At 71.5% G+C, this 230,686-nt stretch carries 203 protein-coding genes, 4 tRNA genes and 2 pseudogenes (1 of these 209 running past the window's edge); 86 read left to right on the forward strand and 123 right to left on the reverse strand.

The features are described 5' to 3' along the window. From rplP to rpoB, 27 genes are all read right to left on the reverse strand, one after another. Positions 1-71: the 5' portion of a 50S ribosomal protein L16 gene (gene rplP / locus DAI20_RS01815; RefSeq protein ID WP_108248870.1), read on the reverse strand. 349 nt of this gene lie to the left of the window's left edge; only the first 71 of its 420 coding nucleotides appear in the window; the start codon lies at positions 69-71; the stop codon falls past the left edge of the window. A 2-nt stretch (positions 72-73) separates the two neighbouring features. Continuing rightward, positions 74-853 carry a 30S ribosomal protein S3 gene (rpsC, locus tag DAI20_RS01820; protein ID WP_108248871.1) on the reverse strand — a complete coding sequence of 260 codons (780 nt, stop codon included), beginning with the start codon at positions 851-853 and terminating at the stop codon, positions 74-76. After that, positions 853-1,260, reverse strand: a complete 408-nt coding sequence (rplV, locus tag DAI20_RS01825; RefSeq protein ID WP_108248872.1) for a 50S ribosomal protein L22 — start codon at positions 1,258-1,260, stop codon at positions 853-855. Before rplV ends, rpsC begins: the two co-directional genes overlap by 1 nt. A gap of 26 nt (positions 1,261-1,286) precedes the next feature. Continuing rightward, a complete protein-coding gene (gene rpsS, locus DAI20_RS01830) occupies positions 1,287-1,568 on the reverse strand; it encodes a 30S ribosomal protein S19 (RefSeq protein ID WP_108248873.1) in 282 nt (93 codons plus the stop codon). A gap of 12 nt (positions 1,569-1,580) precedes the next feature. Next, positions 1,581-2,420: a 50S ribosomal protein L2 gene (rplB, locus tag DAI20_RS01835; RefSeq protein ID WP_108248874.1), complete on the reverse strand. Its 840-nt coding sequence runs from the start codon at positions 2,418-2,420 to the stop codon at positions 1,581-1,583. 31 nt (positions 2,421-2,451) lie between these two features. Beyond that, complete coding sequence (gene rplW / locus DAI20_RS01840) at positions 2,452-2,751, reverse strand: 50S ribosomal protein L23 (protein WP_108248875.1); 300 nt, start codon at positions 2,749-2,751, stop codon at positions 2,452-2,454. Next, a complete protein-coding gene (gene rplD, locus DAI20_RS01845; protein ID WP_108248876.1) occupies positions 2,748-3,407 on the reverse strand; it encodes a 50S ribosomal protein L4 in 660 nt (219 codons plus the stop codon). Before rplD ends, rplW begins: the two co-directional genes overlap by 4 nt. 3 nt (positions 3,408-3,410) lie before the next feature. After that, entirely contained in the window at positions 3,411-4,064 is a 654-nt protein-coding gene (gene rplC / locus DAI20_RS01850) for a 50S ribosomal protein L3 (RefSeq protein WP_108248877.1), read from the reverse strand. Positions 4,065-4,071: 7 nt separating this feature from the next. Next, positions 4,072-4,380: a 30S ribosomal protein S10 gene (rpsJ, locus tag DAI20_RS01855; protein WP_055992136.1), complete on the reverse strand. Its 309-nt coding sequence runs from the start codon at positions 4,378-4,380 to the stop codon at positions 4,072-4,074. Positions 4,381-4,935: 555 nt separating this feature from the next. Next, on the reverse strand, positions 4,936-5,916 hold the full coding sequence (locus tag DAI20_RS01860; protein WP_108248878.1) for a DNA topoisomerase IB: 981 nt from the start codon (positions 5,914-5,916) through the stop codon (positions 4,936-4,938). Between the two features lie 10 nt (positions 5,917-5,926). Then, a complete protein-coding gene (locus tag DAI20_RS01865) occupies positions 5,927-6,682 on the reverse strand; it encodes a YoaK family protein (protein WP_108248879.1) in 756 nt (251 codons plus the stop codon). Between the two features lie 212 nt (positions 6,683-6,894). Continuing rightward, positions 6,895-7,095: a YbdD/YjiX family protein gene (locus DAI20_RS01870; protein WP_108248880.1), complete on the reverse strand. Its 201-nt coding sequence runs from the start codon at positions 7,093-7,095 to the stop codon at positions 6,895-6,897. A 1-nt stretch (position 7,096) separates the two neighbouring features. Next, a complete protein-coding gene (locus DAI20_RS01875; protein ID WP_108249676.1) occupies positions 7,097-9,379 on the reverse strand; it encodes a carbon starvation CstA family protein in 2,283 nt (760 codons plus the stop codon). 145 nt (positions 9,380-9,524) lie between these two features. After that, on the reverse strand, positions 9,525-9,737 hold the full coding sequence (locus tag DAI20_RS01880; RefSeq protein WP_108248881.1) for an antitoxin: 213 nt from the start codon (positions 9,735-9,737) through the stop codon (positions 9,525-9,527). Positions 9,738-9,919: 182 nt separating this feature from the next. Beyond that, complete coding sequence (gene tuf / locus DAI20_RS01885) at positions 9,920-11,113, reverse strand: elongation factor Tu (RefSeq protein ID WP_108248882.1); 1,194 nt, start codon at positions 11,111-11,113, stop codon at positions 9,920-9,922. Positions 11,114-11,237: 124 nt separating this feature from the next. Then, complete coding sequence (gene fusA / locus DAI20_RS01890) at positions 11,238-13,352, reverse strand: elongation factor G (protein WP_108248883.1); 2,115 nt, start codon at positions 13,350-13,352, stop codon at positions 11,238-11,240. A gap of 75 nt (positions 13,353-13,427) precedes the next feature. Then, positions 13,428-13,898 carry a 30S ribosomal protein S7 gene (gene rpsG / locus DAI20_RS01895; RefSeq protein ID WP_108248884.1) on the reverse strand — a complete coding sequence of 157 codons (471 nt, stop codon included), beginning with the start codon at positions 13,896-13,898 and terminating at the stop codon, positions 13,428-13,430. Next, complete coding sequence (rpsL, locus tag DAI20_RS01900) at positions 13,898-14,272, reverse strand: 30S ribosomal protein S12 (RefSeq protein WP_108248885.1); 375 nt, start codon at positions 14,270-14,272, stop codon at positions 13,898-13,900. The genes rpsG and rpsL overlap by 1 nt, the downstream gene beginning before the upstream one ends. Positions 14,273-14,668: 396 nt before the next feature. Next, entirely contained in the window at positions 14,669-16,117 is a 1,449-nt protein-coding gene (locus DAI20_RS01905; protein WP_108248886.1) for a hypothetical protein, read from the reverse strand. Positions 16,118-16,192: 75 nt separating this feature from the next. After that, entirely contained in the window at positions 16,193-16,984 is a 792-nt protein-coding gene (locus tag DAI20_RS01910; RefSeq protein ID WP_108248887.1) for an amino acid ABC transporter ATP-binding protein, read from the reverse strand. Beyond that, positions 16,971-17,636: an amino acid ABC transporter permease gene (locus tag DAI20_RS01915; protein WP_108248888.1), complete on the reverse strand. Its 666-nt coding sequence runs from the start codon at positions 17,634-17,636 to the stop codon at positions 16,971-16,973. Before DAI20_RS01915 ends, DAI20_RS01910 begins: the two co-directional genes overlap by 14 nt. 2 nt (positions 17,637-17,638) lie before the next feature. Then, a complete protein-coding gene (locus tag DAI20_RS01920) occupies positions 17,639-18,475 on the reverse strand; it encodes an amino acid ABC transporter substrate-binding protein (RefSeq protein WP_108248889.1) in 837 nt (278 codons plus the stop codon). A gap of 103 nt (positions 18,476-18,578) precedes the next feature. Next, entirely contained in the window at positions 18,579-19,049 is a 471-nt protein-coding gene (locus DAI20_RS01925; RefSeq protein ID WP_108248890.1) for a hypothetical protein, read from the reverse strand. Positions 19,050-19,127: 78 nt separating this feature from the next. Further along, positions 19,128-19,538 carry a CBU_0592 family membrane protein gene (locus DAI20_RS01930; RefSeq protein WP_108248891.1) on the reverse strand — a complete coding sequence of 137 codons (411 nt, stop codon included), beginning with the start codon at positions 19,536-19,538 and terminating at the stop codon, positions 19,128-19,130. A 179-nt stretch (positions 19,539-19,717) separates the two neighbouring features. Continuing rightward, the gene (locus DAI20_RS01935) at positions 19,718-20,551 is read right to left on the reverse strand and encodes a prepilin peptidase (RefSeq protein ID WP_108248892.1); all 834 of its coding nucleotides are present in this window, start codon (positions 20,549-20,551) and stop codon (positions 19,718-19,720) included. Between the two features lie 144 nt (positions 20,552-20,695). Continuing rightward, entirely contained in the window at positions 20,696-24,577 is a 3,882-nt protein-coding gene (locus tag DAI20_RS01940) for a DNA-directed RNA polymerase subunit beta' (protein WP_108248893.1), read from the reverse strand. Positions 24,578-24,623: 46 nt separating this feature from the next. Beyond that, a complete protein-coding gene (gene rpoB / locus DAI20_RS01945; protein ID WP_108248894.1) occupies positions 24,624-28,115 on the reverse strand; it encodes a DNA-directed RNA polymerase subunit beta in 3,492 nt (1,163 codons plus the stop codon). Between the two features lie 348 nt (positions 28,116-28,463). Here rpoB and DAI20_RS01950 point away from each other — a divergent pair, with 348 nt between their 5' ends. From DAI20_RS01950 to DAI20_RS01965, 4 genes are all read left to right on the forward strand, one after another. Continuing rightward, positions 28,464-29,333 carry a spermidine synthase gene (locus tag DAI20_RS01950; protein ID WP_108248895.1) on the forward strand — a complete coding sequence of 290 codons (870 nt, stop codon included), beginning with the start codon at positions 28,464-28,466 and terminating at the stop codon, positions 29,331-29,333. Positions 29,334-29,510: 177 nt separating this feature from the next. Beyond that, positions 29,511-30,713, forward strand: a complete 1,203-nt coding sequence (locus DAI20_RS01955) for a PQQ-dependent sugar dehydrogenase (RefSeq protein ID WP_108248896.1) — start codon at positions 29,511-29,513, stop codon at positions 30,711-30,713. Between the two features lie 9 nt (positions 30,714-30,722). Continuing rightward, positions 30,723-31,262 (forward strand): hypothetical protein, encoded by a 540-nt coding sequence (locus DAI20_RS01960; protein ID WP_108248897.1) that lies wholly within the window; start codon positions 30,723-30,725, stop codon positions 31,260-31,262. Positions 31,263-31,332: 70 nt separating this feature from the next. Then, entirely contained in the window at positions 31,333-31,824 is a 492-nt protein-coding gene (locus DAI20_RS01965) for a SprT-like domain-containing protein (RefSeq protein WP_108248898.1), read from the forward strand. A 33-nt stretch (positions 31,825-31,857) separates the two neighbouring features. Here the strand turns inward: DAI20_RS01965 and DAI20_RS01970 are convergent, their stop codons facing one another. From DAI20_RS01970 to DAI20_RS01980, 3 genes are read right to left on the reverse strand one after another with little or no spacing between them, the layout of a single operon-like run. Further along, positions 31,858-32,160, reverse strand: a complete 303-nt coding sequence (locus tag DAI20_RS01970) for a DUF427 domain-containing protein (RefSeq protein ID WP_108248899.1) — start codon at positions 32,158-32,160, stop codon at positions 31,858-31,860. A 53-nt stretch (positions 32,161-32,213) separates the two neighbouring features. After that, positions 32,214-33,092, reverse strand: coding sequence for a 2-phosphosulfolactate phosphatase (locus DAI20_RS01975; protein WP_108248900.1), 879 nt, complete (start codon positions 33,090-33,092; stop codon positions 32,214-32,216). Beyond that, positions 33,079-33,591 (reverse strand): EVE domain-containing protein, encoded by a 513-nt coding sequence (locus tag DAI20_RS01980; RefSeq protein WP_108248901.1) that lies wholly within the window; start codon positions 33,589-33,591, stop codon positions 33,079-33,081. Before DAI20_RS01980 ends, DAI20_RS01975 begins: the two co-directional genes overlap by 14 nt. A gap of 144 nt (positions 33,592-33,735) precedes the next feature. Here DAI20_RS01980 and DAI20_RS01985 point away from each other — a divergent pair, with 144 nt between their 5' ends. The 6 genes from DAI20_RS01985 to DAI20_RS02005 all read left to right on the forward strand — a co-directional run bounded on the left by DAI20_RS01985 (position 33,736) and on the right by DAI20_RS02005 (position 38,496). Next, complete coding sequence (locus DAI20_RS01985) at positions 33,736-34,275, forward strand: hypothetical protein (protein ID WP_108248902.1); 540 nt, start codon at positions 33,736-33,738, stop codon at positions 34,273-34,275. A gap of 2 nt (positions 34,276-34,277) precedes the next feature. After that, the gene (locus DAI20_RS01990) at positions 34,278-34,937 is read left to right on the forward strand and encodes a DUF1684 domain-containing protein (RefSeq protein ID WP_108248903.1); all 660 of its coding nucleotides are present in this window, start codon (positions 34,278-34,280) and stop codon (positions 34,935-34,937) included. A 443-nt stretch (positions 34,938-35,380) separates the two neighbouring features. Continuing rightward, positions 35,381-36,913 carry a DEAD/DEAH box helicase gene (locus DAI20_RS01995; RefSeq protein WP_108248904.1) on the forward strand — a complete coding sequence of 511 codons (1,533 nt, stop codon included), beginning with the start codon at positions 35,381-35,383 and terminating at the stop codon, positions 36,911-36,913. A gap of 264 nt (positions 36,914-37,177) precedes the next feature. Next, a complete protein-coding gene (locus tag DAI20_RS18670) occupies positions 37,178-37,351 on the forward strand; it encodes a hypothetical protein (RefSeq protein ID WP_168927664.1) in 174 nt (57 codons plus the stop codon). 21 nt (positions 37,352-37,372) lie between these two features. After that, positions 37,373-38,161, forward strand: a complete 789-nt coding sequence (locus DAI20_RS02000) for a cytochrome c oxidase assembly protein (RefSeq protein WP_240605817.1) — start codon at positions 37,373-37,375, stop codon at positions 38,159-38,161. A 44-nt stretch (positions 38,162-38,205) separates the two neighbouring features. Beyond that, positions 38,206-38,496 (forward strand): hypothetical protein, encoded by a 291-nt coding sequence (locus tag DAI20_RS02005; protein ID WP_108248905.1) that lies wholly within the window; start codon positions 38,206-38,208, stop codon positions 38,494-38,496. A 68-nt stretch (positions 38,497-38,564) separates the two neighbouring features. Here DAI20_RS02005 and DAI20_RS02010 read toward each other — a convergent pair whose 3' ends face one another. The 5 genes from DAI20_RS02010 to DAI20_RS02030 all read right to left on the reverse strand — a co-directional run bounded on the left by DAI20_RS02010 (position 38,565) and on the right by DAI20_RS02030 (position 40,374). Next, the gene (locus DAI20_RS02010) at positions 38,565-38,849 is read right to left on the reverse strand and encodes an acylphosphatase (protein WP_108248906.1); all 285 of its coding nucleotides are present in this window, start codon (positions 38,847-38,849) and stop codon (positions 38,565-38,567) included. Positions 38,850-38,862: 13 nt separating this feature from the next. Then, positions 38,863-39,057, reverse strand: coding sequence for a hypothetical protein (locus tag DAI20_RS02015; protein ID WP_108248907.1), 195 nt, complete (start codon positions 39,055-39,057; stop codon positions 38,863-38,865). 27 nt (positions 39,058-39,084) lie between these two features. Further along, the gene (locus DAI20_RS02020) at positions 39,085-39,336 is read right to left on the reverse strand and encodes a hypothetical protein (RefSeq protein WP_108248908.1); all 252 of its coding nucleotides are present in this window, start codon (positions 39,334-39,336) and stop codon (positions 39,085-39,087) included. A 64-nt stretch (positions 39,337-39,400) separates the two neighbouring features. After that, a complete protein-coding gene (locus DAI20_RS02025; RefSeq protein WP_108248909.1) occupies positions 39,401-39,679 on the reverse strand; it encodes a hypothetical protein in 279 nt (92 codons plus the stop codon). A gap of 107 nt (positions 39,680-39,786) precedes the next feature. After that, positions 39,787-40,374, reverse strand: coding sequence for an NUDIX hydrolase family protein (locus DAI20_RS02030; protein WP_108248910.1), 588 nt, complete (start codon positions 40,372-40,374; stop codon positions 39,787-39,789). Positions 40,375-40,527: 153 nt separating this feature from the next. On the opposite strand from DAI20_RS02030, the gene DAI20_RS02035 reads away from it, so the two are divergent. The 6 genes from DAI20_RS02035 (at position 40,528) to DAI20_RS02060 (ending at position 50,611) form a co-directional block, all read left to right on the forward strand. Continuing rightward, complete coding sequence (locus tag DAI20_RS02035; RefSeq protein ID WP_108248911.1) at positions 40,528-41,193, forward strand: alpha/beta hydrolase; 666 nt, start codon at positions 40,528-40,530, stop codon at positions 41,191-41,193. Positions 41,194-41,328: 135 nt separating this feature from the next. Continuing rightward, a complete protein-coding gene (locus tag DAI20_RS02040) occupies positions 41,329-46,077 on the forward strand; it encodes an ATP-dependent helicase (protein ID WP_108248912.1) in 4,749 nt (1,582 codons plus the stop codon). Continuing rightward, positions 46,070-46,864, forward strand: a complete 795-nt coding sequence (locus DAI20_RS02045) for a DNA-formamidopyrimidine glycosylase family protein (protein ID WP_108248913.1) — start codon at positions 46,070-46,072, stop codon at positions 46,862-46,864. Before DAI20_RS02040 ends, DAI20_RS02045 begins: the two co-directional genes overlap by 8 nt. 240 nt (positions 46,865-47,104) lie before the next feature. Beyond that, positions 47,105-47,755, forward strand: a complete 651-nt coding sequence (locus tag DAI20_RS02050) for a hypothetical protein (RefSeq protein WP_108248914.1) — start codon at positions 47,105-47,107, stop codon at positions 47,753-47,755. A gap of 28 nt (positions 47,756-47,783) precedes the next feature. Beyond that, a complete protein-coding gene (locus DAI20_RS02055; RefSeq protein ID WP_108248915.1) occupies positions 47,784-48,698 on the forward strand; it encodes a S26 family signal peptidase in 915 nt (304 codons plus the stop codon). Beyond that, complete coding sequence (locus DAI20_RS02060) at positions 48,695-50,611, forward strand: LamG-like jellyroll fold domain-containing protein (RefSeq protein WP_108248916.1); 1,917 nt, start codon at positions 48,695-48,697, stop codon at positions 50,609-50,611. Before DAI20_RS02055 ends, DAI20_RS02060 begins: the two co-directional genes overlap by 4 nt. Before the next feature lie 265 nt (positions 50,612-50,876). Here DAI20_RS02060 and DAI20_RS02070 read toward each other — a convergent pair whose 3' ends face one another. Next, the gene (locus DAI20_RS02070; protein ID WP_108248917.1) at positions 50,877-63,215 is read right to left on the reverse strand and encodes a malectin domain-containing carbohydrate-binding protein; all 12,339 of its coding nucleotides are present in this window, start codon (positions 63,213-63,215) and stop codon (positions 50,877-50,879) included. A gap of 711 nt (positions 63,216-63,926) precedes the next feature. On the opposite strand from DAI20_RS02070, the gene DAI20_RS02075 reads away from it, so the two are divergent. Continuing rightward, positions 63,927-64,427: a GNAT family N-acetyltransferase gene (locus DAI20_RS02075; RefSeq protein ID WP_205781322.1), complete on the forward strand. Its 501-nt coding sequence runs from the start codon at positions 63,927-63,929 to the stop codon at positions 64,425-64,427. A 53-nt stretch (positions 64,428-64,480) separates the two neighbouring features. Further along, positions 64,481-64,789, forward strand: a complete 309-nt coding sequence (locus DAI20_RS02080; protein ID WP_108248918.1) for a Dabb family protein — start codon at positions 64,481-64,483, stop codon at positions 64,787-64,789. A 60-nt stretch (positions 64,790-64,849) separates the two neighbouring features. Here the strand turns inward: DAI20_RS02080 and DAI20_RS02085 are convergent, their stop codons facing one another. Next, entirely contained in the window at positions 64,850-65,680 is an 831-nt protein-coding gene (locus tag DAI20_RS02085) for an aldo/keto reductase (protein WP_108249679.1), read from the reverse strand. Positions 65,681-65,739: 59 nt separating this feature from the next. Here DAI20_RS02085 and DAI20_RS02090 point away from each other — a divergent pair, with 59 nt between their 5' ends. The 4 genes from DAI20_RS02090 to DAI20_RS02105 all read left to right on the forward strand — a co-directional run bounded on the left by DAI20_RS02090 (position 65,740) and on the right by DAI20_RS02105 (position 70,290). After that, positions 65,740-67,074 carry an MFS transporter gene (locus DAI20_RS02090; protein WP_108248919.1) on the forward strand — a complete coding sequence of 445 codons (1,335 nt, stop codon included), beginning with the start codon at positions 65,740-65,742 and terminating at the stop codon, positions 67,072-67,074. 131 nt (positions 67,075-67,205) lie between these two features. Further along, positions 67,206-68,384 carry a MarP family serine protease gene (locus DAI20_RS02095; protein ID WP_108248920.1) on the forward strand — a complete coding sequence of 393 codons (1,179 nt, stop codon included), beginning with the start codon at positions 67,206-67,208 and terminating at the stop codon, positions 68,382-68,384. 122 nt (positions 68,385-68,506) lie between these two features. Continuing rightward, entirely contained in the window at positions 68,507-69,496 is a 990-nt protein-coding gene (locus tag DAI20_RS02100; RefSeq protein ID WP_108248921.1) for an ABC transporter ATP-binding protein, read from the forward strand. Then, positions 69,493-70,290, forward strand: coding sequence for an ABC transporter permease subunit (locus DAI20_RS02105; protein ID WP_108248922.1), 798 nt, complete (start codon positions 69,493-69,495; stop codon positions 70,288-70,290). Before DAI20_RS02100 ends, DAI20_RS02105 begins: the two co-directional genes overlap by 4 nt. Here the strand turns inward: DAI20_RS02105 and DAI20_RS02110 are convergent. After that, positions 70,280-71,788 (reverse strand): amino acid permease, encoded by a 1,509-nt coding sequence (locus DAI20_RS02110; protein ID WP_108248923.1) that lies wholly within the window; start codon positions 71,786-71,788, stop codon positions 70,280-70,282. The two genes, DAI20_RS02105 and DAI20_RS02110, sit on opposite strands and share 11 nt — an antisense overlap. A gap of 113 nt (positions 71,789-71,901) precedes the next feature. Beyond that, on the reverse strand, positions 71,902-72,759 hold the full coding sequence (locus DAI20_RS02115) for a LysR substrate-binding domain-containing protein (protein WP_108248924.1): 858 nt from the start codon (positions 72,757-72,759) through the stop codon (positions 71,902-71,904). A 124-nt stretch (positions 72,760-72,883) separates the two neighbouring features. Here DAI20_RS02115 and DAI20_RS02120 point away from each other — a divergent pair, with 124 nt between their 5' ends. The 4 genes from DAI20_RS02120 to DAI20_RS19040 all read left to right on the forward strand — a co-directional run bounded on the left by DAI20_RS02120 (position 72,884) and on the right by DAI20_RS19040 (position 75,809). Further along, entirely contained in the window at positions 72,884-74,215 is a 1,332-nt protein-coding gene (locus DAI20_RS02120; RefSeq protein ID WP_108248925.1) for an MFS transporter, read from the forward strand. Positions 74,216-74,326: 111 nt separating this feature from the next. Further along, complete coding sequence (locus tag DAI20_RS02125) at positions 74,327-74,824, forward strand: DUF2975 domain-containing protein (protein ID WP_108248926.1); 498 nt, start codon at positions 74,327-74,329, stop codon at positions 74,822-74,824. Further along, complete coding sequence (locus tag DAI20_RS02130) at positions 74,824-75,030, forward strand: helix-turn-helix domain-containing protein (protein WP_108248927.1); 207 nt, start codon at positions 74,824-74,826, stop codon at positions 75,028-75,030. Before DAI20_RS02125 ends, DAI20_RS02130 begins: the two co-directional genes overlap by 1 nt. Before the next feature lie 647 nt (positions 75,031-75,677). Next, positions 75,678-75,809 carry a hypothetical protein gene (locus tag DAI20_RS19040; protein WP_306766449.1) on the forward strand — a complete coding sequence of 44 codons (132 nt, stop codon included), beginning with the start codon at positions 75,678-75,680 and terminating at the stop codon, positions 75,807-75,809. 112 nt (positions 75,810-75,921) lie between these two features. Here the strand turns inward: DAI20_RS19040 and aztD are convergent, their stop codons facing one another. Genes aztD through aztB form a run of 4 tightly spaced genes read right to left on the reverse strand, consistent with a single transcriptional unit; the run spans position 75,922 to position 80,441 of the window. After that, on the reverse strand, positions 75,922-77,151 hold the full coding sequence (gene aztD / locus DAI20_RS02135; protein ID WP_108248928.1) for a zinc metallochaperone AztD: 1,230 nt from the start codon (positions 77,149-77,151) through the stop codon (positions 75,922-75,924). A 37-nt stretch (positions 77,152-77,188) separates the two neighbouring features. Beyond that, on the reverse strand, positions 77,189-78,178 hold the full coding sequence (gene aztC / locus DAI20_RS02140) for a zinc ABC transporter substrate-binding protein AztC (protein WP_306766450.1): 990 nt from the start codon (positions 78,176-78,178) through the stop codon (positions 77,189-77,191). Continuing rightward, positions 78,175-79,533: an ABC transporter gene (locus DAI20_RS02145; RefSeq protein WP_240605939.1), complete on the reverse strand. Its 1,359-nt coding sequence runs from the start codon at positions 79,531-79,533 to the stop codon at positions 78,175-78,177. The genes aztC and DAI20_RS02145 overlap by 4 nt, the downstream gene beginning before the upstream one ends. Further along, positions 79,530-80,441: a zinc ABC transporter permease AztB gene (gene aztB, locus DAI20_RS02150; protein ID WP_240605820.1), complete on the reverse strand. Its 912-nt coding sequence runs from the start codon at positions 80,439-80,441 to the stop codon at positions 79,530-79,532. Before aztB ends, DAI20_RS02145 begins: the two co-directional genes overlap by 4 nt. A gap of 74 nt (positions 80,442-80,515) precedes the next feature. Between aztB and aztA the strand changes: the two genes are divergently transcribed. From aztA to DAI20_RS02170, 4 genes are all read left to right on the forward strand, one after another. Then, the gene (gene aztA, locus DAI20_RS02155; RefSeq protein WP_108248930.1) at positions 80,516-81,175 is read left to right on the forward strand and encodes a zinc ABC transporter ATP-binding protein AztA; all 660 of its coding nucleotides are present in this window, start codon (positions 80,516-80,518) and stop codon (positions 81,173-81,175) included. Positions 81,176-81,294: 119 nt separating this feature from the next. Next, positions 81,295-82,299 carry a permease gene (locus DAI20_RS02160; protein WP_240605821.1) on the forward strand — a complete coding sequence of 335 codons (1,005 nt, stop codon included), beginning with the start codon at positions 81,295-81,297 and terminating at the stop codon, positions 82,297-82,299. Beyond that, positions 82,292-83,176 carry a TIGR03943 family putative permease subunit gene (locus DAI20_RS02165; RefSeq protein ID WP_108248931.1) on the forward strand — a complete coding sequence of 295 codons (885 nt, stop codon included), beginning with the start codon at positions 82,292-82,294 and terminating at the stop codon, positions 83,174-83,176. Before DAI20_RS02160 ends, DAI20_RS02165 begins: the two co-directional genes overlap by 8 nt. Further along, positions 83,166-84,611 carry a hypothetical protein gene (locus DAI20_RS02170; protein ID WP_159084875.1) on the forward strand — a complete coding sequence of 482 codons (1,446 nt, stop codon included), beginning with the start codon at positions 83,166-83,168 and terminating at the stop codon, positions 84,609-84,611. Before DAI20_RS02165 ends, DAI20_RS02170 begins: the two co-directional genes overlap by 11 nt. Positions 84,612-84,657: 46 nt before the next feature. On the opposite strand, the gene DAI20_RS02175 is transcribed toward DAI20_RS02170, so the two are convergent. Next, a complete protein-coding gene (locus DAI20_RS02175; protein WP_108248933.1) occupies positions 84,658-85,629 on the reverse strand; it encodes a serine hydrolase domain-containing protein in 972 nt (323 codons plus the stop codon). Positions 85,630-85,771: 142 nt separating this feature from the next. Between DAI20_RS02175 and DAI20_RS02180 the strand changes: the two genes are divergently transcribed. Next, positions 85,772-86,500, forward strand: coding sequence for an SDR family NAD(P)-dependent oxidoreductase (locus DAI20_RS02180; protein ID WP_108248934.1), 729 nt, complete (start codon positions 85,772-85,774; stop codon positions 86,498-86,500). A gap of 67 nt (positions 86,501-86,567) precedes the next feature. On the opposite strand, the gene DAI20_RS02185 is transcribed toward DAI20_RS02180, so the two are convergent. Both DAI20_RS02185 and DAI20_RS02190 read right to left on the reverse strand, forming a co-directional pair. Further along, positions 86,568-87,017, reverse strand: a complete 450-nt coding sequence (locus DAI20_RS02185; RefSeq protein WP_108248935.1) for a GNAT family N-acetyltransferase — start codon at positions 87,015-87,017, stop codon at positions 86,568-86,570. A 10-nt stretch (positions 87,018-87,027) separates the two neighbouring features. Beyond that, positions 87,028-87,369 (reverse strand): winged helix-turn-helix transcriptional regulator, encoded by a 342-nt coding sequence (locus tag DAI20_RS02190; protein ID WP_108248936.1) that lies wholly within the window; start codon positions 87,367-87,369, stop codon positions 87,028-87,030. Between the two features lie 77 nt (positions 87,370-87,446). Here DAI20_RS02190 and DAI20_RS02195 point away from each other — a divergent pair, with 77 nt between their 5' ends. Next, complete coding sequence (locus DAI20_RS02195) at positions 87,447-88,106, forward strand: FMN-dependent NADH-azoreductase (protein ID WP_108248937.1); 660 nt, start codon at positions 87,447-87,449, stop codon at positions 88,104-88,106. Between the two features lie 105 nt (positions 88,107-88,211). Here DAI20_RS02195 and DAI20_RS02200 read toward each other — a convergent pair. Then, positions 88,212-88,301 (reverse strand) — tRNA-Ser (locus DAI20_RS02200). 135 nt (positions 88,302-88,436) lie between these two features. On the opposite strand from DAI20_RS02200, the gene DAI20_RS02205 reads away from it, so the two are divergent. Next, positions 88,437-89,177: an SGNH/GDSL hydrolase family protein gene (locus DAI20_RS02205; protein WP_159084876.1), complete on the forward strand. Its 741-nt coding sequence runs from the start codon at positions 88,437-88,439 to the stop codon at positions 89,175-89,177. A gap of 55 nt (positions 89,178-89,232) precedes the next feature. Next, complete coding sequence (radA, locus tag DAI20_RS02210) at positions 89,233-90,594, forward strand: DNA repair protein RadA (protein WP_108248939.1); 1,362 nt, start codon at positions 89,233-89,235, stop codon at positions 90,592-90,594. Positions 90,595-90,948: 354 nt separating this feature from the next. On the opposite strand, the gene DAI20_RS02215 is transcribed toward radA, so the two are convergent. The 4 genes from DAI20_RS02215 to DAI20_RS02230 form a co-directional block, all read right to left on the reverse strand. Then, a complete protein-coding gene (locus DAI20_RS02215) occupies positions 90,949-91,602 on the reverse strand; it encodes a hypothetical protein (RefSeq protein ID WP_159084877.1) in 654 nt (217 codons plus the stop codon). 194 nt (positions 91,603-91,796) lie between these two features. Beyond that, complete coding sequence (locus DAI20_RS02220) at positions 91,797-92,309, reverse strand: amino-acid N-acetyltransferase (RefSeq protein WP_108248941.1); 513 nt, start codon at positions 92,307-92,309, stop codon at positions 91,797-91,799. Positions 92,310-92,770: 461 nt separating this feature from the next. Next, entirely contained in the window at positions 92,771-95,296 is a 2,526-nt protein-coding gene (locus DAI20_RS02225; RefSeq protein WP_108248942.1) for an ATP-dependent Clp protease ATP-binding subunit, read from the reverse strand. A 336-nt stretch (positions 95,297-95,632) separates the two neighbouring features. Beyond that, entirely contained in the window at positions 95,633-95,824 is a 192-nt protein-coding gene (locus DAI20_RS02230) for a hypothetical protein (RefSeq protein ID WP_108248943.1), read from the reverse strand. A gap of 156 nt (positions 95,825-95,980) precedes the next feature. Here DAI20_RS02230 and DAI20_RS02235 point away from each other — a divergent pair, with 156 nt between their 5' ends. After that, positions 95,981-96,313: a VOC family protein gene (locus tag DAI20_RS02235; RefSeq protein ID WP_108248944.1), complete on the forward strand. Its 333-nt coding sequence runs from the start codon at positions 95,981-95,983 to the stop codon at positions 96,311-96,313. Positions 96,314-96,400: 87 nt separating this feature from the next. On the opposite strand, the gene DAI20_RS02240 is transcribed toward DAI20_RS02235, so the two are convergent. From DAI20_RS02240 to tilS, 14 genes are all read right to left on the reverse strand, one after another. Beyond that, positions 96,401-97,438, reverse strand: a complete 1,038-nt coding sequence (locus DAI20_RS02240; RefSeq protein WP_108248945.1) for a DUF4037 domain-containing protein — start codon at positions 97,436-97,438, stop codon at positions 96,401-96,403. Positions 97,439-97,455: 17 nt separating this feature from the next. Next, positions 97,456-97,599 carry a hypothetical protein gene (locus tag DAI20_RS18675; RefSeq protein ID WP_168927665.1) on the reverse strand — a complete coding sequence of 48 codons (144 nt, stop codon included), beginning with the start codon at positions 97,597-97,599 and terminating at the stop codon, positions 97,456-97,458. A 153-nt stretch (positions 97,600-97,752) separates the two neighbouring features. Further along, positions 97,753-99,318 (reverse strand): lysine--tRNA ligase, encoded by a 1,566-nt coding sequence (lysS, locus tag DAI20_RS02245; protein ID WP_108248946.1) that lies wholly within the window; start codon positions 99,316-99,318, stop codon positions 97,753-97,755. Positions 99,319-99,322: 4 nt separating this feature from the next. Next, the gene (panC, locus tag DAI20_RS02250; protein ID WP_240605822.1) at positions 99,323-100,213 is read right to left on the reverse strand and encodes a pantoate--beta-alanine ligase; all 891 of its coding nucleotides are present in this window, start codon (positions 100,211-100,213) and stop codon (positions 99,323-99,325) included. After that, positions 100,210-100,962 carry a Rossmann-like and DUF2520 domain-containing protein gene (locus DAI20_RS02255; RefSeq protein WP_108248947.1) on the reverse strand — a complete coding sequence of 251 codons (753 nt, stop codon included), beginning with the start codon at positions 100,960-100,962 and terminating at the stop codon, positions 100,210-100,212. Before DAI20_RS02255 ends, panC begins: the two co-directional genes overlap by 4 nt. Continuing rightward, positions 100,959-102,653, reverse strand: a complete 1,695-nt coding sequence (locus DAI20_RS02260) for a PH domain-containing protein (protein WP_108248948.1) — start codon at positions 102,651-102,653, stop codon at positions 100,959-100,961. The genes DAI20_RS02255 and DAI20_RS02260 overlap by 4 nt, the downstream gene beginning before the upstream one ends. After that, complete coding sequence (locus tag DAI20_RS02265) at positions 102,650-103,135, reverse strand: PH domain-containing protein (protein ID WP_108248949.1); 486 nt, start codon at positions 103,133-103,135, stop codon at positions 102,650-102,652. The genes DAI20_RS02260 and DAI20_RS02265 overlap by 4 nt, the downstream gene beginning before the upstream one ends. A gap of 24 nt (positions 103,136-103,159) precedes the next feature. Continuing rightward, positions 103,160-103,660, reverse strand: a complete 501-nt coding sequence (locus DAI20_RS02270) for a DUF3180 domain-containing protein (RefSeq protein ID WP_108248950.1) — start codon at positions 103,658-103,660, stop codon at positions 103,160-103,162. Continuing rightward, positions 103,657-104,607: a 2-amino-4-hydroxy-6-hydroxymethyldihydropteridine diphosphokinase gene (folK, locus tag DAI20_RS02275; protein WP_108248951.1), complete on the reverse strand. Its 951-nt coding sequence runs from the start codon at positions 104,605-104,607 to the stop codon at positions 103,657-103,659. Before folK ends, DAI20_RS02270 begins: the two co-directional genes overlap by 4 nt. Then, positions 104,600-105,403 carry a dihydropteroate synthase gene (folP, locus tag DAI20_RS02280; RefSeq protein ID WP_306766451.1) on the reverse strand — a complete coding sequence of 268 codons (804 nt, stop codon included), beginning with the start codon at positions 105,401-105,403 and terminating at the stop codon, positions 104,600-104,602. Before folP ends, folK begins: the two co-directional genes overlap by 8 nt. After that, positions 105,400-106,020 carry a GTP cyclohydrolase I gene (folE, locus tag DAI20_RS02285; RefSeq protein WP_108248952.1) on the reverse strand — a complete coding sequence of 207 codons (621 nt, stop codon included), beginning with the start codon at positions 106,018-106,020 and terminating at the stop codon, positions 105,400-105,402. Before folE ends, folP begins: the two co-directional genes overlap by 4 nt. A 70-nt stretch (positions 106,021-106,090) precedes the next feature. Beyond that, positions 106,091-108,085 carry an ATP-dependent zinc metalloprotease FtsH gene (gene ftsH, locus DAI20_RS02290; protein ID WP_108248953.1) on the reverse strand — a complete coding sequence of 665 codons (1,995 nt, stop codon included), beginning with the start codon at positions 108,083-108,085 and terminating at the stop codon, positions 106,091-106,093. A 181-nt stretch (positions 108,086-108,266) separates the two neighbouring features. Then, on the reverse strand, positions 108,267-108,818 hold the full coding sequence (gene hpt, locus DAI20_RS02295) for a hypoxanthine phosphoribosyltransferase (RefSeq protein ID WP_108248954.1): 552 nt from the start codon (positions 108,816-108,818) through the stop codon (positions 108,267-108,269). Between the two features lie 14 nt (positions 108,819-108,832). Continuing rightward, entirely contained in the window at positions 108,833-109,906 is a 1,074-nt protein-coding gene (gene tilS / locus DAI20_RS02300) for a tRNA lysidine(34) synthetase TilS (RefSeq protein WP_108248955.1), read from the reverse strand. Positions 109,907-109,955: 49 nt separating this feature from the next. Here tilS and DAI20_RS02305 point away from each other — a divergent pair, with 49 nt between their 5' ends. Then, positions 109,956-110,447: an inorganic diphosphatase gene (locus DAI20_RS02305; protein WP_108248956.1), complete on the forward strand. Its 492-nt coding sequence runs from the start codon at positions 109,956-109,958 to the stop codon at positions 110,445-110,447. A gap of 402 nt (positions 110,448-110,849) precedes the next feature. On the opposite strand, the gene DAI20_RS02310 is transcribed toward DAI20_RS02305, so the two are convergent. Continuing rightward, a complete protein-coding gene (locus tag DAI20_RS02310) occupies positions 110,850-112,310 on the reverse strand; it encodes a C40 family peptidase (RefSeq protein WP_108248957.1) in 1,461 nt (486 codons plus the stop codon). Between the two features lie 9 nt (positions 112,311-112,319). Further along, a complete protein-coding gene (locus tag DAI20_RS02315) occupies positions 112,320-113,636 on the reverse strand; it encodes a M23 family metallopeptidase (RefSeq protein ID WP_108248958.1) in 1,317 nt (438 codons plus the stop codon). Between the two features lie 410 nt (positions 113,637-114,046). Between DAI20_RS02315 and DAI20_RS02320 the strand changes: the two genes are divergently transcribed. From DAI20_RS02320 to DAI20_RS02335, 4 genes are all read left to right on the forward strand, one after another. Then, positions 114,047-114,119 (forward strand) — tRNA-Glu (locus tag DAI20_RS02320). A gap of 36 nt (positions 114,120-114,155) precedes the next feature. Further along, positions 114,156-114,229 (forward strand) — tRNA-Asp (locus DAI20_RS02325). Positions 114,230-114,309: 80 nt separating this feature from the next. Further along, positions 114,310-114,385: transfer RNA gene (locus DAI20_RS02330), tRNA-Phe, on the forward strand. Positions 114,386-114,490: 105 nt separating this feature from the next. Next, positions 114,491-115,426, forward strand: coding sequence for an oxidoreductase (locus DAI20_RS02335; RefSeq protein WP_108248959.1), 936 nt, complete (start codon positions 114,491-114,493; stop codon positions 115,424-115,426). A 72-nt stretch (positions 115,427-115,498) separates the two neighbouring features. Here DAI20_RS02335 and DAI20_RS02340 read toward each other — a convergent pair whose 3' ends face one another. The 10 genes from DAI20_RS02340 to DAI20_RS02385 all read right to left on the reverse strand — a co-directional run bounded on the left by DAI20_RS02340 (position 115,499) and on the right by DAI20_RS02385 (position 122,123). Continuing rightward, positions 115,499-116,239 carry a hypothetical protein gene (locus tag DAI20_RS02340; protein ID WP_240605823.1) on the reverse strand — a complete coding sequence of 247 codons (741 nt, stop codon included), beginning with the start codon at positions 116,237-116,239 and terminating at the stop codon, positions 115,499-115,501. An 8-nt stretch (positions 116,240-116,247) separates the two neighbouring features. Then, a complete protein-coding gene (locus tag DAI20_RS02345; RefSeq protein WP_205781323.1) occupies positions 116,248-117,393 on the reverse strand; it encodes an AI-2E family transporter in 1,146 nt (381 codons plus the stop codon). A 10-nt stretch (positions 117,394-117,403) separates the two neighbouring features. Continuing rightward, complete coding sequence (locus tag DAI20_RS02350; RefSeq protein WP_159084878.1) at positions 117,404-117,886, reverse strand: GNAT family N-acetyltransferase; 483 nt, start codon at positions 117,884-117,886, stop codon at positions 117,404-117,406. Then, entirely contained in the window at positions 117,883-118,695 is an 813-nt protein-coding gene (locus DAI20_RS02355) for a glycosyltransferase family 2 protein (protein WP_240605824.1), read from the reverse strand. Before DAI20_RS02355 ends, DAI20_RS02350 begins: the two co-directional genes overlap by 4 nt. 143 nt (positions 118,696-118,838) lie before the next feature. Then, complete coding sequence (locus DAI20_RS02360; RefSeq protein ID WP_108248962.1) at positions 118,839-119,507, reverse strand: DUF3618 domain-containing protein; 669 nt, start codon at positions 119,505-119,507, stop codon at positions 118,839-118,841. Then, on the reverse strand, positions 119,504-119,917 hold the full coding sequence (locus DAI20_RS02365) for a phage holin family protein (RefSeq protein ID WP_240605922.1): 414 nt from the start codon (positions 119,915-119,917) through the stop codon (positions 119,504-119,506). Before DAI20_RS02365 ends, DAI20_RS02360 begins: the two co-directional genes overlap by 4 nt. A gap of 44 nt (positions 119,918-119,961) precedes the next feature. Further along, positions 119,962-120,729, reverse strand: a complete 768-nt coding sequence (locus DAI20_RS02370) for a hypothetical protein (protein WP_108248964.1) — start codon at positions 120,727-120,729, stop codon at positions 119,962-119,964. A gap of 165 nt (positions 120,730-120,894) precedes the next feature. Beyond that, on the reverse strand, positions 120,895-121,149 hold the full coding sequence (locus DAI20_RS02375) for a hypothetical protein (RefSeq protein ID WP_108248965.1): 255 nt from the start codon (positions 121,147-121,149) through the stop codon (positions 120,895-120,897). Positions 121,150-121,296: 147 nt separating this feature from the next. Then, positions 121,297-121,524 carry a hypothetical protein gene (locus tag DAI20_RS02380; protein WP_108248966.1) on the reverse strand — a complete coding sequence of 76 codons (228 nt, stop codon included), beginning with the start codon at positions 121,522-121,524 and terminating at the stop codon, positions 121,297-121,299. Positions 121,525-121,649: 125 nt separating this feature from the next. Then, complete coding sequence (locus DAI20_RS02385) at positions 121,650-122,123, reverse strand: MarR family winged helix-turn-helix transcriptional regulator (RefSeq protein WP_205781324.1); 474 nt, start codon at positions 122,121-122,123, stop codon at positions 121,650-121,652. A 401-nt stretch (positions 122,124-122,524) separates the two neighbouring features. Between DAI20_RS02385 and DAI20_RS02390 the strand changes: the two genes are divergently transcribed. From DAI20_RS02390 to DAI20_RS02420, 7 genes are all read left to right on the forward strand, one after another. Beyond that, a complete protein-coding gene (locus DAI20_RS02390) occupies positions 122,525-124,051 on the forward strand; it encodes a sugar transferase (protein ID WP_108248967.1) in 1,527 nt (508 codons plus the stop codon). A gap of 414 nt (positions 124,052-124,465) precedes the next feature. Then, complete coding sequence (locus tag DAI20_RS02395; RefSeq protein ID WP_159084879.1) at positions 124,466-125,926, forward strand: lipopolysaccharide biosynthesis protein; 1,461 nt, start codon at positions 124,466-124,468, stop codon at positions 125,924-125,926. Continuing rightward, positions 125,923-126,975: a phosphotransferase gene (locus DAI20_RS02400; protein ID WP_108248969.1), complete on the forward strand. Its 1,053-nt coding sequence runs from the start codon at positions 125,923-125,925 to the stop codon at positions 126,973-126,975. Before DAI20_RS02395 ends, DAI20_RS02400 begins: the two co-directional genes overlap by 4 nt. Next, entirely contained in the window at positions 126,972-128,195 is a 1,224-nt protein-coding gene (locus DAI20_RS02405) for a glycosyltransferase family 4 protein (protein ID WP_108248970.1), read from the forward strand. Before DAI20_RS02400 ends, DAI20_RS02405 begins: the two co-directional genes overlap by 4 nt. A 53-nt stretch (positions 128,196-128,248) precedes the next feature. Continuing rightward, positions 128,249-128,905, forward strand: coding sequence for a YveK family protein (locus tag DAI20_RS02410; protein WP_108248971.1), 657 nt, complete (start codon positions 128,249-128,251; stop codon positions 128,903-128,905). After that, a complete protein-coding gene (locus DAI20_RS02415; RefSeq protein WP_108248972.1) occupies positions 128,902-130,260 on the forward strand; it encodes a hypothetical protein in 1,359 nt (452 codons plus the stop codon). Before DAI20_RS02410 ends, DAI20_RS02415 begins: the two co-directional genes overlap by 4 nt. Beyond that, positions 130,257-131,258 (forward strand): glycosyltransferase family protein, encoded by a 1,002-nt coding sequence (locus DAI20_RS02420; protein WP_108248973.1) that lies wholly within the window; start codon positions 130,257-130,259, stop codon positions 131,256-131,258. The genes DAI20_RS02415 and DAI20_RS02420 overlap by 4 nt, the downstream gene beginning before the upstream one ends. A 154-nt stretch (positions 131,259-131,412) precedes the next feature. On the opposite strand, the gene DAI20_RS18885 is transcribed toward DAI20_RS02420, so the two are convergent. The 9 genes from DAI20_RS18885 to DAI20_RS02465 form a co-directional block, all read right to left on the reverse strand. Then, entirely contained in the window at positions 131,413-132,126 is a 714-nt protein-coding gene (locus DAI20_RS18885) for an acyltransferase (RefSeq protein WP_108248974.1), read from the reverse strand. Next, positions 132,123-132,917 carry a CDP-alcohol phosphatidyltransferase family protein gene (locus DAI20_RS02430; RefSeq protein ID WP_108248975.1) on the reverse strand — a complete coding sequence of 265 codons (795 nt, stop codon included), beginning with the start codon at positions 132,915-132,917 and terminating at the stop codon, positions 132,123-132,125. Before DAI20_RS02430 ends, DAI20_RS18885 begins: the two co-directional genes overlap by 4 nt. Next, positions 132,914-133,861 carry a glycosyltransferase family 2 protein gene (locus DAI20_RS02435; RefSeq protein ID WP_108248976.1) on the reverse strand — a complete coding sequence of 316 codons (948 nt, stop codon included), beginning with the start codon at positions 133,859-133,861 and terminating at the stop codon, positions 132,914-132,916. Before DAI20_RS02435 ends, DAI20_RS02430 begins: the two co-directional genes overlap by 4 nt. A 178-nt stretch (positions 133,862-134,039) precedes the next feature. Then, positions 134,040-139,661 carry a PKD domain-containing protein gene (locus DAI20_RS02440; RefSeq protein WP_240605825.1) on the reverse strand — a complete coding sequence of 1,874 codons (5,622 nt, stop codon included), beginning with the start codon at positions 139,659-139,661 and terminating at the stop codon, positions 134,040-134,042. 237 nt (positions 139,662-139,898) lie between these two features. Next, complete coding sequence (locus DAI20_RS02445) at positions 139,899-143,843, reverse strand: LamG-like jellyroll fold domain-containing protein (RefSeq protein WP_108248977.1); 3,945 nt, start codon at positions 143,841-143,843, stop codon at positions 139,899-139,901. A 273-nt stretch (positions 143,844-144,116) separates the two neighbouring features. Beyond that, positions 144,117-146,525, reverse strand: a complete 2,409-nt coding sequence (locus DAI20_RS18375) for a WD40 repeat domain-containing protein (RefSeq protein ID WP_159084880.1) — start codon at positions 146,523-146,525, stop codon at positions 144,117-144,119. A gap of 126 nt (positions 146,526-146,651) precedes the next feature. Further along, positions 146,652-147,392, reverse strand: coding sequence for a hypothetical protein (locus DAI20_RS02455; protein ID WP_108248978.1), 741 nt, complete (start codon positions 147,390-147,392; stop codon positions 146,652-146,654). A 104-nt stretch (positions 147,393-147,496) separates the two neighbouring features. Next, positions 147,497-148,429, reverse strand: coding sequence for a right-handed parallel beta-helix repeat-containing protein (locus DAI20_RS02460; RefSeq protein ID WP_159084881.1), 933 nt, complete (start codon positions 148,427-148,429; stop codon positions 147,497-147,499). A 57-nt stretch (positions 148,430-148,486) separates the two neighbouring features. Then, positions 148,487-149,443, reverse strand: a complete 957-nt coding sequence (locus DAI20_RS02465) for a right-handed parallel beta-helix repeat-containing protein (protein WP_159084882.1) — start codon at positions 149,441-149,443, stop codon at positions 148,487-148,489. A gap of 330 nt (positions 149,444-149,773) precedes the next feature. Between DAI20_RS02465 and DAI20_RS02470 the strand changes: the two genes are divergently transcribed. Further along, positions 149,774-150,223, forward strand: coding sequence for an FAD synthase family protein (locus DAI20_RS02470; RefSeq protein WP_108248981.1), 450 nt, complete (start codon positions 149,774-149,776; stop codon positions 150,221-150,223). 59 nt (positions 150,224-150,282) lie between these two features. On the opposite strand, the gene recQ is transcribed toward DAI20_RS02470, so the two are convergent. Next, entirely contained in the window at positions 150,283-152,151 is a 1,869-nt protein-coding gene (gene recQ / locus DAI20_RS02475; protein WP_108248982.1) for a DNA helicase RecQ, read from the reverse strand. An 89-nt stretch (positions 152,152-152,240) separates the two neighbouring features. Then, positions 152,241-152,624 carry a thioredoxin gene (gene trxA / locus DAI20_RS02480; protein WP_108248983.1) on the reverse strand — a complete coding sequence of 128 codons (384 nt, stop codon included), beginning with the start codon at positions 152,622-152,624 and terminating at the stop codon, positions 152,241-152,243. Positions 152,625-152,814: 190 nt separating this feature from the next. Here trxA and DAI20_RS02485 point away from each other — a divergent pair, with 190 nt between their 5' ends. Further along, the gene (locus tag DAI20_RS02485; RefSeq protein WP_108248984.1) at positions 152,815-153,753 is read left to right on the forward strand and encodes an EamA family transporter; all 939 of its coding nucleotides are present in this window, start codon (positions 152,815-152,817) and stop codon (positions 153,751-153,753) included. A gap of 120 nt (positions 153,754-153,873) precedes the next feature. On the opposite strand, the gene DAI20_RS02490 is transcribed toward DAI20_RS02485, so the two are convergent. After that, a complete protein-coding gene (locus DAI20_RS02490) occupies positions 153,874-155,958 on the reverse strand; it encodes a DEAD/DEAH box helicase (RefSeq protein WP_108248985.1) in 2,085 nt (694 codons plus the stop codon). 414 nt (positions 155,959-156,372) lie between these two features. Between DAI20_RS02490 and DAI20_RS02495 the strand changes: the two genes are divergently transcribed. Further along, on the forward strand, positions 156,373-157,314 hold the full coding sequence (locus DAI20_RS02495) for an alpha/beta hydrolase (protein WP_108248986.1): 942 nt from the start codon (positions 156,373-156,375) through the stop codon (positions 157,312-157,314). A 75-nt stretch (positions 157,315-157,389) separates the two neighbouring features. Here DAI20_RS02495 and DAI20_RS02500 read toward each other — a convergent pair whose 3' ends face one another. Next, positions 157,390-160,587, reverse strand: coding sequence for an efflux RND transporter permease subunit (locus DAI20_RS02500; protein WP_108248987.1), 3,198 nt, complete (start codon positions 160,585-160,587; stop codon positions 157,390-157,392). Positions 160,588-160,805: 218 nt separating this feature from the next. Here DAI20_RS02500 and yczE point away from each other — a divergent pair, with 218 nt between their 5' ends. Then, entirely contained in the window at positions 160,806-161,456 is a 651-nt protein-coding gene (gene yczE, locus DAI20_RS02505; protein WP_205781325.1) for a membrane protein YczE, read from the forward strand. A 54-nt stretch (positions 161,457-161,510) separates the two neighbouring features. Here the strand turns inward: yczE and DAI20_RS02510 are convergent, their stop codons facing one another. Next, positions 161,511-162,254 (reverse strand): MerR family transcriptional regulator, encoded by a 744-nt coding sequence (locus DAI20_RS02510; protein WP_108248988.1) that lies wholly within the window; start codon positions 162,252-162,254, stop codon positions 161,511-161,513. Between the two features lie 189 nt (positions 162,255-162,443). Between DAI20_RS02510 and DAI20_RS02515 the strand changes: the two genes are divergently transcribed. Next, positions 162,444-163,286, forward strand: coding sequence for a DUF4097 family beta strand repeat-containing protein (locus DAI20_RS02515; RefSeq protein ID WP_108248989.1), 843 nt, complete (start codon positions 162,444-162,446; stop codon positions 163,284-163,286). Continuing rightward, positions 163,283-163,900, forward strand: a complete 618-nt coding sequence (locus DAI20_RS02520) for a PadR family transcriptional regulator (RefSeq protein ID WP_108248990.1) — start codon at positions 163,283-163,285, stop codon at positions 163,898-163,900. The genes DAI20_RS02515 and DAI20_RS02520 overlap by 4 nt, the downstream gene beginning before the upstream one ends. Positions 163,901-164,075: 175 nt before the next feature. On the opposite strand, the gene DAI20_RS02525 is transcribed toward DAI20_RS02520, so the two are convergent. Beyond that, on the reverse strand, positions 164,076-165,167 hold the full coding sequence (locus DAI20_RS02525; protein ID WP_108248991.1) for an FUSC family protein: 1,092 nt from the start codon (positions 165,165-165,167) through the stop codon (positions 164,076-164,078). Beyond that, positions 165,128-165,844 (reverse strand): ThuA domain-containing protein, encoded by a 717-nt coding sequence (locus DAI20_RS02530; RefSeq protein ID WP_159084883.1) that lies wholly within the window; start codon positions 165,842-165,844, stop codon positions 165,128-165,130. Before DAI20_RS02530 ends, DAI20_RS02525 begins: the two co-directional genes overlap by 40 nt. A 181-nt stretch (positions 165,845-166,025) precedes the next feature. Here DAI20_RS02530 and DAI20_RS02535 point away from each other — a divergent pair, with 181 nt between their 5' ends. From DAI20_RS02535 to DAI20_RS02560, 6 genes and pseudogenes are all read left to right on the forward strand, one after another. Next, positions 166,026-168,128: an APC family permease gene (locus DAI20_RS02535; RefSeq protein ID WP_438501978.1), complete on the forward strand. Its 2,103-nt coding sequence runs from the start codon at positions 166,026-166,028 to the stop codon at positions 168,126-168,128. A 145-nt stretch (positions 168,129-168,273) separates the two neighbouring features. After that, the gene (locus DAI20_RS02540) at positions 168,274-168,480 is read left to right on the forward strand and encodes a DUF2188 domain-containing protein (RefSeq protein ID WP_108248993.1); all 207 of its coding nucleotides are present in this window, start codon (positions 168,274-168,276) and stop codon (positions 168,478-168,480) included. A gap of 96 nt (positions 168,481-168,576) precedes the next feature. Further along, a pseudogene (locus DAI20_RS02545) lies at positions 168,577-168,993 on the forward strand (VOC family protein); the annotation flags it as partial. 262 nt (positions 168,994-169,255) lie between these two features. Further along, a complete protein-coding gene (locus tag DAI20_RS02550; RefSeq protein ID WP_108248995.1) occupies positions 169,256-169,705 on the forward strand; it encodes a DUF1810 domain-containing protein in 450 nt (149 codons plus the stop codon). Between the two features lie 43 nt (positions 169,706-169,748). After that, positions 169,749-170,018, forward strand: coding sequence for a DUF2277 domain-containing protein (locus tag DAI20_RS02555; protein WP_108248996.1), 270 nt, complete (start codon positions 169,749-169,751; stop codon positions 170,016-170,018). Between the two features lie 19 nt (positions 170,019-170,037). Beyond that, the gene (locus DAI20_RS02560; RefSeq protein WP_108248997.1) at positions 170,038-170,418 is read left to right on the forward strand and encodes a UBP-type zinc finger domain-containing protein; all 381 of its coding nucleotides are present in this window, start codon (positions 170,038-170,040) and stop codon (positions 170,416-170,418) included. 34 nt (positions 170,419-170,452) lie between these two features. Here DAI20_RS02560 and DAI20_RS02565 read toward each other — a convergent pair whose 3' ends face one another. Genes DAI20_RS02565 through DAI20_RS02575 form a run of 3 tightly spaced genes read right to left on the reverse strand, consistent with a single transcriptional unit; the run spans position 170,453 to position 172,638 of the window. Further along, positions 170,453-171,499: an NAD(P)-binding domain-containing protein gene (locus DAI20_RS02565; RefSeq protein WP_108248998.1), complete on the reverse strand. Its 1,047-nt coding sequence runs from the start codon at positions 171,497-171,499 to the stop codon at positions 170,453-170,455. A 16-nt stretch (positions 171,500-171,515) separates the two neighbouring features. Beyond that, a complete protein-coding gene (locus DAI20_RS02570) occupies positions 171,516-172,307 on the reverse strand; it encodes a nitroreductase family protein (protein ID WP_108248999.1) in 792 nt (263 codons plus the stop codon). Further along, on the reverse strand, positions 172,294-172,638 hold the full coding sequence (locus DAI20_RS02575) for a hypothetical protein (RefSeq protein WP_108249000.1): 345 nt from the start codon (positions 172,636-172,638) through the stop codon (positions 172,294-172,296). Before DAI20_RS02575 ends, DAI20_RS02570 begins: the two co-directional genes overlap by 14 nt. Before the next feature lie 302 nt (positions 172,639-172,940). Here DAI20_RS02575 and DAI20_RS02580 point away from each other — a divergent pair, with 302 nt between their 5' ends. Beyond that, positions 172,941-173,126, forward strand: a complete 186-nt coding sequence (locus DAI20_RS02580; RefSeq protein ID WP_108249001.1) for a DUF3073 domain-containing protein — start codon at positions 172,941-172,943, stop codon at positions 173,124-173,126. 301 nt (positions 173,127-173,427) lie between these two features. On the opposite strand, the gene purM is transcribed toward DAI20_RS02580, so the two are convergent. Beyond that, the gene (purM, locus tag DAI20_RS02585) at positions 173,428-174,543 is read right to left on the reverse strand and encodes a phosphoribosylformylglycinamidine cyclo-ligase (RefSeq protein ID WP_108249689.1); all 1,116 of its coding nucleotides are present in this window, start codon (positions 174,541-174,543) and stop codon (positions 173,428-173,430) included. 162 nt (positions 174,544-174,705) lie between these two features. Here purM and purF point away from each other — a divergent pair, with 162 nt between their 5' ends. After that, positions 174,706-176,166: an amidophosphoribosyltransferase gene (gene purF, locus DAI20_RS02590; protein WP_108249002.1), complete on the forward strand. Its 1,461-nt coding sequence runs from the start codon at positions 174,706-174,708 to the stop codon at positions 176,164-176,166. Positions 176,167-176,199: 33 nt separating this feature from the next. On the opposite strand, the gene DAI20_RS02595 is transcribed toward purF, so the two are convergent. Further along, the gene (locus tag DAI20_RS02595) at positions 176,200-177,216 is read right to left on the reverse strand and encodes a hypothetical protein (protein WP_240605827.1); all 1,017 of its coding nucleotides are present in this window, start codon (positions 177,214-177,216) and stop codon (positions 176,200-176,202) included. Between the two features lie 36 nt (positions 177,217-177,252). Then, positions 177,253-177,969 (reverse strand): MerR family transcriptional regulator, encoded by a 717-nt coding sequence (locus DAI20_RS02600; RefSeq protein WP_240605828.1) that lies wholly within the window; start codon positions 177,967-177,969, stop codon positions 177,253-177,255. Positions 177,970-178,045: 76 nt separating this feature from the next. Here DAI20_RS02600 and DAI20_RS02605 point away from each other — a divergent pair, with 76 nt between their 5' ends. Continuing rightward, entirely contained in the window at positions 178,046-178,543 is a 498-nt protein-coding gene (locus tag DAI20_RS02605) for a GNAT family N-acetyltransferase (RefSeq protein ID WP_108249004.1), read from the forward strand. Positions 178,544-178,716: 173 nt separating this feature from the next. On the opposite strand, the gene DAI20_RS02610 is transcribed toward DAI20_RS02605, so the two are convergent. Both DAI20_RS02610 and DAI20_RS02615 read right to left on the reverse strand, forming a co-directional pair. Continuing rightward, entirely contained in the window at positions 178,717-179,055 is a 339-nt protein-coding gene (locus DAI20_RS02610) for a hypothetical protein (RefSeq protein ID WP_240605829.1), read from the reverse strand. A 71-nt stretch (positions 179,056-179,126) separates the two neighbouring features. Beyond that, positions 179,127-179,489, reverse strand: coding sequence for a sterol carrier family protein (locus DAI20_RS02615; RefSeq protein ID WP_108249005.1), 363 nt, complete (start codon positions 179,487-179,489; stop codon positions 179,127-179,129). Between the two features lie 158 nt (positions 179,490-179,647). On the opposite strand from DAI20_RS02615, the gene purD reads away from it, so the two are divergent. From purD to DAI20_RS02650, 7 genes are all read left to right on the forward strand, one after another. Beyond that, positions 179,648-180,910, forward strand: coding sequence for a phosphoribosylamine--glycine ligase (purD, locus tag DAI20_RS02620; protein WP_108249006.1), 1,263 nt, complete (start codon positions 179,648-179,650; stop codon positions 180,908-180,910). Continuing rightward, the gene (locus tag DAI20_RS02625) at positions 180,907-181,815 is read left to right on the forward strand and encodes a phosphoribosylaminoimidazolesuccinocarboxamide synthase (protein ID WP_108249007.1); all 909 of its coding nucleotides are present in this window, start codon (positions 180,907-180,909) and stop codon (positions 181,813-181,815) included. The genes purD and DAI20_RS02625 overlap by 4 nt, the downstream gene beginning before the upstream one ends. Continuing rightward, a complete protein-coding gene (locus DAI20_RS02630) occupies positions 181,812-182,267 on the forward strand; it encodes a GNAT family N-acetyltransferase (protein ID WP_108249008.1) in 456 nt (151 codons plus the stop codon). The genes DAI20_RS02625 and DAI20_RS02630 overlap by 4 nt, the downstream gene beginning before the upstream one ends. Continuing rightward, positions 182,264-182,830, forward strand: a complete 567-nt coding sequence (locus DAI20_RS02635; protein WP_240605830.1) for a GNAT family protein — start codon at positions 182,264-182,266, stop codon at positions 182,828-182,830. The genes DAI20_RS02630 and DAI20_RS02635 overlap by 4 nt, the downstream gene beginning before the upstream one ends. Before the next feature lie 129 nt (positions 182,831-182,959). Beyond that, the gene (locus DAI20_RS02640; protein WP_108249010.1) at positions 182,960-183,484 is read left to right on the forward strand and encodes a GNAT family N-acetyltransferase; all 525 of its coding nucleotides are present in this window, start codon (positions 182,960-182,962) and stop codon (positions 183,482-183,484) included. Next, on the forward strand, positions 183,481-184,767 hold the full coding sequence (locus DAI20_RS02645) for a kynureninase (RefSeq protein ID WP_108249011.1): 1,287 nt from the start codon (positions 183,481-183,483) through the stop codon (positions 184,765-184,767). The genes DAI20_RS02640 and DAI20_RS02645 overlap by 4 nt, the downstream gene beginning before the upstream one ends. Further along, positions 184,764-185,408: a nucleoside/nucleotide kinase family protein gene (locus DAI20_RS02650; protein ID WP_108249012.1), complete on the forward strand. Its 645-nt coding sequence runs from the start codon at positions 184,764-184,766 to the stop codon at positions 185,406-185,408. Before DAI20_RS02645 ends, DAI20_RS02650 begins: the two co-directional genes overlap by 4 nt. A 159-nt stretch (positions 185,409-185,567) precedes the next feature. Here the strand turns inward: DAI20_RS02650 and DAI20_RS02655 are convergent, their stop codons facing one another. Beyond that, positions 185,568-187,082, reverse strand: a complete 1,515-nt coding sequence (locus tag DAI20_RS02655) for a DHA2 family efflux MFS transporter permease subunit (protein WP_108249013.1) — start codon at positions 187,080-187,082, stop codon at positions 185,568-185,570. A gap of 10 nt (positions 187,083-187,092) precedes the next feature. Continuing rightward, the gene (locus DAI20_RS02660; RefSeq protein WP_108249691.1) at positions 187,093-187,791 is read right to left on the reverse strand and encodes a PadR family transcriptional regulator; all 699 of its coding nucleotides are present in this window, start codon (positions 187,789-187,791) and stop codon (positions 187,093-187,095) included. Between the two features lie 186 nt (positions 187,792-187,977). Here DAI20_RS02660 and purS point away from each other — a divergent pair. From purS to DAI20_RS02695, 7 genes and pseudogenes are all read left to right on the forward strand, one after another. Beyond that, a pseudogene (gene purS, locus DAI20_RS02665) lies at positions 187,978-188,217 on the forward strand (phosphoribosylformylglycinamidine synthase subunit PurS); the annotation flags it as partial. A gap of 116 nt (positions 188,218-188,333) precedes the next feature. Beyond that, a complete protein-coding gene (gene purQ / locus DAI20_RS02670; protein ID WP_108249015.1) occupies positions 188,334-189,029 on the forward strand; it encodes a phosphoribosylformylglycinamidine synthase subunit PurQ in 696 nt (231 codons plus the stop codon). 82 nt (positions 189,030-189,111) lie between these two features. Continuing rightward, positions 189,112-191,424 carry a phosphoribosylformylglycinamidine synthase subunit PurL gene (purL, locus tag DAI20_RS02675; protein ID WP_108249016.1) on the forward strand — a complete coding sequence of 771 codons (2,313 nt, stop codon included), beginning with the start codon at positions 189,112-189,114 and terminating at the stop codon, positions 191,422-191,424. Positions 191,425-191,426: 2 nt separating this feature from the next. Continuing rightward, on the forward strand, positions 191,427-192,242 hold the full coding sequence (locus DAI20_RS02680; protein WP_108249017.1) for an endonuclease/exonuclease/phosphatase family protein: 816 nt from the start codon (positions 191,427-191,429) through the stop codon (positions 192,240-192,242). A gap of 195 nt (positions 192,243-192,437) precedes the next feature. Beyond that, positions 192,438-194,114 carry a cell wall-binding repeat-containing protein gene (locus tag DAI20_RS02685; RefSeq protein ID WP_108249018.1) on the forward strand — a complete coding sequence of 559 codons (1,677 nt, stop codon included), beginning with the start codon at positions 192,438-192,440 and terminating at the stop codon, positions 194,112-194,114. 291 nt (positions 194,115-194,405) lie between these two features. Further along, a complete protein-coding gene (locus DAI20_RS02690; RefSeq protein ID WP_205781326.1) occupies positions 194,406-195,413 on the forward strand; it encodes an ATP-grasp domain-containing protein in 1,008 nt (335 codons plus the stop codon). Between the two features lie 38 nt (positions 195,414-195,451). Further along, positions 195,452-196,645: a MalY/PatB family protein gene (locus DAI20_RS02695; protein ID WP_108249693.1), complete on the forward strand. Its 1,194-nt coding sequence runs from the start codon at positions 195,452-195,454 to the stop codon at positions 196,643-196,645. Between the two features lie 380 nt (positions 196,646-197,025). On the opposite strand, the gene DAI20_RS02700 is transcribed toward DAI20_RS02695, so the two are convergent. The 3 genes from DAI20_RS02700 to DAI20_RS02710 all read right to left on the reverse strand — a co-directional run bounded on the left by DAI20_RS02700 (position 197,026) and on the right by DAI20_RS02710 (position 200,356). Beyond that, entirely contained in the window at positions 197,026-198,411 is a 1,386-nt protein-coding gene (locus DAI20_RS02700) for an HNH endonuclease signature motif containing protein (RefSeq protein ID WP_108249019.1), read from the reverse strand. Between the two features lie 237 nt (positions 198,412-198,648). Then, a complete protein-coding gene (locus DAI20_RS02705) occupies positions 198,649-198,996 on the reverse strand; it encodes a chorismate mutase (protein WP_108249020.1) in 348 nt (115 codons plus the stop codon). Between the two features lie 25 nt (positions 198,997-199,021). After that, entirely contained in the window at positions 199,022-200,356 is a 1,335-nt protein-coding gene (locus DAI20_RS02710; RefSeq protein ID WP_108249021.1) for an NAD(P)/FAD-dependent oxidoreductase, read from the reverse strand. A gap of 230 nt (positions 200,357-200,586) precedes the next feature. Here DAI20_RS02710 and DAI20_RS02715 point away from each other — a divergent pair, with 230 nt between their 5' ends. Continuing rightward, positions 200,587-201,045: an Hsp20/alpha crystallin family protein gene (locus DAI20_RS02715; RefSeq protein WP_108249022.1), complete on the forward strand. Its 459-nt coding sequence runs from the start codon at positions 200,587-200,589 to the stop codon at positions 201,043-201,045. A 196-nt stretch (positions 201,046-201,241) separates the two neighbouring features. Here the strand turns inward: DAI20_RS02715 and DAI20_RS02720 are convergent, their stop codons facing one another. The 3 genes from DAI20_RS02720 to DAI20_RS02730 all read right to left on the reverse strand — a co-directional run bounded on the left by DAI20_RS02720 (position 201,242) and on the right by DAI20_RS02730 (position 203,733). Continuing rightward, complete coding sequence (locus DAI20_RS02720) at positions 201,242-201,661, reverse strand: organic hydroperoxide resistance protein (RefSeq protein ID WP_108249023.1); 420 nt, start codon at positions 201,659-201,661, stop codon at positions 201,242-201,244. A 35-nt stretch (positions 201,662-201,696) separates the two neighbouring features. Then, positions 201,697-202,320 (reverse strand): GNAT family N-acetyltransferase, encoded by a 624-nt coding sequence (locus DAI20_RS02725; RefSeq protein ID WP_240605831.1) that lies wholly within the window; start codon positions 202,318-202,320, stop codon positions 201,697-201,699. Positions 202,321-202,449: 129 nt separating this feature from the next. Beyond that, a complete protein-coding gene (locus DAI20_RS02730) occupies positions 202,450-203,733 on the reverse strand; it encodes a GAF domain-containing protein (protein ID WP_159084884.1) in 1,284 nt (427 codons plus the stop codon). Between the two features lie 49 nt (positions 203,734-203,782). Between DAI20_RS02730 and DAI20_RS02735 the strand changes: the two genes are divergently transcribed. Beyond that, positions 203,783-204,664, forward strand: a complete 882-nt coding sequence (locus DAI20_RS02735; protein ID WP_240605832.1) for an alpha/beta fold hydrolase — start codon at positions 203,783-203,785, stop codon at positions 204,662-204,664. Positions 204,665-205,114: 450 nt separating this feature from the next. On the opposite strand, the gene DAI20_RS02740 is transcribed toward DAI20_RS02735, so the two are convergent. The 3 genes from DAI20_RS02740 to DAI20_RS02750 are packed head-to-tail and all read right to left on the reverse strand — an operon-like array spanning position 205,115 to position 207,108. Continuing rightward, positions 205,115-205,330, reverse strand: a complete 216-nt coding sequence (locus DAI20_RS02740; protein ID WP_108249027.1) for a hypothetical protein — start codon at positions 205,328-205,330, stop codon at positions 205,115-205,117. 12 nt (positions 205,331-205,342) lie between these two features. Further along, positions 205,343-206,632 (reverse strand): adenylosuccinate synthase, encoded by a 1,290-nt coding sequence (locus DAI20_RS02745; protein WP_108249028.1) that lies wholly within the window; start codon positions 206,630-206,632, stop codon positions 205,343-205,345. After that, complete coding sequence (locus DAI20_RS02750; RefSeq protein WP_108249029.1) at positions 206,632-207,108, reverse strand: DUF3151 domain-containing protein; 477 nt, start codon at positions 207,106-207,108, stop codon at positions 206,632-206,634. Before DAI20_RS02750 ends, DAI20_RS02745 begins: the two co-directional genes overlap by 1 nt. 70 nt (positions 207,109-207,178) lie before the next feature. Here DAI20_RS02750 and DAI20_RS02755 point away from each other — a divergent pair, with 70 nt between their 5' ends. From DAI20_RS02755 to DAI20_RS02770, 3 genes are all read left to right on the forward strand, one after another. Further along, a complete protein-coding gene (locus tag DAI20_RS02755) occupies positions 207,179-207,865 on the forward strand; it encodes a TetR/AcrR family transcriptional regulator (RefSeq protein ID WP_108249030.1) in 687 nt (228 codons plus the stop codon). Then, positions 207,862-208,497, forward strand: coding sequence for a hypothetical protein (locus tag DAI20_RS02760; RefSeq protein WP_108249031.1), 636 nt, complete (start codon positions 207,862-207,864; stop codon positions 208,495-208,497). Before DAI20_RS02755 ends, DAI20_RS02760 begins: the two co-directional genes overlap by 4 nt. 161 nt (positions 208,498-208,658) lie before the next feature. After that, positions 208,659-210,548, forward strand: a complete 1,890-nt coding sequence (locus tag DAI20_RS02770) for a YhgE/Pip family protein (RefSeq protein ID WP_306766452.1) — start codon at positions 208,659-208,661, stop codon at positions 210,546-210,548. Between the two features lie 35 nt (positions 210,549-210,583). On the opposite strand, the gene DAI20_RS02775 is transcribed toward DAI20_RS02770, so the two are convergent. The 5 genes from DAI20_RS02775 to cysK form a co-directional block, all read right to left on the reverse strand. Continuing rightward, entirely contained in the window at positions 210,584-210,952 is a 369-nt protein-coding gene (locus tag DAI20_RS02775; RefSeq protein ID WP_108249032.1) for a nuclear transport factor 2 family protein, read from the reverse strand. 31 nt (positions 210,953-210,983) lie between these two features. Further along, positions 210,984-211,658 carry a TrmH family RNA methyltransferase gene (locus DAI20_RS02780; RefSeq protein ID WP_108249695.1) on the reverse strand — a complete coding sequence of 225 codons (675 nt, stop codon included), beginning with the start codon at positions 211,656-211,658 and terminating at the stop codon, positions 210,984-210,986. Positions 211,659-211,869: 211 nt separating this feature from the next. Next, positions 211,870-213,135, reverse strand: coding sequence for a hypothetical protein (locus DAI20_RS02785; protein WP_108249033.1), 1,266 nt, complete (start codon positions 213,133-213,135; stop codon positions 211,870-211,872). Positions 213,136-213,217: 82 nt separating this feature from the next. After that, positions 213,218-213,778, reverse strand: a complete 561-nt coding sequence (gene epsC, locus DAI20_RS02790) for a serine O-acetyltransferase EpsC (RefSeq protein ID WP_108249034.1) — start codon at positions 213,776-213,778, stop codon at positions 213,218-213,220. Beyond that, positions 213,775-214,719, reverse strand: coding sequence for a cysteine synthase A (gene cysK / locus DAI20_RS02795; RefSeq protein ID WP_108249035.1), 945 nt, complete (start codon positions 214,717-214,719; stop codon positions 213,775-213,777). The genes epsC and cysK overlap by 4 nt, the downstream gene beginning before the upstream one ends. A gap of 237 nt (positions 214,720-214,956) precedes the next feature. Between cysK and DAI20_RS02800 the strand changes: the two genes are divergently transcribed. Beyond that, a complete protein-coding gene (locus DAI20_RS02800) occupies positions 214,957-215,922 on the forward strand; it encodes a quinone oxidoreductase family protein (RefSeq protein ID WP_108249036.1) in 966 nt (321 codons plus the stop codon). A gap of 68 nt (positions 215,923-215,990) precedes the next feature. Further along, positions 215,991-216,851 (forward strand): DNA-methyltransferase, encoded by an 861-nt coding sequence (locus DAI20_RS02805; RefSeq protein ID WP_108249037.1) that lies wholly within the window; start codon positions 215,991-215,993, stop codon positions 216,849-216,851. A 75-nt stretch (positions 216,852-216,926) separates the two neighbouring features. On the opposite strand, the gene DAI20_RS02810 is transcribed toward DAI20_RS02805, so the two are convergent. From DAI20_RS02810 to DAI20_RS02820, 3 genes are all read right to left on the reverse strand, one after another. Further along, positions 216,927-219,956: a S1 family peptidase gene (locus DAI20_RS02810; RefSeq protein ID WP_159084885.1), complete on the reverse strand. Its 3,030-nt coding sequence runs from the start codon at positions 219,954-219,956 to the stop codon at positions 216,927-216,929. 243 nt (positions 219,957-220,199) lie between these two features. After that, on the reverse strand, positions 220,200-223,214 hold the full coding sequence (locus DAI20_RS02815) for a S1 family peptidase (RefSeq protein ID WP_159084886.1): 3,015 nt from the start codon (positions 223,212-223,214) through the stop codon (positions 220,200-220,202). 161 nt (positions 223,215-223,375) lie between these two features. Further along, the gene (locus DAI20_RS02820; RefSeq protein WP_108249040.1) at positions 223,376-225,532 is read right to left on the reverse strand and encodes a RecQ family ATP-dependent DNA helicase; all 2,157 of its coding nucleotides are present in this window, start codon (positions 225,530-225,532) and stop codon (positions 223,376-223,378) included. A 395-nt stretch (positions 225,533-225,927) separates the two neighbouring features. On the opposite strand from DAI20_RS02820, the gene DAI20_RS02825 reads away from it, so the two are divergent. Beyond that, on the forward strand, positions 225,928-226,722 hold the full coding sequence (locus tag DAI20_RS02825) for an HAD-IIA family hydrolase (RefSeq protein ID WP_108249041.1): 795 nt from the start codon (positions 225,928-225,930) through the stop codon (positions 226,720-226,722). Positions 226,723-226,737: 15 nt separating this feature from the next. Here the strand turns inward: DAI20_RS02825 and DAI20_RS18380 are convergent, their stop codons facing one another. From DAI20_RS18380 to DAI20_RS02845, 3 genes are all read right to left on the reverse strand, one after another. Next, a complete protein-coding gene (locus DAI20_RS18380) occupies positions 226,738-227,634 on the reverse strand; it encodes a septum formation family protein (RefSeq protein ID WP_159084887.1) in 897 nt (298 codons plus the stop codon). Between the two features lie 2 nt (positions 227,635-227,636). Next, complete coding sequence (pyrE, locus tag DAI20_RS02840) at positions 227,637-228,185, reverse strand: orotate phosphoribosyltransferase (protein WP_108249044.1); 549 nt, start codon at positions 228,183-228,185, stop codon at positions 227,637-227,639. A 98-nt stretch (positions 228,186-228,283) separates the two neighbouring features. Then, positions 228,284-228,943 carry a DUF6518 family protein gene (locus tag DAI20_RS02845; RefSeq protein WP_108249045.1) on the reverse strand — a complete coding sequence of 220 codons (660 nt, stop codon included), beginning with the start codon at positions 228,941-228,943 and terminating at the stop codon, positions 228,284-228,286. A gap of 164 nt (positions 228,944-229,107) precedes the next feature. On the opposite strand from DAI20_RS02845, the gene DAI20_RS02850 reads away from it, so the two are divergent. Together DAI20_RS02850 and DAI20_RS02855 are read left to right on the forward strand one after the other, a co-directional pair. Then, entirely contained in the window at positions 229,108-229,767 is a 660-nt protein-coding gene (locus DAI20_RS02850) for a hypothetical protein (RefSeq protein ID WP_108249046.1), read from the forward strand. A gap of 86 nt (positions 229,768-229,853) precedes the next feature. Beyond that, complete coding sequence (locus DAI20_RS02855; protein WP_159084888.1) at positions 229,854-230,501, forward strand: transaldolase family protein; 648 nt, start codon at positions 229,854-229,856, stop codon at positions 230,499-230,501. Positions 230,502-230,686: the final 185 nt, after the last annotated feature.

The raw sequence follows: 230,686 nt of genomic DNA on the forward strand, positions 1-230,686 counted from the left end.
CCTCCGGTCGCCTGGCCGCTGCGGCCCGGGTGGTGCTGCTTGCGGTGCTTGACTCTGCGTGGGATCAACATGGTTACGCCTCAACTCCTGCGGCAGCCGCGGGAGCGGCCTCGGTGCGCGGCCCACGGTCGCGACGCGAGCGGTCGCCATCGCGGCCGTCACGGCGCTCGGGGCGCGATGACTTCTGGTTGGCCTGCTCGCGAGCAAGCTCCTTGTTGGTGATGTCGCCCTTGTAGATCCACACCTTCACGCCGATGCGGCCGAAGGTGGTGCGGGCCTCGTAGAAGCCGTAGTCGATGTTCGCGCGCAGCGTGTGCAGCGGAACCCGACCCTCGCGGTAGAACTCGGAGCGGCTCATCTCGGCGCCGCCGAGACGGCCGGACACCTGGATGCGGACACCCTTGGCGCCGGCGCGCTGCGCGCCCTGGAGGCCCTTGCGCATCGCACGGCGGAACGCCACGCGGGCGCTCAGCTGCTCGGCGATGCCCTGGGCCACGAGCTGGGCCTCGGCCTCGGGGTTCTTGACCTCGAGGATGTTCAGCTGGATCTGCTTGCCGGTGAGCTTCTCGAGGTCGGCGCGGATGCGCTCGGCCTCGGCGCCACGGCGACCGATCACGATGCCCGGACGGGCGGTGTGGATGTCGACGCGGACGCGGTCACGGGTGCGCTCGATTTCGATGCGCGCAACGCCGGCGCGGTCGAGCGAGGTCTTCAGCATGCTGCGGATCTTCACGTCCTCGGCGACGAAGTCGCTGTAACGCTGACCCTTTTTGGTGCTGTCCGAGAACCAGCGCGACACGTGGTCGGTCGTGATACCGAGACGGAAACCGTACGGGTTTACTTTCTGGCCCATTAGTTGGTCCTCGCCTTCTTCTTGCCTGCACCGCGGGCGGGAGCCTCGGCGGCGTCCTCCGGGGTGGCAAGCACGATCGTGATGTGGCTCGTGCGCTTCAGGATCTGGAACGCGCGGCCCTGGGCACGGGGCTGGAAACGCTTGAGCGTCGTGCCCTCGTCCACGAACGCGCGGGTGACGACGAGGTCCTGCTCGTCGAGGTAGCTGTTCGAGGCGTCCGCCTTCACCCGGGCGTTGGCCATGGCCGACGCGACGAGCTTGTAGACGGGCTCGCTCGCGCCCTGCGGCGCGAACTTCAGGATCGCGAGCGCCTCGAGCGCCTGCTTGCCGCGGATCATGTCAACGACGCGCCGGGCCTTCATGGGGGTGACGCGGATGTGTCGCACGCGTGCGATCGACTCCACCATTTCTCTCCTCCTCATTCGTCACCGCGTTAGCGGCGACGACCCTTCTTGTCGTCCTTCACGTGTCCACGGAAGGTGCGCGTCGGCGCAAACTCGCCGAGCTTGTGACCGACCATGGTCTCGGTGACGAACACCGGGATGTGCTTGCGACCGTCGTGCACGGCGATGGTGTGACCCAGCATCGCGGGAACGATCATCGAGCGGCGCGACCAGGTCTTGATCACGTTCTTGTTCTTGGCCTCGTTCGCCGTTACCACCTTGCGGAGCAGGTGGTCGTCAACGAAGGGGCCCTTCTTGAGACTGCGTGGCATCTTCTACAACTCCTACTTGCGCTTCTTGCCGGCGGTGCGGCGACGAACGATGAGCTTGTCGCTTTCCTTGTTGGGGTGGCGGGTGCGGCCTTCCTTCTGGCCCCACGGGCTGACCGGGTGGCGTCCACCGGAGGTCTTGCCCTCACCACCACCGTGCGGGTGGTCGACGGGGTTCATGGCGACACCACGCACGGTCGGGCGGACGCCCTTCCAGCGCTTGCGGCCGGCCTTGCCCCAGTTGATGTTCGACTGCTCGGAGTTACCGACCTCGCCGATCGTCGCGCGGCAGCGGGCGTCGACGTTCCGGACCTCGCCGGAGGGCAGACGCAGCTGGGCGTAGGGGCCGTCCTTCGCCACGAGGCGGACGGAGGCTCCGGCGGAGCGGGCCATCTTGGCACCGCCGCCCGGCTTCAGCTCGATCGCGTGGATGACGGTACCGGTGGGGATGTTGCGCAGCGGCAGGTTGTTGCCGGGCTTGATGTCGGCGCCGGGGCCCGACTCGACGGTGTCGCCCTGACGGAGACGGTCCGGAGCGATGATGTACCGCTTGGTGCCGTCGACGAAGTGCAGCAGCGCGATGCGGGCCGTGCGGTTGGGGTCGTACTCGATGTGAGCGACCTTGGCGTCGACGCCGTCCTTGTCGTTGCGACGGAAGTCGATGACGCGGTACTGGCGCTTGTGGCCACCACCGATGTGGCGGGTGGTGATGCGGCCCTGGTTGTTGCGTCCACCGGTCTTGGAGAGCGGACGGAGCAGCGACTTCTCGGGCGTTGAGCGGGTGATCTCCGCGAAGTCCGCGACGGACGAGCCGCGGCGGCCCGGCGTCGTGGGCTTGTAGTTACGAATAGCCATGTGTGTGAAAGTCCTCTTGTCCCGGGGTCGCTTAGCCGACTGCCGTGAAGATGTCGATGGATCCGGACTTCAGCGTGACGATGGCACGCTTGGTGTCCTTGCGCTTGCCGATGCCGAAGCGGGTGCGGCGCGTCTTGCCCTTCTTGTTGAGGGTGTTGATCGACGCGACCTGCACGTTGAAGATCTTCTCGATGGCGAGCTTGATCTCGGTCTTGTTCGAGCGGGGGTCCACCTCGAAGGTGTACTTGCCCGCGTCGATCAGGCCGTAGCTCTTCTCGGAGACGACCGGCGCGATGATGACGTCGCGGGGGTCCTTGTTCACGGCGCTCATGCGCTGACCTCTTCCTTGCTGCGCGTCTTGCTGCCGACGAACGCGTCGAACGCGGCGCGGGTGAAGACGATGTCGTCGCTCACGAGGACGTCGTACGCGTTGAGCTGGTCGTACGAGATCACGTGCACGGTCGGGATGTTGCGGACGCTCAGGTGGCTGGCGTCGTCGTCGCGCTCGAGCACGATGAGGATGTGCTTCGAGATGGCGATGTTCGTCAGCAGCGCGAGGGCGGCCTTCGTCGACGGCGTCTCACCGGCGAACAGGCTCTCCACCACGTGGACGCGTCCACCGCGGGCGCGGTCGGACAGCGATCCGAGGAGCGCGGCGGCGATCATCTTCTTGGGGGTGCGCTGCGAGTAGTTGCGCGGCGTCGGTCCGTGGACGATGCCACCACCGGTCATCTGGGGGGCGCGGATCGAGCCCTGGCGGGCGCGACCGGTTCCCTTCTGCTTGAACGGCTTGCGGCCGGCACCGGACACCTCGCCGCGGTTCTTGGTCTTGTGCGTACCCTGGCGCGCCGCGGCGAGCTGGGCGACGACGACCTGGTGGATCAGCGGGATGTTGGTCTGGACGTCGAAGATCTCCGCGGGGAGCTCGACCGAACCGGCCTTCTCACCCGAGGCGTTCAGGACGTCGATCTGGGTTGCGGTAGCCATGAACTACTTCCCCTTCACTGCGTTGCGGACGAATACGATGCGGCCGCGAGCGCCGGGGACGGCACCCTTGACCAGCAGGAGGCCGTTCTCGGCATCCACGGAGTGCACGGCGAGGTTCAGCACGGTGACGCGCTCGCCACCCATGCGACCGGCCATGCGCATGCCCTTGAACACGCGGCTGGGCGTCGAGGACGCGCCGATGGAGCCGGGCTTGCGGTGGTTGCGGTGCGAACCGTGCGACGCCGAGACACCCTTGAAGTTGTGACGCTTCATGACACCGGCGAAGCCCTTGCCCTTGCTGGTGCCGACGACGTCGACCTTGGTGCCGGCCTCGAACACGTCGACGCCGATCTCCTGGCCGAGCGTGTACTCACCGGCGTTGGCGGTGCGCACCTCGGTGAGGTGACGGCGGGGCGTGACGCCCGCCTTGTCGAAGTGACCGGTCGCGGGCTTGTTGGCCTTGCGGGGGTCGATCTGGCCGTAGGCGATCTGGATCGCGGAGTAGCCGTCGACCTCGGGCGTACGCACCTGGGTGACGACGTTCGGCGTGATCTGCACGACGGTGACCGGGATGAGCTTGTTGTTCTCGTCCCACACCTGGGTCATGCCAAGCTTCGTGCCCAGCAGACCGTTGAAAGTCTTGGTAGCGGTAGACATGGTTCCCTTAGAGCTTGATCTCGATGTTGACGTCGGCCGGAAGGTCGAGTCGCATGAGCGAGTCGACGGCCTTCGGCGTCGGGTCGACGATGTCGATCAGACGCTTGTGGGTACGCATCTCGAAGTGCTCGCGGCTGTCCTTGTACTTGTGGGGAGAACGGATGACGACCACCACGTTCTTCTCCGTCGGCAGCGGCACGGGGCCGACGACCTGAGCACCCGCGCGGGTGACCGTGTCGACGATCTTGCGTGCCGAGGTGTCGATGACCTCGTGGTCGTATGACTTAAGTCGGATGCGGATCTTCTGTCCCGCCATGTTGCGACTCTCTCTCTTTCAAGCGTCTTGCGGCTGCCGCCGTATTGGACGCGTTTAGTAGCACGACTTCTGTTGCACCACTGTTCTTCTGTCAAGCATTGCTTCTGTCGAAGCCGGGCCGGCCCGCACGAGCATCCGCCCGCCGCGCGCCTCCCCCGAGCTCCCTGTCCGGCGCGGGGCCGGACCGTAGGACATGGTTCACCCATGTCTACTGGGGGTGTCGGATTAAGCTGTGTCCTGCTGCCCGCGGCCTAGACTGCGAGTCGAATCGCGTCTATGCACTGCCTGGCAGTGATCCGGCCGCAGCGGGCGATACGCGCGCACGCGCACTCCACCCCGGGCCGAAATGTTGAACTAGACGAGTTTGCCACATCCACGGGCTACGTGCAACCCGGGCGTGTCGCGCCCCCTGCCCCGGAATTCCGGGGCTCTCGAGTACTCCAACCGGCGTCGACGGGGGCCTATTCCGGATGCTCCTCGAAGGATTTCCGGAGGACTTTTCCGAGGCCTCCGCGAGGCCCGCGGATACCGGAACCGCGCCCCTCCGGGCGGGTCTCAGGCGGCGTCGGCCGCGTAGAGCAGGGAGCGCAGCTCGGACTCCGCCGAGCCCAGCCGCTTCGGGTCGATGGTGCGGCCGTGCACGTACTCGTCGACGACGCGGGGGTCGACGTAGCTCGTCTTCGCGATCGTGGGCGTGTTCCCGAGCACCTCGGCGGCGTCCCGCATCGCCTGGGCGAGGGCCCGCGTGCGCCCGGACTTCGTGGCCTCCGGCCCGTGCTTGGCGAGGCTGATGGCAGCGGCGATCGTGCCGTGCAGCGTGCGGAAGTCCTTCGCGGTGAACTCGCCGCCGGTGCGCTCGCGTACGTAGCCGTTCACGTCCGAGGCGTCGATGGTGCGCCAGCGCTTGCCGTCGCGGTAGGCGAGCAGGCGGGCGTTCGCACCGCGGCGCTTCAGGCTGCGCACGACGGTGGCCAGGTCGGGGTCGGTGATCTCCGACTCCCACTCCTGGCCGCTCTTCGCCGGGAAGTTGAGCCGCACGGTGTTGCCGCTGACCTTCGCGTGCGAGCAGAGCAGGGTGGTCAGGCCGTGGCTGCCGTTGGCCTCCGCGTAGCGCTCTGAGCCGACCCGGAGCGAGCCCGTGTCCAGCATCCGGAACGCCGTGGCCAGGGCGCGCTGCTTGCTCGGCTCCGGGTCGCGCAGGTCCATGGTCACGAAGCGGCGGGCGGAGGGCAGTGACTCCGCGAGCTTCAGCGCGCGGTCGAACTTGATGCGGTCCTTCTGCTCCCGCCAGGTCGGGTGGTAGATGTACTGCCGCCTGCCGGCCGCGTCGATGCCGGTGGCCTGGATGTGGCCGTTCGCGTACGGGGAGATCCAGACGTCGGTCCACGCCGGCGGGATGGCGAGCTTCTCGATCCGCTCCCGCATCTCGGCGTCGGCGACGGACCCGCCCTTGGGGTCACGGTAGCTGAAGCCCGTGCCGGACCGCACCCGCTTGTACCCCGGACGCGTCGAGTCGCTGCGCCGAAGTCGAACCATGGGTCGAAGGCTACGCGGACGCTCCGACCGATGCGACGCCGTCGGCGCTCCGGCGCTTCGCGTTGCGCTCAGCACGCCTCGCCAGGGCGAGCAGGAACACCGCGACGAGCATGATCACGGCGGCCGCCAGCAGCGCCACCGGGCCGACCGCGAAGCGGATGAGGAGGGCCCCGATGACAGCGCCGAGCCCCATCGCGACGACCGCGCCCAGGCGGCGCCACGCCCGATCCCCCGTGCCGCCGGCGAGGTGGGAGTCGGCGGCCAGGTTCGCCAGCGTGCTCGTGACCACGATCGTCGTCACGTCGGCGACGCCCGCGGACCGCACGGCGATGGCCTGCGCGCCCATCACGATGGCGAGGAGGGCCGTGACCACGAGCAGGGCCGGCTCGGGGAGGTCCCCGATCCCCCACCAGACCAGGGCGAGCACGGTCGACAGCACGGCGACGAGAACCAGCATCACGAGGTTCGCCGTGGGAAGCCGGCTCTCGTGCGAGTGGCCCCGGACGACGCGGGAGCAGAGCACGGCGCCGAGCACGAAGGCGAGGAGGGCGATCGTGTTGTTCAGCAGCGGGATGTCCGCGACGCCGACGAGGCCGAAGCCGATGAACAGCACGTTGCCGGTCATGTTGCCGGTGAACACCCGGTCGAGGGCGAGGTAGCTGACCGCGTCGATGACGCCGGTCGAGACGGTGAGCAGCAGGAGCGACACGAGGTACCTGCGGTCGATGGCAGCGGGCTGCAGGGGCGCGCTTCTCCTGGTGTTCATCGCCGACAACGCTAGCAGCGCACCTGGACGCGTCCTCCCCTGCGGCCCATCTCGCGCCGCCCGTGCGTCCCCTGCGCTCCCCGCGGCGTGCGGCCCTGCGCCTGCCCAGGCAGGAGGATCCTGCCCAGCTTTAAGCTGCGCACGAAGCCGCTGCCTGGGCAGGGGTGCATCCGCCAGGGGTGCATTCGGCGGCAGGAACGGCGCGTGCCGGGTCAGCAGCAGCGCGTGCCGGGCGAGGCCTCCTGCTCGGCGTAGTGCTGCCGCCAGAACTCGCGCTCCGTCGGCACGGGCGCGCCGGGGTGGGCCGCCTGCAGGTGGCGCACGTACCGCTCGTACTTGGCGTCGCCCATCACCTCGCGCACGTACCAGCGCACGGCGCGTGCCGAGCGGGCGAGCATCGCGGTCGCGGTCATCTCAGTGCCCGCTCCCGTGCCGGTTCCCGTGGGCGCCGCCGATCGCCGAGGGGGCACCGGGCGTCGCGGCCCACTGCGCCTCGAGCTCGCGCTCCCGCTTGGAGGCGACGAGGCTCCGCGGTGCGAAGATGCGGCTCGGCACCGCCTCCTCCTCGTTGTCGCTCGCCGATCCCGAGCGGATCGACCTGATGCTCACGACCACCGCCGTCGCGATGACGATGATCACGAGCCCCGCGAACAGGATGGACAGCGTGCCCTGGATGGCGGTGTTGCGCACGACCGCCTCCATCGCGGTCACCGTCGTGGCCGCGCCGAGCGAGGTCTCCCCCGCCGCGAGCGCCTGGCTGTAGGTCGCGTTCTGCGCCCAGTAGCCGAGGGCGGGCACCGGGGAGAAGATCTTCTGCGCGGACGCGGTGAGCGTCACGACGGCGTCGATCGCCAGCGGGACGCCGGGGATCCATGCCCAGCGCGCGAGGCCCTTCTTGCACAGGATGGCGACGCACACGGAGAGCGCGACGGCGGCGAGCAGCTGGTTCGCGATGCCGAAGAGCGGGAACAACGTGTTGATGCCGCCCAGCGGGTCCGTGACGCCCATGAGCAGCACGCCGCCCCAGGCCGCCACGACGATGATCGAGGCGATCCACGCGCCGGGACGCCAGGACGGGTTGCGGAAGCGCCTGTCGACGTTGCCGAGCGTGTCGCTCAGCATGAAGCGCGCCACGCGGGTGCCCGCGTCGACGGTGGTCAGGATGAACAGCGCCTCGAACATGATCGCGAAGTGGTACCAGAACGCCTTGAGGCCGGACCCCGCCCAGATCTGGTCGAGGATGTTCGCCATGCCGACGGCCAGCGTCGGCGCTCCTCCGGTGCGGGACACGAGGCTCTCCTCGCCGACGTCCGCCGCGGCCTGGTTCAGCGCGTCCGCGGTCACCCCGTCCCCGCCGGTCGCGCCGAGGCTCGTGACGTACTGCGCCGCGGTCTCGGCCGTGCCGCCGGTGAGGGCCGCGGAGGCGTTCATGGCGAAGTAGAGGCTCTTATCGAGGGTGATGGCCGCGACGAGCGCCATCACGGCCACGAACGACTCCATGAGCATGCCGCCGTAGCCGATGATGCGGGTCTGCGACTCCTTCTGGATGAGCTTGGGCGTCGTGCCGGAGGAGATGAGCGCGTGGAACCCGCTCAGCGCCCCGCAGGCGATGGTGATGAAGAGGAACGGGAACAGCGCGCCGGCGAACACCGGCCCCTGTCCCGTGAACGCGAACTCGGTGAAGGCGGGCATCTGCACGACGGGCTGCACGATGACGATGCCGACCGCGAGCAGGAGGATGGTGCCGATCTTCATGAAGGTCGAGAGGTAGTCGCGCGGCGCGAGCAGCAGCCAGACCGGGAGCACGGAGGCGAGGAAGCCGTAGGCGATGAGGGCCCACGCGATGGTCACCTTGTCGAGCGTGAAGGCCGCGGCGCCCCACTCGGTCTCGGACACCCAGCCGCCCGCGACGATCGCGAGGATGAGCAGCACCATGCCGATGAGGGAGACCTCGGTGACCTTGCCCGGGCGCAGGAAGCGCAGGTAGACGCCCATGAACAGGGCGATCGGGATCGTCAGGGCGATGGAGAAGATGCCCCAGGGGCTCTCGGCCAGGGCGTTGACCACGATGAGGGCGAGCACCGCGATGATGATCACCATGATGACCATGGTCGCCACGAGGGCGGCCGTGCCGCCGATGACGCCGAGCTCCTCGCGCGCCATCTGACCGAGCGACCGGCCTCCGCGGCGCATGCTGAAGAACAGCACGAGGTAGTCCTGCACCGCGCCGGCGATCACGACGCCCACGACGATCCACAGCGTGCCGGGGAGGTAGCCCATCTGCGCGGCAAGCACGGGGCCCACGAGCGGGCCGGCGCCGGCGATGGCGGCGAAGTGGTGGCCGAAGAGGACGCGACGGTCGGTGGGCTCGAAGTCCTTGCCGTTGTTCTGCACCTCGGCCGGCGTCGCCCGCCGGTCGTCGGGCCGCACCACGGTGCGCTCGATGAACTTCGAGTAGAAGCGGTAGGCGATCAGGTAGGTGCAGACGGCGGCGACCACGAACCAGAGCGCGTTCACCTCGTCGCCGCGCACCAGCCCGATGATGCTCCAGCCGATGCCGCCGAGCACGGCGACCGCGACCCACAGCGCGATCTTGAGCGGCGTCCAGCGCCCGCGCTCGCGGAGCCCGACGGGCGGCAGGGCGGGGTCGGTGCGCAGCTCGACGGCGCCGCCGCGCTCGGGCTGGGGGTCGCCCAGGACAAGGGTGTTTCTCGAGGTCACCGTCAGTCTCCTTTGGCTGTCGCGACGTGCGATCTCATCCTAGGCGGCGCCCCCGCTGCACCGAGAACGCGCCCCCGCCCGTGTCGGGCGGGGGCGCGTGCGTCTGCGCGAGGAGGATCCGTTACTGGTTGCCCAGCTTCCGGTCCGCGGCGTCGCGCGCCTTCTCGATCTTGTCCGAGTGCTTGCCGCCCGTCGCCTTGTCCACAGCGCCGGCGAGGCCGCCGAGCACGCGGTCGCTCACGCCCTCCGCCTTCTCGCTCTTCAGGGCGTCCTGCACCTTCGGGTCGTTCAGGAGCCGCTGGGCCTTCTTGCCCAGGTCACCGATGCCTGCCATGCCGTCCTCCTCGGGTTGTTCGGTCGCCTCAAGGCTAACGGGCGTCCCACCGGGGTTGCTGGGCGGTGCGAGGGCGCCGGTCGACGCGCTCGAAGCGTTCGGCGGTTAACGGCAAACAGGGTCGGACCTCAAAAGGTCCGACCCTGTTCGCGTGTCTAGCAGGTACCCTGCGTCGACCAGAACTACTTGGTGATCTTGGTCACCGTTCCGGCGCCGACGGTGCGGCCACCCTCACGGATGGCGAAGCCGAGGCCCTCCTCCATGGCGATCGGCTGGATCAGCTCGACCGACATGTCGGTGGTGTCGCCGGGCATGACCATCTCGGTGCCCTCGGGCAGCGTGATGACGCCGGTGACGTCCGTAGTGCGGAAGTAGAACTGCGGGCGGTAGTTCGCGTAGAACGGGTTGTGACGGCCACCCTCATCCTTGGACAGGATGTAGGCGGTGCCCTCGAACCCGGTGTGCGGCGTGACCGAACCCGGCTTCACGACGACCTGGCCGCGCTCCACGTCCTCGCGCTTGGTGCCGCGGAGGAGCAGACCACAGTTCTCGCCGGCCCAGGCCTCGTCGAGCTGCTTGTGGAACATCTCGATACCGGTGACGGTGGTCTTCTGCGTCGGGCGGATGCCGACGATCTCGACCTCGGAGTTGATGGCCAGCGTGCCGCGCTCGGCGCGACCCGTGACGACCGTTCCACGACCGGTGATGGTGAAGACGTCCTCGACGGGCATGAGGAACGGCTTGTCCTTGTCACGCACGGGGTCGGGGATGGAGCTGTCGACGGCCTCCATGAGCTCGAGGATGGACTTGGTCCACTTCTCGTCGCCCTCGAGGGCCTTGAGGCCGGAGACGCGCACGACGGGAGCGTTGTCGCCGTCGAAGCCCTGGCTGGCGAGCAGCTCGCGGACCTCGAGCTCGACGAGCTCCAGGATCTCCTCGTCGTCGACCATGTCGGCCTTGTTCAGGGCGACGAGCAGGTAGGGCACGCCGACCTGCTTGGCGAGCAGCACGTGCTCGCGGGTCTGAGCCATCGGGCCGTCGGTGGCGGCCACGACCAGGATCGCGCCGTCCATCTGAGCGGCACCCGTGATCATGTTCTTGATGTAGTCGGCGTGGCCCGGGGCGTCAACGTGAGCGTAGTGACGCGTGGGGGTCTCGTACTCGACGTGCGAGATGTTGATCGTGATACCGCGCTGGCGCTCCTCGGGAGCGGAGTCGATCGACGCGAAGTCGCGCTGAACGTTGGTCGCGGACGGGTACGTGTCGGCCAGAACCTTGGAAATCGCCGCCGTGAGGGTGGTCTTTCCGTGGTCAACGTGACCGATCGTTCCGATGTTTACGTGCGGCTTGGTCCGCTCGAACTTGGCCTTCGCCACTGTGGGTCCTCCTCAGGACTCTGGTGCGGGGCATCCGGCGTGCATGCCGGATGCCCTGCGAATTGGAGTGTGTACATATGTTACCCGGGCCGGAAGGCGCCGAGTAATCGGGCGGGTGGTTGTGCTACTCGCCCTTGTTCTTCTGGATGATCTCCTCGGCAACAGCCTTCGGGACCTCCGCATAGCTCGCGAAGGACATCGAGTACACGGCGCGGCCGGAGGTACGAGACCTCAGGTCACCCACGTAGCCGAACATCTCCGAAAGCGGGACGTTCGCGGTGATCACCTTGACACCGCTGGCGTCCTCCATGGACTGGATCTGACCACGACGCGAGTTGAGGTCACCGATGACGTCGCCCATGTATTCCTCAGGGGTGCGCACCTCGACGGCCATCAACGGCTCGAGCAGAACCGGCTTCGCCTTGCGAGCGGCCTCCTTGAAGGCCATCGATCCGGCGATCTTGAATGCCATCTCCGAGGAGTCGACATCGTGCGATGCGCCGTCGAGCAGGGTCGCCTTGACGCCCACCATGGGGTAACCCGCGAGAACGCCGACCTGCAGGGCGTCCTGGATGCCCGCGTCGACCGACGGGATGTACTCCCGCGGAACGCGACCACCGGTCACCTTGTTGTCGAACTCGTAGGTCGTCTCGGCCGTGATCTCCAGCGGCTCGATCTTGATCTGGATCTTCGCGAACTGACCAGAACCACCGGTCTGCTTCTTGTGCGTGAAGTCGTGCTTCTCGACGGTGCCGCGGATGGTCTCGCGGTAGGCCACCTGGGGCTTGCCCACGTTGGCCTCGACGTTGAACTCGCGCTTCATGCGGTCGACCAGGATGTCGAGGTGGAGCTCGCCCATTCCCTTGATGACCGTCTGACCGGTCTCCTGGTTCTGCTCCGTGCGGAAGGTCGGGTCCTCCTCGGCCAGCTTCTGGATGGCCGTGCCGAGCTTCTCCTGGTCGGCCTTCGTCTTCGGCTCGATGGCGACCTCGATGACGGGCTCGGGGAACGTCATGGACTCGAGCACGATCTGGTTGTTCGGGTCGCACAGCGTGTCGCCGGTCGTCGTGTCCTTGAGGCCGATCACCGCGTAGATGTGGCCGGCCGTGACCGAGTCCACCGGGTTCTCCTTGTTGGAGTGCATCTGGAAGATCTTGCCGATGCGCTCCTTCTTGCCCTTGGTGGAGTTGATGACCTGCGAGCCGCTCTCGATGGTGCCGGAGTAGACGCGCACGTAGGTGAGGCGACCGAAGAACGGGTGCACCGCGACCTTGAACGCCAGGGCCGAGAACGGCTCCGTCGCGTCGGGCTTGCGGATGATGATCTTCTCCTCGTCGCGCACGTCGTGGCCCTCCATGGGCGGCACGTCGAGCGGGCTGGGGAGGTAGTCGATCACGGCGTCGAGCATCGGCTGCACGCCGCGGTTCTTGAACGCGGAGCCGCAGAGCACGGGGTAGAGCTCGCTGTTGACCGTCATCTTGCGGATGGCGCCCTTGATCTCGGCGACCGTGAGCTCCTCGCCGCTGAAGTACTTCTCGAGCAGCACGTCGTCGGACTCGGCGACGGTCTCGAGCAGCTTCGCGCGGTACTCCTCGGCACGCTCCTGGAGATCCGCGGGGATCTCCTCGATCGCGTACTTGGCGCCCATCTCCACGTCACCCTTGGCGTCTCCGCGCCAGGTGAGCGCGCGCATCTCGACCAGGTCGACGACGCCCTCGAAGGAGCTCTCCGAACCGATCGGCAGCTGGAGGACCAGCGGCTTCGCGCCGAGGCGGTTGATGATGGTGTCGACCGTGAAGTAGAAGTCGGCGCCGAGCTTGTCCATCTTGTTGACGAAGCAGATGCGCGGGACGTCGTACTTGTCGGCCTGGCGCCACACCGTCTCGGACTGGGGCTCGACGCCCTCCTTGCCGTCGAACACGGCGACGGCACCGTCGAGCACGCGGAGCGAGCGCTCCACCTCGACCGTGAAGTCGACGTGACCCGGGGTGTCGATGATGTTGATCTGGTTCTTGTTCCAGAAGCACGTCGTCGCGGCGGACGTGATCGTGATGCCGCGCTCCTGCTCCTGAGCCATCCAGTCCATCGTGGCGGCCCCGTCGTGGACCTCACCGATCTTGTGAGTGATACCCGTGTAGAACAGGATGCGCTCGGTTGTGGTGGTCTTGCCGGCATCGATGTGAGCCATGATGCCGATGTTGCGGACCTTGTTCAGGTCGGTGAGCACGTCCTGTGCCACGGATGTTCCTCCGAAAGGTAGTTGAGGGGATGACAGGCTTCGAGGCCCGCCCTTGTGAGGCGGACCCCGAACGCGCTACCAGCGGTAGTGCGCGAACGCCTTGTTCGACTCCGCCATCTTGTGAGTGTCCTCGCGACGCTTCACCGCGGCACCGAGGCCGTTGGAGGCGTCGAGAATCTCGTTGGTGAGTCGCTCGGTCATGGTCTTCTCGCGGCGCGACTTGGCGTAGGTGGTGAGCCAGCGAAGCGCGAGCGTGTTGGCGCGGTGAGGCTTGACCTCGATCGGCACCTGGTAGGTGGAACCACCGACGCGGCGCGAGCGCACCTCGAGGGCGGGGCGGACGTTGTCGAGCGCCTTCTTCAGCGTGACGACGGCGTCCTGGCCGTTCTTCGCCGCGACACCCTCGAGGGCGTCGTACACGATCTTCTCGGCGAGGCCCTTCTTGCCGTCCAGCAGGATCTTGTTGACCAGCTGGCTGACGATGGGGGCGCCGTAGACCGGATCGGCGACGACGGGACGCTTAGGAGCGGGACCCTTGCGAGGCATTACTTCTTGTCCATTCTCGCGCCGTAACGGCTGCGGGCCTGCTTGCGGTTCTTCACGGCCTGGGTGTCCAGAGCGCCGCGGACGATCTTGTAGCGAACGCCGGGGAGGTCCTTCACACGACCGCCGCGGACGAGCACCATCGAGTGCTCCTGCAGGTTGTGGCCCTCACCGGGGATGTAGGCCGTGACCTCCTGGCCGTTGCTCAGCTTGACGCGAGCGACCTTGCGCAGGGCCGAGTTCGGCTTCTTCGGGGTGGTGGTGTACACACGCGTGCAGACGCCGCGCTGCTGGGGGTTGGCCTTCAGGGCGGGCGCCTTGGTCTTGACGACCTTGGGGCTGCGTCCCTTTCGGACCAACTGCTGAATGGTTGGCACTGATTGACTCCTTGAAAGCTGCACGGTGACAGCGGTGTGATGGTTAGCATTCGATGCACTCTCGGTCGAGACCGCATCGAGTTCATCTGGACCCACCTCAAGCCATCCGGAGCGATCCGAGGTGTCGTGGGGGTGAGTATGCCGTGGGGGCTCAGCCGACTGGCCGAACCCTGGAGTGTGTGAGGTGTCAGTTGCGTGAGCCGCGGTCCGGACGGGTGGAAATCCCGTAGGCACGGTTCAAGCGCACGACAAGGCGCACACCCGTACGAGAATAGTTCACCCACTGCCCCCGGTCAAATGTCCGCGGGCGTTCGGGCGCCGTCTCCCCTACGCCGTGAGCGATCAGAGGCGTGCGATGGGAGGCCATGGTGGGAGGCGGGGCCTCCCGTGTGGCCGTCAGGCGTTCGGACCGAAGCCGGGGGTCTCGGCAAGCTCGCGCTCGTACTCCTTGCGCGCCTCCGCGTTGCGGGCCCGCACCTTGCGTGCTCGTGCGCTGATCGCCGCGCCCGCCCAGATCACGAGCTCGCGGGCCAGTAGACCGGCGAGGATCCCGTCGGGGAACGTGCTCGAGCGCTCGATCACGTCGACCGCCTGGCTGGGCGTGAGCTCGAAGATGTTCTGCTGCATTACCCGCGCGAGCAGGTAGGCGCCGTACACGACGATGGCCACCGGGATGCCGCCCAGCACGAAGCCCCACCAGTTCGCCCGGTGGATGAGGACCACGAGCAGGGCGAACGCCACGAAGAAGACGACGACCGGGAGCCAGAACATCGGGGTCGCGAGGTAGGTCAGCAGGGGCGCGCCGAACGCGTCGGGGTTGTTGACCGACAGCAGCAGGCCGACCCCGAGGGCGTAGAGCACCGCGAAGACCAGCGTCGAGGCGAGGACCATGCCCACGCCGAAGCCACGGTTGCCCTTCTTCTTCGGCGGCACCGGTGCCTGGAGGTAGACGGGCTGGGAGGACTCGGACGCGGCGTAGGCCGGAGCCGCGGGCTGCTGCGCTCCCGCGGCGGTGCCCGCGGAACCCGCGCCCACGGCGTCGGCCGCGCCCGCCGCGGCGACCGCGGCACCGACGCCGGAGGGCCCGTCGTGGCGGTCGTCTCGACGGTCGTCCGGGCGGTCGAACCGGGCGGTGTCGGCCGAGACGGGAACGGCGGCCCCCTCGCGCGACCCGTCAGCGGTGTCGGTGTCCGAAGCGTCGGTGTCCGAGGTGTCGCTGGTGTCGCTCGAGTACGACCCGGGGATGTAGGGCCCCTCGGCCTCGGCGAGCTCGTCAAGGCTGTCGCGCTGCGGAGTCGCGGCGACGGCAGCACCGGTGCTGTGGCCGTCGTGACCGCGCTCGTCCGTTTCGTGGGCGTCGCGGGGAACCTCGGCGGCGGCCAGGTCGGACGACGTCACGACGTCGTCGTCGGCCGGCCACGCGGGCTCCGCCGTCGGCAGCGGCCAGTTCGCCGGGGTCGCCACCGGCTGGTGGGCGTCGTCGCCCTCCACGCCGTCGAGCTCGTGCCCGCGGACGTCGTCGTCGCTGCGGAACCCGTCGTCCGTGAATCCGTCGTCCTCGGTCCGCCGCGGGGACACGGGCACGGCGGGGGCGGCGGCGACGTGCTCGTCGTCGCGCAGGAAGTCCGGCTGCTCGTCGGCGCGCTGGTCGCCGTCGTGGCGGAACGCGGGGTCGGCGGTGTCGTCACGCAGGAATTCCGGCTCCGTGCCCTCGGCGCCTCCGCTGCGCGGGAACTGCTCCGTGTCGAACCGATCGGTGTCGCGTGTGTCGGGGTTCACCGGAACGGCGGTGTGCGGGGCGGTCTCGTTCCGGGGGTCGCCGGCGTTGCGGCTGTCGTCGGTCATGTTCGTCACCCTAGCAACGGTGGCACTGCGCCCCTCGACAACAGGCCGGGCACGACGCGACCCGCCGCGGGAGTCCTAGAACGGGTTGAGCAGGCGGTGCAGGAACTGCCGGGTCCGCTCGTGCTGAGGCCGCTTCAGCACCTGGGAGGGGTGGCCGTGCTCCACGACGACGCCGTCGGCCATGAACACGACCTCGTCCGCGACCTGCCGCGCGAACTCGAGCTCGTGCGTGACGATCACCATGGTCCAGTCCTCCTCCGCCAGCTCCTTGATGACGGACAGCACGTCGCCCACGAGCTCGGGGTCGAGCGCCGAGGTCGGCTCGTCGAAGAGCAGGAGCTGCGGGCGCAGGGCGAGCGCGCGCACGATGCCGACGCGCTGCTGCTGGCCGCCGGACAGCTCGAACGGGTAGGCGTCACGCTTCTCGCGCAGGCCGACCCGCTCGAGCAGCTGCTCGGCGTCGGCGATCGCCTCCGCGCGCGGCCTCCTCTGCACCTGCACGGGCCCCTCGATCACGTTCTCGAGCACCGTCATGTGCGGGAAGAGGTTGTAGTGCTGGAACACCATGGCGGAGCGGTCGCGCAGCGCCGCGCGCTCGCGCTTGCCCACGGGCTTCGAGAAGTCGATCCGCAGTTCACCGGCGACGTCGACGGAACCGCCGTCAGGCACCTCGAGCCCGTTCAGGCAGCGGAGCACCGTCGTCTTGCCCGACCCGCTCGGGCCGATCAGCGCGACGACCGTGCCGCGCCGCACCGTGAGGTCGATCGACTTCAGCACCTCGGTGTCGCCGAAGCTCTTGTGCAGGTTGCGCAGCGTGAGCACGGCATCTGCCGTCCCCGCGGCCGGGCGGGGCTCAGTGGGCGACATAGCGGTCCAATCGTTGCTCGATGCGGCCCTGCGCCGTCGACAGCACGAGGCAGATGATCCAGTAGACCGCGGCCGCCTCCAGGTAGAGCAGCATGAACTCCTGGCTGAACGCGGCCACCTCCTGCGCCACGCGGAACAGCTCCGTCACGGTGATGAGCGACGCGAGCGACGTGTCCTTCACCAGGCTGATGAAGGTGTTGGACAGCGGTGGAACGCTGACCCGCGCGGCCTGGGGCAGGATGATGCGCCGCAGCGTCGTCGCGGACGACATCCCGACGGTGTAGCCCGCCTCCCACTGCCCCCTCGGCACGGACAGGATGGCCGCGCGGATCACCTCGGCCGCGTAGCCGCCGACGTTGAGCGAGAACGCGATCACCGCGCACGGCCAGGCCGGCAGCACGACGCCGATGGAGGGCAGCCCGTAGAAGATCACGAACAGCTGCACCAGCAGCGGCGTGCCGCGGATTACCGAGATGTAGAACCGGGCGATCGCCGAGACGACCCGCACCTTCGACAGCCGCATGAGCGCGATGCCGAGGGCGATGGTCAGGCCGAGGATGAAGGAGACGACGGCGAGCGGGATCGTCCCGGTGATGCCGCCCAGCACGATCGGGCCGAGCGAGCTCCAGAACAGGTCCCCGTTGCTCTCCATCGTTACTGGGAGACGTCCTCGCCGAAGTACTTCTCGGAGATCGAGGCGATGGTGCCGTCCTCACGCAGCGTGGCGAGCGCGCCGTTCACGGCCTCGAGCAGCTCGGTGCTGCCCTTGCGGAGCGCGAAGGCGTTCTCGGACGGGTCATCCGTCTCGGCCGCGATCTTCAGGCCGGACGGGCCCTGCTGCTTCTGGTAGTCGAGCAGGGTGAGCGAGTCGTTGATGGTCGCGTCCACGCGGCCCTGCTGCAGCAGCTGCACGGCCTGGGCGAAGCCCTCGACGGCCTCGACCTTCGCGCCGTTCTGCTCGGCGAGCTCGTACCAGTTGCTGGTGAGCGACTGCGCGGTGGTCTTGCCTGCCAGGTCCTCGAACGAGGCGATGTCCGTCGTGTCCTCGGTCACGATCAGCACGCCGGGCGAGACCGTGTACGGCTCGGACATCTCGTACTTCTCGAGGCGGGTGGGGTTGATCGAGATCTGGTTCGCGATCATGTCGAAGCGGCCGGCCTCGAGTCCCGCGAAGATGCCGTCGAACTGGGTCTCCTCGAACTCGGCCTCGACGCCGAGCTCAGCCGCGACGGCCTCGGCGATCTCCACGTCGTAACCGATCAGGTCGCCGTTGCCGCCCTCGTGGAAGCTGAACGGAGAGTAGGTGCCCTCGGTGCCGATGGTGAGGACGCCCGCGTCCTGAATCTCCTGCAGAGTCGTGCCCGCGGCGGCGGCGGGGGTCTCCTCCGCGTCCGTGGAGTCGCTGCCGCTCGACGAGCATGCGGTCAGGGAGAGGGCGGCCGCGGCGAGGAGGGCGGAACCGCGGAGACCGAGGGAGAGTGCGCGAGTCATGTGGTCCTTCAGGGAGGGGAACGGGAAATGGGCCGGGCGAAGCCTCGACGCCTTCCAGTCAAGCCCCGAATGGCCGCCGATTATTCCTCGGAACGCCCGTGATTCACCAGAGCGTCTGCTGATTCGGGTCGGGACGGTCGACCGCCATGCCGACCTCGACCTCCAGTTCGAGCAGCCGATTGCTCACGAAGCGATCGACCGCACGCGCGATGGCGCGGTCCTGTCCGGCGAGGTCCTTCCACAGCGCGAGGTCGACGGCGACGATGATGTCGTCCTCCCGCTCGCCGTAGTCCACGAAGCCGGGGACGCCGAAGGGGCTGCCGGCGAAGCGCGGGCGGTAGAGGTTGTCGTGCAGTTGGAGCCGCGCCGAGCAGAGCGCCTCCTCCCTCGCCTGACCGAGATGCACGAGCAGCGGGTGCACGGCGGCGTGCGGAGCGGCGGCGGGGATCGCGGGGTGAGCGGCGAACGGGGACTCGAGGCACAGCCTGCATTCGTCCCGCTCCGGGGGCACGTTCGTCTCGACGACGCTGGCGAGCGAGAACTCCGCCCACACCCGGATGACGTCCTGAAGCATGCCCGTCCTCGGTCGGCCCCGTCCGCGCCGGCCGACGCGGACGCTGCCACCCTACTGCGGTCGCCCCGGAATCCCGGGCTAAACCGCCGTCGCGGTCGCCCCGGCGCCCACGATGCCGATCGGGGTCGTGTGCGCCATCGGCTGCGACGCGGCCGGATGCAGCGAGGAGGCGAGCACCTGGACCGGGCCGGTGAGGAACGGCACGACGTTCGACGGCGCCGCGTCGGGCACGAGCGTGAGCACGGGGCCGCGGCGCCGACGCGACATGCGGACGAGCGTGATCGCCGCGATGAGCGCCCACACCGTGTTGACGATGGTGGACGGAAGGGCGCCGTGCGAGGCGACGTTCACCGAGACGGCCGCGCCGCCGACGAGGTTGAACAGCTGGTACAGGCGGCCGTTGCCGATGCGCCCGGAGGAGAACAGGCCGAAGCCGACCAGCGTGACGATGGAGCCGAACCATCCGGCAGCCTCAATGACGACGCCCATTTCTCCTCTTCGGTGCTCGCCGCGCGGGCGCGCGACAGGACACGGGAGTTCCCGTGTCTGTGGTGTGGGGGTGTGGCGCGAAGCGCGCCGAGGATCATCATATGGCTCCGGGGGTATGCGCAGAACGCCCCCGTGCGGGGGGCTCGAGGGTCGGCGTTTCCCCCGACGGGAGCGGGGTTCTAGGCGAACCCGACGAGCGCGAGGTACCGGTCCCAGAGCACGGTGCCGAACAGCGCCCCGACCCACGCTCCGGCGAGCATCCACGGCCCGAACGGGATGCCGGACTTGCGCCCGACCCGGCCGGTCGCGAGCAGCACGAGGGAGAAGACGCCGCCGAGGACGAACGCGGCGACGGCGCCGAGGACGAGCGGCCCCCAGCCGAGCCAGCCGAGGAAGAGGCCGAGGACGCCGGCGAGTTTCACGTCTCCGAACCCCATTCCCGAGGGGTAGGCCAGCGCGAGGGCGAGGTAGAAGACGAACAGGATCGCCGCACCGGCGAGAGCGCGGACGAGCGCGCCCCAGTCCCCCGAGCCCGCGCTGGCGGCCGCGAGCAGAGCGAGCGAGACCGAGTACGCGGGCAGCACGATGCGGTTCGGCAGCGTGCGGGTGTCCGCATCGATGACGGCGAGGGCCACCGAGATGGCCGCGAGGTAGAGGAAGGCGGGCACGGCCCAGGGCAGGCCGGTCCCGCCGCCCGATGCGCCGCCAATCCCGCCGCCCCCCATCACGGCCGCGACCAGCACGAACAGCGCGGCCGTGGCGAGCTCGATGGCCGGGTAACGGCGCGGGATGGCGGCGCCGCAGTGCCGGCAGCGACCGCGGAGCAGCAGCCAGGAGTGCACGGGCACCGCGTCCCGGGCCAGGATCCGGCGGCCGCACGCGGGGCAGGCGCCGGGCAGGCCGCCGAGCGGCTCCCCGCGTGGCACTCTGTGCACGACGATCGTGAGGAACGAGCCGACGGCGAGGCCGAGGAGGCCGACGAGCACGAGCGCGGCGACGTCGAGAGCCGTCATGCCGCCCCCCTCCCCCGCGGACCCGGACGCCACACCGGCCGGCGGCGTCCGAGATCCCATTCTGGCCGGTCCGCGCGGTGTACCGGTCCCGGGCAACGAGAAAGGGCCCCGCCGAAGCGGGGCCCTCTCGTCGTGCGTTCCGGGTTAGTTGTACGTACCCGGCGTGTAGTCGTCCGAGCTGAAGCTGTCGAAGTCGACGAAGCTCAGGTCGTTCTCGCTGAACACCGACTCATCCGTGAAGATGCGGTTCGGGTAGCGCTCGGCCTTCGCCTCCTCCGTCGCGGTGACGGTGACGTCGCGGTACTTCGCGAGACCCGTTCCGGCCGGGATGAGCTTTCCGATGATGACGTTCTCCTTGAGGCCCATCAGCGGGTCGGACTTGCCCTCCATGGCGGCCTGCGTGAGCACGCGGGTCGTCTCCTGGAAGGACGCGGCCGACAGCCACGACTCGGTCGCGAGGGACGCCTTGGTGATACCCATGACCTCCTGGCGAGCGGACGCCGTGCGCTTGCCCTCGGCGAGGGCGGCACGGTTCAGCTCGTTGTAGCGCGACCGGTCGACGAGCTCACCGGGCAGCAGGTCCGTGTCGCCGTGGTCGACGACCGTGACCTTGCGCAGCATCTGCCGCACGATGACCTCGATGTGCTTGTCGTGGATCGGGACACCCTGCGAGCGGTAAACGCCCTGGACGCCACCGACCAGGTGACGCTGCACCTCGCGGACGCCCTTGACTCGCAGGACCTCCTTGGGGTCGACGGCACCGACGTGCAGCTGCTGGCCGAGCTCGACGTGCTGGCCGTCCTCGACGAGGAGGGTCGCACGCTTGAGCACCGGGTACGCGATGGGCTCCTCACCGTTGTCGGGGGTCAGGATCACCTTGCGGCTGCGATCCGTGTCCTCGATGGTGATGCGGCCGGCGGCCTCCGCGATGGGCGACGCACCCTTGGGGGTGCGGGCCTCGAAGAGCTCCTGCACGCGGGGCAGACCCTGCGTGATGTCGTCAGCGGACGCCACACCACCGGTGTGGAAGGTACGCATGGTCAGCTGCGTTCCGGGCTCACCGATCGACTGGGCCGCGATGATGCCGACGGCCTCGCCGATGTCGACGAGCATTCCGGTGGCGAGCGAACGGCCGTAGCAGGCCGCGCAGACGCCGACGGCGGACTCGCAGGTGAGCACGGAGCGCACCTTGATGTTCATCACGCCGGCCGCGACGAGCTTGTCGATGAGCACGTCACCGACGTCCTCACCGGCCTCGGCGACGACGGTGCCCTCGGCGTTGACCGCGGGAGCGGCCAGGCTGCGGGCGTAGACGGAGTTCTCGACGTTGGCGTCCTGCACCAGCTCGCCCGCCGCGTTGGCCGCGGCGATCGGCAGCTCCAGGCCCCTCGTCGTGCCGCAGTCGTCCTCGCGGATGATGACATCCTGCGAGACGTCGACGAGACGACGGGTGAGGTAACCGGAGTCGGCGGTGCGGAGAGCGGTGTCGGCCAGACCCTTGCGGGCACCGTGGGTCGAGATGAAGTACTCGGCCACGGTGAGGCCCTCGCGGTAGGAGTGGACGATCGGGCGAGGAATGATCTCACCCTTCGGGTTCGACACCAGACCACGCATACCGGCGATCTGACGAACCTGCATCCAGTTACCGCGGGCGCCGGACGAGACCATGCGGTTGATGTTGTTGTCGGCGGGGAGGTTGTCCTCCATCGCCTTGGCAACCTCGGCCGTGGCCTTGTTCCAGATCTCGATGAGCTCCTGACGACGCTCGGCGTCGGTCGTGAGGCCCTTCTCGAACTGGCCCTGCACCTTGCGGGCCTGCGCCTCGTAGCCCGAGAGGATCTCGGCCTTGTTCGGCGGGGTCAGGATGTCGGACAGCGACACCGTCACACCGGAGCGCGTGGCCCAGTAGAAGCCGGCGTCCTTGATGCGGTCGAGCGTCGCCGCGACCTCCACCTTGGGGTAGCGCTCTGCCAGGTCGTTGACGATGGCGGAGAGCTGGCCCTTGTCGGCGACAGCCTCGACGTACGGGTAGTCCGCTGGCAGCGCCTCGTTGAAGAGCGCGCGACCCAGGGTCGTCTCGAGCAGCACGGGCTGACCCTCGACGAAGCCCTCGGGCGCGGTGCCCTCGGCGAAGTGCAGGTTCTCCAGGCGGATGCGGACCGTGGCGTTCAGGTCGAGCGTGCCCTGGTCCTTCGCGAGGATCGCCTCGGCGATGGACGAGAACGCGCGGCCCTCACCGGCGACACCCTGCTTGAGCGTCGTCAGGTGGTGCAGACCGATGATCATGTCCTGCGTGGGCAGGGTCACCGGTCGACCGTCGGACGGCTTCAGGATGTTGTTCGAGGCGAGCATCAGGATGCGGGCCTCGGCCTGGGCCTCGACCGACAGCGGCAGGTGGACGGCCATCTGGTCACCGTCGAAGTCCGCGTTGAACGCGGCGCAGACGAGCGGGTGCAGCTGGATCGCCTTTCCCTCGACGAGCTGAGGCTCGAAGGCCTGGATGCCGAGGCGGTGCAGCGTCGGTGCGCGGTTCAGCAGCACGGGGCGCTCGCGGATGATCTCCTCGAGCACGTCCCAGACCTGCGGACGGCTGCGCTCGACCATGCGCTTGGCGGCCTTGATGTTCTGAGCGTGGCTCAGGTCGATCAGGCGCTTGATCACGAACGGCTTGAACAGCTCCAGGGCCATCTGCTTGGGCAGACCGCACTGGTGCAGCTTCAGCTGCGGGCCGACGATGATGACCGAACGGCCCGAGTAGTCGACGCGCTTGCCCAGCAGGTTCTGGCGGAAGCGACCCTGCTTTCCCTTGAGCATGTCGCTCAGGGACTTCAGGGCGCGGTTGCCGGTACCGGTGACGGGACGACCGCGGCGGCCGTTGTCGAACAGGGCGTCCACGGCCTCCTGCAGCATGCGCTTCTCGTTGTTCACGATGATCTCGGGGGCACCGAGGTCGAGCAGGCGACGCAGGCGGTTGTTGCGGTTGATGACGCGGCGGTAGAGGTCGTTCAGGTCCGAGGTCGCGAAGCGGCCACCGTCGAGCTGCACCATCGGGCGCAGCTCCGGCGGGATCACCGGGACGACCTGGAGCACCATCGCGGCCGGCGAGTTGCCGGTCTGCAGGAAGGAGTTCACCACGCGCAGACGCTTGATGGCGCGGATCTTCTTCTGACCCTTGCCGTTCGCGATCTGGTCGTGCAGGACGTCGCTCTCGGTGGCCAGGTCGAAGGCCTCGAGGCGCTTCTGGATCGCCTCGGCGCCCATGTAGGCGTCGAAGTAGATGCCGAAGCGGTCCTGCAGCTCGTGGAACACCGCGTCCTCGGGCTTGAGGTCGCCCACCTTGAGGTTGCGGAAGTCCTCCCACACGCGCTCGAGGCGGGTGATGTCCTCGTCGAACGCCTTGCGGGTCTGCGACATCTCCTTCTCGGCGCCATCCTTCACGCGGCGCTTCTGGTCGCTCTTCGCACCCTCCGCCTCGAGGGCGGCAAGGTCGGACTCGAGCTTCGAGAGGCGGTCCGCGATGCGGGAGTCGCGCTGGTCCTCGAGGTTCTTGATCTCGAGGCGCAGCTCGTTCTCGAGGCCGGGCATGTCGGCGTGACGGCCCTCCTCGTCGACCGAGATGACCATGTACGCGGCGAAGTAGATGACCTTCTCGAGGTCCTTCGGCGCCATGTCGAGCAGGTAGCCGAGGCGGCTCGGCACACCCTTGAAGTACCAGATGTGCGTGACGGGGGCGGCGAGCTCGATGTGGCCCATGCGCTCGCGGCGCACGGACGACTTCGTGACCTCGACACCGCACCGCTCGCAGACGATGCCCTTGAAGCGGACGCGCTTGTACTTGCCGCACGAGCACTCCCAGTCCCGTGAGGGGCCGAAGATCTGCTCGCCGAAGAGGCCGTCCTTCTCCGGCTTCAGCGTGCGGTAGTTGATCGTCTCGGGCTTCTTGACCTCACCGTGCGACCACCGACGGATGTCGTCGGCAGTGGCGAGCCCAATGCGCAGCTCGTCAAAAGTTGTTACGTCGAGCAATTTTCCTTCTCTCCTTGGAAAGCTTCGAGTCGTGTTCTGGTCAGGCTTAGATGTCGTCGATCGAGGACGACTCGAAGCGGGTGGAGATGTTGATGCCCAGCTCCTCGGCGGCACGGAAGACCTCGTCGTCCGTGTCGCGCAGGCTAACCGCCGTGCCGTCCGCCGAGAGCACCTCGACGTTCAGGCAGAGCGACTGCATCTCCTTGATCAGGACCTTGAAGGACTCCGGGATGCCCGGCTCCTGGATGTTCTCGCCCTTGACGATGGCCTCGTACACCTTCACGCGGCCGAGGATGTCGTCCGACTTGATGGTGAGGAGCTCCTGCAGGGCGTACGCGGCGCCGTAGGCCTCGAGGGCCCACACCTCCATCTCACCGAAGCGCTGACCACCGAACTGCGCCTTACCACCGAGCGGCTGCTGGGTGATCATCGAGTACGGGCCCGTCGAGCGAGCGTGGATTTTGTCGTCGACGAGGTGGTGCAGCTTCAGGATGTACATGTAGCCGACGGAGACCGGGGCCGGGAACGGCTCGCCGGAGCGGCCGTCGAACAGGCGGGTCTTGCCGGTGGAGCCGATGAGGCGCTCCCCGTCGCGGGTCACCGTCGTGGAGTCGAGAAGACCGGCGATCTCGTCCTCGAACGCACCGTCGAACACCGGGGTCGCGACCTTGGTGTTCGGGGCGGCGCTGCGGGCCTGCTCGGGCAGACGCGCTGCCCACTCGGGCTCGCCCTCGACCTGCCAGCCCTGCTTCGCGATCCACCCGAGGTGGGTCTCGAGCACCTGGCCGAAGTTCATGCGGCCGGGGATGCCGAGCGGGTTGAGGATGATGTCGACCGGCGTGCCGTCCGCGAGGAACGGCATGTCCTCGACGGGCAGGATCTTCGAGATGACGCCCTTGTTGCCGTGGCGGCCGGCGAGCTTGTCGCCCTCGGTGATCTTGCGCTTCTGGGCGATGTAGACGACGACCCGCTGGTTGACGCCCGAGCCGAGCTCGTCGTCGCCGTCCTGCGCGTCGAACACCTTGACACCGATGATGGTGCCCTGCTCGCCGTGGGGGACCTTGAGCGACGTGTCGCGCACCTCGCGGCTCTTCTCGTTGAAGATCGCGCGGAGCAGGCGCTCCTCCGCCGACAGCTCGGTCTCGCCCTTCGGCGTCACCTTGCCGACGAGGATGTCGCCGGGGCGGACCTCGGCGCCGATGCGGATGATGCCGCGCTCGTCGAGGTCGGCGAGCAGCTCGGGGCTGACGTTGGGGAGGTCACGCGTGATCTCCTCCTTGCCGAGCTTCGTGTCGCGGGCGTCGACCTCGTACTCCTCGATGTGGATCGAGGAGAGGACGTCGTCCTTCACCAGGTTCTGGCTGAGGATGATCGCGTCCTCGAAGTTGTGACCCTCCCACGGCATGAACGCCACGAGGAGGTTCTTGCCGAGCGCGAGTTCGCCGTTCTCCGTCGCGGGGCCGTCTGCGATGACCTCGCCGACCTCGACGCGGTCGCCCGCGTTGACGATGACGCGGTGGTTGTACGACGTGCCCTGGTTGGAGCGGTCGAACTTGCGCAGGTAGTAGGTCTGCGTTCCGCCCTCGTCGAGCTGCACGGTCACGGCGTCGGCCGAGACCTCGGAGACGACACCGGCCGCGTCGGCGGTCAGCACGTCGCCGGCGTCGATGGCCGCGTAGCCCTCCATACCGGTTCCGACGAGCGGGCTCTCGCTGCGCAGCAGCGGGACGGCCTGACGCTGCATGTTCGCACCCATGAGGGCGCGGTTCGCGTCGTCGTGCTCGAGGAACGGGATGAGCGACGTGGCGACGGACACCATCTGGCGCGGGGAGACGTCCATGTAGTGGACGTTCTCGGCGGGAACGAGCTCCACCTCACCGCCCTTGGGGCGGACGAGGACACGGTCCTCCGCGAAGCGGAAATCGGCCGTCAGCGGGGCGTTGGCCTGGGCGACGAGGAACTCGTCCTCCTCGCTCGCGGTCAGGTAGTCGATCGTGTCGGTGACGACGCCATCGGTGACGCGGCGGTACGGCGTCTCGATGAAGCCGAAGGAGTTGATCCGGGCGAACGAGGCCAGCGAGCCGATGAGGCCGATGTTCGGGCCTTCCGGGGTCTCGATGGGGCACATGCGGCCGTAGTGCGACGGGTGGACGTCGCGGACCTCGACACCGGCGCGCTCACGGGACAGACCACCCGGGCCGAGCGCCGAGAGGCGGCGCTTGTGGGTGAGACCCGCGAGCGGGTTGTTCTGGTCCATGAACTGCGACAGCTGGCTGGTTCCGAAGAACTCCTTGATCGCGGCGACGACGGGGCGCACGTTGATCAGGGTCTGCGGCGTGATCGCCTCGATGTCCTGGGTCGTCATGCGCTCGCGCACGACGCGCTCCATGCGGGAGAGGCCGGTGCGCACCTGGTTCTGGATGAGCTCGCCGACCGCACGGATGCGGCGGTTGCCGAAGTGGTCGATGTCGTCGACGTCGAGGCGGAGCTCGACCGGCTTGCCGTCCCGGACGCCGGCCATCGTGGTCTCGTTCGCGTGCAGCGAGACGAGGTACTTGATGGTGGCGATGATGTCCTGGACGGTGAGCACCGACTCGGACAGCGCGGCGTCGATCCCGAGCTTGCGGTTGATCTTGTAGCGACCCACCTTGGCCAGGTCGTAGCGCTTCGGGTTGAAGTAGAAGTTGTCGAGGAGCGCGCGGGCGGCCTCGGCGGCGACCTGCTCGCCCGGACGCAGCTTGCGGTAGATGTCCTTGAGCGCCTCCTCCTTGGTGAGGATGGAGTCCTTCTCCAGCGTGAGCTCGATGGACGAGACGCCCTTGAACTCCTGGAGGATCTCCTCGCTCGTGAGGCCGAGGGCCTTCAGGAACACGGTGACGGACTGCTTGCGCTTGCGGTCGATGCGCACGCCCACCTGGTCGCGCTTGTCGATCTCGAACTCGAGCCAGGCACCGCGGCTGGGGATGATGCGGGCGGAGTAGATGTCCTTGTCGGACGTCTTCTCCTGGGCGCGGTCGAAGTACACGCCGGGGCTGCGGACGAGCTGCGACACGACGACGCGCTCGGTGCCGTTGATGACGAACGTGCCCTTCTCGGTCATGAGCGGGAAGTCGCCCATGAATACCGTCTGGGTCTTGATCTCACCCGTGAGGTGGTTCATGAACTCCGCCTCGACATAGAGCGGCGCGGAGTAGGTCTTGCCCTTCTCCTTGCACTCGTCGATGGAGTACTTCTTCTCCTCGAGGAACGGGTTCGTGAACGAGAGCTGCATGGTCTCGCTCAGGTCCTCGATCGGCGAGATCTCCTCGAAGATCTCCTCGAGGCCCGTGGTGGTCGGCACGTCCTCACGGCCGGCCGCGGTGGCCTCGGCGACGCGCTGCTTCCAGGCGTCCGAGCCGACGAGCCAGTCGAAGCTCTCGGTCTGCAGCGCGAGCAGATCCGGAACCGTCAGCGTGTCGGTGATTTTCGCGAAAGACAGCCGAGATGCATTGCGGCCGTTTCGGGGGGTGGTGGTGGTTGCGTTAGGCGCAGCAGCCAAGGAAATAACCTCCGTGGGCCCCACTCAGGGGCTCCATATTTACTGTCGTCTGCCAGTGTGTGAGATTGGTGCGGAAAGTACTCGCCATCCCCCGGGAAGAAGATTGGTGTCCGGATGCGTACATCCGGGCAACGACACGGCCGACCGCAATATGAAGGCACGGGGGAGGGAGCGCAAAGGTCCACTATACGATGGATCGCTCTGGGTGTAAAGCCGATTCTTGCGTTCGGGTGGATTGTCAGGTATAACCCCGCGCACGGTGCTCCCATTCCCGATGCGGCCGCCCGCGATTGAGCCGGTGAGGGCGCGATTCGGCGGAAGCGCGCAGCGCGTGATGTACTCGGACCCGTGAGCGATTCGACACCCGAGGTGCAGGTGGGCGCGGGCACGGCCCGGCTCGAGAACGACCGGCACGACCCGGGTTCCGTGACCCTCATCGTCGACGGCACGCCGCAGTCGCACGTGAACACCGAGGACCCGAGCCACCTCTCCTTCGAGTACGTGCGCCGCATCGGTCACCTCATCGACCTCGTCGCCCCAGACGGGGAGGCCATCACCGCCGTCCACCTGGGGGCCGGGGCGCTTACCCTCCCCCGCTACGTGGCCGCGACGCGGGCGGAGTCCCGCCAGCAGGTGGTGGAACTGGACCGCGGTCTCGTCGACTTCGTGCGCGAGCACGTGCCGTTCCCGCGTGGCGCCTCCATCCGGCTCCGCTACGGCGACGCCCGCGAGGTGCTCGGCAAGCTGCCGGACGGCCTGCGCGGCACGGTCGACATCCTCGTCGTCGACATCTTCGGCGGCGCGAGGACCCCGGCCCACGTCACGAGCGTCGAGTTCTACGGGGAGGCCGTGCGCCTGCTCTCGCCCAGGGGCATCCTCGCCGTGAACGTCGCGGACGGCGCCGGGCTGGCCTTCGCCCGCGGCCAGGTGGCCACGGTCGCCTCCCTGCTGCCGCACGTCGCCGCGATGGCCGACACCTCGATGCTGAAGGGCAGGCGATTCGGGAACATCGTGCTCGCCGCCTCGCGGTCCGAGCTGCCGACCGGCGCGCTCCCCCGGCTGCTGGCCGGCGATCCCGCCCCCGCCAAGCTCGTCGACGGTCCCGAACTGCGGGACTTCATCGCCGGGGCGCCGGTCGTGACGGACGCGACGGCGGTGCCGTCGCCGCCTCCCGCGCGCAGCGTCTTCCAGACCGGACGCAAGCCCTCCACCTGGTAGGCGCAGGTCGGCCTGACAGGGCGCTCTGGCGACTCCGAGGCCAGCGGCGAAGAATGGGCCCACCGACGCCCTGGAGGACCCGTGGCCCGCTCGACCCCGCACCCGGATCAGCACCCGCATTCGCACCCGCACGCGGCTCGGCGCCTCCGAGTGGCGCACCCCGGGACGCTCGTCGCGATGACCCTGACCCTGGCCCTGGCCGGCTGCGCCGCGGGCGGCACCTCCGGCACGGAGGGGACGCGGCAGGGAACGCCCGCGCCCTCCCCGACCGCCGCGCCCGAGACGGCGCCCGCGCCGCCGTCGCCTGACCCATCGCCGACGCCCGAGGCCCTTCCCGGGCCGGTTCAGCCGGCGGGGACGCCCCGCGACATCGCGACCGGGCTCGAGGCGCCGTGGTCGATCGCACGGCTCGCGTCGGGCTCGACGCTGATCAGCGAGCGGGACAGCGCGAGGATCCGCGAGCTCACGCCGGACGGCGCGCTGCGGGACGTCGGCGTGGTCGAGGGAGTCATGCCCCGCGGCGAGGGCGGGCTGCTCGGCCTCGCGGCGCCTCCCGGGGCGGCCGCAGGCACCGTCGCCGGCGAGGACGAGGACCCGGCCGACGCGGGATGGCTCTACGTCTACTTCACGGCCGAGACGGACAACCGCATCGTGCGGGTGCGGCTGGAGGGGTCTCCCGGGTCCTACTCGCTCGGCGCCCGCGAGGAGGTGCTGTCGCAGATCCCGAAGGCCGGGAACCACAACGGGGGCCGCATCGCGTTCGGGCCGGACGGCAAGCTGTACGCCACCGCGGGCGACGCGGCCCGGGGCGGCAACGCGCAGGACGGCGCGTCCCTGGGCGGGAAGATCCTGCGGCTCGAACCGGACGGCTCGGTGCCGGCCGACAACCCGACGCCGGGCTCCCCCGTCTACTCGCTCGGGCACCGCAATCCGCAGGGCATCGCCTGGGACGAGACGGGCCGCATGTGGGCGGCGGAGTTCGGTCAGAACACGTGGGACGAGCTGAACCTCATCCAGCCGGGCGGGAACTACGGCTGGCCCGAGGTCGAGGGCACGGGGGGCGGCGCCGGGTTCGTGGACCCGGTGATGCAGTGGGCCACGCGGGACGCGAGCCCCAGCGGCCTCGCCGTTGTGCGCGGAACCCTCTTCCTGGCCGGACTCGGCGGGGAACGGCTCTGGGTGATCCAGCCGACGGCCGAGGGCGGCGCGGGTGATGTGGTCGAGTACTTCCGGGACGAGTACGGCCGCATCCGCGATGTCACGGCCGGTCCCGACGGCAGCCTCTGGATGATCACGAACAACACCGACGGGCGCGGTTCGCCTCGGGATGGCGACGACAGGCTGATCCAGGTCGACCTCGTACCCCTGGCGGGCGGCTAAGTTACTAGGGTGACAGGCTCGATCATCCTCGGAATTGACCGCGAGACCCTTCGGGAGAAGGTGGACCTCCGGGCCGCCGGTGACCGCCTGGACGACCTGCAGAACCAGCGCAGCCTGGCGGCCATCACCGAGAAGGTGACGCTGCTCCGCGTCGTCGGCCGCATCGACGACGCCTGGACGATGGCCAACGAGGCGGTGCGGCTCGCGCGCTTCACCGGCGACCGTGAGACCCTGCTCGCCGCGCGCATCCGTCGCGCCCAGGTGCAGCACTACCAGGAGAAGTTCGAGGTCGCTCTCATGGAGCTGAGCGGCTGCGTGAACGAGGCGCACGCCCACGACTGGATCGATCTCGAGGTGCTTGCGCTGCAGGCGCGCGGGCGGGCGTACTTCGACCGGCGCGACTACCGCCGCGCCCTGGTGGACTTCGAGGACGCGAACGGCATCCGCGAGCGCAACAACCTGCCCGCCGAGCCCTACGACGCGACGACCGTCGCCATCGCGGTGACCCGCGAGCTGCTCACGGGCGGTTCCGCTCCCTCACGGCTCTAGGCGCCGCCCGATCCTCCCCAGCGCCGCGGCTCGCGGCGGCGGGGTCGGCGGCCGCGGTTATCCTCGTCGGGTGGCTGACCTGGAACGAGTGCGGAGATGGGCGAACGCCCTCATCGCGCTGCACCTGACGCCGGGCGAGTGGACGTTCGGGTTCGACAACGCGAAGACACGGGCCGGGCTCTGCAACTACACGCGCCGGCGTATCACGGTGTCGCGCCACCTCGCATCCCGCTACGAGGACGACGAGATCCACCAGGTGCTGCTGCACGAGGTCGCCCACGCGATGGCCGGGAACGCGGCCGGACACGGCCCGCGCTGGCGAGCCGTCGCCGCGTCCATCGGGTACGAGGGCAAGCGGCTGCACGACGGCGCCATCGCCGACGACCTCGCCCCGTGGGTGGGCACGTGCCCGGCCGGGCACAGGCACTTCCGCTACCGCAAGCCCGCCCGCCCGATGTCCTGCGGCAGGTGCTCCCGCCGCTTCGCCGCGGCGTACCTCATCGACTGGCGGAAGCGCGACGTCGCCGCGGCGAGGCGCACCGCGGCGACCGCGGCGCGCTGACGCGGAACGCCGGCGCGCGGGAATTCGCCGCGGCTACTCGACGATCTCCGCCTCTTTCCAGAACGCGACGTAGTTGCTGTAGTCCTTGCCGACGCGGTCGAACGAGGACGGCAGCGGGTTCGGGTAGGACCAGGCGCGGTCCTGCAGCAGCACGTCGCCGTCGCGCAGGCTGAAGTACTGGCAGTCGCCCTTCCACGGGCAGCGGTAGGGGGTGTCGCTCTTCTCGAGAAGCTCCGACTTCACGCTCGCCGGCGGGAAGTACCAGTTGCCCTCGATACGGATGAGGTCCTCACGGGGTGCCTCCGCAAGGATCGTGTCACCGAGTACGGCTTTCATCGCATGTCCTTCGCTGATGCGCCGCCCGCCATGGACGGCCTACAGGAGGAACGCTAGGCGCCGAAGACGCATTCCCGCAGCACGGGGACCGTTCGCGACGCGTTCACCTGGCGGGCGAGGTCGACGTCCGCGGTCGAGTCCGCGCCGCGGAGCTCCTCCGCCGAGGCGGAGGCCGAGACGAGGTGCCCGATGCCGCGGCGGAGGGCGTGATAGGCGGACGATGCCGTCGCCGCCTCGGGCGAGCAGTGGTCGATGCCGACCGCGGTCAGGGCGTCGACGATGGCCCCCGCGCCGAGCAGGTCCTCGACGGCGGGACGAAGGGCCCCGGACGCGTGGCGCTCCCCCGCGGCGATCACGGCGACGGTCGCGCGGTCGCCCAGGCGCTCCTGGAGCGCGAGCACCTCGTCCGCCACGGCGGCGGCGTTGCGGAGGCTGCCGGCGATCACCGTGCGGCCGCGCTCCCCCAGCGCCCGGGCGATCGCGCCACCGTTCGGCGACGGCAGGACGACCCGGCCGTTCCCCACGGCCGCGACGGCCTGGGCGGTGACGCTGCTCGGCGCGAGCGACAGGCGGCCGTCCGGGGAGTTCCGCGGGGCGGCGAGCGCCGCGCCCTCGGCGCGGGCGAGCTCCTCCGCGCCGTCCGGCCCACCCCAGGGCAGCACCTCTACGCCCGCGGAGACGGCAAGCTCCACCGTCGTGGAGAAGGAGAGGACGTCGACGACGACAACGACGTGCGCGTCCTGCAGCAGAAGCGCCCCGTCGAGACCCCAGTCCAGCCGCACCTGGAAGCCCGACTGGGCGTGCGGGTGCGGGGCGGCGGATCCGGCCGCGGCGGCGGGCGTTCCGGGCGCCGCGGTGGTGGTGGCGTTGGCGGAGGTCGGGCCCGGAACGGGCACGACGGCGGGCTCGGTCGTCAGGTCAGGCGCGGTCACCCGACGATGGTAGTTCGCCGACGCCCGCGTCCCAGCCGGAGATGACGCGGCGTGACGGCTCGGGCGGCGTCGCCCGCATCTGCGCCACGATGGCCTCGAAGTCGTGCCGGGACAGTTCGACCAGGCCCTTGCGCAGCTGATAGCCCCAGTTCGGATCGTTGCGGGAGAGGTCGAGCACCGGCACGAGCGGCCGGATGGGGGCGTCGGTCGCGGTGAGGTCGTAGTCCACCCGGCGACGCCACGGCCGCCAGCGCGAGTCCGAGTCGAGGTCGTGCGCCTGGTAGACGTCGTCGTCCGCGATCCGGCCGATCGCGGTCAGCTCGCGCAGCAGCGGGCCGTCCGGGGAGTACTCGCGGGGCGAGTAGTAGACGAGGCCGTCGGCCTCGCCCATGCGACGGAGCGCCTCCCGCGAGCCGTGGTTCAGCTGGGCGACGCCGAGGGAGACAGCGCGCCGCACGTGATCGCGGTGCACCACGCCCAGCCAGTAGCGAATCGCCATGGGTCCAGTTGTAGCGCATGGCACCGGCACGCCCGCCGGGGAGGGTGTGCCGGGAGACGTGCGGCACCGCCTGCCGCGACGCGGGGAACCGTGAGGACGCTGTAACGCCTGGCACCCGTGCCGCCGCCGGGCGAGACTGGAGCGATGCGCGTACTGCTGAAGCTCATCCTCGACTGCGACCCGTATGCCGCCTGGCGGGCCATCCAATCGCCCGCCGTGCTGCGCGAGGTGTCCGGTCCCCTCCTCCGCTTCGACTCGCTCGAGCCCGACGACTTCCCGACCACGTGGACGCCGGGCGAGCACCCGCTGCGCGCCCGCGCGGGTGGCGCCGTGCCCATGGGCGAGCAGGTGCTCGACATCAGCTTCCCCGAGACCCGCGTGCCGGGCGTGCGCATCCTCCGCGACGCCGGCCACGGGCGCAGCGGTGCCCTGTCGCTCGTCACCCGCTGGGACCACCGGATGGCCATCGCCGCCGACCCCAAGGGCACGGGCAAGACCCTGTTCCGCGACCAGCTCATCTTCGAGGCCGGCCCCTACACGGCCGCGCTCTGGCCGTCGCTGTGGTCGTTCTGGCAGTGGCGCGGCGCGCAGATGAAGCGCATGGCGCCGACGTGGGCGTCCGACATCGGTGAGCCCCCGCGCCCGGGCGACACCGCGGACGCCGACCTCGCCCGCACAGATTGAGCGTGGCAGACGCGCGCACCGCAGTCGAGACCGCGAACTGGCGGTGGCGCGTGTTCGCGCTGTACGCCGAGGTGCGGCGCATCTCACTCGACGATCCGGCAGCCGCGCACGCCCTGTGGATCCGCGAGCGGGACCAGCTGTTCGCGACGCATCCCGCCTCCCCGCTGCTTCCTGAGCACCGCGCGGCCTTCGCCGGGCTGCCCGTGACGCCGTACGACCCCGCCTGGCGTTTCGAGCTCGAGGTGCACGCCGACCGGTCACCGGAGCGACTGGAGGTCGACACGGGCACGGACGGCGTTGTGCCGTTCGAGCGGCTCGGCTCCGTGCACCTGCCCGCCGTCGGCGCGGATCAGCCCGGCGCCGAGCTGGACGTGTGGCGCCTCGCGTCCTACGGCGGCGGCATCTTCCTGCCGGTCAAGGACGCGCTGTCCCGGGTCCCCGGCGGAACCTACGGCGGCGGGCGCTACCTGCTCGACACGATCAAGGGCAGTCACCTCGGCGAGCGCCCGGGCCCTACGACGGCGGGTGCAGGGCCGGTGATCGTGCTCGACCTCAACTTCGCCTACAACCCCTCCTGCGCGTACGACCCCGCCTGGGCGTGCCCGCTCGCGCCGCCCGGAAACGTGCTGCCCTTCCCCGTCCCCGTGGGCGAGCGGATCTAGCCACCGCCCGGCGCAACTCAGCAGATCCCGCTCGACACGCCGTTCCAGGGTTCCGCACAGCGGCGTGTCGGGTCGGATCTGCTGAGTTGCGCAGGTTCGCGGGTCGGCAGGTTGGCGGGCGGGTTCCGTCCCTTCGACAGCTCAGGGACCGCGTTTGGGCTGTGCTCGCGCCGACCGCAGGACCGTGGGGCAGCTCCTGCCCGGGCAGGAGCGGGTGGGTGGAGTTGACATCGTCCGGTAGGATGGTTTCTGGTGAGCGGAAATCGCGCTCCCAGCGTCGTAGAACGCCAAGTTCCCTCGCGTCGGCTCGGTCCGGCTCGATTCTTGAGTTTTTTCACGGCGAACGGATGTGCCCATCGGCACCTTCGCCATCCTCCCGCTCTCAGCGTCGGCTCCGTGCCGCGTGCGGCCGGGAATCTGCCTGAAAGGCAAACGCTCCCTCCATGACTGAAACCAGCTTCGGCGCGCTCGGCGTGCCGGCTCCCCTCGTTTCCGCCCTCACCGCGACGGGCATCGACTCGCCGTTCCCCATCCAGGTCGACACCCTTCCGGACACGCTGTCCGGACGGGATGTGCTCGGCCGCGGCAAGACCGGCTCCGGCAAGACCCTCGCGTTCTCCATCCCCATGGTCGCCCGCCTCGGCGGCGTCCTCGCCGGTGGCAAGCGCCGCCCGGGTCGCCCGCTCGGCCTCGTGCTCGCCCCGACCCGCGAGCTCGCCACCCAGATCTCCGCCGCCATGCAGCCGCTCGCCGACGCGTACGGGCTGAAGACGACCACCATCTTCGGCGGCGTCTCGCAGCAGCGCCAGGTTGCCGCGCTCAAGGCCGGCGTGGACATCGTCGTGGCCTGCCCCGGTCGCCTCGAGGACCTCATGAAGCAGGGCTTCGTGCACCTCGACGCCGTGGAGATCACCGTGCTCGACGAGGCCGACCACATGGCCGACCTCGGCTTCCTCCCCGTCGTCACCCGCATCCTCGACAAGACGCCGCAGGGCGGACAGCGCCTGCTGTTCTCCGCGACGCTCGACAACGGCGTGGACAAGCTCGTGAGCCGCTTCCTCCGCAACGAGGTGCTGCACTCCGTCGACGAGGCCAACTCGCCCGTCGCCGCGATGACGCACCACGTGTTCGAGGTCGACTCCGTCGAGGCCAAGCGCGACCTCGTGCAGACCCTCGCGAGCGGCACCGGCCGCCGCATCCTCTTCATGCGCACCAAGCACCACGCGAAGAAGCTCGCCAAGCAGCTCACCGACGCGGGCATCCCCTCCGTCGACCTGCACGGCAACCTTTCGCAGGTCGCCCGTGACCGCAACCTCGCCGCGTTCGGCGCGGGCGAGGTCAAGGTCCTGGTCGCGACGGACGTCGCCGCCCGCGGTGTGCACGTGGACAACGTCGAGCTCGTGATCCACGTCGACCCGCCGACCGAGCACAAGGCGTACCTGCACCGCTCGGGCCGCACGGCCCGCGCCGGCAGCGAGGGCGATGTCGTGACGATCGTCATCCCCGCGCAGCGCAAGGATGTCGCCGCCATGATGCGCAAGGCGCAGATCTCGGTCACCCCGCAGTCGGTCACCCCCGACGCGGCGCCCGTGAAGGCCCTCGTCGGCGAGGTCGCCCCTTACGTCAAGCCCGCTCCCCGTGCCGCGACCGCTCCGCAGGGCAACCGCCCCTCGGGCGGCGGCGGCCGTGGTGGTGGCCAGTCCCAGGGCGCCAACGCCCAGCGCAAGCGCGCCCGTCGTGACGGCGCTCCGGCGGCCGGCGCGGGTTCGCGCGGCGGCGCCCGCACCTACAGCACGTCCTCCGAGGGCATCGCGCCCCGCGGCGGCTCGGACGTGGGCGCCGGTCGCCCCCGTCGCGACCGCTCGGGTCGCCCCGCGGCGGCACCGGCCAAGTCCTCGAACGGTGGCGGCCTGGTCGCCATGTCGCAGGGCGGTGGCGGCGGTCGCGGTCGTGGGGGACGCAGCTCCGGCCGCTGATCCTCTGATCCCTGTGAACGGGGCCGGTCCTTTCGAGGGCCGGCCCCGTTTCCGTTGTGCTGCGCGACCCCTTCCCACGGCACGCTGGGCCGCCCCGTTCGCGATTCAGGTTCAGCTGCGACACGCCGCATCTGGCGGCCTCGAAACGCGGCGTGTCGCAGCACAGCCTGAATTCAGAACACGGGCCAGGCGTCCCGCTTGCGGAATCCGGAACACGGCGGGGGCGGCGACCGTAGGGTGGAAGGGCAACGAAGGAGGACCACCATGGCCGAGGAACGCGAAGCTGCCGAGACCGTCGGATCGGACAACACGATCCCGAAGTCGGACGAGGGCGTGTCCGTGGGACACACCGAGTCCTCGCACTTCGAGCCGGAGGAGGACGCGGAGGGCGCAGAGCCCGCCGAGGGCGCCGAGTCCGCTCAGGGCGCGACGGAGTAGTCCCGCAGAGCGGGCCTGCCGGTGCACGACCACGCGGCGGTCCCGCTCGCCCTGGTCCCCGTCGTCTGGGTGGCGGCGGCCCTCGCCGCCGCCGCCTATCTCGGAGCGATCCGCTCCAGCCGGCGCCGCGGCCGCTGGCCGTTCCCGCGCACGGCGGCGTGGCTCGCGGGCGTGGCCCTCGCGGCGGGCGCCGTGCACCTCGCCCTCTCCCCCGTCGGCGCGGGCTTCGTCGGGCACATGACGTCCCACCTGCTGCTGGGGATGCTCGCTCCCCTGCTGCTCGTCCTCGCCGCCCCCGGCACGCTGGCCCTGCGATCGCTGCCGGTCGTGCCCGCCCGACGGCTCAGCGCCGTGCTGCGCAGCGGACCGGTCCGCGTGCTGACCCACCCGGTCCCCGCCGTGGTGCTCAACGTCGGCGGCCTGTGGCTGCTGTACGCGACCCCGCTTTACGGGGCGATGCACGCGAATCCGCTCCTCCTTGCGGCGGTGCACGCGCACGTCTTCGCGGCCGGATACCTCTTCACGTTCTCCATCGCGGGCCCCGACCCGGCGCCGCACCGCCCCGCGCTCGCGGTCCGCGCGGTGGTGCTGCTCGCCGCCATCGCGGGCCACTCCGTGCTCGCGAAGTACCTCTACGCGCATCCGCCGGCCGGCGTCAGCGCCGCGGACGCCGCCACCGGGTCGCAGCTCATGTACTACGGCGGGGACGCGATCGAGCTGTGCCTCATCGTGGCGCTCGGCACCGCCTGGTACCGCTCGACGCGACCGCGCCCGCAGCGGCGACCGCGCCCGGGCGCCGTGGTGGCCTGACCCACGCGACCGACGCCCGCGGCGGGGACCGTTAGCCTCGGACGGTGCCGTCCTACCGCGTGATCCTGACCGTGGGCGCGCTCCGCCCCGGCACCCCGCCGGAGGAGGTCGTGCCGACCGCCGCGCGGTCGGCTGCCGCCCTCGCCGTGGTCGAGGCGTCGGGCGTGGACGTCGTGGCCGGTGAGGCCCGCATCACCGTGCGCTTCACGGCGGACGACCGCAACGCGGCGGCCGCGGTCGCCCGGCAGACGGTTGCGGGAACCGACACGGCCGCCGAGGTCGTGTCGTGGCGGCTCACCGAGCGCGTCGGCGGTCGGTGGCGCGCCCTGCTCTGAGCGGGGGCGGAGAGCGGCACCGCGACCGGGTAGCGGCCCCGGGGGTGGAGCACGGGAGGTATCGGCGCTCAGCCGGTGCCGAAGGGCGCGACGTCCCCGGTGGCGGGAAGCTCGGTCACGTCAACGCGATCCACCCGCGCCCACGCCGGTCCCTGTCGCAGCCAGGCGAGCAGCGCGTCGACGTCCCGGGGCGGTCCCTCGGCCTCCACCTCGACCGTGCCGTCGAGCAGGTTGCGGGCGACGCCGGACACGCCGAGGCCACGGGCCTGCTCACGGGTGCTGGCGCGGAACCCGACCCCCTGCACGACGCCGTGCACGATGGCACGGCGGCGGATCCGCTCCTCGCCGGTCATCGTTCACCGCCGGTCATCGATCCTCCCCGGATCCGAACAGCAGACCGCGCAGGAACAACGCGGCGACCGCGATGACGACGATCAGCACGATCACCTTCACGACGAAGAAGACGAACCCGAACACCAGGTTCAGGATCCACCAGGCCGCGATCGCGACGATCAGGAGGACGAGGATGCCGCCGAGCAGGCCCGTGGTTCCGTTGCGCATCCGTCGAGCGTAGCGGCGGGAGCCGCGCTACTCCTCGCGGATGATCGCGCCGGTGTCCATGGTTCCGGATGCGCTGTCGCCGGTGGTCACGGCGCCGTTGTCCGAGAGCGCGTCGTCGTCGGTCAGCGTCCCTTCCTCGTCGCCGCCCAGCGCGTCGTTCTGCTCGAGGGCGCTGCGCACGGACTCGGTGTCCGACTCCTCGCCGATGGGCTCCGGTGCCGAGAAGAGCGTCTCGTGGGTTGCGTCCTCGCTGGTGCTCGAGGGGAGTTCGGTGCTCATGCTGTCTCCTGTCATCGTTCGCGGCCGGCCCGAGTGGGCGGCCGTCGGGTTGGGCGGAGGGGCGCTACGCGTCCCGGGCGGGGCCGGCGGCCCCGGTGTCGAGGTCGTCGCCGGCCTCCATGTTCGGGCTGGTCGGCTCGGTGATGTCGACCTTGTCGTCGTCGCCGGACGCCTGGGCGTCGCTCAGGGCGTCGTAGCCCGGGAGGTCGTCGCTGCTCTCGGGCAGGTCGCCCGGCCCGGGAACCCCGTCCGCGGGCGTCGTGTCCTGGAACATTCCGTCCACCGAGGCGCCCTCCGTCGCGGAGCTCTCGTCGAAACTCGGGGTCAGGTTGGTGTCGCTCATGCCGCATCCCTTCGTCGGTGACCCGGCGCGGAACCTGCGCAGCCGCGCCTTCCCTGACCACCGTAGGCCGGTCAGGGAGCACGCGCGCGGGCGACGGGGTCGGGCGGCTAGGGCAGCACGCCCACCGAGGCGAGCGCGGCGCGCAGCAGGGCGCCGCGACCGCCCTCCATGTCGTCGGACACCGCGGGCGACGCCGCCTCCGCGGGCGTCATCCAGGTGAGCTCCAGCGCATCCTGCCGTGGATCGCACGTGCCCGTCACGGGCACCACGTAGGCGAGGGCCACGGCGTGCTGCCGGTCGTCGTGGTACTTGCCGATGCCGGGCATCGGGAAGTACTCGGCGACGGAGAAGGGGGTCGGGTTCGCGGGCAGCATCGGGAAGGCCATCGGACCGAGGTCCTTTTCGAGGTGCCGGAACAGCGCATCCCGGAGGGTCTCGCCGTAGAGCACCCGGCCGGAGACGAGGGTGCGGGTCATCTGCCCCGTCGCGGTGGCACGCAGCAGGACGCCCACCTCGGTGACCTGCCCGAGCCCGTCGACCCGCACCGGCACGGCCTCGACGTAGAGCAGCGGCAGGCGCCTGCGCACCTCGAGCAGCTCGATGTCGGTGAGCCAGCCGGGGTTGGTCGACGCGGGCGGGGCACCGTTCGAATCCGGAGTCCAGTCGGGATCGGGATCGGGGGTGCGAACGGCCATGCCCCCATTCTTATACGTGGGAACCGGACAACGGTCACGGCGGGCGGGGACGACGCGGAGCGGTCCGCTCCTTCCGCGGCGCGCACCTCGCGGCGGAAGTAGCGGTGGAAGTATGGAGGGCGACCCCTGCCGGCTCCACAGGACGGACCGCCGATGCCCGAGAACGACGAGGACCCGCCGCTGCTGGATCCCGCGGCCGTGCTCTGGTCGGCGCCGCTGCGCGACCTGCACACCAGGCCCCTCCTCGTGCTGCTGCACGGGTTCGGCTCGCACGAGGGCGACCTCTTCGGCCTCTCGCCCCTCCTCCCGCTGCAGCCGATCGTCGCCTCGGTGCGCGCGCCCCTCCGGCACGGCTCCGGTCACGCCTGGTTCCCGGTGCCGGACGAACGGCACGGGGACACCGCGCCCGCCCTCGCGGACGCGGCCGCGGATGCCGTGCTGACCTGGCTCGACGTGCTCCCCGTGCCGCGCTCCGTCGGTCTGCTGGGGTTCTCCCAGGGCGGCGCGGTCGCCCTGCAGCTGCTCCGCCGCGCACCCCGCCGGTTCGCGTACGCGGTGGCGCTCTCGGGCTTCGTGGTGTCACCGGGCGACGACGTGCAGGCGGATGCCGAGCTCGAGCGCGTGCGCCCTCCGGTGTTCTGGGGTCGCGGCACCGCTGACCGGGTCATCCCCGACGACGCCGTCGACCGCACCCAGGAGTGGCTGCCGCGGCACAGCACGCTCACGGAGCGCATCTACGAGGACGTCGCGCACGGCGTCTCGCAGCCGGAGCTGCGCGACATCGGGGCGTTCATCCGGGCGAACACCCCGCCGTCGTAGCGCGGGCACGACCGGTTCTCCCGGCCCTCCGCGGCGCGTGTCCGGCTCCGATCCCCGTGGCCTTGGCAGGCGCAGCGGAGCCCCCTCGGGGCGGTCCCAGCAGAAATGTCGGTGGCAGGGAGAAGAATGTCCCCGATGAGCGACGTGCTCGAACGGTTTTCCCCCGCGACCCGTGAGTGGTTCCGGGGGGCTTTCAGCGCGCCCACCGAGGCGCAGATCGGTGCCTGGAAGGCCACCTCGAAGGGCGCCCACGCTCTCGTCGTTGCCCCGACCGGCTCGGGGAAGACGCTCGCCGCCTTCCTCTGGTCGCTCGACCGGCTCGCGTCCTCGCCCGCCCCGGAGGACCCGGCGCACCGCACCCGTGTGCTCTACATCTCCCCGCTGAAGGCGCTCGCCGTCGACGTGGAGCGCAATCTGCGGTCCCCGCTGGTCGGCATCACGCAGACGGCGAAGCGCATGGGCGCCCAGCCGCCGGTCGTCACGGTCGGCGTGCGGTCCGGGGACACCCCCGCGGGCGACCGGCGCACGCTCCAGAAGACGCCGCCCGACATCCTCATCACGACGCCGGAGTCGCTGTTCCTGATGCTGACGTCCGCCGCGCGCGAGACCCTGATCGGCGTCGAGACGGTCATCATCGACGAGGTGCACGCCGTCGCCAACACCAAGCGCGGGTCGCACCTCGCGCTGTCCCTCGAACGCCTCGACGCGCTGCTGCCGAAGCCCGCGCAGCGCATCGGGCTGTCGGCCACCGTGCGCCCCCACGAGGAGGTCGCACGCTTCCTCGGCGGCCGCTCCCCGGTGACCATCGTCGCGCCGAAATCGACGAAGCGGTTCGACCTGCGGGTCGTCGTGCCGGTCGACGACATGACGGACCTCGGCACGACGGGACCGGTCGAGGGCTCCGCCTCGGCAGCGGAGAAGCAGGGGTCGATCTGGCCGCACGTCGAGGAGCGCATCGTCGACCTCGTGCTCGAGCATCGCTCCTCCATCGTCTTCGCGAACTCCCGGCGGCTGAGCGAACGGCTCACGGCTCGGCTGAACGAGATCTACGGCGAGCGGCTGGAGAACCCGGTCCAGGCGACCGAGGGCGCAGAGTCCACGGAGGCGCGGCTGGTGGGGGCCGCCACCGTCGCATCCGGTACCGCCTCCGTCGCGTCGGCTCAGGAGCCGGCCCGCGAGCACGCCCGGGGAACGCGCGGCGATCGCACCCCCGCCGCGCTCATGGGCCAGGCGGGGCAGACCGCCGGGGTCGACCCGATACTCGCCCGGTCGCACCACGGCTCGGTGTCGAAGGAGCAGCGGGCGATCATCGAGGACGATCTCAAGTCCGGCCGCCTGCGCTGCGTCGTCGCAACGTCGAGCCTCGAGCTCGGCATCGACATGGGCGACGTCGACCTCGTCGTGCAGGTCGAGGCGCCGCCCTCCGTCGCGAGCGGGCTGCAGCGCGTGGGACGCGCCGGTCACCAGGTCGGGGAGGTGTCCCGCGGCGTCATCTTCCCCAAGCACCGCGCCGACCTCATCCACTCGGCGGTCACCGCCGAGCGCATGGCGGCGGGCAGCATCGAGTCGATGCGCGTGCCCGCGAACCCCCTCGACGTGCTCGCCCAGCAGACCGTCGCGGCCGTCGCCCTCGACACCCTCGACGTCGACGAGTGGTTCGACACCGTGCGCCGCTCCGCGCCCTTCGCGACCCTGCCGCGCTCCGCCTACGACGCGACGCTCGACCTGCTCGCGGGACGCTACCCGAGCGACGAGTTCGCCGAGCTCCGGCCGCGCATCGTCTGGGACCGCGACGCCAACTCGATCACCGGCCGCCCCGGTGCCCAGCGCCTGGCGGTCACGTCGGGCGGCACCATCCCCGACCGCGGCCTCTTCGGCGTGTTCATGGTCGGCGGCGACCCCGGCAAGCCCGGCGGTGCCGGCAACCGCGTCGGCGAGCTCGACGAGGAGATGGTGTACGAGTCCCGCGTCGGCGACGTCTTCGCGCTCGGCTCCACGAGCTGGCGCATCCAGGAGATCACGCACGACCGGGTGCTGGTGACGCCCGCATTCGGCGAGCCGGGGAAGCTGCCCTTCTGGAAGGGCGACGGCCTTGGTCGTCCCGTCGAGCTCGGCCGCGCCATCGGCGCCTTCGTCCGCGAGCTGTCGAGCGCGGCCCCGGACGCCGCCCGGCAGCGGGCCGCCACGGTCGGCCTCGACGACCGCGCAACCAACAACCTCATCGCGTTCCTCGACGACCAGAAGAAGGCGACGAACCACCTGCCGACCGACCGCACCCTCGTGGTCGAGCGCTTCCGGGACGAGCTCGGCGACTGGCGGGTGGTGCTGCATTCCCCGTTCGGCATGCAGGTGCACGCGCCCTGGGCCCTCGCCGTCGGCGCGAGGGTGAGCGAGCGCTACGGCATTGACGGCGCCACGATGGCGAGCGACGACGGCATCGTCGTACGCATCCCGGACACCGAGAGCGAGCCGCCGGGCGCGGACCTGTTCGTGTTCGACCCGGAGGACATCTCGGCCATCGTGACCGAGGAGGTGGGCGGGTCGGCCCTCTTCGCCTCGCGCTTCCGCGAGTGCGCGGCCCGGGCGCTGCTCCTGCCCCGCTACAACCCCGGCAAGCGCTCCCCGCTCTGGCAGCAGCGCCAGCGCGCCGCCCAGCTGCTCGACGTCGCGCGGAAGTACCCGACGTTCCCGATCGTGCTCGAGACCATCCGCGAGGTGCTGCAGGACGTCTACGACCTGCCCGCGCTCACCGAGCTCGCCCGGCAGCTCGAGTCCCGCAAGCTCCGCATCGTGGAGACCACGACCACGATCGCGTCGCCGTTCGCCAGGAGCCTGCTGTTCAGCTACGTCGGCGCGTTCATGTACGAGGGCGACAGCCCGCTCGCGGAGCGCCGCGCCGCCGCGCTCTCCCTGGACACGTCGCTGCTCTCCGAGCTCCTCGGCCGCGCCGAGCTGCGGGAGCTGCTCGACCCCGCCGTTCTCGACCGCACCGAGCTCGAGCTGCAGCGCCTCGCCCCCGATCGCAACGCGAAGGACCTCGAGGGCGTCGCGGACCTGCTGCGCATGCTCGGCCCGCTCACGACCGACGAGGTGCGCGCGCGGGTCGTGCCGGACTCCCCGTCGGATCAGTGGCTCGAGGATCTCGTCGCGTCGCGGCGTGCGCTCCGGGTGAGCTTCGCGGGACGCGACTGGTGGACGGCGATCGAGGACGCGAGCCGACTGCGGGACGCCCTCGGCGTGCCGCTGCCCATCGGGACCCCGCTCGCCTTCATCGAGCCAGTCGCGAACCCGCTCGGCGATCTCGTTGCCCGCTTCGCCCGCACGCACTCCCCCTTCACCGTGAGCACCGTCGCCGAGCGCTTCGGCCTCGGCACCGCCGTGGTGCTCGACACGCTCCGTCGCCTCTCCGCCGAGCGGCGGGTCACCGAGGGCGAGTTCCGTCCGGGTGCCACCGGCAGCGAGTGGTGCGACGCCGAGGTGCTGCGCCGCCTGCGCAGCCGCTCGCTCGCCGCGCTCCGGCACGAGGTCGAGCCGGTGGACACGGCGACCTTCGGGCGCTTCCTCCCGGCGTGGCAGCACGTCGGCGGCACGCTCCGCGGCGTCGACGGCGTGCTCACCGTCATCGATCAGCTGGCCGGCGTGCCGATCCCCGCGTCCGCGTGGGAGTCGCTCGTGCTGCGGGCCCGCGTGCGCGACTACCTGCCGAGCATGCTCGACGAGCTGACCTCGACGGGAGAGGTCCTGTGGACCGGCGCCGGCTCGCTCCCGGGAAACGACGGCTGGATCAGCCTGCACCTCGCAGACACCGTACCGCTCACCCTGCCCGAGCCGGCGGACCACGAGACGAACGAGCTCGAGCGCGAGGTGCTCACCACCCTCGGCAGCGGCGGCGCGTACTTCTTCCGGCAGCTCTCCGACGCGGTCGGATCCACCGATGACGCCGCTCTCGTCACCGCGCTGTGGGACCTCGTCTGGGCCGGGCTGGTGACGAACGACACGTTCTCGCCGCTCCGCGCGCTCATCAGCGGCGGCAAGACGACGCACAGCACCCCCAGCAGGACTCCCCGCTCCCGGATGTACCGCGGCCGGGCATATGCCCGTCCGAGCATGCCGTCTCGGGGAGGGCCGCCGACGGCCGGCGGGCGCTGGTCGATCGTGCCGCTCGCCGAGACCGACGCGACCGTGCGGGCGGCGGCGTCGGCGGAGACGCTGCTGGAACGCTACGGCGTCGTCACGCGCGGGTCGGTCGCGACCGAGCGGGTCCCCGGCGGGTTCGCGCTGGCCTACAAGGTGCTGAGCGGGTTCGAGGAGTCGGGCCGGGCACGACGCGGCTACTTCATCGAGACCCTCGGCGCCGCCCAGTTCTCGACCGGCGGCACGGTGGACCGGCTGCGCTCGTTCTCGCGCGACCCGAGCCTGCCCTCACCCGCACCGACCGCCCTCGCGCTCGCGGCGACGGATCCGGCGAACCCCTACGGCGCGGCGCTGCCCTGGCCGTCGTCCGGCGGCGAGGATTCGGCGGACGCCCCCGGCGGGTCCGCCGGTGGGTCCGGCGCCTCGGCGGCGGAGGACGGCGCGACCCCCGCGGCGACGGGCACGGGCCACCGGCCCGGCCGCAAGGCGGGCGCCCTCGTGGTGCTCGTGGACGGCGCCCTGGTGCTCTACGTCGAGCGCGGCGGCAAGACCGTGCTCGCGTTCAGCGAGGACGAGACCACGCTGCGCCTGGCGGGCGATTCCCTGGCCGCGCTCGTGCGATCCGGTGGCGTCGACAAGCTCGCGATCGAGAAGGCCAACGGCGCCTTCGTGCTCGGCACACCGGTGGGGCACGCCCTGCAGGACGCGGGGTTCCTCGCGACGCCACGCGGACTGAGGCTCCGTGCCTGAGGGCGACACCGTCTACCGCACGGCCAAGCACCTGAACGAGGTGATGGCCGGCACCGTGCTGACTCGGTGCGACGTCCGCGTGCCGAAGTACGCCACGGTCGACCTCACCGGCGAGACCGTGCACGAGGTCGTGAGCGTCGGCAAGCACCTGCTCACCCGCGTGGGCGACTACAGCATCCACTCGCACCTGAAGATGGAGGGGTCCTGGCACATCTACGCCCAGGGCTCCCGGTGGCGGCGGCCCGCCTTCGAGGCTCGGATCATCCTCGACAACGCCGCCTGGTCGACCGTCGGCTTCTCCCTCGGCGTGCTCGAGGTGCTGCCGCGCGCCGAGGAGGATGAGGCGGTCGGGCATCTGGGCCCCGACCTGCTCGGGCCGGGCTGGGACGCCGACGAGGCGCTGCGCCGGGCGACCGCTGACCCTGATCGCGCCATCGGCCTCGTCCTGCTCGATCAGCGGGTCATGGCGGGCCTCGGCAACGTCTACCGCGCCGAGCTCTGCTTCCTGCGCGGCATCCTGCCGACCCGGCCGGTGCGCGACGTGCCGGACCTGCCGGGCCTGATCGACCTCTCCCGCCGCACGATCCTGGCGAACCGCGACCGGTCCGAGCGCACGTTCACCGGCGACCTCCGGAAGGGCCGAATGCGCTACGTGTACGGGCGGATGCGGAAGCCCTGCCTGCGCTGCGGCACCCCGATCCTGCGCGCCGACCTCGGCGACCCCGTGCGCCCCGGCCAGGGCAGCCAGGACCGCGTCGTGTACTGGTGCCCGCGCTGCCAGTCCTGACCGCCGACCCGCCGATCGCCGCCTGAACCGGCGGTACAGACGCGGACGCGCGGCGCGATCAACTGACGCCGATACACGGCCCCGAACTGGGGACACCCCCCGGCTTGTCCTCATTTTGGAGGACCGGCTAGCTTTGGCCTTGGTCCTCCGGGGGGTCGGCCACAGACCCCCTCTTGGAGTACAACACGCGTCTGCAAACGCGTCCGTCAGTAGTTCCCCAACCACCCAAGAGGAATCAGTATGTCTACGAACACGCCCGAAATCAAGCGTCGCCGGTTCACCCGCGCATCCATCGTCACCGGCGTCCTCGGCGCAGCGCTCCTGTCCGTCTCGATGACCGGCACCCTGTCGGGCTTCGTCGCCAGCATCACCAACACCACCAACACCGCCGGGTCCGGCGTGATCGCGATGCAGGAGACGTCGACCACCGGAACGCCCGCGACCTGCAGCAGCACGGACGGCGGCGGCGTCTCCTCGAACTCCGCGAACTGCACGACGATCAACAAGTTCGGCGGCAACGTGAACATGGTGCCCGGATCGACGTCCACAACCTCGATCACCATCAAGAACACCGGCACGGTCGCCGCCTCCTCGTTCACCCTCACGCCCGGCGCAGTGTGCCAACAGTCGAAGAACGGGACCGTCAACGGGACGGCCACCGACCTCTGCGCCAAGCTCAACGTCGTCATCACGTCCGGCGCGACCACCGTGTTCTCCGGCACGGCCGCCGCGCTCGCCAACGCACCGGCAGCAGCCTTTGCTATGCCCGCCGCGCCCGCCGCGGGGGCGTCCGTGCCGTTCACGTTCGCGGTGACGCTGGCCTCTAGCGCGGACAACACATACCAGGGCCTGGCGGCGTCGCTGCCGCTCACCTGGACGTTCGCGGCCTGACCCCGGACGCGACGCACGAGGACCCGACGTGACGATCTCCACGCCATCGCTGGTGCCGGTTCCGGTTCGCGCCGGAACCGGCACGGCGCCCCGGCGCGCCGACGACCTGAGCGCGCGGCGCACCGGCCTGTCGAGCGCCGCCGCCGCGGCCCTGGTGATCCTCGTCGCGGGCGTCGCGGTGGCCGCCGCGGTCTTCTTCAGCGGCGGCGGGCGCTGGTTCGTCGTCAGCACCGCGTCCATGGGCGAGGCCGCCCCGGTCGGAACGCTCGTGCTGACCCAGCCGGTCGCCGGCGGGCTGAGCGTGGGCGAGATCATCACCTTCCGTCCGCCGACGGCGCCCGAGCAGGTGTACACCCACCGCATCGACGCGATGGACGCCGGGGGGCTCCTCTCCACCCGTGGCGACGCCAACGGGACAGCCGACCCCTGGGAGCTCAGCGAGTCCGACGTCATCGGCCGGGCGGTCGCCGTCCTTCCGGGCGTCGGTCACGCGATCCGGGCCCTGCCCCTCCTGGCCATCGGTCTCGCCGGTCTGTGGGCGCTCACCGCGAGGTTCGTGCGCCCCGACGACCGCTCGGCCGCGCGAGTGCTCGGCGCGTCCTTCGTGGTGTCCGTCACCGTGTTCCTCCTGAAGCCGCTCGTCGGCGTCGCGATCCTGGCCACGGCCGTGGAGAACGGCTCGGCCAGGGCGACGGTCGTGTCCACCGGGCTGCTCCCCATCCGCGCCACCGTGACCGGCGGCAGCTCGGTGGACCTCACCAGCGGGATGGTCGGCACGCTGTCCGCTCCGGTCACCGGCGCAACAGACCGCTACGACGTCACGACGGCGCTGCACCTCCCTCCGGCAGGCTGGCTGGTGATGGGCCTGGTCTGCGCGCTTCCCCTCCTGTGGTGCCTCATTGTGGGGCTGCCCGCTCGAACCGGCGAGACCCGGAACGCATGAGACCGCACTCTCCCCTCCGCGCCCGGCGGGTCACGCTCGCCGCGAGCGGCGCCGTGCTCGTGGCACTGTGCCTGTTCTCGCAGGCATCGGAGACGATGGCCGGATTCACGGCGCGCGTGACCAACTCGGCGAACAGAGCGGGCACCGCCCCGTACTTCACCTGCGCGGGCGCCTACACCGCGGACGCCGCGAATGCGTTGTTCGCCTACCGCCTCGACGACTCCGGCACGTCGACCGCGCCGTACCCCGGCAGCGCTCTGTACGAGGCCGAGTCCGCGACCCTCAGCGGAGGCGCGATCGCCGTGAACGACCACACCGGCTACAGCGGCACCGGCTTCGTCGCGGGCTACACCGACGCGAACCGGGGCGCGAGGACCGTGTTCACCGTGTCCGCGCCGGTGACGGACACCCACGCGATCGCCGTGCGCTACGCCAACGCGGGCGGCACGGCGAAGACGCTCACCCTCCAGGTGGACTCCACCGCCGCCCAGCAGATCTCGCTTCCCCCGATGGTGTCCTGGGACGACTGGTCCACGGTGCACGTGTCGGCGCCCCTCACGGCCGGTTCGCACACCGTCGCGCTGACCTTCGGCCCGAACGACACCGGGAACGTCAATCTCGACTACCTCCAGGTGAGCCCCCGCTCCGCCGTCGCCGTGCGTGACACCTTCTCCGGAACGGCGGGCACACCGCTGCAGGGCCGGTCCGCCGACGTCGGCGGGTCCTGGGTCCGGCGGGACATCTCCGGGCTCGGCGACGACGACGCGGTCTTCACCCCGTCCGGCCGCATCCGCAAGGGCAACGCCTCCACCTATGCCGCTCTGTACACGTCGTCCACCGCCCCCACGAGCGCGGACTACACCGTGAGCGCGGACATCGCGACCGTGTCCTCCGTTCCCGAGGACCGGGTCGGCGTCGTCGGCCGGATGGACCCGGCCAACCCCAACGGGACCTTCTACATGGCCCGCTACGAGCAGGCGGGTGCGGCCTACGTCCTTTTCCGGGTGGTGAACGACTCGTGGACCTACCTCGGCGAGTGGGGCGCCCCGGTGACCGCCAACAGCACCCACCGGCTGTCGCTCGACATGAACGGCACGACCATCCGGATGCTCGTGGACGGCACGCAGCGACTGTCGGTCACCGACAGCGGGATCACCGCGGCCGGACTCGCCGGCGTGGCCATGGGATTCGCGTACACGACCTTCCCCACGTCCACGACGATCACCGACACCGCGGGAATGCACCTCGACAACTTCGAGACGACGTACCGCTCCGTGACCACGGGAGCCACCGCAACCGACTTCTCGCCCCGGAAGTCGAACGGCACCTATCAGGGCGCGCGCGCGACCGGCGCTCCGCCGACCAGGGCGGGTTGCCCCCGCGACGGCGGAGCGGCCTACGTACTCGACGGATCGACCAGCTACGTGACCAACCCGAGCGTCTGGACCGGCACGAGCGTGTTCACGGCCGAGGTGTGGTTCCGGACCACGGTGGCCGGCGGGCGCCTGATCGGCTTCGGCGATCGCGCGACCGGGCCGTCGATCGTCTTCGACCGCATGATCTACATGACCGACGACGGGCGCCTGGTGTTCGGCGTCCACCCGGACACGATGCGCACCATCACGAGCCGCGCCGGGGTGAACTACGCGGACGGTGCGTGGCATCACGCGGCAGCAACGCTGTCACCGGCCGGCATGGCCCTCTACGTCGACGGGGCCGTCGTCGCCAGGGACACCGCGACGACCACGGCTCAGGGCATCACCGGATACTGGCGGATCGGCTCCGACTCCGTGTTCGGGTGGCCGTCGGCGCCGTCGAACCCGTCCTTCACCGGCAGCATGCGATTCGCGGCCGTGTACACCGTCGCTCTCAGCGGCGAGCAGATCGCCCGGCACTACACGGCCGGGCGATAGGAGCCGGGGGCCGGCGACCGCGCGACGTCGATCCGAGGCGCGTGACCGAACACGCGAGGCCTCCGTCCGCACCCGCGCCCGCACCCGCACCCGCACCCGCACCCGCACCCGCACGGGAGCTCGCTCCCGTGCGGCGAGCTCGCTTCCTTCGACCAGCACCCCTACCCGCCGGTGCCCGCGCCCACACCCGCACCGCAACTCGCACCCGGCAACGAGAAGGGACCCCCGGAGCATCCGGGGGTCCCTCGTCGTTCACGTGGCCGGGCTACCGGACGTGCACGATCTCGATCGCGGAGATCTTGGCCTGGTCGACCGTCGACGAGAAGTCGATGTCCAGGTTGCCGTCGGTCACCGCGAGGGTGTTGCTGCGGACGTGCGCGGTCATCGGTGCCACCACCGCGTTGAGGTCGAGCGCGGCGATCTCCGTCGCTCCCCCCTCGAGGTTGACCGAGAACACGCGCTTGCCGGTTCCGCCCGCTCCGCCACCGGTCGCCCCGTGGTAGATCTCGGCGAAGTGCAGGCGCACCGTGTACGTCCCCGGGGCCAGCGCGATGTTGTAGCCGAACGGACCGAGGTTCGTCGTCGCGCTGCGCTCCGTGCGGTAGAGCACGTCGTCCGTCGTTCCGGCGATGGCCGTCACCTGCGGGTTGGTGTAGACCTTCCCGCCGGCGAAGCCGGTGTCGGCCGCCCAGGTGACGCCGCCCGTGGTGACCGCCGGTCCGCCCGCGTTGATGCGGATGGTCGGACGCAGCTTCATCCCGGTGGTCACGGCGCTCGGCGCGGAGGTCAGCCCGGTCGAGCCGACCGCGATCACCCGGTAGGCGTAGGTCGTGCCGGCCGTGCCCGTCGTGTCCGTGAACGTCGTCGCCGTCAGCGGCGTCGCCGCGCTGATCCGGGCGAACGTCCCCGTCGCCGACGCCGCACGCTCGACCACATACCCCGTCGCCGTCGGCGACGCCGTCCAGGCCAGCGCAACACCCGTCGCGCTACCCGTCGCCGTCACACCCGTCGGCGCCGCCGGAGCCACCGGAGCAGCAACCGGGATCACCTCGATCGCGGAGATCTTGGCCTGGTCGACACTGGCGAGGAAGTCGATGTCCAGCACCCCGCCGGTCACCGTGACCGTGTGCGAGCTGACGAACGCCGTCATCGGGGCGACCCGGGCGTTGATGTCCAGGTTGTCCAGCTCGAGCGCACCCCCCTCGATGTTCACGTCGAACACCCGCTTGCCCGTTCCGCCCGCTCCGCCACCGGTCGCCCCGTGGTAGATCTCGGCGAAGTGCAGGCGCACGTTGTAGGTGCCGTTCGCGACCGGGATGTCGTACGCGAAGCTCGGGTCGCTGCGCTCCGTGCGGTAGAGCACGTCGTCCGTCGTTCCCGCGATCGCCGACACGGATCCGTTGGTGTACGTCTTGCCACCCACGAAGCCCGAGTCCGCAGCCCACGTCACGCCATTCGTCGTGACCGCAGGGCCACCGGCGTTGATCCGGATCGTCGACCCCGCAGCAGGCGCGGTCTTCATCCCGGTGGTCACGGCGCTCGGCGCGGAGGTCAGCCCGGTCGAGCCGACCGCGATCACCCGGTAGGCGTAGGTCGTGCCGGCCGTGCCCGTCGTGTCCGTGAACGTCGTCGCCGTCAGCGGCGTCGCCGCGCTGATCCGGGCGAACGTCCCCGTCGCCGACGCCGCACGCTCGACCACATACCCCGTCGCCGTCGGCGACGCCGTCCAGGCCAGCGCAACACCCGTCGCGCTACCCGTCGCCGTCACACCCGTCGGCGCCGCCGGAGCCACCGGAGCGACCGTCCTCGTGCCCGTCGCGGTGTTGCTCGCCGCGGAGGTGAGGCCCGTCGCGCCGACCGCGACCGCGCGGTAGAAGTACGCGGTGCCGGCCACTGCCGTGGTGTCCGCGAAGGTCGTCGCCGTGAGGTTCGCCTCCCCGCTGATCCGGGTCCAGGGACCGGTCGCGGCGGTGGCTCGCTCCACGTAGTAGCCGACGGCCCGAGCGGAGCTCGCGGTCCAGGCCAGGTTCACGGCGGCCGTCGTGCCCGTCGCCGTGAGGGCGCTCGGCGCGGTCGGGGCCGTGAGCGGCCTGGTGACCGTCGCCGTCCCGCTCGGTGCCGAGGTCAGTCCGGTCACGCCGACCGCGACGACCCGGTAGGAAGCGGTCGCTCCCTCGGCGAGCGCCGTGTCGGTGTAGCTCGTGCCGGTGAGGTCCGTCGTGCCGCTGACCCGGGTGAAGGTGCCCGTGGGGGTCGCGGACTTCTCGACGTAGTAGCCGACCGCGCGCTCCGCCGCCGTCCAGCTCACCGTCGCGCCGGTGGCCGAGGCCGTCGCCGTGACGGCCGTCGGAGCGGCGGGCGGGGCCGGGGCGTCGCCGGTGCGGACGATCTCCACCGCGGACACGCTCGGGAAGTCGACCGTGGCGGCGAAGTCGATGTCCATGTTGCCGTCGGTCACGACCACGGAGTTGGTCGTCACGTAGGCGGTCATGGGCGCGACCTGCGCGTTCAGGTCGAGGCGCGGGATCTCGGGGGTCGTTCCCCCCTCGAAGTTCACCGAGAAGATGCGCTTCCCGGTTCCGCCCGCGCCACCACCGGTGGCGCCGTGGTAGATCTCGGCGTAGTGCAGACGGACGAGGTAGGTGCCGCTCGGCACGGGCACGTTGTACCCGAACGTCGTGGTCTCGCTCCGCTCGCTGAGGTACAGCGCGTCGTCGGTCGTGCCGGCGATCTGGGTGACGGCCGGGTTGCGGTACAGCCTGCCGCCCGCGGCGTACGGGGCGTCCGGCAGCCAGGTGCGGCCCCCGGTCGTCACGGCCGTGGCGTTCGCCGCGATGAGCAGCGACCGGCCGGGCATCGACGAGATGTCCAGTGCCGCCGGGGCGCTTGCCGCCGTGTTGCCGGACGCGTCGACCGCGAGGACCCGGTAGTACACCGTGTTCACGAAGGCCGGCGCGGTGGCGTCGACGAAGGAGGTGCCCGAGACCGGGGTCTGGCCGCTGATCCGCGTCCAAGGGCCCTCGGCCGCGGTCGCCCGCTCGACGGCGTAGCCGCCGACGTCGGTCGAGGTGCTCGGCGTCCAGGAGATCGTGGCCGACGTCCCGGTCACGGCGGCGCTTGCGGCGGGTGCCGCGGGAGCCGTCGTGTCGCTCGATGCGACCGGGAGCATGTTCGTGATCAGGTACACGTTGTCCTGGAAGTCGCAGTTCGTCGGTGCGATGCCGCACTGGTTCGGCGAGCTGATGTAGTCGTGTCCGACGATCCAGGCACCCGGGACGATCACGCCGCTACGGTCACGGACGGGCCACGTCTTCAGCGCCATGTAATTGACGTTGTTCGTGGTCTGACCGGAGACGCTGAAGGTGAAGTTGCCCGCCGGGCTGGTGCTGACCTGGGTCGGCGCACCGGCCGTGCTGCTCGGCGGCAGGATCGACTGGCTGTACGGCGCGATGTGGGTCGAGCCGACGCCGTTGATCGTGATCCGCTCGGTCTGCTCGCAGCAGCCGTGGAAGGCGGCCAGCTGGCGCGCCGTCACCGGCAGCGTGGTGTCCGCGCGCTTCCACTGGAGCGTGCGCACCTCCTCGCCCTTGAGCGGCGAGGTCCGCATCTCGTCACCGTTCACGAGGTTGCCGATGGACGTCGTCCAGCCGAACAGCGCCGTGATCTCGGGGAGCGTCAGCTCGCTGCCGCCCTCGGGAGCGCCCATGTAGCCGCCTCGGAGCTGCACGACGGTCGCGGGCTTCGCCGGGTCGCTCGAGGCGATCGTCAGCTGAGCGCTGCGGACGCCGCGGGAACCGGAGTTGGCGATGAACTTGACCGTGACGGGCGTCGAGGCGCCGGGGGCGACGGTGAGCGGGGTGACGGGCGGGTTCACGATCTCGAACTGCCCGGCGTTCGCACCGCCCAGCGTCATGCCGGTGATGCGCAGGTTCTTCGCGCCCGTGTTGGTCACGGTCACCGTCGCCTGGTCCATCACCTGGTGGGTGGTGACGCCGCTGTTGATGCGCTGCAGCGCGACCCAGTCCTCCGAGAAGCCGGGGGCGGGGGCGCCGTTGACGCGGGTCACCTGCTCGTTGCGCAGCGTCACCGTTCCGCCGATGTCCTCGATGGTGAGGGCGATCGTGCGGGTGGTGGCGCGGCCCTCGGAGTCGGTCGCCGTGACGACGAGCTGCTGCTCGCCGATCTGGTTGACCGTGATGGGGCCGGTGTAGGCCGTCGCCGCCGCGCCGTTCAGCGCGTAGGTGACGTTCGCGATCGTGGCACCGCCGGCCGCCTGGGCGGCGACGGCGATCGTGGCCGGGGCACCGGTGTAGCTGGTGCCGACGGACTGGCCGTTGGCGGTCACGGTCAGGGACGGCGCAGACAGGGTCTGCCCGGCGATCGTGATCCAGTTCACCTTCGTGTTGGTCCCGGTCGGCGTGAGCGTCAGCATGCCGTCGGTGACGGTGACCTTCGCGGTGCCGGTCGAGAACGGGGCGCCGCCGGTGGGGACGTACCCGGAGACCACGTTCGTGCCCTCGACGTTCACGCCGTGCACCGAGTCGAGGAATCCGGAGTCACCCACGGACACCGCCACGTCGTACGTGCCGTTCGCCAGGGCGTACTGCCAGACGCCGTCCGACACGTCCACCGTTCCCGACTGGGTGATGATGAACGTCTGCCGGGTCACGTCGCCCGTCGGGTAGGAGATGCCCGCCGTGGGTGCGGCGCGGTAGCGCGTCGAGGCGCTGCGGTCGGCCGGCTGGCCGTTGACGAGCCAGCCGTAGCCGCGCGCCGCCGTGTAGCCGGCACCCGTGTCCGCGGTCCACCCGGACGGGGCGGGCACGGAGTCGGGCTGGAAGTTGATCTTCGTCGTGGGCGTGGCCGGAACGGCGGGGCCGTCGAGCCCCTCGCCCTTGATGGAGACCCAGTTGATCTTCGTGTTCTCGCCCGTGCCGGCGATGGTGAGCCGGCCGTCCGTGACCGTGACCGTGCGCTTGCCGGTCTGGAACGGGGTCGTCCCGGTCGGCGTGAAGGTCGCCACGACGGGCTGGCCCTCCGCGGTGACCGTGTGCACGGAGTCGAGGAACGCCGAGTCGCCGACGGATGCCGCCACCTCGTACGTGCCGTTCGGCACGACGTACTCCCAGCGGGCCTCGGTGGGCTCCTGGAGGTGCGCGCCGGTCCGCAGCAGCTGGTCGGTCGGGAAGGAGATCCCGGCCGTGGCCGTGGCGCGGTAGCGCATGAAGGTGGCGCGGTCGACGGGGGTGCCGCCGGTCGTCACCCAGCCGGAGCCGGTCGTCGTCGAGAACGGCGCACCGCTGTCACGGGACCAGCCGGTCACGGCCGGGGCCTCGGGGGTGCCGAAGCTGACCTTGACCTGCGCGCCGTCCGTGGGGTCGTCGCCGTCCCCGCCGCCGGGAGCGGTGACCGGGAGGATGTCGATGTAGCTGATCTTCGTGTTGGTTCCGCCGCGGGCGTCGACCGTGAGGAAGCCGTCCTCGATCGTCACGGTCTTGGTGACCGTGGTGTGCCTCGACGCCGCGCCTGCCACTCCGGTGGGCCGGAAGAGGGTGATCGCGGGGTCGTGCTCGAGGTTGATCTGGTGGATCTCGACGTCGGACTGCGGAGCCGGGTCGCCGACCGCCACCGTGACGTCGTACTGGCCGTTCGGCAGCGCGATCTCCCAGTAGGCGTTCGTCGGGTTGCCGTTGAAGTTCGGCACCATGGCGCCCTGCATGTGCATGAACGAGTCGAGGCGCTGGTCGGTCTGCGCCGACGCGCGGTCACGGCCGTTGCCCGCCGTGCCTCCCGTCGACAGGTCGACGTCGTTCTCGGTGGTGTCGTTCTTCCAGCCGTAGGTGAGGCTGGTGCCCTGGTCGGCCTCCGTGCGCAGGCTGAACGCCTGGCCGTAGTCCCGCAGGTAGCCGGCCGGCAGCTGGGCCGCCTTGGTGGTGAAGTCGACCCGGATTCCACCGTCGACGGATCCCGTGTCCGTCGCGGGCTTCACGCCCGTGACGAGGAACAGGTAGTCCTGGTAGTCGCCGTTCGCCGCGTCCTCGAAGCCCACGATGTAGGTGTTCGGGATGGTCGTGCCGGTGCGGTTCTTCGCCGGGTAGACGCGGGCGCGGTGGGCGATGCCGGTGTTCAGGCGGTCCTCCGTGAAGCCCGTGCGCTTGAACACGTTCGAGACGTAGAAGAAGCCGAACTTATGGGCGGCCGGGTCGAAGCTCGCCACCGTGCCGGGGCTGCTCGGCGGCAGCAGCGACTGGTAGCCGCTGATGTCGATCGAGCCGAGCTTGTGCAGGTCCGCGCCGACGCCGTCACCGGTGTACCAGCCGAAGGGCAGGTCCTCGCGGGGGGCGTACTGAGCGAGCGGCGTCATCGTGGGCGCGGCGGTGCCGGACTTCACGAAGAGGGGCTCGAGCACCTCGTCCCCCTTGGCGACCGGCTGCGTGCCGCCCTCCAGGTTGGTCCAGCCCACGTTCACGCCGTAGCCGAGCGTGCCGAGCACGTTCGCGAGCGTCGGCTCGTTGGAGCCCTCGATGCCGTTCATCGTGAGGCCGTAGACCCCGATGTCGGTCGTGCTGGTGCCGGCCGTGAGGCGGAGCGTCGATGCGCGCTGCCCGACCGTGGCGCCCGGGGTGAAGCGCACGCTGAGCGTGATGCTGCCCTGGGCGGGCACGGAGACGTTTCCGCCCGTGACCGTGAACTCGCCCGCCTGGCCGCCGGTGAGGGCGGTGTTGACGGTCACGGCCTGCGCCGAGTTGTTGGTGACCGTCACGGTCTTCGCCGCGCTCTGCGTGCTCTTCACCGCGGAGAAGACGAGCTCGTTCACGGAAGCGGAGACGGTGGACGCCTGCTGGCTCGCGGGGACCCGCAGGAGGTACATGCGCTGGTCGGAGCCGCTGCGGTCGTACTGGTTGACGTACAGGTTTCCGGTCTTCGGGTCCTCGACCACCTCGAGCGGGTCGTTGAAGCCGTCGACTCCCGACATCGTCGTGTTGGCGACGCCCGTGATGCCGACCGAGGTCTGGGCACCGAGGACCTTGCCCGTCGCCTTGTCGGGCTGCAGGAAGATCAGGTCGTTGTTGTTGGAGAAGCGGGTGACGACCAGGCGGCCCTTGAGCTGCCCGCCGAAGGTCGAGCTCTTGTACTCGAGCGCGCCGTTCGGGGACTTGTTGAACTCGAAGTCGTAGGCGACGCCGCGGTAGTTCGGGTCGGCCTTCGTTCCGAGCGGGTACTTCGACTCCTTGGTGCCGGGGGCCGTCGGGGTGGCCGCGTCGTTGCCGGCGTTCAGCACGAACTCGCAGCGCTCGGGGTTCGGGTGGCCGTAGTAGCCGCCCTCGACCACGTCGAAGAGCAGGTCCTTCTGGGTGGGGATGTTGCCCGTCGGGGGCACCGTGCCTCCCGTGTACCCGCGGCGCACGCACTGCGGGGTCACGTCCGTGCCGTTCACGGTGGAGAAGCCGGGGATGCCGGCCGCGGCCGTGCGGGTGAAGGTGCCGTTGGCGTTGGCGGTCACACCGGGCGTGTTGGCGCCGCCGGCGGTTCCGTTCGTGGCCACGTAGAGGTGGTTGTTGGAGTGCCACACGAGGTCGTACGCGTTCCGGATGCCGGTGGCGTAGATCTTGAGCGGCGCGGTCGGCGTGTACGGGTTGTACGTGCCGCCCTGGGCGGTCTTCACGTCGATCGCTCCGCCGCCGTTGGCCGCGGTCTGGATCTGCCCGTTGGCCGGGTCGAAGACCAGGGTCGCACCGGTGAGCAGCTGCTCACCGCGCTGGCCCCACGCGTTGTCCAGATCGCCGGAGGCCTGGTTGGAGCCCTGCTGGAAGTAGATCCGACCGTCGGGGCCGTAGGCCATCGAGTTGGTGAGGTGGTCGGACAGCGAGCGGGGCAGGCTCGTGAAGATGGTGCGGTCCGTTGCGAGGTTCGGCCCCGAGAGCTGGTGGATGCTCGACACCCACTGGCCCTGCTCGGAGAAGTTGGCGCTGGTGCGCGTCACCCACAGGCGGAGGTCGTTGGCCGTCGACGACTTGTCGAAGAGCAGGCCGATGTGCGCGAAGCCCTCGTAGCCGAGCGACTCCGCCTCGCCGAGCGTGCCGTCCGCGTTCACGGTGAAGCGGAAGATGCCCTCACCGATCGTGGTGCCGTAGAGCTTGCCGTCCGGTCCGAAGGCGTAGGACGACCAGTACTTCCCGCGTCCGGTCGGCAGTTCGACCTTCTGGAAGGAGATGCCCTTGGCCGGGGTGAACTCGTCGGACGAGGTCACCTCGCCGCTGCCCGTGGTGAACACGGACGTGAACGGCACGAACGAGACGCCGAAGTTGTCGGTCACGCCGCTCGTCACGACGAAGCGGTAGGCCGTGTTCGGGGCCAGCGGGTCGTTCGGGGCGAGGGAGATGACGTCGTTGCCGCCCGAGGTGCCGACGGTCGTCGGGACCAGCGCGCCGGTGGCGACGTTGTAGAGGTGCACGTTGCCGGGCATGCTGCTCGGCTTCACGCCGACGCCCGCGTAGGGGATCTTGATGTTGGCGGAGACGCCGGCGTTGACGTCGTGGCCGATCACGCGGTTCTCGGGCAGCACGGTGTCGACGTGCGGGGCCCGGGTGAGCCCGAGGACCTCGATGTAGGCGATCTTCGTGTTCACACCGCCCTTGGCGTCGATCGTCAGCTTGCCGTCCCAGACGCCGACCGTCGATGTGACGGTGGAGTACTCGGCGGCGGCGCTTCCGATGAACTTCTCGATGCCGACGGAGCCCTCGACGTTGATCACGTGGTTGGCCTCGTAGCCGCCGCCCGCGTCGGCCTCGTCGCCCACGGCGACCTTGACCGAGTACAGGCCGTCGGGCACGGCGAGCTCCCACACGCCCTCGGTCTTCACGCCGTTGGTGCCGGTGCCGCCGTTGGCGTCGCCGTACTGCATGTGCAGGATCGAGTCGAGCAGGGCCGGGACGCCCGCGCGGTTGCGGTCGCGGCCGTTGGTCACGAGGCTCGTGGCGTTGCCGTCCTCGCTCAGCCAGCCGTAGCTGACCGTGCCGGCGCCCTGGGTCGCCCCGGTGCGCAGCCCGTAGGCCTGGCCCCAGTCGGCGAGGTAGCCGGCCACGGGGGTGGCGTCGGTGGCCGTGAAGTCCACCTTGACGTTCGTCGTGTTCGGCACGAGCGGCACCGCGACGACCTCGTTGGAGGCGGCGGAGCGGTTGCCGGCCAGGTCGACGGCGACCGCGACGTAGAAGTACGTCGTGCCGTTCGTGACGGTCGAGTCGGTGAAGGTCGTCGCGGTGACGGGCGTCGTGCCGGAGACGGGGGTGCCGCTCGTGGACACGGCGGGCTCGGTGCCGCGGTAGATGCGGTAGCCGGCGACGTCGGTGGAGGCGGATGCCGTCCAGCTGAGGGTCACCGCGGAGTCCTTGGGCGCGGCGGCGAGCGCCGTGGGCCCAGTGGGCGCCTCGGTGTCCGGCACGACCGTGATGACGCCGGGCGCAGCAGCGGATGCGGCGGAGGCGTTGTCCGAGTCGTCGACCGCGACGACGACGTAGTAGTAGGGGACCTCCTTCTCCGCCGTCGTGTCGACGAAGGTGAGGGCGGTGACCGGCGCGGCGCCGGCGATGCCGTTCCCGGTGGTCGCGACCGTCGGCGTGGTGCCGCGGTAGACGCGGTAGCCCACGGTGTCGGTGGCGGTGCTCGCCGCCCACCGGACGGTGATCGCGTCGGTGCCCGCGGTGGTCACCACATTCGTGGGCGCGTCGGGCGCCTCGGTGTCGGAGCTCGTCTTCTCGTAGCCGACCGTCGCGGAGGCCTCGTTGTAGCCCTGGTAGTACTCGACGACGATGAGGTGGCTGCCGGCCGCGAGCGTGCGCTCGGCCGTGTGCGTCTCGTCGGCGCTCTGGTCGCGCCACTGGTCGATGACCAGCGCGCCGTCGACCTTCACGCGCACGCCGTCATCGGTGGCGGCGGAGAAGCGGTAGGTGCCCTTGCCCTCGTTGATGGTGCGGGTCCAGCGGACCGAGTAGAGGTTGCTCGAGGAGAGTCCCTCGGGCGCCTCGCCGGCCGCGAAGGTCTGGTCGATGTCCGCGACGCACTCGCGGTGCGCGACGGTGCCGGTGAGGCTCGTGTTCTCGAAGTACTCGGCGAGCCACTCGCCGGTCGCGCAGGAGGTGATCGTCTTCGTGAACGTCACCTTCGCGGAGCCGTCCCCGAAGCCCTGGTAGTACTCGACGACGACCTGGTGCGGTCCGTCGGCGAGGGGCACCTGGACGGTGCGGGTGCGGTCGGCGCTCTGCGCGTACCACTCGTTCAGCACGGAGGTGCCGTCGATGCTCACGCGCACCCCGTCATCGGTGCGGGTGGTCAGCTCGTAGCTGCCTGCGCCCTGGTCGATGGTGCGGGTCCAGCGGACGGAGTACTGGTTGGGGCTGTCGAGGCCGGCCGGGATGGCGCCCCCGGTGTAGGACTGGTCGATGGCGCTGACGCAGACGACGTTCTTGGGGGTGCCGGCGAGGGCGGTGCCCGAGAAGAACTCGGCCTTCCACTCGCTCGGGAGGCAGAGCTGCGGCGGGGTGGGGTCCTCGATCTCGGGGACGTCGACCTTCAGCGTGGCGGAGGCAGCGGAGTCGAGCTTGTCCTTGCTCGTGGCGACCACGGCGTAGTGGTAGGAGGTGCCCGCGGCGGTGCTGAGGTCCGTGTAGCTGGGCGACTCGACCGTGGCGAGCGGGGTGCCCGTCGTGTCGACGTCCGCGTCGGTGTCGCGGTAGACGCGGTAGGAGACGGCGTCGGCGGCGGGGGCCCACGAGACCGTGACGTCCTCACCGTCGATGGCGGCGGTGAGCCCGGTGGGGACGGCGGGGGTGATCAGGGTCAGGGCGGTGCGGTAGATCTCGACGTACGCGAGCTTGCTGTTCGCGCCGCCGAAGGGGTCGATGCTGATCGTGCCGTCGGTCACCGTGACGTCGACGACGGCCGCCTCGTCGAAGGGACGGGCGGCGCTGGCCTGGAACCGGTCGAAGATCTTCTGGCCCTCGACGGAGATGGTGTGCTGGCTGTCGTAGCCGTTGGAGACGCCGGTGCCGCTGTCGCCGACGGCCGCGATGACCGTGTAGCGGCCGTTCGGCACGTCGTAGCGCCAGGTGGACTCGACGGGGGTGGAGGTGGTCGTGGCCTTGTACTGCAGGTGGATGATCGAGTCGAGGCGGGGGTCCGAGCCCGCGATGCCGCGCACGCGGGTCGCGGCGTTGTTGTCGAAGGGGGCGCCAGCGGGGTCGAGCCAGCCGAAGCCCGCCGCGGCGGAGTACGCCGATCCGCCGTCCTTCGTGTAGCCGGCCGCCGCGGAGCCCACGGGGGTCGTGAAGTCGATCTTGGCGACGAGCTCGCCGGCCGCCGCGGAGGCGACCGGACCCGTGCTCGAGGTGGGCGACGTGTTGCCGAGCGTGTCGCCGGCGACGACCGCGTAGTGGTAGTTGATGCCGCTGAACGTGGTCGTGTCGGAGAACGTCGTGGCCGTCACCGGGTTGGGGCCGGAGATGGGGGTGCCCGTCGTGGAGACCGGCGAGGTGGTCGAGCGGTAGACCCGGTAGCCGACGAGGTCGGTCTCCTCCGAGGGCGCCCAGGCGAGGTTGACCCCGCTCGGGACGGCGGTGGCGGACAGGGCCGCGGGGGCGGCGGGCGCCGCGATGTCGGCCTCGCCGAAGCCGAAGCTCTCGAACGAGTACGCGAGCGGCGTGGTCGCGAGCATGTTGCGCTTGGTCGCGAAGATGCCGCCGAACGCCGTCACCGAGCTGTCGGCCGGCTTCGAGGCGGCGAGCAGGCTGCCGTCGAAGAACGACGCGGGGACGTTGTCGAGGGTGCCGAGCCCGGTGACGGGGCCGGTGCCGATGCGGTAGCTGGCGAAGATCTTGCGATTGACCCCGTCCACCGCCATGTTCAGCGTGATCGGTCCCGCGGCGAGGGTCGGCTGGGTCGTGTTGAAGATCACCTGGTCGGCACTCGTGCTCGACGTGCCCGCCGGCGACGCGGAGACGTCGTTGATCTCCTTGGCGAGCTGGATCTGGCGCGTCGTCGCCGCATTGCCGATGATGACGAGCTTCGCGTAGTTCTTGTCGTCCGCACCGAACCACAGCCCCGCCTGCGCGAACGAGGTCGCGGCAGCGGGGCTGTCGAGGGTCGTGGTGAGCACGAACTGGCGGTCCTTCGCGGCGACGCCGAACCCGAGCGCGTTGTCCTGCGCGTTCACCGCCGCGTTCTGGATGCCGTTCGAGGCGGTGACGGTGAGCTTGCCGCCCGCCACCGACAGGTTCTGCGGCACGTAGTAGGGCGAGGAGCCCGCCGTGCTCGACGGCTGCACCGCCGGGAAGCCCGTGCCGACGCCGGCTGCGTCCGGCAGCCCGGACGTGCCGCCGTCGAAGGTCAGGGACGCCGTGTTGCCCGGCGCCGCCACCTCCTCCCAGGGGAGTGGCGAGTATGGCGTCGCCGCCCACTTCGTCACGTCGGGGTCGACCTCCGCCAACGTGATGGCGGACGCGGGACCGGCTGAGAACAGCGATCCGAGCAGCGCCGTCATCGCGACGAACGACGGGACCAGAAGGCGGCGGCGGGCGGGGGACGCGGCGGAGCGCGGGCCGTGCGACATGACAATCCGTTCGGGTACGACAGATCGCGCCCGGACGCGCGTCAGAAGGCGCGCCGGAGCGAACGAGGGGGGCAGGGTGAGCGGGGGTGCTAGGGGGTGCGTCAACCGCTGGGAGGGGCACCGTGCGCGGACATCGGGCACGGCAGGCGGTTCGTCCGACCCTCGGGGAAGGGTCGAATGCTGTGAAGTTACCACGACCTGAGAAACTTTCAGCAAACTTTTTTTGTACGTTTCAAGGGGGGTCGGGTAGCGCGCTCCCACGTCCCGCGCCCCCGTTTCGCCGGTGGAGGAAACGGGTTACGGCGGCCCGTCGACGCGGACGTGCCGGCGGGTGCCGAGAACTCCCGGAGCCGCCCTCGAGAGGGCGGCGAGCTCGTGGGACTCGGTGCCGCGTGGCCGGTCAGCAGAGCATTCGGCGGGAGGGCGGCCGGGCCGTCGCGTCTTCGCCACTGAGCCCGCGGACGGGGCCGACCGGGTCCGTCGACCCTGATCCCGACCGCTCGAGCCCCGGACCCGGGTGCGCGAGGCCCCGCGCGGGTGACCCCCGGAAGGGGGTGAATAACCCCCCGTCCGGAGCCCAAAGATTCCGTGCCCGCGCTCACCCGGATCACCTCGCGGAACGACGCCCGGACCCCGCGGCGGGCGGGGAAGGGACCCCGGAGACGACGGGCGCTACCATTCTGTTCGCAGCGACGCGGACGGAGGATTGCTGTGAGCAGCGCGACCACAACGACCACACCCCGGGCGGGCGACCTCGCCCTCCGGCGAGCGCTTCCGGCCGACGCCCGGGCGATCGCGGACCTGATCCGTTCGGCCAAGGCGACCGCCATGCCCTGGCTGGCCGTTCCGCACACCGCGGAGGAGGACCGGAACTGGGTGGCGACCGTGCTCCTGCCCGAGCAGGACGTGTGGCTCGCGACCCGGGGGGACGTCCTGGCCGGGGTGGCCGCCCTCACCCCCGGGCATCTCGAGCAGCTGTACGTCGCGACCGAGCACCAGGGCGCCGGCGTCGGCCGGCTCCTCCTCGATCACGCCAAACGGCTGCATCCCGGCGGCCTGCAGTTGTGGGTCTTCCAGCGGAACGCCCGGGCCCGTCGGTTCTACGAGACCGCGGGCTTCGTGCTCGCCGAGGTCACCGACGGGGCCGCCACCGAGGAGCGCGAGCCGGACGCACGCTACGAGTGGACTCCCGGCGGTTCCATGCACGGATGATCCCCTCGCGGGACTCGGCGCAGCTCCGGGTGCGTGATCGATAGCGTGGACGGATGATCCGTCACACCGTCGTCTTCCGTCTCGTCCACGCCCCGTCCTCCGCCGAGGAGGCGGACTTCCTCGCCGAGGCCGAGCGGGCGCTGACCGGCATCCCGGGCGTGCAGCGGTTCGAGCGCCTCCGCGAGGTGAGCCCGACGAACGGGTTCACGTTCGGGCTGTCGATGGAGTTCGCCGACGCGGACGCGTACGCCGCGTACAACGACCACCCGGCCCACCGGGCCTTCGTGCAGGACCGGTGGGTTCCGGAGGTCGCCGAGTTCCAGGAGATCGACTACATCGCGTACGCGCCCGACGCCTCCTGACGCCTCCTGCCCCTTCTCGTAGACCGGGCGGGCGGCGCCCGTGGGCCTCGCCGGGCCGGGCTAGAACTCCTCGTGCGTCGCCGGGTCGGCGTCCCAGAGGCGGCCGGTCTCCAGACGGGTGATCGACGCCACCTCCTCCGTCGTCAGCTCGAAGCCGAACACGTCGAGGTTCTGGGCCTGGCGCTCGGGGTCGCCGGACTTCGGGATCGGCAGCGCGCCGACCTCGATGTGCCAGCGCAGCACCGCCTGCGCCGGCGTCACGCCGTGCGCCTCGGCGGCCGCCCGGACCGCATCCTGCTCGAGCAGGTCGCTGCCCTTGCCGAGCGGGCTCCAGCTCTCGGTGACGATGCCGTGTGCCTCGTGGTACTCGCGCTGCTCGGCCTGCGGGAAGCGCGGGTGCAGCTCGACCTGGTTCACGGCCGGCACGACGCCGGTCTCCGCCTCGAGCAGATCGAGGTGCTCCGGCAGGAAGTTGCTCACGCCGATCGAGCGCACGAGCCCGCGCTCGCGCAGCTCGATCATCGCGCGCCACGAGTCGAGGAACTTGCCGACCCTCGGCAGGGGCCAGTGGATGAGGTAGAGGTCGACGTGGTCGAGCCCGAGGTTCCCGCGGGACTCCTCGAAGCTCGCGAGGGTCTCCTCGTAGCCGTGGTGGCGACCGGGCAGCTTGGTCGTGACGAAGAGCTCGTCGCGGTCGAGCCCGCTGCGGCGCACCGCCTCCCCCACCTCGCGCTCGTTCTCGTAGTTGAGTGCGGTGTCGAGCAGACGGTAGCCGGCGTCGATGGCCGCGACGAGCGACGAGACGCCCTCGTCGCCGCGGAGTCCGTAGGTGCCGAGGCCGAGAGCCGGGATGCGGGGGCCGTCGTTGAGCTGGTGCGAGGGGATCGTCATGACCCCCAGCATGCCCTCGAACCGGCCGCGGTGAGAACGACCGGCACGAGAGGACCACAATGGAACCGGTGAGCGCATCCCCCGAACAGCAGCGCAAGCGGCGCAGCCACCTCGTCGACCTCTCGCCGCTGCGCGAGAGCCCCGCCTTCGCGCGACTCTGGCTGGGCGGCGCCATCTCGGGCATCGGCGGCCAGATGACGATCGTCGCGGTGGGCCTGCACATCTACGACCTCACACGCTCCACCCTCGCCGTGTCGCTCGTCGGGGCATTCGCCCTGCTCCCGATGATCGTCGCGGGTCTGTACGGCGGGATGCTCGCCGACGCCTTCGACCGCCGCCGGGTGGCGTTCCTGTCGGCCGTCGCTGCCTGGGCCTCCACGATCGGCCTCGCCACCCTGGCCTGGCTGCAGGTGGAGAACGTCTGGCCGTTCTACCTGCTCACCACGGTGAACGCGGTGGCGGCCACCATCGTCGGAACCGTGCGCTTCGCCATCGTGCCGCGCATCCTGCCGGCGCGACTGCTGCCCGCGGCATCCGCCCTCACCGGGATCTCCGGCGGCATCATGGTCACGGTCGGGCCGGCGGTGGCCGGCGTGCTCGTGGCCACCGTCGGCTTCGCCTGGACCTACACCGTCGACGTCGTGCTGTTCCTCGCGGCGTTCGTGGGCATCCTCTCCCTCCCCGCGCTGCCGCCCGAGGGCCAGGTGCACCGCCCCGGCCTCGCCTCGCTGCGGCAGGGCCTGTCGTTCCTCCGCGTCGCCCCCAACGTGCGCCTGTCCTTCCTCCTCGACATCGTCGCGATGACCTTCGGGCAGCCCCGCGTGCTGTTCCCGGCCATCGGCACACTGCTGCTCGGCGGCGGGGCGGTGACGGTCGGCATCCTTACCGCCGCGTACGCCGTTGGCGCCCTGCTCAGCAGCCTGTTCTCCGGCCGGGCCGGCTCCGTCCGCATGCAGGGCGTCGCCATCGAGCGCGCGATCATCGTGTACGGCGGCTTCCTCGCCGCGTTCGGGGCGGTGCTCGCCGTGCTGGCGCTCGGCCCGTTCCCGTCGGTGTCGGAGGACATCGCGGACGCCAACGTGCCGGCGCTCGTGATCGCGGCGCTGCTGCTCGCCGGGGCGGGCGGCGCCGACAACGTGAGCAGCATCTTCCGCCAGACGATGCTGCAGTCCGCGGTGCCGGACAACATCCGCGGGCGCCTGCAGGGCGTCTTCACCGTCGTCGTGACGGGCGGACCCCGCATCGGGGACATGTACGTCGGCGTGCTGGCGACGCTCGGCGCGCTGTGGCTCCCGCCCCTGCTGGGTGGCGTCGTGATCGTCGTGCTCGTCGGGGCCCTGGTGCGCCGCAGCCGCAGCTTCCGCGGCTACGACGCGGACTCCCCCACCGCCTGACCAGCCGCACGGGGCGCACCGCCTCGGCGCCGGGCACAGCCGCCGGGGCAGCCGCCCGCCCGTCCGAGGATCGCGCGCGCAGGGACGGCCGGGGAGGGTCGGATACGATTCGGCGAGCGGAAGGAGTGCCAGTGTCACCGTCGGTAATCGTGGACGTGATCCTCCTGCTGCTCCTGCTGTCCGCCCTGATCCAGGGCTACCGCAGCGGCCTCGTCCGCAGCGTCAGCGGCATCGTCGGCGCCCTCGCAGGCGGTGCGGCGGCCCTGCTCGTCGTCCCCCTCGTGCCCACCTGGGTCCCTGCGCCGGAGTGGCGCGTTCCCGCGACGGTGGCGGCCGCCCTCCTGCTTGTGCTGCTGGGGCTCACCATCGGGTCGAGCATCGGCTCCGGCATCGCGCACCGGCTGCGCAAGACCGCGTTCGGCGTGATCGACCGGCTCCTCGGCGCCGTCGCGACCCTCGTCGCGACCGCGCTCGTGCTCGGCATGCTCGCGCTCAGCATCGGGTCCCTCGGCGTCCCCGTGCTCTCCCCCGCCCTCGGCTCCTCGGCGGTCATCCGCTCCATCGACGGTCTGACGCCCGATCCCGTCAAGTCGTTCGTCGCGCAGGTGCGGGCCTCGGTGCTGCAGGAGGGCCTGCCGCGCATCGTCGACGCGTTCACCGGCGAGGATCCGGTCCTGCCCCAGTTCGACACGAACGGAGCGCCGCTGCAGGCCGCCTCGGCATCGGTCGTGCGCATCACCGGGAACGCGTACGCGTGTGGCCAGAGCCAGTCCGGCAGCGGCTTCGTCATCTCACCGCAGCGGGTCGTCACCAATGCGCACGTGGTCGCCGGAGTCGACCAGCCCGTCGTCGAGACGACCGACGGCGCCCTGCCCGGCCGCGTCGTCTACTTCGACCCGGTCGACGACCTCGCCGTGATCGCCGTCGACGACCTTGCGGCAGCCCCCCTCGGAACGGCGGAGGACCTCGCCGTCGGCCAGCGCGCGGTGACCGAGGGCTACCCGTTCGGCGGACCCTTCGACGCGGACCCCGCCGAGGTTCTCGCGCTCGGCCCGCTCGCCATCCCGGACATCTATGGCGCGAACCCCGCACCCCGCCAGGTGTACACGCTGGCGGCCGACGTGCAGCAGGGCGAGTCTGGCGGCCCGCTCCTGACCGAGGACGGCCGCGTCGCGGGAGTAATCTTTGCCAAGGGCACGACGACGGCGAACGTGGGCTACGCCCTCGCGATGTCGGAGCTCGCCCCCGTCGCCGAGGCGGCCCCCGGGCTCACGGAGCCGGTCACCGCGGGCACCTGCGTCAGAGGCTGACCGCAACGCCCGGCCGCGGCCCTGTACAGGACGGGTGACGCGGGTCTAGCGTGCTGCCGACGTCCACCGCCGTGCTACCCGCGGAGGTGGCGCTCTCTCGTCCCGAGCGGGAAGGATCAGCGATGACCGCAGCCGTGGAGACCGCCGCGCTCACCAAGCGCTTCGGCGCGCGCCCGGCCCTCGACGCCGTCGACCTGCAGGTCGAGGAGGGCACGGTGTTCGGCGTGATCGGACCGAACGGGGCCGGGAAGACGACGCTGATGCGGCTCATGCTCGACATCCTGCGCCCCACTTCGGGCTCGGTCCGGGTGCTCGGCGAGGACCCGCGTGCCGGCGGCCCGGCGCTGCGCCGGCGCATCGGCTTTCTCCCCGGGGAACTGCGACTGGAGGGCCGCATCACCGGGCGTGAGCTGCTGCGCCACTTCGCCGAGATCAGCGGCCCCGCCGAGCGGGGCGCCGCAGACGCGATCGCGGACCGGCTCGGCCTTGACCTCGGGCGCCAGGTGCGCACGCTGTCGAAGGGCAACAAGCAGAAGCTCGGACTCGTGCAGGCCTTCCTGCACCGGCCGCGGCTGCTCGTACTCGACGAGCCGACCAGCGGCCTCGACCCGCTGGTGCAGCAGGAGTTCCTCGCCATGCTGCGCGAGGCGAGGCAGGGCGGGCAGACCGTCTTCCTCAGCTCGCACGTGCTGAGCGAGATCCAGCAGGCGGCCGACCGGGTCGCCATCCTGCGCGCGGGGCGGGTGGTCGTCGTGAGCGATGTCGAGTCACTCCGGCAGACCGCCGTCCGGCGGATCAGGCTCGACGTCGCGGCGGGAGCCGAACCCGAACTGCGGGCTGCGCTCGACGCTCTGCCGAACGTGACCGGCCTCTCCTTCGGCGCCGAGGACCACCGCGTCCGGGCGGCGGCCACCGTGGAGGGGGCCATCGATCCGTTTGTCAAGGCCATCGCCCGCTTCCCGGTCCAGGACCTCACCGTGGAGGAGCCGGACCTCGAGGAGTCGGTCCTGCGGCTGTACGGCGAGCGGATGGGTGACGTCGAGCATCCGGCGCATCCTCCGCGGTCGCGACACGGCGCCCACCGCGGAGCCCGCGAGCGGAGCACCCGGTGACCGCGGTCCCGCTCCTCCGCCGCTCGCTCGCGAGCGGGTGGCGCGCGCTCCTCGGCTGGAGCCTCGGGGTCGCGGCCGCCCTGCTGCTCTACCTGCCCCTGTTCCCCGCGATCGGCGGCAACGCCGACATGCGGGAGCTGCTCGACACGCTCCCCCCGGAGCTCGTGCGCACCATCGGCTACGACCAGATCACGACCGGGGCCGGCTACACGCAGTCGACGTTCTTCGGCCTGATGGGGTTCCTGCTGCTCACGATCGCGGCGGTGTCCTGGGGCACCGCCGCCGTCGCGGGCGATGAGGAGAACGGCGCACTGGAGCTGACGCTCGCGCACGGGGTGAGCAGGAGGCAGGTCGTGCTCGAGCGGTCGGCGGCGGTCGCCGCCCGGCTCGCCTGGCTGTGCCTGCTGAGCGGGGTCCTGATCCTCCTGCTCAACGGTCCCGCCGGCCTCGACCTGAGGGAGGGGAACCTCGCCGCGGGCATCGCCGCGCTTCTCGGCGTCACCCTGCTCACGGCCATGGTCGCGATCGCGGTGGGCGCCCTGACCGGTCGCCGCGCCTTCGCCCTCGGTGCCGCGGCCGGTGTCGCGGTGCTGGGGTACGCGCTGAACGCCATCGGCAACCAGACCGAGGACCTCGCGTGGCTGAAGGACTGGTCGCCGTACGCGTGGGCGTTCCGCGAGGCGCCGTTGGTGAACGGGGCGGACTGGGGCGGCCTCGCCCTGCTCTACGGCCTGTCCGCCGCCCTGCTCGTCGTCGCGCTCGTGGCCCTCGACCGGCGGGACATCACCGGCTGACGCTCCGCGCGCCCGCACCCTCCGCGCCGAGCCCCTCCCGGCCGAGCAGCGAGTGCCGCCTGCCGTAGAGGAAGTAGATGGCGAGGCCGATGGCGAGCCAGATGAGGAAGCGCACCCAGGTGAGCGTCGTGAGGTTGAGCATCAGCCAGATGCACAGCACGGCGGAGAGGATCGGCAGGAACGGCGACAGCGGCACCCGGAACGCGGCCACGATGTCCGGGCGCTTCCTGCGGAGCACGGGGATGCCGAGGCTCACGAGCACGAACGCCGAGAGCGTGCCGATGTTGATCATCTCCTCGAGCACGCCGACGTCGGTGAGCCCCGCGATCAGCGCCACCACGACGCCCGCGATGATCTGCACCCGGGCCGGCGTCTTGTGCACGTCGCTCGTGCGGCTGAGGCCGCGGGGCAGCAGGCCGTCGCGGCTCATGGCGAACACGACCCGGGCGAGGCCGAGCAGCAGCACCATGATCACGGTCGTGAGGCCGAGGAGGATGCCGATCGAGATCACCTGCGCCGCCCACTCCGCGCCGACCGACACGAACGCCGTCGCGAGCGACGGGTCCTCGGCCTCGGCGAGCACCGTGTACGGCACCATGCCCGTGAGCACGAGGGCGACGAGGACGTAGAGCACCGTCACGACGCTCAGCCCGGCGAAGATGCCCCGCGGCAGGGTGCGCTGCGGGTTCTTCACCTCCTCGGCCGAGGTGGCGACGACGTCGAAGCCGATGAAGGCGAAGAACACGAGGGAGGCTCCGGCTAGCAGACCGAAGACCCCGTAACGCGCGGGCTCCGCGCCGGTGGCGAAGGAGAACAGCGACTGCGCCCACACGTCGCTCGCCCCGCCGGTCGTCGGCTCGGAGGCGGGAAGGAACGGAGTGTAGTTCTCGGCCCGGATGAAGAACGCGCCGACAACGATCACGAACAGCACGACGGCCACCTTCAGCACCGTGAAGACGCCGCTGACCCGGGACGAGAGCTTCGTCCCGACCACGAGCAGCGCCGTGAAGATGGCGACGATGAGAAACGCGCCCCAACTCACCTGCAGCCCGAGGATCGAGACGGTGTCCGGCACGGCGATGCCCGCGAGGTCGAACACGCTGCTCAGGTAGATACCCCAGTACTTCGCGATGACGGCTGCCGCGGTCAGCATCTCGAGGATCAGATCCCAGCCGATAATCCAGGCGAGCAGCTCACCGAGGGTCGCATAGGTGAAGGTGTACGCGCTCCCGGCGACCGGGACGGCGGACGCGAACTCCGCGTAACACATGATGGCGAGGCCGCAGGTGACGGCCGCGAGCACGAACGACAGGATCACGGACGGGCCGGCGAAGTCACCCGCCGCCCGCGCGCCGACCGAGAAGATGCCCGCGCCGACCGCGACGGCGATGCCCATCAGGGTGAGGTCCCACGTGCCGAGCGAGCGTTTGAGCGAGCGATGGTCCTCGGCGGAGTCCGCGATGGATGATTCGACGCTCTTCGTCCGCATCAGGCTCATGAGTCTCTTCCCCTTCGGCTCAGGTCAGGACCCACCCTTGCCCCCCTTCCCGGGCGGGGCAAGGGCGACCGGGCACCGGATTTCGCCGACCGCGGGAGACGCCGGTGCTGTCCTCAGGCCGTGCGGTTGAGCGGCCGCCCCACGATGGCCGAGACGAGGGCGTCAACCGGCTCCTTCGCGGCCATCGGGTTGGACAGGAGCGTGAAGTCCACCTGTCCGAGCGGGGGCAGACCCATGCTGCTGTTGACCTGCACGAGGTCGTCGGGGATGAGGGTGCGCGGGAACACGGCGACGCCGATGCCCGCCCGGACGGCCGCGAGCACGCCGTTCACCTCGCGGGTGTTGCAGGTGATGCGCCAGGTGCGACCGGCGCCCTCGAGCGCATCGATGGCCATCTGCCTGCTGAGGCTCGGCGCCTGGTAGGCGATGAGAGGCACGGGGGCGCCCGGCTCGATCGAGGTCTTCTCCTGCCCCACCCAGACCATGTCGTCCCGGCGCACGAGGATGCCGTGCGGGTTCGGCTCCGGGTTCCACTTGACGAAGATGAGGTCGAGCTGCCCCGCGAGGAGCCGACGGTGCAGTCGCGTGCTCTGGTTCACCGTGAGCTCGAGATTGATGTTCGGGTAGAGCTGGCGGAAGTGGCGGAGGATGCGCGGCAGCTGCGTGATCGCGAGGTCGTCCGCAGCGCCGAAGCGGAGCCGCCCCTTCATCGCGGAGCCGCGGAAGTAGCTCTCGGCCGCCGCGTGGGCCGCGAGGATCGTGCGGGCGAACCCCGCCATGGCGTCGCCGTTGTCGGTGAGCAGCACCCCCCTGGTATCCCGGGTGATGAGCCGCCGGCCCGCCGCATCCTCGAGCTTGCGGATGTGCTGGCTCACCGTCGGCTGACTTATCCCGAGCCGACCGGCCGCCTGCGTGAAGCTGTGCGTGTCGGCCACGGCGAGGAACGAGCGGAGCAGAACGGGATCGAACACGGCACCTCATTGGCAAACGTAATGGCAGTAATAGGAGCCATTGAAGTAGCGAATAAAGCGCGCGTCAATAACGTTGGACGGGACATACATAACTGACTCTGCCGCTACCTCGGGACCTTCACACGTGACTCGCACAATCTCAGACGCCCTTCCCCCCACAGACGCACTCCCCGTTCAGGCTCAGCGCCCGGCCTGGCGGGACACCCTCGCAGCACTCCGGGTGCGCAACTTCCGCCTCTTCGCCGGCACCAACCTCGTGGCCATGACGGCCGCCTGGATGCAGCGCATCGCACAGGACTGGCTGGTGCTCGAGCTCTCCGGCAGCGTCGCCGCCGTCGGCATCACGGTCGCCATGCAGTTCACGCCGATGCTCGTCCTCGGCCTGCTCGGCGGCGTGCTCGTGGACCGCTACTCCAAGCGCGCCCTCATGATGATCACCCAGGGCGCGTTCGCGCTGCTCAGCATCCTGCTCGCGGTGCTGACCCTGGTCGGCGCCGTCGAGGTGTGGCACATCTTCGTGATCGCCCTGATGACCGGCCTCGTGACCGTGATCGACAACCCGGCGCGCCAGGTGTTCGTGAACGAACTGGTCGGGCCCGCGCACCTGCGCAACGCGATCAGCATCAACTCGTCGATCTTCCAGCTCGGCGGCATGATCGGCCCCGCGCTCAGCGGCCTGCTGATGCTCGGCGTCGGGGCCGGCTGGTCCTTCGCCCTCAACGGGGCCGCCTGCCTCGCCGTCGTGATCATGCTCACCCGCATCCGCAAGGCCGAGCTGATCCCGAGCCCCCGCGCCCCGCGCTCCTCGGGCCAGCTGCGCCAGGGCCTGCAGTACGCGATGTCGAAGCCGACGATCTACGTGCCGATCACCCTGCTCGCCTCGTTCTCGGTCTTCGCGCTCACCATGCCCGTGCTCCTCGCCTCCTACGCGGACGACGTGTTCGGCGCCGGCTCGGGCGGCTACGGGCTGTTCAACGCGATGGTCGCGGTCGGCTCGCTCGTCGGCGCGCTCGCGTCGACCCGGCGTGCGACCGTGCGGCTGCGCGAGGTGGTGTTCACGGCCGGCATCGCGGGGCTGCTGCAGGCGACCGCGGGCTTCATGCCGACCATCGTCGCCTTCGCCGCCTCCCTGGTCACGGTCGGAATCGCGACGCTGCTGTTCCTCACCGCCGCGAACTCCCTCGTGCAGATGTCCTCGAACATGGGCATCCGCGGGCGCGTGATGTCGCTCTACGTGATGGTGCTGCTCGGCGGGCAGGCCCTCGGCGGTCCGCTCATGGGCTGGATCGTGGAGCAGTTCGGCACCCACACGGCCATGGTCGTCGCGGGCGGCGTCCCCGCGCTCGTGGCCGCGACCGTCGGCGTGCTGCACGCACGCCGCCACGACCTGCGGCTCCGCGTGCGGCTGAACCACGCGATCCCCACGGTGAGCATCGTCGGCGGACGCGGCGCATAGAGGGTCGTGCGGCTGCGGCAGCGGCAGCAGCAGCAGCTGCGGCTCTGGCTCTGGCTCTGGCCCTGACACCCTTCTATTGACTTTCGATAGGTAACGAGCGACACTCGACAGATGCTGCCGTTCCGAGTCCCACTCCTCGTCCTGCGGGTCTTCCTCGCCTGCCTCTTCGCCTTCCTCGTGCTGATGCAGGTCATGAGCATCCCGGGCGACATCGCGCACGACGTGCGGGAGACGCCCGAGGCGGCGCACCTGCTGTGGCCGATCCTGGTCGTCGCCGAGCTGGAGCTGCTGTGCGCCCAGGTCGTGATCGTCTGCACCTGGAAGCTGCTCACCATGGTGAAGAGGGACAGCATCTTTAGCGACGCGTCGCTCGGCTGGGTCAACGGCATCGTCTGGTCGTTCGCCGCGGGCTGGCTCCTTCTCGCCGGCCTCGCCGCCTACCTCACGGCCGTCATCTACTTCACGCCGGAGATCCGCGACCCCGGCATCCCCATCGTGCTGTTCGGGATGGTGCTGTTCGGCGCCGTGCTTGTGCTGCTGATGATCGTCCTGCGCGCCCTCCTGCGCCAGGCGACGGTGCTGCGCACCGACATGGAGGCGGTGATCTGATGCCGATCGTCGTGCGGATCGATGTCGAGCTCGCCAAGCGGAAGATGAGCGTCGGGGAGTTCGCCGACCGCGTCGGGCTCACGCCCGCGAACGTCGCCGTGCTGAAGAACGGCCGGGCCAAGGCGGTGCGGTTCAGCACCCTCGAGGCCATGTGCCGCACCCTCGACTGCCAACCGGGCGACCTCCTGGAGTGGGTCGAGGAGTAGGTCGCACGGCCCCGCTTGTCCTCCGCTGCCCCTGCCCAGGCAGGGGCACAATCCCTCGCACCCGCTTCGCCTCTGCCCAGGCAGCGGTTTCCTGCCCAGGTTAAAACTGGGCAGGATCCTCCTGCCTGGGCAGGGGCGCTCGTGTTGCAGGGCGAAGGGACGGCATGCCGGCAGAGGCGCCGCCGCCCGGACCGCTGCCGCACGCAGAAAAGACCCGGGGCGGTTGGGGGGAACCACGCCCGGGCCGTTTCCGAACGGCGACGATGCCGTGACGCCTAAGGCGCGACCGGCGGAGTACGCGGCCGCGCGTCATTTTCCCGGGGGGTGGAAATGCGTCCTGGTCGACACTACGGTCCCGGTGGGCGCGGGGCAATACAGCGGACCGGGGGCTTGACCGGTGCGGCGGGGCCTGGTATCCGCTGTCGCGGGTGCCGGTCCGGATGACTCACGAGCCAGGACCCACGAGCCCACAGCCGACGAGCCAGGACCCACGAGCCTATGACCGACGAGCCCGGACGCGCGAGCCGGGACGCACGAGGCGGGAGCCGGCGCCGCTCGCCGTCGCCGGCCGGCCCTGGTCCGGAGCTCTCCTGCGGGTTCGCACGGAGACCGCGACTCGGGTGGCTCGATGACGTAGCGTTCGGTTCATGACATCAACTCAGAACGGCCCCGTCATGGACGGCGCGAACGACGCAACCGAGCAGGAGAAGCAGGACGGCCGAGAGGACCAGATCGACGCCGACAACGCGCGGGACGACGCCGAGGGCGACGCCTCCTAGCAGTCCTCTTCCGCATCGGGCCGGGCGCACGCCGGGCACTCATGCATCGCGCCTCCTGCCGCCGGACCACTCGGTCCGGCGTAGGAGGCGCGATGGCTTTCCCGACGTGGAGTCAGCCCGCGGCGACGGCGATCTCGTTGGGAGTGACGTCGAGCTTGCCGGTGGCAACGACCTCGCCGGTCAGAAGGTCGACCGAGTGGACGCTGTTCGCGGCCGGCTCGGTGACGTAGGCGGTGTCGCCGGAGACGACGATGGCGGGGTGCGGGTCCTGCCACTCGGCGGGGCCCTCCCACGCCTCGACGACCGGGAACGAGTCGATGATCTCCGTCGTCGCGGGGTCGAGCACGTGGATCGAGCCGTCGTTCGCGAGGATGTACGCGAGGTCCTCGGGCCCCCGGGCGACGTCGCGGAAGGTGTAGCCCGCGCCCTCGGGCAGGTCGACGACCTGAAGGGTCTTCGCTGCGGTGTCGATCACGGTGACGGCGCCGAGAAGGTAGCCCTCGGCGTCGGGGTCGGACTTGTAGTCGCCGACGACGAGGGGGCTGGTCTCGCTGACGTAGGCGTTGCCCATGCGTCCGTACGGCTGGTCCGGGGCGTCGAGCTTCACGATCTCGCCGTCCGAGTAGATGAGCGCGCCGTTCTCGCAGCCGAACACGACGGCCTCGTTCGCGGCGGTGCCCTCGCCGTGCACGCCCGGGCACTGGTCGTTCGTGGCGACAACGGCGCCGGAGGCGTCACGGACCTCGATGCCGTTGCGCCCGTCGGCGTTGCCGACCGTGGTGAGGAACGTGCCGTCCTCGAGCACGACGGACACGCCGTGGTGCGCCTCGACGCCCTCGATCGTCTCGGTCTCCGGCATCCCGTCGGCCGACGCCAGGTCCGCGGTGTCGAAGATGGTCGTGTCGCTCGTGCCGTCGGCGTAGAGGATCGTCTTGCCCGCGTGACGGACGACGTGTCCCGGGGTGTCGGCGGCGAAGACGAGGTCGGTGAGCTCGGGCTCGTCGCCCGTCGTGGTGCCGGTGTCGAGCACCTGGAAGCCCTCGCTCATGGTGACCATCACGTGCTGGTCGTCGCCCGCGGGGTTCAGGCGGGTGAACTCCTCGGACTCGAGGTCGGCGACCGGCTCGAGGGTCTCCCCGTCGAGGACGACGATGCCACCCTCGTACGCCACGGCGACGCGGGGTCCGGCCTCTCCTGTCGCGGCGGCGCTCGACGCGGTCGGACTGCCGCTGGTCTCCGGGGCGGAGCCGGTGCCGCCACCGGTGGAGCAGCCCGCGAGGGTCGCAGCCGCTCCGATGGCGAGGGCGGTGATGCCCGCGCGGCGGAACTGTGTGATGCGCATGGTGCCTCTTTTCTTCCTTCTTGGGATGTTCGGCCCGTCAGGGGGAGAGCCCGGTGGCGATGCGCTCGGTGTTGACGCGCATCATGGTCAGGTAGTCCGGGGCGCCTCCCCCGGCCTCGGTCAGCGACTCCGTGAAGAGCTCGACGACCTCGACGTGCACGTCGGCCTCGCTCGCGAGGGCCTGAACCAGCCGGTCGGGCGATGAGGACTCCGCGAAGATCGTGGCGACGCCGGTCTCCTCTACCGCGGTCACGAGGTCGGCCAGGTCGGACGCCGACGGCGCGGCCAGCGTCGTGCCGCCGGGAATGACGGCGCCGACCACGTCGAAGTCGAAGCGCTGCGCGAGGTAGCCGAAGACGTGGTGGTTGGTGACGAGCGCGCGCCGCTCCGCCGGGATCGCCGCGAACGCGTCGGTCATCTCGGCGTCGAGCACTTCGAGCTCGTCGCGGTACGCGGCGCCCTGCGCCTCCACGGCGTCCGCATCGACGCCGTCGATCGCGGCGAGGACGGGGGCTAGCGCGTCGACGACGTCGAGCATGCGGCCCGGGTCGGTCCAGAAGTGCGAGTCCGGCATCCCCGCCGCGTCGCCCTCGCTGTAGTCGAGCACGTCGATCTCGTCGCCGGCGACGAATGTGTCGACGCCGGCCGCCTCCGCCGCGTCGAGGTGCTGCTGCAGCCCCTCCTCGAGGCCGAGGCCGTTGGAGACGATGAGGTCGGCCGAGCGCATCCGCCCGGCCTCCCGGGCGGAGATCTCGAACGAGTGCGGGTCGGCGTTGGGCTTCATGAGCGTTCTCACCTCGGCCTGATCGCCGGTGAGCTCCTCGACGACGTTTCCGAGGATGTTCGTGGACACGACTACGAGCGGCCGGTCCTCCGCGGCGGAGGCGCAGCCGGTCAGCCCGGCGAGGGTCGTGGCGACGATGCCCGCGGCTATCGCGAGCCGGGGGCGGATTCGGGTGTGGGTGCCGGTGCGGGTGCCGGTGCCGGTGCCGGTGCCGGTGCGGGTGCGGGTGCCGATCATGGTCACCGTCCCGTCTCGGCCGCGAAGACCGGCTCCGTGGCGGTGTCGAAGGTGCGGGCGATGCGGCCGCCGTCGGCGAAGTCGATCTCGAACAACCGCCGCTCGGCGGGGGCGCTCAGGTAGGCCCGCTGCTGGTCGGCGATCAGCGCGGGGGCGAGGCCGGCGGCCAGTGAGCCCGCAACGAGCGCATCGGTCTCGGCGAGCACCGCGCCGTCCGCACCGTCCAGCACGAGCACGCGCCCGTCCGCGGCGAGCGCGAGCACGTGCTCGTCCTCGTCGTCGACCGCCGTCGCGCCGACGAGGGGCGTGGGAGCGGGCAGCAGGGTCCAGGACCTTTCGCGCGTATCGAGCAGCCAGATGGCGTCCGGGCCGGCAAGCGCCGCGACGGTCGGACGGCCCTCGCGATTGGCGAACCCGGTGGCCGCGGGGGCGGTCGTGCCCTCCGGGTACGGGATGCGTTCGACGACGAGCTCCCCGTCCTGCAGTGTGGCGAGCAGGGCGCCGTCGCGGCACCCGATCACCGCGCCCACGCGCGTCGTGATCGTGCCGGATGCGTCGAGGCACTGCTCCTCGAGTCCCGTGGGCTCGCCGTCGGCGGTGTATGCGAGCACTGCTGCGGCCGCCCCGCTCTCGGAATCGGCACCGACACCGACACCGACACCCGCACCCGCATCCGCATCCGTGACCAGGGCGAAGGACCCCACGGGCACCACCATCCCGGCGTGCGGGTCCGTCTGGATGCGGAAGCTCTCGACGACCTCGCCCTTCGACAGGGCCGCTGTGTCGAGCAGCACGGCCTCCCCCGATCCCGCGAAGAAGACCCCGGTGCCGCCGGTCGTCGACAGGTTCGTGGTCGCCACGGTCGCCGCGCCGTCGCCGGGTACGGTGCCGAGCAGGCGCGGGTCGGCACGGTAGTAGTGGAAGTGGTCGACGTGGTCCCACGTCCACACCCCGCTGTCGACCACCTCGACGCCGGCGTCCGTCCGGGCGAACAGGTAGCGGCCGTCGGTCGTCATAGCGCTCGGAGCTCCGATCTCGCCGATCGCGACGACGCTCTCGTCGAGCAGATCGAGGTGCGCGACGGCGCCGGACGGGTCGATCGTGGTGAGCCCGAGCTGCGGCTCCGCCACCTCCGCGGCCCCCGCAACGGCGCCGTGACCGTCCCCGGCACCCGGGGCCTCGGTCGAGGCATCGCCGGGGGTCGGCGCACCGCCGGAGGGAGCGGCCGGGCCGACCGCGCAGGCGGTGAGGCCGAGGGCGAGTCCGCCTGCGACGGCGAGGGTGAGGATGCGGGGGCGCACGTGGCCCTTCCAGGGGTGGAGCGGGTCGGGGCGCCGATCGGGCGCGGGGGTCGGGCTCACCGGCTCGGCGCTTCGGCGGCCGGCGGGCTGGCGCCCACGGGCACGGCGTGCCGCGGGGACCGGAGGGCGTCGAGGAGCGCTCGGCACAGCCAGGACGCGCCAGCCAAGGTGATCGCGGCCGCGGCGACGGATGCGCCGGCAGCGGTCCCCGCGTGCCACGAGACGAGCAGCCCACCGAGGACGGCGACGATCCCGAGGGCGGCGGCGAGCAGCATCCGGCTGGGGATGCGGGTGGTCCAGTGCCCTGCGGCCACCGCGGGGGCGAGCAGCAGTCCGACCACGAGGAGCGAGCCGACCGCCTGGTAGGACGCGACGACGGCGAGCGTGACGAGTCCCACGAGCGCCGCCTGGGCCAGGCGGGGGCGGAGGCCGAGCACCGACGCGATCCGGGAGTCCAGGGCGAGCGCGACGAGCGAGCGGTGCGCGACGGCGGAGACGGCGACGCCGATCGCGGCGGCGACGGCGAGCAGCACGATGTCCGCCGGGGCGATGGCGAGGATGTCACCGAACAGGATCGACGTCGCATCGGTGGCGAAGCTGCCCGAGTGGGAGATGATGATGACCCCGAGCGCGAGCATCGACACGAACAGCAGGCCGATGCTCGTGTCGTACGACAGCCGGCCGCGGCGCTGCAGCGCCCCGATGCCGAGGCTCATGACGATCGCGCTGATCGCACCGCCCGCCATCACCGGCAGGCCGAGCACGGTCGCGAGGGCGACGCCGGGCAGCATCCCGTGGGCGAGAGCCTCACCGAGGAACGCCATCCCGCGGACGACCACCCAGCTGCCGACCACTCCGCAGAGCACGGCGACGAGGCTCCCGCCCACAAGGGCGCGCTGCAGGAAGTCGAGCGCGAACGGCTCGAGCAGGCCGGCGGCCACGGAGGTCGAGGTGGTCAGGAAGGTCACGAGGCCCGACGGTAGCGCTGTTGATAATGATTATCAAACTTGATAGCAACCCGGTCTGCTCCTAGGGTGGGCTCGTGCCCTGCTCCCCCACCCCCTCTCCGCCCGCCGCGCGGCTTCGCGCCGTGCACGTCCATCTCGCCGGGCGCGACGTGGTGAGAGACGTGGACCTGGACGTGGGCCGCGGCGCGGTGACGGTGATCACCGGGCCGAACGGCGCAGGCAAGTCGACCCTCCTCGAGGTCATCGCCGGCACGAGGCAGCCGTCGGCGGGCACGCGCACCGCGACCGCGGCGGTCGCGTTCGTGCCGCAGCGCGCAGCCGTCTCCGATCGCTTGCCCGTGACCGTGCGCGATGTGGTGACCGTCGGCGCCTGGGGCCGCACCGGTCCGTGGCGCCGGATCGGCGCGGACGCCCGTGCCGCCATCGACGACGCGCTCGACCGGTTGCGGATCACCGATCTGTCCCGCCAGCCCTTCGGATCCCTCTCGGGTGGCCAGCGCCAGCGCACCCTCCTCGCGCAGGGCCTCGCGGGGCGTGCCGACCTCCTCCTGCTCGACGAGCCCACGACGGGCCTGGACGCCGACAGCGCCGATCGCATCCGTGCCGTGATGCGCGCCGAGGCGGACCGCGGCGCGGCGGTCGTCTGCGTGTCCCACGACCCCGCGGTGATCGCCGCCGCCGACCACCTCGTGCGCCTCGAAGAGGGACGCATGGTCGCCACCGCGAGCGTGTGAGCGGCCCCGCCTGGAATACCGAGGGTGCCACCGAGACCGCCGCCGAAGGCGCCCCCGGTGAGCGGCACCCGCGCGGATCCCGGCCGAGCGTGCATCGCGGGCACCGTACCCTGGACGTCGTGCCCACCCGCCGAGCAGCCCCACGCCTCGCGACCGGCCTCACCGCAGGCATCGCCCTCGCCGTCGTCCTGCTGACCCTCCGCGTTGTCAGCCCGCAGACCCCCTCGGAGGGCGTTCCGGAGCAGGTGCGGGACTTCTTCACCCTCTCCATCAGCGTGCTCGTGGAGTCGCTGCCGTTCGTGTTCCTCGGCGTGATCCTGTCGATCGCCGTGCGGATCTTCGTTCCCGAGACCCTCTTCACCCGGCTGCTTCCCACGCACCCCGTGGCCCGGCGCGCCGTGATGTCTCTGCTCGGGGTCCTGCTGCCGGTCTGCGAGTGCGGCAACGTCCCGCTCGCCCGCGGACTGCTGCTCAAGGGGTTATCGGTGTCCGAGGCGATGACCTTCCTCCTGGCCGCGCCGATCCTCAACCCCGTGACCATCATCACGACGTACCAGGCCTTCGGCTGGGACAACGGGATCCTCGTGGGACGCATCCTGGGCGGCTTCGTGATCGCGAACCTGATCGGCTGGCTGTTCAGCCTGCACCCCCACCAGGAGCAGCTGCTCACGCCGCGCTTCGAGGCCGCCTGCCGGATGGATCATGACCACCCCGAGACGGGCGCGCGGATGCGCCGCAGCGTGCTCGCCTTCGCCGAGGAGACCAGCACGATGCTGCCCGCCCTCGTCGTCGGCTCCGCCATCGCCGGCGCGATCCAGGTCGGCGTCTCCCGCGAGACCCTGGCCACCCTCGGCGGCAACCCCGTGCTGTCGGTCCTGGCGCTGATGGCCCTCGCCTTCATCATCGCGATCTGCTCGAACGTCGACGCCTTCTTCATCCTGTCCTTCGGGTCGACCTTCCTGCCCGGCAGCATCGTCGCCTTCCTGGTGTTCGGCGCCATGGTGGACGTGAAGATGCTCGCCCTCCTGCGGACGACCTTCACCGCATCGGCGCTCCTGCGGGTCACCGCGACGGTGGGCCTCTGCTGCCTCGTGCTGGGACTGGGGGTGAACCTCCTTGCGTGATCGGTTCGTCTCGCGCTGGGCCGGCGTGCTGCTCAGCCTTGTGGGCATCGTCGCCACGGTGTGGCTGGCCGCCACCGGACAGCTCGGCCTCTACATTCACCCGCGCTACTACGTGTTCACCACCGTGATGGCGGTGACCGCGGCCGTGTTCACCGTCGCCGCGTTCGCCATCGTGCCCGCCTCCGGGCCCGCCCGGGACGAGGAGCGCGAGCTCGGCGACGAGCACGAGCATGACCACCACCACCACGGCCACGACCACGACCACGACCACGATGAGCACGATGAGCACGATGAGCACGGCCACGACCACCATGAGCGCGACGGGCATGACACCCCCTCGGGCCAGGCCGGTCGCAGGACCGCGGCGGTCGTCGGAAGCGTGCTCGTCACCGTCCTCACCACGGGCGCCCTCCTCGTGCTCCCCCCGGCGACGCTGACCACCTCGACCGTCGACCAGAGGGACCTGAACGCCTCCGTCGCCGGACCGGCTGCCGTCGAGTCTGCGGACCTCATCGGCGGGGACTACTCGACCTTCACCGTGAAGGACTGGGCGTCCCTGATCCGCCAGGGCGCGGACGAGGACTTCTTCGCCGACAAGAGCGCGACGCTCACCGGCTTCGTCACCCCCGACCCGGACGATCCCGACAACGTCTTCTACGTGGCGCGCTTCGTCGTGACCTGCTGCGCCGTCGACGCACAGCCGGTGGGCGTCGCGGTCTACTCGCCGGACTGGGCAAGCCGGTTCCCCGTCGACAGCTGGGTGACGGTGACCGGGCCTTTCGGGGCGAACCCGAGCCTCGCCAGCCTGCAGACGATCGCGATCACGCCGGAGGCGATCAACCCGACCGAGCAGCCGAACGAGCCGTATGTCTACTGACCGGCGCGCCGATCACGTGCACGACATCCCGCGGCACGAGCGCTCGAGGGGCAGGCGGTTCCGGCGGGTCAACGCCGTCGTGCTGACCGGGCTCGCCGTCGCCGCGGTCGGGCTCGGGGCGGCCAATGCCACGCAGGGCCCGCGCCTCAGCTCCGCGGAGATCAACACGCGGGCCGTGGTCGCCCGGGCCGAGCAGCGGCTCGTCCTGACCGCGAACCAGCCGCTCGCCGCCGTCGAGCCGTCGCAGGTGCGGGTGTCGCCGTCGGCCCGGGTGGACGACGTGTCCGTCGACGGCGCGACCCTCACCATCCGGTTCGCGGACATCCTCGACTACGACACGGACTACACGGTGAGCGTGACCGACGTGTCGGGCGCGTTCACCACCGCGGCGGGCTCCCTCGAACACGGCTTCTCCACCCCGAGCGTCGATGTGTTCACCCTCCTCCGGGACGGCGGCGAGGCGGGCGGCCAGGACGCGCCCGACCGCATCTTCCGCAACTCGCCCACGGGGGCCGAGTCCGAGGAGGTGTTCCAGGCTCCACGCATTCAGGAGTACGTGGTCTCCGAGTCCGTGCTCGTCGCCGCGACCCGGGGCGAGAACGGCGCCGAATCCCTCGTGCTCACCGCCCTGGGCGACGGGGTGTCGGCGACGGTGCCGACCCCGGTCGGCGGGCCGCTGTACGACCTGGGGCTGTCGGAGCAGCTCCTCGGCTTCCGGCTCGGCGGAGAGGTCGACCCGCGGACGTCGACGCGCGTGGCGCCCCTCTTCGTCCTCGACCTGACCGATCCGTCCGGGGTGCCCGTCCAGGTCCTCGGGCTCGACGGCGCCCCGCTTGCCGTGCGGGACTACGACTTCGTGCCGGGCAGCACGGCGCTCGTGGCGCAGGCCGAGGACGACCAGCTGTACCTCCTCGACCCGATCGCCGGCACCCCGCCGACCCCGCTCGGGCAGCACGCCGAGCTGCGGGGCTTCGTCCCGGGCACGACCGACCTCGTGGTCGCCGACCCGTCGTCCGGTTCCGTGATCGACCTTGCGGATGGGAGCGTCACGCCGCTGGATTTACCAGCGGCGGACGCCGACCCCGCCTCGACTCCCGGCCGGCTTGTCGTGCTCGGCGAGGACCGCTACGTGCAGCAGTACGACCGGGTGGACTACGCCCTCGCGCGGAAAACGATCAGCTCCGAGCTGCTGCTCGTCGACCCGTCCGGCACGGAGCGGATCTACCGCCCGACGTCCGAGACGAGCAGGATCCGCGACTTCTGCGTGTCGCCCAACGGGCAGCTTCTTGCGATCGAGGTCGTCCCCCTCGACGGCGTGCTCGACGGCGACGACCTGCTCCCCGCGTTCACCGACATGACGACGTACTTCGTCGACGTCTCCACCGGCGCCACGACCCGCAGCGTCAGCGGCTTCCAGCCCAGCTGGTGCCACTGAGCTCTGCCATGTGAGCTCTGCCTCCTAGTGCGTGCCGCCGGGGGAGCTAGGCCGTGAGGCCCTTCAGCATCGCCATGCCGTGGCGGTCGACGGATCCGGCGGTCGCGCGGACGAGGACGACGCCCGCGCCCGCGGCGCGGTCGAGCCCCAGCCACGAGCAGAAGCCGCCCGTCCCCCCGTTGTGCCAGGTGATCTCGCGCCCCTCTGCCGTCACGGCGAGCCAGCCCGCCCCGATCCGTACCGCCGGGCCGGCGAACGGTCGCACCGGATCGAGCGCAGGCGTCCCCGGGGCCGTGCCGTCGAGCAGGGCGGCGACCAGGCGGGCGAGGTCCCCGATCGAGGACCGGATGCCGCCCGCGGGTCCGAGCGCCTCGCCGGTCCAGGCCTCCCTCGGCCTGCCCCTGCCGCTCCGGCCGGGCAGCGCCGTCGGCCGCAGCTCGCCCGGCGCGGCCGGGACGTACAGCGAGGGCAGGCCGAGCACGTCGGCCAGCCGCCGCTCCAGCAGGTTCGCGTAGGAGTGCCCCGCCGCGGCGGCGACGCCGTGCCCGAGCAGCTGGAAGCCGAGGTTCGAGTACCGGGCGCGGGGAGCGGCAAGCCGCACCCGCCTAGTCCGCTCGAGAAGCTCGGCGAGCGTCTCGCCGTAGGGATTCGCACCCCGGGTCTGCAGGCGGATGGTGCGCCGGAGGGTGTCCGACTGCGGAGCGAGCCGCGGGAGTCCCGAGGTGTGCGTGCTCAGGGACGCGAGGGTCACGTCGGCGGCCGCACTGCCGCCGAGCGGAAGGAGCGAGCCCAGGGCGGTGTCCGGCGTGACCTCGCCCCTGTCGACCGCGTCGGCGTAGAGCAGCCCGGTGACCGCCTTGGACAGGGAGCCGATCTCGAAGTCCGCGTCCGTCTCGGCGCCGCGGACCGCGATCCTGGTCGCACCGGAAACGACGGTCGCGACGGCGGCCACCGGGTGCCGCTCCCCCAGTCGGGCGCGGAGGTCGTCGGCCAGGCCGTCGTCGAGCTGCGGGCCCATCAGCGGCGTGTTCCGCCGCCGCCGGGACGGTCGCGCCGGTCGGCGTGGGATCCGGGGGAGGTCATGCGGTCACCATACCGATCACGTCGGTCGCGATGCCGCTCGCCCGCAGCACATCCCGGCCGGGCGTAAAAAGGACACCATGTCTCGCATCCTCGTCACCGGCGCCTCGACCGGTCTCGGACTCGGCGCCGCCCGGGAGCTCCTCGAACAGGGCCACACGGTGCTCGTGCACTCCCGCAGCGCGGAGCGCGCCGAGGAGCACCTGCACGACCTGATGCAGCGCGGCGCGGCGCTCGTCACGGGCGATCTCGCCGATCTCGACGCCGTCCGGGGTCTCGTGCCGCAGGTGGAGCGGCTGGGCGGCGTGGACGCCGTCATCCACAACGCCGGGGTGATCAGCGGACCGTCGATCCTCCCCGTGAACGTCGTGGCGCCCTACCTCCTGACGGCCCTGCTGCCGGCGCGGCGGCTCGTCTTCCTCAGCAGCGGGATGCACCGCGGTGGGCGCGCGTCGCTCACGGGTCTCGACTGGGCCGGAGCACGGGCGACCGCCTCCTACTCCGACAGCAAGCTGATGGTCACCGCGCTCGCGGCCGCCGTCGCCCGCATCCGCCCCGACGTGTTCAGCAACGCCGTCGACCCCGGCTGGGTGCCCACCCGGATGGGCGGCGCCGGCGCCCCGGACGACCTCGAGCTCGGGCACCGCACCCAGGCCTGGCTCGCGGCGGGAGAGGACCCGGCCACGAACACCTCCGCCTACTGGTTCCACCAGCGGCAGCGGGAGCCGCACCCCTCGGCGCGGGACGAGGCGTTCCAGGACGCGCTCCTCGACGCGCTCGAGGCGCACACCGGGGTCCGCCTGACCTGATCGAGTCAGGGCTGGTCCCCGGCTGCGCTGATCCGTCCGTGCTGACTTGGTGCCGGGCGGTGCGGGGCTACTCCCCCGTCGCGCCCGCGGCGCCGTCCGGTGTGTCCCCGTTCCCCGGGCGCAGGCGGATCAGCCCGGCCTCCGTCGGCCGGAAGCCGCAGGCGTCCAGGTAGAACGAGGCGAGGTGCAGCTCGTAGTCGACGTGCAGCCACTCGCAACCCGCCGCGCGGGCCTCGGCCGCAGCGCGGCGCACCAGCTCGGTGCCGATCCCCAGGCGCTGGTGGTCGCCCCGCGTCTTCGTGTCGATCAGGAACGCGTGGTCGCCGCCGTCCCAGGCCACGTTGACGAAGCCGACGAGGAGCCCGGCCGCGTCCCGCGCGCTGACCCAGCCGAGGCTGTGGGCGCGGATCCGGTCCCACCAGCCGGCGCTCGCCCTGCCGCCGTGCGACACGACGAGATCGACCATTCCGTCGTCCGTCACGGCCCCGCGCCAGGCGTAGCGGATCGCGTCGCTCATGCGCCGGTGGTCAGGCCCTCTGCGGCACGGCGAGGTTCTCCGACGCCCACTGGCCGAGCTGCTCGAGCACGGGGAGGAGTCGTTCACCGCCGGGGGTGAGCGCGTACGTGACCGACACCGGCGGCCCCGGGTCGACGACGCGGGAGAGGAGGGAGGCCTCGGTCAGCTCAGAAAGGCGGTCCGAGAGCACGGCGTCGCTGATGCCCGTGACCGTGCGGCGCAGGACCGCGAACGACAGGGGGCCGCCGCCGAGCGCGTCGATGATCATGCCGTTCCAGCGCTTGCCGAGGATCGTGAAGGCGAGACTCACCGCCGCGTCGCACGCGTGCGCATCGTGGTGCCCTGCTTCCATAACTCGATTGTATCGTGCTATCGTCACCGGAGTCGCTATGAATAACAGAGTGACTAACCGAAGCAGAAGGAGTAGCCGTGACCCTGTTCCGCCTGGATGCCAGCATCCTCCCCGCCACCTCCGCCAGCCGCGCGCTCGGCGACCTCGTCGAGGAGCAGTGGCTCGGCGCCCACCCGGACTCGACGGTGATCCGCCGCGACCTGGCGGCGGACCCCATCCCGGCCACCGCGTGGCAGAACGCCGTGGCCGGGAGCTTCACCCCGGAGCCCGACCGGACGGCGGACCAGCGAGAGGCCATGGCGCTCGCGGCCACCCTCGCCGACGAGCTCGTGAGCGCGGACGCCCTGCTCCTTGCCGTGCCGCTGTACAACTACGGCGTCTCCCAGCACGTCAAGCTGTGGTTCGACCTCGCGTACACGGACCCCCGCATCGGCACGCAGGGCACCGCGCTCCGCGGGAAGCCGGCGACCCTCGTCACCGTGCTCGGCGGCAACTACAACCCCGGTAGCCCGAAGGAGGGCTGGGACCACTCCACGCCGTGGCTCCGCCGGGTGCTCGAGGACGTGTGGGGGCTCGACCTCCGCGTCGTGGAGCGCCCGTTCACCCTCGTCGGCGTCAACCCCGCCCTCGACGCGTTCACCGGCGTGGCGGCCGCTCTCAAGGAGGAGGCCGAGACGGGTGCGCGTCGCGCGGGCCAGGAGATCGCCGAGCTGCGTCGGACGCCCTCAGCGGCCTGACCTGAAGGGTTCCGCTCGCGAGCAGGCACGGCGGACGCGAAGAAGCCCCCGTCGGGTGTGACGGGGGCTTCTTCTGTCCACTACCGAAAAGAGGTAGGGATTCCCTGGCGGTGGCGGTGGGATTTGAACCCACGGTGGAGTCGCCCCCACACATGTTTTCGAGACATGCTCCTTAGGCCGCTCGGACACGCCACCGCCGTCGATTGTAGTACAGACTCCGGATGCCCCCGGACGCGGTCCCGTCCCGCACAACCGGCGGCCCCCGTACACGGGCCCCGGGGTCGCGGTCGACGCGTCGCAAGCATTCCCGCCGGGAGTAAAATTCTTCGAGTGACATCTCTCCGCACTCCGATCATCTGGGGCTCCGTCACCGCCGCGCTGGTGAGCCTGGCGACGTACGTCCCCCGGGCATTCATGCGCCGCCGCGAGGCGAACGCCGTCGTCCTCAACGAGACGCTCCCGGTCCACTCGAAGTGGTGGCGCGACCAGATCGCCGTCACGGGAGAGATCGTCTACGCCGCCATCGGCGACTCGGCGGCGCAGGGCATCGGGGCCAGCGCGCCGGGGAAGAGCTACGTCGGACTGCTGGCCGAGCACATCCGGGAGGCGACCGGGCGCACGGTGCACATCGTCAACCTGAGCATCTCGGGCGCCCGGGTGGCCGACGCGGTCGACCTGCAGCTGCCCAAGCTGAAGAAGCTGAAGCCGCACGTCGTCACCGTCTCGGTCGGGGCGAACGACATGGGGGCGTTCGATCCGGAGCGCTTCGAGCGGGACCTGCGCACGCTCCTGACCTCGCTGCCCCCGCGCTCGCTCGTCGCGGACCTGCCGAGCTTCCACTTCCCCGACGGCGAGCGGAAGGTCAAGGCGGCGAACCGCATCCTGCACCGCATCGCCATCGCGAACGGGCACACCATCGTGCCGCTCTACCGCACCACCCGGCGCCAGGGGCTGCCGCGCGCGCTCACCCAGGTGGCGGGCGACTTCTTCCACCCCAACGACCGCGGCTACAAGGTGTGGGCGTCGGCGTTCCTTCCCCTCCTCGACAGGGCGATCGCGAAGCTCGACTGACCGCAGGCCCGGCGTGCGTCCGGGGGATGACGGTGGCCACGGTTAGGCTCGCCGGGTGGCGAAGATCCAGTCGAACTACCGGTGCACCGAGTGCGGCTGGACGAGCGTGAAGTGGGTGGGCCGCTGCGCCGAGTGCCAGCAGTGGGGCACCGTCCTCGACGTCGCCGACCAGGCTCCGCCGTCGCGCTCCGTGAAGCCCGTCCGCATCGGTGACGCCCGGCTCGCGCAGTCGATCGTCGACATCCGCCCCAACGACGTCTCGCACTGGCCGTCCGGGCTCGGTGAGCTCGACCGGGTGCTCGGCGGCGGCATCGTCCCCGGCGCCGCAATCCTGCTGAGCGGCGAGCCCGGCGTGGGCAAGTCGACGCTCCTGCTCGAGGTCGCGTCCGTGTTCGCCGACGCGAGCTACCGCGTGCTCTACGTGAGCGCGGAGGAGTCCGTGAGCCAGGTGCGGCTGCGCGCCGAGCGCACGAACGCCCTGCACCGGCACCTCTACCTCGCCGCCGAGACGGACCTCGCGACCATCCTCGGTCAGATCGACCAGATCGACCCGCAGCTCATCATCGTCGACTCCGTGCAGACGGTCAGCAGCTCGCTGTCGGACGGCCTCGCCGGCCAGCCCAGCCAGGTGCGGGAGGTCGCCGGGACCCTGATCCGGGTCGCGAAGGACCGCAACACCCCCGTGCTGCTCGTCGGCCACGTCACGAAGGACGGCAGCATCGCCGGCCCCCGGCTGCTCGAGCACCTCGTCGACGTGGTGTGCCAGTTCGAGGGCGACCGCCAGACGGCCCTGCGCTTCGTGCGCGCCCTCAAGAACCGGTACGGCCCCACTGATGAGGTCGGCTGCTTCGAGATGACGGGCGAGGGCATCCGCGAGGTCGAGGACCCGAGCGCCCTGTTCATCAGCCGGGCGAAGAACGAGGTCAGCGGCACCTGCGTCACGGTCGCGCTCGAGGGGCGGCGGGCGCTGCCGGTCGAGATCCAGGCCCTCGTCGTGGACACCAAGGCGCCGCAGCCGCGCCGCGTCACCAACGGGGTCGACCCCTCCCGGGTCGCCATGCTCCTCGCCGTGCTCGAGCGACGCGTCGGCCACCGGTTCTCGGACCGCGACGTCTACGTCTCCACGGTGGGCGGGGTGCGCCTCACGGAGCCGGGCGCCGACCTGGCCATCGCGCTCGCCCTCGTCTCCGCGGTCACGCAGAAGGCGCTGCCGCACACCCTCGCCGCATTCGGCGAGATCAGCCTGGCGGGCGAGATCCGCTCGGTGTCCGCGATGCGTCAGCGCACGTCGGAAGCGCTGCGCCTCGGCTTCTCGCGCACCATCGACGCCGAGGTGGGCACGCTGCACGCGGCCGTGACCCGGGCGCTCGACATGTCGAAGAGCGACCGCGAGCGAGAGCTGGACGGCGCCTTCTAGCGGTATCGCGCCAGCACCCGTCACGGTCCCTGAGCCCGTCGACGGGACGCGCCGAACACGGTCCCTGAGCCCGTCGAAGGGACGCACCGAACACGGTCCCTGAGCCTGTCGAAGGGACGCAACTCAGCAGATCCGCAGCCCACCAGAACGCAACTCAGCAGATCCCGCCCGCCCTCGAACGCAACTCAGCAGATCCGCCGCGACGCGCCGTAGAGGGCGCTCCCGAGACGGCGTGTCGTCCCGGATCTGCTGAATTGCGCGAGGGGACGGGCCGATGGGGGTGCGGAGGGGACGAGGACGCGCGGGGACGAGCGCGGCACGAGGGGAGCGAGCGGGGGCCCGGCCCCACTCCCCCTAGTACAGGAGGAAGGTGCGCGGCTCGAGCGACGGCGATCCCGCCGCCTCGACCTCGAGGGCGTAGGTCGCCCCCTCGCCGATGACCGCCTCGCGCTCCTCGACGTCGCAGGTGTCCTCGGACGAGCGCACGCGCTCCCAGGCGAAGGGCGTCGACGAGACGGGCGTGTTCGGCTCGAGCGTCAGGAGCTGGTCCGTCGGGTCCTCCTGGCAGTCCGTCGAGGTCCACACCACGTCGGCGCCGGTGGAGATCGTGTACACCTGCGTCGACGTGCCGACGTTGGCCGTGCATACATCGGAGCCGGTGTTCGTGATCGAGAACGAGAGCTTCGGCTGCGCGTCCGGCTCGTACTCCTCCGCGTCGGTCAGGGCCACGACCTCGAGCAGAGCGGGGTCGCACTCCTCGATCGTGACGTCGTCCGCGTCGGCGGCGTCGGTCTCCGCCGGGTCCGGGTCTCCGCTGGCCGCGGGCTCGCTCGCCGTCGACGCCGACGGATCGGCGGGGTCGTTCTCCGCGCCGGAGCTGGACGCGAGGCGTCCCACGATGAGCGCGATCACGAGGATCACGAGGAGCAGGGCGAGGCCGACCACGATGCGGCGGCGCCGGTACACGGCGGCTGACTGGCGGCCAACGGGATGAGGGGTCGTCGGCATGCGACAAGGGTAACCAGGCGCCGGAGCACGGCCCGCATTGCCGCGGCGCGCCGCGAGCACGGACGCGAGGACGGCTCAGGAAGCGGCGCCCGTGGGCCGCAGGGCGGATCCCGGCACGCTCGCAACGGACCGCACCGGCCCATGGACGGGCCGCGAATGGATCGGGCGGGCGGCGTCGAGCACCGCTAGACGGGTCAGAGGACCTTGAGCATTCGGGTGTTGCCGAGGGTGTTGGGCTTCACCCGGGAGAGGTCGAGGAACTCGGCGATGCCCTCGTCGGGCGAGCGCAGCATCTCGTAGTAGATCTCGCGGTCCACGACCGATTCGCCGGCCGGCTCGAAGCCGTGGCGGCGAAAGAACTCGACCTCGAAGGTCAGGCAGAAGAGCCGGCTGAGGCCGAGCGCGCGAGCATCCTGCTCGAGCTGCTCGATGAGCGCGTGACCAACGCCCTTGCCGCGGTGGGCGGGATCCGTGGCCAGGGTCCGGATCTCGCCGAGGTCCTCCCACATCACGTGCAGGGCGCCGCAGCCCACGGGTGTGCCGTCGGCCGTCTCCGCGATGCGGAACTCCGGCACGGCCTCGTAGAGCACGACGCGGTCCTTGCCGAGCAGCACCCGGTTCTGCACGAGGGGCTCCACGAGCTCCTGGATCGTGGGGATGTCGCTGGTGCGGGCTCGGCGCACCGTGATCCCCGTCGTCGTCGTCACCTGCCGACCCCTTCCGTCCGTTCCCGGTCGCGGAGTGCGCGGATGCGCGGATGCACAAAGCGGTATGCGCTGGGCCGGGGTTTCCAGCGTACCGCCGCCCCGGATGCGTACCCTCCGCGAGGTCGACGTGCCGCCCACCGCCCGAAACCACGGACCCCGGACCCCTCGACGCAATTCAGCATCGAAGGCCGGACACGCCGCTCGAGCGGTGCACCGGACGGCGTGTCGGCTCGGCTCTGCTGAATTGCGATCCCGGGCCACCTCGTGGGGCGTGGGGCGTGGGCCGAGGGCCCCGGGACCGGACCTTGGGAAAGGGGGGAGGGTCGACGCGCGCCGCTAGCGCCGAACGGTCCCGCCCCGTCGACAGCCTCAGGGACCGCACCGGGACCGCACCGTGCGGGAACGACGAAGGGCCCGGCGAGTCTCCTCGCCGGGCCCCTCTGTGACTGTCCCCTGCCGGACTAGTCGCTCGTGATCGCCAGGTCTGCCGTGCCGGGACCCGTGCCGACCGCGGCGGTCGCGTTCACGCCCACGCCGACGGCCTCGCCGCGGCTCGTGGTGGTGAAGATGAACTCGCCGCCGATGAAGTCGACGTGCACGTGGTCGCCGGAGTTGAGCTCACCGTGCAGGATGCGCTCGGACAGCCGGTCCTCGATCTCGTGCTGCACCGCGCGGCGCAGCGGGCGGGCGCCGAGCGCGGGGTCGAAGCCGACCTCGATCAGGCGCTCCTTGGCGGGCTTGGTGAGCTCCACCGTCATGTCGCGGTCGAGCAGGCGCTCGCCCAGACGCTTGAGGAACAGATCCACGATCTGGAGCAGCTCCTCGGGCGTCAGCTGCGGGAAGACGATGGTCTCGTCCACGCGGTTCAGAAACTCGGGCTTGAAGTGCTTCTTCAGCTCCTCGACGACCTTGCCGCGCATCCGGTCGTAGCCGGTGGCGGTGTCGCCCTCGATCTGGAAGCCGACGGGCCCGGACGTGATGTCCTTCGTGCCGAGGTTGGTGGTCATGATGATCACCGTGTTCTTGAAGTCGATGACGCGACCCTGACCGTCCGTCAGACGTCCCTCCTCCAGGATCTGGAGCAGCGAGTTGAAGATGTCCGGGTGGGCCTTCTCGATCTCGTCGAACAGCACGACGGAGAACGGCTTGCGGCGCACCTTCTCGGTGAGCTGGCCGCCCTCCTCGAACCCGACGAACCCGGGAGGGGCACCGAACAGGCGCGAGACGGTGTGCTTCTCGCCGTACTCGCTCATGTCGAGCGAGATGAGGGCGTCCTCGTCGTCGAACAGGAACTCGGCGAGGGCCTTGGCCAGCTCGGTCTTACCGACACCGGTGGGGCCGGCGAAGATGAACGAGCCGCTCGGGCGCTTCGGGTCCTTGAGGCCGGCGCGCGTGCGACGGATAGTCTTGGCGAGGACCGAGATGGCCTCCTCCTGACCGATGACGCGCTGGTGCAGGGCCTTCTCCATGAAGATGAGCCGGCTGGACTCCTCCTCAGTGAGCTTGAAGACGGGGATGCCGGTGGCCTGGGCGAGCACCTCGGCGATCAGGCCCTCGTCCACCTCGGCCGTGGTCTTCACCTCGCCGCTCTTCCACTGCTTCTCGAGGCGCAGACGCTCGCCGAGGAGGTTCTTCTCCTCGTCGCGCAGGCTGGCGGCCTTCTCGAAGTCCTGGTCCTCGATGGCGGCCTCCTTGGCGGCGCGCACGACCGAGATCTTCTCGTCGAACTCGCGCAGCTCGGGCGGCGACGACAGGATCGACAGGCGCAGGCGGGCGCCGGCCTCGTCGATCAGGTCGATGGCCTTGTCGGGCAGGAACCGGTCGGCGACGTAGCGGTCGGCCAGGTTCGCGGCGGCCACGAGCGCACCGTCGGTGATGGACACCTTGTGGTGGGCCTCGTAGCGGTCGCGCAGACCCTTGAGGATGTTGATGGTGTGCGGCAGCGACGGCTCGTTCACCTGGATGGGCTGGAAGCGGCGCTCGAGCGCGGCGTCCTTCTCGAAGTGCTTGCGGTACTCGTCGAGCGTCGTCGCGCCGATGGTCTGCAGCTCGCCGCGCGCGAGCAGCGGCTTGAGGATGCTGGCCGCGTCGATCGCGCCCTCGGCGGCACCCGCACCCACAAGGGTGTGGATCTCGTCGATGAAGGTGATGATGTCGCCGCGGGTGCGGATCTCTTTGGTCACCTTCTTGAGGCGCTCCTCGAAGTCGCCGCGGTAGCGGCTGCCCGCGATGAGCGAGCCGAGGTCGAGGGTGTAGAGCTGCTTGTCCTTCAGCGTCTCAGGCACGTCGCCGCGGACGATCGCCTGGGCGAGGCCCTCGACGACGGCGGTCTTGCCGACGCCGGGCTCACCGATGAGGACGGGGTTGTTCTTGGAGCGACGGGAGAGGATCTGCATGACCCGCTCCATCTCCTTGTCGCGGCCGATCACCGGGTCGAGCTTGTTGTCGCGCGCGGCCTGCGTGAGGTTGCGTCCGAACTGGTCGAGGATCTGCGATCCCGCCTTCTCGCCCTGCTGCTGGTCGCCGCCGACGGCGATGGCCTCCTTGCCCTGGTAGCCGGAGAGCAGCTGGATGACCTGCTGGCGCACGCGGTTGAGGTCTGCGCCGAGCTTCACGAGCACCTGAGCCGCGACGCCCTCACCCTCGCGGATGAGGCCGAGCAGGATGTGCTCCGTGCCGATGTAGTTATGGCCGAGCTGAAGGGCCTCGCGGAGCGAGAGCTCCAGGACCTTCTTGGCGCGGGGGGTGAAGGGGATGTGACCGGTCGGCTGCTGCTGGCCCTGACCGATGATGTCTTGGACCTGCTCGCGAACGGCGTCCAGCGAGATGCCGAGGGACTCGAGAGCCTTGGCGGCGACGCCCTCACCCTCGTGGATGAGGCCGAGCAGGATGTGCTCGGTGCCGATGTAGTTGTGGTTGAGCATCTTGGCCTCTTCCTGAGCCAAGACGACGACGCGGCGAGCGCGGTCGGTGAATCTCTCGAACATGTTGTCTCCCTAGAAGCCGGGCAGGGGATCGGCTTCGATACACAGATGCTAACGAGCGCATCCCCCGTTGCATGCCCCTGTTCGCCCTGGGCGTGAGCGGGTTGCGTGCCTGTGAATAGGCCGGAAGCACCGGCTCCTGTGCGGGAGTGCCGCCGCGGCGGCCGCGACCTCCCGTGCTCGGGCACCACGGCACGCGCTCCTGCCCAGGCAGAAGGATCCTGCCCAGCTAAAAGCTGCGCACGGACCGCCTGCCTGGGCAGGGGCGACAGGGCAGCGGCGTCAGAAGATGCAGCGCCAGAGGTGCAGCGCCAGAGGGTGCAGCGCTCGGAGAGGGCGCTAGGAGGTGGGGCGCGACTCGTCGGCCGGCGGCAGGCCCATGCGGGCGCGCTCCGCGGCCTCGACCTGCGCGTACGCCTTGCGCTCGTTGCGGTCGGCGTGGATGACGGAGCGCATGATGAACCAGAAGATCAGGCCGACGAGCACCGTAGGGGTGACCGACCAGAGGGCATTCGACCAGAACTCATCCATGACGGATCAAGGATAGGCCCGGAACCTGGGAGCGGCGGCCCGGACAACGCGAGGGCGTTCGGTGAACAGGCAAGCGGTGCGGAGCCGGTGCGGGCGTCCTCAAGCCACCCCGATGGAGGATGGCGCGGCGGATCACTGCGGAACTACCCTCTCGGCATGGCCGTCATCAAGACCGTGACGTTCGACTGTCGCGACGCGCTCGTCGCGGCCCGCTTCTGGGCCGGCGCCCTCGGCTCGTCCGTCGACGAGGACGCGACGTCGGAGCGGGCCTACGTCGAGGCCGCCGGCTGGGGAGCGCCGAACATGTGGTTCGCCCGGGTGCCCGAGCCGAAGACCGCCAAGAACCGCATGCACTTCGACCTGCGGGCGCCGGGTACGATCGCCGACGAGGTGGCCCGGCTGGTGGCGCTCGGTGCCCGGGTGCAGGCGGAGTACCCGGACCACGTCGTGCTGCAGGACCCGGAGGGTAACGAGTTCTGCGTCGAGTGACGGTCGCGGTGACCCTGCTGGGACCATCTAGTGGGCACGCGATGACCACTGCCCGCGCGGCGGCCGCCGTCCGTGCGTACCCACCGGCTACGCGTCGACGGCGGCGTAGACGGGCCGGAACCTCGCCACGAGGGCGGGGTCGCTGAGCACGTCCGTGCTGTCGGCCAGGTGGTCGACGGATCCGATGAGCGGGAAGCGCCGGAGTCGCTCGTCCCGCACCGCCTCGAGGGCGGCCCGCGCGAACCGCTCGGCGCCGAGCACCCGGGCGGGCCGGTCCCAGAAGGCACGGAGCGTGGCATCCAGCGGGTCACCGGGCGCGACGGCATTGAATCGTCGGGCGAGGGCGGTGTACGCCGTGCCGAGCGCGGACTCCCGCGCCGCCAGGTCCGGGGCCACCAGCGCCGCGGCGAGCGCCGCGCCGAGTCCGTCGGGATCCGGCAGGCGGGCGAAGGCGGTGCCGAGCCACTTGGAGTACGGCGCGTGCCGGCGTTCGAGCAGCAGCGCGAGCCGCATGCAGTCCCGCACCTGGCGGGCGGCGATCACGCCGGACCCCAGCTCGTCCCCCACCTCGGCGGTCCGCTGCACGAAGGGCTCCTCCTGGTCGAGCCGGCGCCACAGGCAGGCCACGAGCCACCACCACACGTCGTCGGGATACCAGGCGAGGAACTCCCGCGCGCGGGCGAGCACGCCGAGGTCGTCGGCGAAGACGGCGCCCTGGACGAGGCCGAGGATTCGCTGCTGCGGCAGGAGCAGCCAGTCCGCCGCGGACAGCGGGCGCGCGGTCGGGTCGAAGCCGAATTGCGAGCGCAGCCACTCGGCGGGCGTAACCACCTCGACGTGCGGCTCCAGGGGCAGACCGTCGTGGCCCATCCGCACCGGCCAGCCGCGGTACGTCTCGGGCAGGACACGATCCACGCGCCGGCGCACCGGCCCGTGATCCCCGTCGTCGACGAGGATCACGGCGCGCGGGCCCCAGTCGTGGTCCGTCGAGCGCGCGGTGTCGTAGCCGAGCACGTCCGACCCCGGACCGATCAGCCCGGCCGAGTGCGGAACGCCCACGGCGGGCGCGAGCACCTCGCGGTAGAACGCCGCGCACAGGTCGCGGCCCGGCACGAACGTCGACACGGGCCGGGCGCCTGCGCTCAGCTGCCGCCGGCGAGGATGCCGATGACGCCCTGCACGATCAGCACGAGGGCGACGCCGCCCACGATGATCCAGAGGGCGTACCGCGCCATGGTCGGCTTCTGCGGGTTCTTGCCCGGGCCGCTGCCCGTGGGGTTCGTCATCGTCTCGGATCTCCTACTTGACCAGGGGGAACAGGATGGTCTCGCGGATGAGCACGGCCAGCCCGGTGGGCGCCATCCTCAACCTACTTGACCAGGGGGAACAGGATGGTCTCGCGGATGAGCACGGCCAGCCCGGTGGGCGCCATCCTCAACCTACTTGACCAGGGGGAACAGGATGGTCTCGCGGATACCGAGACCGGTGAGGGCCATGAGCAGGCGGTCGATGCCCATGCCCATTCCGCCGCACGGCGGCATGCCGTGCTCGAGTGCGCGCAGGAAGTCCTCGTCGAGGGGCATGGCCTCCGCGTCGCCGCGCGCGCTCATGCGCGCCTGCTGCACGAAGCGCTCCCGCTGCACGACCGGGTCGACGAGCTCCGAGTAGCCGGTGGCCAGCTCGAAGCCGCGGACGTAGAGATCCCACTTCTCCACGACACCGTCGATGCCGCGATGGGCGCGGACGAGCGGCGAGGTCTCGACGGGGAAGTCCATCACGAAGGTGGGGCGCTCCAGGCCGCCCTTGACGAAGTGCTCCCACAGCTCCTCGACCAGCTTGCCGTGGTTGGACAGCGGCACCTCGACGCCCTCGCGCTCGGCGAGAGCCTGCAGCTCGTCGACGGTCGTCTCCGGGGTGATGCGCACGCCGGCGGCGTCGCTGAGCGAGTCGTACATGGAGATCCGGTCCCAGTCGCCGCCGAGGTCGAACTCGGTGCCGTCCGCCCAGGTGACGACGTGGCTGCCCGAGACGGCGAGCGCCGCGTTCTGGATGAGCTCCTGGGTGAGGTCGGCGATCGAGTTGTAGTCGCCGTACGCCTCGTAGGCCTCGAGCATCGCGAACTCCGGGCTGTGCGTGGAGTCCGCCCCCTCGTTGCGGAAGTTGCGGTTGATCTCGAAGACGCGGTCGATGCCGCCGACGACCGCGCGCTTCAGGTAGAGCTCCGGGGCGATGCGCAGGTACAGGTCGGTGTCGAAGGCGTTGGAGTGGGTGACGAACGGCCGGGCGGACGCCCCGCCGTGCATGACCTGGAGCATGGGCGTCTCGACCTCGAGGAAGCCGTGCGCCGCGAACGTGCTGCGGAGGGATGCGACGGCGGTCGCGCGCTCGACGACGTTGCGCCGGGCCTGCTCGCGCACGATCAGGTCGAGGTAGCGGCTGCGCACGCGCGTCTCGTCGTTCAGCTCCGCGTGCAGGTTGGGCAGCGGAAGCAGGGCCTTCGCGGCGATGCGCCACTCGGTCGCGAGGATGGACAGCTCGCCGCGCCGGCTGGAGATGACCTCGCCGGACACGAACAGGTGGTCGCCGAGGTCGACGAGCTCCTTCCACGCGGCGAGGGACTCCTCCCCCACCTCGGCGAGCGACACCATGGCCTGGATGCGGCTGCCGTCGCCCGCCTGCAGCGACGCGAAGCAGAGCTTGCCCGTGTTGCGCAGGTGCACGACGCGGCCGGCGACGCCGACGGTCTCGCCCGTCTTCTGGTCCGGCTCGAGGTCGGCGAAGCGCTCGCGCACCTCGGCGATGCGCGCCGTGACGGGCACGGACACCGGGTACGCGCCCGCGCCCGAGGCGATGAGGCGCTCCCGCTTGGCGAGGCGCACGGCCTTCTGCTCCGCGATCTCCTCCCGCGCCGCGGCGGCGTCCGCCTCGGCCTGCGCCGCCGCGTCCGTTGCTGCGTCCGCGTCGGCGGGGATGACGGGTGAGGGGGTACCGGTGGTCTCGGTCATGGTGCTAGTGCTCTCCAGGGGCGACGGTGATCGTCGCGTTGTCGATGAGGCGGGTCGAGCCGACCCGCGCGGCGACGAGGGCAAGCGCCTCCCCGCGGTATCCGTCGCCGACAGGGAGGAACGTGCCCGGGTCGACGACGGTGAAGTAGTCCAATTCAACCAGAGCCCTGGCGTTCAGCTCGCCGCGGGCCGCCTCGAGGGCCGCCGTGACGCCGCCGGCCGCGGCATCGGAGGCCGCCCGCAAAGCCCCCGACAGGGCGAGCGCCTGAGTGCGCTCCTCCGCCGACAGGTAGCGGTTGCGGCTGGAGAGGGCGAGCCCGTCCGCCTCCCGCACGATCTCGATGGGTTCGATGCGCACGGGGAGGTTGAGGTCGCGCACCATGCGGCGCACGAGGAACAGCTGCTGAGCGTCCTTGCGCCCGAACGTCGCGACATCCGGGGCCACGATTACGAGCAGCTTCGCGACGACGGTCAGCATGCCGTCGAAGTGTCCGGGCCGCGATGCCCCCTCGAACAGCCGGGTCACCGGTCCGCCCGTCACGCGCGTTCCGGTCTCCCCGTCCGGGTACATCTCCGTGGCGCTCGGCGCGAACACGGCGTGCGCGCCCGCCTCGCGGAGGGCCGCGACGTCCGCGTCGAGCGTGCGCGGGTAGCGGTCGAGGTCCTCCGTCGGCCCGAACTGCAGCGGATTCACGAAGATCGACACCACGACGATGTCGCCGAGCTTCCGGGCTCGGCGCACGTGCTCCAGGTGCCCGGCGTGCAGGGCCCCCATGGTCGGCACGAGCACGACGCGCCCGCCGCGCGTGCCGGTGCGCCGCTCCGCGCGCTCCGCCGCGAGGAAGCCGCGGAGCTCCTCGATGCCGTGCATGACGCGCGGGGCGTGCTCGGTCACTCGTCCTCCTCCGGGGCCGTCTCGAACCGGGCGGGCGAGTCGAGGCTCGCGCCACCGGACATCGCCCGCGCCAGCGCGTTCTCCACGGACGAGCGTAGGAGAGGTCCGAGCACGAGGCCCGGCTCGTCGACGCCGAGCGAGGCGAGCATGCCCGTCGCCTGGGCCACGATGGCCGACGAGAAGTCCGACGCCGTCGCGATGGCCTCCGCGTACTGCGCTCGATCCGCCTCGGCGACGATGATCGGCTCGCCGCCCATCTCCACCACGAGCGCCTGCCCGATCGGCTGGACGGGCGCGGGCGCCGTCACGGCGAAATAGCTCTCGCTGATCCGGGCGAGGTCGAGGCTGGTGCCCGTGAACGACATGGCGGGGTGGATGGCGAGCGGGATGCAGCCCGCCGCGGTCGCCGGCTGCAGCACGCGCACGCCGTGGCGCGCCGCGGTGTGCACGACGAGCTGCCCGGGGTGCCACGCGCCGGTCGCGGCGAGCCCGGCCACGAGGCCGGCGAGCTCGGGCTCCGGGACGGCGAGCAGCACGAGCTCGCTCCGCTCGATGACGGCGGGGATGGGCAGCACGGGCACGCGGGGCAACATCGCCTCGGCGCGGTCGCGGCTGCGCTCCGAAATGGCGGAGATGCCGGTGATGGCGTGGCCCGCGCCTGCCAGCGCCGCGCCGAGCACCGGTCCCACCGCGCCCGCACCGATGATGCCGACGCCGAGCCTGGCCGACCGGCTGGACGGTCCCGTCATCGGACGTCCTCGCGCTCGACGACGGTGCTGTCCTCGAGCAGGGGTCCGCGCTCGCTCTCGCGCTCGCTCTCGCGCTCGCTCTCGACCTCGACCTCAGGCTCGGCGGCAGCCGCCCAGCGGTGCGAGCGGTCGATCCGCCCGGAGGTCGCGGCGGACACCGCGAGATCCTCGAACAGCCGCACCGACGTCTCGCGGTCGACGATGCCGAGCTCGGTGTCGACGGGCCCGACGACCGTGTGCGCCTGGATGCGGTTCACGCCCAGCCGTCGCTCGAGCGGCCCCTGGCGCAGGGCGATGCTCTGCAGCCGCGCGTGCGGCACGATCACGAGGTGTCGCCACACCGCGCCCGAGCGCAGCAGCAGCGCGTTCGAGTCCATGGCGAAGCCGGTGCGGCGCCAGGAGAACGGCCGCAGGACCCGGCCGCGTCGGGGCGCGTTCACGAAGCCGTCGCCGTCCTCACCGCGCCCGAGGATGCCCGTGAGCAGCAGGGCGGTCGAGGTCTCGCCGACGAACTCCGGCAGCACGAGGCCGAGCACGCGCGTGACGTCCTCCTTCGTGCCGACGGGCAGCAGCGTCGTGTTGGCCTGGCCCGCGGCCCCCGGCGTCGACGAGTTGCTCGCCCGGGTGATGCGGATCGTCCACCAGCCGGTCGAGCGCCAGAGCAGCGGCTGCAGCACCTCGACCGCGTGGATGCGGCCCGGGGGCAGGGTGTCGTTGCTCGTGGAGAGCAGGCCGTAGCCCACCCGGATGCCGTCGGGGGTTCCGGCGATGCTGAAGCGGAGCGACTTGACGATGCGGTTGACATAGAAGCCGACGGAGCCGACGAGGCCGGGCAGCACGGGCAGCAGCACCCAGTACGCCCCCGTGGCGACGACGATGGGCACGCCGACGAACAGCACGAGGGCGAGCACGATGGTGAAGCCGCTCAGCGCGATCGACCCGGCCAGCCGGCCGAGCGGGATGGTGACGACGGACTCCGGCGGCGCGGCGTCCGGATCGAGCTCGGGCGCGAGAAACTCGCGGGCCCGCTCCTCGATGAGCCGGGCGGCGGCCGGGCCGCTGTCGCCGGGGTGCACGGGCGGCAATCCCTCCCCAGCGCCGGCACCGGGAACGGCGCGGGCGGTTGCTGCGTCCCCGCCCTCGACGAGCGCCTCCGAGCGCTTGCCCGAGGCGAGGCCGAGGATCCGGCGCCGCAGCGCGTCCGCGTCGCGCGAGCGCAGGTAGGAGAGCTGCACGTTCGCGTTCTGCTCGGCGACGTTCACCTCGAGCTTCGCCGCGCCGAACAGGCGGGGCACGAGCGGGCGCATGATGTTAATTCCCTGCACGCGGTCGAGCCTGCCCTTGCGGTGGGTGCGGAACAGGATGCCGCTGCGCACCTCGACGACGTCCTCGGTGACGCGGAACTCGTGCATGCGCCAGGAGACATAGAAGCCGAGCACGAAGAGCAGCACGAAGGCGAGCGCGATGAGCAGCGCCCAGCCGAGCAGCCCGTTGCGGTAGAGCAGCGAGACGGGGTCCTCCTCGCGGGGGCCGCCGAAGAAGCTCTCGATCAGGGCCTCGCGGAGGTTCGCGATGATGGCGCCCGCGATGGCCAGCAGCGCGATGCCGCCCTTCAGGAGCGGCGTCGCGGGGTGCAGGCGGTGCCAGTTGCCGTCGGTGAGCTGCTCGGCGGCCCGGACGGCCTGCGTCACAGGCCGGCCCGCCGGGACTCGGCGAGCTCCACGAGCCGGTCGCGCAGCTCCTCCGCGTCCTCGCTGACGAGACCGGGGATGGTCACGGCCGTCACCGCCGCGGCGGTGACGAGCTTCAGCTCGGCGAGGCCGAGGGCGCGCGCGACGGGTCCGCGCGTGATGTCGACGAGCTGCATGCGCCCGTAGGGCACCGCGACGATGCGCTGCCACATGATGCCCCGGCGGAACACGAGGTCGTCCTCGCGCAGCTGGTAGCCGATGGAGCGCACGCGGCGGGCGGCGAAGATCGCCATGATGCCGTGCAGCACCACCGAGCCGCCGATGATCGCCCAGCCGAGGTCGCTCTCGATCACGACGAGGACGAACACCCCGACGGTGACGAGGACGAGCGCCGAGATGAGGGTTCCGACGAGCTCGACCCCGATCTGCTTGGGCGACACGCGGCGCCACTCCACCGTGGCTAGCTCCAGGCGGTTGGACACGGCCCTCCTTCGTCGGGACTCACTCTACTGGTGGGTCGTCGCCTGCCCTGAGCCGTCGAGCTGCGCGGATCCGCGCCCGTTCTTCGGGTCGTCCGGCGGGATGGTGCACCACAGTTCCGCCACGAGGCCGGCGGCCAGGAGCACCAGGGCCCCCATGGCCGAGGCGGCGGCGAGCCAAAGCGATTCCGCCGAGGCGACGACCGGCCTCGTGGCGAGGAAGGCGAGAACCCCGCCGCCCAAGCCCGCGAGTAGTGCGCCGCACAGGCTGGAGGCCTTGGCGAGCACGACCACCCGGGTCGCCTGGAACGGGTCGACCCGGCGTCGGACGGTGCCGCGCACGGACTGCCGGACCGGCCACGCCAGCGCGAGCGCGACGGCGGCGAGCGCGACGAGCGTCACGGCGAGGGTGAGCGGCGGCACGACGGCGCGGCTCCCCATGGCCACGAGCACCATCTCCAGCAGCCAGCCGACGGCGCCGCCGGCGACGGCGAGGAGCACGAGGGTCGCGGGTCGGGTGCGCGTCATCGGGTTCCCCCTGGGTAGAAGCGGACGGGGTCGGTCGTCGCGGCGATCAGGTCCGAGACCGGTCCCCTCCCGGGGAGCACCGCCTGCGGATCGACCTGCAGCCACGGGACGAGCACGAACGCCCGCTCGTGGGCCCGGGGGTGCGGCAGGGTGATCCGGTCGTCGGTGTACTCCTGGTCGCCGTACGCAACGATATCGATGTCCAGGGTGCGGTCGCCCCAGCGCTCGCCCCGTTCCCGGCCGTGTCCGCGCTCCACATCGTGCAGGGCGTCGAGCAGGGCGTGCGGGGAGACGGTCGTGCGCACGAGCGCGACGGCGTTCAGGTACGCGGGGGCCGTCTCGTCCACCCCGTGCAGCGTGAGGGCCGGGGTCTCCACCAGGGCGGAGACGCGATCGAACTCCACGCCGGGGAGCGCGCGGAGGTCGTCGAGCGCGTCGCGCAGGATGCCCTCGCGGTCCCCGAGGTTGCTGCCGAGCGCGAGGACGACCTCCCGCGCGGGTTCCGCGCCGGGCGATTTCCCGCCCGCGGGGCGCGCGGCGTCGGCCGCGCGGACGCGGGTGATCGACACGGCGACGTCGGCGAACGGGACGGCGATGGGCGCGTCCGGCTTGTGCACCGTCACGTGGGCCAGCCGGGCCGCCGGATGCGACAGCACGACGGCCGCGATGCGCTCGGCGAGGGTCTCGATCAGGTCGACCGGCTCGCCCGCGACGACGCCGGCGATCTGCTCGGCCAGCACGCCGTAGTGCACCGTCTCGGTCACCTCGTCGGCCGCCGCGGCGGGCGACGCGTCCAGCTCCACCGTCGCGTCGACCACGAACTCCTGGCCGGCCCTCCGCTCGAAGTCGTAGACGCCGTGGGTGCCGCGCACCCGGATGCCGGTGAGGACGATGCGGTCGAGGACGCCCTCGACCGGGACGGGATGGGTGGGAGCCGACTCAGCCACGGGCGCCCCGAACGGCCTCGTGCACCGCGAGCGCGGTGCGGGTGCCGCGCACGTCGTGCACGCGAACCCCCCAGGCTCCGGCAGCGGCGGCGAGCGAGCTCACCGCGGCGGTCGCGGGGTCGCGGTCCCTGACCGTCGCGCCCTCCGGCAGCACGTCGGCGAGGAACCGCTTGCGCGAGGCGCCGACGAGCAGGGGGAAGCCGAGCGTGATCAGCTCGTCGAGGTGTCCCACGAGCTCCCAGTTGTGGCCGGCGTTCTTGGCGAAGCCGAGGCCGGGATCGAGGATGATGCGTCGGGAGGACACCCCCGCGGCCAGGAGGGCGTCGACGCGGGCGAGCAACTCGTGCCGCACGTCCGCGCGGACGCTCGAGTAGACCGCGAGGGAGTTCATGTCGGTGCTGTGCCCGCGCCAGTGCATGGCGATGAAGGGCACGTCGGTCGCGGCTGCGACCGACGCCATGCCCTCGTCGGCGAGCCCACCGGATACGTCGTTGATCATGGCCGCGCCGGCATCGACGGCGGACTCTGCGGTCCGTGCTGACATCGTGTCGATGCTCACGGCGACGCCGCGGGCCGCAAGCTCGCGGACGACGGGCAGCACCCGGGCGGCCTCCTCGGCCTGCTCGACGCGGTCGGCGCCCGGCCGCGTCGACTCCCCGCCGACGTCGATGATGTCGGCGCCCTCGTCGAGCATCGCCTGGGCGTGGGACAGGGCGGCCTCGACGGTGGCGTGCTCCCCGCCGTCGCTGAACGAGTCGGGCGTCACGTTGAGGATGCCCATGATCTTCGTGGTCACGCGTCGCCCGCGTCCGGACTTGGACCTGAGCCCGTGACCGGACCCATGGCGATGAGGGCCATCAGCTCGGCCCGGGCGGCGGGCTCGGCCAGGGCGCCGCGGCCGGTCACCGTGACCGTGGAGCTGCCGACCTGGCGCACGCCCCTCGTGGTGACGCAGCCGTGCACGGCGTCCAGCACCACGAGCACGCCGCGCGGGGCGAGGCCCTCCTCCATGGCGTCCGCGATCTGCTCGGTCAGCCGCTCCTGCACCTGGGGGCGGGACGCGAGGGTGTCGATGACGCGCGGGATCTTGCCGAGGCCGACGACGTGGTCGCCGGGCAGGTAGGCGACGCTGGCCGTTCCCGTGAAGGGAAGCAGGTGGTGCTCGCACATCGAGCGGAAGGCGATGCCCTTCAGCAGCACGGGCTGCGCCGGCGCCCCGCCCTCTGACTCGAGCGGGATGGCCTCCGCGAGGTGGGCGAGCGGATCCGCCCCCACACCGGAGAAGAACTCGCCGTACGCCTCGGCGAACCGCCGCGGCGTCGTCTCCAGCCCGGGTCGCGACGGGTCCTCGCCGATGGCGAGCAGCAGCTCGGCGACGGCCGCCTCGATGCGCACGCTGTCGACTCCCGTCATGACACTCCTCACCGACCCGTGAGCCGCCTCGCAGCCCCCGAGCAGTATCTCAGCCGCCGAGGGCGACGGCCTACGCCGTCGCGGGGCGGGGCCGCGCGATGCGCTTCGGCTTGGACGGCTCGGAGTCGACGCCGCCGTCGACGACGCCCGGGTCGATCGGAGCCTTGGCCGGCACGGCCACCGGCGGACGGTCCGAGAGCGGGCGCTTCTGGCTGGACAGCCACTGCGGGCGCTCGGGCAGCTTGCGCACGTCGCTGAAGATGTCGGCCAGCTGGAGGTGGTCGAGCGTCTCCTGCTCCAGGAGCGCGGTCGCCAGGCGGTCGAGCACGTCGCGGTTCTCGTTGATGACCTGCCACGCCTCGTCGTGCGCCTCGTCGAGCAGGGCGCGCACCTCGGCGTCCACCAGGAGCGCCATGTCCTCCGAGTAGTCGCGTCCGCCGCCGAGGTCGCGACCGAGGAACGGCTCGCCGGACGAGCTGCCTAGCTTGACGGAGCCGACCTTCGCGCTCATGCCGTACTCCGTCACCATGCGGCGGGCGATGGACGTGGCCTTCTCGATGTCATTGGACGCGCCGGTGGTGGGGTCGTGGAAGACGAGCTCCTCGGCGACGCGGCCGCCCATGGCGTAGGCGAGCTGGTCGAGCAGCTCGTTGCGCGTGACGGAGTACTTGTCCTCGATCGGCAGCACCATCGTGTAGCCGAGGGCGCGGCCGCGCGGGAGGATCGTCACCTTCGTGACCGGGTCCGTGTGACGCATGGCCGCGGCCGCCAGGGCGTGGCCGCCCTCGTGGTACGCGGTGATGAGCTTCTCGTGGTCGTTCATGATGCGGCTGCGGCGCTGCGGACCCGCCATGACGCGGTCCACCGCCTCGTCGAGCGCGCGGTTGTCGATGAGCTGAGCGCCGCCGCGGGCGGTGAGCAGCGCAGCCTCGTTGAGTACGTTGGCCAGGTCGGCACCGGTGAAGCCCGGCGTCTTGCGGGCGAGCACCTCGAGGTCGACGCCCGCCGCGAGCGGCTTGCCCCTGCCGTGCACCTGGAGGATCTGGCGGCGGCCCTGCAGGTCCGGCGCGTCGACGCCGATCTGCCGGTCGAAGCGGCCGGGGCGCAGCAGGGCCGGGTCGAGCACGTCGGGGCGGTTCGTCGCGGCGATGAGGATGACGTTCGTCTTCACGTCGAAGCCGTCCATCTCGACGAGGAGCTGGTTCAGCGTCTGCTCGCGCTCGTCGTTGCCGCCGCCGACGCCCGCGCCGCGGTGGCGGCCGACGGCGTCGATCTCGTCGACGAAGATGATGGCCGGGGCGTTGGTCTTGGCCTGCTCGAACAGGTCGCGGACGCGGCTGGCGCCGACACCCACGAACATCTCGACGAAGTCCGAGCCGGAGATGGAGTAGAACGGCACGCCGGCCTCGCCCGCGACGGCGCGCGCGAGCAGCGTCTTACCGGTTCCGGGAGGGCCGTAGAGCAGCACGCCCTTGGGGATGCGCGCGCCGACGGCCTGGAACTTGGCCGGCTCCTTCAGGAAGTCCTTGATCTCCTCGAGCTCCTCGATGGCCTCGTCGGCGCCGGCGACGTCGGCGAAGGTGACCTTGGGGCTGTCCTTGGAGGCGAGCTTCGCCTTGGACTTGCCGAACTGCATGACGCGGTTCCCGCCGCCCTGCATGCCGGAGAACATGATCCAGATGAAGAAGCCGATGAGCAGCAGCGGGAGCAGGATGCTGAACGCCGAGAGCAGCCAGCTGGGCTGGGGCACCTCGTCGTTGAAGCCCTTGTCGGGGTTGGCCGCGTCGACGGCCGCGAGCACGTCGTCGCCGCGCTGGGTGATGTAGTAGAACTGCACCGCCCGGCCGTTCTCGCCGTCGGCCTCCTTGAGCGTGAGGTCGACGCGCTGCTCGCCGTCCACGATCTTCACGGAGGCGACCTTGCCGTCCTGCAGAAGCTCGAGGCCCTCCTGAGTCGTGACGGAGCGGAAGCCGGTGCCGGTGATGAGACTGAATCCGATGGAGATGCCGACGATGGCGAGCACCACGAGCAGGATCGGGCTGCGGAGGATCTTCTTGAAGTTCATGAGCGTTCGAGCGAGTCGCCCGGCACCTTTCTGCTCGCGCCGCGCCGTACGGCGGTGAGTTGCCGCCCATCGTACCTGCGCAACTCTGGATGCCCCTCGGATGTTCGCTGTGGGGGTATCGGCCAGCGGGGGCGCGGGCGCGCGGGCTACACGAGCCGCACGGGCGGCGCGGCCGGATCGGTCAGCTGTAGACGTGCGGCGCGAGCACGCCGATCGAGCGGAGGTTACGGTAGCGCTCCGCGTAGTCGAGGCCGTAGCCCACGACGAACTCGTTCGGGATCTCGAAGCCGACGTACTTCACGTCGACGTGCACCTTCGCCGCCTCGGGCTTGCGCAGCAGCGCGCAGATCTCCACGGACTCGGGTCCGCGGGACTTCAGGTTGGTCAGAAGCCAGGACAGGGTGAGGCCGGAGTCGATGATGTCCTCGACGATGAGCACGCGGCGCCCCGTCAGGTCCGCGTCCAGGTCCTTGAGGATGCGCACGACGCCGGACGACCGCGTGCCGGAGCCGTAGGAGCTGACCGCCATCCAGTCCATGTTCAGGGGGATCTTCAGCTCGCGCGCGAGGTCGGCCATCACCATGACGGCGCCCTTCAGCACGCCGACGAGCAGCACCTCGTCGCCCGCGTAGTCCTTCTCGATCTCGCGGGCCATCTCGGCGAGGCGGTTGTGGATCTGCTCCTCGGTGAGCAGTACCTGCGTCAGGTCGCCGGCGATGTCAGTCGATTCCATTGCGGGTGCGTCCTTCATAAAGCGTCAGGAGGAAGGGATTGGGGCGTGAACACGAGCTGGCCGCCTCGCCGATCCACCCTAACGCCTGGCACGCTGACCTCCCCCTGACCGTGCCAGTCGGTCACCAGCGCGGAGATGGCGAGCGTGTGCGCGCGGCTGAGCGAGACGCCGTACTCGCTGCGGGCGGCGAAACGGAGGATGCGCTGACGGAGCGCCGGGGGGTTTGCGGCCAGTCCCCCGACGTCGAGGGTCAGCCTGCCGTCGTCGGTCAGGCCCACCACCTCCTCCGCCCACTCCTCGGCGAAGCGGTCGAGGGCGTCCGCGTCCTCGCGCAGCTGCTCCGCGGTGCGGGCGAGCGCCTCGGCGACGCCGGGACCGAGCTCCGCCTCGAGCACCGGCAGCACCCGGTCCCGCACCCGCACGCGGGAGTAGGCGGGGTCGGCGTTGTGCGGGTCGGTCCAGGGGCGCAGGCCGGAGTCCGCGCAGAACCCGACGGTCGTCGCACGCCGGATGCCGAGCAGGGGCCGGCCGTAGTCGGCGGAGGGCACGCCGCGCGCGGGTGCGAGCGCCGGCATCCCGCGGAGACTGACCGCGCCAGACCCGCGGGCGAGACCGAGCAGCACGGTCTCGGCCTGGTCGTCGAGGGTGTGCCCGAGCAGGATACGGCGGGCCCCCGTGGTGCGGAGGGCGTCGTCCAGGGCGAGATAGCGGGCGGTCCGCGCGGCGTTCTCCGGGCCGCCGCCGGCGGTGACCGAGACGCGCCGCACGAGCACCGGGTCGAGGCCGAGTCGCCGCGCCGCGTCCGCCGCGGCCTCCGCCACCTCCGCGGACCCCTCCTGGAGCCCGTGGTCGACGACGACGGCCCCGGCTTGCAGGCCCGCGCGCGGCGCCTCGAACGCGGTGGCGGCGGCGAGGGCGAGGGAGTCCGGCCCTCCGCTCAGCGCGACGAGCACGAGGGTGCGGGCCGGTGCGGTCGCGGCCTCGTGCCGCGCGCTGTTCCCCGCCTCCGCGAGGTCCGCGAGCCCCGCCCGCACCGCGCGTCGCACGTCCGCGATGGCTGGCGTGAGGCGCGGGCGCTGGGAGGGCATCCACTAACGTTATTGCAGCGATTCACCCACCCACTTGAGGAGCAACCGCATGGCCAGCTACGACGTCGTCATCGAAATTCCGCGCGGGAGCCGGAACAAGTACGAGGTGGACCACGAGACGGGCCGGGTGTACCTGGACCGCGTGCTCTTCACGTCGTTCGTGTACCCGACTGACTACGGCTTCTTCGAGAACACGCTCGGACTCGACGGCGACCCGGTCGACGCGCTTGTGCTGCTCGAGTACCCCGTCTTCCCCGGCGTCGGCGTGAAGGTGCGCCCGGTCGGCGTGTTCAACATGAGCGACGAGGCGGGCATCGACTCGAAGATCATCTGCGTGCCGTTCAAGGACCCGCGCTGGGCGCACATCCAGGACATCACCGACGTGCCGCAGCAGACGCGGGACGAGATTGAGCACTTCTTCAACCGCTACAAGGACCTCGAGCCCGGCAAGTGGGTCAAGACCGAGGGCTGGGGCGACGCCGCGGAGGCGGAGCAGATCGTGCAGGCGGGCATCGAGAAGCTCGCCGCCGAGGGCCACTAGGCACCACCCCGTCAGCCGCCGTCGGCCGAGCGCACCCGCGCCGGCCGGCGGCGGCTTCGTGCATCCCGGGACGAGTCCCGGTTGCCGAGCCGACGCGGCCGCTGAGCCCGTGGAAGCGACGCACCTGGCCCGCGGCCGCCGCCGCTACGGTCGCTGAGCCCGTCGAAGCGACGCACCCGGCCCGCGAGCGCCGCCTGCACGGCCGCTGGGCCCGTGGAAGCGACGCCCTGGCCTGCGAGCGCTGCCGCTACGGTCGCTGAGCCTGTCGAAGCGACGCAACCGGCCCGCGAGCGCTGCCGCCTCTGGTGCCCCTGCCCAGGCAGGGGCACCCTGCGCAGGTTGAAGCTGGGCACGATGCCGCTGCCTGGGCAGGATCAGGCGGGCGGTCGCGGAGAACGCGGGTCAGGCGCTCGGGCGGCCGACGAAGGGCACGATGTCGTTGCCCCAGAGGAACTGCTGCTTCACGACGTCGCCCGGCTTGGGCGCCGCGATGATTTGGTTGCCGCCGATGTAGATGGCGTCGTGGTACTTCGAGCCGTTCAGCGACCCCCAGAAGATGATGTCGCCGGGCTGGCGCTGACTGAACGGGACGAGCTTGCCCTGGCTCTGCAGGGTGTTGTACTGGCTCGTGACGCCGTGGGCGCCGATGTAGACGCCGACGCTGCCGTACGCCTTCATCATGAGCCCGGAGCAGTCCCAGACGGCGGGACCGGCGCCGCCCAGCTGGTACGGCTTGCCGATCTGGGCGCGGGCGAAGGCGATGGCGCCCTGCGCGATGCTCGCGTTCGGGGCGCCCGCACCGGGGGCGGGGGCCGGCGCGGGAGCAGGAGCCGGGGCAGGCGCGGGAGCCGGGGCAGGCGCGGGAGCCTGCACGGGCGGCCGCGGGGCAGGAGCGGGGGCCGGAGCGGGAGCAGGAGCGGGAGCCGGCGCGGGTCGGGGGGTCACCTCGACCGGGCGAGGAGCGGTGGGCGCGGGAGCAACGGGGGCCGGCGCGGTGGCGCCGCCCGGGGTCGTCGCGCGCGGGAACTCGTCCGCTGCGGGCTCGTCGTCGGCGTCCTCGTCGGAGTCCGCCCGCGTTCCCGAAGAGGCGGCGGACGCGGCGGGCACCTCGACCGCCGGCCGCGTGATGCCGGCGATGTACTGCGCCTCGAGCTCGGCCGTCGTGTTCTTCAGCAGCGCGAGCTGCGCCAGCAGTTCGTCGTTCTTCCGCAGCTGCTCCGTGAGGGCGGCCTGCGCGCTCGTCGCGGCCGCGTCGGCCTCCTCGAGCGCCGCGGCGGCGCGGTCCGCGAGCTCGGCCCGCTCCTTCTTGGCGACCGCGGCCTGCTCGCCGAGGGACTGCGCGGTGTTTCGGTCGGCGACGGCTTCGTCGTAGATGCCCTGGGCCGACTCGGTGAGCTTGCTTGCGGTTCCGAGCTGGTAGAGCAGGTCGTCGGCGTCCGCACCGCTCAGGAAGAGCTTCATGGACGCGTCGCCGCCTGCGCGCGCCAGGTGCGAGGCGAGGAGCCCCGCTCGCATGCGCGAGGTCAGCGCGCGGTCGGCCGCGTCCTCGGCCTGGCCGGTGAGCTGCTCGACCTTCTCGGTCGCGGCCTCCAGCTCGATGCTCGCCTGCGCGTACGCCTCGCCCTTCTGCAGGGCCACGATGCCGGTGGAGTCCGCCGCGGCCTGGAGGCCGACGAGGAGGTCCATGATGCGCTCGACGGCGGCCCGGGTGGACGCCTCACCCGCCTTCGCCTGCTGCACGTCGTCCCAGGACGGGTAGTCCGGCGCACCGAACGCCGCGGGGGCGACGATGCCGCCCGTGACCGCGAGCACGCCGATCGCGGCCGTGGACACGGCGACGGTCGAGGAGCGCGCGGGATTCATCGAGAAGGACTACCGCGAGGACGTGATCTGGACGCCGCGGGCGCGCATGAAGGTGACGGGATCGACGGTCGCGCCGTTGATGCGGGTCTCGAAGTGCAGGTGGCAGCCGGTGGAGCCGCCGGTTGTGCCCGCGCGGGCAATGTTCTGCCCCGCCGCGACGCTCGCGCCGTTCCCCACGAGGAGGCCGCCCGGCATGATGTGGCCGTAGGCGGTCGAGATGCCGTTGCCGTGGTCGATGAGGATGAAGTTGCCGTACGAGCCCTTGACGCCGGAGTAGGTCACGGTGCCGGCCGCGGCCGCGTAGAGCGGGGCGCCGCAGGTGCCGCCGTTGATCATGTCCTCGCCGGCGTGGAAGCGCCAGGTCTTGGCGATCGGGTGGAAGCGGTTGCCGTAGAAGCCGGAGGAGTGCGCGCCGTTCATGGGCGCCGCCCAGCCGGATGCGGCGACGACGCCACCCGGGGACGCGGGGCCGGAGAATCCGCCGACCGTCGCGCTTGCGGCGCTCGCCGCGGCGGCTGCCGCGGCGGCGGCGGCGGCCTCGGCCTCGCGGCGCTTCTGCTCGCCCACCGCGAACTGCGCCTCGGTGATGTCGGCCTTCTGCACGAGGACGGTCAGCTGGGCCTCGAGGTCGGCCCGGTGCTGCTCGTCCTCGGCCTGCTTGGCCTCCAGGGCCTGCTGAGCGGACACGGACTCGTCGAGCGCCTTCTGGGCGGCGTCGGCGAGCGCGCCCAGCTGCTCCTTGGCGACGTTCGCCTGGTCGGTGAGCGACTGCGCGGTGTTCTGCTGCTGCCTGGCCTTGACGTAGATCTGGTCGGTCTTCTCGCTGAGCTTGCTCATCGCGCCGAGCTGGTAGAGCAGGTCGTCAGCCCTGTCCTCGCCGCTGACGAACAGGTTGCCGCCCGCCGTGCGGGCGAGCTGGGACGCGAGGAGTCCCGCCTGGTGCTTGGAGGCGTCGGCGGCGGCGTGCGCCTCGTCCGCCTGGCGCTGGAGCTCGCTCGCCTCGAAGGTCTTGTCGTCGAAGGTCTGCTGCGCGTCGAAGTACTCCTGTCCGCGCTTCTCGACGAGGGCGGTGGCCGCGGCCACCTCTTGCTGCAGCGCGGCGAGATCGGCCTTGATCTGCGCCACCAGGGCGGCCTGGGCGGCCTCGGTGCTCTGGGCCGCCTTCACGTCCTCCCAGGACGGGTACTCATCCGCGAAGGCCGGCGCCGCGAAGCCGCCGACGACGAGGGCGACGGCGGTCGCTCCCGCGCACGCTGCCCGGACCGTGCGGCGTCGAAAGGCCGCCGCGCGGTCGCGCGTGCTCTCCCAGATGTGTGCCTGCGTCAAATTACGGCCCTTCGTGTCCTAAGCCCACAATCGGTCTATTCCGCGCCGGCTGCGACCCCTGCAAGGGGGTGATTCAAACAGTGATCACACTGTTACCAGCCCTAACAGTAACAACCGAGCGTCTTTTGTACAGAGTGGACCCTAGGTTTTGGCCGGGAGCCGCCCCCTCCGCGGGCCGGATCCAGGCATCTCCGGGTCTGCTTCCGGGCCACCCAGCCGAGCCCTCGGGAGCCGTCGCGGAGCGGTCCGGCACGGCGGGCTCCCCCGGTCCACGTGCCCCCAAGCCGGTTCACCGAGATCCGCCGACCTGGCATGAGGCCCGGAATTCCGGGCCTGGCGGGCTCGGTTTGGCAAATGCGCTCAGCACCCGTATGCTTTTCCCTCGGCAGCACGATCGCCTTCGATACCGCGGCCCCATCGTTTAGTGGCCTAGGACGGCGCCCTTTCACGGCGTTAACACGGGTTCGAATCCCGTTGGGGTCACGAACGGAATAACTTAATACACAGGTTTCATCACGAGGCCCTGTAGCGCAGTTGGTTAGCGCGCCGCCCTGTCACGGCGGAGGTCGCCGGTTCAAGTCCGGTCAGGGTCGCAAGGACAAGCGCTTCCCCTCGGAGTTCCGACTCCCGGGCGGAAGGGCTTTTTTCCTTATGAGGGGCTCGTCCCCTCTTCGGCTGGGTAGCTCAGTTGGTAGAGCGTTCGACTGAAAATCGAAAGGTCCGCGGATCGATGCCGCGTCCAGCCACCATCGCCGGTCCCGGAGTCCCCGTGGCCGGCTTTTCTGGTTCCCGGGGTCCCCGGAGCCCGGCGGGGTCGCCTCGCACCGCGGCGCCCATCAGGGGAGACTGGGGCCATGACCTCATGGACCGATGACAGAATGCCCGACCTCACCGGGAAGGCCGCCCTCGTCACGGGCGCGACCGGCGGCCTCGGCCTGCGGAGCGCCGAGGTGCTCGCCGCTCATGGCGCACGGGTCTTCCTTGGCAGCCGCGACGACGAGAAAGGCGCGTCCGCGCTCGAGACCGTGTCCCGTGCCGCAACCGGCGCCGCGCCGGAGCTGGTCCACCTCGACCTGTCCGACCTCGGCGACGTGCGCCGGGCGGCGGACACCGTGCGCGAGCGTTCGGCGGCCGGCGTCGACCTCCTGATCAACAGCGCGGGCATCATGGCGCCGCCGCTGCAGTTCTCCGTGGACGGGTTCGAGCTGCAGTGGGCCACCAACGTGCTCGGCCACATGGCGCTCACCTGGCACCTGCTGCCGATGATGACCGACCTCCCCGGCAGCCGCGTCGTCACGGTGACGAGCATCGCGCACCGCAGGGCGAGCCTGGACGCCGCCCGCATCCGGGCCGACATCCGCGGCGAGGGTTACTCGGCCTTCGACGTCTACGGCCGCACGAAGCTCGCCAACCTGCTGTTCGCGCGCGAGCTCGACCGCCGCCTGCGCAGCACGGGCGCCCAGACCATCAGCGTCGCCGCTCATCCCGGGCTCACCTCGACGAACATCGGGAGCAACATCGGATCGAACGCTCCCGCGCCGGTCAGCGTCGCCTCGAGCGTGTTCATGCGGACCGTCGGCCAGTCCGTCGAGCAGGGCGCCCTGCCGCAGCTCTTCGCCGCGACGTTCCCGGGGGTCCGGGGCGGTCAGTTCATCGCGCCCCGGGGCATCGGCGAGCTGCGTGGGCGGCCCACCGCGGTGAACGGCAGCCGCCTCTCCCAGGACGACGAGCTGGGCCGCATCCTGTGGGAGATCGTCTCCGAGACGACGAGCGTCAACGCGCCGCTCTGATCCGGCCGCACGGACCCGCACGCTGATCCGGCGGGGTCCGCCCCGCGCCTCGCGCGGACCGGACTCCGCAGGTCAGGCGCGCCGCCTGCGCGCGACCCGGTAGGCCGGCTCGCGCACGGCGGCGATCCAGGGGTAGTGCGCGGCGCCCGGAAGGACGTGCAGCATCGGATCGAGCCGCCGGTCGGTGTCGAGACCACCGTCGGCGACCAGGTCGCCGGGCGCGCTCTCGAGCCGCAGCGTCAGGGTGCCGAAGCGGTGCCAACGGCCGAGCGGGCGCGCGTGGTACATCCCGAGGACCCACTCCCCGCCGGACAGGGCGTCGGCCAGCTCCCGCGGCCGGGCGGGGAGGGGTGGCGCCGTCAGCGTCCGCGCGCCGATCAGCACCGCACCGCGCCCACCCCGGTAGGGCAGCAGCGTCGTGTAGCGGGCCCGGTCGGCGCGCAGGAGCAGACGCAGCAGGTATCGCGACGGCACCCCGAACCCGGTGGAGGCGAGGAAGAGGTCGCCGCCGGGCCCGCCCTCCAGGCGAAGGGCGAGGCCGACGATGTCGGGCAGCGCGTGCGGCAGGCCGATCGACCGGGACACGCGGCCGGCGACGGCATCGTGGCCGGGGGCGTCGACCCAGGTGATGCCGGACGGCACGGCCGTGCCCGTGCGCTCCAGGACGCCGGTGAGGGCGACCCCCTGCGGGTGGATGGGGCGGACCGGCCGGACGAGCTTCAGCCCGGCGAAGACGGCGGCGATGAGGCGCCCGGCGGCGACGGCCACCGGGCCGGCACCGGCCTCGGGTCGCGCGCCGCGCTCGTCGCCCATGGTCCCGGTCAGGACGTGGCGGCGGGCTGCGCCGCAACCGCGTGCGCGGCCCCGCGCGCGACCCGTCGTGGCCGGTCGAAGCTGCCGTCCTCCGGCCGGTTCCAGACCTTGATGATGGCCCAGGCGACCGCGGCGATCGGCACCGAGAGAACCGCACCGACGATGCCGCCGAGGATGGTGCCCGCGGTCAGCGCGACGAGGATGACGAGGGCGTGCAGCTTGAGCGACCGAGCCATGATGATCGGCTGCAGCAGGTTGCCCTCGAGCTGGTTGACCAGCACGACGACGCCGAGGACGAAGAGCGCGGCGACCGGACCGTTGGCCACGAGCGCGACGAGCGCGGCGAGGATGCCCGCGAGGGTGGCGCCGACGATGGGGATGAACGCGGTGATGAACACCACCACGGCGAGCGGAAGGGCGAGCGGGACCTGCAGGATGACGAGACCGATGCCGATGCCCAGGGCGTCGACGAAGGCGATGAGCGCGGTGCCGCGCACGTAGCCGCCGAGGACCTTCAGCGAGACGAGGCCGACGCGGCGACCGCGCTCGAGCCGCTCGCCGCGGAACGGGCGGAGGAAGAAGTTCCAGATGTCGCCGCCGTCCTTGAGGAAGTAGAAGAGGACGACGAACGTGAGCAGCGCGCCGGTGATGAACTCGCCCGCCGCGGAGACACCGGCGAGGGCGCCGGAGCCGAACGAGCTGCTGGTGAGGAACTGGACGACGGCCTCACGGGCGCCGTTGATCTGCTCCTCGTCCACCGGGATGGGGCCGTTGGAGAGCAGGTTCTGCAGCTGGTCCAGACCCTCGATGGCCGACGACGCCAGCTCGTCCCACTGGTTCCGCACGGCGAAGACGATGAGGGTGATGATGCCGCCGAACGCGGCGATGCCCGCGAGCAGGGTGATCCAGGTTGCGAGGACGGCGGAGACCCCGCGGCGGCGCATGCCGTTGACGACCGGCGCGACGGCGGCGGCGAGGATGAGCGCGACGAGCACGGGGATGACGACGAGCTTCACCTGGATGAGCCCGAAGACGACGATGGCCGCCAGGATGATGACGAGGAGGATCTGGGCGCTGCGGACGCCGAGCCAGCCGAGCCGGTCGGTGAAGACCTCCCGGAGCGACTGTCGGGACGAGGGATTCTCTGCTTCCATGCGGTCGACCCTACGCATCCGTACCCCCGCCTGTCGGAATCCCGGCCCCACTTCCCAGGCGCAGCGGGTGCACCGTGCGGTGCATCCCGGTCATGTCCCGCGTGTCGAACCCGTGCTCCGCGTACAGCGTCTCGGCCTCGGGGCTCGAGAAGAGCCCGACGAAGGCGTCCGACGGGGCCGTCCGGGCGATCCAGGCCAGCAGCTCCTCGAGCACGAGGGTGCCGAGGCCCTCCTCGCGGTGGTCGGGATGCACGATCACGTCCTGCACGTAGAAGTAGTGCGCCCCGTCGCCGACCAGTCGCCCCATGGCGACGGGGGCGCCCGCGCGCAGCACGACGACGCCGGTAAGCGAGCCGGCGAGCGACTGCGGCAGCGTCGCCCAGTCGAAGTGGTCGTCCCAGCCAACCGACGTCGCGAGCGCCCGGTGCTCCTCGGCGGTGGGCAGCCGGTGCTCGGTGTCGTAGCCCAGGTTCGAGGGGTCGCTCTGGCTCACGGGCGGGCTCCTCCTCGGCGGCGCAGGTCTGCCGCGATGCGCGCGCGCCATCGGTGCGGGGGGAGCTCGCCGGGCCAGTGCGCGACGATGGAGCGCACGCCGCGGCGGGCGCGCAGCCCCATGCCCGCAGCGTCCACGAGCGGCCGCCCGGACACGTCGACCACGAGCCGGCGGTCGTACCGGATGCGCCGTTCTGGGCCCAGGTGCACGCTGAGGTCGACGTCGTCGTGCATGCCGAGGTCGTGGCGGTGGACGCCGGACCGCACGGCCCGCCAGGCGGAGGCGAGGAAGGCGGCGTTCGACCCGAAGAGCGGCGGGTGCCCGAGGGCGACGGTCATGCTCGCGAAGTAGCCGCGCATGTACAGGACGGCTCCTACCGCGGCCGTCGCGCGGGACACCCCGTAGAAGCGCCCCGGCCCGGTGAGGGCGGCGAGCGCGGGATCTGAGGCGAAGGCCACGGCAATACGCTGCAGCCAGTCGGCGGGGGGAACGGAGTCGGCGTCGCAGCGGGCGATCACGGCGCCTGTTGCGGCGTCGTATCCGGTGCTGCTTGCGGCCGCGATACCCGGAGCGGGCTCCTTGAGGACGCGGGCGCCGTGCGCGTGAGCGACCGCGGCGCTGTCGTCGGTGCTGCCGTTGTCGACGATGATCACCTCGAGCGGGCGCACCGTCTGCCCGTCCAGCGCGTCGAGGCAGCGCTCGAGCAGGCGTGCGTCATCCTTCACCGGGATGACCACGGAGATGGGAACCGTGAGGATGGCCGCCTCCTTCTTCGGTGGGCCGATGGCATGACGCGCGCTCGGTGACACCCGTCGGGATCAGCCGCGACGGGTGGTTCGCGCGCCACGGGGCCCGAACGCCGAACGACCGGCCGCCCTGGTGGGCGGCCGGTCGCTGTCTCGGCCTTCTGGGCGCCGAGACAGTCATCTCGGCTCAGGCGCGGTGGGGAAGACTACGGCGTCCTGCTGTCCTGAACCGACTGCTTCGCGTCCTGCGCCGAACCCTTGAGGTCGCTGGCGGCGGAGGCGCCCTCGTCCTTGACGGTCGACACGGCCTCCTGGGCGGTGCCCTTCACCGACTGGGCCGCCTCCTGGGCGGGCTCCTTCAGGTTCTGGGCGACCTCCTTGGCCGCGTCGGTGACCTTCTCCTTGAGCGGCGCCGCCGCCTCCTTGGCGTTGGAGGCGAGCTCCTGCTCCTTGTCCGTGGACGGGATGAGCGAGGAGACGAGCCAGCCGAGACCGAAGGCGATGAGGCCGACGGCGAGGGGGTTGCCCTTCGCCTTCTCGACAGCGCGGCCGGGGGCCGCGGCGACGGTGCTGCCCGCGGAGGACAGGCTGCTGCCGACCGACGAGCCGGCGGAGTGCAGGCCACCACCGGCGGACGACGCGTGGTCCCCCGCCGAGTGCAGCGCGGACGATCCGGCGCTCTTCACATCATCGGCGACTCCCATGACACGCTCCTTCACACTGTTCACGGCGCCACCAACGGCGCTCTTGACCTTGTCTGTCTGGCGGTGGGCGATGCTGGACGGGCTCACCTTTTCGGCGAGCGCGTCGACATCGGTGCCCAGTTCGCGCCGGGTACGTTCGATTTCCTCGCGGATCTGGTCGGGGTCGCTCATCGCGGTTCTCCGTTCTTAAAGGTTTCGGGAATCTTCTTGATGGAATCGGTCGTCTGCGGGAGCCCCTCGACCTGCTTGAGCTCCTTCTTGCCGCGGAGGAACAGGACAAGGCCGATGATGCCCCAGATGAGGGCGACGACGACGGCAGACCAGCCGTTGTCGATCAGGTGGCCGAGGCCCCACCACAGCGCGATGGAGAGGAAGAGCAGGACGAAATAGCCGGCGACGGCTGCCCCGCCGAACATCCCCGCGCCCTTGCCCGCCTTGGTGGCGGACTGCTTGAGCTCCGCCTTGGCGAGCTCGACCTCCTGGCGCATGAGCGTGGAGATGTCACGCGTCACCTCGCCGAGCAGCGATCCGAGCGACTCGTTCGCCGCGCGCTCGCTGGGGCTGTCGGGGTCGGGCCCCACGGGGTGCGCCGCTCCGGCAGAGCGATCGCTGATGAACGGATCGGTCACAGTCGGCCTCCGGCGTCACCGCGGGGGGTCCCGTCGATGTTCGTGCCGAACTCGTCGTAGCCGAGGGTCTCGTCGACGACCGGGTCACCCGCGGGGGCGACGAACGGCGCCGTGGCGGAGCCGACCGGGGCGTCGCTGTAGCTGCCGCCGGTGTAGCCGCCGGCCAGGCCTGCGCCGGTCGCGTAGCCGCTGCCGGTCGTGCCCGTGGTCGAGCCGTAGCCGTAGTCCACGGTCGTGGTGCCGCCGGTGTAGCCCGCGGACTGCTTCTCGTCCTGCGCGTTCGAGACGAGGGCCTTCGTCAGGCGCCCGGCCAGGAGGCCGGCTCCCGCGGAGATCGCGATGAAGAGGCCCGGCGAACGACGCGCGAAGCGCTTGACGTCCTCGAGCAGCTCGGCCGGCTCGCGGTTCTCGAGCCAGCTGGCCGCGCTGCTCACGCGGGTCGCGACCTCGCGGACCACGTTCGAGGCGACGCCGGAGTCGGCACCGTCCGCCATGGAGTGCAGCTGCTGGCTCACGTTCTGCAGCCCGGTCGTCGCCTTCTGCTGCTGGGTGCCGGCCTGCGAGCGCAGCTCGCCGGTCACCTGGTGCAGCATGCCCTTGGCCTGCTGCCCTACTTCGGAAGCCACCTTCGAGGCCTGCTCCTTGGCGACCCCGCCCACCTGCTGGGCGGATCCCTTCGCCTCGCTCGCGAGGCCTGCCGCCTCGTTCTTGGCCGTGGAGGTCGTCGTCTGCGTCTCAAAGCCACCTGTTTGGTCGTTGACCATCGTGCGCTCCTCTGCTGATTTCGGGCCCCGACCCAGATGTCGAGGCACGATTCAATGCAAGTCCGGTGCACCGGGTCGCGGCAAGGGGGTTGCCACGCCCCTCGTTCGGGGGTACTACGCGAGGTGGGGAAACGAGCGGGATGCCCCCTCAGGGGATCGGATCGGTCAGGCGACGGCGGCGGGGACCCCGGCGGCGGCGGCGCTCATGGCGACGGAGAGACTCGGAAACCGACCGAGCTGGGACCGGTGACCGCTGTGCACCACGTACTCGGCATCACCGCAGCGCTCGATCACCCGGAGGGAACCGGGACGCTCGGAAAAGGCCCAAAGCCCGTCCTCCAGCTGGCGCCACATCGAGGTTGCGGGGGCGCAGGAGCACTCATCGGCTCGCACGGCCATCGCGTCGGCGACTTCGCCCATCCCGTGACCACCCCTAGCATTTCGGCGGGACCCGAGGTTATCCCGCCGTCCAAGACAAACGCCTGGAGGAAATAGCTGCAAGGGATTGATTATCGGGGTGAGTAGTGGAAGCTTTCCGCGAAGAGGGCGCTCGCCAGCGGCCGGACGTCAGAGACCGGAGATCCGCCGGGCCTCGCGCTGCAGGAAGTCCTGATCGACCGGGACGCCCGACTGCTCGAAGCGCTGCGTCAGGAGATCGAGCACGTCCTCCACCGGGCGCCCGGTGAAGTCCTGCTCGCTCTGCGCAAGGATGCCGTCGGTCTTGGCCTGCCGCGAGCCGTCCTCGCCGTGCACGCCGTCCATGATCGGCTCGTTCTGCTCACCGGGATTCGCCATGGCGGCCTCCTGTCCTCGGCACGAGCGTATCCCCCGGCCCTCGGGGATGTCGCTCCTCACTCCCCCGGAACCGGTCAGGCTCTGCCGCCGGTCGAGCACTGCCGCCGGTCGGGCTCTGGCGCCGGTCAGGACCCCGACCAGCGTTTGGCGGCCACCGCGTCGATGATCTCGAGAAGCGCGTCCCGGAGCGCGTCGTGCTGAGAGAGGGGAGGGAAGAGGTCGGCCTCCCTGCTCCGTGCCGCCTGCCAGGCGGCCGCTCCCGCTTCGGTGCGGGCGACGAGGTGCCGCCTGCCGTCCTCGGGGTCACGGGTGCGGGTGACGTACCCCTCGCGCTCCAGGCGTTCCAGCGTGCGCGACATGGTCTGCGTCTCGACGCGCGCACGCCGGGCCAGGTCGCGCTGGCTGAAGGGACCCTCCCCGAGCACGTGCAGCACGATCAGGCCGGCGTGGGTGAGCCCGAGCTCGTCGAGCACCTCGACCCAGGCGTGCTCGACGAGGCGCGCTGCGGTGGACAGCAGGCGCCCGGTTGGCCAGTCGGACATGCCCTCTCCGGCGCCGCCGCCGACGGGATCCTGCCGCGAGGGGCCGAGCGTGGTCATCCTTCAAATCTAGTGGCGAGGGGCCCCGGCCCACCGCGCCGGCCGCCTGCCCGGACCAGTCCCCCGAAATGGGGTACCTCTCCGAGGGTGGCTACCGATAGTGTCGGGGAACCGAACCTGTAGACGTTAACCTGATATTCAGGAGTGTTCACCGGATATTCAGGCTGGTGGCCTTCAAGTTCGTGCAAGCCCTCACCCTGCTCGCACCGGTCGCGTGACTCCCAGCACGCCGCCCGATCACACCCTCGCGTTGCTCCACCCAGGCAGCGCGCCTCCCTGTCCCGCACCTGTAACCCCCGAAACGCAGGCACATCGCATGATCGCCCTTTCGGCGGCGTGTCGACCGAGCATCACTCGACGCGTAGCCTCACCCTCGCCTCTCCTCAGCAGCGGACAGCACGATGACTGAGATCGACACGAAGCTCAGTCCGAGCGTCCCGACCATCGACCTCGCGGGCATCCGCGCCCTCGGCTCCGCCGGGCGCCGGGCAGCGACCGCCTCCCCCACAGCACCGGGGACGGCCTGGTCGAAGCGCTACCGGGGCAAGCTCGTGGTCTCGGACACCCTGATCATCCTCCTCACGGTCGTCACGGCGTTCATCGCGCGCTTCGGGGTCGAGGAGTCGGTGGAGCTCAGCGCGGACTACTGGGCGATCGCCGCGCTCATCGTCGTCACCTGGATCGCCAGCATGGCGAGCTACCACACGCGCGACAGCCGGGTCCTCGGCGTCGGCGTGACCGAGTACAAGCGGGTCGTGCACGCGAGCGGGCTCACCTTCGGCCTGCTCGCCGTCGTCTTCCTCGTGCTCAAGATCGACATCGCCCGCGGCTTCTTCATCGTCGCGCTCCCGCTCGGCGTCGCCGGTCTCGCCGGAAGCCGGTGGCTGTGGCGGCAGTGGCTGACCAAGCAGCGCGAGTTCGGCAACTACCTCTCCCGGGTGATCGTGGTCGGCTCGCGGAAGGACGTCGAGTACGTCGTCGGCCACATCGAGCGCAAGTGGGGCGCCGCGTACAACGTGGTCGGCACCGCCATCGACGGTGACGAGCGCGGACCCGTGCGCCTCGGCGCCCGCACGATTCCCGTCGTCGCGGACGTCCACAACGTCGCCCGCGCCACCTCGCTGGTCGGTGCGGACGCGGTCATCGTCGCAGGCAAGCCCGCGTCGGCCCCGGACACCTATATCCGCGACCTCGGCTGGGACCTCGAGGGCACGGGCGCCGAGCTCGTCCTCGCCTCCGGCCTCACCAACGTCGCCGGCCCCCGCATCCACTTCCGGCCCGTCGAGGGCCTCCCGCTCATGCACGTCGAGCTGCCGCAGTACGAGGGCGCCAAGCACGTCATGAAGCGGGCGCTCGACATCGGCGTCTCCGCCATGGCCCTGCTCTTCCTGCTTCCCGTGATGGCGGTCATCGCCCTCGCCGTGCGCACGGACAGCCCCGGCCCGGTGCTCTTCCGGCAGGAGCGCGTCGGCCGCAACGGCCAGACGTTCCACATGCTCAAGTTCCGCTCCATGGTCGAGACCGCCGAGGACGACCTCAAGGGCCTCCTGGACCAGAACGAGGGCTCGGGCCTGCTCTTCAAGATCAAGAACGACCCCCGCGTCACCCGGGTCGGCCAGGTGCTGCGGAAGTACTCGCTCGACGAGCTCCCCCAGCTGTGGAACATCCTCGTCGGCGACATGAGCCTCGTCGGACCCCGCCCGCCGCTTCCCCGCGAGGTCGAGGGCTACGAGGGCCACGTGAAGCGCCGCCTCTTCATCAAGCCGGGCCTCACCGGCATGTGGCAGGTGAACGGCCGCTCCAACCTCAGCTGGGAGGAGAGCGTGCGCCTCGACCTCTACTACGTGGAGAACTGGTCGATCACCGGCGACCTCGTCATCATGTGGCGCACCTTCCGGGTGCTGACGCATCCGGTCGGCGCTTACTAAACTTTCGCATCACGGGATTCCCGGGGAGTGCACGGCCGAGTCCGCTCTGCCGACGGCGCACGTGCGGCGGCCAGCCGCGCGAGGGCAGCTCTTCTCGGAACGGACCGTGACGATCTCCGATCCTCAAGACCCGATAGGCACTTCATGGCACACCGCTCGCAGGACCCGACCGCGACGCGGCACGGTTCGCAGCCGGCCGCCGGCGCGGCTCCGCGCCCGCGGGCCGACGTGGTGACCGTGCCGCGGGCCGCCGCGGCGGCGTCCGCCGGCGTGTGCGCGCGGGAAGGCGGCCGGTGAGCCATGACGGTCCAGCCCCCCTCCAGTCGTATCGACCCCTCTCAACCTGGGGCAGAGCCGAGCGACGATCGGCTCGCGGATGACGCCGGCCGGCCCCCGGCCGACGGGCGCGGCTCGATGAGCCTCGCGAACGCGGCCGCTCGCGGATCGGGCGTCACCCTGCTCAGCCAGGCGATGCGGGTGATCCTGCAGTTCGCCTCGACGGTCATCCTCGCCCGGCTGCTCGTCCCGGGCGACTTCGGTCTCGTCGCGATGGCGGCCGCCGTCGTGAGCATCGCCGAGGTCATCCGCGACTTCGGCCTCTCGAGCGCGGCCATCCAGTCGAAGACGCTGAGCTCGGACGAGCGGACGAATCTGTTCTGGGCCAACACGGGGCTCGGCCTGGCCTGCGCCGTCGCCGCCGTGCTCGCGAGCCCCCTCATCGTTCTGCTCTACGGCGACGAACGGCTCTCCACCATCGTCTACGCGCTCTCGGTGTCGTTCGTCGTCAGCGGCCTGAACACGCAGTTCAAGGCCGACCTCACCCGGAGCATGCGGTTCACCGCGCTCGCCACGATCGACGTCGTCTGTGTCACCCTCGGCATTGTTGCGGGCATCGTCGGCGCCCTGTTCGGCCTCGGCTACTGGGCGATCATCCTCCAGCAGCTCACCACGACGGTCGTCTCGTTCCTCCTCTGCGCGATCGCGTCGCGCTGGCGCCCCGGCCTGCCGAAGCGGCACGTCTCCATCCGCCGCTTCATGCGCTTCGGCGGCGGGCTGCTCGGCACCCAGGCCATCTCCTACATCACGAAGAACGTCGACAGCATCTCGATCGGCATCGTGTGGGGCGCCGGCCCCCTTGGCCTGTACGACCGGGCCTATCAGCTGCTGATGACGCCGCTCAACCAGATCAACGCCCCGATGACGCGGGTCGCCCTGCCGGTGCTGTCCCGCATCCAGGAGGACACGGAGCGCTACCAGCGCTACCTGCTGAAGGCGCAGCTCGTCGGCGCCTACGTCACGGCGAGCGTGTTCGCGGTGAGCGCGGGCCTCGCCGTTCCGCTTGTCGCCGTGCTCTTCGGTGAGCGCTGGGCCGCCGTCGCGCCGATCTTCGCGGTCCTCGCGGTGGGCGGCATGTTCCGTGCCATCGCCCAGATCTCCTACTGGATGTACCTCTCGCTCGGACTCACCGGCGCCCAGCTGCGCATGTTCCTCGCCGTGCGCCCGATCATGGTGCTCATCATGCTCGCCGGCGTTCCCTTCGGCCCCGTCGGCGTCGCCGCCGGCTCCACCATCGCCTACGCCCTGCACTGGGCCGTGTCGCTGTGGCGGGTCGGGGCCGTGAGCGGCGTGCCCACCGGGCCGCTGTTCGGCAACGCCCTGCGGATCGTCGGCGTGATCAGCCTGCCCTGCGGCCTCGCCGCCTGGAGCGCGACGTTCCTCGCCGTCGGTCCCGTGCTGCAGCTGCTCATCGGCGGCGGTTTCGCGGTCGGCTACGTCCTCCTCGCCGTGGCCCTCGTGCCGTTCGTGCGCCGGGACGCCGCCGTCATCCTCACCTTCCTGCGGCGCATGGTCTCCCGGCGGAAGGGCAAGCGATGACCCCGGGAAGCGTTCTACGACGGCTCGGCTCGATCCGACGCGGCAAGGCCGCGCTCGCGGGCCGGCTGCGCGAGGAGGCGCCCCTGCTCCAGGGCGGGCGCTGGGTCGTCGAGTCGGCCGGCCACGCGCACCGCGCGGGCGACGCGGCGTTTCCCGCGATGCACGCACCGCGACCCCGCTCCTCGTCGGCGCGCGCCCTGAGCATCCTCACCCGGCTCATGCCTCCGGCGCTCCCGATCCTGCGAGCCGGCGCCGGTGCCGGTCGCACCGGCTCCGCCACCACGGTCGTCCAGACCAAGGCCGGCGGGCTCATCCTGTTCGACGCCGGTCGCGGGGTCGTCGTGCACCGGAGGCGGGCGAACCTCCCCGTGGGCTACGAGACGCACCGCGAGCTGCTGCAGCGCCATTTCCCCGGACCCGGCTGGAGCCTCGACCGGGACCGTCGTACCCTCACCGAGGACCTGGCGCCCGGGTCGGTGCTCCGCGAGCAGTCGCCCGCCGTGCGGCTCGCCGTCGCGCGCGACATGCTCACCGCGAGCGCCGGCGCCGTCGCGGCGACCCGACGCGGCACGGCCGCCGACCAGGTCGAGGCGGCGGTGCGCGCCGTGCTGGCCGACCCGTCGGTGCCGACCGAGCTCGCGGCGCGCGTCCGCACCGCCGCGGAGGAGCTCGGCGCAGCGGCCCGGTCCTGGCCGCTCGCGCTCTCCCACGGCGACCTCACCGGCTTGAACGTTATGGTGACGCCAACCGGGGAGTGGACGGTCATCGACTTCGAGGACTGCGCCGAGCTCCCCTACTTCTTCGATGCCTGCTCCCTCCTGATCCGCGACGAGCACCTGCTCGACGCGGCCCGGGAAGGCGGCTTCGACACCCAGCTCGCGACGCTGCACGCGGCCGCGGGAGTACGCCCCACCGAGAGCAGCCTGGAGCCCCAACTCCTGGCAACAGCCCTGATCGCCGCCACCCGACATGCGGCGCATCACGGAGGCACGCTGGCTTTCACCCTAGGAAGACTGTGGCCCCACAGAGAAATGGCGACAACCTCATGAAGAACAATCGATCGCCCGAACGATCGACCGAAGACACCACCCGCACGGTCCTCGTCGCTCACCCCAGCGCCGACCTGTACGGCTCGGACCGCGTGATGCTCGAGAGCGTCGTCGGTTTCGTCGAGGCGGGGGCGCGCGTCGTCGTCACCCTGCCCGGCCCGGGGCCCCTGGTGCCCGAGATCCTGGCCCGCGGGGCCTCCGTCCAGTACTCCCCGACCCCCGTGCTGCGGAAGAGCCTGCTCTCCCCGGCCGCCTTCCTCGGGCTGATGGTGCAGGCCGCGCGCGACCTCGTGACGAGCCTCCGCTTCCTCCGCGAGGTGAACCCGGACGTCGTGTACGTGAGCACCGTGACGATCCCGCTGTGGATCCTCGCGGCCCGCCTCGGCCGGAAGCGCTCGCTCTGCCACGTGCACGAGGCGGAGGGCTCCGCCCCGGCGTCCGTGCGCTGGCTGCTCGCGCTCCCGCTGCTCTTCGCGGACTCGATCGTGACCAACAGCGAGTACAGCAAGGGCGTGCTCACGTCGTCCATCCCGCACCTCGCGTCGCGCACGACCACCATCTACAACGGCGTCCCCGGCCCCGCGGCGGCCACCATGGCGCGCCGCAGCGTCAACGACCGGCTGCGCGTCGTGTACGTCGGCCGCCTCTCTCCGCGCAAGGGCGTCGACCTCCTGCTCGCCGCTGTGCGCACGCTCAAGGAGCGCGGCGTCCCCGTGCACCTCTCCCTCGTCGGCGCGGTCTTCCCGGGCTACGAGTGGTACGAGACGCAGCTCCACGACACCATCGCCGAGGGCGGCCTGCAGGACGACGTCTCGTTCACCGGGTTCGTGCCCTCCGTGTGGGACGCCCTGCGCGACGCCGACGTCGCGGTGGTGCCCTCGCGCCTCGACGAGCCCTTCGGGAACGCCGCGGTCGAGGCCGTCCTCGCCGCGCGGCCCGTCATCGTCAGCAATACGTCCGGCCTTCGCGAGGCGGCCGCGGGGTACGCCTCGGCGACCTTCGTACCCGCCGGAGACGCGGAGTCCATCGCGGACGCCCTGCAGTCCGTGCGCGAGAACTGGGACTCGGAGCGCGTCGCCGCGCTCCTCGACAGCGGGATCGCCCTCGAGCGGCACAGCCTGCAGAAGTACCGGCACGCGGTCGCGTCCGCTGTCCTCGCACTGAAAGGCGTCACTGTACCCCCCGGAACGGGGCCGGTGGCTTTTCAGACCGCGAAGTAAGGTTGTTGAGGCCGCCGCAGATCCATGCGGCCCGCCGGTGAAGGGATTTCTCGTTGAAGCTGAATGACTATGTGGCCGTTGTCCTGAGGCGGTGGGTCGCGGTCCTGATGCTCGCGGTCCTCGGTGGACTCGCCGGCTGGGGAATCGCGCAGCTGATCCCCTCGACCTACCGCGCGACGAGCGGCATCTACATCATGCTGACGGGTGTCGAGAACGCGAGCGAGCTCGCTCAGGGCTCGACGTTCACCCGCAACCTGATGCCGACGTACACGGAGCTCGCGCGGACGCCCGAGGTGCTGAACCCGGTCATCCGCGACCTCGGCCTCGAGGTGACGCCGAACCAGCTCGCCGAGCGGGTGACGGCGGAGAACCCGCTCAACACGATGGTGATCAACGTGTCGGTGACCGACCGCTCGTCGAGCCGCTCCGCGACCATCGCGGACGCGCTCACCGCGTCCCTCGCCACGGCGATCGAGCGCTTCTCGCCCGCGGACTCGGAGTCGAACGCCGCCCTCGTGCGCGTGCGCCTGCTGGCCGCCGGCCCGGACCCGCAGTTCCCCGTCGCCCCCAACACCCGCAACTACATCGCGGTCGGCGCCCTCGGCGGGCTCGTCGCCGGTGTGCTGTACGCGCTGGGCCGGAGCGCGGCCGGCCGCGACCGTGAGACCGTGCGGAGCAGCAGACGCGCGGCGGCCGTCCCCGCGTCGTGACCGACAGCACCGGCGTCGGCTCGGCCTCGCGGACCGACGTACTCGACCAGCCGGCGCCGCTTCCGGCCGCGCCCGCCACTTCGCGCACGGCCGGGCGGCTGGACGGGGTCCGGCGGGCCGAATGGCTCTCGCCGCTCGTCGCGGTGGTCGTGCTGTTCCTCCTCGGCTCCCGCCAGATGGTCGTCGAGGGCCTGACCTTCGGCTACGTCCTGGCCTTCGGCCTCGCTCCCGTGTGGCTGCCCGTACTCAAGCGGTACGGCGGCGCGCGCGGGTTCATCCTGCTCGGCGTCGCCGCGTCGGTGGCCGCGCTCGTGCTGACGGACCTGTCGGCGTCCGACCACGAGATCTCCTCGACCAACACGTTCGTCAACACCCTGCTCGTCCTCGGCACGGTCTGCGGCGTCGGCGTCGTGCTCTGGGCCCGCGACTTCCTGACGGTGCGGGCGATCGGCCTCTCCTTCGGCCTCGGCATGCTGTGGGGCGCCATCAACTCGTCCGCGTTCGCGTCGGAGAACCCCTGGAAGTTCTTCGTCGGGGTGCCCATCGCCATCATCGCGCTCTCCCTTGTCGCCGTGGCGCATCGCCGGGTGATCCAGGTGCTCGTGCTCCTCGTGCTCGCAACGGCGTCGGCGCTGCAGGACTCGCGCGCCTTCTTCGCCGACCTCCTGCTCGCGGCGACCATGATCGGCGGCGCCATCGTCGCGGCCGCCCACAACCGGCGGTTCTCGAGCAGGGCGACCTTCCTGCTCTTCGTCGTGCTCGCGATCATCGTGTACAACGTCGGATCCGCGATGCTCGTCGCCGGCGTGCTCGGACCCGAGTCCCAGGCGCGGTCGATCGAGCAGCTCGAGCGGGCCGGCTCCGTGCTCCTCGGCGGGCGGCCCGAGTTCGCTGCCTCGGTCGCCCTCATCACCACGAAGGTCTGGGGCTTCGGCGCGGGAACGCTCGCGAACGCGAACGACATCCTCATCGCCAAGATCGGCATGCACCAGATCGACTACAACCCGGACAACGGCTACGTCGAGCAGTTCATGTTCGGCGACAAGATCGAGCTGCACTCGGTGACCGGCGACCTGTGGGCGATCACCGGCGTGCTCGGCCTGGTGCTCGCGGCGTACATCGCCGTCGTCCTCATCCGCTACCTCTCGGTCTCCATCGCCGAGGCGCACGCGACCGGTCTCGTGCTCTTCCTCGCCGTCATCACGCTGTGGAACCTGGGCTTCAACACGATCTACACGTCGTCGCTGCCGCTCATCCTGGGTCTCGGCCTCGCCTTCCTGCCGAAGAACCGGAGCGGCGAGTGGGGCGACTTCACCTCGACCTACCCCACCCCCGTGGTGCGGGCCGACGCGTGAGGGCGCCGCAGCGCGAGATCCGCGTGCTCGTGCCGTTCCGCCTCGGCCGCTCCACCACCAATCCGTACTTGACGCAGCTCTACGCGTCGCTGCCCGACGGGACGAGCGTGCTCTCGTTCTCCTGGCGCACGGCGCTGCTCGGCCGCTACGAGGTGTTCCACACGCACTGGCCGGAAATCCTGCTGCGCGGGACGAGCCCGGTGAAGACCGGGCTGCGCCGAGCACTCGCCCTGGCCCTCCTGCTGCGCATGCGGCTCACCCGGGTGGCCATCGTGCGGACGCTGCACAACACCGGCGCCCACGAGTCGGGCAGCCGCATCGAGGACGTGATCCTCGATCTGTTCTGGCGCAGCACCGCGGCGTTCGTGCGCCTCAACCCGCGCACCCCGGCCCCCGCGGACCGTCCGGTCGAGACGATCACCCACGGCCACTACCGCGACTGGTTCGCCGATCAGCCCCGGCGGTCTCCCCGGCCGGGCCGGCTCGCCTACTTCGGCCTCATCCGCCCCTACAAGAACGTCCCCGAGCTGGTCGCGGCGTTCCGCGGCGCGGCGGCGGACGGACGCACGCTCCTCGTCATGGGGAAGCCGAGCGACCCCGCCACGGAGAAGGCCGTCACGGACGCGGTGGCGGGCGACGACCGGGTGACCCTGCTGCTCAGCTACGTCGACGACGCGACGCTGACGAGCGAGCTCACGGGCGCCGAGCTCGTGGTGCTGCCGTACGCCGACATGCACAACTCCGGTGCGGCCCTGCTCGCGCTGTCCCTGGGCCGGGCGGTCCTCGTGCCCGACAACGACGTGACGCGCGACCTCGCCGCCGAGGTGGGCGACACCTGGGTGCGCCGCTTCGCCTCTCCCCTCACGCCCGAGGTGCTCGCCGACGCCCTGCGCGACCTGCCGTCGGACGATGCCAGGCCGGACCTGTCGGCGCGGGAGTGGGAGCCGATCGGCCGCGCACACCGCGAGCTCTACGAGCGGGCCCTGAGCCGCCGCTGACGGCCGTGCAGGCACCACGGACGGCACCGCACCGCACCGCATCAGCACGCAGCGCACCGCACCGGCACAGCTCCGCCGCGACGCGGGACCCCGCGAAGGGTCAGCCGCGGGGGGTCGGCGGCGGAGGGTCAGCGCTGGAGGGTGAGCTTCGGGGTCAGTGCTGGGACGCGGCCCGGCTCGCGGCGTCGGACGCGCGCTCGGTCGCGCCGCGGTAGCGCAGCACCCGGGCCGGCACGCCGGCGACGACGGCGTTGTCGGGCACGTCGGACGTGACGATGCTGCCCGCCGCGACCACGACGCCTGAGCCGATCCGGACGTTCGCCGTGATCGTCGCGCCGCTGGCGATCCAGCAGTCGTCGCCGATGTGGACGGTGCCGCGCTCGACGCCCTGCGCCTTGATGGTCCTCGAGGTGTCGTCGAACACGTGGTTCTCCGAGAAGATGCGCACGCCCGGGCCCAGCATGACGTCGTCGCCGATCTCGATGTATCCGGAGCAGCCGATGAAGCAGCCCGCGCCCATGCTCGAGCGGTCGCCCATCACGAGCCCCTCGCCGACCTCGCCGCCGTAGTAGCTCGAGGGCCGGATCATGGAGCCGGGACCGATGGACACGTCCGCGCCGAACGACAGGCCGCGCTTGGCCAGGCCCTGCACCTCCGCGCCGTCCTCGATGACGAGGCGGCCGGTGTGCCGCACCCGGCCGAGGCCGGAGAGCCGCACGTTTCTGCCGACGAAGAGCGGGCCGCGCCCGCTGCCGACGAACGGCTTGCGCAGCAGCCCGCGGAGGGCCATGGGCAGCACGCGCCGGGCGAAGCCGAGGTCGGCGAGGCGCAGCGCGCGGGTCGAGTCGAGCCCGGAGAAGCGGCTCATGCCGGGTTCCGCTGGAGGCCGGCGACGGCGCGGTACCAGCGCACGAGCGAGGCCGCGAGGATCAGCAGGTTGGCGAGGAACAGGAGCGAGTAGATGCCCACGAACACGGGCGACCACCACGCCAGGAGGAACACGAGGCAGAGGAGGCCGTAGTCGGCCGGGATGACGGCGAGCGAGTACGCCAGCGACGTGCGTCCCTCGTGGCGCAGGATCATCTCGGTGCTGCCGCGGTTGAGCCGCCGCAGCTGGTCGGTGAGGATCATGCCGAAGAAGAACACCGCGGAGACCACGGTGTAGCCGAGCGGCACGAGGAGCCAGACCGGGTCGAGGTCGAGGAACCGGAACCAGGCGATCGCGACGGCGGCGTGCAGGGCGCTCGACTTGATGGAGTCGACGATGTGGTCGAGCCACTCGCCCACGAGGCTGCCGCCGCCGCGGAGCCGGGCGAGCTGCCCGTCCGCGGAGTCCAGCGCGTAGCCGAGCACGAGCAGGACGGACGTGAGGACGGCGAAGCCCGGCGTCGGCGGCAGGGTCGCGATCACGGCGATCCCCGCGAAGGTCGTGACCGCGCTGATCGCCGTCACGCCGTTGGGCGTCAGCCCCGCCCCGTAGGCCAGGGCGGCGAAGACACGGCCGAGGGGGCGGTTCACGTAGCGGGAGTACGCGGGAGCGCCCTTCGAGGACTTCTGGGACGCGGCGAGGGCGCGCACCGAGGCGCCGAAGGACCGGTCCTGGCGGGGGGTGGCGCCGCTCGGGCGGGCGGAGGTCGTTTCGTTGCTCGGCCGAGTCATGACGACCCTTCCTTCCTCTTGTATTCGGAGAAGACCACCCCGACGGACCCGGCGAGGAGACCCCAGCCGCGCGCGCAGGTGCGGATGCCGCGGGCCCGCGCGGACATGTCGCGGGTGACGACGCCGGACACGTAGCGCGCGCCGCCGCCGCCCAGCCGCAGCACGCCGCGGGCGCCGTGGCTGACGCGCACCCGCGCGCGTGCGGCGGGGGACGGTGCCGCGGCGAGCGACGTGGTGACCCAGGAGTTGCCGAGGCGGCGGGCGCGCTGCAGGACCCACGCCCGGGTGAGGCGCTGCGGTGGCACGACGTCGTGCACCACCGCCTCGTCGCACCACACGAGGGTCCCGCCGCGCTGGCTCACCTGCCGGCTGAACAGGGTGTCGGATCCGCCGCTCAGGCCGAAGCGCTCGTCGAAGGTCACGCCCATGGCCTCGAGCTGCCGCCGGTCGATGATGAGGTTGTTCGTGGCGACGAGGGACACGACCGTGCCCGTGGGCAGCCTGCGTCTGTCGAAGAACCGTCCGGCCCGCACCCACTCGTCCGGCTCAATGGAGAAGGTCGAGATCACGGGTCCGGCCACCGCTGCGGCGCCGGTGTCCCGGGCGCAGGCGAGCAGCGTGCGCAGCCAGCCGTCCGTCGGCCGCTCGTCGTCGTCGATGAACACGAGGAAGTCGGCGCCCGCGCTCTCGCGGATGGCGCGGTTACGGGCCGCGGCTATACCAGGCGTCGGCTCGTGGACGTATCGAAGGGCGTCGGACGCCATGGCCGCGACCTGATCCGCCGCTCCGCCGGCGGGATCGTTGTCGACCACGAGCACCTCGGCCCGCACGTCGATGGTCGCCGCCTCCGCCACGAGCATCGGAACGACCTCGGCCAGGTCCCCCGGACGCCGGTAGGTGAGTACGGCGACGACGACCTTCGGACTGGAGTCGTCATTCCGCATGCACAAGCCTTTCCCCCGGAAATACCGCTTCACGAACCCTAACCCGCCGAAGGAGGGGTTCGGCCCGTCCGACCCCGCTATGCCCCCGGAATGGGGGCTACGGCGCGCGACGATCGGGCCGCGGGGAGGTCCACCCTCCCCGCGGCCCGGATCGTCGAACGCCGGAGCCTTCCCGCTACTAGAGCTTCTCGACCGCGAGGCCGTCGAACGCGACCGTGACAGCGCCGGTCGCGGTGCCGCTCAGGTAGGAGCGGAGTCCCACGTGGCCCGCCTGCTGCAGCCCGGCGGTCGCGTCGGTCGCGCTGGCCTGCCAGGCGTCCGGCTCCGTCGTGCCCGCGGTCCAGACCTTGGCCCGCACCGTGGTCGGGGAGACGCCGAATGCCTGGACCCGGATCATCATCCGGTCGCCGGCCGAGAAGCGCAGGCCGGGAACGGCGACGTTCCGCAGGCTGGTTCCGTCCCGCATGACCTGGATGCTCACGCTGCCGTCCGGCAGGACCTTCACCCGCCCGAGGTACTCCCCGGCGTCCGTGCGCCGCGCGAGCACCGAGACGTACGCCCCGGACCCCGTCACGGGCTGCTGGAGCGTCGCGGTGACGCGGGCATCGGTGTCGGTCGAGGACACGTCGCGCAGGTAGGCGCTACGCGTCGACCCTGCCGGGGTGCCGAACCGGCCGAGGCCGCTCGACACCGAGAAGTTCGACGCGGTCGAGCCCAGCGTCCAGGCGCCGCCGGCGTCGGCGGACCCGAGGCCGTTCGTCACAGACCGCTCGAACGCGTCCGATGCGAGGAGCGCCGAGACCGGAGCCGCGGCGACGGTCACGGTCGACGTGCTCGTCGCCGTCGCCCCGCGGTTGTCGGTGACGGTGAGGGTCACCGGGTAGGTGCCCGCGGCGGCGTACCGGTGCGATGCGGTCAGGCCGGTGCCGGTGCCGCCGTCGCCGAACTGCCAGGCGTAGGACGCGATGGATCCGTCGGAGTCCGACGACGCGGATGCGTCGACCGTCACAGCGAGCTCCGACGCGTCGGCCGAGAAGGCCGCGATGGGCGTGGCGTTGGGCGTAGGCTCGGCCGTCCCGAAGGAGCCGGGGGCGCCGGCCTTGAGGCCGTCGAAGGTGAAGGCGATCGGGCTGCCGGCGCTTCCGCTCAGGTACGACCGGAGACCGATGGAACCCGCCTGCTGGAGCGCGGCGGTCGAGTCGGTCGCGCTGACCTGCCAGGCGGCCGGCTCGGCGGAGCCGAGCGGCCACACCTTCGCCCGCACGGTCGTCGGCGAGACGCCCGTGGCCTGGACCCGGATCTGCATCCGCTCACCCGCCGCGAAGCGCACGCCGGGCAGCGTGACGTTCTGAAGGCTGGTGCCGTCGCGCATCACCTGCACGCTCGTCGAGCCGTCCGCCAGCACCTTGACCCGGCCGAGGTACTCGCCGGCGGTGGTCCGCCGGGCGATCGCGGAGACGTACGCCCCGGATCCGGTGACGGGCTGCGTGATCACGGCCGTCACCTGGACCTCGGTGTCCGCGGAGGACACCGACTGCAGGTAGGCGTTGCGGGTGGACCCGGACGGGGTCGCGAAGCGGCCGACGCCGCCCGAGACCGAGTAGTTGGATGCGGCAGACCCGAGGGTCCACGCGCCACCGATGTCGGCCGATCCGAGGCCGTTGGCCGTGGACCGCTCGAACACGTCCGACGCCAGGAGCTGGGCGACGGGGGCCGCGGCGACCGAGACGGTCCGGGAGGACGACGCGGTCGCGCCGTCGTCGTCGGTCACGGTGAGGGTCACCGAGTAGGTGCCCGCGGCCGCATACCGGTGGGACGCCGTCGCACCGGTGGCGGAAGCGCCGTCACCGAAGTCCCAGGCGTACGACCGGATCGAGCCGTCGGAGTCCGACGAACCGGACGCGTCGACCGCCACGGACAGCTCGGACGCCTCCGCGGAGAACGAGGCGACGGGGGCGACGTTCGCCGGGGCTGCCACGACGGACACCTCGCGGCTCGTCACCGCTCCCGCGCCGTCGTCGTCCGTCACGGTCAGGGTCACCGTGTAGGTGCCCGAGGCCGCGTACCGGTGGGACGCCGTGGCACCGGTTGCGGTGCCGCCGTCACCGAAGTCCCAGGCGTACGACCGGATCGAGCCGTCGGAGTCCGACGAGCCGGAGGCGTCGACTGCCAGGGACAGCTCCGAGGCCTCCGCGGTGAACGATGCCACCGGGGCGACGTTCTCGGGCGGAAGCGGCGCTACGGTGACGGTCGAGGTGCTGGTCCCGGTCGAGCCGTCGTCGTCCGTGACCGTCAGGCGCACGGTGTACGTGCCCGCCGCCGCGTACCGGTGCACCGCCGTCGCGCCCGTGGCGGATCCGCCGTCGCCGAAGTCCCAGGCGTACGACTGGATCGACCCGTCCGAGTCGGAGGAGTCCGCGGCGTCGACGCTCAGCGACAGGGCCGAGACCTCCGCCGTGAATGCGGCGACAGGAGCGGCGTTGTCCGCCGGTGCCACGACGGACACCTCGCGGCTCATCTCCGCCGTCGCGCCGTCGTCGTCGGTGACCGTGAGCCGCACCGTGTAGGTGCCCGCTGCGATGTACCGGTGCGACGCCGTCGCACCCGTCGCGGTCTCGCCGTCGCCGAAGTTCCAGGCGTACGACCGGATGGACCCGTCCGAGTCGGAGGAGGCCGCCGCATCCACACTCACGGACAGTTCCGAGACCTCGGACGTGAACGACGCGACCGGCGCGACGTTGGCCTTCTCGCCGACACCGAGACGGTGGTGCTGCGCGACCTGCTCGGCCGTCAGGGCCGTGCTGTAGACCGCGGCCTCGTCGATGCGGGCGTTCACGTAGGGCGCGGATCCCCAGGTCGTGTCGCCGCCGATGCGCCAGTACCCGGCGTAGCCCTGGGCTCTGCCGTCCGAGTTGGACGCCTGCAGGGTGCCGTCGACGTAGAGGCGGAGTCCGGCGGACGACATGGTGGCGACCATGTGGTGCCAGCCGCCGTCGTTGTAGGCGCGCGGAGTGGTCACCGTGTTGGCCGACCCGGTCCAGGTGCCGAATACGAGGCGGCCGTCCGGCTGGAGGTACACGTGCCGGTCGTAGTTGCCCGACGTCCCCGTCTGGGCGCTGCCGAAGCCGATGAGCTTCCCGCCCTGCGTCGTCGTGGTGTTGAACCAGAGCTCGGCGGAGTAGACCTGCGGGTCGTTCACCTGCCTCGAGCTGACGACGACGCCGGTGTTCCCGTCGAACTGGGCCGACGCGTCGGTGGTTCCCGCGACGGCTCCGAGCTGCTGCTTGGTCACGCCGCCCTGGTACACACCGGGCGAGTCGCCTGCGCTCGAGTCCTTCGCCACGGTGCCGCCGGTCTCGTTGAGGCGCCAGTAGAGGTCGGGGCCGTCGTTGTAGACCTGCGCGCCGTACGGGTCGGTCGGCGCCGCCGGGAGGGCGGACTGGCGACCGGAGAGCGTGTAGTGCCTGTCGACCTCGGCACCCGTCAACGGCTGCGAGTAGATCGCGACGTCGTCGATCGTGCCGGTGAAGTACTGCGCGGTGCCGCCCCAGGAGGAGTCGCCGCCGATGCGCCAGTAGCCGTCGTAGGCCTGGCCGCCGGTCGTGTCGACGCGCTGCGCCACCCGCTTGCCGTCCACGTAGAGCTGCATGCCTGTCGGACCGAGGTTCGCCACCACGTGGTGCCACGCGCCGTCGTTGAAGCCGGAGGCGCTGCTGACCGTGCGCTCCGCGTTGGGGTAGACGCCGAAGATCACGCGGCCGGAGCCGTCGAGGTACACGTGCCGGTCATAGCTGGAGGAGTTGCCGGTGTTGGCGTTTCCGAAGCCGACGAGCTTGCCGCCCGTCGTGCTCGTGGTCTTGAACCAGGTCTCGACGGCGAAGGTGTTCGGGCCCGGTTCGAGCGTCTTGGTTGCGACGAGGCCGGTGTTGTTGCCGGGGAAGCCGGACGCGGCGTTCCGGTCGTCGTTGATGGCACCCGCGGCGCCGCGGGTGACGCCCGCCCCGACCGTGGCGTCGTTGTAGCTCGCCCAGTCGTATGCGGTGGCGCCATCGGTCTCACCGAGACGCCAGTAGGACTTCGGCTGGTCCGCGAGCACCTCGGCCGCGTAGGCGCTGAGGGTGCCCTCCGCGGACACCGTCACGGGGACGATGGAGCTCCAGGCGACGTTGCCGAACGGGTCCTCGGCGCGGATCCGGTAGGTGTGGGTGGAGCCGGGCTCGAGTCCCGTGTCCAGGTAACCGAGCGGCGGCTGCTTCCACGGGGTGGACTCGGCGGTCGTCTCGAAGACGGGCGCCGCATTGTTGCCGTCGCGGATCACGCGGTAGGTGAGCGACGCATTGTCCCGGTCGTAGTTGGCCGGCCAGGCGACGCGCACGGAGCCCGTCGAGAGCGACACGACGTTCGGCTCCCAGCCGGATCCGCTGAGGCGCGGACCGTCCGTGTTGGGGGCCTCCGCCGTGGTCCGGAATCGGGCGAGCCCCTGCTGGCGCCTGCCGTTGACGGTCGTGAACTCGCCGCCGTAGACGACGTAGTCGCCCGAGCCCGTGACGCTCCACGGACCCTGGTTGGCGCCCGACACGGACCCGGTGTTGAAGGTCGGGTAGAAGTGCAGCATCGTGGGCGACGGGTTGCCCTCGAAGTTGAAGTAGCCGTGCGGGTCGCGGCCCAGGGTGCTCGTGGCCTTGTTGGTGAACGCGAGGCCGCGGTAGAAGGTCCACGGCTCGGACTGCGGGAAGCCACCGTCGACGTTGCCGCAGTAGTGGGGGTGGCCCGCGATGTAGGCGACGTCGGGGGTGGCGTACGACGAGTAGGTGTCGCCGTGGCAGTCCTCGAGCCAGACGAGGTCGCCGGACCCCCACGAGGCGCGGAAGGTGCCCTCGAGGTTGCCGCCGGGGCCGAAGTGGTAACCAGTGCCGTAGACGCTCGTGCCGTCGGAGGTGAGGCTCGTGATCGAGGCGTCGGGGCCGGCGTTGCGGACGACCTTGTTGACGTTCCAGGGCAGGTTCGTGGTGCCGCTGACGGCGTCGACCGCGGCGAGGCCGTAGCCCGGGTCGCTCGATCCGTTCAGGGACGTGAAGTTGCCGCCGAGCACGAGCTTGGAGTTGTCGGGGGACAGCGCCATCGCGGTGATCCGGCCGTCGGTGTTGGCGACGGGGGCCCAGGGCAGCACCTCACCGGTGGTCGCGCGGACGGCCGCGGCGCGTCCGGGGCGCGGAACGCTGCTGACGGCGGTCATGGTGCCACCGAAGTAGACGGTGTCGTTCGTGGCCGCGACGGTGCTGACCCGGGAGTTGGCGCTCGGCGCGAAGCCGGAGACCAGCGTGTTGGTCGCGGTGTCGAACGCGGCGACGCGGTTGCGCTTGAGACCGTTGACGGTGGTGAACTCGCCGACGACGTAGAGCCGCTTGCCGTCCGGCGATGCGGCGAGGGAGCGCACCTGTCCGTTCAGGGTCGGCGCGAAGCCCGTGACGAGGGCGCCGGTCTGCAGGTTGTAGGCGAGCAGGTTGGCGCGGGGCACGGTCTGCGTGCCCGCCGCGGCGCCGGCCGGCTGAGCGGTGCTGAAGCTGCCGCCGGCGTAGACCGTGTTGCCGACGACCACCTGCGACCAGACGATGCCGTCGATCTGCACCGTGGGGAGGGAGTCAGTCGACACCGTCGCGGGGAGCGAGGGATCGACGGGCCGGGTGTCGGCCTGGGCCACCACCGATCCGGTGATGACGGACGAGACGAGTGCTGCCGCGACGCCGATGGCCGTGAGACGGCGGGCGCGCGCGAAGGAGAACGGGGTGGGTAGTCCCATGGGGGTGATCTGCCTCAAGCTTCGGGGGGAGAGAACGGCGATTCGGGTGTCGCCGACGGGTGGCGTAAGCCTATTCCCAGCAGCGGAAAAAGCGCAGCGTTCGACGAATATTGGGGCGCCGATTCATCGAACGGGCTGCCCTCCGTCGCTTTTTCCGCCGCCGGACAGCATCGCGCCCGGCGATCCGCATTGTGCAGGCGCGGATGCCGGGCGCGATCTCGAAACGTGGCGCGGTGGCTACTGGGCCGAGGTCACCGAGACGTCGTCGAACTGGATGGTGACCGCGTTCGTCGCCGAGGAGCTGAGGTACGCGCGCAGGCCGATGGAGCCCGCGACCTGGTAGCCGCTCGTCGAGTCGGTGGCCGTTGCCTGCCACGCGGCCGGCTCCTGCTGGCCGACCGCCCAGACCTTGGCGCTCACGGTCGTCGGGTTGGCACCCGTCGCCGACACGCGGATCCGGAGCCGGTCGCCGGGGGCGTAGGTCACCGACGGCACGTTGACGTAGCGCAGGCTCACCCCGTCCCGCATGACCTGGATGCTGACAGAACCGTCACCGAGGGCCTTGACGCGAGCCGAGTACTCGCCGGCGGCGGTCCGCCTGGCGAGCAGGGACACGTAGGCGCCCGCGCCGGTGATGGTCTCCGGCACCGCGGCCGTCGCGACGACGTCCGTGTTCAGGGAGGACACGGACGCCTGGTAGGCGTTCCTGGTTGCGCCCGCCGGGGTGCTGAAGGACGCGACGCCGGAGCCGACGCGGTAGGCCGACCCGCTCGTGCTGAGCGACCACGCCCCGCCGACCTCGGCCGACCCGAGACCACCGGTCACGGTGCGGCTGAAGGAGTCGGTGACCAGTGCCGGGGCGCTCTGCGGCGCCGTGACCGTGACCTGGCGGCTCGTGGACGCCGTGGCGCCACGGTCGTCCGTCACGGTCAGCGTCACCGTGTAGGTGCCCGCGGCGGCGTAGGAGTGCGACGCCGTGGCACCGCTGCCGGTCGCGCCGTCGCCGAAGGCCCAGGCGTGCGAGGCCACCGTGCCGTCGGAGTCCGTCGACGCGCGGCCGTCGACGGTGACCCCGAGGTCGGCCATCGCCGCGGTGAAGGACGCCGTCGGTGCCGCGTTGGGGCTGGTGGTGCCGCCGCCGCCGAGGGCGAAGTGCTCCGCAACAGCGGTGGCGTCGAGGGCGGTGCCGTAGACGGCGACCTCGTCGATCCGGGAGGCGAGGTAGGTGCCGGTGCCCCAGGTCCTGTCCCCGCCGACCCGCCAGTAGCCGTTGTAGATGCCGCCGGCGGTCGAGCGGTGCGTCCCGGCGAGCTGGCCGTCGAGGTACAGCCGGAGCCCGTCCGCGGACTGCGTCGCCACCACGTGGTGCCACCTGCCGTCGTTGTACGCGCCCGTCGAGGTGACGCGGTTCTCCTGGGTCGTCTTCGTGCCGAACACGACCTGACCGTTCGGCTGCAGGTACACGTGCCTGTCGTACTGCGTCGAGAGTCCGGATGCCGCGTCGCCGAAGCCGATCAGCTTGCCGCCGGTCTTCGAGGTCGAGGTGAACCAGAGCTCGAGCGAGTAGACCTGCGGGTTCGCGGCCTGGCGCTGGCTGATCAGCGCCCCGCTCGTGCCGTCGAAGGCCACCGCCTGATCGTTCACCCCGGCGAGTGCACCGGCCTGCTGGGTCGTCACGCCGCCGGAGTACGTCCCGCCGTTGCGGGACAGGCTCGAGTCGGCTGCCGTCGTGGCGGCGGTGTCGTTGAGGCGCCAGTAGATGTCCGGCGAGTCCGCGTAGACGCGCGCACCGTAGGCGTCCGCGGGGGCGGTCGGCACGGTCGGCGTGCGGCCGGACAGGGAGTAGTGCCGGTTCACGTCCGCGCCGCTCAGCGGCTGCGGGTAGATGGCGACGTCGTCGATGGTGCCGGACAGGTAGGGAGCGTTGCCGCCCCACGACAGGTCGCCGCCGATGCGCCAGAACCCGTCGTAGGCCTGGCCGGACACGGCGTCCGTGCGCTGGCCGACCCGGACACCGTCGACGTACAGCTGCATGCCGTTCGGGCCGAGGTTCGCGACCACCTGATGCCACTTGCCGTCGTTGTAGCCCGGCTCGCTGTTCACGGTGCGCTGGGTCGTCGGGCGGACGCCGAAGAACACGCGGCCCGCCTTGTCGAGGTAGACGTGCCGGTCGGTGACCGTCGACGTGGCGGTCCTCGAGTTGCCGAAGCCCACGATCTTGCCGCCGCTCGTGCTCGTGGTCTTGAACCACGCCTCGATGGCGAAGGTGTCGGGGGCGGGCCCGTAGTCCTGAGCGACGGCGAAGGTCGACGACGCGGCGGAGAACGTGGTGCTCGCGTCGCTGTCGCCGGTGATCGCGCCGGCCGCGCCGCGGGTCACCCCGGGGGTCAGGGCCGCAGTGTTGTGCCCGGCCCAGTCGGTGACGACCGATCCGGTGCCCTCACCGAGGCGCCAGTACGAGGTGGGCGCACCCGCGAGGACGTCCTTGGCGTAGGCGCTGACGGTGTCGGCCCCGGCGATCGTCACCGGGACGATGGCGCTCCAGGCGACGTTTCCGCGCGGGTCGGTCACCCGGACCCGGTAGGTGTGGGTGCTCCCGGGCTCGAGGCCCGTGTCCTCGTACCCCATGGACGGCCGACGCCAGGGCGCGGAGCTCTCCGTGGTCTCGAAGATGGGCGACGCGTTCACGCCGTCACGGATGACCCGGTAGGTCAGGGACTCGTTGTCCCGGTCGAAGTTCGCGGGCCAGGACACGTGTGCGGTGCCTGCAGCGGTGGAGACGACGGTGGGCACCCAGTTCGAGCCGCTCACGCGGGGGCCGTCGGTGTTCGGCGCCGTGTCGGCGGTGGTGAACCGGACGAGGCCCTGCTGACGCTTGCCGTTGACGGTCGTGAACTCGCCGCCGTAGAGGATGTAGTCGCCCGCTCCGGTGACGCTCCAGGGCCCCTGGTTCGCACCGGAGGCGGAGCCGGTGTTGAAGGTCGGGTAGAAGTGCAGGAGGGACGGCGCGGGCGTGCCCTCCCAGTTGAACTTGCCGTGCGGCTCCTTGCCCAGGGTGCCGGTCACGTAGTTGGTGAAGGCGAGGCCGCGGTAGTAGTCCCAGGGCTTGACCGCGCTCTGGGGGAATCCGCCCTCGATGTTGCCGCAGTAGTGCGGGTGGCCCGCGATGTACGACACGTCGCCCGCGGTGTGGATCGAGTAGCTGTCGCCGTGGCAGTCCTCGAGCCAGACGAGCTCACCCGTGCTCCAGGACGCGCGGAACCCGCCCTCGAGGTTGCCGCCGGTGCCGAACACGTAACCGGTGCCGAAAAAGCTCTCCCCGTCGGTGCTGAGGCTCGTGATGGAGGAGTCGGGGCCCGCGTTTCGGACCCGGGAGTTGACCGGCAGGGGCAGCGTCGCCCCGGTGCCGGACCCAACGGCCGCGAGGCCGTACCCGGGCTCGCTCGACCCGTTCATCGAGGTGAAGCTGCCGCCGAGCACGAGCTTGGTCGCGTCAGGGGAGATCACCATGGACGTGACCCGTCCTCCCGCTGCGACGGGCGCCCACGGCTGGACGGCGCCGTCCCAGGCGCGGGCCGCGGCCGCTCCGCCGGGGCGCTGCACGCCGCTGACGGAGCTGAAGTTGCCGCCGAAGTAGACGGTGCCGTTGGTGGCCGCGACCGAGCTCACGCCCGCGTTCGCGCTGGGTGCGAAGGAGGTGTTGAGGGCGCCGGTCGCGGTGTCGAACGCCGCGATGCGGTTGCGCGACTGGCCGCTCACGGTGGTGAACTCGCCGACCGCGTAGACCCGCGTGCCGTCCGGCGAGGCCGCCAGGGCCCGGACCTGACCGTTCAGCTCCGGGGCGAAGGACGAGATCAGCGCACCGGTCTCGAGGTTGTAGGCGAGCAGGTGCGTGCGCCGGACCGTGTTCACGCCCGCGGCCGAGCCGGCGGGCTGGGCCGTGAGGAAGTTGCCCCCCGCGTAGACCGTGTTGCCCACGACGACCTGCGACCACACGATGCCGTCGATCTGCACGGTGGGGAGCGGGTCGGTCGACACCGTGTCCGGCAGCGTCGGCGCCGGATTCGTGTCCGCGAGCGCGGGCAGCGGGGCGACGAGCGTCGAGGCCAGGACGGCGGCGGCGACGCCCAGGACCAGGGACTTGATGGATGACAGGACGGAGCGGGGCGCGGGTGAGCCCATGGTGTGCCTACTTCTCGGGGTTCGGGTACAGCGCGTTCAGCTGCAGCACGGATTCGGATTCAACAGGAATTCGGATGCAGTACAGGGTGGCGACAGCCTAACTGCACACTCTGCATCGAGCGCCCGCCTCTTTAGGGGGTACAGGGAAGCCCGGCACTCGTGATAGGGAGGCCGCGCGGTCTTCCGCGCCGCCTCCCATCTCCGCCGCCGAGTGGCAACCAGCCGCATGACCACGGGCCGGATCACGAGGGGCCGGATCACGAGGAGCCGGATTCACTGCCGGCGGGACACCACGCTCAGGTCGTCGAAGACCACCGTGAGGGCGCTGGTCGCCGTGCTGCTCAGGTACGACCGCAGCGCGACGGCGCCCGGCTGGTGCAGGCCCGCCGTGCCGTCCGACGCGGACACCTGCCACTCGGCCGGTTCCACGCCGTCGGCGGCCCACGCCTTCGCCCGGATCGTCGCCGGGGCCGTGCCCACGACCTCGACCCGGAGCCTCAGGGCGCTTCCCGGTGCGACACGGATGCCGGTGGCCGCGGTGTCCAGGCTGGTGTCACCGCGCATCACCTCGACGCGGGCGGTGCCGTCGGGCAGCACCTTCAGCCGGCCCAGGTACTCGCCCGCCTCCGTGCGACGGGCGACCAGCGACGCGTACACGCCGCCGCCCGTGACGGGCTGCGCGAGCGCGACGGTCACCGACGCGTCCGAATCCCCCGTGGACACGCCCGCGAGGACCGCGTCCCGCGTCGATCCGGGAGGGGTCGCGAGGTGCGCAGCGCCGTCCGACACCCGGTAGTCGGCGGACGGCGTTCCGGCGGTCCAGGCGCCCCCGGTGTCCGCCGAACCCAGTCCGCCGTCGACGGTCCTGCCGAATGCATCGGCCGCGACGGTGTCAGCGGGAGCGGGAGCGGGCTCGGGTTCCGGCGCAGGATCCGGCGCGGGTGCGGGTGCCGGCGCGGGCTCAGGAGCGGGCGCTGTCCTCGCCTCCGGTGCGGTGTCGGCGTCCGGGGCGAGGTTCGCCGTCGTGCCCGAGGTCGACACCGTGACGGCACCGCTCGACGCGGTGTTGCCGAACGGATCGGTGACCCGCACCTGGTAGGTGTGGGACCCGCGCGACACGGAGCTGTCGAGGAACGACATCGTGGGCCGGTTGCGCGGCGTCGACGAGGCCGTGACCGTGTGGATCGGCGCGGCCGTGTTGCCGTCCCGGATCACCCGGTAGGTGAGCGAGGCGTTGTCCCTGTCGAAGTTGGCCGGCCAGGTCACCCGGACGCTCCCACCCGTCTGCGCGGCCGCCGTGGGGACCCAGTTCGAGCCGCTCACGCGGGGGCCGTCGTCGTTCGGCGCGAGGTCGCGCACCACGAAGCGCGAGAGGCCCTGCTGGCGGCGGCCGTTCACGGTCGTGAACTCCCCGGCGTAGACCACGTACCCGCGCGCCCCGGTGACGCTCCACGGACCCTGGTTCGCCCCGGAGAACGACCCGGTGTTGAAGTCGGGGTAGAAGTGCAGCAGCGTCGGCGCCGGGCGTCCCTCGTAGTTGGTGTAGCCCAGGCGCTCCCGGGCGAGCGTTCCGGTCGCGCGGTTGGTGAACGCGAGGCCGCGCTGGTGGGTGCGCGGCGACGTCTCGGGGAACCCGCCCGGCACGTTGCCGCAGAAATGGGGGTGTCCCGCGATGTACGTGACCTCGCTGGTGGAGAAGGACGAGTACGTGTCGCCGTGGCAGTCCTCCATCCAGACGAGCGTCCCGTTCCACGTCGCGCGGAACGTGCCCTCGAAGTTGCCGCCCGCGCCGAACACGTACCCCGTGCCGTAGACGCCGTTCGCGTCGCTGCTGAGGCTAGTGATGGCGGCGTTGTCGCCGCCGTTGCGGATGAGGCTGTTCACCTCGAAGGGCAGGTTCCTGGTGCCGTCGTTCGTGGCGAACGCCGCGAGACCGTAGCCGGGGCGGTCCAGCCCGTTCATGGTGGTGAAGCTGCCGCCGAGCACCACCCGCGTGCGGTCGGGCGAGACGACGATCGAGGTCACCCGCCCGCCCGCCCCCACCGGGGCCCAGCTGGACAGCGCACCGTTGGTCGCCGCGGCCGCGGCGACCCGCTGACGCGTCGACGTGCCCACCGCGGTGAAGCTGCCGCCGAAGTACACCGTGTTGTTCGTCGCCGCGACCGCCCACACCGGTCCGTTCGCCCGCGGGGCGAACGAGGAGACCAGGGCTCCGCTCGCGATGTCGAACGCGGCGATGCGCCGACGCTCGGTGGACCCGACCGCGGTGAAGTCGCCGCCGACGTAGAGCCGGGTGCCGTCCGGGGACGCGGCGACGGCGCGCACCTGCCCGTTGAGTTGGGGGGCGAACGAGGTCAGCCGTCCCGTGGAGAGGCTGTAGGCGACGAGGTTCGAGCGGCGGACGGTGCTGACCCCGGCCGCGGCGCCCGCCGGCTGGGCGGTGCTGAAGCTTCCGCCCGCGTAGACCGTGTCGCCCACGATGGCCTGCGACCAGACGATGCCGTTGATCTGCGCGGTCGGCAGGGAGTCGGTGGACACGGTGCGCGGGGTGCCCGTTGGCGGGCTGGTGTCAGCCGCGGCCGGGGCGGCGGGCAGCAGGAGTGCCGCGGCCAGGACGGCGGCCGCACCGGCCGCTATCGCTTTCGTCAGACGCGCCGTTGCGTTGCGAGCGAACGAGACCATGCTCGGGTCTCCTCAGAATGGGGTTCCTTCGGGTGAGGGCGGACGACGGCCGTCGTCCGATGTGGATCGAGTCCACCTGGGAAGCCCTCGCATCCTACGACAGAGTGCGTATCCCGGCGAGAGGATCTACCGAGGCGCTGCGCCCTCGAACACCACCACACCCGCCTCAGTGGAGTAGTCCACCTCGATCCGCACCCGGTCGCGCTGGTCCTCGGGAACGGTGAAGATGTAGGCGCCCGTCGCGGTCTGACCCGCCGCCACCTCGGCGGGCAGGTTGCTGCCGTTCGGTCCGGTCACGGGCGGCGCGGGCGTCTCATCGTCCCCGTAGTAGAGGTTGACGACCACAGTGCCCAGTGAGGCGGCCTCGTCGTCGGTGTTCGTGACGTTCACGGCGAAGCGCAGCGCCGGACCGGCGAGCTCGCCCGCACCGCGGGGCTCGCCCTCCACGGCGGCAAGGTCGGCGATGGCGATGGTGACGCCGGGCACCGCCTGCGACGGCTCGTCGAGGGGCGCGGACTCCTCCGGCGTCCCGACGGCGGGGTCACCGGGCGGGGTCCCGGGGGCGGGCGTCTCGGTGGAAGGGGTCTCGCCGGCGGGCGTCTCGGTCGCACCCGGCTCCGCGGAGGCGGACGGCTCGGGGTCCGGCGTCGGCTCTCCGGGGGTTTCGGACGGCGACGCGGACGCGCTCGGCGTCGGCTCTGCCGTGCCCGCGGCACCGGGGTCGCTGTTCTGACCGCGGAGCCCGAGGGACGCGAGCACGATCACGACGATCAGCAGGACGATGCCGCCCACCACGAAGACCCACCGGGGGATCCTCCGACGGCCGGGCTCGTCGATCGGCATGGTGTCCTCGTTCACGTCGCTCACGGCGCTCCCTATGTAATGCGGCCCACGGCCGGCGCTGTTCCGCTTGCGCCGAGCCGGTGACTCGTCAGTGTAGGGCCACGGCGGGCCGAGCCGTCACCGGACGCTCACCGCCCGCGTGTCACCACGACCTCGGTGCCGTCATCGCGGTACACGTTGCCTTTCAGCTGGATCTGCGTCGTCGGCGGGGCGATGATCGCGCAGTTGGGGTGCGAGGTGTTCCTGCCGAACCGGTTGTCCTCTATCACCATGCCGAGGATCGGGCCGCGACCCTTCTCGGACACGTTGACGGTGCAGAAGCCGTCGTCGACGGTGTTGCCCGTGAAGCTGAGGTTCGACACCGGTCCGAGGTCCTGGGTCACCTGCAGCACCGCGTTGTGCGGGCCCGACATCACGTTGTTCCGGATGCGGATGTTGTCCCCGGCCTGCACCTGGACGGAGTCGTCGTGGCTCGCGCCCCCGCCCTGGTTCGGGTCGACGCTGAAGTGGAGGTTGTCCTCGAGACGCGAGTCCTCGACGAGCACGTCGTCGCCCGTGATGTGCACGGCGTCGACGACCTGATGGATCAGCACGTTGCGCAGTTCGAAGTTCGAGCCGAGGACGCCGTTGATCCAGGGCGAGGGCACGGCTCCCACCAGCTCGCTGTCGATGACCGTGAACGGGAATCCGCTCTTGTAGTTGCTGACGAGCGAGACGTTCTTCTCCGCGGCGCGGCCTCGGACGACCGAGTTCATGATGGTGACGTCCGGCGCCTTGATGGTCACGAACCCGCGGATGTCCATGCCGTCGAGGATCGTTCCCGGCTTCGTCACCACGATGTCCCCCTCGTGCACCACGAGCCGGGTGCCCGGAGGAACCCCCGGTTCGTTCGTGTTGAACACGACGGCGGGCGCGGGGTCCGGCTGCCGCACGGACCACGCGACGGCGAGCAGCAGGAGCACGAGCACCGCGAAAACGGCGATGGCGGTCCTGTGCCGACGATGGAACGTCGGCACAGGACCGCCGTGCACGGCCGGGTCGACAGAACGGGGCGCGCGCATGATGGGCCAGTTTACGGCCAGGGGACCTGAGCGATGACCGGGGTCACCGCCCGGCGGCTAGTCGCCGCGGGTGACGGTGACGAGCGGACCGTTGTCCTCGAACCAGTTGTTGACCAGCGAAGGCTTGGTGCTGGTCGGAGAGATGATGGCGCAGTCGGGGTGCTCGGTGTTCAGGCCGAACCGGTTGTCCTTGAAGGTGAGGCCGTAGATGGGACCGCGGTCCTTCTGGGAGATGTTGACGCTGCAGAAGCCGTGGTCGACGGCGTTGCCCTCGAAGAGCAGGTTCGAGACGTCGCCGGCGTCCTGGGTCACCTGAAGGACGGCGTTGTGGGCGTCCGTCATCACGTTGTCGATGATCTTGATGTTGTTGCCGGCCTGGACCTGGATCGAGTCGTCGTGGCTGGGGCCGTTGCCGTGGTTCGGGTCCCTGTCGTAGTGCAGGTTGGCGTGCAGCCAGTTCCGCTCGACGGTCACGTTGCTGCCCGTGATGTGGATCGGGTCGATCACCCGGGAGATCTGGGTGTTGCGCACCGTGAAGTTGGAGCCGAGGATGCCGTTGATCCACGGCGAGGGGTAGCTGGCGCGCAGCTCGCTGTTGATGACGGTGAAGTTGTAGTTGTTGCCGTAGTTGCTGATCATCGAGTTGTTGCTCGAGAGCGCCTTGCCCCGCACGAGCGTGTTCTTGATGGTCACGTCCGGCGCCTTGATGCGGATGATGCCGCGCACGTCGAGGCCGTCGATGACGGTGCCCGCCTGGGTCACGGTGATGTCGCCGTTGTGGACCTTGAGGTCGACGCCGTCGGGCACGCCTGCGCCCTCACGGACCGCGCTCACGGAGACCACGCCGGAGCGCGACACGATCGCCTCCGCGGCAGAGGCGGGGGCGGCGCCGGCGGCACCGCCGACGAGGACGGCGGAGAGCGCCGCGGTCCCCGCGAGGAGCGCCACAGGCTTGCGCCAGGTGGGACGGATGGTTCTTGAGGCGCGCGAAAGGCGCGATTCGGCAAGTGCCATGAGGGAGAGAGTCCTTTAGTCGTCCTGATATGGGCGCATCAGGTTCAGATGTGTCGCGCAACTGTTTCCGGGCTCGTTATGCGACCGTTACATTTGATCGGGGTACACCGTAACAGAAATTCAGCGCAACCCCAGTACTTTTTCGCGGTCCCTCAGTACCGTGCGGGGGACAACCTTGGAATCCACTGGTCGCAACCCCCCGAACGCGGGGTACGCTTCGGCCCCTCCCCGACTTCAGGAAAGAGGCTCTCGCCGGGTAACGTTCTTCTCGTCCTCGCCGACTACCCCCCGGCGACATGGGGACGACTACCCGAGAAGAGAAGCGCACACGTGACGCGAAAAATTGGCTACGCCGCAGGCGCGTTCGACCTGTTCCACGTCGGCCACCTGAACATCCTCAAGCACGCGAAGAGCCAGTGCGACTACCTGATCGCGGGCGTCGTCTCCGACGAGATGCTCGAGCTGACCAAGGGCATCACCCCGGTCATCCCGCTCGCCGAGCGCCTCGAGATCGTGAGCCACATCAGCTACGTCGACGAGGCCATCGCCGAGGTGCTGCCGAGCAAGCTCGACACCTGGCGCCAGGTCGGCTTCGACGTCTTCTTCAAGGGCGACGACTGGCGCGGCACGGAGAAGGGCCGCCGGCTCGAGCAGGAGTTCGCCGCCGTCGGCGTCGAGGTCGTCTACTTCCCCTACACGGCGCACACCTCGAGCACCCGGCTGCGCACCGCCCTCGACGCCCTGTCCGCCAGGGCGACGTCCAGCGTCAACGAGGCCTAGGCCAGCGCGGCGTAGGTCAGCGAAGCGTAGTCAGCGCGGCGCAGTCAGCGCGGCATAGGTCAGCGCGGCGTAGCGGACAGCACCTCGAGCACGGCCTCGCCGTAGGTCTCGAGCTTCTTCTGGCCGACCCCGCCGATCCCGGCGAGTGCCGCGAGCGTGCTGGGCCGCGTCGTCGCGAGCTCGCGCAGGGTGGCGTCCCCGAAGACCACGTACGCGGGCACGCCCTGCGATCGCGCCTGCTCGGCCCGCCACTCGCGGAGCCGCTGGAACAGCGCGGCCGCATCGGCGTCGAGGTCCGAGTTCGCCTTCGCGAGCCCGGCCCCTCGGGCGCCGGACCTCCGGGAGGGGCGCTTCGGCTCCTCCCGCATCATCACGGTCCGTGTGCCGCTCAGCACCGCCCCGCTCGCCTCCGTGATCACGAGCGTGCCGAAGCCGTCGTCGTTGACGGCGAGGAGACCCTGGGCGAGCAGCTGGCGCACGACGCCGCGCCACTGCATGTCGGTCAGGTCGGTGCCGATGCCGAAGACCGTCAGGGTGTCGTGGCCCTGCTGCTGGACCCGCGGGGTGAGCTTGCCCAGGAGGATGTCGATGAGGTGGCCGGCGCCGAAGCGCTGGTTGCGCTCCCGCTGCAGGCGCACGACCGTCGACAGCAGCTTCTGGGCGGGCACGGTCCCGTCCCACCCGGCGACCGGCTCGAGGCAGGTGTCGCAGTTGCCGCACGGCTCGCTCGCCTGCCCGAAGTAGGCGAGCAGCTGCACCCGGCGGCAGCCGATGGTCTCGCAGAGCGCGAGCATGGCGTCCAGGTGCGCCGACAGGCGCCTGCGGTGCGCGAGGTCGCCCTCGGAGTCGTCGATCATCCGTCGCTGCTGCACGACGTCCTGCAGCCCGTAGGCGAGCCACGCGGTCGACGGCAGGCCGTCGCGACCGGCGCGCCCGGTCTCCTGGTAGTAGCCCTCGACCGACTTGGGGAGGTCGATGTGCGCCACGAAGCGCACGTCCGGCTTGTCGATGCCCATGCCGAACGCGATGGTCGCGCACATCACGATGCCGTCCTCGCGGAGGAACCGGGACTGGTTGGCCGCGCGGGTGCGGGCGTCGAGGCCGGCGTGGTACGGCAGCGCAGGGATCCCCTGGTCGACCAGGAACTTCGCGGTCTTTTCGACCGTGTTGCGGGACAGGCAGTAGACGATGCCGGCGTCGCCCCCGTGCTCCGTCTTGATCAGGTCGAGGAGCTGGCGCCTCGGCTCGTCCTTCGGCACGATCCGGTAGCGGATGTTGGGCCGGTCGAACGACGACACGAAGTGCCGGGCGGAGCCGAGCTTCAGCCGCGCCGTGATGTCGGCGTGGGTGGCCTCCGTCGCCGTCGCGGTCAGCGCGATCCGCGGCACACTCGGCCAGCGGTCCGCGAGCATCGACAGCGCGAGGTAGTCGCGCCGGAAGTCGTGCCCCCACTGCGAGACGCAGTGGGCCTCGTCGATGGCGAACAGGGAGATCGTCGCGCGGTCGAGCAGCTGTCCGGTGCGCTCGAGGATGAGGCGCTCCGGCGCGAGGTAGAGCAGGTCGAGCTCCCCCGCGAGCAGCCGTCGCTCGACGTCGCGCACCTCGTCGAGGCTCTGCGTCGAGTTCAGGAACTCGGCACGCACGCCCACGGCACGGAGCGCGTCCACCTGATCCTGCATGAGCGCGATGAGTGGCGAGATGACGACGCCCGTGCCCTCGCGTACCAGGGCGGGCACCTGGTAGCAGAGGGACTTGCCGCCGCCGGTCGGCATGAGGACGAGGGCGTCCCCGCCGCCGATGACGTGGTCGACGATCTGCTGCTGATCGCCCCGGAAGGACTCGTAGCCGAACACGCGTCGGAGCAGTTCGAGCGCGGTGCCGACGGGGCGCGCATCCTCGGTCGCGGGCAGGACGGTCATCCCCGACATCGTAGCCGCCCGGGGGTCACGGAACGCCGGGAACGACGCCAGCGGCCCGCCCCAGGAGGGGCGGGGCCGCTGCGCACGGGAGGTGCGGGCTAGCTGTCGCTCGGCGTGCCCGCGGCGGCCTCGGCCTCGGCCTGCGCCTTCAGCGCGGGGATGTCGACCGCCCGGACCTGCTCGATCAGGGAGTCGAGGGCCTGGGGCGGCAGGGCGCCGGCCTGGTTGAAGATGAGGGTCTGGTCCTTGAAGACCATGAGCGTCGGGATGGCGGTGATGTTCGCCTGCGCGGCGAGCGCCTGCTGGGCCTCGGTGTCGACCTTCGCGTAGACGATGTCGGGGTTTTTCGCGGAGGAGGCCTCGAACACGGGGGCGAACTGCTTGCACGGGCCGCACCAGTCGGCCCAGAAGTCCACGATCACGATGTCGTTGGTGTCCACGGTGGTCGCGAAGTTCTCGGCGGTCATTTCCTGCGTCGGCATGGCGGTGTCTCCTTCGGGCGTTCTACTTCGGGCTTTCTGCGTCGGTCAGTGGGTATAACACCGCGGGGAGGGCAAACATTTCCCGCCCTCGTCGGCCGGCGATCATTCGATCCGGCGAGGGGCGGCCCATCCCCGCCGCCAGGGGGCAGGGGGCAGGGGGCAGGGGGCAGGCAGCCACTAGGGTTCAACGATGCTCACCGTCCTCGTCGGCCTCCTTGGCGCGCTCGTCTACGGTGCGGCGGACTTCCTCGGCGGGCTGGGCGCGCTGCGCACGAGCTCCCTGCGGGTGACCGGCGTTGCGGCGGTGGCGGGGCTGGTCGCGCTTCTCGCCGCGCTGCCGCTCGTCGACAGCGAGTGGTCCGCGTCCGCCCTCCTGTTCGGCGGCATTTCGGGCGTCTCGGGCGCCATCGCCATCTCGCTGCTCTACGCGTGCCTCGCGATCGGGCCCATGAGCATCCTCTCCCCCGTCACCGCGGTCGTGTCCGCGGTGGTGCCGATGACCTGGGGTCTGCTCGGCGGCGAGCGGCTCGGCCTGATCGGCTACCTCGCGCTCGTCGTCGCCCTCGTGGCCGTCGTGCTCGTGGGGTTCACTCCGGGCGAGCACGCGGTGCGACCCAGCACGCGCGGGCTGCTCATGGCGGTGGGCTCCGGCGCCATGATCGGCGTCTTCCTCGTGCTCATCGACCAGACGCCCGAGGACTCCGGCCTGGTGCCGCTCATCGCGAACCGCACGGTCAACGCGGCCATCATGCTGGTGCTGCTCGTCGGGCTCGCCCTGCTCGCCCGGCGCCGTCGCATGCCGCAGGCGCTTGTGCCGGGTGGGGACGGCGTCCCTCCGCTCGAGGGTGGCGCCGCACCGGGCTCCTCCGCCGGATCCGCCCGCTTCGTCGGCGGCTCCGGCTGGCTCCGCTTCGCGATCGCGTGCGGGGTCGTGGACGCGGCGGCCAACACGCTCCTGCTCGTCGGCATCCGCATCGGCGACCTCACCGTGATGAGCGTGCTCACCGCCATGTACCCCGCGGGCACGATCCTGCTCGCCGCCGTCGTGCTGCGCGAGCGCATTGCGCGGCTGCAGGTCGTCGGCCTCGTGCTCGCCCTGGCCTCGGCCGGGATGCTCGCCCTCGCCTGACCGCATCGACCCGGGCGGCACCGCCCGCTTAACGGCCCCTGCCCAGGCAGAAGGATCGTGCGCAGCTCAAAGCTGGGCAGGATCCTCCTGCCTGGGCAGGGGGATGAGGCGGGCGCGGGACTAGACCGCGGCGAGCTCGTCGAGCAGCACGTCGCCCGCGGTGGCGGGCTGCACCATCGCGGTGACCTCGGCGCGGTCCAGCAGCTCCTCCATGCGGCGACGGCGCGAGCGGTTCACCAGGGTGACCACCGTTCCGTGCTTGCCCGCGCGGCCGGTGCGGCCGGAGCGGTGCATGTAGGTCTTGTACTCGTCCGGCGGGTCGGCCTGGATGACCAGGCTGATGTCGTCGACGTGGATGCCGCGCGCGGCGACGTCCGTGGCGACGAGCACCTTGACGCGTCCGCTCGTGAGCATCTGCAGGTTGCGGGTGCGGCGGGACTGGTTGAGGTCGCCGTGCAGCGACGTCGCCGGCACGCCGGCGTCCTCCAGCTGGTCCGCGAGCTGCTCGGCGTACGCGCGGGTGCGGGCGAAGATCAGCGTCTTGCCCTCGCCCTGCACGAGCTGCTCGATGATGGCCGACTTCTCGCGCTGCTCGATGAGGAGCAGCCGGTGGTCGATGGTCGAGGACGCCTGGTCCTCGCCCGCCACCTCGTGCACGGCCGGGTCGGTGAGGAACTCGTTCACGAGCGAGGCGACGGCGCGGTCGAGCGTCGCGGAGAAGAGCAGCCGCTGGCCGCCCGGCGCCGTCTGGCGCAGGATGCGCTGCACCGGCTCCAGGAAGCCGAGGTCGCACATGTGGTCGGCCTCGTCGAGCACCGTGATCTGGATCTCGCGCAGGTCGAGCCGACCCTGCTCGATCAGGTCCTCGAGGCGGCCCGGGGTCGCGATGAGGATGTCGACGCCGCGCTGCAGGGCACCCACCTGGCGGTACTGCGGCACGCCGCCGAAGATCGTCGCGGTGAAGAGACCGACGCTGCGGGCGATCGGCTGCACCGTGCGATCGATCTGCATGGCGAGCTCGCGGGTCGGCGCGAGGATGAGCGCGCGGGGCTTGCGGCCCATCTTGCGGTTCTTCGCTCCGTTGTTCTCCATCAGGCGCTCCACGAGGGGCGCGCCGAAGGCGATGGTCTTGCCGGAGCCGGTGCGACCGCGGCCGAGCACGTCGCGCCCGGCGAGCACGTCGGGGATGGTCGCCGCCTGGATCGGGAAGGGCGACGGGGCACCGAGCTGCGCGAGCTGGGCCACGATGTTGCCACCGAGACCGAGCTGCTCGAAGGTCACGCCCTCGACGTCGCTCGCCGTCGTCGCCTGCGCCTCGAGGCGCTCGAGCACGACGTCGTCGTTCGGCGTGAACGGCGCGGAGGTGTCCCGCGACGGGTAGAACTTGCTGTCGCCCGTGCTGGCGCGGTGGTCGTCGCGGCGGGGGCGGTCCTCGTCGAACGAGCGGCGCGGTCCGCGGCGCTCGGCGTCACCGTCACGGCGGGGTCGGTCGCCCTCGAAGGAGCGGCGGGGACGGTCCTCGTCGAACGAGCGACGGGGTCCGCGACGCTCGGCGTCGAAGGGGCGGCGCGGCCGTTCGTTCTCGGCGTCGCGACGCGGGGCGCGGTCGTCGAAGCTGCGCTGCGGGCGGTCCTCGGAGAACCGACGGCGCGGGTTCTCGTGGTCGCCGGTCGAGGGGCGTGCGGTGCGGTGCGGGCGGTCGCCCGAGGACGGGCGCTCCGAACGCTGCGGACGGTCGCCGTAGGGGCGCTGGGGGCGGTCGCCGTACGAGGGACGCTCGGACCGGTCGCCATAGGAGGGACGCTCGGACCGCTGCGGACGGTCACCGTACGACGGACGCTCCGACCGCTGCGGACGATCACCGTACGACGGACGCTCGGACCGCTGCGAGCGGTCGCCGTACGACGGACGCTCCGATCGCTGCGGGCGGTCGCCGTAGGAGGGGCGCTCGGACCGCTGCGGACGGTCACCGTACGACGGACGCTCCGACCGCTGCGGACGGTCACCGTAGGACGGACGCTCGGCGGGGCGGTCGCCCTCGCGGCGCGCGGCCCGCTCGTCGGCGTTCCAGCGCTGCTTCTTGGGTCCGCCGGTCTCGTCGGGGCGGTAGCCGCGGTGGCCGGGGCTCCGGCTGCCGGACTTGCTGCGGGAGGGCTCGTAGTTCTTGGCGGGGCGGAAGCCGCCGCCGTTCTTGTTCTTGGGCATGCGTGATGTTCCTGGGTTGTTCTCGAGTGCATGACAGGTGCGTGAGTCGGGATCCGCGCGCAGCGCGAACGTCGCGCTGAACCGCGCGACACGTGCTCTAAGCACGCCGAGAACCGGGCAATCGATGACCGGGGCCGTGTCAATACGTGACATTCATCAGCGGATGCGCTGAGAAACCGGCCCACTGACTTACAAACCCATCCGCCCTGAGAACAGGGCGGTGTCAGAGCCGACCTGTCTACGGTAGTGCCCCGGCGCAGGAATGTCACCCCGCGCCCTGCTGGTTCCCAGCATGCGCGTGCCCCGACCGGGGGACTTACCGCCTCCGAGCGGCGTCACCTAGTCTGTGTCCACGCTCCCCGCGTCACCCCAGGCAAGACGGAGCCCGTCTTCCTCGTACGCACCGGAGCCCGCATGAAGCACAGGACGTTGATCCTGGCCGCCACCACGACGGCCCTGGCCATCGCGGTGTTCGCTCCCGCGACCCCGGCCGTGGTCGAGCCTGCGGCGGCGGAGTCGACCACGGTCGGCATCGCCGGCTGGCTGGGCGACCCCTCGGTGACGGTCACCCCCGACGTGCGGTACGGGACGGACGGCGACGGATCACCGCTTCTGCTCGACGTCTGCAGCCCGGCCGTCGATGACGACACCGAGCTCCTGCCCGCCGTTCTCGAAATCCATGGCGGCGGCTGGTCGCGCGGCGACAAGGCCGAGTCGACCTGGCGCGCGACCTGCGAGTGGCTCGCCTCCGAGGGCTTCGTGACGATCAACGTGAACTACCGGCTCGCCCCCGCGGCCACCTTCCCCGCCGCAATCGACGACGTGACGCGGGCGCTGCGCTGGCTGCGGGATCCCGCGACCGCGGCTCAGTACGGCGTCGACCCCGAGCGCATCGGCGCCTTCGGCGGATCCGCGGGCGGGAACCTGGCCGCGCTGCTCGGCACCCGGGGGTCCGGGAGCACGACGACGGGTGATCGCGTCGCTGCCGTCGCCAGCGTGTCCGGCCCCATGGACCTGACCGCGCACGGCCAGACCCTCGGCGAGCTGCCGCGCTGGCTGGTCGCACGGGAGCTCTCCTACCTGGGCTGCGCGGACTTCGCCGACTGCGCGGCCGCGGAGGACGCGTCGCCCACCCATCAGGTGGACCCGACCGACCCGCCCGTGCTCGTGGCGCAGTCGGCGGACGAGTTCATCCCGCAGGGCATGTCCCGCGCGTTCGCGGATGCGCTCGCGAGGGCGGGGGTCGAGCACCAGCTCGAGATCACCGAGGGAGCCGCGCACTCCACCGCGGCGCTCGACGAGGCGCTCCGCGCGACGGTGTCGGACTTCCTGCATCGGCACCTGTCCGCGGACTAGCCGCCGGCGCAGGTCCGGAACGAGTTCCGGCACGGCGGCGGGAACGCCGTCCGGCACGGCGGCCCGAACGCCGACTCAGGCCGTGGCCGTCGCCTCCGTCGCCTCCGTCGCGTCGTTCCCCCGGGTCCGCCGCCGCCCGCGCCACCCCTGGAACCGCAGGAGGAACGCCTCCCACAGGTAGTAGACGACCGGGAGCACCACGAGGGTCAGCACGGTCGACGACAGGAGGCCGCCGATCACGACGATCGCGAGCGGCTGGGAGATGAAGCCGCCGCTCCCCGTGATACCCAGGCCGAGCGGCAGCAGCGCGAAGACGGTGGCGAGCGCCGTCATGAGGATGGGGCGGAGACGACGTGACGCGCCCTCGATGATCGCCTCGCGCAGCGGGCGGCCGCGGGTGCGGTACTGGTTGATGAGGTCGACGAGCACGATGGCGTTCGTCACCACGATGCCGATGAGCATCAGCACGCCGATGAGGGACGGGACGCCGAGCGGGATGCCCGTGAGCACCTGCAGCAGGATGGCGCCCGTCGCGGCGAACGGCACCGAGATGAGCAGCAGCAGCGGCTGCACCAGGCTGCGGAAGGTCGCGACCATCACGATGTAGACGATGAGGATGGCGGCGAGAAGGGCGATGGCGAGCTGGCTGAATGCGTCGCCCTGCTGCGCGGTGACGCCGCCGAGCGTCGCGTCCGCGCTGCCGGGCAGGTCGAGCTCGTCCACGGCCGCCTGCACGCGCGCGGAGGCGGTGCCGACGTCGTCGCTGTTCGGCGTCACGCTCACCGTGGCGCTGCGGAACCCCTCGGTGGTCGTGATCGCCGCGGGTCCGTCGACCTGCTCGACGGAGGCGAGCGAGGACAGCGGCACGAGCCCGGCCCGCGTGGGGATACTGAAGTCGCGAAGCTCCTGCACAGTGGCGGGCGCCTGGGGGTTCGCGATGTAGATGTTGAGATTGTCCTCGTCGATGACGACGGAGCCGATGGCGGCGGGCAGCTTGGCCTCGGTCACGATGCCGCCGACGGCGATCTCGCTGAGCCCGGCGGCCGCGGCGGCCGCGCGGTCCACCCGCACCGCGAGGTAGGGCTGGGTGACGGCGAGGTTGCTGCTGGCCTGCGCGACGACGTCGAGGTCGCGCACGGCGGCGAGCACGTCCTCGGCGGCGGCGTTCAGGTCGGCCTGCCCGTTCGCGGTGATGTCCACCTCGATGTCCGACGAGGCGAAGCCGGACCCGGCGCCCGACACGGTGATCTCGCCGACGTCATCCAGTCCGGTCGCCGCGGCGCGCACGTCCGCCTGGAGGGCGTCCTGGTCGGCGTCTGGATCGGTGGTGAGGGAGAACGTGATGCCGCCCCCGCCGAGGAACGCCGCCCGGATCGAGTCGCCGCCGCCGATCGAGACCTGGACGGTGTCGACGCCCTCGACGTCGAGCAGGGCGTCCTCCACCCGGGTCGCCGCGGCGTCCTGCGCCTCGAGGCTGGTGCCCGCGGGAAGGTCCTGGGTCACGGTGAGCGTGTTCTGCCCGCTGCCGCCGATGAAGTTGGTCTTCATGCTCGGCACAAGGGCAGCGGTGCCGCCGAGCACGAGAACGGCGGCGAGGATCGTGACGACGGGACGGCGCAGGGTCCAGCCGATGACGGGGAGGTAGCCGCGCTGCAGTCGCGACGGCGGCTCCGCGTGGGTGAGCACGTCGGCCCCGGCGCGGCGTGCGCGCCGGGTGGGAGCGGCGGCCCCGTCCGGGAGCGTGCCCGGGGCGCCCGAGGTCTCGGCCGCTGCGGCCGCGTCGGTGTCCTTCGCGCGGCGCTTCGACGGGCGGAGGAACCAGTAGGCGAGCACCGGGACGATGGTCAGCGCGACGAACAGGGACGCGGCGAGCGCGATGGTCACGGTGAGCGCAAAGGGGCGGAAGAGCTCGCCGGTGATGTCGCCCACGAGCGCGAGCGGGAGGAACACCGCGACCGTGGTCACGGTCGACGCGGTGACCGCCCCGGAGACCTCGCGCACGGCCGCGAGGATCGCGCTCATCCGGTCGGGCGTGAAGGAGAGGTGTCGCTTGATGTTCTCGATGACGACGATCGAGTCGTCCACCACGCGGCCGATGGCGATGGTGAGCGCGCCGAGCGTGAGGATGTTGAGCGTGTAGTCCGCGGCGAGCAGGCCGATGAACGTGATGAGCACGGATGCGGGGATCGAGATCGCCGTCACCAGCGTCGACCGGATCGACACGAGGAAGACGAGGATCACGATCACGGCGAACACGAGACCGAGGAGCCCCTCGGTGGTGAGGCTCTCGATGGACTGCTCGATGAACGGCGCCTGATCGAACACGATGGTGAACGCGGTGTTGCTCCCGATGTCGTCGGCGAGCGACGGCAGCAGGTCTTGCACCACGTGGGAGACCTCGACCGTGTTGCCGTCCGGGGTCTTCGTCACCGCGACGGTGAGGGACGGCTCCCCGTTGACCCGCGAGATGCCCGTGACGGGATCGTCCGCGACGGTCACGGTCGCGACCGAGCCGATGGTGGCCGCGGCGCCCCCGCCGAGCAGCGGAAGCGACGCGATCTCGTCGGTGCTCGCGATCCGGCTGCCGGCCTGCACGCTCAGCGTGCTGCCGTTCTCCGTGATCTCCCCGGCGGGCAGGAGCGTGCCGTTGGCGTCGAGCGCGTCCCGGATCGCCTGCGTGCTGAGACCGTCGGCCGCGAGCGCGGCGAGGTCGGGCGTGATGACCACGCGCTGCCCGGTGGTGCCGAGGAGGCTCGCCTCGCGCACGCCCTCGAGCGCCTCGATGTCGGTGAGCGGGGAGCCCTCGAGCGCGTTCGTCAGCTCCTGCGGCGCCAGGTCGCTGGTCACCGCGATCTGCAGGACCGGCAGGTCGTCGATGCTCCCCGTGATCACCTGGGGGTCGACGTCCTGCGGCAGCAGCGACTCGATGCGGTTGATCGCCTGCTGCACCTTCTGCTCGGCGGTGGCGAGGTCGGTGCCGTACTGGAAGGACGCGGAGACGGTCGAGATGTTCGTCCGCGAGGTCGCGGTCGTGTTCTCCAGCCCCGGCACGGCCTGGACGGCCGTCTCGATCGGGGTGCTGACGTCGGTGTTCACCACCTCGGGCGCGGCACCCGGGTAGGTGGTCACGACGACGAGCTGCGGGAACGTGACCGAGGGGATGAGCTCCTGCTTCAGCGAGTTCAGCGCGATCCCACCGAAGATGCCGATCACGATGGTGACGAGCGCGATGAGCGCCCGGTTCCGCAGGCTGAAGACGGAGAGTAGGTGCACTGTGCTGGCTCCCGGAAGGACTGTGCGCCGCGGATCGCGACGAGCGTCGGACGTGCACCTCGCGAGTGCGGGGCCAGTATCGCACCGCACGTGGGGAAATCCCGGTGAGCGCTGGGCGCCCGGGGCCGGTTCTGGATGCGGCGCCCGGGCAGAAGAACGGCAGGAACTCGTGGTGGCGGGGCAGGACCGGCGGCCGCCGCGCGTGGTCAAATGAGTCGGTGACGCGACGCATCCCTCAGCTCCTCGTCGGGCTGTTCCTCTACGGCATCTCCCTCAGCATGATGATCCGGGCCGGCGTCGGCGTCTCCCCCTGGGACGTGCTCAGCCAGGGCGTCTCGCTGCGGACGGGCATCCCGTTCGGCCTCGCCACGAACCTCATCGGGCTCCTGGTGCTGCTGCTCTGGATCCCGCTGCGCCAGCGACCGGGTGTTGGCACCGTGCTGAACGTGCTGCTCGTCGGCCCGTCGGCCGAGGTCGGCTTCCTCTTCATCAGTCAGCCGGATGAGCTGTGGGCACGCATCCTCCTCTTCGCCGGCGGACTCGTGCTGCTCGCCGTCGCGAGCGGGCTGTACATCGGCGCGAACTTCGGCCCGGGACCGCGCGACGGCCTCATGACGGGACTCCACCAGCGCACGGGCTGGCGCATCTGGATCGTGCGCACGAGCATCGAGATCGTCGTGCTGGCCATCGGCTGGCTCCTCGGCGGCAACGTCGGCCTCGGTACCGTCGCGTTCGCGCTGTTCATCGGACCGCTGATCAACATCACGATGCCCCTCTTCGCCATCCCGACTCGGCAGAAGGATGGGTCCGCGGGCCGGAGCGGGCGACCGCGCCCGTCGAAGCCCGCCCTGGACACCCCGGCCGGCTAGCGCCGGGAGGGTACCTCCCCCGGCGCCGGGCGGGCGTGAGCCCCGGGCACCCCGCTACAGGGTGCGCTCCGCGAACGCGCGCATCGCGTCGCGCACGTACTCCGCGTACACGATGCCGTCGCGCGTGTAGTTGGCCGCGAAGCGGGGGTCGTCCACGTACATCTGCCCGAGTCCCTCGAAGTACTCGCGGGACACGTCGCCCACGGGCGCCTTCAGCCACTCGTAGTGCCGGCGCGCGATCGACTGCACCTCGTCGGACGCGGGGTCGAGGCCAGCCGCGCTCGCGTCGCCGTAGTCGCTCGCGATGCGCAGGTGCCGCTCCTGGAACTCGCGCCTCTCGGCCTCGCTCATCGAGCGCCACCAGCGGTCGCCGTGGGCGTAGGCGTCGCGACCCCAGCGCTCCTCGACCTCCTCGCGATACTGTGTGTGGTCGAATCCGTCGAACATCTCGTCTGCCATCAGTTGTTCACCTCCCTTCCATTTGCGGATCGTCGTCTCGATCGACCGGATCTGCCGATCGATGCGGTCCTTCTCCCGGCGGAGCTCGGCCAGGTGGCCGGTCAGCGCGCTGACGTCGTCGGCCTGGCCGTCCAGCACGCGGCGGATGTCGGCGAGCCCGAGCCCCAGCCCCCGCAGGAGCAGGATGCGCTGCAGGCGGGCGAGCGTGCCCGGGTCGTAGAAGCGGTATCCGTTCGCCCCCACCCGCGCAGGCGTGAGCAGGCCGATGTCGTCGTAGTGCCGCAGGGTGCGCGAGGTGGTTCCCGACGCCCGCGCGACCTCCTGGATCGACCACTCCATGACGCCTCCCTTCCTCCACCGCCGAGCACTGCCTCGGTCGTTGTCGCACCTTCCACGCTAAAAGTTGACGCTGCGTCAAGGTCAAGGGCTGTAAAGAGAAGATTTTCGCAGAGCGGCGACGAACCCGTTGCGTTCACTCGCAGACGCGATATATCGTGTTGGAATCGAGATACATCGCGAAGGAGCGTCATGCAGGAGCAATGGTTCGTGTCGGAGCCACGCGTCATCGACGTCGGCGTCATCCGCACTCTCAAGGTCTCTCTCATCGGAGGTCAGGTCGACGTGATCGGGCACGACGAGCCGGTCACGCGCGTCGAGGTGCACAGCGTCTCGGGCAAGGAGCTGAAGGTGTCCCTCGACGGCGACGTCCTCGAGATCGACCACCCCCAGCTGCGGTGGGACAACTTCATCTCGGTCTTCGCGTCGTTCCGGGACCACGCCCGCGCGGACGTGAGCATCCTCCTCCCGCGGTCCGTCCAGCTGAAGCTCGGCGTCGTCACCGCCGAGGCGCTCGTCTCGGGCATCCGCAGCGACGCGAAGCTCAACACCGTGAGCGGAAGCGTCGTCGTCGACCAGGTCGAGGGCGACATCGACCTCAACTCCGTGAGCGGCGAGTTCTCCGTGCGCAACCACCGCGGCGAGATCGAGGCGAACACGGTGTCGGGCGACGTGACGGCGAGCGGCGCCATCGACCGGTTCCACGCCAACGGGGTGAGCGGGTCCGTCGCCCTGGATCTGTCCGGCACCCCCCTGTCCGTCGACAACAGCACGGTCAGCGGGAACCTCACGGTCCGGCTGCCCCGGGCCTTCCGCACGTACTTCACCGGCAACACCGTGAGCGGCACCCTGCAGCTGGACGGCGTGCAGACGCGCGGGGTGCGGGGCCGAGGGCACAGCTCGACCTCCGGCCCGGAGGGCGCGCCGGCCGTCGAGATCCGCGCCAACTCGGTGTCCGGCGACATCGCGGTCGTGCGCACGTCCGAGCTGGCCGGCGCGGACTCCCCCGCGGGCGGGTCCGGGGCGCCGGCATGACCCCGCCGGTCTTCGCCCACGGTCACCTGCGCCTCTACCTGCTGAGCCTGCTCGCGGAGTCACCGAAGCACGGCTACGAGCTCATCCAGTCGCTCAGCGACCGCTTCGGCGGCACGTACACGCCGAGCGCGGGAACCGTGTATCCCCGGCTGGCGAAGCTCGAGGACGAGGGGCTCGTCTCGAAGCAGAGCGACGGCCGCAAGACCACCTACTCCATCACCGAGGCGGGGCGGGCGGAGCTCGCGGCGCGGCAGGACGAGCTCGACTCGATCGAGGTCGACATGACGGACTCGGTGCGGCGCCTCGCCGACGAGGTACGCAGCGGGGTGTCCGTGGCCATGCGCAGCCTGCGCGCCGACCTCGCCTCCGCCGCGCGGGAGGCGAGGGGCGAGCCACGGCCTCCGGGTGCCTCGCCCGAGCCGCCCGACCCGCACCGGGTGGCGACCGCGTCCGCCCTGCGTGAGGCCGAGATGATCCTCACCGACTTCCGCCAGCAGGTGCGCACCGACCTCCGCGTGCACTCGACCCGCTCGGGACTCCCGGACGACGTCGTGCCCGAGCTGCGGGCTCAGCTGGCCCGCGTGCGCGCGGAGCTGCTCGAGCGCCTGGGGTAGCTCTCCGGAAGCCCGGACTCCGCGACCTCTTTCCCTCCTGCCCAGGCAGAGGCATCCTGCCCAGCGTCAACCTGGGCACGGCGCCGCTGCCTGGGCAGGGGCGGAGGCAGTTCCAGGGCGGAGGGGGGTTCCAGGGGCGGATGAGGTCCCGGGGGCGGAGGAGCCAGGGGCGGAGCTAGGCGGCGGGCGTGGCGGTTCGCCGCCCCGGCAGCGCGACGAGCGCGAGCACGGCGATCGCGGTGCCGAGAAGCGTGTCGACGATGCGCTCGCCCAGCACGGTGTCCGGGCTGACCCCGGCCGCCGCGGTGCCGACGGTGATGGCGAGCGGGGTGATCAGCACGAGGGCGAGCGCGTAGTGCCGGGTCACGAGCAGCTCGACGCCGAACTGGAGGAGCCCGAGCAGCAGGGCGAGCACGAGGCCCGCCGGGGAGATCAGGGCGACCACGAGCACGAGCGCGGAGCCGACGAGCGTGCCGAGCACGCGGTGCACCGCACGCGTCGCGGTGATGCGCCTGCCCGCCCCGGCGCCGAGGATCGCGACCGCGGCCGAGGTGATCCAGTAGCCGCGGTGCGTGCCGAGCGGGAGGCTCACGAGCCCGGTCGCGGCCACGGCGACCAGAAGCCGGACGGTCACGATGCGTGCCTCCCCGGCCAGCGTGAAGCCGGCGAGCACCCGCCTCGCGGGGGTCGCCTCGCCCCGCCTCCTGGCGACGGAGGGGACCAACAGGGCCACCGCGACGAGGGCGTAGGCGAGCGCGCAGCCCGCGGCGACGAGCAGGACGAGCCGTCCGCCGTCGAGGCCGGCCCCGCCGTGCTCCCGCGGGGCGGCGACGAGGGTCGCGGCGCCGTAGCTGAGCACGAACATCAGGGGACCGGGCGGACCGACCCGGAAGCCCTGGCAGAGCACGACGGCGGCCGAGCCGACGAGGATCAGACCGAGGACCGAGGTGACGGCGGTCACCGAGAACAGCACGCCGCAGGCGACCGACGCGACGAATCCGAGCGCGACGAGCGGCAGCAGGCGCACGCGGTCGAGGGGCGCGAGCCGGGTGCCGTAGAGCGCCGTGAACGCGCCCATGGAGGCCTGGAGGCCGAGACCGGTGTTCCCGGCGAGCGCCCCGACGGCGACGGGGATCGAGATGGCCAGGCCGGCCTGCAGGCCGATGGGCCAGCGCCTGCCCGACGGGGTGAAGGACACGAGGCTGCGGCCGATGCCGCCCGCGGCGCTCAGGAGGCCCGGTCCGGCACGAGCTCGAGGTGCAGGCACCAGGCGACGGCGTTGTCCAGCACGGTGCGCACTTCGTCCTGCTCCATGTCCTCCTGATGGCCGAGGGAGCAGTAGAAGATGCGCTGATCCCCCCGCTCACGGACCCAGGCCACCGGCGACGGCACCGGCCTGTCCTCCGGCCGCACGGGATCCCCGTGCAGCAGCACCACCGCGTCGGCGGGCGGATGCGTCTCGTAGAGCCAGGAGCGCACGGCGAAGCGTGCCGGCAGGCCGCCGGTGATCCAGTGGTCCGCCACCACGGACACCTCGGTGGAGGAGGAGTGGCCGTGATGGCGGGTCCAGGCGGAGCCGAGCACATCGTCCGCGAACCGCGCGGCCCAGTCCGCCATCGCGGCTCCCGGCGCCGGCAGGAACGCGTGATTGGCCGTGCGCAGGGCGAGCAGGTCGCCGCCGCGGTCGAGGAACCGCGCGATGGCGGCGAGCTCCTCGTCCGGCAGCACCCGGAAGCGCGTGTAGAGGAGGACGAGGTCCGCGTCCTCCAGGGTCCCGAGGCCGCCGAAGCTCGACGGCGGGAAGTCGGGCATGTCCTCTATCGGGTCCGCGACGCGGAAGTCGACGACGACGTCGTGCTGCTCGCTCACGCGGTCGGCGAACGATCGCATCGTCCGGTGGGACTCGTACTCGCCGTCCCCGGCAAGCACGACGATCTTCTTCACGGCTCCGCTCCGTTCCCCGGGGCCGGCACGCCCGCGCCCGGAGGCCATTCTACGAACCGTCCCCGTGGCGATCGTCGCCGGGCCGGGCCTCCCCCGCACAGCCACCCCTCCACCGCGCATTGCCCCGTCGCAGAAATCGGTCTTGTGCTACCCAGCCATCGGAGTAGTGTCATCCCTCGTGATTTCGGACACCTCCCCCGAGGAAACGCGTTCAGCCAAGCGCTTCCTCATCGGCGAGAAGCTGCCGAGCGACAAGCTCGAAGGTCAGCTCCTCCCCAAGCATCTCGCCCTCCCCATCTTCGCGAGCGACCCGCTCTCCTCGGTGGCCTACGCTCCGCAGGAGCTGCTCCTCATCCTGACGCTCGGCGGCCTCGCCTTCCTGAGCTTCGCGCCGTGGGTCGCCGCCGCGGTCGTCCTCCTCCTCGTGGTGGTCGTGGCCAGCTACCGGCAGCTCATCAAGGCGTACCCGAGCGGTGGCGGCGACTACGAGGTCGCGCACCGCAACCTCGGCGAGAAGGCCGGCCTGGTCGTGGCGTCCGCCCTCCTCGTCGACTACATCCTCACGGTCGCCGTGTCCGTCGCGAGCGGCGTGGACAACATCATCTCCGCGGTGCCCGAGCTCGCCGGCCTGCGGGTGGAGCTCGCGGTGTTCTTCGTCATCCTGCTCGCCGCGGTCAACCTGCGCGGCGTGAGCGAGTCGAGCAAGGCCTTCGCCTTCCCCACCTACCTCTTCATCGGCAGTGTGTTCGTGATGATCGTCACGGGCCTCGTGCGCACCGTGCTCGGGGACGCGCCGGTCGCGGAGTCGGCGGCGTACACCGTCGAGCCGCACGAGCACATCACGCAGGCCGCGTTCATCCTCCTGCTGCTGCGCGCGTTCTCGAGTGGCTGCAGTGCCCTCACCGGGGTCGAGGCGATCTCCAACGGCGTGCCCGCTTTCCGCACGCCGAAGATCCGCAACGCCCAGACCACGCTCGTGATCATGGGCGGCACGGCCATCGTGCTGTTCGTGGGCCTCGTGACGCTGGCCCTCGTCGCACGGGTGCACTACGCCGAGGAGCCGTGCGACCTGATCGGCTGGGAGGCCTGCGCCACCGATCCGCAGCAGAGCCTCATGGCGCAGGTCGCCGCGGCGACCTTCGGCCAGGGTTCGTTCCTCTTCTACGTCATCCAGGCCACCACCGCGGCCGTGCTGCTGCTCGCCGCCAACACCGCGTTCAACGGTTTCCCGCTGCTCGGCTCCGTGCTCGCAAAGGACTCCTACGCGCCCAAGTCGCTGTCGACCCGCGGCGACCGCCTCGTCTACTCGAACGGCATGCTGCTGCTCGCGCTCGCCGCGATCGTCATCCTGATCGTCTACCAGGCGAGCCTCACCGACCTCATCCAGCTCTACATCATCGGCGTGTTCGTGTCCTTCACCCTCGGGCAGACCGGCATGGTGCGGCACTGGCTGCGGATGCTCAAGAACGGCTGCTCGAACCGGCCCGAGGTGATGCGGGGGCTCGCGATCAACGCGTTCGGCGCCCTGCTCACCGCGAGCGTGCTCGTCGTCGTCACCATCACGAAGTTCACCCATGGCGCATGGCTCGTGTTCGCGATCATGCCCGTGCTCTTCCTGCTGATGCTCGGCGTGAACCGCTACTACCGCGACGTGGAGAAGGAGATCGAGGTCGACCCGGTCACCACGTTCGGCTCCGCCGGCGACCACGCGATCGTGCTCGTGGGGCGCATGCAGAAGCCGACCCTGAAGGCGCTCGACTACGCCATCGCGGCCCGGCACCAGAGCCTCGAGGCCGTGCACGTGTCCATCGACGACGGCGCGACCGCGAAGCTGCTCGAGGAGTGGAAGCAGCAGAACATTCAGATCCCGCTGCGCGTCGTCGAGTCGCCCTACCGCGACATCAGCTACCCGCTCATCCGCTACATCAAGGGGCACCGGCAGGAGCACGGGCCCGAGGTCGTCACCGTCTACACGCCGATCTACATCGTGGGGCACTGGTGGGAGAACCTGCTGCACAATCACAAGGCCAGGCGCATCCGCCAGAAGCTGATGCTCGTGCACGGCGTGACGATCTCGCTCGTGCCGTGGCTGCTCGACTCGTCCGAGCTGCTGTACGGCCGGCGCTCCCGCCCCATCCCCGGCCAGGAGCGCCGCGGGGAGCCCCGGCGCCCCGTCCCGCGCAAGGCTCTCGAGCCGGCCGGCGGGGTGCAGGGCGGTCAGCCCGTCGCGCAGAAGGTGCCGGGCCCGGCCAAGGGCAAGCGCTCGGGCCGTCCCCGCCGCTGACCCGCGTCCCTGCCCGTGCCCCGCGGCCCCGCCGCTCACCCGCCGTGAAGTCACCGCGTCAGGGGTAGGCGCGGCCCCGGTCGGTGACTTGACTGGCATCGGCGCCGCGGATCGGCCGCGTCGCGGAGCAGACAGGGGTGCGGGCATGGCCGATGGTGACGTCGAGACGTTCGACAAGCGGGGTCAGTGGGTCAACCGGGTGGTCGGGGAGCCGGAGCGGTCCTCGAGCTTCTCGAGCCGCGACGAGGCGATCGAGGCCGGGGCCGCGCTCGCGGCCGAGCTCGGCACCGCCCACGTCGTGCACGACGCCGAACCGACCGGCGCCATCACCGACCAGGACACCGACGCCTGAACCGGGGCGGATTCCCCCTCGTGCCGGGGCGGCGGTCGGCTCCATAATCGTTGCCGTACCGCATCACCCATGCACGGACAACAAGGAGGTTGCACCATGCCCACTCGACTCAACCCCTACCTCGGCTTCCGCGACAACGCACGGCAGGCGATGGAGTTCTACCAGTCCGTCTTCGGCGGCGAGCTCACCCTGAGCACGTTCGGCGAGATGAACGCGAGCGAGGACCCCACGGAGCAGGACAAGATCATGCACGGTCAGCTCGAGACCGCCAAGGGCTACACGCTCATGGGCGCCGACACCCCGAACAGCATGGACTACACCCCCGGCGGCTCCATCACGATCTCGCTGAGCGGCGAGGACGAGGAGGAGCTGCGCGGCTACTGGGACGGCCTGGCCCAGGGGGGCTCGGTCACCATGCCGCTCGAGCAGGCGCCCTGGGGAGACAGCTTCGGGATGCTCGTCGACCCGTTCGGCGTGAGCTGGATGGTCAACATCTCGGGCAGCGGGGCCGCGTCCTCGGGTGGTGGCGGCACCGCCAGCTCGGAGGAGGTGAACGAGGCGCGCTCGTCGGGCACGGACGAGGTGTCCCAGCGTGCCTCATCCGGCGACGGCGCCGGGGCGTCGACGCCTGCGGCGGGCGGGGCCACGGAGGCGCGATCCTCGGGCACCGACGAGGTCGCCCAGCGCGCCGGCTCCTGAGGCCGGGCGCCCAGGCGCGGGGCGAGGTCGCAGACCGGATCGCGAAAGGCGATCGCCGCCCGCGTAGCCTCGCCCCGTGACCGCCGCCGATCCTTTCGACCTCGACCGATTCGTCCGCGCCCAGGACGGCGGCGTGTTCGACCGCGCGGTCGAGGAACTGCGGCGCGGCAGGAAGGCGAGCCACTGGATGTGGTTCGTCTTCCCGCAGGTCGCCGGGCTCGGCCGCAGCGCGACGGCCGAGCGGTACGCCATCCGCAGCCTGGACGAGGCCCGCGCCTACCTCGCCCACCCGGTGCTCGGTCCGCGCCTCCTGCTGTGCGCCGCGCTCGCCGCCGATGCTCCCGAGGGCCGCTCGGCCGAGTCCGTGTTCGGCGGGATCGACGCGGTGAAGCTGCGCTCCTCGGCGACCCTGTTCCTGCGCGCCAGCGAGTCTCCGGAGCCCGCGTTCCTGCGCGTGCTCGACCGCTTCTTCGACGGCGCGCCGGATGCCGCCACCGACCGGTTGCTGGGGTCCGGGCGCGGCTGAGCGGACCCGTGACAATCGCGGGGACCGCTCGTACCCTGGTCGCATGTGTCGGAACATTCACACGCTGCACAACTTCGAGCCGGCCGCCACCGACGACGAGGTCCACGCCGCGGCGCTCCAGTACGTGCGGAAGATCAGTGGCACGACGAAGCCCTCCAAGGCGAACGCCGAGGCGTTCGACCGCGCGGTCAAGGAGATCGCCCACCTCACCCGGCACCTGCTCGAGGACCTCGTGTCCACGGCGCCCCCCAAGAACCGCGACATCGAGGCCGAGAAGGCCAGGGCCCGTGCGGCCAAGCGGTACGCCGCCTGACCCACCAGGTTCACCGGCCATGACCACGGGGCAGGGCGCCATCGACCCGGGGGCGCCCCCGTCGGGAACGGGCTGCGTCGAGTGCCTCGACAGCGGCGGCTGGTGGCTGCATCTGCGCCGGTGCGCGCTCTGCGGGCACATCGGCTGCTGCGACAGCTCGCCCTCCCAACACGCCCGCGGCCACGCCGGTTCCGCGGGCCACCCCGTCGCGCGGTCGTTCGAGCCCGGCGAGGACTGGTTCTGGGACTACGAGGCGGGGCAGGCGGTGAGCGGCCCTCCCCTCGCCCCGCCCGCGGCCCGGCCGGACATGCAGCCGTCCCCCGGCCCGAGGGGCAGAGTGCCCCCGGACTGGCGATCGCACCTGCATCACGACGGCGTGGAGCGGCCGCCCGCCGGGTGACCGCCGCCCGGGCTGCGACCGCTCCGGCGTTCGCTCAGGCGACGAGGCGGAGGACCTGCCGGGCGATGACCTTTCCCGCGCGATTCGCGCCGATGGTGGACGCCTGCGGGCCGTAGCCCGCGAAGAAGAGGCGCGGATCCCGCTCGGAGACGCCCAGCGTCACCGCGATGCCGCCCGCCCGCTCACGCAGCCCGAGCGGGGCGAGGTGCCGCACCTCCGGCCGGAACCCCGTGGCCCAGAGGATCGCGTCGATGGCGTCGCGGGAGCCGTCCGGCCAGACGACAGCGTGCTCCTCGAGCTCGGCGAACGGTCCGCGGCTCACGAGCAGCCCGCGGTCGATGCCCGCCGCGATGCGCTCGGTCCTGGGCACACCCGTGCCGCTCACGATGCTCGGCAGCGTCTCGCCCGCGCGGGACGCCGCGTCCTGCGCCGCGACCGCGGCGAGGGCCGACTCGAGGTCGAGGTCGGAGCGCTCCAGGTAGTCCACCGGGCGCCGGGTCGACCAGATGGTGCGCTCCGCCACGTTCTCGAGCTCGAGCAGGAAGCCGATCGCGGACGTGCCGCCGCCCACCACCAGGACCCGGAGGCCGCGGAAGTCCTCGGCGGACCGGTAGCCGGCGGTGTGCGTCTGGATCCCGGCGAAGCGCCGCACCCCCGGGTAGTAGGGGAGGTACGGGGCGCCCCAGGTGTCGGTCGCATTCACGACCGCGGCCGTGTGGTGCTCCCCGCGCTCGTGCCGCACGACGAGACCCGAGCCGTCGTCCTGCACGGCCGTCACGACGACGGGGCGCAGCACCCTCAGGTCGTAGAACCGCTCGTACTCGCGGTAGTACTCGCGCACGACGTCCCGGGCCGGGCGGTCGCGGTCGGCGGTGTCGAAGCTCAGCCCCATCTCGCGCATCCCGGGCAGGTCGTTCACGCGGTGCGCGCTGCCGAGCCGCAGCGCCTCCCAGCGGTGCTGCCACGCGCCGCCCTCCGCAGGTCCGCGGTCGAGGATCACGACGTCCTCGCCCATCCGCAGTCCCCCGCGCTTCAGGTGGTACGCCACCGACAGCCCCGCCTGGCCCGCGCCGATGATCACGACGCGCGGGTCGGCGCTAACCGTCCCAGCCCGTCTGCGGGGTTTCGCAGGTGCCGCGGAACACGTACTGCGAGGGGAGCTTGCGCTGCCGGCTCGACCAGTCGATCGCCGGCCGCCGCTGGTCCTTCGGCAGGTAGCCGAGCCGGTACACCGCCATCAGCTCGAGCTCGTCGGGCACCTTCAGCAGCTCCTGGATGCGCACCCAGTTCTCCGGCACCTCCATGGGGAACGACACGAACTGGATGCCCATGCCGAGCTCGGCCGTCGTCAGCCAGACGTTCTCCATGGCGGCGCCCATGCTGAACACGGAATAGAAGGCGGACAGCTGGCCGGGGCGGTACTCGGAGCGGTCGAGCAGCACGGCGAGCAACAGGGGTGACCCCTCGACGAGCCTGCGGTTCTCCTCGCCCAGCCTCTGCGGCACCCGCAGCCGGTTCATCACGCCCTGGCCCTTGTCGGTGAACACCTGCTTGGTGAAGGGACGCAGCAGCATGGGCAGCTGGTCGAAGAGCATCCCGCTGCGCTTCTCGTCCATCTCAGCCGCGCTGAACCGGAAGTACGGCTTGTAGCGCTCGAAGAACGTGCCCTCGGCCATCACCTGCGTCATGCTCTCGCCGCTGATCCGCGCCACGGCATCGATCGTTTCGCGCTCCTCGATGATCACGAAGCGCCACGGCTGGCTGTTGAGCTGCGAGGGCGCGCGCCCGGCGACCTCCATCAGCAGGCGCTGGTGCTCCTCGCTGACCGGATCGGGCAGGAACGGCCCGTTCGTGGTCTTGCGGGAGCGCACGACGTCAAGGAACTCCATGCCCTACCTCTTTCGATGCGATCAGTCCGAGGACGAAGAACGGGGCGGCCGCGAGGGCCACCAGCGCGTGACGGCGACGGCGACGGGCGCCCAGCCGCGCGAGGGCGGCGAGCGGCAGCGCGGCCGGCAGCAGGGCCCAGCCCGCGCGACTGCGGCTCCAGGCCACGGAGCTGACGGATCCGGCGGCGAGCACGCAGGTCGCGATGTAGATGCCGTGGTGGATCCAGCGGAAGGACGACGTGTCGACGACGCCCAGCGCGACGCCGGAGCCGAGCGCGACGTTCGCGCCGTACGCGCACGCGGCCGCCGTGAACAGCGGAGCGGGGTTCACGTCCGGTGCCTCTCCTTCTCGTGCCGGATCTTCGGCTTTCGACCTCCGCAATCCTCCCCCACTCCCGCGCCCTCCGCGGAACGCGTCGGCTCGGAGAATGCTGCGGATGACCCGCCCGTCCGCGCCGCCGAATTGCGCCGGAACCGGCCACCGGGAGAAGCTGTGGGGGCGCAGCGTGAGGCGGTGGACGGGGCCGAGGGGCTCCGTGGCCGCGTGCTAAGCTGGCCGTTAGGTTTTTTCGTTTCTGTTTGCCTGATCCGGGTGGTCCGCCAACTCGGCCTGAATCTCTAAGGGGGTCTCGCATGGGGCGCGGCCGTCAAAAAGCGAAGCACACCAAGGTTGCTCGCGAGTTGAAGTACTTCAGCCCGGAGACCAACTACAACGAGCTGGAGCGCGAGCTCACCGGGCACTCCCACGACGAGCTGCCGCCGGAGGCCGCCAAGTGGGCCGAGTACGTGACCCCGGAGGACGAGCAGAAGCTCGCCTAGCCCCTGGGTTCATCCCCTGCGCAATGGCGCTTCACACGGCCCCTGAGCCTGTCGAAGGGACGTGAAGTTCCGACGTTCGTAGCGTCGCTTCGACAAGCTCAGCGACCGTAAGTGCGAGCCGCCGCGCGCACGCAGCACCACACGGTCCCCGAGCCTGCCGAAGGGACGCGAGATTCCGACGTCCGTAGCGTCGCTTCGACGAGTTCAGCGACCGTAGGGCGAGCCCGAACGACGGCAGCACCACACTGTCCCTGAGCCTGTCGAAGGGACGCGAGAGTCTCCTCGGTGGCCGGAGCCCGGGTCAGGAGGCGTAGGCCCCCACGAGGCGGACCGCGCCGCCGTCGATGCCCTTGGCGCCCTGCTCGAAGCCCTCGAGGTCGCGCTCCGCGGTCGACACGGTGCCGACCGTCCAGGCCGGGATGCCGCCCGCGGTGAGCGCCGCGGCCGCCGCGTCCGCGAACTCGGCGGCGACGACCGCGAACATGCCGATGCCGAGGTTCCAGGTGCCCTCGGCGCTCTCGAGCGGCGAGCCGGACATGTCGGCGAGCACGCGGAACACGCTGCCGGGGGACCACGTCGACCGATCCACCTCCACCCACGAGCCGCGGGGAAGCACGCGCGCCAGGTTCGCGGCGATGCCGCCGCCCGTGACGTGGCTCAGCGAGTGGACCGCGCCCGGGAGCGCCGGGTCGTCGAGCAGGCGCAGCAGCGGGCCCGTGTACAGGCGGGTCGGCTCGAGCAGCGCCTCGCCGACCATGCCGCCGAGCTCCGCGGAGGTGTCGCGGAAACCGATGCCCCGCTGCGCCAGGATGTGGCGGACGAGGGAGAAGCCGTTGGAGTGCAGGCCGGAGGACTCGAGGGCGAGCACGACGTCGCCGTCACGCACGCGCTCGGCACCGAGCAGCGCATCGGCCTCGACCGCGCCGACGGCCGCGCCGGCCACGTCGTAGTCGTCCGGGCCGAGCAGCCCCGGGTGCTCGGCGGTCTCCCCGCCGACCAGCGCGGTGCCCGTCTCGGCGCACGCGCGGGCGATGCCGGCGACGATGTCCGCGATCCGGCCGGGCACGACCTTGCCGCACGCGATGTAGTCGGTCATGAAGAGCGGTCGGGCGCCGACCACGATGATGTCGTCGACGACCATGCCGACGAGGTCCTGACCGATGGTGTCGTGCTTGTCGATGGCCTGCGCGATGGCGACCTTCGTGCCGACGCCGTCCGTGGAGGTGGCGAGCAGCGGGCGGCGGAAGTCCTTGAGGAACGAGACGTCGAACAGCCCGGCGAAACCACCGAAACCGCCGAGGACGTTGCCGGTGTGGGTGGCGGAGACCGCCTGCTTCATGAGCTCGACGGCCAGGTCTCCCGCCGCGGTGTCGACTCCGGCTGCGGCGTAGGACGATGATGCGCTGGGTGTGCTCACCCGGTACACGATACCGAGGCGGGCGGCGCGGCAGCGTTCGCTCTGAGCGCGGATCCCGGTGTCCGTCTCCCGGGTAAGCGTGAGAAACTAGACGACGCCGCGCGCGCGGCGTTCCCGGCCCGTCTGCTGGCCAACCCCGAACCCCTGGAGCTCGACTCAAGCATGTGCGGCATTGTCGGTGTTGTCTCTCCCCTGCCCGCCAACCAGCTCCTCTACGACAGCCTGCTCCTGCTGCAGCACCGCGGCCAGGACTCGGCCGGCATCGCGACCGCCGACGGCAGCCGGTTCCACGTGGTCAAGGCCAGGGGGCAGGTGCGCGAGGCGTTCCGCACCCGAGACATGCGCACCCTGACGGGAACGATGGGCCTCGGGCACGTGCGCTACGTGACGAAGGGCTCCGCCGCCAACGAGGAGGAGACGCAGCCGTTCTACGTGAACGCGCCGCACGGCATCATCCTCGTGCACAACGGCAATCTCACGAACACGCGCGAGCTCACCAAGGAGCTGGCGGACATCGACCGCCGTCACCTGAACACCTCGTCGGACACCGAGCTGCTGCTCAACATCCTCGCCCACGAGCTGCAGGCGGAGGTCAAGGGCCCCGGGCTCGACGCGGATGACGTCTTCAACGCGCTGACCCGCGTGCATCAGCGGGTCGAGGGGTCCTACGCCTCGATCGCGCTCATCGCCGGCCACGGCCTGCTCGCGTTCCGCGACCCGTACGGCATCCGCCCGCTCACGCTCGGCCGCCGAATCGAGGAGCAGACCGGCCGCGAGGAGTGGATCGTCGCGTCCGAGTCCCTCGTCATGGAGAGCCTCGGCTTCGAGATCGTGCGCGACGTCGCGCCGGGCGAGGCCATCTTCATCGCCATGGACGGCGCGATGACGTCGCGCCAGACCGCGCGCGAGCCCCGCCTCGTGCCCTGCTCGTTCGAGTACGTCTACCTCGCCCGTCCCGACTCCGTGATGAACGGCATCTCGGTGTACGAGGCCCGGCTCCGGATGGGCAACCGCCTCGCCGACACCATCGCCCGGTACGCGCCCACGGGCGACATCGACGTCGTCATGCCGATCCCCGACTCCTCACGACCGGCCGCCATGCAGGTCGCCCAGAAGCTCGGCATCGAGTACCGCGAGGGCTTCTACAAGAACCGCTACGTCGGCCGCACGTTCATCATGCCGGGGCAGGCGCAGCGCAAGAAGTCCGTGCGGCAGAAGCTGAACGCCATGAGCTCCGAGTTCAAGGGCAAGAACGTGCTGATCGTCGACGACTCCATCGTGCGCGGCACGACGTCGCGCGAGATCGTGGAGATGGCGCGCGCGGCCGGCGCCAACGAGGTCACCTTCACCTCCGCCGCCCCGCCGGTCCGCTACCCGCACGTCTACGGCATCAACATGCCGTCTCGCGAGGAGCTCATCGCCTCCGGTCGCAAGATCCCCGAGATCGCCGCGGAGCTCGGTGCGGACCACCTCATCTACCAGGAGGTCGACGACATGTTCTCGGCGATCACCGAGGGCTCGACCGTGACGGAGCTGGAGATGAGCTGCTTCACCGGCGAGTACGTCACCGGGCAGGTGAGCCCGGAGTACCTCGCCTGGGTCGAGGCGACCCAGCTCAGCTGAGCCGCCCCTCCCTGGCGATCCCGCTCGCGCCGCTCATCGTTCGGCGGTGCGTCGCGCCCTGCGCCCGATGACGAGCGCCTCCGCGAAGGCCGCGGCGACGGCGGTCACCGCGATGCCGATGCCGGCTGCCGTCGTCGGTCCGTCCGGTCGCACGATCGACTGCCCGGCCAGGGCCTGCGCGGTCACCAGGGCGAGCACCGCCACGTAGGCGCCGGCGCCGATCCACACCAGGGCGGTGCGCAGCCGCGGGTCGCGCAGCGCCGGGATCCGGCGGGACAGCAGTTCGATCGCGATCAGCGCGAGCGGGATGGCCTGCAGCGCGTGCATCCCGATGAAGTGCGGGATGCGGAGGTCGCCGGCGACGGTGCTCCAGCCGAGCACGGGCAGTCCCGGACCGCCGTCCGCGAGACCCACGGTGTGCGCACCGGCGATGCCGCGGTAGTCCGCCAGCTGCCCGGCGGTGGGCCCGGTCATCAGGAAGCCGAGGGCGAGGCCCACGAGCGCGATCACCGCGCCCGACCGGACCGCCACCGTGCGGGCCCGGTCGCCCAGCGGATTGCGGAAGAGCTGCGCCGCGGCGACGAGGGACGCCACCCAGAGCGCCGAGATCGAGACCGCCATGATCGTCCACATGGCCGCATGGATCGGCGTCGACACGTTGAAGTGGCTCGTCGTGCCCACGGCCGCCGCACCGACGATAATCACGATCTCGGCGAGGAACAGCACGACCATGCCGCTGCCTGCGAGCGACGCGATGCGGCGCCCGCGGTCGAGCTGCCCGATGAGCCACGACCACGTCACGGCGTAGATGAGCGTCGACAGGGCGAACTTGAGCGGCTTGTCCCAGGCGTTTACGCCCGTGATCTCGCGCGGGTCGACGAAGCGCGCGACCAGCGCGACGACGGCGAGGAGCGCCATGGCCGCGGCGAGCCAGAGCAGGGGTCGGTGCCAGCGCCCGGAGGACAGGGCCGTCAGCCCGGGTGCGGGAAGGGGCGGCGTGGCCGCCTGTGCGGCCGTGGCCGCCGGGATCGCAGGTGAAGCGGTGCTCATGGCGTGCTCCTTGCAGGGGTGTGAAGGGGTGGGGGTCTAGGGGGTCCAGGTAGGAGGGGTCGAGGTGCGAGAGGCGGCGGTGCGAGGGGCGGGGTCGTCCGGTCCGGGGTGGGACGCGGCGGCGGAGGAATCGGCGGACACGGGATACAGCCGGCTAGTGACGTGCTCCTGAGCCATCCGGCGCAGGGCCGCGAACATGGCGTCGCCGAGAACGGTGCCCGCGACGACGGTCTCGGCCATCCCGGCGACGTCCTCCTGGCCCGCGACGGCGGCGAGATCGGCCTGCGCCACGATCTCGGCCGCATCGGCGTACCGGTCGAGGAGGTCGACGAGCTCGGGCCGGTTGATGTGCAGGAACGCGTTCACCACGCCCGCGGCCCCGATGCGGCCGGGATTGCCCGGGGAGACGTGCCAGTTCCGCTCGGCGACGAGAGCGTCGATGCGTTCCTCCGCGACCCCGGGGGTGCGCACCGAGTAGAGGTCCGCGCGGGAGACGGACCGCTGAGCGACGTCGAACACCGACGCGAGGGGGCGGCCCTCGTCGTCGACGGCGGCGAGCACCTCGCGCGCGGAGGCCACGGACAGCCCGCCGACGTCGAGGAGGGCGCGGATCAACCGCAGCCGCGCGACATGCTCGTCCCCGTAGTCCGCCTGGTTCGCGGCCGCTCGGCGGCCCGCGGGGAGCAGCCCCTCCCGCAGGTAGTACTTCACGGACGGGACGGGAACGCCGCTCACGCGGCTGAGCTCGGACATGCGCACATGGATAGTATGACTATCGGATAGTGCCGCTGTCCATAGCGATACTGCTCCGCGCCGATATCGTGACCGCATGAGCACGGTCCGCTTCCGCCCGCTGGGCGAGGTCGGTCTGCGCGCAGTCCTCGACGGGGACCTCGACGCCGCGGCGCGCTCGGCCTGCCTTCCCGCCCTCCCGCCGTTCCTGCTCGCCGAGGACTGGCTGTGGCGGATCCGGCTGGATCAGATCGCACGGCGGCCGGGCGACGAGCAGTGGGTAGCCTGGCTCGCGGTGCGGAACGGGGAGGTCATCGGCCACACCGGCTTCCACGGTCCCCCGGACGAGGCGGGCGAGGTGGAGATCTCCTACACCGTGCTCCCGGAATTCCGCGGCAGGGGCCTCGCCGGCGAGCTGCTGGATGCGCTGCTCGAGTGGTGCGCGGCCCGGGACGACGTGCGCTCCGTGCGCGCCAGCATCAGCCCCGACAACACGGCGTCGCTCGCCCTGGTGCGGCGCCGGGGATTCGAGCGGGTGGGCGAGCAGATCGATGAGGAGGACGGCCTCGAGTGGATCTTCCGCCGTCCCGCCTGACACGGCGGACGGGACCGAAACGGGATGAACGCGAGGAGGACGGCCTGGAGTGGATCTTCCGCCGTCCCGCCTGACACGGCGGATGGGACCGAAACGGGAGGAACGCGAGGAGGACGGCCTGGAGTGGATCTTCCGCCGTCCCGTGTGACTTCTCTGATGGTGACCGCAGGCGGCTAGGCCCGCGGGCCGCCCACGTCCGGCTGGCCGGGGGTGCCCTCGCCGATCTCGGTTGCGGGGTCGATCCGCTCGACGACGGCGGGCTTCGCGCGCCGGGTGCTCGCGCGGTCGAGCAGCAGCGCGACGACCGCGCCAAGGGCGCCGCCGATCACGACGAGGAACAGCCCGAGGAAGCCGAACACCTGGCCGGAGCTGAACTCCGCGGCGGCGGGGAAGGCGATCGTGAGGATCAGGGCCGCGATCACGCCGAGCACAGCACCGACGCCCATGAACCGCAGGTAGCGGGGGGACCGACGGATGCGGACCTCGGACATGTCATCGCGCTCGTTCGTCACGGTGTCATTCTCCCCCACCAGCCTGAGCGCGCCGCCCGAATCCCGGGTGCGCGACGGGCGGCTCCAGGCCGTCACCAGCGCAGCGGAAGCAGCCCCTCGAGGGTCGCGCGCTGACCGGATGCGCCCAGCCTGCCGGTCGCAAGCGCGTCCTGCCAGCCCGTGGCGCCCGTCGCGAGCGCGAGCCAGGTCGCCGGGTCCGTCTCGATCACGTTGGGCGGGGTGCCACGGGTGTGGCCCGGTCCCTCGATGCACTGCACCGCGCCGAACGGTGGCACGCGCACCTCGACGGTGGCGCCGGGCACCTTCTCGGCGAGCACCTGCAGCGTGTACCGCACGGCGAGCGCCGTGGTGTCCCGATCGGCGCCCACGCCGTCCGCCAGTGCCCTCCGCACGGCGTCTCCCCCGGCATCCGCTGCGATCTTCGCTCTCGCCATGCCTCCATCCTGCCGCAGCGGTGCGTGTGCGGCTTCCGGTGGGCTCGGCCCCCGGGCCCGGTGAAGGATCCGCCCCACCCTCCGTCGCTTCGACGTGCTCCGCGACCGTATGTACCGGCGCCGACCGCGCCGCTTCCGGCCGCCGATAGTCTGGGGCCGTGAAGATCCTCGTCCTCGGTTCCGGTGCCCGCGAGCACGCCATCGTCTCGGCGCTGGCCCGGGAGGACACGGCGCACGAGATAGTCGCGGCGCCCGGCAACGCCGGCATCGCCCAGGTCGCCACGGTGGTGCACCTCGACCCGAACAACGCCGTGGTCGTCGCCGACTACGCCCTCGCCGAGGACGTGGACCTCGTCGTCATCGGCCCGGAGGCCCCGCTCGTCGCGGGCGTCGCCGACGGACTGCGCACGCGCGGCGTCCCCGTGTTCGGCCCCAGCAAGAAGGCCGCGGCGCTCGAGGGCAGCAAGGCCTTCGCGAAGCGGATCATGGAGGAGGCCGGCGTGCCCACCGGCCGGGCCACCCGCGCGGGCACTCGCGCCGAGGTCGAGGCCGCTCTCGACTCGTTCGGCGCCCCGTACGTCGTGAAGGCCGACGGCCTCGCCGCCGGCAAGGGCGTGCTCGTGACCGAGGACCGCGCGGCCGCGCTCGCGCACGCCGACCACTACCTGCAGCAGGGCACGGTGCTCCTCGAGGAGTTCCTCGCCGGCCAGGAGGTCTCGCTCTTCTTCCTCTCCGACGGCAGCACGGTGCTGCCGCTCTCCCCCGCCCAGGACTACAAGCGCCTGCTCGACGGGGACGAGGGCCCGAACACCGGCGGCATGGGTGCGTACTCCCCCCTGCCCTGGCTTCCCGACGGCTTCGTCGACGAGGTGATCGACACGATCGCCGAGCCGACCGTGCGCCAGCTCGCCAACGAGCAGACGCCGTTCATCGGCCTGCTCTACTGCGGCCTCATCCTCACCGAGAAGGGCATCCGCGTGATCGAGTTCAACGCGCGTTTCGGCGACCCGGAGACCCAGGTCGTGCTGCCGCGACTGGAGACGCCGCTGTCCGGCCTGCTGCTCGCCGCCGCCACCGGCTCGCTCGGCGGGATTCCCCGCCCCACCTTCAGCGACGACGTCGCGGTGACCGTCGTGCTCGCCAGCGAGGGCTACCCGGATGCGCCCCAGACCGGGCGCCGGATCGACGGGCTCGACGACGCCGCCGCCGTGGAGGGGGTCAGCATCGCGCACGCGGCGACGAGCCGGTCCGAGTCCCCGGACGGAGGCACGATCGCGACGGGCGGCCGGGTGCTCAGCGTCGTCGGCCGCGGCAGCGACTTCCGCCAGGCGCGCGAGCGGGCGTACGAGGCCGTGAGCCGCATCCGGCTCGAGGGCGCCCAGTACCGCACCGACATCGCCGCGCGGGTGGTGGCCGAATGAGCGAGTTCAGCGGCCTCGACCTCCCCGGCTGGGAGCACGCCTACACAGGCAAGGTGCGCGAGCTGTTCGTCCCCGTCGTCGACCCGAACCACGACGCGACGCTCGAGGGCGAGCCACACGTGCTCATCGTGGCGACGGACCGCGTGAGCGCGTTCGACCACGTGCTCGAACCGGCCATCCCCGGCAAGGGCGAGCTGCTGACCCGGCTGAGCCTGTGGTGGTTCGCCGAGCTCGCCGAGGTCCCCAACCACCTGGTCGCGCCCGGCGACGAGGTGACGCCGGTTCCCGAGGCCATCGCGTCGCGCTCCATGCTCTGCAAGGTGCTCGAGATGCTCCCCATCGAGTGCGTCGTGCGGGGCTACCTCGCGGGATCGGGGTGGAGCGAGTACCAGCGCACGGGCAGCGTGTGCGGCGTCGCGCTCCCGGAGGGCCTGCAGTTCGGCGACCGCCTCCCCGAGCCGATCTTCACGCCCGCGTGGAAGGCGCCGCAGGGCGAGCACGACGAGAACATCACCTACGAGCGCGCCGTCGAGCTGACGGGCGAGGACGAGGCGGCGGAGCTCCGCGACCTGTCCCTGCACATCTACCGCCGCGCCGCCGCGATCGCCGAGGAGCGCGGCCTCATCCTCGCGGACACAAAGTTCGAGTTCGGCATCGACCCGGTGAGCGGGGTCACCCGCCTTGGCGACGAGGTACTGACGAGCGACTCCTCCCGGTACTGGGATGCGGAGTCCTGGCACGCCGGCAACCGCAGGGACAGCTTCGACAAGCAGATCGTGCGCAACTGGCTCGCCGAGAACTGGGACCCGTCGTCGGACGCCCCGCCGCCCGCGCTGCCGCAGGAGGTCGTCGACCTCACCGCGGCGCGGTACCGGGAGCTGATCACAAGGCTCACGGGCGAGTGAGGGTAGAGCGTCGGGACTGGGACGACGCCGCGGCCGTGGCCCTGCGCGACGCCCAGCGCGTCGAGATCGCCGAGCGCTACGGCACCCCGGACTCCGAGCCGGGCGTCGCCCCGTCGGCCGCGGACATCACCGTGTTCGTCGTGGCGGAGAACTCCTCCGGCGAGCCCGTGGGCTGCGGCGGGCTGCGGCTCCTCGGGAATGATGAGGCGGAGATCAAGCGCATGTACGTGCGACCGGACCACCGCGGCACGGGCGTCTCCGTCGCCGTGCTGAACACCCTCGAGGAGCACGGCCGCCGGCTCGGGCTGCGCCGCCTGACACTCGAGACGGGCGACCGTCAGCCGGACGCCATCCGCTTCTACGAGCGCGAAGGCTACGTGCGCATCCCGAACTTCGGCCCCTACGCGGGTGAGCCCGCGTCGATCTGCTACGCGAAGGAGCTCGGCGAGTGACGGACTTCCTTGTACGCCGGGAGGGCACGCTCGGCCTGCGCGAGCACGAGGAGATCGCGGCCACCCTCGCCCTCGCCTTTCCCGGCTATGCGGAGGGCTACCGCGGCTCGGCCAGCTGGGCCGGGCTGCAGCCGGAGGTGCGGATCACCGCGCATGACGCCCGGGGCGTCACGGCGCACGCGGGCGTGAAGCGCGTGTTCGTGCAGATCGGCGACGGCCCTTTCGCCGAGGACCACCTCGTGGCGGCCGTCGGCATGGTTGCGGTGCGGCCCGACCTGCAGGGTTCGGGACTCGGCGGGCGGCTCGCGGACGCGGTGCGGGGCGTGCTCGGTGCGCTCCAGGTGCCGTTCGGCCTGCTCGAGACCGGCGAGGACACGACGGGCTTCTACGTGCGCCACGGCTGGCGTGCGCTGCCCGGAGCGGTCGGGACCTACAACGACTTCACGCTGCACGGCCCGGCCCGGGTGATCCGGCAGGACCACGGCTGGCACATCCTCCCGGTGACCGCGGAGTTCGAGGACTGGCCGGACGGCGAGATCCACTGGAACGGCCAGATGGTCTGACGACCGGACGGTCCGGCGAGGGGCGCGACGCCCGGGCCGGGCGGCGCCGGGCGGCGCCGGGCGGTGCGGACGAGGCATCGGAAGAGGGGCCGGATGGCCGGGAGCGTGACGGGGCGATACCGTCGAGAAATGACCTCCCCCGTCCGCGTCCGCGCCATCGTGCCGGATGACTGGCCCAGGCTCCGGGCGCTGCGGCTCGAGATGCTCGCCGACACGCCTCTCGCCTATCTGGAGACGCTCGCCACCGCCGAGGCGCTGACGGACGCCGACTGGCAGGCGCGCGCCCGGCGCAACGCCCAGCCCGGCAGCGTCGCCTTCGTCGCCGAGGACGAGGACGGGACGTGGGTGGGCACGATGACCGTGTTCCGCAGGGACGACGTCGCGTTCCTGGTGAGCGTCTACGTGACGCCCGCCCGGCGCGGCCGGGACGCGGGCGTCACCGACGCGCTCCTGGACAACGTGATCGAGTGGTCGAGGGCGCAGGACGGGGTGACCGAGCTGCGGCTCGAGGTCCACGAGCACAACCCCCGCGCCACCGCCTACTACCGCCGGCGCGGATTCGAGATGACCGGGCGGTCCACGCCGTACGCGCTCGATCGCACGCAGCTCGACCTTGAGATGGCGCTCCCGCTCGTCGGCGGGGTCGGGCCGTGACCCTCGAGCGGGCCCGCGCGCTCGATGCCGCCGATCCACTCGCCCCGCGCCGCGCGCTCTTCGCCGGAACGGAGAGCGCAACCGACGGACGCGACCTCGTCTACCTCGACGGCAACTCCCTCGGGCGCCCCCTGACCGCGAGCATCGAGCGGGTCACCCGGTTCCTCACCGAGGAGTGGGCCGGCCGGCTCATCCGCGGCTGGGACGAGCGCTGGATGGAGCTGCCGCTGCGCATCGGGGACGACCTCGGCGCCGCGGCCCTGGGCGCCGCGCCCGGCCAGGTGGCCATCGGCGACTCCACGTCGGTGCTGCTCTACAAGCTCGTCCGCGCCGCCGTCGCCGCGCGCCCCGGGCGCGACGAGATCGTGGCCGACTCGCGCGACTTCCCGACGGACCGGTACATCCTCGCGGGCATCGCCCGGGAGTGCGGGCTCTCGATGCGCTGGGTGGACACCGACCCCGACGCGGGCCTCACCCCGCAGTCCCTCGACGGCGTGCTCGGCGAGCGCACCGCACTCGTGGTGGCGAGCGCCGTGTCGTACCGCTCGGGCTTCCTCGCGGACGTGCCGGCCATCACCGACCGTGCGCACGACGCGGGCGCGCTCGTGCTCTGGGACCTTTGCCACTCCGCGGGCGTTGTGCCGACGCGGCTCGATGGGTGGGGCGTCGACCTCGCCGTCGGCTGCACCTACAAGTACCTGAACGGCGGACCCGGGTCGCCCGCCTACGCCTACGTGCGGTCCGGCCTGCAGGAGGAGCTCACACAGCCGATCCAGGGCTGGATGGGCGGGGCCGACATCTTCGAGATGGGCCCGGCCTACGCCCCGGCCACGGGTATCCGACGCATGCTGAGCGGCACGCCGGCCATCACCTCGATGCTGGCCATGCAGGACATGATCGCGCTGATCGCCGACGTCGGCATCGACGCGATCCGGGCCAAGTCCGTCGCGCTCACCGAGTTCGCTCTCGAGGAGATCGACGCCGTGCTCGCGCCGTTCGGCGTGCGGGTGGCCACGCCGCGGGACGCGGACCGGCGGGGCAGCCACGTAACCGTGGCGCATCCCGACTTCCGAGCGGTCGTGGGCCGGCTGTGGGAGCGCGACGTGCTGCCCGACTTCCGGGCGCCGGACGGGCTGCGCATCGGCCTGTCCCCCCTCAGCACGAGCTTCGAGGAGACCCATCGGGGAATCGCCGCGATCGCGGCCGCCCTGCGGGAGATCCAGGAGACGCGGGATACCCAGGAGACGCGGGAAAGCCGGGAGACGCAGGGGGCGAACCGGTGACCGCGGCCCTGCGCAGCGTCGGCGCCGTCGCGGACGTCGTGCGGGCTGCAGCGGCGGATCGCGACCGCGTCCTCGTGGGCATCGCGGGAGCCCCGGGGTCCGGCAAGAGCACGGTCGCCGAGGCACTGGTGGGCGCGCTCGGCGCGGAGGCGGCCCTGCTGCCGATGGACGGCTTCCACCTCTCCAACGCTCAGCTGGCGCGGCTGGGCAGCCGGGATCGCAAGGGCGCGCCCGACACGTTCGACGCCGCCGGGTTCACGGCCACCCTCGCCCGCGTGCGCACCGCAGCGGCCGGCCGGCCGGGCGCGCACACGGTGTACGCGCCGGCGTTCTTCCGCGAGGTGGACGAGTCCTTCGCCGCGAGCGTCGCCGTGCTGCCCGAGACCCGCATCGTGGTCGTCGAGGGCAACTACCTGCTGCTCGACTCGCACGGCTGGGACGGCGTGGCAGCGCTGCTCGACGTCTCCCTGTTCGTCGGCGTCGACCACGGGACGCGGATGCGCCGGCTCGTCGCGCGGCACGAGCGCTTCGGCATGACCCACGAGCAGGCGGTGGCCTGGGCGGGCGGCACCGACGAGCGGAACGCCGTGCTCATCGAGGCGACCCGAGACCGGGCCGACCACATCCTCGACCTGGGCTAGGACGCGACGCGCAGGATTCCGAGCACCGCGCGATCCCAGCGCCTGCCAACGCGCTCCTGCCCAGGCAGCGGCATCCTGCCCAGGTTAAAACTGGGCAGGATGCTCCTGCCTGGGCAGGGGCGGAAGGGCTGAGGGATCGTCCTTCCGGGTGTCGGGGCCCTACTCGGCGGCGAGGACCGGCCGGGCACCCTCCGCCGCGGGCTGAGCGGCGGCAGCACCCCAGGAGTGCGGCTGCGGCTTCGCCATGAACAGCACCACGAGCACGCCGATGACGGCGGCCGCGGCGGGCAGCATCAGCGACTGGCCCATGGCGGCGCTGAAGCCCTGCTTGAGCGCGTCCGGCAGCTCGCCGGCGAATGCGGCGGTCTCCCCGCTCGCGCCACCCGGCACCGCGGGCAGCTCCACCGCGAGGCGCGCCTCCATGAGGGCGGCGATGGCGGCGGAACCGAGCACGGCGCCCACCTGACGCGTGGTGTTGTACACGCCGGAGCCGGCACCGGCCTGCTGCGGCGGCAGGTTGCGGGTGGCGGACGTGGACAGCGGCGCCCAGATGCCGGCGTTCGCGAGGCCGAGCACGGCGACCGGGAAGAGCAGGATCCAGAGCGGCAGGTCCGCGGACAGGATCCCGCCCGCCCAGAACAGCCCGATCGCGAGGCAGGAGAGTCCGCCCGCGGCGACCCACTTCGGGTTCACCCGGTCGATGATCTTGCCCACGACGGGTGCGAGGCCGCCCGAGATGATGGCCATCGGGGCCAGCAGCAGGGCCGCGAGGGTCGGGGTGAGCCCGCGCACGGTCTGCGCGTAGAGCATCAGTGGCAGCGCGAAGCTGGTGACGGTGAAGCCGACGGTCGTGATGGCGCCGTTGGCGAGCGAGAAGTTGCGGTCGCGGAACAGGGAGAGCGGCAGCAGCGGCTCGCCGCGGTTGACCCGCTGCCAGAGCACGAAGGCGGTGAGCACGAGGACGCCGGTGATGATCAGCGACCAGACGGAGATGGGCCCGGCGATGGTGCCCCAGTCGTAGGTCTCGCCCTCCTGGATGCCGAACACGACGAGGAACATGCCGACGCCGCTCAGCACGACCCCGAGGATGTCGAAGCGGTGCTTCTTCGTGGACAGCGCGGGCACGAGGCGCCAGGCCAGTACGAAGGCGACGATGCCGACGGGCACGTTCACGAAGAAGATCCACTCCCAGCCGAGGGAGTCGACGAGCAGCCCGCCGAGGATCGGGCCGACCAGCGTCGCGACGCCCGCCGTCGCCCCCCACAGGCCCATGGCCGCGCCACGGCGGTCCGGCGGGAAGATGCGGGTGATGACCGCCATGGTCTGCGGCGTCATGAGCGACGCCCCGATGCCCTGCGCGACGCGGGCCAGGATGAGCGTGTTCACGTCCCCGGCGAGGCCGCACCACGCGGAGGAGACCGTGAAGATCGCGAGCCCGACGAGGTAGATGTTCTTGGGGCCGAAACGGTCGCCGAGGCGTCCCGTGATCAGCAGCGGAACCGCGTAGGCGAGCAGGTAGGCGCTCGTCACCCAGATGACCGCGTTGATGTCCGCCTGCAGGTCCGCGATGATCGCCGGGGTCGCGACGGACACGATGGTGGAGTCGACGAGGATCATGAAGAATCCGACGACGAGCGCCCAGAGCGCGGGCCAGGGCCTGGTGATGGTGTCCATGAGGGATGTCCTAGCGTTCGGTCGCGCTGCTGCGCGGGTCTGCGGGTGTCGTGGGGTGGCGTGCTGCGGGGTGCGGGGTGGGAGAAGGTGCTGCGGGGTGCGGTGCGGAAGAAGGTGCAGAGGTCACCGCAGGATCCGGCAGCGGCTCGCTCCAGTCGAGGTCCCCGGAGCGGAGGCGGCCCAGCAGGCGCTCGAGCCACGCGAGCTCCGCGGCGTGCGTCTCGCGCCGCAGGTCGAGCTCGAGCCAGAGCCGCTCGGGCAGGCCCTTATCGCGCACCCGCCGGATGTCCGCGTCCAGCGCGTCCCGCTCGGCGGCGACGGCCGCGACCCGCGTCTCGACGAGCGCGAGCACGTCGGCGAGGGGCAGGTGATGCGCCTCTGCCATCGCGAGCGGGAAGTGCGGGAAGTGGTTCACCGGGGCGGCGAGCATCTCGGTGACGCTCGCGACGAAGCGCTCGCTGCCGAGCGGGGTGATCTCGTAGGTGGTCCGCTCCGGCCGGTTGCCCTCGCGGTCCGTGTGCGTCGCCCGGACGAGGCCGTCCGCCGCCATCCGGTTGATGGCGTGGTAGAGCGTTCCCGGCCGCACCTTCACCAGTGCGTCCTCCTTGCGCAGAAGCAGCGTCTGGTACATCTCGTACGGGTGCATGGGGCGCTCCTGGAGCAGGGCGAGCGCGGCGACGGCCAGCGCGGGGAGCACGGTGTTCGGCATGCCCTCTCCCCTCTCCGACGCGACATCCTCCGGGTCCGACGGCAGAAGGACCCGGCACAGCATAAGCGCTATTCCTTGCGAACTATTCCGCGTGGGGTATTCGATCCGCCCGGCCGACGGGGAGAACGCGCGGCTCGGCTAGAATCGAGGCACCATTCCCCGCCGCGATCCCGCTGGAGATACCCCATGCCCACAATCGTCGTCGAGGTCATGCCCAAGGCCGAACTGCTCGACCCCCAGGGCAAGGCCGTTGCAGGTGCGCTCGCCCGACTTGGCGAGTCCCGCTTCACCGGCGTCCGCATCGGCAAGCGCTTCGAGCTCGTCACGGACGGCCCCGTGGACGACGCGCTTCTCTCCGACGTGCAGAAGCTGGCCGAGGACATGCTCTCCAACTCCGTGATCGAGGACGTCATCAGCGTCCACGTCGACGGCGGCGACGGCTCCGCTGTCGGCTCCTCCAGCGGCGACTCCTCCAGCGGCGACGCCCCCGCGGGCGAGCTCACCGGACAGGCCGAGGCGTCCACCCAGACGGGCGCCCGCTGATGCGCATCGGCGTCATCACCTTCCCGGGCTCGCTCGACGACCGCGACGCCCAGCGCGCCGTGCGCCTCGCCGGCGGCGAGCCCGTCGCACTGTGGCACGGCGACCACGACCTGGCCGGTGTCGACGCGCTCGTACTGCCCGGCGGCTTCAGCTACGGCGACTACCTGCGGGCTGGCGCCATCGCATCCCTCTCGCCGATCATGCGCGAGGTGGTCGCGGCCGCGAACTCCGGCATGCCCGTGCTCGGCATCTGCAACGGCTTCCAGATGCTCACCGAGGCGCACCTGCTGCCCGGCGGCCTCATCCGCAACGAGGTCGGCACGTTCGTGTGCAAGGACCAGAAGCTGCGGGTGGAGAACACGTCGACCGCCTGGACGAACGGCTTCGAGCAGGGCCAGGAGATCACCATCCCGCTGAAGAACGGCGAGGGCGGTTACATCGCCGACGAGGAGACGCTCGCGCGGCTCGAGGGCGAGGGCCTCGTGGCGTTCCGCTACCTCGGCAAGAACCCGAACGGATCCCTGCGCGACATCGCGGGCATCACCAACGCGCGCGGCAACGTCGTCGGCCTCATGCCGCACCCCGAGCACGCGACCGAGCCAGGCTTCGGCCCGGACACCCCCACGGCCATGCGCTCGGGCGTCGACGGACTGACCATGTTCACCTCCGCCCTTCAGGGCGTCCTCGCCGGCTGAGTTCCGTCCTCCGCACCAGCGCCGACGGACTCGGCGCTTTCCCTCAGCCGATCAGCCCACCACCGTCGGGAGAACTCCACACGTGACCGCCGTTTCCTCGTCCCCGTCGCGCCCCGCCGCCGACACCGTCTCCAACGCTGTCGCAACGCCCGACCGGGAGCAGCCCTACGCCGCGCTCGGTCTGACCGCCGACGAGTACGCGCGCATCCGCGAGATCCTCGGCCGCCGCCCCACCAGCGGCGAGCTCGCCATGTACTCGGTCATGTGGAGCGAGCACTGCTCCTACAAGTCGAGCAAGAAGTATCTGCGCCAGTTCGGCCAGAAGGTCAGCCCTGCCATGAAGAAGAACCTCATGGTGGGCATGGGCGAGAACGCCGGCGTCGTCGACGTCGGCCAGGGCTGGGCCGTCACCTTCAAGGTCGAGAGCCACAACCACCCCAGCTACATCGAGCCGTTCCAGGGCGCCGCGACCGGCGTCGGCGGCATCGTGCGCGACATCATCTCCATGGGCGCCCGCCCCGTCGCCGTGATGGATCAGCTGCGCTTCGGCGCCATCGAGAACCCGGACACGGCGCGCGTCGTGCACGGTGTGACCAGCGGCATCAGCTTCTACGGCAACTGCCTCGGCCTGCCGAACATCGGCGGCGAGACCTACTTCGACGCGGTGTACCAGGGCAACCCGCTCGTCAACGCGCTGAGCGTCGGCGTCCTCCGCCACGAGGACCTGCACCTCGCCAATGCACGCGGCGTGGGCAACAAGGTGGTGCTCTTCGGCGCCCGCACGGGCGGCGACGGCATCGGCGGCGCGTCCATCCTGGCGAGCGATACGTTCTCCGAGGGCGGGCCGACCAAGCGCCCCGCCGTGCAGGTGGGTGACCCGTTCGCCGAGAAGGTGCTCATCGAGTGCTGCCTCGAGCTGTTCCGCGGCAAGCTCGTCGAGGGGATCCAGGACCTCGGCGCGGCCGGCATCAGCTGCGCCACGAGCGAGCTGGCCTCCAACGGCGACGGCGGCATGTTCATCGAGCTCGAGCGCGTGCTGCTGCGCGACCCCTCGCTCACGGCCGAGGAGATCCTCATGTCCGAGAGCCAGGAGCGCATGATGGCCGTCGTCGCGCCCGAGAAGCTCGACGCGTTCCTCGAGGTCACGCGCAAGTGGGACGTCGAGACCAGCGTGCTCGGCGAGGTCACGGACACCGGCCGCCTCGTCATCAACTGGCACGGCGAGGAGATCGTCAACGTCGAGCCGCGCACGGTCGCGCTCGAGGGTCCGGTGTACGACCGCCCCGTGGCGTACCCGGCCTGGCTCGACGCGCTGCAGGCCGACACCGCCGACAGCCTGCGCCACGAGACCGCTCCCGACCTGCTGCGCACGCAGTTCCTGTCGCTGCTCGGCAGCCCGAACCTCGCGGACAAGAGCTGGATCACCGACCAGTACGACCGCTACGTGCTCGGCAACACCGCCCTCAGCTTCCCGGACGACGCCGGCATGATCCGCGTCGACGAGGAGTCCGGGCTCGGTTTCGCCCTCGCGACCGACGCCAACGGCCGCTACTGCCAGCTCGACCCGTACCAGGGGGCCCGCCTCGCACTGGCGGAGGCATTCCGCAACGTCGCCGCCACCGGCGCGACACCCGTCGCGGTGAGCGACTGCCTGAACTTCGGCAGCCCGGAGAACCCCGAGGTCATGTGGCAGTTCTCGCAGGCCGTCGAGGGCCTCGCGGACGGCTGCCTCGAGCTCGAGATCCCGGTGACCGGCGGCAACGTGAGCTTCTACAACCAGACGGGCGACCAGCCCATCCACCCGACGCCCGTCGTGGCAATGCTCGGCGTGATCGACGACGTGGCGAAGCGCATCCCCTCCGGCTGGCAGGACGAGGGCCACAACCTGTACCTGCTCGGCGTGACCCGCCAGGAGCTGGACGGCTCCGCCTGGGCCGGCGTCGTGCACGGCCACCTCGGCGGACGCCCGCCTGCGGTGGACCTGCCGACCGAGCAGGCGCTCGCCGCGCTTCTCGCCGCCGCCAACAGCCAGAACATCCTGGCCAGCGCGCACGACCTCGCCGACGGCGGTCTCGCGCAGGCTCTCGCGGAGTCGGTGCTGCGCTTCGGCGTGGGCGCGCGCGTCGCGCTCGGCGAGCTGATGGAGCGCGACGGCATCGACGCGACCACGGCCCTCTTCTCCGAGTCGACGGGGCGCATGCTCGTCGCCGTGCCCCGGGAGGACGACGTGAAGTTCCGCGGCCTGTGCGAGGGACGGGGCTACCCCGTGCTGCGCATCGGCGTCACGGACGGCGCCGACCTCGAGGTGCAGGGCCTGTTCACGGTGAGCGCCGACGAGCTGCGCGCCACCTCCCGCGCCGTGCTTCCAGCCGTCTTCGGGCAGTCGGGGCTGTAAGGGTGATCGGACCCGCCGAGCGCGACACCCTGCACGTCGCCACGTACAACATCCGCTACGCCAAGCCGGGGGTGCCGACGGAGCACCCGGACAACTGGGCGGAGCGCGAGCAGGTGCTCGCGCGCTGGCTGCAGATCGAACGGCCGACCATCCTCGGCGTGCAGGAGGCCCTGTTCCCCCAGCTCGCCTCGGTGGCGCACGCCCTACCGCCGTCCTACCGCTCGGTCGGCATCGGCCGCGACGGCGGCAGCCGGGGCGAGCTCGGGAGCATCTTCTACGCGGCCGCCCGCCTGACCCTGCTGAGCTACGACTTCCTCTGGCTGTCGGACACCCCTGAGGTCATGGGGTCGGCGACCTGGGGCAACACCGTGCCCCGCATGATCACGGAGGCGCGGTTCCTCGACTCGGCGACCGGGATCGAGTTCGCGGTGCTCAACACCCACCTCGATCACGAGCACGCCGAGTCCCGCACGCTGGGCGCCCGCGCGATCGCCGAGCGCATCGCGAGCACCCACGCCGACGTGCCCGTCCTCGTGATGGGCGACTTCAACGCGCCCGCCGAGAGGTCCGAGCCGTACGCCCTGCTCACCGAGGGCGCCGGGCTGCGGGACGCCTGGCACGCGGCCAAGCGCCGCGTCACGGCCGGGTACGGCACGTTCGCGGACTACCGGCGTCCGGTCGAGGGCGGGGACCGGATCGACTGGCTGCTCGCGAGCGACCGCGTCGAGGTGCTCACCGCCGCGATCGACCCGTTCGCCTGGCGCGGCCGCACGGCGTCGGACCACCTGCCCGTGCAGGCGCTGGTGCGCCTCCACTAGGGCGCCTGTCCTGCGACGCCTCCACTGGGGACTGCGCTCCTCAGGATGCCGCCGCCGTTGGGTGGGCGGGCGTGTTCCCGGGGTGCTCTCCGGGCTCGCGTGTGGGCGCTTCGGCTACTCGCTCTGCGCCACCAATGCGCCACACTCCGGCGGCGGCCCCCGCCTCCCGCCTCGCGAGCAGGTAGGAATGTGGCGATGCACACCTCGATCCGCCTGACGTCCCTCGCCCTCGCCACCGCGCTGCTCGCCGGCTGCACCGCCGCCGACCCGCAGCCCGAGACCCCCGTGCGCGGCACGAAGACGACGCTTCCGGCGGAGCCCCTCACCGTGCTCGCGGACGCCGACCCCGCCGCCAACGCGCTCGGCACCAGCCGCGCGCTGTTCGCGGAGGCGCCCGTCGTCGTCACCGCTGCCGCGGACAACCCCGACGCCCAGCTGCTCGCCGCCTCCGCGGCCGTCTCGCTCGGCGCGCCGCTGCTGCTCACCGGAGGGATGGGCGACGCCTCGGCCGGCGCTTCCGGCGTGGCCGAGGAGATCGAGCGGCTCGGCGCGGATGCCGTGCTCGACGTGGGCGGCTCCGAGCCCCTGGGCGACGCGTCCGAGGGCACCGACGCCCCGGACGTCGTGTCCGTCGCCGCGACCGCCTCGGCCATCGCCCCGCTCCTGCCCGGTGACCCGGAGACGACGCCGGTGCCCGGCGACTCCTCCGCCGTGGCGGCCGTCGCGGACCTCGACCGCGAGTCCCCCGCCCTGCTCGAATCTGCGGGCGGCGGCTCCGACGAGAACGACGCAGCCGACGTCGACGCCGACCTCCCGCGCACGCGTCCGGCCGCCCCGCTCGACGGCGGCACGCTGATCGTGACAGACGAGCCCGGGTCGCTCGCGTCCGCGGCCACCGCGCGCGCCGCCGGGCTGCCCGTGCAGGTGCTGCCCGCCGACGCGCCGGACCCGCGCACCGACCCGGAGTTCGCCGCGGAGCTCAAGGCCGCGGCGCCGGAGACGGTGCTCGCCGCCGGCGCGCCCTTCGCCTCCGTGCCCAGCCTCGGCTGGAAGATCCGGAGCACCATCACCGGCACCGAGGTGCCCGGCGGCGGGCAGACGCTCTTCCCCGGCAAGCGCTTCGTGGCGCTGTACGGCGCGCCGGAGGCGCCCGTCCTCGGCGTGCTCGGCGAGCAGGGCATCCCGGAGACCATCGCGCGGGCCGAGAGCACGGCCGCGCCCTACCGGGAGTTCACGGACGACACGGTAGTCCCGATGCTCGAGGTCATCGCCACGGTGGCGGCCGGCTCCGCCGGATCGGACGGCAACTACTCGAACGAGCTCCCGATCGACACGCTCCGCCCGTGGGTGGAGGCGGCGGGCGCGGCCGGCATGTACGTCGTGCTCGACCTGCAGCCGGGCCGGACGGACTTCCTCACCCAGGCCAAGCAGTACCAGGAGTTGCTCGAGCTGCCGCACGTCGGCCTTGCGCTCGACCCCGAGTGGCGGCTGGCACCCGATCAGGTGCACCTGAAGCAGATCGGCTCGGTGAGCGCCGCCGAGGTCAACGAGGTCGGCACCTGGCTCGCGGACCTCACCGCCGAGAAGGGGCTGCCGCAGAAGATGTTCGTGCTGCACCAGTTCCAGACCCGCATGATCCGGGACCGGCCCACTGTCGACACCTCCCGCCCGGAGCTGGCCTTCGTCATCCACGTCGACGGGCAGGGCAGCCAGCCGGCGAAGCAGGACACCTGGCGGGTGCTGCATCAGAATGCGCCGGCGGGCGTCGCGTGGGGCTGGAAAAACTTCTACGACGAGGACCTCCCGCCGCTCACCCCGGAGCAGACGATGACCCAGGTGGAGCCGGTCCCGGAGCTCGTCACCTACCAGTAGCGGGTTGTGGGGATGGGTGGTGATCTCCGGTCGCTGAGCCCGTCGAAGCGACGCGACCGCCCCGCCCACCGGTTCCGTCCCTTCGACGAGCTCAGGGACCGTCACTCTCCAGCGCCTGCGCCACCCGGCGCAGCGTCCCCACCCCACGGTCGCTGAGCCTGTCGAAGCGACGCGACCGCCCCGCCCACCGGTTCCGTCCCTTCGACGAGCTCAGGGACCGTCGTGCCGCACTCCGCGACGCGGACCGACACACGCGGCGGCGCTGCGCCGGCCACTGCGTAGGGTGGAGCGGTGAGCAGCCTGACCCCATCGAGCCCATCCCCCCGCGTCTACGCCCTGCACGAGAACCCGGACTGGTTCGGTCCCTTCGCGGCCGCGTTCGAGCAGCAGGGCGTCCCGTACGAGGAATGGCTGCTCGTGGATGGCGTGCTCGATCTCGACCAGGAGCCGCCGGAGGGCATCTTCTGGTCGCGCATCAGCGCGTCCTCGCACACCCGCGGGCACGGGCTCTCGAAGGACTACACCCGGGCCGTGCTCAGCTGGCTCGAGGCGCACGGGCGCCGCGTCGTGAACGGGCGGCGGGTGCTGGAGCTCGAGATGAGCAAGGTCGACCAGCTCACCGCGCTCCGCGCGAACGGCATCGACGTGCCGCGCACGGTCGCGGTCATCGGCACCGAGCGCCTCCTCGAGGCCGCCAGGTCGTTCCCGACCCCGTTCCTCACCAAGCACAACCAGGGCGGCAAGGGACTCGGCGTCCGGCGGTTCGACTCCCTCGAGGAGCTCGCGGACTATGTGGCATCGGACGAGTTCGAGGAGCCGCAGGACGGGATCACGCTGCTGCAGGAGTTCGTGCAGGCAGCCGAGCCGCGCATCACCCGGGTCGAGCTCGTCGGCGGTGAGCTCGTGTACGCCATTGCGGCGGACACCGCCCGCGGCGGCTTCCAGCTCTGCCCTGCCGACGCCTGCGCGGTCGACCCGTCGACCGGCGCGCTGATCATGCCGCCCGGAGCGACCATCGCCCAGCAGCCCGGCGACCGCATCTTCTCGCTCCGCGAGGGCTTCGACTCGCCCATCGTCGACCGCTACCTCGCGTTTGCGCAGCGGATGGGCATCGAGGTGCTCGGCATCGAGTTCCTCGAGGACGCGGACGGCCGCATCGTGACCTACGACGTCAACACCAACACGAACTACAACGCGGACGTGGAGGCGATCGCACCGCGATCCGGTCCCGGCTCCGTGGTCGCCCACCTCGGTCAGCTCCTCTCGGAGCACTACGCGGTCGCTCCGTCGGCGCGGTGAGCCGGACCGACCGAGACCCCCGGACGGAGAAGAACCGCATGCCGAGCGCCGACTTCGACGCGAGATCCGCAGCCGAGCTCCGCGAGCACGGCAGCCTCAAGTGGTCGATGTACCCGGACACCATCGGCGCCTTCGTGGCCGAGATGGACTTCGGGATCGCGCCAGAGGTGAGCGCGGCGCTGCACGCGGCTATCGATGGGGCGGTCACCGGGTACCTGCCCGCTGACCTGGCGGACGCGATGTCCGCGGCGACCGCCGCCTGGTACCGAGACGCGTACGGATGGGCGGTACCCGCCGCGCGCGTGCACCCGGTCGCCGACGTGATCGCCGCGTTCGAGCTCGCGATTCAGAAGTACTCGCGTCCCGGGTCGAAGGTGATCGTGCCGACGCCCGCCTACATGCCGTTCCTCTTCGTGCCGCAGGCCCTCGGCCGCGAGGTGATCGAGGTGCCGAGCGTCGAGGTCGACGGGCGCTGGCGGATGGACCTGGCCGGCGTGGAGCGGGCGTTCGACGACGGCGGCCACCTGCTGGTGCTCTGCAATCCGCACAACCCGCTCGGCACGGTGGCGACGCGCGACGAACTGCGGGCTATCGCCGATCTCGTGGAGCGCCGGGGCGGCCGGGTGTTCTCCGACGAGATTCACGCCCCGCTCGTCTACGCCGGCAGCACGCACGTGCCGTACGCGTCGCTTTCGCCCGTCACCGCCGCCCACACCGTGACGGCCACCTCCGCCTCGAAGGCCTGGAACCTGGCCGGGCTCAAGTGCGCGCAGGTGATCCTCTCCAACGACGCGGATGAGGCGCACTGGCAGACATTCGGCGCCATGGCGAGCCACGGAGCGAGCAACCTGGGTGTGATCGGCAACACCGCCGCGTATACCTCGGGCGGGCGCTGGCTGGGTGAGGTGCTCGAGTACCTCGACGGCAACCGGATGCTCGTGGGCGAGATGGTGGCCGAGCACCTGCCCGGCATCGCCTACACCGCGCCCGAGGGCACCTACATCGCCTGGCTGGACTTCCGGACGTGCGGCATCGAGGGCGACGTGGCCGAGTTCTTCCGCGCGAACGCGGGCGTTGCTCTGACCGACGGTGCCGCCTGCGGAGAGGTCGGCGCGGGCTTCGCGCGCTTCGTGTTCGCGCTGCCGCGCCCGCTCCTCCGCGAGGCCTTCGCGCGCATGGGCGACGCCCTCCGCCGCCGTGCCACCCCGCTCCCCGTCTCCTCGACGGGGTAGGGGATCGCGCCGTCCGCAGTGGAGATCGGCTCCCGTCCCTTCGACAAGCTCAGGGACCGTATGGTGCCGTCCCGCGGGCGCGTCTGCCTGCGTCCCTTCGACAAGCTCAGGACCGTATGGTGCCGTCCCGCGGGTGCGTTTGCCTGCGTCCCTTCGACAGGCTCAGGGACCGTATGGTGCCGTCCCGCGGGCGCGTTTGCCTGCGTCCCTTCGACAGGCTCAGGGACCGTATGACGCCGTCCCGCGGGCAGGCGCGTCGGGGCCCGTCCCTTCGACGGGCTCAGGGACCGTGTGGTGGTGTCGGGCGGGCAGGAGCTAGCCCCACGGTCGCTGAGCCTGTCGAAGCGACGTGACGTTCCTCGCGGACTGAGGTCACCGCGCTAGAACGGCGGGTCGTCCGGGGTCGGTGCCGCACTTCCCTGCGTTTGCAGGTGCTTCCGCTTGGGCGGGCGGATGTGTGTCGCCGGCTCGGTCTCGTACTCGTGTCCGCTCGGCGAGAGCCACCGCACCCTTCCGCCGCCAGCCGAGCGCGACGACCACGCAGTGTGGTGCTTCACCCGGTGGTGCGATCGGCACAGGTGCACGAGGTTCCCGTAGTCGGTGCCGCCGCCGTACTGCCAGTCCGTCACGTGATCCACGTCGGCACGGGCGGCGGATCGGTTGCAGCCCGGGAAGCGGCACGTCTCGTCCCGAACCCGAAGCCACGTCCGCAGATCCTTCGGTACCGCGTACCGATCACGCCCGACGGAGAGCACTGCACCCGTCTCGGGGTGCGTGAGGATGCGGGTGAAGCTCGGCGCACGCACGGCGATCCTTCTCGCGGTGTCCGCGTCGATCGGCCCATACCCCTCGAGCGTGCCCGGCTCCTCGGAGCGGCCGAGGAGCGTGAGCACCGGCACGGTCACCAGAACGCGCGGGCGGATGCCGACCCCGATCGGTGCGTCGATGCGCCGGCCTGACCCATCCTTCAGGTCCTCGCCCGTCGCTCCGGAGTCGGAGGAGGGCGTCGCCGTGGTGGTGCCGTCGAGGAGCAGGTCGGTGAACGCGTCGGCCATGAGCTGTGTCCGCGTCCTCTCCTCCCCCGGCTCTGCCTTCAACCCCTCAGCGATGTCACGCAGCCGATTCGCGATCCCCGTGATCTCCGGTGCGGGGAGGAAGGCGTTCAGCCACGCCATGCCGTCCTGCGCCGGGCAGGTCTCCACGTGCCGGTCCGTGACCGACTTCGTGTGCCGCTCCTGGATCGACTCCGGGTGGAGGCGCTCGCGCAGGTCGCGGGTGGCGCGGTCGAGCTTCGGCGCGGTCAGGCTCTCGGCCTTGGGCAGCACCGCTTCCTCCACCGCCACTACTCCTGCGGGTGGGAGGGTGGCGGTGTGGTCGATCAAGACTTGGGCGTGGCGGTAGCCGATGCGGCCGTCCTGCAGCGCCTTTCGGGTGGCGGGGAGGTCGTGGACGAGCGCCTGGCTCTCGGCGATGAGGTTCTCCGCAGCGCGTTCCGAGATGCGGAGGGCGCAGGCGAGTTCGGTGACCAGGACCCGGTGTCCCGCGACCCTCGATGACCAGCGCGGGCCTCCGGTGGTGGGGACGGAGAGGTCCGCGGCCTCCGTCCAGAGCCGAGCACGGTCGATGGCCTCGGCACGGCAGGCGGTGGCCCAGCGGGAGAAGCCCTCGAACATCCTCACCGCGTCGATCATCGCGGCGAAGGTCTCCGCGGCGTCCTGCGGTGTGTCGGGTGGAACGGGTTCGGGTGGGAACGTCGGTGTTTCCATGCCCACATCGAACCAGGAACCACCGACATCGCCTTTGCCGTGGATGTCGGGATTGTGGAGGGTGTGGAGAACTCCCGCGGGCGAGCTACGCGCGTCCCTTCGACGGGCTCAGGGACCGTGGGAGGCACCTCCGAGGCGCGTCGCGTTGCGTCCCTTCGACAGGCTCAGGGACCGCATGAGGGCACCCCACAGCCCGTTGCGTTGCGTCCCCCGACCCGCTCAGGGACCGCGGGGCGGCTAGTCCGCGGTCGGGGAGGTCGCCGCGATCTGCTCGTGGTGGTGGATGACCTCCGCGACGATGAAGTTCAGGAACTTCTCCGCGAACGCCGGGTCCAGGCGCGACTCCTCGGCCAGCGAGCGGAGGCGGTGGATCTGCGCGCGCTCGCGGTCGGGGTCGGCCGGCGGCAGACCGTGGGCCGCCTTCAGCCGCCCGACCTGCTGCGTGAACTTGAAGCGCTCGGCGAGCAGGTGCACCAGCGCGGCATCGATGTTGTCGATGCTCTGCCGGATGTCCAGCAGCTCGTCGAGCGCCTCGCGCTCGTCCTCCGTGCGCTCCACACCGACAGGGCCGTTCACAGAAACCATGCCTTCGACCCTAGCGGCCCGTCGGTCACTTCTTGGCGGGCGTCACGTCCACGAACGCCTTGCGGGGGTGCTCCGTCGCGGACAGCGACGTGAGGTCGCGGGGCGTCACCAATCCGGTCACCCAGCCGCCCAGGATGCGCACCTTGCGCCCCACGGTCGGCATGGCGAGCCCGTGGTAGCCGCGGTGCGCCAGCCAGGCGAGCGGACCGCGCAGCTTGAGGCTGCGGATCTTGCCCGCACCCTTGCCGAAGCCGTAGCTCGCGACGGTGCCGATGGAGCCGTGGCGGTACTCGACCACCTCGCCGCCCTGCATCTCCGCGACGATGTTCTTGGCCAGCAGCTTCGCCTGGCGCACCGCGTTCTGGGCGTTCGGCGGGTAGTACGCGGGCTGCGTTGCGGCCGTGAGGTCGGGCACCTGCGCGTTGTCGCCCGCCGCCCAGGCGCCGTCCACGCGGCCGCCGTCCTCGCGGATCACCTGGAGCTTCGCGTTCGCGTTCACGTGCCCCTTGGGGCCGCGGGGGATGTCGGTGCGGTCGAGCACCGGGTTCGGCTTCACGCCCGCGGTCCAGACGATCGTGCCCGCCGGGATCACCTCGCCCGTGCTCAGCACGACGTCGCTGTTCTCGCACGACTTCACGGTGGTCTTGAAGCGCACGTCGATGCCGCGGGATCGCAGCTCGGCGAGCGTGTACTTCGACAGGGTGGGACCGACCTCGGGCGCGACGCGGTCCAGGGCCTCGATGAGCACCCAGTTCAGCTCGGAGCGGTCGAGCTGGGGGTAGGTGTCCACGGCGAGCTTGGACAGGTCGTTGAGCTCACCGAGCGCCTCGACACCGGTGTAGCCGCCGCCGATGAACACGAACGTCAGCGCCTTCTTGCGCTCGGCGGGGTCAGTCGTCGACGCGGCGAGCGCGATGTTGTCGAGCACCCGGTCGCGCACGTACTGCGCCTCCTCGAGCGTCTTGAAGCCCACGGCGTTCTCGGAGAGGCCCGGCGTGGGGAAGGTGCGGGTGACGGCGCCGGTGGCGAAGACCACGTGGTCGTACGTCACCTCCTTCTTCTCCCCCGTGATCGACTCGAGCACCGCGGTCTTCGCGGTGGAGTCGAGGCTCTCGAGCTTGCCGCGGAACACCTCGACCTTGCGCAGGTGCTGGGTGAGCGGCACCGTGACGTTCTTCGGGTCCACCTGGCCGCCGGCGACCTCGGGCAGCAGCGGCTGGTACGTCATGTACGGGTTCGGCTCGACGACGGTGACGCGCATCGGCGTGGACGACATGGCCTTCTGCAGACCCCATGCGGTGTAGAGGCCGACGTAGCCTCCGCCGAGGATGAGCACGTGCGGGCGGGAGGGTCCTGACATGGTGTTGCTCCTCTTCTCGGCGGGTGGGACGCCTCCAATCGTGCTCCAATCCGCCGTTCTCTGCTAGCGAAAAGGGCAAGCAGAACGTGTGCCCGACCGACTTGACAGCCGATCTGGATGGAGTTAAAACATGTGGTGTAGCTGCCCCGAGGGCCGCGCACCGGCCCCGACGGGGCGCACACCGGACGTCTCTGGACGGTCCAGAGACGCATGTCTTGGAGGTGATTGGTGTGGCTACCCGTATCGACCCGTTCCGCGACATGGACCGCCTGTTCGACCAGGTGATGGGGAATGTCCGAAACTCGGCGCTCATGCCGCTGGACCTGTACCGCACGGGCGATCACTACGTCCTGCAGTTCGACATCCCGGGCGCGGACCCGGGTTCGATCGACGTGCAGGCGCAGGACCGCATCCTGACGGTCACCGCACATCGCTCGACGCACGAGGGCGGCGACGTGCAGTGGCTGGCCCACGAGCGGCCGACCGGCACGTACGCGCGCCAGCTGTCGCTCGGCCGTGACGCCGACCTCGACCGCATCGAGGCGACGTTCGCCGACGGCGTGCTCACGCTCAGCATCCCGGTGGCGGCGGAGGCGAAGCCTCGCAAGGTCGAGGTGATGCACCGCTCGAGCGGGCAGGACGCGACGCCGCAGTCCGCCCTGACGAGCGAGTCGTCCGCGACGAGCTGATCCCGCGACTCGTCGGGCACGACCACAGGGGCGAGGGGTCCCGGCGGCGTCGGACCGCCGGGACCGGCGCCAGACAGGGATCCCGAGGCCGGACAGGAATCCTGAGGCCGGACACGAACCCGGAGAACGAGAGAAGGGGACCCCGCGGGGTCCCCTTCTTTCCGTTCCGCGCCCGCTTCGAGCGGGTCCCACGGGACTATTCGACGATGTTGAGCTTCACGTCCATGTTGCCGCGCGTGGCGTTGGAGTAGGGGCAGATGGTGTGCGCCTTCTCCGCCAGCTGCTCGGCCTCGTCACGGCTCACGTTGGGCACGTAGACGTCGAGCTCGGCCTGGATGCCGAAGCCGCCGTTCCCGTTGCTGCCGATGCCGACGCTCGCCGAGACGGCGGCGTTCGTGGTGTCGAGCTTCAGCTCCTTTCCTGCGGCGTGCAGGGCGCCGAGGAAGCAGGCCGAGTACCCGGCGGCGAACAGCTGCTCGGGGTTGGTTCCCTCGCCCGAGCCGCCGAGCTCCTTGGGGGGTCGGGTCTCCAGGTCGAGTCGGTCGTCCTCGGTGCGGACTCGTCCGTCACGTCCTCCACCGGAGGCGTGTGCGATTGCGGTGTAGATGGCTTCCATTTCCCCAGTCCATCACGGCCGCCTGTGGGGTGCGTTCAGCCGGCCCTCAGCCGCGCGTCCAGGCCCTCCCGCACGCGCGGCCAGTCGTCGACGATGACCGAGAACACCGCGGCGTCACGCCAGGATCCGTCGGCGCGGCGCGCGTCCCGCCGGGTCACGCCCTCGAACGTGGCGCCGAGCTTGGCGATGGCGGCCCGCGATCGGTCGTTGCGCGCATCCGCCTGGATCTTCACGCGGCCGAACCCCGAGTCGAAGGCGAGCCCGAGCAGAAGTCGCTTGGCCGCCGGGTTCACCGCCGTGCCCCACACGTCCGGGTCGTACGCCGTCCAACCGAGGTGGACGCGCTCGGTGGCGGGCTCGAACTCGGCGAGGGACGACGTGCCGACGAGTCGTCCCTCCTCCGGCCCTGACGACAGCCGGATGGCGAACGGCAGCCCGGTGCGCCAGGGGTAGTAGGTTTCCGCCCACTCGGCGAAGGCGTCCGCGGTATCGCGGTAGCCCGCGGGCCCGCCCCCGTAGCCGCCGGCGAAGACCTCGGGCCGGCCGATGGCGCGGAACAGCTCGGGCAGCGCCTGCCGGGTGAGCGGCTCGAGCCGGACGACGGGCCCCTCGAGGACCTGGGGAACGGGGATGCGGAGCGGCACGGCGGGCGAGGTCACGATCCCAGTCTGGAGGGTGGGGTCGGCCCGCTCGAATCCGCGCGCTCGAATCGGCCGGGTCCGCATAGACCGGGCTCGCGAGTCCGGGCCCGCGGCTTGGCTTCCGCACGGGACACCCTCCGGTGCGGGCTACTCGCCGGCGGCGGGGAGGAAGCGCCACATCTCCCGCTGGACCATGATCGCCAGCTCGCGCAGCAGGTCCGTGTCGATGTCGTCGGCACGCCGCCGCGGGTGCGAGTCCAGCACGCAGAGCGCGCCGATCCGCTCGCCGGTGGGCGCCTCGATGGGGAAGCCCGCGTAGAACCGCATCGAGTGCTGGCCGCTCAGCAGGGGACTCGATCCGAAGCGCTCGTCGAGGGCGATGTCTCGCACGACCGTCGCCTCGCTGTCCTGCAGCGCGAACTCGGAGAACGACGCGCTCCAGGGCACCTCGGCGAGCCCCGAGCCCGCCGCGGCCAGGTGGAACTGCCGGTCCCGGTCAAGCACGGTCACGAGGGCGGCGTCCGTCTTGAAGGCGCGGCGGGCGAGCGACAGGATGTAGTCGAGGTCGACCTGGGAGGTCCGCGCCGCGCTGGCGAAGGTGTCCACGACGCTCTGCCGGCGGGCCTCGTCCGCGGCCGCGTCCCGATCCTCGCGCCGCCGGTTCCTGCGCCTCTCCCGCCGGTCGGGGCCGCCGTCCTCGGTGCCACCGAGCAGCGGGGCCACCCGTTCGGCGAGGACGGAGCCCCACGCCGAGAACGAGGCGAGCGCCTCATCCGGGTCGGTCAGGTGGGCGGCCTCACCCGTCGTCGGCACGAAGGTCGCGGAGGGGACGGCGCTGCACAGGGCCTCGGCCTCGGCGTCCAGGGCGGCGGCATGACCGTCCTCGACGCGGTCCAGCCTCCGGCCGCTGCCCGGCACCCGCACCGGGCGCACGCCCGTCACGATGACGGGCACGCCGGGCGCTCGCTGATCGATCTCGGCCACGAGCTCGGCGAGGTCCCGCGCCCAGTGGGACGGCGGCGTGAGCGACGCGGCCTCCGTCGAGCCCAGCACGAGCACGATGGCCCCGTAGCGGAGGAGGTCGCGGTCGGCGACCATCGCCGCCACCTCGCCCACGCGCAGGTCCTCGCGGGCCACCAGGTCGACGGTGCTGCCGCATCCGGTGATGGCGGTCAGGCTCCGCGCGAGGGACCCCGGGAGGGCCAGCTCGTGCGTGGTCACGCCCCACCCGAGCGCGGGCCCGCTGCCGAGGATCAGCAGCCGATCGACGTCGTGTCCCCGCGCGTGACCGAGCGGGGCGTCCTCCGGGCGGATCACGGCGGCCAGCGCGTGCCGCACCCGCGCCGCGCGCAGCCGCAAGAGGGGTACAAGCGCGGGATTGCCGCCGCGCGGACTGTCGGGCGGTCTTCGTTCCTGGCCGGTACTCAGCATGTGTGTCTCCCCCGGGTCCGAGCCTATCGTTACCGGGTAGCCTCGTCCGGTGACCGATTCGACGATGCCGTCCCTCACCCTCACCGATGCCCTCCCCTCGGACGCGGAGGAGCTGCGCCTCGACCGCCCAGAGGGCCCCCTCTCCGCCGTGCGGATCCGCGCCCGCACCGAGGATCCGGAGGACTCCCCGGTCGCTCTGCTCGTGCCCGGGTACACCGGGTCGAAGGAGGACTTCTACCCCGTGCTCGGCCCGCTGGCCGACCTCGGCTTCACCGTGCTCGCCTACTCGCAGCGCGGACAGTTCCACTCGGAGGGCCCTGTCGGGAGCGAGCCGCCCGTCGACGGGAACGGCTACGACCTGCAGACCCTGGGCGCCGACGTCCACTGGGTGCTCGACGCGATCGGGGTACAGAAGCAGGTCCACTTGCTCGGCCACAGCTTCGGCGGCGTCGTGGGCATCGAGGCGGTGCTCCGCGACCCGAGCCGGTTCGCGAGCTTCACCATGTGGAACTCCGGGCCGCGCAGCCGCGGCGGCCGCTTCGAGGACCTGGACGCCATCCGGACCGGCGGGTCCGAGGGGCTGTGGCGCAAGGGTCACCCGGACTGGGACGAGGCCTCCTCGGACCCGGTGCAGCGGTGGTTCCACGACCGCATGCTGGCCACGAGCTCAACGCAGCTGCTCGCCGCCGCGCACATCCTCGACGAGCAGCCCGACCGCACGGACGAACTGGCCGCGACAGGCGTGTCGCTCCTGGTGTCGCACGGCGATGCGGACGACGCGTGGCCGCTGGACTGGCAGCGCGAGATGGCCGAGCGGGCCGGCGGCCAGTACGTGGTGATCGCGGACGCCGGGCACTCCGCCCAGGTCGACCAGCCGGAGGAGAGCGCGCGGGTGCTCACATCCTTCTGGCGCACCGCCGCCGCGGCGTAGCGCGACGCCGCGGTTCCGGAGCCGCCGAGGAGGCAGCACCACACGGTCCCTGAACTGTCGAAGGGACGCTTCCATGCGCCGGTTGCGTCGCTTCGACGAGCTCGGCGACTGTGAAGGGTCAAGACCCCAGTGCGATCCTGAGTCGACAGGCGGACCGGACCACACGGTCCCTGAGCCTGTCGAAGGGACGCTTCCATGCGCCGGTTGCGTCGCTTCGACAAGCTCAGCGACCGTAAAGGGTCAAGACCCCAGCGCGATCCTGAGTCGACAGGCGGACCGGACCACACGGTCCCTGAGCCTGTCGAAGGGACGCTTCCATGCGCCGGTTGCGTCGCTTCGACAAGCTCAGCGACCGTGAGAGAGCGCCACGCAGGACCGGTCGGGTCGCTTCGACGAGCTCAGCGACCGTGGCGGGGCCTCAGACACCATAGAGACCCCGGCGACCGTGGGTCAGGTGATCGCGAGGCGGCGGAGCTCCGCCGTCGTCACGTAGCCGAAGCGATGCAGCGTGCGCCACGCATCGGCGAACTGCTCGGGCGTCATGTCGACCGCGACGCGCAGCTGCTCGCGGTTCGCCGTCGCCGCGTCGGCCCGGCTGAGAAAGCGCGCCAGGTCCTCGGCGTCCGTGCCGAGACGGCTGTCGTCCTGCCATCCGTCGCGGATCACCGTGCCGCCCCGCTAGCTCTCGAGCAGGTCGTGACGCTGAATGATGGCGTCGCGCCCGGGGCCGACGCCGATCGCCGAGATGCGCGCGCCGCTCATCTTCTCGACCGCGAGCACGTAGTCCTGTGCTGCCTGCGGCAGGTCGGAGAACTCGCGCGCGCCCGTGATGTCCTCGGTCCAGCCGGGGAACTCCTCGTAGATCGGCTTCGCGTGGTGGAAGTCGCTCTGCGAGCTGGGCACCTCGTCGAAGCGGCGCCCGTCGACGTCGTACGCGACGCAGACCGGGATCGTCTCGAGCCCGGTGAGCACGTCGAGCTTCGTGAGCACGAAGTCCGTCACGCCGTTGATGCGCGACGTGTAACGCGCGATCGGGGCGTCGTACCAGCCGGTGCGGCGGGGGCGACCCGTGGTCGTGCCGAACTCGAAGCCCGCCGCCCGCAGGAACTCGCCCGACTCGTCGTGCAACTCGGTCGGGAACGGACCGGCGCCGACGCGGGTCGTGTACGCCTTCACGACGGCGATGACGCGGTCGACGCGGGTGGGCCCGATGCCCGATCCGGTCACCGCACCGCCGGCCGTCGAGTTCGAGGACGTGACGAACGGGTAGGTGCCGTGGTCGACGTCGAGCATGGTGGCCTGGCCACCCTCGAAGAGCACGATCTTGCCCTCGTCCAGGGCCGTGTTCAGGTCGAGCGAGGTGTCGACGACCATCGGGCGCAGACGCTCGACGTAGGAGAGCAGGGTGTCGACGATCTCGTCCACCGTGATCGCGCGGCGGTTGTAGATCTTCACCAGCATGTGGTTCTTCGAGTAGAGCGCGGCCTCCACCTTCTGGCGGAGGATGTTCTCGTCGAACAGGTCCTGCATGCGGATGCCGACGCGGTTGATCTTGTCGGCGTAGGTCGGGCCGATGCCGCGGCCCGTCGTGCCGATCTGGCGCTTGCCGAGGAAGCGCTCCGTGACCCGGTCGAGCGTGCGGTGGTAGTGCGTGATGACGTGCGCGTTGGCCGAGATCTTCAGCCGGGACACGTCGACGCCGCGGGCCGTGAGCGCGTCGAGCTCGTCGAACAGCACCTCGATGTCGATGACGACGCCGTTCGCGATGACCGGCGTCACGCCCTCGCTGAGGATGCCGGAGGGCAGCAGGTGCAGGGCGTACTTCTGGTCGCCGATGACGACCGTGTGCCCGGCGTTGTTGCCGCCGTTGAACTTCACGACGTAGTCGATGCGGTCACCGAGGAGGTCGGTCGCCTTGCCCTTGCCCTCGTCGCCCCACTGGGCGCCGATCAGAACGATCGCCGGCATTACTCGTCTCCTCGGATCACGATGGCCTCGGTGGGCGGTGCCGCCTGCAGCGACTCCTGCTCGATCGCGGGAACCGCTGCGGGGTCCGAGTCGTCGAGGAAGCGCGTGAGCCGCTCGATCTCCTCGGTCTCGCCGATGGCCGCGGCGGCGCGGCGGAGGGCGTAGAGGGAGCGAAGGACGCCGCGGTTGGGCTCGTGGGCCCACGGGATCGGTCCCTGGCCGCGCCAGCCCGCCTTGCGGAGCGCATCGAGGCCGCGGTGATAGCCGACCCGCGCGTAGGCGTAGGACTCGACGTAGTTGCCCGACAGGCTGGCCGCGTCCGCGAGCAGCGCCCAGACGAGCGAGGAGGACGGGTGCGCCGCGGCGACGGATGCGAGATCCTCGCCGGACTTCACCGCTCGATCCAGGGCTTCCGTCACCGCCGGATCGGCGGGCAGACGGGTCTCGGGCACACCAAGCAGGTTGTCTCCAGTCACACTCGATCCTATCGCGAGCGGTCGGCCCGCCTAAGTTGCACTCGGTTGTGCAAGATCGTAGACTCGACGCGTGTCGAGCCCTGCCCCCGAACGCGCGCCGCGGAAGGATGCCGCCGAGAACCGCGCCGCCATCCTGCGCGCCGCCGCACAGCTGCTGAACTATGATCCGGACGCCTCCCTCGAGGCCATCGCGGCCGCCGCGGGCCTGTCCCGACGGGCGCTTTACGGCCACTTCGCAACCCGCGACGACCTCCTCCGGGAGCTCGTCGTGATCGGGGCCGCGCGCATCACGACGGCGCTCCCTGCGAGCACGGGCGGGGACAGCCGCCTGCAGCTCGCGATCATCGGCGCCCGGCTGTGGGACGAGGTCGAGCACGTCCGCGTCATGGCCCGGGTCGCAGTGCGCGGCCCGCTCGCCCCCGTGGTCGCCGACGCGCTCGAGCCACTGCGCCGCACGCTCCGCGAGGTGATCGAGCAGGGCGTCCGGGCGGGCGAGCTGCGACAGGACATCGACGCGCCAACCCTCGCCCGCCTCGTGGAGGGCGCGGCCCTCACCGTCCTCGACGAGGCCGCACGCGGCCCCCTCTCGCGGGAGCGCGGCCGGCAGCTCGTGGTGCTCGGTGCTCTCGGCATGTGCGGGCTCGACTGGCGGGAGGCGGACCGGATCCTCACCGCGCTGAACGCGTCCGCCCCGGATGCTGGTACCTCGATCGGATCGGGCACGGGCGACCCCGGCACGAGCGGGGCCGGGGCGTGATCGTCACCCTGGACGGCGTGCGGATCGGCAACGGCACCGCCGCGGAGCTCCCCGAGACGAGCCTCGCCTTCGGCGGCGGGACGCCGACGCTCGCCGTCGCCGAGACGGGCAGACGCCCCGTCGTGCTGTCGCTCGTCGCGGGCGGACGCATGCGCGTCGATGCGGGCCGGATCCTGATCGACGGCGAGCCCGCCCGCAGCGGGCCCCGCCGGGCGGTCGCCCTGGTCGACACCCCGACCGTCGGCGAGCCGTCGGACGACGTTCCCCTGCGCGCGGTCGTGCGCGAGGAGCTGGGCTTCGCCCGCCGCCGCGCGGGACGGCGCGCGGTGAACCGGGTGCTCGACGCCCACGGCCTTCTGCCGCTCGCGCGCTTCCCCTTCCGGGCCGTTCCGCCCACCGCGCGGCTGCGGCTGCTGACCGACCTCGCCGCCTCCCGCCCCGGCGTGCGGGCGCTCGTCGTCACCTCGCCGGAGCGTCACGGCGGCGCGCCGGAGGAGTGGTACGAGGTGCTGTGCGGCATCGCCGCCCGCGGCGTCGGCGTGCTCGTGGTCACGACCTCCGCCATTGCCGGGCTGCTCGCCGCGGAGAGCGCCGGACCACACACGGCGAACGACCTCGTCCCGCTCTTCTGACGCCGGCCGCGAGCGCCTCCGCCCGGCACTGCCTCCCCTCTCCCCCTATTCCTCTCCCCTCTCTTCTCTTCCTCTCCCTCTCCCCATCTCCCCTCTCCCTCTCCCCATCTCCCCTCTCCCTCTCCCTCTTCCTCTCCCTCATCTCGCCGAAAGCGTCTTCCGTGATCTTCCTGCTGCGCGCCGAGCTCCGGCGCCTCACCGCGACGACCATGTCGCGGCTCGCCCTCGTCGCGCTCATGTGCGTGCCGATCCTCTACGGCGGCCTGTACCTGTGGGCCAACCGGGATCCCTACGCGAACCTCGACAGAGTGCCGGCCGCCCTCGTCGTGGCCGACACCGGCGCGACCGTGGACGGCGAGCGGGTGACGCTCGGCCGAGACGTCGCCGACACCCTGCTGGAGGAGCACGACTTCGACTGGCGGACGGTCAGCGCGAGCCACGCGCGGACCGGGCTGCAGGGCGGCGAGTTCGCCTTCGCCGTCACGCTCCCCGCGGGCTTCTCCTCCGCCCTCGCGTCGGCTGCGACCCCGGACCCGACCAGGGCGCGCGTCGTGGTCTCGACGAGTGACACGAACGGCTACCTGGCCGGCACCATCGCGGAGCAGGCCGCGGGCCGCATCCGGGACGCCGTCGCCCGGCAGGTCGGCGAGAAGGCGGCGAACGCGCTGCTGGTGGGCCTCTCAGACGTGCGAGACAGCCTCGGCACCGCGGTGACCGGCGCGGACCAGCTCGCCACCGCCGCGACGTCGGCCGCCACCGGCGGAAGCGACCTGGCCTCGGGCACGGCGCAGGTCGCGGCCGGTGCCGCGTCCCTGTCGGACGGACTCGACACCCTGCGGGACAGCACCGCCACCTTGACGGACTCGACGGCGCGTCTCGCGTCGGGCGCCCGGGAGGTGGCGAACGGCAACGCCGTGCTCGCCGAGCGCGGTGACAAGGCCGCCACCACCGCCCAGGACGCCGCGGACCATGTGCCGGCCATCCGCGCCGAGATCGCCGAGAGGCTGGCGGAGACCGACCTGTCCGCCGACGAGCAGCAGGCGCTGCTCGCCCAGCTCGACCGCATCGGCTCCCGCGTCGACACGGCGAATACGGCGGCCCAGAACCTGAGCGGACAGCTCGACGCCCTCGCTACGGGCAGCGCCCAGGTGGCATCGGGCGCCGATCGGCTGGCCGCGTCTGCCCCCGCCCTCACCGCCGGCATCGGCACGGCCGCGGAGGGCGCGTCCGACCTGGCCGGTGGCGCCGACGCCGCGTCGGCCGGCGCGGGCACCCTCTCGGACGGCCTCGGGCAACTCCGCGACGGCTCCACAGCGCTGCGCGACGGTCTCGCCTCCGGGCTGAACCAGATCCCGGCGAGCGACGCGGACAGCCGGAGCACCGAGGCCGCCGCGATCGCCGACCCGCTCGGCGTCAGCGAGGATGCGCTCACCTCCGCGGGCACCTACGGGGCCGGCCTCGCGCCCTTCTTCCTGAGCCTTGCGGCGTGGATCGGCATGTACGCGCTCTTCCTCATCGTGCGGCCCCTCTCCCGCCGGGCGATGACCGCGGGCGCGCGACCGTGGCGGACCGCCGCCGCGGGCTGGCTGCTCCCCGTGCTCCTCGGCCTGTTGCAGATGGTGGCGCTCTACACCGTCGTCACGGTCCTGCTCGGCTTCCCCGTGGCGAATCCGCTCGGCACGTTCGCCTTCCTCGCGCTCGTCTCCGCGACGTTCGCGGCCATCCTGCTCGCGCTGAACGCCGTGCTGGGCAACGTGGGCCAGTTCCTCGGCCTCGTGCTCATGGTCGTGCAGCTGGTGAGCGCGGGCGGCACCTTCCCCTGGCAGACCCTGCCGGGCCCGCTCGCCGCGCTGCATTCGGCGCTGCCCATGAGCTACGCGGTCGACGGGCTGCGGCAGCTCATGTACGGCGGGCGCGAGGCCGCGGCGCTCGCGGACGCCGGCTACCTCGCCCTCTGGCTGCTCGGCGGCCTCGCCCTGACGCTCGCGGCCGCCGCGCGGCAGACGCACCACCGCGTCCTGCGCGACCTGCAGCCCTCGCTCATCGGCTAGCCCGGGCGAGCACGGTCCGCTCGGCGGGCCGGCTGCTACACCGGGGTCTGCTGGTGGGCGGCGATGGCCCAGCCGCCGTCCTGGCGAACGTAGGTCGTGCTCATCCGGATGTCGTGGGCGGTGCCACCCCGTCGCGCCAGCGCGCGGTAGAAGAGGATTCCGCCGCCCCCGGGCAGCCGAACGACGCGCGGGTCGTGGATCTCGTAGGAGTCCCACGGCGGCACGCCCTCGAGCGAGGCGAGGATCGTGCCGCGATCGAGCACCCGCCCCGGCACGAGCATCACGGCGTCCCGCGTCATCACGCGGTAGTAGTACTCCCCGCCGCGGCCCTCGCAGAGGGCGCGCCACCCGGCATGCTCCTCGTGCAGCAGGCGGGCGGGCAGATCGTCCGTGATCTCAGTCATGCCCCCACCCCATCGGATGCGCCGCCGCGCGTCAAGCGGACGGGGTGCCGCCCGCCCGCGGGGCCTGACCGGCGCCCGGTCGGGTGCCCCCGACGACGCCTTGCCCGGCATCGAAGTCGTGGTGCTCGCGCACCCACGCGTGCATGGTCACGGCGGCCGCCGCGGACGCGTTGATGGAGCGGGTCGAGCCAAACTGGCTGATCTCCACGACCGTCTCGGCGGCGACGAGGGCCTCGGGGCTCAGTCCGGGGCCCTCCTGGCCGAACAGCAGCAGGCACTCGCGCGGGAACGAGTAGGTCTCGAGCAGCACCGCGCCGGGGACGTTGTCCACCGCGATGATCGGCAGTCCCGCCTCCCCCGCCCACGCGACGAGCGCCGCGATGTCGGGGTGGTGCAGTACGTGCTGGTACCGGTCGGTGACCATGGCGCCGCGCTTGTTCCAGCGCTTGCGCCCGACGATGTGCACGGTGTCGGCGGCGAACGCGTTCGCGCTCCTAACGATGGAGCCGATGTTCATGTCGTGCTGCCAGTTCTCGATGGCGACGTGGAACGGGTGCCGGTGCTGGTCGAGGTCGGCGACGATCGCATCCATGCGCCAGTAGCGGTAGCGGTCGATGACGTTCCGGGAGTCGCCCCGCTCGAGCAGCTCGCGGTCGTAGTGGTCGCCCTCGGGCCACGCGTCCGGCCCGCCCGGCCACGGGCCCACGCCCTGCGTCGACTGCTCGACGCTGCCCTCGGGTCGCCGGCCCTCGGTACGGGCGTCGTTCGGGTCGTCGGGGTTGCTGCCGTCGACGTGGCTGTCGTGGGCGTGGCTGTCGTCGGCGTGGTTGTCGTCGTGCGGGGGGCTGTCGGTCGGGTGCACGCCCGCAAGGCTATCGACAGCGGATGCGCCGCCCGTCCGAGCCAGCCGCGCCGGGTCAGCCGGCGGTGTCGTGGTCGAGCGGGGCCGAACGGATCTGGATCTCACCCTCCGGCGTCCAGGTGAGGTCGGTGATCGCCGCCGCGGCGACGCCCGTCGCGGGCTCCGGCATCGTCGTGCCGTCGGCCGAGAGCATGAGGGTGATCCCGGCGTAGCCGAAGGAGTCCCTCGCCACGCACGTGCCCGACGCGGCCTCGCCCTCCCGCACGAACATGCAGACCTGGCCGCGGTCGAGGAACCCCCACACCCGCAGGGGACCGTTCGTGTACAGGATGCGCGCCGTCGCGGCCGGAGAGTCGAGGAAGAACTGCGGCGGAAGCGCGTCCTCCGCCGTCGCGTCCCGGTTGAACACCTCGAGCGCGGGCGGGGAGGCCTGCGACGGGGTGTCGTCCCAGGAGGGCGCGTCGACGATGCTCCGGGAGGCGGGCGTGCTCGTGAGGCTCGGGCGTGCCGCTCCGTTGAGCGTCGCCCAGGTGACCCCGGCCCCGGCGAGCACGCCGACGAGCGCCAGGGTCGCGGTCGCGGCCACCGGCCGCCGGAGCAGCACCGACCGCAGGACGGCGGCGCCGCGGGGAACGTCGGCGACGGTCTCGTCCTCCGGCGCGCCTGCCGCGTCGGACTCGCGGGCGTCGGCGTCGTCGCCGGTCGAGTCTCCGGAGTCCTTGCGGGCGGGGTCGGCGGGCGGTCGGCGGTCGAACCGGCCCGACGCCCACCGGGTGGCGCGCCCACGCCGCTCCACCGGCCCGGAGGCGGCCGCACCCATGCTGACGCCGAACCCGGTCGGGGAGGCCGCCGCCGCTGCGTCCTCCTGCCCGGTCGCGTCCTCGGCGAACGCGTCGATCCCCCTGCCGATCCCCCTGCCGATGCCCCTGTCGGTCGCCGCGTCGGTCCTCCCGCCGGCGACCGCGGCGAGCGCCGCGCGCAGATCGGCCCGGTCGCGCTCCAGTCCCGCCTCGCATTCGAGCGCGAGGGCCTCCGCCCGGCGCACGCGGCCGGTTCCTCCGGAGGGCAGCGCCGCATCCACCCACTCGGACTCCTGACCCTCGCGGGAGAACGCCGCGGAGCGGAGGCGGCGCAGTTCGAGGGCGGGATCGGGCGCGCCCGAGGGCGACGTCGTGCCGGGGTGCGCGGCCCACCAGAGCGCGTCGCGGAGGTCGTGCCTGCCCCGGTATGCCCGTTCGGCGCGCGTACCGGCCTCCGGGTCGCGCTCGATGCGCGCGAGGAGATCGGCCGCCGCGCGGCGATCCCCGGCACTCCCGCTCACGAGGCCTCCGTCCGCCTAGGCCGTCAGCCTAGCCCCGGCGGTTCCAGCGGCACAGGGCCACGGGAACAGCGTTCCCGGAGTTTCAGATGTAGAGCGCGGGATCCGTGTGCGGGTCCGGGCGTCGCGGGGCGGACGAGCGCGCGTCCCTCGCGGGGATGCCGGTCAGCACCGAGCGTGCCGGGGCGTCCCGCACGACCACGGCGTTGGCGCCCACCACGCTGTCGTCGCCGATCGTGATGGGGCCCAGCACCTTCGCGCCCGCCCCGAGCACGACCCGGTCGCCGATCGTGGGGTGCCGCTTGCCCGCGGTGCGGCTCTTCCCGCCGAGGGTCACGCCGTGGTAGATCACGACGTCGTTGCCCACGACGGCGGTCTCGCCGATGACGACCCCCATGCCGTGGTCGATGAAGATGCGGCGGCCGAGGCGCGCGCCGGGGTGGATCTCCACCCCGGTGAGGGCCCTCGCCAGCTGGGACAGGGCGCGGGCCGGCAGGCGCGCACCCCTCCGCCACAGCGCGGCTGCCACCCGGTGCGCCCACACCGCGTGCATGCCGGAGTACAGGAGGACGATCTCCGCACCGCTCCGGGCGGCCGGATCGTGCGCCCGCGCCGCGGCGACGTCCTCCGCGAAGTGCGGGATCACGCCCCGTCGCGCAGGTCGTCGTACAGCACGGTGGAGACGTAGCGCTCGCCGAAGTCGCAGACGATGGCGACGATCGTCTTGCCCGCGTTCTCCGGGCGCCTCGCGACCTCGAGCGCGGCCCACATGATGGCGCCGGACGAGATGCCGCCCAGGATGCCCTCCTGGCTGGCGAGGTCGCGGGCCGTGCGCACGGAGTCCTCGAGCGTGACGTCGATGACCTCGTCGTAGACGGTCGTGTCGAGGAGCTCGGGCACGAAGTTCGCGCCGATCCCCTGGATCTTGTGCGGGCCCGGCTTCCCGCCGTTCAGGATCGGCGAGTCCTTCGGCTCGACCGCGATGATCTGCACGCCCGGCTTGCGCTCCTTGAGCACCTGCCCGACGCCGGTGATCGTGCCACCCGTCCCGACCCCCGCGATGAAGATGTCGACGCCGCCGTCGGTGTCCTCCCAGATCTCCTCCGCCGTCGTGGCCCGGTGGATCGCGGGGTTGGCGGCGTTCTCGAACTGCTTGGCCCAGATGGAGTTCGGGGTGTTCGCCACGATCTCCTTGGCTCGCTCCACGGCCCCGCGCATGCCCTCGGGCCCGGGCGTGAGCACGATCTCGGCGCCGTACGCGCGCAGCAGTACGCGGCGCTCGACGCTCATGGTCTCCGGCATGGTCATGACGACCCGGTAGCCGCGCGCCGCGCCCACGAGGGCGAGCGCGATGCCGGTGTTGCCGCTCGTGCCCTCCACGATGGTGCCGCCCGGCTTCAGCGCTCCCGCCTTCTCGGCCGCGTCGATGATCGCAACGCCGATGCGGTCCTTCACGCTGTTGCCGGGGTTGTAGAACTCCAGCTTCGCGAGCACCGTTGCGCCCGCGTCTCCCGGAAGGCGGTTCAGCCGCACCAGCGGCGTGCGCCCGACGACTTCGGTGATGTCGGAGTAGATGCGACCCGTCATTGACTTCCCTGTTCTCTCGAGGTCCGGCTACGCGAGGGCGACCGTGCGGGCGCCGACGCGGAGGTTGTCCCGGCGCTGACCACCCCCGGAATCGGCACCGCGGCCGAGCCTAGCAAGCGCACATCGGCGGGGCCCCGGGCCTGTCTAGGCTGGGGAATGCCGCGCTCGGACGCCGCCGCTGATTGTGCGGCCGGTGATCGACGGACCGGCGACGCGACACGACGAAGAGGAGCGCACATGCCCAAGGCCATACTCGCGGACCAGCCCGGCGGACCCGAGGTCCTCCGCCTCCGGGACGTCGAGCGTCCCGTGCCCGGCTCGGGCGAGCTGCTGATCCAGGTGACGGGCATCGGCGTGAACTTCATCGACACCTATCGGCGCAGCGGCGTCTACCCCGTGCCGTTCCCCTTCACCCCGGGCGAGGAGGCTGCCGGCCGGATCGTGGAGATCGGGCCGGACGTCACCGGCTTCGCCATCGGCGACCGGGTGGCCACGGCCGAGGGGTCGAGGGCCTACGCGGAGTTCGCGATTGTTCCGGCCGCGAAGGCCCTGCGGGTGCCGGCTGGCGTCGACGACGAGACGGCCGCGGCCATCCCGTTGCAGGGCATGACGGCCCACTACCTCAGCACGTCGGTGTACCCGGCGAAGCAGGGCGAGTGGGCGCTCGTGCACGCCGGCGCAGGCGGGACGGGCCTGCTGCTCACGCAGATGCTGAAGAACCGGGGCGTCTCGGTGATCACCACGGTGTCGACCGATGAGAAGGCGCAGCTCTCGCGCACGGCGGGGGCCGACGAGGTGATCGGCTACGAGCGCTTCCCGGACCGGGTCCGGGAGATCACGGGCGGCCGGGGCGTCGACGTCGTCTACGACGGGGTGGGCAAGGCCACGTTCGAGGGTTCCCTCGCGAGCCTCCGCGTCCGCGGCTTCCTCGCCCTCTTCGGCGGAGCCTCGGGCCAGGTTCCCCCGTTCGACCTGCAGCGGCTCAACTCCGGCGGATCCCTCGTCGTGACGCGGCCGACGCTCGCGCACTTCCTGCTCAGCACGGAGGAGCGGCGCTGGCGGGCGACCGAGGTGTTCGACGCGGTGAGCGCCGGACGGCTGAAGATGCACATCGGCGAGGTGTACTCGCTCGCGCACGCGGACCGCGCGCACGCCGACCTCGAGGGCCGGGCGACGACGGGGAAGCTGATCCTGCAGCCCTGACCGCGGTGCGTGCCGGCCCTGGCGGGCCCTGGCCCGCGTCCGGCCGGGCGGCTGTTAATCTCGGGGGCGTGCGCGACATCGACTGGACCGAGGACGGCGACGACCTCGTCGTGCACGGCGACAACCTGGAGGCGCTGGCCCACCTCCCGGACGGTGCCTTCCGGCTGATCTACCTCGACCCGCCGTTCAACACGGGGCGCAGCCAGACCCGGCAGAGCATCACGACCGCGCGCGTCGCGGCGGGGGCTGCGGGCGACCGCGTGGGCTTCAAGGGGCAGAACTACGAGACGACCAAGGGCCTGCTCTATTCGTACAGCGACAGCTTCGCTGACTACTGGTCGTTCCTGGAGCCGCGCCTCGTCGAGGCGTGGCGGCTGCTGGACGAGACGGGCACGCTCTACCTGCACCTCGACTACCGCGAGGTGCACTACGCCAAGGTCGTGCTCGACGCGCTCTTCGGCCGGGACTGCTTCCTCAACGAGATCGTCTGGGCCTACGACTACGGCGCGCGGACGAAGCGCAAGTGGCCGGCCAAGCACGACAACATCCTGGTCTACGTGAAGGATCCGTCCCGGTACTTCTTCGACTCGGCCGGCGTCGACCGCGAGCCCTACATGGCGCCGGGACTAGTGACGCCGGAGAAGGCCGCGCTCGGCAAGCTTCCGACGGACGTGTGGTGGCACACGATCGTCTCGCCCACGGGCCGGGAGAAGACCGGCTACGCCACCCAGAAGCCTGAGGGCATCCTTCGGCGCATCGTGCAGGCGTCGAGCGAGCCCGGGGACTGGGTGCTCGACGCCTTCGCGGGCAGCGGCACGACCGGCGCCGTCGCACACGCGCTCGGGCGCCGATTCGTGCTCGTGGACGAGAACCCGCAGGCCATCGAGGTCATGCGCTCCCGCCTCGGGGATGCCGCGCGCTACGTCTGAGCACCGGGGAGCCGGTACTGGGGGACGAGGCGCGCGGCATCCGCCCGGCGGGCGGGGCAGGCGGCGCGGGGACCGCTAGGCCGTCGGCAGCTTCGCCAACACCGGGGAGCTGAGCGGCACGAAGGCCGGCAGCACGCCCCCGTTGCGCGAGTAGATGTCGGCCATCGTCGCCATGTAGGCCTTCCTGCCGTCGGCGACGTTGTACACGGCTCCCGTCGCGGGGTTGCGCACGAACAGCGCGTTCCCGACGGGCTCCGCCGACTCCCGGAACGCGCCGCAGGTGCGGCCGTCGAGGGCGGTGGGGCGCAGTCCGAACGTCGATCCCGATGACAGGGTCCACAGGCTTCCGCCGCCGCCCAGGTAGGTCGAGGAGCGGCAGGTCACCGCGAGCGTGAGGTTCGCGGGCGCCGACGTGTACGCGCCGAGCACCGAGCCCGGCACCGTCGTGTAGCCGATCGCGCCGAACTCCGCGGCGAGGTCGAACGAGTCGATGGGGACCTTGCGGTTCAGCCCGTCGACCATGTAGACCACCGGGCTCGCCGCGGTCTTCACCAGGCGCCCCGGGCCGAGGAGCTCCCGGCCGGTGGGGATGCGGTTCAGGCTGTCCTGGCTGAGCGACACGAAGGGCGGCACCCATCCGTTCGCGAAGGCGGTGACGGCGCCCATGGTCGTCAGCGGGCTCTTCTTGCCGTTCTGCACGTAGAAGATCGCGCCCGACGCCGACCGCAGGAACGGCTCGCCGGAGATGGATTCGCCGGGGGGCACGTACTGGTCGAGCACGTTACAGGTGTCGCGGCTCAACGGCGTGGACGGCAGGCCCGCCGCCCCGTGCCGGAGATAGTGGAGCCGACCCCCGCCCGCCATGTACGTGCGGCCGCAGTCGACCGCCGGGGTGAGTGGGGAGGGCGCCGTCTTGTAGGCGTTCAGCGTCGCCTCCGACACCGTCGCGAATCCGCTCACGCCGAACTCCGCGGCCGTGTCGAAGCTCGCGAGAGGCACCTTCCTGGTCAGTCCGTCGATGAAGTAGACGGTGGGGCTGCTGGCGCTCTTGGCCAACGTGGCGGGGGTGAGGATCTCCCTCCCCTTGCGGATGGTGGCAAGCGCCCCCTCCGACAGCGGCACGTACGTGGGCTCGCCATTCGCGATCGTGTACACGCCGACCATGCTGACCACGGGGTGCCGGACGCCCTCGTCGAGGAAGTAGATGGCCCCGGTGGCGGGAGAGCGCAGGAGGACACGTCTGTTCAGGTGCTGGGAGGCGAACCGGAAGGTGTCACAGGTCGCGGGGTCGAGCGCGGTGACCGGCAGGCCGGAAGCGGACTCCGAGCCGAACCGTTCCGCCGGTGGCCAGAGCTTTCCGCTGCCCGCGAGGTGCTCCTGGCCGCGGCACAGGACCGCGATGCCGAGGGTCGCCGACGTGTCGATCGTGTAGGCGGTGATGTCCTTCGCGGTCACGTCCACGATGGGCCGGGCGGAGAACTCCGCGACGAGAGCAGCGGACGGAACCCGGATCATCCGGCTCGCGCCGTCGAGGAGGTAAAGGGCTCCGCCGGGCACGCGCACGACGTCGCCGATCGTGGGCACCTGGGGCACCTGGAAGGACTGGTCGTTGCTCCGCGAACGCGACCAGCTGCCCCATCCGGCGACGACCGAATAGCTGTGCCACCCGGCCCGAAGCGCGGGGAAGGACATGCTCCAGGTGCCCGACGACGCGTCCAGCGTCGCCGCGGGAACGGTCATGTCGTCGATGTACACGCGGACGCGGCTCTCCTTGGACGCGAGGGCAAGGGTGCCGCTGATCGAGCCGCCCTTCAGCGACGAGCCCGTGTCGAAGCCGGTCACGACCGGCGTCGCCACCGCGATCGCGGGCTCCCAGGTCGCGCCGTACTTCGCCTGGACGCTGGCGCCGCCCGCGGCGGACACCATCGGGAACAGCACGGAGAAGTGCGCGGGGTCGCCGCAGGGCACGGTGGTGGCCCCGGACACGATGCCGACCGCGACGGGGCCGGTGACGGCGGCGCCGCCGCTGTCCCCGGGCTGCACGCACGCGTCCGTCACGATGGCGTTCACGTCGGCGCCGGAGACCTTGACGGTCTGGTCGACCGCGAGCACGTTGCCGCAGGACCAGCCCGTGCTGCTGCCCGACTTGCACAGGACGCTACCCGCGATGGCGGCGCTCTGACCGACGACGGGAAGCGGCGTCGTCGCAAGCGGCTCCCCCGCGCCGCCGCCCCAGGTCAGCACCCCGGGCCGCGGGGAGAAGGTCGGGTCGTCCGAGGTGATGAGGCCGCTGTCGTACCCGCCGCCGTACGCGCCGGATCCGGAGACGGGAAGGCCGAAGTCCCAGCTCCGCTGCCCGGGGTCACCCGCCCGGCGCTGAAAGAGCTCGGCCACCCGACCGGAGATTCCCGTCATCGCGGCGAGGCAGTGTCCCGCCGTGACGAAGCGGTCCTGCCCGCTCGACACCTGGTAGCCGGTGAAGCCGACCGAGCACTGACCGGCGGTGCCGTCCTTGTTCTTCCAGGTGTAGCCCTGCCCACCGTAGAGGTCGGTGGCGGCCGAGAAGTCGATCGACGAGAAGTCGCGGGTGTCCGGCTCGCCCACCTCGGCGACGGCGCCGGTGGCGGCGACCACCTTGGCGTCGGCGGCGGACTCGACCGAGACGGTGAGGACGGTACCCTCGAGCCGGGAACCGAGCACATCGATGCCGCGGTCCTTGAGCGCGTCAACGACCTGCACGGCGTCGGCCGCCGCGTCCGCGGTCGCGAGGTACTCCGCGCCGCTCTTGCCGAGGTCACGGCTCGCCGCCTCGACGAGGCCCGCGGGCAGCTCGGCCGCCGCCTGCGCGTAGTCGGCCGCCGCGTACTCCTCCATCCGCGGCTGCGGGACCTCGGCGGCGGCGGGCGCCGCGGGGTCCGGCACCGGGATGCTCGGCGCTGCGGGCGCTACGGCGCTCGGAGCCGCCGCGGTCGGCACTGATGCGGCGATGGGATCGCCCGCGGTGGCCGACGCGGGGACGGACCCCGCAAAGAAGGTGGAGGCCGTCACGGCGAGCGAGACGGCTATGGACACCGCCCGCGAGGCGGCGGGTTTCCTCGAGATCATGCTGCACTCCTGCGCGGAGGCGCGGTCGTGCCCGGTGCCGCGCACCGAAGCCCTCCACGACGCGTGGTGGTCCCCCGTTCGGATAGTAGGGGCGAGCACCCCGATCAGTGCCCGTCGCGCCGGCAAATGACCGCCTTTTTGGGGGTACCGCGCACCGCCCAGGGGGCGCGAGCACGCCGATCGTCCGGGCGGTCTCCCGGGCAGCGCCCCTGCAGCTTCGCCGCAGATCTCCCGGGGGCGGCGCTAGGGCAGCGCTGCGAGCACCGAGGGGTCGAGCGGCACGAAGACGGGCAGGGCGCCCCCGTTGCGGGAGTAGATGTCGTCCATCGTCGCCATGTAGGTCTTCCGGCCGTCGGCGATGTTGTACACGGCGCCGGTCCCGGGGTTGCGGACGAAGAGGGCGCCCGCCACCGTCTGCGGCGACGTGCGCAGCGCCGCGCAGGTGCTGTCCCGGAGCGCCGTGCTGCGCAGGCCGAAGCTGGAGCGCGCCGACAGGGCCCAGAGGCTGCCGCCTCCCGCCACGTAGTGCGACGAGCGGCACGTGACCGCTAGCGACAGGCTGCCAGGCGTCGCCGCGTAGGAGCGGAGCACCGCATCCGGAACGGTCGCGTAGCCGGTAGCGCCGAACTCGGCCGCGAGCGCGAACGAGTCGATCGGCACCCTGCGGTCCAGTCCGTCCACCAGGTACACGACGGGGCTCGCCGCGGTCTTCACCAGGGTCCCCGGCCCGAGGAGTTCGCGCCCGGTCGGGATGGCGGCGAGGCTCCCGGCGCTCAGCGAGACGAAGGGCGGCACCGCTCCCCCGCCGAGCGCGATCACGGCCGACATGGTCGTGAGCGGGCTCTTCCTCCCGTCGCGGAGGAGGTGGATCGCACCCGTCGCGGGGTCGCGCAGGAACGGTGCACCCGTGATCGTGCGTGTCGGAGCGGGGAGGGCCGCACAGGTGGTGGGGTCGAGCGCGGTGACCGGGAGACCGCCGGAGCCCGAGGCCAGGCGCGAGAGCTGCCCGCCACCGGCGATGACCGCTGAGCCGGAGCACTGCGCGACGAGGGAGAGCGGGGCGGGCGCGGCGGCGTAGGCGCCCAGCGTCGCGTCGGACACGGTGGTGTAGCCGCTCACCCCGTACTCTGCGGCCGTGTCGAAGCTGGCGAGCGGGATCCTTCTGCTCGTCCCGTCGACGAAGTAGACAACGGGACTGCCGGCCGCCTTCACGAGCGAGGCGGGGGCGAGCAGCTCGCGGCCGTTCGGGATGCCGGCGAGCGTGTCGCCGGACAGCGGCACGTACGTCGGGTGCGCGCCGCCGAACGCGAAGACGGCGCCCATGCTCGCGAGGCGGTTCTTCGTGCCGGACCGGACGAGGTAGATGTCGCCCGTGGCGGGCGACCGCACCAGGACCGGGTCGTTCGCCGGTTCGGAGGACTGCGCGAAGGCCGCGCACGTCGCGGGGTCGAGCGCGGTGACCGGGAGGCCGCCCGCAGCCCCCGAGGGGAGCCGCCAGAGCTGCCCGCCACCGGCGAGGTACGACGTCGGGCCGCAGGCGACCGCGATGCCGAGCCGTGCCGCGGCATCGACGCGGTATTCCGCGATGGCGCCCGCGGTCACGTCGATGGCGGGGCGGGCGCGGAACTCGGCGGCGACGGCCGCGGACGGCACGGGCACGAGGCGACTCGTGCCGTCGACCAGGTACAGGGCGCCGTCGGGCGCGCGCACGATGTCCCCGGCTGCGGCTGCGGCGGCGCCGGTGACCGTGACGATGCCGGTGGCCGCGGCGGACCGGGACCAGCTGCCCCAGCCCGCGACGACGGAGAAGCGGTGCGACCCCGGGCCGAGCGAGTCGAGGGACAGCGTCCACCGGCCGGACGAGGCATCCGCCGTGGCGAACGCCGTGCTGGATCCGTCGAGGTAGACCCGCACGCTGCTCGAGGCTGCGACGTTCGCGAGCGTGCCGCTCAGCGAGCCGGCGGCCTTCGCGGAACCGCCGACGACGCTCGTGACGACCGGCGTCGAGACGGTCACCGCGGGCTCCCAGGCGCTGCCGTACTTGGCCTGGACGCTGGCGCCTCTGGCCGAGAGCATCGGGAAGAGCACCGAGAAGTGCGAGGGGTCGCTGCACGGGAGCGTCGTGCTTCCGGACACCACGCCGACGGCGCGCTGGCCGCTCACGGCGGCACCGCCGCTGTCGCCGGGCTGGACGCACGCATCCGTGACGATGGTGTTCACGTTGGCGCCGGAGACGCTCACGGTCTCGTCCACCGACAGCACGGTGCCGCAGGACCATCCGGTGCGGCTGCCCGACTTGCACAGGTCGGCGCCGCGGATGCCGACGGAGGAACCGGTGACGGGCAGCGGCGCGGAGGCGGTCGGCGCACCGGAGCCGCCACCCCAGGTGAGCACGCTCGGCACGGCGATGACGCCCGCGGCGGATGCGGCGATGAGGCCGGTGTCGTAGCCGCCGCCGAAGCGGCCCGAGCCGGCGACGGGCGTGCCGATCGGGTCGCCGAAGCTGCCCCCGTCGCCCGGCCGGGTCTGGTCGAGGGTGCGGACCGGGCCGACGATGCGGCCCATCCCCTCGAGGCAGTGCCCCGCCGTCGCGAACTGCTTCTTGCCGCTCGACACCTCGAAGCCGGCGAAGCCGACCGAGCACTGGTTCGCGGTGCCGTCCTGGTTCTGCCAGACGTAGCCCTGGCCGTTGTACACGTCGAGGGCGAGCACGAACTCGACGGCGGAGAAGTCGGGGAGCTCGGGCGCGCCGACCTCGGCGCGAGCGCCCGACTCGGCGACGACCGCCGCGTCGGCAGCGGTTGCGACGGAGACGGTGAGCTCGGTGCCCTCGAGGCGGGCGTCGAGCACGTCGATCCCGCGGTCCGTGAGCGCCTGCACGACGTCGGCGGCGTCGCTCGCGGCCTCGGCGCTCGCAAGGTACTCCGCGCCGGTCTTTCCGAGGTCGCGGGCCGCGGCCTCGACCAGCGCGGGCGGAAGGGCGGCGGCGGCCCGCTCGAAGTCGGCGGCCGCGTACTCGTCCATCCGGGGCTGCGGGTCCTCGGCGGGATCCGCCGGGACCGGGGTCGCAGCGGGCGTTGTGGCGGCGGGCGCGGCGGCGGCTGTCGCCGCAGTCGAGGCGGCGGGCGCGGTCGGCGGGGAGGCGACGGTGGTCGCGGCCGAGGCGGCGACGGGTGCGCCGAGCACCGTAGCGGCGGCCACGGCGACCGACGCCGCCATTGAGATCCCCCGTGCGCCGAGACGTGTTCCCCAGGTCATTTCGCCACTCCTCAGAGGAGGAGCACAACTGCCGATGCCGAACGCATCATCGCGTTGGTCGCGGAATGTTCCCCCGCTGGAATAGTAGGGTCCCCCGCCGCCCTCTGCGGCATCGGCCGCGGACATTCCTGCACCCGGCGGGTGCGCGAGGGCACGCGGGGTCAGCCCTGGGTCGCGAGGGCGAACGGCAGCACGGATCCCGCGCCCGCCCGGCGAAGCAGCCGCCCGGCCACCGTCATGGTCCAGCGGCTGTCCACGAGGTCGTCGACGAGCAGCACGGCCCGGCCGGCGATGGCGTCCAGGTCCTCGGCGAGCGCCGGCCCCACGGCGAAGCGCGGGTACACCCGACCGAGCCGGAAGACGCTGTTGCCGCGGGCCTCTCCCGGGCCGTCGGGGGCGACGAGGTCGAGCTCGCCGAGGTAGGGCAGCCGCCCGACCTCCGCGATCCTCCGCGCGAGGGAGCCGACGAGCTGCGGCCTGCCGAGGGAGGGCACGCTGACCACCGCGGCGGGGCGCTCGGCCCAGCCCCACTCCGCGAGCACCCGCACGCACGCACCGATCAGGGCGTCGTCCACCGGGGCGTCCGGGGCGCCGGCCGCGAACACCTCCCGCAGCCGGTTGCCCCAGCCGAGGTCGGTGAGGCGGGCGAGCGCGCGGCCCTCCTGCACGACCTCGCCGGCGTTCACCGCGCCGGTCAGCGGCACGCCGACCGTGTTCGCCCCGGTCGGCCAGCGCAGCCGCGGCTCGATGGGCACACCGACGCGGTCGAGCGACGACGACGCGGATCCGCGCGCCTCGGCATCCACGTCGGTGGGGTACCAGGGCCCCGCGCAGCGGTCGCACCGCCCGCAGGGCGCGGCGGTCTCGTCGTCGAGGGCGCGCTGCAGGAACTCCATGCGGCACATGCCGGTCGACTCGTACTCGAGCATTGCCTGCTGCTCCCGCTCGCGCGTCTCGGCCACCTGCCGGTATCGCTCGGCGTCGTAGGTCCAGGACTCGCCGGTGGCCGTCCAGCCGCCCTGTACGCGCGTGACGGCACCCTCGACGTCGAGCACCTTGAGCAGCAACTCGAGCTGCGCGCGGCGCAGGCTCACCCTCGCCTCGAGGGCGGGCACCGACATCGGCCGGCCCTCGTGCGCGAGCTCCTCGATGACCGCATGCGCGGCACGCTCCTTCGGCATGGACGCGGTCGCGAAGTACTGCCAGATCTCCGGGTCCTCGGAGCCGGGCAGCAGCAGCACGTCGGCGTGCTCCGTGGCGCGGCCCGCGCGGCCCACCTGCTGGTAGTAGGAGACGGGCGACGACGGGGCGCCGAGGTGGATCACGAAGCCGAGGTCCGGCTTGTCGAAGCCCATCCCGAGCGCGCTCGTGGCGACGAGCGCCTTCACCCGGTTCTGCTTGAGGTCCTCCTCCGCCTGCTCGCGGTCGCCCGGGTCGTCACGCCCGGTGTACGACCGCACGGCGTGGCCCGCCTGCGCGAGCAGCCGGGCCGTGTCCTGGGCCGCGGACACGGTGAGCGTGTAGATGATGCCGCTGCCGGGCATGTCACCCAGGTGGCTGAGCAGCCAGCCGAGCCGCTCCTCGTTCGAGCGGAGCCGGAGCACCCCGAGCCGGAGCGACCGCCGGGCGAGGGGCCCGCGGATCGTGACGACCGGCGCGTCCGCCGTGCCTCCGCCGGACGGCGCGGGGGCGGCGCGGAGCTGCTCCTCGACGTCCGCGACGACGCGCCCGTTCGCGGTCGCCGTGGTGGCGAGCACGGGCACGCCGTCGGGCATCCGCTGCAGCAGCGTGCGCAGACGGCGGTAGTCCGGGCGGAAGTCGTGGCCCCAGTCGGAGATGCAGTGCGCCTCGTCGACCACGAGCAGGCCGATGCGATCGACCAGCTGCGGCAGCTGCTCGTCGCGGAAGCGCGGGTTGGTGAGGCGCTCGGGCGAGACGAGCAGCACGTCGACCTCGTCCGCGGCGAGCGCGCGGGTCACGTCGTCCCACTCGTGCGCGTTGCTCGAGTTCATGGAGAGGGCGCGCACGCCGGCCCGCCCGGCCGCGGCCACCTGGTCGCGCATCAACGCCAGCAGCGGCGAGACGAGCAGGGTCGGGCCGCTGCCCTGGCGGCGCAGCAGCAGCGTCGCGACGAAATACACGGCGGACTTACCCCATCCGGTGCGCTGCACGACGAGCGCGCGCGACCGGTCCTGCACGAGCGTCTCAATGGCCTCCCACTGGCCCTCGTGGAAATCGGCGCCGTCGTTGCCGACGAGTCGGCGGAGGATGTCGCGCGCGTCGTCGGCGAGGGTCCCGGTGTTCGTGGGTTGCTGCATCCGGCCATGCTCTCACCCGCCTCCGACTCCGCGGTGTGCGGGCGGCGGATCCGGGTACGGGGCTGCGCACGTGCCCTTGTGCCCTTGCCGCATTCGCGTCGTCCCCCTTGCCCTGCCGTACGCGCGTCGTCCCCCCGTGCTCCTGCCCAGGCAGCGGCGCTGTGCCCAGTTTCATCCTGGGCACGATGCCTCTGCCTGGGCAGGGGCGGAGGAGGGAGCGGGCAGGGGGCGGGGAGCGGGCAGGGATGCGGGCGGGGCGATCGGGCGGGGTAGGCGGCGGGCGCGAGGGACGCAGGGCGAGCCCGGCAGGGGGACGGGCGGCGAAGGGGAGGAACCGGGGCGGCGCCGATACGCTGGGCCGCAGTGGCCGCCGGCCGCGGGGAAGGACGTGCAGGATGCATCGCAACGAGATCGACTGCTGGCTCACCGACATGGACGGCGTCCTCGTGCACGAGAACAACGCGCTCCCCGGCGCCGCCGCTCTTCTGCAGCAGTGGAAGGACCAGGGCAAGCCGTACCTCGTCCTCACCAACAACTCGATGTTCACTCCGCGCGACCTGAGCGCACGCCTGCGCGCGTCCGGACTCGACGTGCCCGAGGCGGCCATCTGGACCTCCGCGCTCGCCACCGCATCCTTCCTGCAGCAGCAGATGCCCGGCGGCCGGGCCTTCGTGATCGGCGAGGCCGGCCTGACGACCGCCCTGCACGAGGCGGGCTTCATCATGACCGACAGCGACCCGGACTACGTCGTGGTCGGCGAGACCCGCAGCTACTCCTTCGAGGCGATCACCCGCGCCATCCGGCTGATCAACACCGGCGCACGGTTCATCGCGACGAACCCGGACGCGACCGGCCCGAGCGCCGAGGGTCCGCTGCCGGCGACCGGCGCGGTGGTCGCGCTGATCACGAAGGCCACCGGCCGGGAGCCCTACATCGTGGGCAAGCCGAACCCGATGATGTTCCGGTCGGCGCTCAACCGCATCGGCGCGCACTCCGAGAGCACGGGCATGATCGGCGACCGCATGGACACCGACATCGTCGCCGGCATCGAGGCCGGCCTGTACACGGTGCTCGTGATGAGCGGCATCAGCGACGAGGCCGAGCTGCTGCGCTACCCGTTCCGGCCGGACGAGATACTGGGCGGGGTCGACGAGCTCGTCGAGCCGGAGCCGGTCGAGTCGGAGCTGTAGTCCGGCCTCGAGGAGTCACTCCGTGGGCGGCACCTGCGGCACGGCGATGCTGCCGGTCAGCGGTTCCCCCGACGTCCGGCTGACGAAGCAGAAGATGTCGCGCTGGCCCGCATTCCACTGCTCCGCGGTCGCCGGGTACGCGCCCTGCACCTGCAGGTCCGTGTAGGGGGCCGCCGCGGCGACGTCGATGACCGTCGGCGCGCTGCACAGCAGACTCAGCTGCGGCTGGATGGCCTGCTCACCCGGGTAGTCGGGCGCGTCGGTGGGGAACCCGCCGCGGTGCACGAGCTGGGCCGGATGCGGGTTCGCGCAGTCCACGACCGTGAACTCCTCCTCCCACGGGCTCGCGTACGGGTCGAGGCACTCGCCGCCCCGGAGGTCGTCCCAGGCGTGTACCCCCGGCGCCACCGGTCCCGCCGCGACGTCGGCGGGCTCCTCGGTCGGCGTGGGGGAAGGTGTCGGGGTGGGCGTCGGCGTTTCGCTCGGAGTGGGCGTCGCCGTCGGCGCCGGCTCCGGCTCCGGCGGAGTCTCCGCGGACGGCTGCGATGCCAGCCGCATCCCGAGGAAGAAGAGGGCCCCGAGAACGAGGACCGCGACGACGGCGAGCGCGGTCAGCAGCAGGGCGACCTTTCGCCGCTGTTTCCGATCGGTGGCCGGAGCAGCGGGCTCGGCTGTGCGCGCGGGCGCGGCCGCAGACGCAGGACCGGGCGCACCGGCCGGCACCGCCGGTCCGCCGCCCGGGCGGCGGATGGCCTGCGGATCCGGGGTCGACGGCGTCGCCTGCGGATCGCTCGGACCCGTTCCGTCCGCGCCGAGCTGGCGCAGCAGCCACTCGGCGTCGCCCGGCGTTCCCTCCGACCCGTTCCCCGCGCCCCCGCGCGACGGATCGTCCCGATCCTCCCCCCGAGCCACGATCAGCTGAGCCCGAGGTCGTCCAGGCCGATGGCGAAGTAGTAGGGGTATCCGGCGCCCTCGATGATCTCGCGGGCCCCGGTGTTGCGGTCGACGACGACGGCGACGCCCGCGATCTCGGCGCCCACCTTCTTCAGCGCCTCGATCGCCTTGAGCGGCGAGCCGCCGGTCGTGGAGGTGTCCTCGACCACGATGACGCGCTTGCCCTCGAGGTCCGGTCCCTCGACCTGCCGGCCGCGGCCGTGGTCCTTGGGCTCCTTGCGCACGACGAAGGCGTCGTACTCGAGGCCACGCGCGGCGCCCTGGTGCAGCACGGCGGCCGCGACGGGGTCGGCGCCCATCGTCAGGCCGCCCACGGCGGCGACGTCCGGGATGTCGGCGATCAGGTCGAGCATGACCTGCCCGATCAGCGGGGCGACCCGGTGGTCGAGGCTGACCCGGCGCAGGTCGACGTAGTAGCTCGCCTTCTTGCCGCTGGTCAGGGTGAAGTCGCCGTGGAACACGGCCTCGGCGGAGATGAATTCGATCAGTCGGCTGCGCGCATCGGTCACGACAGCCAAGACTATTCCACCGGCCCCGCCCCTCCCTTAGCGCCGGGCGACCCGGCCGCCTCGCGTTCCGGGCGTGACGCGGAATCGGCCGTGGCGGGTCAGAGGGCGACGAGCGCGGCGGGCACGAGCGTGTAGGCGGCCACGAACGCCGCCGCCCCGACCAGCGCGAGCGCCACCGTGGCCAGCCGCATCTGCATCGACGGGACGCGGCGCACGACGAGCACGAGGAGCAGCAGCACCCCGGCGCCGATCTCGACGAAGCCGTACGCGCCGAACACCCCGAGCACGGTCACGTAGTACACGCCCTCGCCGAGCAGCACGGCACTCGGCGCCGCGATGGCCGGCACGAGAAGCGCCGCGCGGCCGGATCGCAGCCAGGCCGCCGCGAGGCCGACCACCGGACCCACGACGATGGCCACGAGATTCCAGAAGTCGGGGAAGCCCGCCGTGTACGGGTATCCGCGCAGCGTCGAGACCACCCCGTACAGCTCGTTCATGAGCACGAAACAGGCGGCCCCGAGCACCGCTGCCACCACCGGCCGGGTCCGGCTCAGGTACACGGCGGCGAAGGCGATGACGGTCCAGGATCCGGACGAGTTGGCCAGTGGGGCGAGGGGCTCCGGCAGGTACTGCTGGCCGATCGGCGTCAGCGCTCCGGCCACCGCGGACCCGGCGAGCGCGAGCACCACTCCCCCGATGCCGCGGAGGAGGCCTCGCCTCCGCTCGCGGGGGCGGGCGGGAAGCGCGGTCGTCGTCATGCCTCCAGCCTCCCGGCGGTGGCCGCGGAGCCGCATCCGCCGACGGGATGAGCGGGCTCATCCGCAAGGCGGGTTCGCGGATGGAGGCCGCGGTCCGCGGTCGGGAGTCGCCCGATTAGGGCGAAGCACGGCCAATGCGGATACAGCGGCGTTAACGTCGGAGCATGCCGTTCAGTGACGACATCTCCTCCGCCCGCGTTACCGACTCCGACCGGTTGCGGGACTTCGGCCCGCCTGTCTTCACCCTCGCGCCGCAACTGCGGGTCACCGAGCGGGGGTTCAGCTGGTACGGGTTCAGCGACCGGGTCGCCCGCCTGCACTTCTGGCTCGCCGACCCCTCGGGCAACTTCTGGTTCGAGGACACCCCGCTCGGGCGCATGGGCGTCGCGGAGCTGAAGGGGTTCGTGTTCACGGATGTCCCCGGGGCTGCGGGTTCCGGCGCCTCGGCGGCGAGCAGGGGCGAGGGCGGTGGCGCGGGCTCTGGGTCGGGCACGTCGGCGGCCCCGGGGGCGACGGACCGGGATGCGACGGCGGTCGCCGCGGTGCGGCACTACCTCGCCGACGCCATCGACTACTACTCCGCTGACCCCCTCGAGGATCTGTCCAGCGGGCGGTCCGAGCACCACCGTCGCGAGCTGGCGAAGCGCAGCCCCGGGCAGGACAGCCTCTCGGTGGACGGCCGACCGCATCCGGCCGTCGTGCTGGACTACGGCGACTACGTTGCCCGCTCCGCCTGGGTCGGCGACCGCCTCGCGACCCTTGTGCTGCGCTCGAGGGACCTGCGCTTCGTCGACGCGCGGCTGGTCACCCGCCCGGCCGACTGATCCGCCGCCGACCGGTTTGCGGGTCGGCACGCGAGCGCGCGATGCTGGAGGAGCCGGCGGAGTCGCCGCACGCGAGAAGGAGCACCATGAGCCGGATCTTCCTGTACGCCGACAGCGCCGACCGGGAAGCGGTGGGCGGCCTCCTGGGCGACCGGCTGATCCACGGCGTTACGACGAACCCGACGATCCTGCGCCGCGAGGGCCTCGGCGCCGAGGCCGCGGCCGACCTGTACGCCGAGTGGACGGGGCGCGGTGCGGCCGAGGTCTTCTTCCAGGCGTCCGGCGCCGACGTGACGTCGATGGAGGCCAGCGGGCTGCGCATCGCCCAACTGGGCAGCAACGCCGTCGTGAAGGTGCCGGCGACCGCGATCGGCTTCCCCGTGGCGGCCCGCCTCGCCGCGGCGGACGTGCCCGTGCTCGTGACGGCCGTCTACTCGAGCGCCCAGGCGGTGACGGCCGCCGCAATCGGCGCCCGGTACATCGCCCCGTATCTTGGACGACTGGATGACGCCGGTGTCGACGGCCTCGCCCTCGTGCGCGAGATGGTGACCCTGCTGTCCGGCACGGAGACGCACCCGCTGGTCGCGAGCGTGCGATCGCCGGAGCGCATCGTGGAACTGGTGGCGTCCGGGGTGCGTCACGTGACGGCCGCGCCCACGGTGCTGCGGGCGGCCCTCCTGCACGACGCGAGCGACGCGGCGGCCGCGGTCTTCGAGCGCGACGCCACGGTGTGATGCGCGGCGCGCGGGGTGCGAGTCTCGCGGCGGTGCAACGAGGTGTGGCGCGATCGGCGGGCACGGAGGGGGCACGTGGCGAGTCGCGGCCGGCGGGCACGGTCCCTGAGCCTGTCGAAGGGACGCAAGCTGTCACTCCGACCTGACCCGGACAGTTCCCCACAGGGCCGAAAGTTCCTCATCGA

The sequence above is a fragment of the Planctomonas deserti genome, assembly GCF_003067705.1.
GTDB lineage: Bacteria > Actinomycetota > Actinomycetes > Actinomycetales > Microbacteriaceae > Planctomonas > Planctomonas deserti.

Bases quoted from the DNA above. Each gene is read 5' to 3' on its own strand.
- DAI20_RS02400 (WP_108248969.1), top strand. From the start codon at position 125,923: ATGACCCCGGGAAGCGTTCTACGACGGCTCGGCTCGATCCGACGCGGC.
- DAI20_RS01995 (WP_108248904.1), top strand. From the start codon at position 35,381: ATGACTGAAACCAGCTTCGGCGCGCTCGGCGTGCCGGCTCCCCTCGTT.
- DAI20_RS01925 (WP_108248890.1), bottom strand. From the start codon at position 19,049: ATGCTTCAGGACGTCATCCGGGTGTGGGCGGAGTTCTCGCTCGCCAGC.
- DAI20_RS02340 (WP_240605823.1), bottom strand. From the start codon at position 116,239: ATGGGCGACGAGCGCGGCGCGCGACCCGAGGCCGGTGCCGGCCCGGTG.
- DAI20_RS02555 (WP_108248996.1), top strand. From the start codon at position 169,749: ATGTGTCGGAACATTCACACGCTGCACAACTTCGAGCCGGCCGCCACC.
- DAI20_RS01935 (WP_108248892.1), bottom strand. From the start codon at position 20,551: ATGACGGCTCTCGACGTCGCCGCGCTCGTGCTCGTCGGCCTCCTCGGC.
- DAI20_RS02335 (WP_108248959.1), top strand. From the start codon at position 114,491: ATGACCTCATGGACCGATGACAGAATGCCCGACCTCACCGGGAAGGCC.
- DAI20_RS02520 (WP_108248990.1), top strand. From the start codon at position 163,283: ATGACCCCGCCGGTCTTCGCCCACGGTCACCTGCGCCTCTACCTGCTG.
- tilS (WP_108248955.1), bottom strand. From the start codon at position 109,906: ATGCCCTCCCAGCGCCCGCGCCTCACGCCAGCCATCGCGGACGTGCGA.
- DAI20_RS02190 (WP_108248936.1), bottom strand. From the start codon at position 87,369: ATGGAAGCAGGGCACCACGATGCGCACGCGTGCGACGCGGCGGTGAGT.
- DAI20_RS02030 (WP_108248910.1), bottom strand. From the start codon at position 40,374: ATGGCCGTTCGCACCCCCGATCCCGATCCCGACTGGACTCCGGATTCG.
- DAI20_RS02110 (WP_108248923.1), bottom strand. From the start codon at position 71,788: ATGAGCCTGATGCGGACGAAGAGCGTCGAATCATCCATCGCGGACTCC.
- DAI20_RS02540 (WP_108248993.1), top strand. From the start codon at position 168,274: ATGGCCGATGGTGACGTCGAGACGTTCGACAAGCGGGGTCAGTGGGTC.
- DAI20_RS02640 (WP_108249010.1), top strand. From the start codon at position 182,960: ATGACCTCCCCCGTCCGCGTCCGCGCCATCGTGCCGGATGACTGGCCC.
- DAI20_RS02390 (WP_108248967.1), top strand. From the start codon at position 122,525: ATGACTGAGATCGACACGAAGCTCAGTCCGAGCGTCCCGACCATCGAC.
- DAI20_RS02360 (WP_108248962.1), bottom strand. From the start codon at position 119,507: ATGAGCGACCCCGACCAGATCCGCGAGGAAATCGAACGTACCCGGCGC.
- DAI20_RS02615 (WP_108249005.1), bottom strand. From the start codon at position 179,489: ATGGCGAGAGCGAAGATCGCAGCGGATGCCGGGGGAGACGCCGTGCGG.
- DAI20_RS02125 (WP_108248926.1), top strand. From the start codon at position 74,327: ATGCTGCCGTTCCGAGTCCCACTCCTCGTCCTGCGGGTCTTCCTCGCC.
- DAI20_RS02405 (WP_108248970.1), top strand. From the start codon at position 126,972: ATGAAGAACAATCGATCGCCCGAACGATCGACCGAAGACACCACCCGC.
- DAI20_RS02595 (WP_240605827.1), bottom strand. From the start codon at position 177,216: ATGAGCACCGCTTCACCTGCGATCCCGGCGGCCACGGCCGCACAGGCG.
- DAI20_RS02600 (WP_240605828.1), bottom strand. From the start codon at position 177,969: ATGTCCGAGCTCAGCCGCGTGAGCGGCGTTCCCGTCCCGTCCGTGAAG.
- DAI20_RS02215 (WP_159084877.1), bottom strand. From the start codon at position 91,602: ATGCCGACGACCCCTCATCCCGTTGGCCGCCAGTCAGCCGCCGTGTAC.
- DAI20_RS01860 (WP_108248878.1), bottom strand. From the start codon at position 5,916: ATGGTTCGACTTCGGCGCAGCGACTCGACGCGTCCGGGGTACAAGCGG.
- DAI20_RS02090 (WP_108248919.1), top strand. From the start codon at position 65,740: ATGGAACCGGTGAGCGCATCCCCCGAACAGCAGCGCAAGCGGCGCAGC.
- DAI20_RS02395 (WP_159084879.1), top strand. From the start codon at position 124,466: ATGAGCCTCGCGAACGCGGCCGCTCGCGGATCGGGCGTCACCCTGCTC.
- hpt (WP_108248954.1), bottom strand. From the start codon at position 108,818: ATGGAATCGACTGACATCGCCGGCGACCTGACGCAGGTACTGCTCACC.
- rpsJ (WP_055992136.1), bottom strand. From the start codon at position 4,380: ATGGCGGGACAGAAGATCCGCATCCGACTTAAGTCATACGACCACGAG.
- DAI20_RS02185 (WP_108248935.1), bottom strand. From the start codon at position 87,017: ATGAGCGACGCGATCCGCTACGCCTGGCGCGGGGCCGTGACGGACGAC.
- DAI20_RS02015 (WP_108248907.1), bottom strand. From the start codon at position 39,057: ATGCGCAACGGAACCACGGGCCTGCTCGGCGGCATCCTCGTCCTCCTG.
- DAI20_RS02130 (WP_108248927.1), top strand. From the start codon at position 74,824: ATGCCGATCGTCGTGCGGATCGATGTCGAGCTCGCCAAGCGGAAGATG.
- trxA (WP_108248983.1), bottom strand. From the start codon at position 152,624: ATGCCGACGCAGGAAATGACCGCCGAGAACTTCGCGACCACCGTGGAC.
- DAI20_RS02490 (WP_108248985.1), bottom strand. From the start codon at position 155,958: ATGCCCAAGAACAAGAACGGCGGCGGCTTCCGCCCCGCCAAGAACTAC.
- DAI20_RS02720 (WP_108249023.1), bottom strand. From the start codon at position 201,661: ATGGAAGCCATCTACACCGCAATCGCACACGCCTCCGGTGGAGGACGT.
- DAI20_RS02050 (WP_108248914.1), top strand. From the start codon at position 47,105: ATGTCTACGAACACGCCCGAAATCAAGCGTCGCCGGTTCACCCGCGCA.
- DAI20_RS02270 (WP_108248950.1), bottom strand. From the start codon at position 103,660: ATGACGCGCACCCGACCCGCGACCCTCGTGCTCCTCGCCGTCGCCGGC.
- DAI20_RS02460 (WP_159084881.1), bottom strand. From the start codon at position 148,429: ATGCGCGCGCCCCGTTCTGTCGACCCGGCCGTGCACGGCGGTCCTGTG.
- DAI20_RS02570 (WP_108248999.1), bottom strand. From the start codon at position 172,307: ATGGAGTTCCTTGACGTCGTGCGCTCCCGCAAGACCACGAACGGGCCG.
- rpsC (WP_108248871.1), bottom strand. From the start codon at position 853: ATGGGCCAGAAAGTAAACCCGTACGGTTTCCGTCTCGGTATCACGACC.
- DAI20_RS01910 (WP_108248887.1), bottom strand. From the start codon at position 16,984: ATGTCGCCCACTGAGCCCCGCCCGGCCGCGGGGACGGCAGATGCCGTG.
- DAI20_RS18675 (WP_168927665.1), bottom strand. From the start codon at position 97,599: ATGACGAACCCCACGGGCAGCGGCCCGGGCAAGAACCCGCAGAAGCCG.
- DAI20_RS02580 (WP_108249001.1), top strand. From the start codon at position 172,941: ATGGGGCGCGGCCGTCAAAAAGCGAAGCACACCAAGGTTGCTCGCGAG.
- DAI20_RS02230 (WP_108248943.1), bottom strand. From the start codon at position 95,824: ATGGATGAGTTCTGGTCGAATGCCCTCTGGTCGGTCACCCCTACGGTG.
- DAI20_RS02820 (WP_108249040.1), bottom strand. From the start codon at position 225,532: ATGCAGCAACCCACGAACACCGGGACCCTCGCCGACGACGCGCGCGAC.
- DAI20_RS01955 (WP_108248896.1), top strand. From the start codon at position 29,511: ATGACCCTGACCCTGGCCCTGGCCGGCTGCGCCGCGGGCGGCACCTCC.
- DAI20_RS02175 (WP_108248933.1), bottom strand. From the start codon at position 85,629: ATGGGCCCGCAGCTCGACGACGGCCTGGCCGACGACCTCCGCGCCCGA.
- DAI20_RS01930 (WP_108248891.1), bottom strand. From the start codon at position 19,538: ATGGGCGTCGTCATTGAGGCTGCCGGATGGTTCGGCTCCATCGTCACG.
- DAI20_RS01880 (WP_108248881.1), bottom strand. From the start codon at position 9,737: ATGGCAGGCATCGGTGACCTGGGCAAGAAGGCCCAGCGGCTCCTGAAC.
- DAI20_RS02815 (WP_159084886.1), bottom strand. From the start codon at position 223,214: ATGACCTGGGGAACACGTCTCGGCGCACGGGGGATCTCAATGGCGGCG.
- DAI20_RS02375 (WP_108248965.1), bottom strand. From the start codon at position 121,149: ATGGGCGAAGTCGCCGACGCGATGGCCGTGCGAGCCGATGAGTGCTCC.
- DAI20_RS02700 (WP_108249019.1), bottom strand. From the start codon at position 198,411: ATGGAAACACCGACGTTCCCACCCGAACCCGTTCCACCCGACACACCG.
- DAI20_RS02225 (WP_108248942.1), bottom strand. From the start codon at position 95,296: ATGTTCGAGAGATTCACCGACCGCGCTCGCCGCGTCGTCGTCTTGGCT.
- DAI20_RS02310 (WP_108248957.1), bottom strand. From the start codon at position 112,310: ATGAATCCCGCGCGCTCCTCGACCGTCGCCGTGTCCACGGCCGCGATC.
- DAI20_RS19040 (WP_306766449.1), top strand. From the start codon at position 75,678: ATGACATCAACTCAGAACGGCCCCGTCATGGACGGCGCGAACGACGCA.
- DAI20_RS02070 (WP_108248917.1), bottom strand. From the start codon at position 63,215: ATGTCGCACGGCCCGCGCTCCGCCGCGTCCCCCGCCCGCCGCCGCCTT.
- rpsS (WP_108248873.1), bottom strand. From the start codon at position 1,568: ATGCCACGCAGTCTCAAGAAGGGCCCCTTCGTTGACGACCACCTGCTC.
- DAI20_RS02385 (WP_205781324.1), bottom strand. From the start codon at position 122,123: ATGACCACGCTCGGCCCCTCGCGGCAGGATCCCGTCGGCGGCGGCGCC.
- DAI20_RS18375 (WP_159084880.1), bottom strand. From the start codon at position 146,525: ATGGTCTCGTTCGCTCGCAACGCAACGGCGCGTCTGACGAAAGCGATA.
- DAI20_RS02020 (WP_108248908.1), bottom strand. From the start codon at position 39,336: ATGAGCACCGAACTCCCCTCGAGCACCAGCGAGGACGCAACCCACGAG.
- DAI20_RS02435 (WP_108248976.1), bottom strand. From the start codon at position 133,861: ATGCGGAATGACGACTCCAGTCCGAAGGTCGTCGTCGCCGTACTCACC.
- DAI20_RS02345 (WP_205781323.1), bottom strand. From the start codon at position 117,393: ATGGAAGCAGAGAATCCCTCGTCCCGACAGTCGCTCCGGGAGGTCTTC.
- DAI20_RS02775 (WP_108249032.1), bottom strand. From the start codon at position 210,952: ATGACTGAGATCACGGACGATCTGCCCGCCCGCCTGCTGCACGAGGAG.
- DAI20_RS02080 (WP_108248918.1), top strand. From the start codon at position 64,481: ATGATCCGTCACACCGTCGTCTTCCGTCTCGTCCACGCCCCGTCCTCC.
- rplD (WP_108248876.1), bottom strand. From the start codon at position 3,407: ATGGCTACCGCAACCCAGATCGACGTCCTGAACGCCTCGGGTGAGAAG.
- DAI20_RS02465 (WP_159084882.1), bottom strand. From the start codon at position 149,443: ATGGCACTTGCCGAATCGCGCCTTTCGCGCGCCTCAAGAACCATCCGT.
- DAI20_RS02040 (WP_108248912.1), top strand. From the start codon at position 41,329: ATGAGCGACGTGCTCGAACGGTTTTCCCCCGCGACCCGTGAGTGGTTC.
- DAI20_RS02660 (WP_108249691.1), bottom strand. From the start codon at position 187,791: ATGCCGAACACCGTGCTCCCCGCGCTGGCCGTCGCCGCGCTCGCCCTG.
- rplB (WP_108248874.1), bottom strand. From the start codon at position 2,420: ATGGCTATTCGTAACTACAAGCCCACGACGCCGGGCCGCCGCGGCTCG.
- purQ (WP_108249015.1), top strand. From the start codon at position 188,334: ATGCGCATCGGCGTCATCACCTTCCCGGGCTCGCTCGACGACCGCGAC.
- DAI20_RS02255 (WP_108248947.1), bottom strand. From the start codon at position 100,962: ATGACGGGACCGTCCAGCCGGTCGGCCAGGCTCGGCGTCGGCATCATC.
- DAI20_RS02710 (WP_108249021.1), bottom strand. From the start codon at position 200,356: ATGTCAGGACCCTCCCGCCCGCACGTGCTCATCCTCGGCGGAGGCTAC.
- DAI20_RS02380 (WP_108248966.1), bottom strand. From the start codon at position 121,524: ATGGCGAATCCCGGTGAGCAGAACGAGCCGATCATGGACGGCGTGCAC.
- DAI20_RS02745 (WP_108249028.1), bottom strand. From the start codon at position 206,632: ATGCCGGCGATCGTTCTGATCGGCGCCCAGTGGGGCGACGAGGGCAAG.
- DAI20_RS01865 (WP_108248879.1), bottom strand. From the start codon at position 6,682: ATGAACACCAGGAGAAGCGCGCCCCTGCAGCCCGCTGCCATCGACCGC.
- DAI20_RS02440 (WP_240605825.1), bottom strand. From the start codon at position 139,661: ATGGGACTACCCACCCCGTTCTCCTTCGCGCGCGCCCGCCGTCTCACG.
- DAI20_RS02495 (WP_108248986.1), top strand. From the start codon at position 156,373: ATGAAGCACAGGACGTTGATCCTGGCCGCCACCACGACGGCCCTGGCC.
- DAI20_RS01915 (WP_108248888.1), bottom strand. From the start codon at position 17,636: ATGGAGAGCAACGGGGACCTGTTCTGGAGCTCGCTCGGCCCGATCGTG.
- DAI20_RS01920 (WP_108248889.1), bottom strand. From the start codon at position 18,475: ATGACTCGCGCACTCTCCCTCGGTCTCCGCGGTTCCGCCCTCCTCGCC.
- DAI20_RS02685 (WP_108249018.1), top strand. From the start codon at position 192,438: ATGCACACCTCGATCCGCCTGACGTCCCTCGCCCTCGCCACCGCGCTG.
- DAI20_RS02035 (WP_108248911.1), top strand. From the start codon at position 40,528: ATGCCCGAGAACGACGAGGACCCGCCGCTGCTGGATCCCGCGGCCGTG.
- DAI20_RS02655 (WP_108249013.1), bottom strand. From the start codon at position 187,082: ATGGACACCATCACCAGGCCCTGGCCCGCGCTCTGGGCGCTCGTCGTC.
- folE (WP_108248952.1), bottom strand. From the start codon at position 106,020: ATGACGGGAGTCGACAGCGTGCGCATCGAGGCGGCCGTCGCCGAGCTG.
- DAI20_RS02605 (WP_108249004.1), top strand. From the start codon at position 178,046: ATGAGCACGGTCCGCTTCCGCCCGCTGGGCGAGGTCGGTCTGCGCGCA.
- DAI20_RS02560 (WP_108248997.1), top strand. From the start codon at position 170,038: ATGACCACGGGGCAGGGCGCCATCGACCCGGGGGCGCCCCCGTCGGGA.
- rpsG (WP_108248884.1), bottom strand. From the start codon at position 13,898: ATGCCTCGCAAGGGTCCCGCTCCTAAGCGTCCCGTCGTCGCCGATCCG.
- DAI20_RS18885 (WP_108248974.1), bottom strand. From the start codon at position 132,126: ATGAGCCGCTTCTCCGGGCTCGACTCGACCCGCGCGCTGCGCCTCGCC.
- ftsH (WP_108248953.1), bottom strand. From the start codon at position 108,085: ATGAACTTCAAGAAGATCCTCCGCAGCCCGATCCTGCTCGTGGTGCTC.
- rplW (WP_108248875.1), bottom strand. From the start codon at position 2,751: ATGAGCGCCGTGAACAAGGACCCCCGCGACGTCATCATCGCGCCGGTC.
- DAI20_RS02370 (WP_108248964.1), bottom strand. From the start codon at position 120,729: ATGGTCAACGACCAAACAGGTGGCTTTGAGACGCAGACGACGACCTCC.
- lysS (WP_108248946.1), bottom strand. From the start codon at position 99,318: ATGACCGAGACCACCGGTACCCCCTCACCCGTCATCCCCGCCGACGCG.
- DAI20_RS02705 (WP_108249020.1), bottom strand. From the start codon at position 198,996: ATGGTTTCTGTGAACGGCCCTGTCGGTGTGGAGCGCACGGAGGACGAG.
- DAI20_RS02515 (WP_108248989.1), top strand. From the start codon at position 162,444: ATGCAGGAGCAATGGTTCGTGTCGGAGCCACGCGTCATCGACGTCGGC.
- DAI20_RS02825 (WP_108249041.1), top strand. From the start codon at position 225,928: ATGCATCGCAACGAGATCGACTGCTGGCTCACCGACATGGACGGCGTC.
- rplC (WP_108248877.1), bottom strand. From the start codon at position 4,064: ATGTCTACCGCTACCAAGACTTTCAACGGTCTGCTGGGCACGAAGCTT.
- recQ (WP_108248982.1), bottom strand. From the start codon at position 152,151: ATGTCGGGGATGACCGTCCTGCCCGCGACCGAGGATGCGCGCCCCGTC.
- DAI20_RS01870 (WP_108248880.1), bottom strand. From the start codon at position 7,095: ATGACCGCGACCGCGATGCTCGCCCGCTCGGCACGCGCCGTGCGCTGG.
- DAI20_RS02855 (WP_159084888.1), top strand. From the start codon at position 229,854: ATGAGCCGGATCTTCCTGTACGCCGACAGCGCCGACCGGGAAGCGGTG.
- DAI20_RS02085 (WP_108249679.1), bottom strand. From the start codon at position 65,680: ATGACGATCCCCTCGCACCAGCTCAACGACGGCCCCCGCATCCCGGCT.
- DAI20_RS02800 (WP_108249036.1), top strand. From the start codon at position 214,957: ATGCCCAAGGCCATACTCGCGGACCAGCCCGGCGGACCCGAGGTCCTC.
- DAI20_RS02445 (WP_108248977.1), bottom strand. From the start codon at position 143,843: ATGGGCTCACCCGCGCCCCGCTCCGTCCTGTCATCCATCAAGTCCCTG.
- DAI20_RS02510 (WP_108248988.1), bottom strand. From the start codon at position 162,254: ATGGAGTGGTCGATCCAGGAGGTCGCGCGGGCGTCGGGAACCACCTCG.
- purF (WP_108249002.1), top strand. From the start codon at position 174,706: ATGTGCGGCATTGTCGGTGTTGTCTCTCCCCTGCCCGCCAACCAGCTC.
- cysK (WP_108249035.1), bottom strand. From the start codon at position 214,719: ATGACGGGTCGCATCTACTCCGACATCACCGAAGTCGTCGGGCGCACG.
- DAI20_RS18670 (WP_168927664.1), top strand. From the start codon at position 37,178: ATGGCCGAGGAACGCGAAGCTGCCGAGACCGTCGGATCGGACAACACG.
- DAI20_RS01905 (WP_108248886.1), bottom strand. From the start codon at position 16,117: ATGACCGACGACAGCCGCAACGCCGGCGACCCCCGGAACGAGACCGCC.
- DAI20_RS02180 (WP_108248934.1), top strand. From the start codon at position 85,772: ATGTCTCGCATCCTCGTCACCGGCGCCTCGACCGGTCTCGGACTCGGC.
- DAI20_RS02625 (WP_108249007.1), top strand. From the start codon at position 180,907: ATGAGCGAGTTCAGCGGCCTCGACCTCCCCGGCTGGGAGCACGCCTAC.
- DAI20_RS02850 (WP_108249046.1), top strand. From the start codon at position 229,108: ATGCCGTTCAGTGACGACATCTCCTCCGCCCGCGTTACCGACTCCGAC.
- DAI20_RS01980 (WP_108248901.1), bottom strand. From the start codon at position 33,591: ATGGCGATTCGCTACTGGCTGGGCGTGGTGCACCGCGATCACGTGCGG.
- DAI20_RS02235 (WP_108248944.1), top strand. From the start codon at position 95,981: ATGGCCGTCATCAAGACCGTGACGTTCGACTGTCGCGACGCGCTCGTC.
- DAI20_RS02010 (WP_108248906.1), bottom strand. From the start codon at position 38,849: ATGACCGGCGAGGAGCGGATCCGCCGCCGTGCCATCGTGCACGGCGTC.
- DAI20_RS02810 (WP_159084885.1), bottom strand. From the start codon at position 219,956: ATGATCTCGAGGAAACCCGCCGCCTCGCGGGCGGTGTCCATAGCCGTC.
- DAI20_RS02305 (WP_108248956.1), top strand. From the start codon at position 109,956: ATGGCCAGCTACGACGTCGTCATCGAAATTCCGCGCGGGAGCCGGAAC.
- DAI20_RS02695 (WP_108249693.1), top strand. From the start codon at position 195,452: ATGCCGAGCGCCGACTTCGACGCGAGATCCGCAGCCGAGCTCCGCGAG.
- rplV (WP_108248872.1), bottom strand. From the start codon at position 1,260: ATGGTGGAGTCGATCGCACGCGTGCGACACATCCGCGTCACCCCCATG.
- DAI20_RS02170 (WP_159084875.1), top strand. From the start codon at position 83,166: ATGTCTACTGACCGGCGCGCCGATCACGTGCACGACATCCCGCGGCAC.
- DAI20_RS02845 (WP_108249045.1), bottom strand. From the start codon at position 228,943: ATGACGACGACCGCGCTTCCCGCCCGCCCCCGCGAGCGGAGGCGAGGC.
- DAI20_RS02730 (WP_159084884.1), bottom strand. From the start codon at position 203,733: ATGCTGAGTACCGGCCAGGAACGAAGACCGCCCGACAGTCCGCGCGGC.
- DAI20_RS02025 (WP_108248909.1), bottom strand. From the start codon at position 39,679: ATGAGCGACACCAACCTGACCCCGAGTTTCGACGAGAGCTCCGCGACG.
- DAI20_RS02430 (WP_108248975.1), bottom strand. From the start codon at position 132,917: ATGACTCGGCCGAGCAACGAAACGACCTCCGCCCGCCCGAGCGGCGCC.
- DAI20_RS02060 (WP_108248916.1), top strand. From the start codon at position 48,695: ATGAGACCGCACTCTCCCCTCCGCGCCCGGCGGGTCACGCTCGCCGCG.
- DAI20_RS02485 (WP_108248984.1), top strand. From the start codon at position 152,815: ATGCTCACCGTCCTCGTCGGCCTCCTTGGCGCGCTCGTCTACGGTGCG.
- aztD (WP_108248928.1), bottom strand. From the start codon at position 77,151: ATGCGCATCACACAGTTCCGCCGCGCGGGCATCACCGCCCTCGCCATC.
- DAI20_RS01985 (WP_108248902.1), top strand. From the start codon at position 33,736: ATGCGCGTACTGCTGAAGCTCATCCTCGACTGCGACCCGTATGCCGCC.
- DAI20_RS02100 (WP_108248921.1), top strand. From the start codon at position 68,507: ATGACCGCAGCCGTGGAGACCGCCGCGCTCACCAAGCGCTTCGGCGCG.
- DAI20_RS01970 (WP_108248899.1), bottom strand. From the start codon at position 32,160: ATGAAAGCCGTACTCGGTGACACGATCCTTGCGGAGGCACCCCGTGAG.